This window comes from Paralimibaculum aggregatum (assembly GCF_030270585.1).
Lineage (GTDB): Bacteria > Pseudomonadota > Alphaproteobacteria > Rhodobacterales > Rhodobacteraceae > Thermohalobaculum > Thermohalobaculum aggregatum.
This window is the reverse complement of record NZ_BSYI01000007.1, coordinates 1-168,804: the sequence shown is the minus strand read 5'-3', so window position 1 is coordinate 168,804 and position 168,804 is coordinate 1. Positions and strand designations below refer to the sequence as shown.

Genomic DNA, 168,804 nt, shown 5'->3' with positions numbered 1-168,804 from the left:
TTCCCCCCGGCGCGCATCCCGCCTAAGTGATGGCTTTCGCCAGAGCTTGACGGAGAATCGGATGCGCGTCGGGATACTCGAGACGGGACGGGTCGCCGAGGAGCTCGTGGACCGCCACGGGACCTATCCGGACATGTTCGTGCGCCTGCTCGCGGGCGCCGATCCGGGCCTCGAATTCGAGGCGGTGAAGGTGCTCGAGGGTGCCCTGCCCGGAAGCCCGCAGGCCGCCGATGCCTGGCTGGTGACCGGCTCGAAGCACGGCGTCTATGACCCGATGCCCTGGATCGAGCCGCTGAAGGCCTTCCTGCGCGAGGCCCGCGGCGCCGGCGTGCCGCTGATCGGGATCTGCTTCGGTCACCAGATCATGGCCGAGGCCTTCGGCGGACGGGCGGAGAAGTCGGATCGCGGCTGGGGCTGCGGCCCGCATGTCTACACCACGCTGCAACGCCCCGGCTGGATGGCCGATGCGCCGGGCCCGATGCGCTTTCACGCCATGCACCAGGATCAGGTGACCGCGATCCCCGGCGATGCCACGCGGCTCGCGGAGAGCGACTTCTGCCCCCATGCGATGCTCGCCTATGGCGATCCGGAGGCGCCGGACGCGATCTCGATCCAGCCGCATCCCGAGTTCGAGCCGGACTATGCCCGCGACCTGCTCGTCGCGCGCCGCGGCGTCGCGGTGCCGGCACCGGCGGCGCAGGCCGGCATCGACGCGATCGGTGCGCCGGTCGACAATGCCGCCTTCGCGCGCTGGGTGGCGGCCTATCTGCGCGCCCGCGCCGCCCGCCAGGCGGCCTGAGCGCGGGCCGGCAGCCGCATCGGACCCGGCCCCGCCCTGGCCATGATATCCGGCCATGATCCCCGGTCAGGCGCCTGTTCAGGGCGCCCGTTCAGGGCCGGTCACGCCGCCGGCGGGGGCGGCGTGCCGGCAGCGGGGTGCTAGTCCGCGCTGAGCCGCGTGATCTCCTCCTTGATCTGCAGCTTGCGTCGTTTCATCGCCGTGAGTTCCAGTTCATCCGTCCCGGGCCGCTTGTTCGCTTCCTCGATCTGGCGATCGAGATCGGCATGCTTGTCGCGAAGCTGGCTGATATGGGAGGTCAGAGACATCAGACGTTCTCCTCTTCGGCAGATGTGAACCCCACCATCCCAGCAGCAGCGGCGCCGCTTGTCACGCAAAGTTTGCACCGAATTCGCAACGTGGCGGCAAGGCGACGGAGCGATGATCGCGCGGCCGGGCGCCTACCCCGCGGGCAGCGCCCGCTCGGCGAGGCGCACCCAGAAGGCGGTGCCGTAAGCCGCGCCGGCGTCGCTGAATTCATACTCGGGATGGTGGAGCGGTTGTGTGTCGCCATTGCCCAGAAGCACGTATGCACCGGGCACCTCGCGCGCAAGATAGGCGAAGTCCTCGCCCACCATGGCCGGCGGATGGCCGAAGGTGGCGCGCTCCTCCCCGACCACCGCGCGCATCACCTCATGGGCGAATCGCGCCTCGGCCGGGTCGTTGACCGTCGGCGGGTCGATCGCCTCGTCGATGGCGATCTCGGCCCGCACCCCGTGCGCCGCGGCGACGCCGGCGGCGATTCGCGCGATCTCGGCATGGATCTCGGCGGCCAGCGCCTCGGAATAGCAGCGCGTGGTGCCGCGCAGCCGGGCCACGTCCGGGATCACGTTGGCGGCCTCGCCGGCCTGGAAGGCGCAGATCGAGAGCACCGCCGGCGCCCGCGGGTCGATCCGGCGGCTGACCACCGTCTGCAGCTGCGCCACCAGCCAGGCCCCGGCGAGCAGCGGGTCGCGCGCATCCTGCGGCACGGCGCCGTGCCCGCCCTTGCCGGTGAGCGTGATGGTGAAGCTGTCGGCCCGCGCCGAGACCGGCCCCTCGGTGACCGCCATGTGCCCGATCGGCAGGCCCGGCCAGTTGTGCATGCCGTAGACCGCGCGCACCGGGAAGCGCTCGAACAGCCCGTCGCGAATCATCGCATGGGCGCCGGCGCCGTCCTCCTCCGCCGGCTGGAAGCAGAAGCAGACGGTGCCGCGGAAGTTGCGCGTCTCGGCAAGATGGCGGGCGGCGCCGAGCAGCATCGCGGTGTGCCCGTCATGGCCGCAGGCATGCATCACGCCGGGGGTCCTGGAGGCATGCGGCACGCCGGTGGCCTCGGCGATCGGCAGCGCGTCCATGTCGGCGCGCAGCATGATCGCGGGCCCGCCCGGCCCGCCTGCCCCGTGCAGCACGCCGACCACGCCGGTGCCGCCGAGCCCCTCGGCCACCGTGTCGAGCCCGAAGCCGCGGAGCAGCTCGGCGACCCGCGCGGCGGTGCGGTGCTCGGCATAGGAGAGCTCGGGATGGGCGTGGAAATCGCGCCGCCACTCGCCGATCTGGTCGGCCAGCGCGGCGATGGAGTTCGGCAGGGGCTTCGGCATCGGCAGGGCCTCCGGCAGCGGGGGACGGGTCAGAGCGCGAGCGGCGCGGCGTCGCGCAGGATGGCGCGGGCCTCCGCGGTGAAATCCTCGCGATCGGCGAGATGGGCGGTGCCGGCATGGAGGATCAGCGGCGCGGCGAGGCGGAACGGCCCGCGGCTGCCCTTGCGCGCGGTCAGCAGCACGCGCTTGGCGTCGCGCCCGACCCGTGCCGCCAGCGGCCGCACCACGATCCCGCCGGCGCGGTCGCCGATCGCGGCGAGGATCTCCGGCAGCCGCTCGGCGCGCTGGATCAGGGTGAGCCGCCCGCGCGGGCGCAGCCGGGCCAGCGCGCAGCCGATCCAGGCCGCGAGATCGGTGCGGATGCGGTGCGCGATGTCGCGCCCCTCCACCGGCGAGGCGAGATCCGCCGGCGCATGGAAGGGCGGGTTCATGATCGCATGGTCGAAGCTCTGCGCCCGGAGCGCCGCCGGCGGCGCCGCCACATCGCCCTCGTGGAGCGCCACCGCCACCCCGTTGAGCGCGGCGTTGCGGGCGGCGAGCGCGAGATAGGCCGGTTGCAGCTCGAGCCCGGCCAGCACCAGCCCCGGCACCCGCGCGGCGAGGCAGAGCGTCGCCGCCCCGGCGCCGCAGCCGAGATCGAGCACCCGCTCGCCCGGCTCGGCCGGCACCGCGGCGGCCAGCAGCACCGGATCGGTCGCCGCGCGGTAGCCCGCCTTCGGCTGCAGCAGCCGCACCCGGCCACCGAGGAAATGATCCTCGGTGAGCGCGGCATCGGGCGCGGCGAGGCTCACGGCCAGCTCTCCCCCTCGAAGGGCTCGATGCCGTTGTCGATGAGCACGCGGCGGGCGCGGTGCAGGTCGCGCTCGGCCACCATCACCCGCCGCGGCAAGATGCCGAGGCTGCCCTCGAGGATGCTCATGTTTACGTCCAGCACCACGCAGTCTATATCCTCGCCCGACAGCAGGGCTTGGGTGAAGGGCACCAGGGTCGGATCGGTCGTGCGCAAGAGTTCCAGCATGTCCGGAGTCCTATCGCGGCCCCGGCCCGGGGTCGAGAGCCAAGGCCCGCTCGCCCGGCAGCCTGCGCCCGACAACCCGCCCCCGGCAGCCAGCGCCGCGGAACCAGCGCCCGACAACCAGTGGAGGTCCTCGCCGATGAACCCTGTGCCGAGCAAGACCGCCGGCGCCGTCGCGCCCTTCGAGATGCTCCAGGGGCTGGTGGCGGCCGAGATGGCCGAGGTCAACGCGCTGATCCGCGCGCGCATGGCCTCGGAGCACGCGCCGCGCATCCCCGCGATCTCGGCGCATCTGATCGAGGCCGGCGGCAAGCGGCTGCGGCCGATCCTGACGCTGGCCGCGGCGAAGCTCTGCGGCTATGGCGGCACCGACCATGTCCGCCTCGCCGCGGTGGTCGAGTTCATCCACACGGCGACGCTGCTGCATGACGACGTGGTCGACGGCTCGGAGCAGCGCCGCGGGCGCAAGGCCGCCAACATCCTCTGGGACAACCCCTCGAGCGTGCTGGTGGGGGACTATCTCTTCGCCCGCGCCTTCCAGCTGATGGTGGAATGCGGCTCGCTGCGGGTGCTCGACATCCTCTCCAACGCCTCCGCGGTGATCGCCGAGGGCGAGGTGCTGCAGCTCACCACCGCGGGGGACCTGACCACCGACCTGCCGCGCTATGCCCAGGTGATCCGGGGCAAGACGGCGGCGCTGTTCGCCGCGGCGACCGAGGTCGGCGGGGTGATCGCCGGGGTCGAGGAGCCCAAGGTGGCGGCGCTCCGGGCCTATGGCGACGGGCTCGGCATGGCCTTCCAGCTCGCCGACGACGTGCTCGACTATGGCGGCACGGCGGCGGATCTCGGCAAGAACACCGGCGACGATTTCCGCGAGGGCAAGGTGACCATGCCGGTGATCCTCGCCGCCGAGCGCGGCGATGCCGAGGCGCTGGCCTTCTGGAAGCGGGTGATCGTCAAGCGCGACCAGCGCGAGGGCGACCTGGCCGAGGCGCAGGCGCGGATGCGCGAGACCGGGGCGCTGGCCGACACGCTGGCCGAGGCGCGGGCGCATGGCGCGGCGGCGGTGGCGGCGCTGGGGGACTTCCCGGAGGGCGAGATGCGCCGGGCGCTGACCGAGATCGCCGTCTTCGTGACCGACCGGGTGAGCTGAAGCGGGCCGGGTGAGCCGAGGCGGGCCGGGCGAGCCGAGGCGGGCCGGGCGAGCCGAGGCGGGCCGGGTGAGCCGAGGCGGGCCGGGCGAGCCGAGGCAGGCCGGGCGAGCCGAGGCGGGCCGGGCGCCGGGGGGAGGCAGGCCCCACCCCTGCGCGGGCAGCGCCAGGCGGCGCCTCCGGGAAAGCCCACCCGCCTGCCTCCCCCCGGCGCCTGCTGCCGGCGCGGCGCCTCAGCCCGGATCGGCCGGCAGCGGCGCGGCGGCGACCCACCAGCCGGGGCGGGCGGCGCGCAGCCGCGCCGCCGCGGCCAGCGCCGCGGCCCGGTCGGCATGGAGCGCGAAGCAGGTGGCGCCGGAGCCCGACATCCGCGCCAGCGGCGCCGGCGCCAGCGCCTCCAGCACCTCGCCGATCGCCGGGCAGCAGCGGATCGCCGCCGGCGCGAGATCGTTGCGCTGCGCCGCGAGCCAGTCCACCAGCCCGGCGAAATCCGCGAAGCCGGCGGGCGGCGGCGGCGGGCCCGGCGGGCCTTCGCGCCGCTCCAGCGCGGCGAAGACCGCGCCGGTGGCGACCGAGACCAGCGGATTGACCAGCAGGATCCACGCTTCCGGCATCCGCGGCGCCGGGGCCAGCCGCTCGCCGATGCCGGACATCACCCGCGCCCGCGGCGCCAGGCAGACCGGGACATCGGCGCCGAGGCCGAGCGCCAGCCCCTCCGGCACCTGCACCCCCCAGAGCCGCGCCAGCAGCCGCAGCGCGCCGGCCGCATCCGCCGAGCCGCCGCCGATCCCCGAGGCCACCGGCAGGCTCTTCTCGAGCCGCAGCGCCGCGCCGGAGCGCACCCCGGTCGCCTCGGCCAGCCGCGCCGCCGCGCGCAGCACGAGATTGCCGCCATCCGCCGGCAGCCCGGCCGCGAACGGCCCGTCGATCGCCAGCGAGAGCCGCTGCGCCGGTTCGGCCCAGAGCCGGTCGCCGAGCCGCGGGAACACCGCGAGGCTCTCGAGCAGGTGATAGCCGTCGGCCCGGCGGCCGCGCAGATGCAGGTAGAGATTGACCTTGGCCGGGGCAAACTCCGCCGCCCCGGCGCCCGCGGCCGGCGCCTGCGCCTGCGCCGCCGCGAGCCCGGCCGTATCAGCCGCCGTCATTGTCCGTCGCGGTCTCCCCGGTCTGGCCGATGATCGCGGGCCTGCCGGCGGCGGCCTCCTCGGCGAGCACGGTGTCGAGCCCGAACTCGAGCTTGCGGTCGATGCGCTCGACCACCTCCTCCTCCGGATCGAAGGAGAGCGCGCGGTTCCACTGGAATTCCGCCTCGACCCGGCGCCCGACCATCCAGAGCGCGTCGCCGTAGTGGTCGTTGATCACCGGGTCCACCGGGCGCAACTCAACCGCGCGGCCGAGATGCTCCACCGCCTGCTCGAACTTGCCGAGCCGGTAGAGCACCCAGCCCAGGCTGTCGACGATGTAGCCGTCCTCCGGGCGCTGCTCGACGGCCTTCTCGATCATCGCCTGCGCCTCGTCGAGATTGCGGCCCATCTCGACCCAGGAATAGCCGAGATAGTTGAGCACCAGCGGCTGGTCGGGCTCGAGCTCCAGCGCCTTGCGGAAATCCTCCTCCGCCCGGGCCCACTGCTTCGAGCGCTCGAGCGTGATGCCGCGCTGGTAGAACAGCGGCCAGTGCCGGTTCTCCGGCGTGTCGATCAGCGCGATGGCGCCGTCATAGGCCTCGGCCGCCTCCTCGAAGCGGCTGTGCCGGCGCAGCAGGTCGGCCAGCGCGCGGTGCGCGTCGATCTCGCGCGGCCAGCGGGCAATCGCGGCACGCAGCGCCTGCACCGCCTCGTCGACCTTCTCCTCGCCCTCGAGCGCCGCGGCCCGGCCGATGCGCGCATCGAGCGCCTCCGCCGCGTCCTCGGGGATCGCATCATAGGAGCGCACCGCCAGCTCGTACTGCTCGGCCTGCACCATCTGCTCGGCGAGCAGGAGATGGGCATCGATGAAATCCGGGCGCAGATGCGCCGCCAGCCGGACATAGCCGAGCCCGACCAGCCGGTTCGGCCCGCGCACCAGATAGCGCGAGAGGCCGTAGAGCGCCTCGGCCGCCCCCTGCGCCGCATCGGCCACGATCGGCTCGGGCTGCGCGCCCTCGGCGATCTCGCGGCGCAGGCGGGTGATCTGCGGGTCGGAATAGCTGCGCGTGAGCCAGGTCTCGAGCACCTCGACGGCCTCCTCGACCCGCCCGAGACGGGCCAGCGAGACCGCCTGCGCGCGCACCAGCCGCCGGGTGCCGGCACCGGCGCCCTCGCGCGCCCGCTCGAAGGCCGCCACGGCGCCGGCATCGTCGCCGATCGCCGCGAGCATCAGGCCGCCGTGGAAGGCCGCGAGATAGCGCCCGGCCGGCCCGGCGATGCCGCCGTCCTCGACCTCGCGCATCATCTCGAGGGCCAGCTCGGTCTCGCCGGTGGCGAACACCGCCCAGGGCCGCATCAGCGCGCCGACGAAGCCGTTCTCGGCATCGACCTCGCCCTCGAGCACGCCGCCGGCCTTGCCCGGCTCGCCGCGCATCAGCGCATCCGCCGCCAGCGTGATCGCGGCGAGATGCTCGCCGGCGCGGCCGCCGCCGACGGCGTCCATCCGCCGTGCCAGCGCCACCGCCGGGCCGACGCTGCCCGCCGCCAGCCGGTGCATCAGCGCGCGCTCGAGCAGCATGGTGTTCTGCGGATCGCGGGCCAGCGCCTCGGCATACTGCGCCGCGGCGGCCTGCAGGTCGCCGCGCCGGGCCGCCTGTTCGGCCGCGAGATAGGGTCCGGCCACCCCCTGCGCTGCGGCGCCGGACGGATCCGCCAGAAGGGCGGCGGCGCAGAGCGCCGGGATCAGCCGCCGGACGAGAGCTCTAGAGGTGAGGGACACGAAAACGCCTCCTGATCTTGCGCATCGACGCCGCGGCGCCGGAGAAATGCCTATCCTTGCACATAGCGCGAACGCCGGGCAGCGAAACCTCTCCGCCCCCGGAACCGTGCCCGTGCATCGCTCAGCCGCTTGCCGCCCGGCGCGCCCCGCCCGTCGCGAGCCCCGCCAGCCAGTCCGCCACCGCAGGCGCCACGATGCCGCGGGCCTTCTCGCTGACGAAGACCCCGATATGGCCCGTGGGCACCTCGAGCAGCCGATACTCGCGGCTTGCGGTGCGTCCGGCAAGGGCCCGCGAGCAGGGCGGCGGCACGATGTGATCGGCCTGCGCCACGATGTTGAGGATCGGGCAGGCGATGCGGCCGAGATCGACCGGCTCGCCGTCGAGCGCGAACTCGCCGGCCACCAGCGCATTGCGCCGATAGAGATCCACCAGCCATTGCCGCGCCGCGGCGGCCGGATGGTCGGGCCGGTCGGCCAGCCAGGTCTCCATGCGCAGGAAGGTCTCGAGCGCGGCGTCGTCATCCGCCTTGCCGATCAGCTCGGTGCCGTAGCGCGCCATCACCCGGCTCGGCGTCAGGCTCTGGAACACCGCGCCGGTCATCGTGCCCGGCACCAGCCCGCGCTCGGCGAGGAAGGCGTCGAGCACCGCCGGGTCGAGATTGCGCGCCCAGAGGTTGAGGAAACCCGCCTGCGGCGAGGGGTCGGCGGCATCGGCGTGGAAATCCACCGGCGTCACCGCCAGCGCCAGGCCGGAGACCCGCTCGGGCCGGAGCGCGGCATGGCAGAGCGCGAAGACCCCGCCCTGGCAGATGCCGAACAGCGCCACCTGCGGCGCCCCGGTCTCGGCCCGGATCGCCTCGATCGCATCGCCCAGCCAGTAGAGCGCATAATCGGCGAAGTCGTTGCAGCGATCGGCCCGCGTCGGGCAGCCCCAGTCGAGCACCCAGAGATCGGTGCCGGCCTCCAGCAGCCGGCGCACCAGCGAGCGCTCGGGCTCGAGATCGGTGATGGTCTGGCGGCCGAACAGCCCGTGCAGGATCAGCATCGGGCCGAGCCTCTGCGGCCGGGTGGCGGCGTAGCGGTGCAGCGAGATCTTGCCGTCGCGCCAGATCTCGCGCTTCGGCGTGGCGGCGATCTCCACCCCGTCGCAGCTCGCCCGCGCCATGGCGGCGGCGAGCCGCGCGCCGCGGCGCACCAGGTCGGCCCATTCGCCCATCGGGCCGGGGCCAGAGCCGGGGCCGGGGCCGGATTTCGGCGCGTCGTCGCCGGCGCCGCTCACGGATGCCCTCTCCCGGCCTTCATCCTGCGCATCTCGCGGCGAAGGCCATGCAGCGTCTCGTGCAGGTCGTCGAGCTCGGCCCGGGTCGGCAGGCCGACGAGCTCCGCCACCGTCTCGATGCGCGCGCGGAGCCCGGCCCGGAGCGCGGTCTCGGCGGCGATCAGGTCGCGCTGCGCCGCGAGATAGGCCGGCGAGCGATAGGCCCGCGCGGTCTCCTCCTCGGCGATCGCGAGCCAGCGCGCCACCATCGCGTCCCAGCCGGGCGGCCCGCCCTCCCCGGCCAGCCCCTCGACGAAGCGGCGGAAGGCGGCGATCCAGGCCTCGCCCAGCACCGCCTTCATCTGGCCGTCGGCGGCGAGCCAGGCGAGCCATTCCCGCGTGCCCTTGAGCGCGGCGCGCGGCTCGCCCCAGAGATCGGCGAGCTCCGGCCCCTCGAGCCAGCGCATGAAGTCCGACATCCCGCCGCCGCCCTCGGGGCGCAGCCAGCCGGCCGGATCGAAGGGCGAGGCGCCGGGCCCGCCATGGCGCGCCGCATGGGCCTCGGCGAAATTCTCGGCAAAGCGGCCCCAGGCCTCGAACAGGAGCTCGGCCTGGCGCCAGACCGGGCCGGCGAGGCCGCCGCTCTCGAGCAGCGCGCGGTGCGCCTCGACCCAGCTGCGGAAGATATCCGCGCCCGGGCCCTCGCCGGCGCCCGCACCGGCACCCGCACCGGGGCCGGCCCGCCCCCGGGCCTGCCCGCGGAAGTCGTCCCCCCCATGTGCGGCTCCGGGCATGGCACTGTCTCCAACTCGCTGCGCCCGTCCTACACGCAGCAGGGCCTGCGCGCCAGTGCTGCACGGCACCACTCCGGCGCGCGCTGGCCCCCGCCCCTCTGGCGGCGCCGCGGCGGAGATGCTATTTCCCGGGGTCAATCATCCGATGGAGAGCCCCATGTCCGAGCGCGCGCCCGCCGGCCCGCCGCCCGCCACCGCCATCCAGCCCGATTTCGCGACGCTGCCGCGGCGCGAGGCGGCCGCGGCACGGCCCAACCTGATCGGCATGACCCGCGCGCGGCTTGCCGCGGCGCTGGCCGGGGCCGGGGTGCCGGAGCGCCAGATCCGCATGCGCGCCGGGCAGCTCTGGTCGTGGATCTATTCCCGCGGGGCGCGCGGCTTCGAGGAGATGACCAGCCTCTCCAAGGGCTTCCGCGCCGAGCTGGCCGAGGCCTTCACGCTCGACCGGCCGGAGATCGTGACCCGCCAGCTCTCGCGCGACGGCACCCGGAAATACCTGCTGCGCATCGCCGGCGGGCACGAGGTGGAATGCGTCTACATTCCCGAGGAGGACCGCGGCACGCTCTGCATCTCCTCGCAGGTCGGCTGCACGCTGACCTGCACCTTCTGCCACACCGGCACGCAGAAGCTGGTGCGCAACCTGACCCCGGCGGAGATCGTCGGCCAGATCCTGGTGGCGCGCGACGATCTCGAGGAATGGCCCGAGCCCGGCACCCGGCCCTCGGAGCACCGGCTGGTGTCCAACATCGTGCTGATGGGGATGGGCGAGCCGCTCTACAATGTCGAGGGCGTGCGCGACGCCATGCAGATCGCGATGGACGGCGAGGGGCTCAGCCTCTCGCGCCGGCGCATCACGCTCTCGACCTCGGGCGTGGTGCCGGAGATCCCGCGCTGGGGGGCCGAGGCGGGCACCCTGCTGGCGATCTCGTTCCACGCCACCACCGACGACGTGCGCAACGAGCTGGTGCCGATCAACCGGAAATGGCCGATCGCCGATCTGCTGGAGGCCTGCCGGGCCTATCCGAAGCTCTCGAATGCCGAGCGGATCACCTTCGAATACGTCATGCTCAAGGGCGTCAACGACAGCGATGCCGACGCCAGGCGGCTGGTGCAGCTGATCGCCGGCATCCCCGCCAAGGTCAACCTGATCCCGTTCAACCCCTGGCCCGGCGCGGTCTACGAGCGCTCGGACTGGGAGCGCATCGAGACCTTCGCCGAGATCGTCAACCGCGCCGGCTATGCCTCGCCGGTGCGCACGCCGCGCGGGGAGGACATCCTCGCCGCCTGCGGCCAGCTCAAGTCGGCCACCGAGCGGGCGCGCAAGTCGCGCGCCGAGATCGCCGCCGAGACGCTCGGCTCCGGCGCCTGACGGAGCGGCGGCGATGACCGGGAACGGCGCCGGCTGGGCGCCCGGCCGCATCGGCTGGCTCGAACTCAACGCGCAGCGCGTGACCCGCGCGGCGGCGTTCTATGGCGCGCTCTTCGCCTGGCAGATGCGGCCGATGCATGTCGCGCCCTTCGGCACGCTGCCGCTGATCGCCGACGGCGAGACCGCGTTTGCCAACCAGTTCATGGCGATGGGCGCCTTCGCGCCGCCGCGCTGGCTGGCCTGGCTGGCCGGCGACATCGACCGCGCGGCGGCGCGCATCGCCGCCCTCGGCGCCGGCAAGGCGGAGCTCTCGGAGATCCCGGGCAACGGGCGGCGGCTCGACGCGCGCGATCCCGGCGGCACCCAGTTCGGCATGATCTCGCCGGAATTCGAGCCCTGGCCGGCCGGGCGGCCCGGGCTGCCGCATGCCGCCGAGCTCTGGGCGCCGGACGGTGCGGAGCGCGCCGGCTTCTATGCCGATGTGCTCGGGCTCGAGGCGCGCCGGACCGGCTGGGGCGCGGTGCTGTCGGACGGCGCGGCGCCGCGGCTGTTCCTGCGCTCGACCCGCTTCGAGATCTCGCCGCCGCGCTGGATCCCGTATTTCCGCGTCGCCAGCACCGGGGCGGATACCGAGCGCGCCCGCCGGCTCGGCGCGATCATCCAGGTGCCGGACACGCACTGGCCCGGCATGGGGCGGCTCGCGGTGCTCACCGAGCCCGGCGGCACCAGCTTCGGCCTGCTCGAACCCGAGGCGGTGCCCGAGACCGACGGCGAGGCGGAGGACTGAGCCGGTGCGCCGGGTGATGATCGTCGGCGGGCCGGGGGCGGGCAAGTCCACCCTCGCCCGCGAGATCGGCGCGCGCCGCGGCCTGCCTGTGGTGCATGTCGACGGGCTGTTCTGGCAGCCCGGCTGGGTCCAGGGCAGCCGCGCCGCGCTCCGCGCCCGGCTCGGCGAGATCACCGCCGGCGAGGCCTGGGTGATCGACGGCAACTATTCCGACAGCTGGCCCGAGCGGCTGGCCCGTGCCGACACGCTGGTGGTGCTGGACCCGCCCGGCTGGCTGCGGCTCTGGCGGGTGCTGCGCCGCACCTGGCGCCATCGCGGGCGGTCGCGGCCGGATCTGGCGCCGGGCTGCCCGGAGCGCTTCGATACCGGCTTCCTGCGCTTCACGCTCGGCTATCGCGGCCTGCGGCGCGACCGGACGCTGGCGCTGCTCGACAAGGCCGGGCCGGGCACCGCCTGCCACCGCATCGTCACGGCACGCGACCTCGCCCGCTTCCGCAAGTTGCTCTGAACCGCCCCTGCCACGGGCGACAGCGGCGCCCGGAGCCGCTATGCTTGCGGCCCGATGCAGGGAGGAGAGACATGGAACGCCAGCACACCGCCGCCGAGATGCTGCTCGGGATGATCCCGCTGGCGACGCTGCTCGCCTTCCCGACGATCCTGCTGGTGCTGTTCGGCGCGGTCTTCGGCGTGGTCGCCCACGGCGCCCCGCCGCTGCGCCCGCCGGCGGCGCTGGCCGCGGCGCCCGAGCTGCCCGCGCCCGCGCCCGCCGCCTTCGCCGGGGCCTATTCCGCGGCCGTCGCCGAGGCCGTCTCCGGGGCCGGCGCGTGAGCCGCCGGGGCGGGCCGAGGCGCCCATGGTGAGCCTCTTCGCCGCGGTCTTCGGCAGCGGCCTGCTCATGCTGATCCTCGATCTGGGGATGCTGGGCGCGCCCGGCCGGCTGCTCTCCGTCCTGATCAAGTCGATCCTGCTGACCGCGCTCGTGGTGGCGCTGCTGGTCGCCCGCGAGGGCGGCTTCGGCAGCCTGCCCGAGCCCCTGCCCGCACCGCCGGCACCCGAGACCCGCCCCGTGCCGCTCCCCCAGAGCGCGCCCGCCCCGATGCCGCCCGCCCCCGCTGCCGGGGTCTGAGGCCCAGAATGAAGCCCGTCACACGATGAAACTCTTCGGCTGTCCCGACTGCGGCGCCCCCCTCTTCTTCAGCAACACCGACTGCGCCGGCTGCAACCAGCCGGTCGCCTTCGACCCCGAGACCCAGCGCTTCCTGATCGGCGCGATGCCCTGCTCGAAGCGCGACGAGATCGGCTGCAACTGGCGGGCCGAGCCCGGCGCGGCGGAGAGCCGCTGCCGCTCCTGCGCCATGACCGAGGTGATCCCGGACACCTTTCACGGCGAGAACCGCGGGCTCTGGGCCGAGGCCGAGACGGCCAAGCGCTGGGTGCTGGCCGGGCTCTCCCGCTGGGGCTGGTTCGGCAACCGCGACCCCGGCGCGCGGCCGGTCTTCCACCTCCTGGCGGAGGACACCCCGACCGGCCCCGCCACCGTCATCATGGGCCATGACAACGGGCTGGTGACGATCAACATCACCGAGGTCGATCCGGTGGCCCGGATCACCCGGCGCGAGCATCTCGGCGAGCGGCTGCGCACCATGATCGACCATTTCCGCCACGAGATCGCGCATTTCCTCTTCCTGCGGCTGGCCGAACGGTCGGGCTTCCATGCGAATTTCCGCCATGTCTTCGGCGACGAGCAGGCCGATTATGCCGCGGCGCTCGAGCGCTTCTATGCCGAGGGCCCGGCGCCGGACCACGCGGCGCAGTTCATCACCGCCTATGCCCGCGCCCATCCGCACGAGGACTGGGCCGAGACCGCCGCGCATGTCCTGCACCTGACCGACCTGCTCGACAGCGCGCTGGCCGCCGGGCTCACCGGCCGCGGGCTGCCCGAACCCGGCCATGACGCCTATGCCGAGACCGACAGCGCCCGGCTGCTGCAGCGCGCGGTCCGGCTCACCATCGCGCTCAACCATGCCAACCGGGCGATCGGGCTGCAGGACGTCTATCCCTTCGTGCTGTCGCTGCCGGTCCGGCGCAAGCTCGGCCGGGCGCATGAATGGCTCTCCTGCGGGCCGGCGCAGGGCTGAGATGGGCTTGCAGAACCGCGTCACGCCCTTCGGCGAGATCGTCGCGGCAGACTGGCGCGGCGGCTGGATGGGCAATCGCGGCTGCCTGCACGACGCGGCGGGCCGCATCGGCCGCGCGCGCTGGCGCGGCAAGGCCTGGATCTGCTGCCGGCTCGCCTTCCGCGGCCGCTGGCGCCCGCCGATGCCGCCGAAGGGCGCGCCGACCCGCTACACCGCGCTGTTCTTCTGGGACGAGGTGACCGCGCTGGCCGCCGGGCACCGCCCCTGCGGCGAGTGTCGCCGCGCCGATCTCGGGCGCTTCCGGGCGGCCTGGGCGGCGGCCGGCCTGCCGGGCCGCCGCGCCGCGGAGATCGACGCCTGCCTGCACGGCGCGCGGCTGACGCCGGAGCGCCGCCCGCAGCGGCCCGGCTGCCGGCCGGACGCGCTGCCCGAGGGCGCCATGGCCGAGCCCGCCGCCGTGCCGGGCACCGCCGTGCTCCGCTGGGACGGGCGCTGGCTCGCCTGGGCCGATCCGGGCTATCGCGAGATCCCCGCCCCCGCCGGGCCGGCACGCCTGCTGACCCCGGAGCCGATCGTCCGGGCGCTCGCCGCGGGCTACCGGCCGGAGCTCCGCCGCACCCCCGGCGAGCGCTGAACCGCCGCGGCCGGCCGCGCGGCATCGCCGGAACGCCCCTCTGCCGCGGCCCGGTCGGCGACCGCGCAGCAGGCGCCCGCCGCGGCCCGGGCGCCGATCCCGCCCCGGGCACCCGCTGCACGGGGCGGCGATCCCGCCGCAGGCGCCCGCGGCGCAGGGCGGCGCGCGCCAGGCTGTCCGACATCGCTCCCCGGCGCGCCCGCCGCCGCCCCGGGCGGAACGGCCCGGCAGGCCCGCGCCGCCGCTGAACCGATCGCCGCGCCCGCGGCACTCAGGAATGTCCGGCCGCGCCTGTCCGTCCCTCGCAGGTCGCGGCCGGGCGCAGCCCGCACGGCCGGGGGAGCGGGGGATGACGGCGCAGGCGCCCTCGAGGGCGCCCGGATCAGAGGTTGGAGAGCTGCACCATGCCGAGGGTGTGGTAGCCCGCATCGACGAAGATCACGTCGCCGGTGGTGCCGCGCCCGAGATCCGAGACCAGGTACACCGCCGCCCCGCCGACATCCTCGAGCGTGGCATTGGCGCGCAGCGGCGCGTTCTCGGCGCAGACCTTGTAGACCTTGCGGGCGCCGCCGATGGCGCTGCCGGCAAGGGTGCGCATCGGGCCCGGGCTGATCGCGTTCACCCGGATGCCCTGCGGCCCGAGATCGTTGGCGAGATACTGCACGCTGGCCTCCAGCGCCGCCTTCGCCACCCCCATCACGTTGTAGTTCGGCATGACCCGCTGTGCGCCGAGATAGGTCAGCGTCACCAGCGCGCCGCCCTCGGTCATCAGCGGCGCCGCCCGCCGCGCCAGGTCGGTGAAGGAGTAGCAGGAGATGTCCATCGTGTGGAGGAAGTTCTCCCGGCTGGTATCGGCATAGCGCCCGGTCAGCTCGTTCTTGTCGGAGAAGGCGATGGCGTGGATCACGAAATCGAGCCGGCCCCAGACCTCCTCGATCCGGGCGAACACGGCGTCGAGGCTGGCCGCGTCGGTCACGTCGGCCGGCTCGACGATCGGCGAGCCGACCGAGGCCGCGAGCGGGCGCACCCGGCGCTCGAAGGCCTCGCCCTGGAACGTGAAGGCGAGCTCCGCACCGTGGTTGTGCAGCGCCTCGGCGATGCCCCAGGCGATGGAATGATTGTTCGCGACACCGAGGATCAGGCCGCGCTTGCCCTGCATCAACCCAGACATCGGCTCACCCACGGTATCGGCTGATCGCCAGGGTGGCATTGGTGCCACCGAAGCCGAAGCTGTTGGAGATCACCGTGTCGAGCCCGGCATTGTCGATGCGCGCGGTGGCGATCTCGGAGGGTGCCAGCGCCGGGTCGAGCGCCTCGACATTGGCCGAGGCGGCGATGAAGTCGCCCTCGAGCATCAGCAGGCAGTAGATCGCCTCCTGCGCGCCGGTGGCGCCGAGACTGTGCCCGGTGAGCGATTTCGTCGAGCTGATCGGCGGCAGCGCCTCGCCGAAGACGCGGCGGCAGGCCTCCACCTCGACCACGTCGCCGGCCGGCGTCGAGGTGCCGTGGGCGTTGATGTAGCTCACCTTGCGCTCGCCGATGGTGGAGATCGCGAGGCGCATCGCGCGCTCGCCGCCCTCGCCCGAGGGGGCCACCATGTCATAGCCGTCGGAGGTGGCGCCGTAGCCGGTCACCTCGCCATAGATCCTGGCGCCGCGGGCCTTGGCGCGCTCCAGCTCCTCGAGCACCACCACCCCGGCGCCGCCGGCGATCACGAAGCCGTCGCGGCCCGCATCGAAGGCGCGCGAGGCCTTCTCCGGCGTGTCGTTGTATTTCGAGGACATCGCGCCCATCGCGTCGAACAGGCAGGACAGCGTCCAGTCGAGCTCCTCGCCGCCGCCGGCGAACATGATGTCCTGCTTGCCCCACTGGATCAGCTCGGCGGCGTTGCCGATACAATGCGCCGAGGTCGAGCAGGCGGAGGTGATCGAGTAGTTCACGCCGTGGATCTTGAACGGGGTCGCGAGCGTCGCCGAGTTGGTCGAGCTCATCGCCTTGGGCACCGCGAAGGGGCCGATGCGCTTGGTCGCGCCGGTCTTCTTCACGGTCTCGTGCGCGGTGAACAGCGCCTTGGTCGAGGGCCCGCCCGAGCCCATCACGAGGCCGGTACGCTCGTTCGTCACCTCGGCCTCGGTGAGCCCGGCATCGGCGATCGCCTGGGTCATGGCGATGTGGTTCCAGGCCGCGCCCTCGCCCATGAAGCGGCGCACCCGCTTGTCGACCAGCGCCTCGATGTCGACATTCGGCGCGCCGTGCACCCGGCAGCGGAAGCCGCGCTCGGCATAGTCCGGCGCAAAGACGATGCCCGACTTGCCCTCGCGCAGGCTCGCGGTCACCTCCTGGGCGTTCGAGCCGATCGACGAGACGATGCCGATCCCCGTCACAACAACGCGTCGCATGTGCAGTGTCTCCTCGCTCCGGAACATGGGCTCCGGGTGGTGGCGGGCGCGCCGGCGCTCCGGCGTCAGGCCGGGGCGGTGTCGCTGAACAGCCCGACCCGCATGTCCTTGGTCACGTAGGCGACCTTGCCGTCGAGTTCCATGACCCCGTCGGCGATCCCGAGCTTGAGCTTGCGATCGATCACCCGCTTGAGGTTCACGGTGTAGCGGATCAGCTTGGTATCGGGGGTCACCATCTCGGTGAACTTGACCTCGCCGACCCCGAGCGCCCGGCCGCGGCCCGGCATCCCGAGCCAGCCGAGGAAGAAGCCCGTGAGCTGCCACAGCGCATCGAGCCCGAGGCAGCCCGGCATCACCGGATCGCCCACGAAATGGCACTTGAAGAACCAGAGATCGGGCTTGACGTCCATCTCGGCGACGACCTGGCCCTTGCCGTTGGCGCCGCCATCGGCGGTGATCGACGTGATGCGGTCGAACATCAGCATCGGCGGCTCGGGCAACTGGGCATTGCCCGCCCCGAACAGCTCGCCCCGCGCACAGCGCAGGAGCGCCTCGTAGTCGAAACTCGCAGCACGTTCAGTCATTGCCCTCCCCGGGTCTGCTCGGCTCCCATGGGTCCAGTCGCGACTGCCTCCCTAGCACCGGGTTTCCGGAGGCACAAGAACCCCCGCCGCGGCGCCGGATGCGGCGGTCCGGCCGCCGCGGCGCCGGCAGGGCAACGGTTTGCTCTGGCCTTGGCGCGGCCATCGCGCTAGAGAGGGGAGCATGAAGGACCATTACGAGCATCCGGGCGGCGAAGCGATGGCCTCTGCGGAGGCACTGGCGCGTGCGGGCGACTGGCTGCGCGGCGCCGGGCTGCGTCCGACCCGGCAGCGCCTTGCCCTGGCCACCCTGCTGGTGGGCGACGGGCGCAACCGCCACATCACCGCCGACAGCCTGTTCGAGGCCGCGCAGCGCGCCGGCGCGCAGGTGTCGCTGGCCACCGTCTACAACACCCTCAAGAGCTTCACCGAGGCCGGGCTGCTGGCCGAGGTGATGGTCGACGGCTCGCGCAGCCATTTCGACACCGATACCTCCGACCACGCGCATTTCTACTGGGAGGACGGCGGCTTTCTCACCGACGCGCCGCGCGAATCGGTGCGCTTCGAGGCCCTGCCCGACGCCCCCGAGGGCGCCGAGGTCTCGCGCATCGACGTGGTGATCCGGCTGCGCGGCAAGCCCGGCTGACCGGCCGGGGCCGCCCGCCCCCCTCCCTGCCAGTGCACCGACCCGGCCCGGCGTCCCGAAACAGGACCCCGGGACGGCCGTCAGGCATGCCTTGCATATGGTATGCCACGCGCTGTTCTGTTATAAGGGCTTGACCAATTTGTATTTTTTCGGGACTCATTCGATGGTTGCGAGCACGCGCACACGAGCGACGCACACGCTGGCGACGGATGGCCGGGGCAGATGCGAGCCGGCCGTCACGCCCCTCGCCGGCCTTTCCGACGACGACATTCTTGCCGGCAGCATCTTCATGGGCCAGTCCAACCTCGTGGCCCAGCTGTTCATCGCCAACCACGCGCAGCCGCCGGCGGTGCGCTGGTCGCCGAACCGCTTCGACCTGCGCAACGAGATGTTCGAGCGCTTCCTCGCCCATTGCTGGTCGCTGCCGACCCATGCCGGGCTGCCGCTGGCCGATGAATTCGACCCGGCCGCGACGCCCTACCCGGACTGGCTGCAGCTGCTGGAGGCCGAGCGCTTCGGCCGCGATTTCCGCTTCCTCCACTATGGCGAGCGGATCGCCGAGAATTTCAGCCGGAGCTTCCGCGCCCTGCGCGTCTCGGATATCGGCGGCCATGTCGGGCGGTTCTTCGTCGCGCTGTACCGCTCCGCGATGCAGCGCCGGCAGGTGGTGCTGAGCGAGCACGAGCCGCCGCGGGCGGTCTTCGTGCGGCTCTGGCGGCGGCTGATCGTGCCGCTGGTCGATGCGCAGGGCTATGTCACCCGCTTCGCGGTGCTGATCCAGCCCGAGAACGACCTGCGCGCCGGGCTCGACGTGGTGCCGATGGCCTGCATCGTGGCGGATGCGCAGCGCCGGGTGTGCTTCGCCAACGAGGCGGCGCGGGCGCTGGTGCCGGAGGCCGCGCTGCTCCGCAACGGCACGCCGCTGGCCGCCTGCCTCGCCGGCGATCTGGCGCTGCCGCAGACGCCGGCCGCGCTGCTCGAGCCGGCGCCCCGGCAGATCCGCCTCGAGGCGCGGCTGATGCGGCCGGGCGGCGCGCTGCAGCCGGTCGCGGTGGTCGCCGGCGCGACGCGCTACCGCGACACGCCGTTCTTCGTGCTCACCCTGCAGGCGGGCTGAGCGGGCTTCCGGGCGGCGCCGCGGCGCCTTCGCCGCCCGGCCCCCGGCCCCCGCCCCGCCCCCGTCGGCGCAGGCGCAGGCTCAGTCCTCGAAGACCTCCTCCGGATCGACGCCCCAGACCGCGGATTTCGGCACCCAGCCCTCGCGCCCCGCCGCGCCGACCAGGCACCAGAAGCGCTGGCAGGCCAGGAGCTCGGCGATCGCGCCCTGCTCGGCACAGGCGGCGGCATCCTCGGGCAGCGCGGCCAGCGCGCGACAATCCGTCGCCTCGGTCAGCCCGACCGGCCGGCGGCGCATCAGCACCCCCTCGGCGGTGACCTGCACGGTGCGCCGGCCCGAGAGCAGCGCGTGATACACCCAGCCGTCGTCGCCCTCGCTGTCGACCACCCGGCGCCAGTGGCCGTATTCGTCGATGACCCGCACCGGCAGGCCCTTGGCGTGGAACTCGAAATCGATCCGGTAGTCGAGCCCCGGGCCGCGCCGCAGGTTGATCGTGCGGGCATTGAGCGAGACGTAGCGGGGCATCCGCAGCTTGGTGACCGGGCCGATCGCCGCCACCGCCTGCGGCCCCCGCGGCGCCGGGCCGGGCTCCGCCGCCCGCACCCCCGGAACCGCCAGGACACATCCAATCACCACCGCCGTTACCAGACGCCACCGCATCGTCGCACTCCCCCCAGGGCCGGATTTTCCGCGGCGGGGCGTTTTGCCTCTTTCCGCCGCCGGCTCAGAAAATTATCACGGAGGCTGTCGAAGCAAGAAGGACTTTGCGCCATGAAACGCGAGCGCCCGCATGTCGTCGTGACCCGCAAGCTGCCGGAGGCGGTCGAGGCGCGGATGCGCGAGCTCTTCGAGGTGCGGCTCAACACCGCCGACCGGCCGATGAGCCATGCCGACCTGGCGCAGGCGGCGCGCGAGGCCGATGTCCTGGTGCCGACGCTGACCGACCGGATCGACCAGACCCTGCTCGCCGCCGCCGGGCCGCGGCTGAGGCTGATCGCCAACTATGGCGCCGGCGTCGACCATATCGACGTCGCCACCGCGCGCACCCGCGGCATCCTCGTCTCCAACACCCCCGGCGTGCTCACCGAGGACACCGCCGACATGACCATGGCGCTGATCCTCGCGGTGCCGCGGCGGATGGCGGAGGGCCTCGCGCTGATGCAGGAGGGCCGCTGGGAGGGCTGGTCGCCGACGGCGATCACCGGCCACCGGATCTGGGGCAAGCGGCTCGGCATCGTCGGCATGGGGCGGATCGGCCAGGCGGTGGCGCGCCGCGCCCGGGCCTTCGGCCTGCAGGTGCACTACCACAACCGCCGGCGCCTGCATGCCGAGACCGAGGCCGGGCTCGACGCCACCTACTGGGAGAGCCTCGACCAGATGCTGGCGCGGATGGACATCGTGAGCGTGCACTGCCCGCACACCCCGGCCACCTATCACCTGCTCTCGGCGCGGCGGCTGCAGCTGATGAAGCCCTCCGCCTACATCGTCAACACCGCCCGCGGCGAGATCATCGACGAGAACGCGCTGATCCGGATGCTCAAGCGCGGCCAGCTCGGCGGCGCGGCGCTCGACGTCTTCGAGAAGGAGCCGGCGGTGAACCCCGATCTGGTCGGCCTGCCCAACGTGGTGCTGCTGCCGCATATGGGCTCGGCGACCGAGGAGGGCCGGCTCGAGATGGGCGAGAAGGTGATCCTCAACATCAAGACCTTCGCCGACGGCCACCGGCCGCCCGACCAGGTCCTGCCCTCGATGCTCTGAGCCATGGCCGGCCCCGCCGAAACCGCCGGTGCCGCCGGTGCCGCCGCCTGCGAGGTGCTGATCGGCATCGCCACCGCCGACGGGCTCCTGACCTCGGGCTGCGCCGAGAGCCTCGCCGCCGCGATCGGCGCGGTCGCCGCATCCGGGGCGCAGCCGCGGTTCCAGACGGTGGACTTCCACGACGTCGCCACCGCCCGCAACCACATCTGCGGCCTGGCGCTGGCCCGGCCCGGGATCAGCCATGTGCTGTTCATCGACAACGACATGAAGATCCGCGGCGAGGTGTTCCGGCTGCTGCTCGGCGCCGGCAGGCCGGTGGTCGGCGCGGTCTATGCGAAGCGCCAGATCGATCTCGAGGCCTATGCCGCAGCGCGCGCCGCCGGCCATCCGCCGGACACCGCCCGCGCGCTCGCCTCGCCCTTCGTGCTGCGCCACGGCGACGGCCGGCTGCAGGTGCGCGAGGGGCTCGTGCAGCTCGACGGCATCGGCATGGGCTGCGCGCTGATCGAGACCGCGCTGCTGCGCCGGGTCGCCGGGGCGGGCGGGCTCGGCCGGCAGGCCGCGCTGCCGCATGCCGCCGGGGCGCTCGGCGAATCGGTCTGGGACTTCTTCAGCCGGATGCCGCAGCCGGACGGGCGCTGGCTGTCGGACGACTTCGCCTTCTGCACGCGGGTGCAGGCGGTCGAGCCCGGCGCGGTCTGGGGCTATGTCGGCCCCGGCGTCGCGCATCAGGGGCGGATGGATTTCGGCGGCGCCTTCTTCGACCGGGCGCAGGCGATGGCGGCGATGGCGGCCAAGGGGTGAGCGGCGCGGCGGCGCCCTGGCGGGTCCGCCCGGCGCGGCCCGCGGATGCGCCGGCGCTCGGCGCGGTGCATGCCGCGAGCAAGGCCGACAGCGCCGATGCGGCGGATATCGCCGGGCAGGATCTCGCGGGCTTCGCGGCCGACCGGGCTGCGCTCTGGGCCCGGGTGCTGCGGGCGCCGCGGCCGGGCGAGCTGCTGCTGCTGGCCGAGCGCGGCGCGGCGCCGGAGGGGCTGGCCCATGCCCTCCTCCGCGGCGATTCGGCGGCCCGGCTCACCGCGCTGCACGTGCTGCCCGGCGCGCGCGGCAGCGGCGCCGGGGCGGCGCTGGTCGGCGCGCTGGCGGCCCGGCTGGCGGCGGCCGGATCGCGGCGCCTCGGCCTCGAGGTCAGCCTGCGCAACGACGGGGCGCGGCGCTTCTATGCGCGGCTCGGCGGCAGCGCCGGCGCGGCGTTCCGCGATGCCGGGGGGGTCGAGATCGTCGAGATGCAGTGGGACGACCTGCCGCGGCTCGCCGCCCGCGCGGCGGCGCTGGCCGCGCCGCCCTGACCGGTGCGCCACCGGCCGCGCGCGGCCGGCTGCCCGCTCAGCCCATCGCGGCGCGGAGCCGTTCGAGAACCCGCAGCGAGGGGCTCTCGACCCGGATCCGGGTGCGCTTGCCGTCGAAGTTGATATGCACCAGCGCGATGATCTCGCGCACCTCGGCGGGAAACAGGGCGATCACCACATAGGCGCTGGCCACCGGCCTGGCATAGAAGGCGCGGACCTCGTCGCGATCGTCGGAGACGTCGAACTTGTAGGTGATCTCGTCGCTCAGGAAGCTGCCGCGGCGGATCTCCCACTCCAGCGACGACACGCCGATCGGCGCCGCCGCCTTGTGCAGCGCCTCGATGAAGCCGTCGAGCTCGAGCTTGCCCTCGACGGTGCGCGCCCATTCAGCTTCCATGCGCGCCTCCCCGCCTGCGCCCTGCCCTGCCCGCGCCTCGGCTCACTTGCAGCGCTTCTGCGCGCTGTCGAGCGCAGCGGTGAAGCCGAGCAGCGAAAAGGTGTCCACCGTGGTGGTGCCGCGCGCCGAGAGCCCCTCGACCACCGCATCGACGCCGCCCTTGAAGGCGGTCACCATCTTGGCGTCCTCGGCCGGGCCGCTCAGCCAGGCATTCTCGCCGCTGGTCGACATGGCATAGGTCGCCGCGCCGATCTTGGCCTCGACCTTCGAGCCTTTCTTGAAGGGATAGCCCGCGATGAAGGAGATCTCGTTCTTCACGCTGTCGGCCGGACGCACCGCGACCATCAGGAAGATGTCGCCGCGGTTGACCTGGACCTGCTTGCCGCCGCGCAGCGCCACCGACTTGGTGGGCCGCGACGCGATCCAGCAGATCTTGTTGTTGTCGAGGGTCGCCTCGAAGACCGCCCAGTCGCGCTGGACCTCCACGCGGTTCTGCGTCTGTGCCGCAACCGGGAGCGCCCCCGCCACGATCAGCGCCACTGCCAGAAAGAGTTTCGTCATGCTCGCCTCATTCAACCTGCCCCCGCGGGCTCTTGGCCGGCCTTGATGGGGGCGATGGTTTGCCTCAGAGTTGCCCGGTCGCGAGCATACCGCAGGTTTGCCGGAAAAGGCCAGCCCGCCTTGGCTCGCATCCACCGCTTGGGCGCCTCCGGGCGTCCCCGCGCCGGCCGCAGGGAACCCGATAGCCGCGTGAACCAGGAACACGATCCCCCGCCCGCCGCCGGCAACGGCCCCGACTGGGCCGATGCCGCCGACGAGGCGCTGCTCGCGGCCATCGCGGCCGGTGGCGACCGGGCCGCCTTCGTGGCGCTGTTCGGGCGCTATGCCGGGCGGATCAAGGCCTTCCTGCTGCGCGGCGGCACCGCCGAGACCGTCGCCGAGGAGGCCGCGCAGGAGGTGATGATCCTGCTCTGGCGCCGCGCCGGGCAGTTCGACCCGGCCCGCGCCCGCGCCGCCACCTGGATCTTCACCATCGCGCGCAACAAGCGGGTCGACCTGATCCGCCGCGAGGCGCGCGGCCGGCCCGACCCGGACGAGCCGCTGCTGCAGTCCGAGCCGGTGCCCCCGCCCGAGCGCGGCATCGCCGGCGCCGAGCGCGACGCCCAGGTGCGCGCCGCCATCGAGGACCTCACGCCGGAGCAGCGCGACGTGGTCCGCCGCGCCTTCTTCTCCGAGCAGAGCCATTCCGAGATCGCCGGGGATCTGGGGCTGCCCCTCGGCACCGTGAAGTCGCGCCTGCGCCTCGCCTTCCAGCACCTGCGCGGCACCCTCGGCCCCGCCTTCTCCATGGAGCTCATCGATGACTGACAGCCATGACCACACCGCCCACGGCCTGCACGCCCATGCCGCCGAGGGCGCGCCCGCCAACCCGGTGCTCGCGGAGATCTGGCGCGGCGACATCCTCGAATGCAGCCATCGCGGCGCGGTGGCGGTCTGCAATGCGGCGGGCGAGCTGGTCGCCGCCTGGGGCCATGTCGAGCGGGTGCACCTGCCGCGCTCGGCCTGCAAGATGATCCAGGCGCTGCCGCTGGTCGACAGCGGCGCCGCCGATGCCGCCGGGCTCGACGACCGCCACCTCGCGCTGGCCTGCGCCTCGCATGGCGGGGCGGAGATCCACACCCGCCTGGTCGCCGACTGGCTGGCCGGGATCGGGCTCGATGCCGGCGCCCTCGGCTGCGGCGTGATGGCGCCCGACGATGCCGAGATGCGCAAGGCGCTGCGCGCGCAGGGCGCCGAGCCGACGCCGCTGCACCACATGTGCTCGGGCAAGCATACCGGCTTTCTCACGCTGGCCCGCCATCTCGGCGCCGACCGCGGCGAGCCGGACTATCTCGACCCCGCCAGCCCGGTGCAGCAGGGCGTGCGCGACGCGCTGGCCGAGGTCTCCGACGAGGAGCCGCAGGGCCCCGCGATCGACGGCTGCTCGGCGCCGAATTTCGGCCTGACGCTGAAGGGCATGGCCACCGCCATGGCGCGCTTTGCCGACCCCGCGGCGCGGCTCACGGGCAGGCGCGCCGAGGCGGCCTCCCGGCTCGCCGCGGCGATGGCGGCGCATCCGCTGCTGATCGGCTACAAGGCGTCCTCGGCAACCCTGCTGACCGAGGCCAGCGCCGGCGCGACGGCGACCAAGTCCGGCGCCGAGGGCGGCTTCGTCGCGATCCTGCCGGAGAAGGGCCTCGGCGTCGCGGTGAAGGTCGATGACGGCGGCGACCGCGGCGCCGCGGCGGCGATGGCGGCGGTGCTGGCCCGGCTCGGCCTGCTCGACCGCGAGAGCCCGGCCTACCGCGCCACGGCGGAGGCGCCGATCCGGAATTTCCGCGGCACGCTCTGCGGCCATGTCTGCCCCGGCCCGGCGCTGATGTGAGCGCCGGGCGCGCGCACCGGCCCGCGCCCCCGGCCCGCGCCCCCCGACCCGCGCCCCCGGCCCGCGCCCCTCAGCCCGGGGCGCGCGCGCGCATCTCGCGCCAGATCACGTAGAGCCCGGCGCCGATGATCATCGCCACGCCGAGCAGCGCCGGCCAGTCCACCGCCTCGCCGAACACCAGCGCGCCGACGCCGATGCCGAACACCATCTGCAGATAGACCAGCGGCTGGATCCGCACCGCCTCGGTGGCGTCGAGCGCCCGGATCAGGCAGTAGTGGCCGCAGAGCGAGACCACGCAGAGCACCGCCAGCCAGCCGAGATCCGCCGCGGTCATGCCGGTCCAGAAGAACGGCCCGAGCAGCGTCAGCCCCGCCGCCCCGGCGATGCCGGTGTAGAAGAAGGCCGGCCCGGAGCCGCCATCCTCGCGCGCCACCAGCCGCGTCAGCACGTGATAGACCGAGAACATCGCCGCCGCGAGCAGCGCCAGCAGCGCCTCCGGCACGAACACCGCCGAGCCCGGGCGCAGGATCACCAGCACCCCGAGCAGCCCCACCCCCACCGCCGCGAGGCGCCGCCAGCCCGCCGCCTCGCCGAGGATCGGGATCGCCAGCAGCGTGGTCAGCAGCGGGTGCAGCGCAAAGACCGACTGCGTCGCCGCCAGCCCGATCAGGTCGAAGGCGGTCACGATCACCAGGATCTGCGCCGCCAGCAGCAGCCCGCGGAAGACCTGCACCAGCGGCATCCGGGTGCGGCTCGCGGCGCGCAGCCCGCCCGGCGCCCGGCCGGCCAGCGCCAGCACGAAGAGCGCGAAGAACCAGTAGCGGATCATCACGAAGAACGGCACCGGATAGGCCTCGGCGAGATGCTTCGAGACCCCGTCCTGCACCGCGAGGAAGACCATCGCCACCAGCGCGAAGCGGATGCCCGCGGCGGGGCCGGAGGCGCTCAGCACGGGCGCCGCCGGCATGCCCCGGCGCGCCGGTGCGGGGCCTCGCGGAGTTGCTTCAGTTGACAGATCATTCAAATCTTACTTAACTTGGGGTTGTGAGGATGGCCCTTCTTGCCGCGTGTCCGATTGCGCTGCACCAGCAGCGAGGGTCCGGCTGTCCGACACTGACGGGGGACAGTTGGGCGAGGCAAGCGGAATGTACCATCGGGCAACGAAACAGCCGGCCGCGGCAACAGCGCTTGCGGCGGCGCTGGCCGTGGCGGCCGGCGCACCGGCCGGGGCGCTGACGATCAATCTCAGCGAGATCACCAACGGCAACACCTATCCGATCATCGGCGGCACCGCCGAGGCCGCGCCGGCGCTGCAGGGCGGCGGCACCCTGGCCAGCGTGATCCAGGCGGCGGCGGACTACTGGGAGACCGTGATCCTCTCGCCGGGCACCCTCAACGTCTATTTCGGCTGGTCGAACCTTTCCGGCAGCACGCTGGCCACGGCGACGCAGTATACCGTGGCGCGCGACTTCAACGGCAACCCGGACGGCGGCCCCAGCGGCAAGGACGGCGTCATCGAGTTCGACAACAGCGGCCGCACCTGGTTCGCCGATTCCACCCCCTTCGACAATTCCGAATACATGGCCTTCTTCGAGCCGATGGTCGATCTCGGCGGCGGCGAGATGTCGCTCGGGCGGGAATACGGCTCGCCGACCGGCTTTGCCGTCGGCGCGCATGACCTCTTCACCGTGGCGCTGCACGAGATCGGCCACCAGCTCGGCTTCTCCGATCTGGGCCAGCCGATCGACGACCAGTTCTACGACGGCACCGGCGCCCCCGGCGGCACCGTGGGCTATGTCGATATCGGCCCCTTCGAGGGCGCCGATCTGACGCTCAGCGGCGAGCCCGGCAGCGCCTCCCCCCATCTCGCGCACAGCATGGCCCTGATGAACCCGAGCATCAGCACCGGCGAGCGGCGCTATGCCTCGGATGTCGACGTGGCGGCGATCCACACGCTCAGCCAGTTCGGCAGCGTCGACTACAACGCCGCCGCGATCGGTGCCGGCGCCGAGGGCACGATCCCGCTGCCGGCCAGCCTCGTGCTGCTGCTCTCGGGGCTTGGCGCGATCGGCGCGATGCGGGCCCGCCGCGCCGCCTGAGGCCGGGGCCCGGGGCAGCGCGGCAGCGGCGACCGGCGGCGGCAGGCTCAGCCGGCGCCCCTTTCCGTCTCCGGTTCCGGCTCCGGCGCGGGCCATTCGCCGCGGGCCAGCGCCGCGCGGATCGCCTCCCCGTGCTGGTCGAGCGCCGGCGAGGCGCGGCCGAGGCTGAGCTCGGCGGCGGAGAAGCCGACCGGCGAGCGCAGCCCCGGCACCCCCTCGGGCGCGATCTGCAGGCCGCGGGCGACGACCTGCGGGTCCGCCAGCGCCTCGTCCACCCGGTTGATCGGGCCGGCCGGCACGCCGACCTTGCCGAGCGCGCCGATCAGCGCATCGCGCGGGAACCGCGCCGTGGCCTCGGCGAGCCGCGCCACCAGCCGCGCCCGGTCGGCCACGCGGCCGGCATTCTCGGCATAGGCCGGGTCGTCGCCGATCTCCCTCAGGTTGAGTACGCCGCAGAGCCGGCGGAACTGGGCGGTGTTGCCGCAGGCGATGATCAGATGCCCATCGGCGGCCGGAAAGACCTGATAGGGCACGATGTTGGGATGCGCGTTGCCGAGCCGGTTCGGCGCCTCGCCGGTGACCATGCAGTTCATCGCCTGGTTGGCCAGCACGCCGGTCATGCAATCCATCAGGCTCATGTCGATATGCTGGCCGAGGCCGGTGCGCGCGCGCTGCGCCAGCGCCGCCTGGATCGCGATCACGCCGTAGAGCCCGGTGAAGATGTCGGCGAAGGCGACGCCCATCTTCTGCGGCTCGCCCTCGGGCTCGCCGTTCAGCGACATGATGCCGGACATGCCCTGGATCAGGAAGTCGTAGCCGGCCTGCGCGGCGCGCGGCCCGTCCTGCCCGAAGCCGGTGACCGAGCAGTAGACCAGCCCCGGGTTGAGCGCCGAAAGGCTTGAAAAATCCAGCCCGTATTTCACGAGGCCGCCGAGCTTGAAGTTCTCCACCAGCACGTCGGCCTTCGCGGCCAGCTCGCGCACCAGCGCGCAGCCCTCCTCGGTGCGGAAATCGGCGGTGACGCCGCGCTTGCCCCGGTTGGCGCCGTGGAAATAGGCGGCCGAGCGATCCGGCCGGCCATCCACCTCGCGCTCGACGAAGGGCGGCCCCCAGCCGCGGGTGTCGTCGCCCCCCGGCGCCTCCACCTTGATCACGTCGGCGCCGAGATCGGCAAGGGTCTGGCCGATCCAGGGACCGGCAAGGATCCGGGCGAGCTCCACCACCCGGAGCCCGGCAAGCGGCGATGTCATGTGCTGTCCTCCCGCGAAAGCGGTGCAGGCTGCCCCGCCCGGGCGAGCCGGGTCAAGAGCCGCCGGCCGCGGCGCAGCGCGGTGAACCCGGCGCCGAGGGCGACGGCCCAGAGCGCGAGTCGCAGCGCCTCGCCCTGCCCGCCCCAGAGCGGCTCGGCGGCGGCGGCGAGCGCCGCGGCGATCACCGCCCACATGCGCTGCGGCTTGGCCATCGGGCCGGAGAAGTCGGGCGGCTGGCCGAGCGCCTCGCCGAAGGCCCGCACATAGGCGGTGCCGAGCGCCATCGCCCCGGCCGCCCAGCCGAGCGCCGGCACGCCGGCGCCGATGCCGCAGCCGACCAGCACCGCGAGATCGGCGGCGCGGTCCGGCACCTCGTTCCAGAACGGCCCGTCCGCCGTGCCCTTGCCGCCCTCCACCGCGACCATGCCGTCGAACATGTTGCACAGGAGGCGCAGCAGGATCAGCGCCGCCGCCAGCACCAGCAGCCCCGCCCGCAGGCCGCCGCCGAGCCCCGGCGCCAGCGCCAGCGCCAGCCCGGCCAGCGCCGCCGCGGCGAGGCTGGCCTGCGAGATCCGGTTGGGCGCGATGCCCCGCTCGGCCAGCCGGCGCGCCGCGGCGCGCGCCCAGCCGGCCTCGCGCTGCGGGATCGGCCGGCGGCGGTCCTCGGCGCTCATGCCGTCGACCACCAGTAGCGCACCAGGTGGAAGAAGATCGGCGCGGCGAAGATCACCGAGTCGAGCCGGTCGATGAAGCCGCCATGGCCGGGGATCAGGTGGCCCCAGTCCTTCACCCCGCGGTCGCGCTTGATCGCCGACATCACCAGCCCCCCGAGAAAGCCCATCAGCGTGATCACCAGCGCCAGCCCGCCGGCCTGCAGCACGGTGAAGGGCGTCATCCACCAGAGCCCGGCGCCGGCCAGCGTCGCCGTCGCCACGCCGCCGAGAAAGCCCTCCACGGTCTTCGAGGGCGACAGCCCCGGCGCGATCCGCCGCCGCCCGAGCAGCTTGCCCCAGACATACTGCATCACGTCGGAGAACTGCACCACGACCACGAGGAAGGCGATCAGCAGCACGTTGCCGCCCTCGTAGCCGGGGATCCTGAGATAGAGCAGCGCCGGCACGTGCGAGAGGCAGAACACGCAGAGCATCAGCGCCCATTGCGTCTCGGCGATGCGGGCAAGGAAATCCGAGGTGTCGCTGCGCAGCACCGCGATGATCGGCAGGAACAGGAAGCCGTAGACCGGGATGAAGATCGCGTAGAGCCCGTACCAGTCGATCCACACCAGGTAGTAGTGCAGCGGGAAGACCACGAAGAAGGCGGTCACCATCGCCCAGTGATCGGCCCGGCGGAAGCGCGTCAGCGTCACGAACTCGCGCAGCGCCGCGAAGGAGCAGGCGGCGAACAGCAGCACCACGCCGCTGCGCCCGGCCATGAAGGCCAGCGCCAGCAGCGCCGCCATGCCCCACCAGGCCTTCACCCGGGTGTTGAAATTGGCCACCATCGGCCCCTCGCCGAGGCGGGCGCGCAGCACCTGCCCCACCGCGGTGAACAGCACCAGCAGCACCAGCGTGCCGAGCGAGAGCAGCAGCAGGTGCCGGTCCCATCCGGTCACGGGCCGCACTCCGCCTCGCGGGTGGCCGCCAGCGCCGCGGCGGCGCGGGCCAGGAAGGCGTCCCGCTCCTCGCCCGGCTCGAGCTGCAGCGCCTCGCCAAAGACCACGGTGCAGATCAGCGGGACCGGCACCACCTCGCCCTTCGGCATCACCCGGTTGAGGTTCTCGATCCAGACCGGCACCAGCGGGATCTCGGGCCGCGCCGCGGCGAGGTGGTAGAGCCCGGGGCGGAACGGCAGCAGCGGCGCCTCGCCGGCATTGCGCGTGCCCTCGGGAAAGAGGATCAGCGAGCGCCCGGCATCGAGCGCCGCCAGCATCGCCACGATGGCGGCGCCCTTCGGCGCCCTGCCGCTGCGGTCGACCAGCACGGCGTCGAAGACGTCGCGGATCACGAAGCGGCGCAGCGCCGAGCCGAGCCAGTAGTCGGCCCCGGCGACCGGCCGGCTGCGCGCCCGCAGCGCCGGCGGCAGCATGGTCCAGATCAGCACGAAATCGCCGTTGCTGCGATGGTTGGCGAAATAGATCCGCTGCTCGGGGAGCGGCGGCACCCCGGCCCAGACCGCCCGGGCCGCGGTGACCAGCCGCGCCGCGAGCGTGATGAGATAGGCCAGCGCCGCTGCCGCAAGCCGTCTCATCGCCGCCGCTCCTGAGGGTGCCGCATGCCCGCGCTCCTCGCCTGCCCCAAGGCTTGCCGGCTGCGCCGCGCGCACGCAAGGGAAAACCGGGCGCGCGGGCCGGCAGCAGAGCCCCCGCCGCCCGCGCCGACGGAGCGCCCCGCCGCGGGAGCCCACCGAAAGGACCCGCCGCGGGAGCCCGCCGGAGGGACCCGCCGGAGGAACCCACCGGAGGAACCTGCCGGGGGAGCCGGCCGGACGAACCCGCCGGGGGAACGCACCGGAGGAACCCGCCGGAGGAACCCGCCGAGGGAACCTGTCGGGGGAACCTGCCTGAGGGACATGCCGGAGGAACCTGTCGGGGGAACGGGCCGGAGGAACCTGCCGAAGGAACTCGCCGGTGGGGCCTACCGGAGGAACTCGTCAGAGGAAACTGCCGGGAGAACACGCCGGGGGGACCTGTCAGAGGAACCTGCCAGGGGAACACGCCGGGGGGACCTGCCGGAGGAACCTGTCGGAGGAACGCGCCGGAGGAACCTGTTGGAGGGACCTGCCGGAGGAACTCGCCGGGGGGACCTGTCAGAGGAACCTGCCAGGGGAACACGCCGGGGGGACCTGGCGGAGGAACGCGCCGGGGGGACCTGTCAGAGGAACCTGCCAGGGGAGCACGCCGGGGGAACCTGTCGAAGGGACCTGCCGGGGGAACCTGCCGGACGGACCCGCCAGAGCAACCCTCCGGACGGCCTCCCCAGAGGAACCCGCCGGACGGAGCCGCCGGAGGGACCTGCCGGGGGAGGCTGCCCGAAGGACCCGCCGGGGGAAACCGCCGGGGGGAGCCGCGCGGCGGAGGGTCGGGCGGAACATCCGGTGGCGCCGGGGGACGCCGTCCCGCGTCCTTCGGCAGCCGCGCGACATTGGGCAGCCGCGCGACCTTCGGTAGCCGCGCGTTCTTCGGCAGCCGCTCGGGCATCGCGGCCCTGCCGGGCCCGTGGCGACGCCATGCCCGGCCCCTGCGCCCGGCCAGTGGCGGCGCCGTGCCAGGGCCGTGCACCCAGCCCGTGGCGGCGGCGTGCCCGGCCCGCGGCGGGTGCGGCCCCACCCGTCCGGGTGGGCGGCTGCCCTTCCCGCGGCGAAAGATCCTCTCCGGGCGGAGCGGGCGGGCGGCGGCGGTGCGGCCTAGACCTCCGGCATGCCCGCCCGGTGCGGGAGGCCAGACGCGGAGGAAACCCATGGACATCCACGAATATCAGGCGAAGGAGATCCTCGCCCGGTTCGGCGTTCCCGTGCCCAAGGGCGGGCTCGCCTACAGCCCCGAACAGGCCGGCTATCGCAGCCACGAGCTCGGCGGCGAGCGCTGGGTGGTCAAGGCGCAGATCCATTCCGGCGGCCGCGGCGAGGCCGGCGGCGTGCGCCTCTGCGGCTCCGACAAGGAGATCCGCGACTATGCCGCCGAGCTCTTCGGCAAGCGCCTCGTCACCCGCCAGAGCGGCGCCGAGGGCCGGCTCGTCGGCCGGGTCTATGTCGAGGAGGCCTGCGAGATCGCCCGCGAGATCTATTTCGGCCTGGTGCTCGACCGCAAGACCGAGCGGATCATGATCGTCGCCTCCTCGGCCGGCGGCATGGAGATCGAGGAGCTCTCGGCCGAGCATCCCGACACGCTGCTGCGCATGACGGTGGACCCGGCCTCGGGCTTTCTCGACTACCAGGCGCGCGAGCTCGCCTACGGGCTCGGGCTCGACAGCGGCCAGGTCGCCGAGGCGGCGAAGATCTTCCGCGCCTGCTACCGCGCGTTCCGCGACCTCGACGCCACCATGGTCGAGATCAACCCGCTGGTGACCACCGCGCGCGGCAACCTGCTGGCGCTCGACGCCAAGATGTCGTTCGACGACAACGCGCTGTTCCGCCACCCCGAGGTCTCGGAGCTGCGCGACATGAGCCAGGAGGACCCGATGGAGGCGCATGCCGCGGATCGCGGCCTCGCCTATGTCGCGCTCGACGGCAATATCGGCTGCATGATCAACGGCGCCGGGCTGGCGATGGCGACCATGGACATGATCAAGCTCTCCGGCGGGCTGCCGGCGAACTTCCTCGACATCGGCGGCGGCGCCAGCCCGGAGCGCGTGCTCTCGGCCTTCCGCCTCGTGCTGCGCGACCCGAAGGTCGAGGCGATCCTGGTCAACATCTTCGCCGGCATCAACCGCTGCGACTGGGTCGCCGAGGGCGTGGTGCAGGCGTTCCGCAAGGCGCGCATCGACATCCCGGTGGTGGTGCGCCTCTCGGGCACCAATGTCGCCGAGGGCAAGCGCATCCTCGCCGCGTCGGGCCTGCCGATCATCACCGCCGACACGCTGGCCGAGGCCGCCGAGCGCGCGGTCGGCGCCGTCGCCAGAAAAGCCGCCTGAGGGGAGGACGAGATGAGCATCCTGATCGACGAGACCACCAGGGTCCTGGTGCAGGGCATGTCCGGGCGCATCGGGCGCTTCCATGCCGAGGACATGATCGCGAACGGCACCCGGGTGGTCGGCGGCGTGACCCCCGGCAAGGGCGGCAGCGAGATCCTCGGCCTGCCGGTGTTCAACACCATGCGCGGCGCGGTGGCCGAGACCGGGGCCGAGGCCTCCATCGTCTTCGTGCCGCCGCCCTTCGCCGCCGATGCCATCATGGAGGCCGCCGATGCCGGCATCCGCTACTGCGTCTGCATCACCGACGGCATCCCGGCGCAGGACATGATGCGGGTCAAGCGCTACATGCGCCGCTATCCGCGCGAGCGGCGGATGCGCCTCACCGGGCCGAACTGCGCCGGCACGATCAGCCCGGGCAAGGCGATGATGGGGATCATGCCGGCGCATATCTACGCGCCCGGCCGGGTCGGCATCGTCGGGCGCTCCGGCACCCTCGGCTACGAGGCGGCGAGCCAGATGCAGGCGCTCGGCATCGGCGTCTCGACCTCGGTCGGGATCGGCGGCGACCCGATCAACGGCTCCTCGTTCCGCGACATCCTCGAGCTGTTCGAGGCCGATCCGGGCACCGATGCGGTGATGATGATCGGCGAGATCGGCGGCCCGCAGGAGGCCGAGGCGGCGGCCTATGCGCGCGATCACATGGCCAAGCCGGTGATTGCCTATGTCGCCGGGCTCTCGGCGCCCAAGGGGCGCAAGATGGGCCATGCCGGCGCCATCGTCTCGGCCTTCGGCGAGAGCGCGCAGGAGAAGGTGGAGATCCTCGCCGGCGCCGGCGTCACCGTGGCGCCGCACCCCTCCGCCATGGGCGAGACGGTGGCCGCGGTGCTCGACCGGATGGGCCTCGCCGCCTGACCGGCTGCTGGCCGCCGGGGCCGGGAGGCGTGCCCCGGCGGCCTACCTCGTCACGCCTCAGTCGATGGCGTAGTTGAGGTATTTCGCCACCGCCATCGAGCGCGTGCTGACCTCGAGCTTGTCGTAGACGATCTTGAGGTGATACTTGACGGTGTTCTCCGAGATCCCGAGCCGGGCCGAGATCTGCGCATTGGTCCAGCCGCGCGAGAGCGCCGCCAGCACCTCGCGCTCGCGCCGGGTGAGGCGCTCGAAGGGATCGTCGCGCAGGCTGGAGAAATCCACGAAGGGAAAGCTCACCCGCCCGGCCGAGACCGCGCGCAGGGTCGCCAGCACCACCTCCGGCGCGTCGTCCTCGGCAAAGCAGCCCCAGGCGCCGGCCTGCATCGCGTCGCGCACCAGCTCGGGCCGCAGCCGGCGCAGGCGGATCACCGTGCGCAGCGCCGGATAGCGCCGCCGCCAGTCGCGGATCGTGCCGAGCAGCGCCTCGCGCCCCATGCCGGCGGCCAGGATGGCGATCTGCGGCTCCGCCCCGCCGCGACGCGCGAAGCCGCCGGGGTCCTCGGCGATCTCCACCGGGCGCAGGGTCTCGTCGCCGTCGAGCAGCGCGCTGAGCGCGCCCGCGAACCAGGCGCTGCCGCCGACCACGGCCAGATTCATGCAGGGCTCCATCCGCCTCTCCGGGACTGTCCTCGCCCTGCTCTAGCCGGTCCCGGCCCGCAGGAAAATTTGCGAATTCTGTCCCGCCCTGAAGGGATCCTTAATGCTGCGGACGCGAAGAAGGCTGGCCAGCGGCGCCGCGCCATGCCAGTCTGATCGCCGACCGCCACCCACCGGCCGCAGCAAGCGCGACACAGGGGCATGCAGACCGACGAACTCGACGCGCTCAGACCCGACTGGGACCGCACCGCACTGTTCCTCGATTTCGACGGCACGCTCGCGCCGATCGTCGACCGGCCCGAGGATGCCGCGATGGCGCCCGCGACCCGCGCCGCGGTGGCGGCGATCCGGGCCCGCACGGGCGGCGCCGTGGCGCTGATCAGCGGCCGCGCGCTGGCCGATCTCGATGCCCGCACGGCGCCGCTGGCGCTGCCTGCCGCGGGCTCGCACGGGGCCGAGTTCCGCAGCCCCGGCAGCGGGGCCGAAACCGCCGCGGGGGCGGCGGCGCGGCTCGCCCCGGCGGCCGCGGCGATCGCCGCGCTGGCCGGCGCGGAGGGGCTGCTGATGGAGCGCAAGCCCGGCTCGGTGACGCTGCACTACCGCAGCCGTCCGGCGCTCGGCGGCGCGGTGCGCGCGCTGGTCGAGCGGCTGGCGGCGGAGGGCGCCGGGCTGCGCGCGCTGCACGGGCTGATGGTCAGCGAGGTGGCGCTGGCCGGCATCGACAAGGGCACCGCCCTGCGCAGCTTCATGGCGGCGCCGCCGTTTGCCGGGCGCAGCCCCATCGCGGCGGGCGACGACACCACCGACGAGGACGCCTTCCGCGCCGCCCGGGCGCTCGGCGGCACCGGCATCAAGATCGGCCCGGGCCCGACCGCGGCAAGCCACCGCGCGCCGGGCATCGCGGCCTTCCTCGACTGGCTCGCCCGCAGGGCCGCCGGCTGAGGCACGGACCATCGCGGGGAGACTGAAGAGGAGAGACAGCACGTGGATTACGGACTGATCGGGAACTGCTCCATCGCCGCACTCGTCGACCGGGCGGGACGGCTGGTCTGGCTCTGCCTGCCACGGATCGACGGCGACCCGGTGTTCCACGCGCTGCTCGGCCACGGCACCGGCGAGCCCGGCGACGGCGCCTTCGCGGTGGAGCTCGACGACCTGCGCGAGGCGCAGCAGAGCTACGACCGCAACACCGCGATCCTGCGCACCGTGCTGCACGGCGCCTCGGGCTCGGTGGAGATCCTCGACTGGGCGCCGCGCTTCGAGGCCCGCGGCCGCATGTTCCGCCCGCAGATGCTGATCCGGCAGATCCGGCCGCTCGAAGGCTGGCCGCGGGTGCGGCTGCGGCTGCGCCCGCGCTTCGACTGGGGCACCCGCGCGCCCGAGATCACCCGCGGCTCGAACCATGTGCGCTTCATCGGGCCGGACCAGACCCTGCGGCTCACCACCGACGCGCCGATCGACCACCTGCTCGACAGCCGGCTGATCAATCTCGACCGGCCGCTCAACTTCGTGCTCGGGCCGGACGAGAGCCTGGCCGAGAGCCCGGCCGAGATCGCCAAGCGCTTCCACGACGACACCGCCGCCTACTGGCGCGGCTGGGTGCGGCGCCTCGCGATCCCGCTGGAATGGCAGGACGCGGTGATCCGCGCCGCCATCACGCTCAAGCTCTGCAGCTACGAGGCCACCGGCGGGATCGTCGCGGCGGTGACCACCTCGCTGCCGGAATCGCCCGACAGCGGCCGCAACTGGGACTATCGCTACTGCTGGGTGCGGGATGCCTTCTTCACCGTGCGGGCGCTCAACAGCCTGGCCGCGGTGCGCACGCTGGAGAACTATTTCGGCTGGCTGATGAACGCCGTCGCCGATGCCAAGGGCGGGCATATCCAGCCGGTGCTCGGGGTCGGGCTCGAGACCCAGCTCACCGAGCGCCATGCCGAGGCGCTGCAGGGCTTCATGGGCATGGGGCCGGTGCGCGTCGGCAACCAGGCGCACGAGCATTTCCAGCACGACACCTATGGCAACATCATCCTCGGCGCGGCGCCGGCCTTCTTCGACAGCCGGCTCTACATGGATGCCGGGCGCGCCGCCTTCGAGATGCTGGAGCCGCTCGGCGAACAGTCATGGAGCCTGCACGACCAGCCCGATGCCGGGATCTGGGAGCTGCGCACCCGGGCGCGCATCCACACCTCCTCCTCGCTGATGTGCTGGGCCGGCTGCGACCGGCTGGCCAAGATCGCGGCGCATCTCGGCCTCGCCGACCGCGCGCGCTACTGGGCCGAGCGGGCCGGGGCGATCCGCGCGAAGATCCTCGAGCATGCCTGGTCCGACGAGCGCGGCGCCTTCGTCGAGAGCTTCGGCGGGCGCACCCTCGATGCCTCGGTGCTGCTGATGGGCGAGATCGGCTTCCTGCCGGCGCAGGACCCGCGCTTCGTCGCCACCGTGGAGAAGCTCGGCGAGGTGCTCGGGCGCGGCTCCTTCATGCTGCGCTACGAGGAGGCGGACGATTTCGGCGCCCCGGAGGTCGGCTTCAACCTCTGCGCCTTCTGGCGGATCGACGCGCTCGCCCGGATCGGCCGCACCGAGGAGGCGCGCGAGCATTTCGAGGCGCTGCTGAACGCGCGCAACCATCTCGGCCTGATGGCGGAGGACAGCGACTTCGCCACCGGCCGCGCCTGGGGCAACTTCCCGCAGACCTATTCCCAGGTCGGCATCGTCAACGGCGCCATGCGCCTCTCGAAACGCTGGGAGGCCGAGCTTTGAGCCGGCTGGTCGTCGCCTCCAACCGCGTCGGGGACATCACCGGCGGCACCCAGAGCGGCGGGCTGGTGACCGCGCTCGGCGATGCGCTGCGCGACGGCAACGGGCTCTGGTTCGGCTGGTCCGGGCAGATCGTCGACACCGACGACAAGCTCGGCCTCACGCTCGAGCGCCAGGGCGCGGTGACCATCGCCACCCAGGCGCTCACCGAGGAGGACTATGCGCACTATTATCTCGGCTATGCCAACCGGGCGCTCTGGCCGGTGATGCACTACCGGCTCGATCTCGCGGAGTTCGACAGCGCCGCGCTGGAGGGCTATCGCGAGGTCAACCGCCGCTTCGCCCGGGCGCTGGCCGGGCTCGTCTCGGCCGACGACGTGATCTGGATCCACGACTATCACATGATCCCGCTGGCGGCGGAGCTGCGCGCCCTCGGCCTCGAGAACCGGATGGGCTTCTTCCTGCACATCCCCTTCCCCTCGCCGGAGATCATCAGCGCGGTGCCGGACCATGCCTGGCTGGTCGACACGCTCTTCGCCTATGACGTGATCGGCTTCCAGACCGAGCAGCACGTCGCCAATTTCGGCCGCTATGCCGAGGAGACCGCCGCCCTGGTGACGCCGGAGAGCCATCCCTTCCGCGCGGCGCGGCGCAAGCTGAAGGTCAGGAGCTACCCGATCGGCATCGATGTCGAGGCGTTCAAGGCGATGGCCGACACGCCGGAGGCCGAGGACCGCATCCGCCGGCTCAAGCGCGGCAGCATCGACACCCACATCATCGGCGTCGACCGGCTCGACTATTCCAAGGGCCTGCCGGACCGCTTCCGCGCCTATCGCCGGCTGCTGCACCTGCATCCCGAGCACGCCAAGAACATCGTGCTGATGCAGATCGCCCCGCCGACCCGCGAGGAGCTCGCCGCCTATGCCGACATCCGCATGGAGCTCGAGCAGCTCTCCGGCGCGATCAACGGCGAGTTCGGCGATTTCGACTGGACCCCGGTGCGCTATGTCCACCGCTCGCTGGCGCGCGACACGCTGGCGGCGCTGTTCAAGGGCTCGCGGATCGGGCTGGTGACGCCGCTGCGCGACGGCATGAACCTCGTCGCCAAGGAATATGTCGCGGCGCAGGACGAGGCCGATCCCGGCGTGCTGATCCTGTCGCAGTTCGCCGGCGCGGCGGCGGATCTGGCGGAGGCGCTGATCGTCAACCCCTACGACGCCGACGAGGTGGCGCTGGCGATGCATCTCGCCGTGGGGATGCGCCGCGAGGAGCGGATCGAGCGCCATTCGGCCCTGCTCGAGCGGGTGCGCCAGCGCGATGTCGCGCGCTGGCGGCGCGACTTCCTGCGCGACCTCCGCGACGGCACTGGCGGCGCGACCGCGGCGGCGGAGGGCTGAGATGCGGCTGGTTGCGGATATCGGCGGCACCAATGCGCGCTTCGCCCGCGCCGCGCCCGGCGGCGCGCCGGGGCCCGTGCTGCGCCTGCGGGTGGCCGATCACCCCAGCTTCGAGGACGCGCTGGCCGCCTTCCTCGCGGCCGAGGGCGGCGGGGCGAGCGAGGGGACGAGCGAGATCGCCATCGCCGCCGCCGGCCCGGTGATCGGCGGCGCGGTGCGGCTGACCAACGCGCATTGGGAGATCTCGCCCGCGGCGGTGGCGCGGGTGCTGCCGGGGGCACGGGTCGCGATCCTCAACGACCTCGCGGCGGTGGCGCATCTGCTGCCCCGGCTCGGGCCCGAGGGCGCCGAGACGCTGCGCCCGGGCGCCCCGGACGGCACGCAGCCGATGATCGCGGTGAATGTCGGCACCGGTTTCGGCGCCTCGGTGGCGGTGCCGGTGCGCGGCGGCTGGGCGGCGCTGGCCACCGAGGCCGGCCATATGAGCCTCGCCCCCGCGTCCGGCGAGGACGCCGCCCTGATGGCGGGCGCGGCGACGGGCGCGGCGACGGGCACGGCGACGGTGGAGGCGCTGCTCTCCGGCCCCGGCCATGCCCGGCTCGCGGCCCGCGCGCCGGCGCCGGAGGTGCGCCGGCTGGTCTCGGCGCTGCTCGGCCGCGTCGCGGGCGATCTGGTGCTGGCCACCGGCGCCTGGGGCGGGCTCTTCCTCTGCGGCGGGGTGCTGGAGGATTTCGACGCCGTGATCGACCGCGCGCTGTTCCTCGAGCGGCTGCTGGCGCGCACGGGCGTGGCGGCGCGGCTCGCGGCGGTGCCGGTGCGCCGGATCACCGCGGCCAATCCCGCGCTCGCCGGCCTCGCCGCGATGGACTGGCCCTGAGCCTAACTGGCCCCGAGCGCCCTCAGAGCCCGGCCAGCGCGCGCAGCCCCTCGGCATCGCGGATCACCAGGCTGCCATCGGCGCTGTCGATCACGCCATCCGCGGTCCAGCGCTTGATGTGGCGGTTGACATTCTCCCGCGAGAGCCCGGCGAGGTCGCCGAGATCCGACTGCGAGAGCGAGGTCGCGACGGTCACCGTGCCGTCCTCGCCGGCGCGGCCGAACTTCTCGCCGAGCCGCACCAGGCAGCGCGCCAGCCGGGCCGCGGCCTCGCGGTGGCTGGCCAGCTCGAAGGCGTCGATCGAGGAGCGGATCTTGCTGCACAGCTCGGTCATCACCACCAGCATCGCCTCCGGGTCGGAGAGCAGCGCGTCGCGCAGGTCGCGATACTGGATCAGCAGGCCGGTGGTGGCGGTGGCGGCGATCACGTCGGCCGAGCGGGTGGAATTGTCGATCGCGGCAATCTCGCCCACCACCTCGCGCGGCCCGACATAGTTGAGCACCGCCCGCTTGCCGCTGTTGCCGGTGAGGCTGATCTCCACCCGCCCGGTCTCGATCACGAAGACGCTGTCGCCGGCATCGCCGCGGCGGAAGATCACCTCGCCCTTGGGATAGACCTTGCGATGCGCGCGTTCGACGAGACGCCGGCGCACATCGGGCACGAATTTCTGGAGAAAGCCGGTTCTGGTCACCCGCGCCCCCCGCGCTCTGCCCCGATCGGGGCGAAGTATGCCATGCTTGTCGTGCGGCGCAATGCCGGGCATAGTGCCGGCCGGACCCCCAATCACCGCCCCGGTGGCAGGATGGCGGCTGCGCGTGAGGCTCGGGCAGCCGGGCCACCGTTGCAGGGCGTCGTATCGGATGAGTTGACCGGAACATGTCGCGGCCTCGGCAACCGACGGTGATCTGCAGCGTTCTGGTGGCCGATATCGTCGATTTCTCCGGCCTCGCGCTCGACGAGCAGCTCGCCCACAAGGAACGCTTCCAGAAGGCCACCGAGGAGAGCGGGCTGGCCCGGTCCGAGCGCACCCGATTCCTGATCGACACCGGCGACGGCGCGGCGATCTGCTTCTTCGGCGATCCGGAGGATGCGCTCTATGCCGCGGTCTCGCTGCAGCACCGGCTGCTCTCGGACTGCCCGCTGCGCATGGGGATCGGCCTCGGCCCGGCGAAATGGGTGGTCGATGCCCAAGGCCGGCGCAACATCGTGGGCGATGCGATCAACTCCGCGCACCGGATCATGAATTTCGCGAGCCCCGGCGGGATCCTCGTCTCGCGCTCCTATTACGACGTGGTGACCGGCATCCGCGAGCGGCAGGTCTTCGGCTTCCGCCCGCTCGGCATGCTCACCGACAAGGCCGGGCGGCAGCACGAGGTCTTCGCCCTCGGCCGGGTCGGCGAGGCCGAGGCGCCGCGCGCCACCACCGACACCGTGGTGACCGCCGCCGCCGGCGTGAACGACAGCCATGCCGGCGTCTCCCAGGCGCTGGTGGCGCGGGCGACCCGGGTGCTCGGGCAGATGCTCGGGCCGGCCGGGCCGCTGGTGGTGCGCCGCGCGGCGCGGGCCGAGGCCGGGCGGCAGGGCTTTCTCGACCATCTCGCCCGGGCGCTCGAGAGCGAGGCCGAGCGCAGCCGCTTCTTCGAGGCGATGGAGGCGGAGGCGCCGGCCGCGGCGCCGCGCTCCGGCCCCGGCGCCTCGGGCCTGCACCGCGCCGACGGAGCGGATGGCGGGATCTGGCCGCCGGAGGCCGGCGAGCTCCGCCGCATCGAGGCGGCGCTGGCCCGCGAGCTCGGGCCCATCGCCGCGGTGATGATCCGCAAGGCGCTGCGCAGCTGCCGCACCCGCGCCGGCTTCCTCGAGGCGCTGGCCGGGCATATCGACCGCCCGGCCGCGCGCGAGGCCTTCCTCAGGGCGGCGAAGGGCTGACCCCCGCCGCCGCGCGGCTCAGCCGCGGCCCTTCCAGGGGATCAGCCAGCGCTCGGCCATCCGCATCAGGATGTCGATGCCGTAGCCGATGACGCCGATCAGGATGATGCCCATGATCACGATGTCGGTGAGCTGGAAGCGCGAGGCCACCATGATCATCATGCCGGCACCCTTCTCGGCGGCGACCAGCTCGGCCGCCACCACCGTGCCCCAGCAGACCCCCATCGCCACCCGCGCGCCGGTGAAGATCTCCGGCAGCGAGTTGGGCACGATCACGTGCCGCAGGATCTGCCATTTCGAGGCGCCGAGCGAATAGGCCGCGTGCACCTTGGAGATCTTGACGCCGGAGACCCCGGAGCGCGCCGCGATGGTCATGATCCAGAGCGCGGCGAGGAACAGCAGGATGATCTTGCCGACCTCGCCGATGCCGGCCCAGATGATCACCAGCGGGATCAGCGCCAGCGGCGGCACCGGGCGCATGAACTCCACGATCGGCTCGAACCAGCCGCGGAACCAGCCCGAGAGCCCCATGGCATAGCCGAGCGGGATGCCGACCAGCGCGCCGAAGAAGAAGCCGAGCAGCACCCGGAACAGCGACCAGCCGAGATGCTCGAGCAGGGTGTAGTTCTGGTAGCCCTCCTGCGCGATCTCGCCGATCCGCCGGATCACGTCCTCCGGCGGCGGCAGCCAGATCGGCTCCATCTGCCAGCCCTGCGCCGGCTTGTAGTTGGGCGTGCCCTTGGGCGTCAGCGTCACCACGCCGGAGGCGACCTCGACGGTCTCGCCGGGGGCGATCGGCTTGCCGTCGATCGCCACCACCCGGGCGCCTTCGCGCTTGCCGATCTCGTCGTTGCGATCGACCCGGATCAGCGTCGAGCGCCAGGCGCCGAGCGTCGCCGCGTCGTTCTTGGCGAAGCCCTCGCCCGGCTCGACCTCCGGCTCCTCGACATCCTCGCCCACCGGGAACACCCGGACCGTGACGGTGGCATCGTCGCGGCTGCCGTCCTCGGCCTCGGCGGTATAGGTGAAGCTGGCATCGCCCACGAAGGGCCCCGGCACATGCACCGGCGAGAGGCTGGAGCCGGTGAAGGCGCCCCAGATCAGGAACACCGCGACCACCGAGATGATCGAGGCGGCGGTGTTGGCCTTCACCGCGCTCTCGTCGCCGAAGGTCACGGTCTTGAGCGAGGTGAAGTCGTGCGCCTTGGCCAGCCCGCTCATCACCAGGCGGACCACCAGATAGGCACCGACGAAGATCGCGATGTAGATTGCCAGGATGATCATGCGTCCGCCTCCTCGGCCCGGCCCATGATTTCCTCTTCCATGTCCCAGATCATCGAGAGGATCTCCTCGCGCTTCGGCCCGAACTCGGGATGTTTCTTGACCTCGCGAAGATCCGCGCCGACGCCGAGCTCGGCGAAGGGCAGCCGGTATTCCTTGTGGATGCGGCCGGGCCGCGGCGCCATCACCAGCAGCCGCTCGCCGAGCAGCAGCGCCTCCTCGACCGAATGGGTGATCAGGATGATGGTCTTGCCGGTCTCCTTCCAGAGCTTGAGCACCAGCCCCTGCATCTTCTCACGGGTCAGCGCGTCGAGCGCGCCGAGCGGCTCGTCCATCAGGATCACGTCGGGGTCGTTGGCGAGGCAGCGGGCCAGCGCCACGCGCTGCTGCATGCCGCCGGAGAGCTCGTAGATCGCCTTCTGCTTGAAGTCGCGCAGCCCCACCACCTCGAGCAGATGATCGACGATGCCGTCGCTCTCGGAGCGCGGCATGTGCTTCATGTTGGGGCCGAAGGCGACGTTCTCGCGAACATTCATCCACTCGAACAGCGCGCCCTGCTGGAACACCATGCCGCGCTCGGGCCCGGGCCCGGAGACCGTCTTGCCGCCGAGCGAGATGGTGCCCGAGGTCGGCGCGAGGAACCCGGCCACGATGTTGAGCAGTGTCGTCTTGCCACAGCCCGAGGGGCCGAGCACCGCCATCAGCTCGCCTTCCTTGATGTTGAGCGTGACGTTCTTGAGTGCCTGCACCGCCTCGCCGTCGGGCAGGTCGAAGCGCATCGACACATCGTCGATCAATAGGCTGGACATGGGCCCTCCCCTCGCCATCGGGCCATGGCCCGGACTGTCGCCTGGCGGCCCGGCCCCGGCACTCGCCGCACCGGGGCCGGGCCGCCGCCGGGATCACATCGACGATTCGAACGCCGCGGTCAGCGGGCCGGCATTCACGGCGCCCTCATAGGTCTCGAGCGCGGAATCGATCGAGCCGGCCTCGACGAAGACATCCGCCACGCCCTTCATGAACTGCTGCGCGCCGCCGCCGAGCCATTTCTCGGAGAGCTGCTCCTCGACCGAGGGGAACACGAAGGTCGCCATGGTCGCCGCGGTGGCGTCCTCGTCCATGCCGGCATCCTTGGCGATCACCGGCAGCATCGAGGTGTCGCCGCCGTTCCACTGGGCATTGGCCTCGGCGGTCACCGCGAGGAACTTGGCCACCAGGTCCGGGTTCTCCGCCACGAAGGCGGCCGGCCCCGAGGTCACGTCGAAGACGAGGATGCCGAGCTCCTCCTTCTCCGCGCCGGTGAGCAGGACGTTGCCGTGCTCCTTCATGCGCCGCAGCGAGCCGCCCCAGCCGCAGACCATGTCGAGCGAGCCCTGGGCGAAGGCCGCCGCGCCGTCCGGCGGCGCCATGTTGACGACCTCGAGCGTCGAGATGTCGACGCCGAAATGGCTCATCTGCTTGAGGAAGCCGTAATGCGCCGCGGTGCCGATCGGCACGCCCACCTTCATGCCCTCGAGCTCCTTGGCGCTCTCGGCATCGATCTCGTGGCGCTCGGCGACGACACAGTTGTCGTTCTCGGAATAGGAGACCGCGACGTCGAGGATCTGCAGGTCCTGCCCGGCCGAGGTCGCCACCACGAAGGGCGGCACGCCCTGGCTCACCGAGAGCTGCACGTCGCCCGAGGCCATCGCCGCCGACATCGCGGTGCCGGTGTCGAAGCTCACCCAGTTGATCTTGACGCCCATCGCCTCCTCGTAGGCGCCGGTCACCTTGGCATACTGGAAGGGCATCGGCCATTCGAGGAAGTAGCCCACCGTGATCTCGTCCTGCGCCCGGGCCATCTGTGCCGAGAGCGCCATCGCCGTGCCGGCGATCAGCGCGAGAAAGGTCGTCCGTTTCATCTGTGTTTTCCCTGTCGGTTTCTTGTTTGGATTCATTCGTCGCCCGAGCGCTGCCGCGCGGGTCCTGCGGTCGGAGGGGCCTTGTCGGTGATGTCGTTCCCTCCTTCTGCCACGCCGGGGCCGGCCTGTGCCGGCCCGCGCATCGATGCAGTCTGTAAGCGCTTTCCACCTGAGGCAAGCCTCAATGCTGCGCCGCAAGTCACTTGACGTCACGCATGCACCGTAGCGCACCGGAACCGCGAGCGCCAAGCATTGCGCATGCGTGAGGAATCTCCGGGCGCTCAGCGGGTTATCCGGGCGAGATGCTCGGGGTCCTCGAGCCGCGCCAGCAGCGCCGGGTCGGCAATCGGCCGCACCCCCGCCGCCGGCAGATGGAGCGTGATCCCGGCATGGAGCCGCGGCGCCTGGGCGGCGAGCGTGCCGAGCGGGAAGCTCCAGCGCTCGGTCGGCACGAAGGGATGCGGGCTCGCGAAGACCGCCGTCACCGGGTGCTCCGGCGGGTAGAAGGCCAGGAGATGGTCGCGCAGCCGCTGGAAACGCTCGGGGCGCGAGGGGCGGGTGCTGTGCAGGCAGCTCTCGACCACGCCGACCTGCCAGATCAGCGCCGGCACATCCGCCTGCAGCGGCCGGCGGCGCAACAGCATGTCGGTGGCCTCGTAGCTCTGCAGCCCGCCGAGCAGCGGGTCGAGGCCGAGCTCGGCCAGGATGCAGTCCATCGCCGAGATGCCGGGCTGCGCCGCGACCTCGAGCCCCAGCGCCGCGGCGCCGCGGAGGATCAGCCCCGAGGCCAGCACGCCGACGAAGGGATGCCCCTGGATCGCGAAGCTCACCGGCGGATGGTCGAGCGCCGCGCCGAGCACCCGCGCCGCCATGTGGTGGTAGCCGGCCCGCCGGGCACGGTCCTCGCGGTAGCTGGTGGCGAACAGCGGCGTCACCTTCGGGCAGAGCCGTTCGAGCCAGGCCCGGGTCGCCGGGCCGGTATCGACGAACAGCACCTCGGTGGAGGCGGCGAGCGCGCGCTCGGCCTCGCGGGTGGCATGATCGCCGATGCGGATGCCGAGGCCGATGACGTGGATGTCAGGCATCGCCGGCGCCTCCGTCGAGCGCCGCGACGAGGTCGAGCAGCCGGTCGTGGCGGCTCTCCGGCGCGGCGGCGCGGACCGCGGCGGCCAGCCCCGCGATGTCCGGCGGCGGCGGCGGCTCGGCCGGTGCCGGCGCGGGCCGGCTCGAGACCGGCGTGACGGTATACTGGTGCCGCGCCTCCAGCCCGCCCTCCGCGCCGCGGGTCACGCCGGGCGCGATGCGGATCTCGATGAGATCGTCGGGCAGGCGGTCTCCGGGCAAGGCCTCGGCGCTGACCTCGGGCTGCGGCAGGCCGGCCGGATCCTCCCCCGGCGCGAGGCCGGAGAGGGTTGCGGCGAGGTGAAGCTGCGCGAGCCCCCCATCCGCCGCCTGCACCCCGGTCATCACGCGGAGCAGGAAACGCAGCGCCCCGATCTCCGCCTCGGCCGCCGCCGCGGCCGGCATCGGCGCGGGCTCCGCCGGCGCGGCTGGTGCGCCCGGTTCTACCGCCTCGACCGGTGCGCCCGGTTCTACCGCCTGCGCGGCCGGTGCGGCCGGATCTTCCGCCGGTGCGGCAGGATCGGCCGGATCTTCCGCCGGCTCGGCCGCCGGCGCGGCCGCAGCATCGCCCCCGGCAAGGGTGAAGAGCGCCAGCCCGCCGCCCGCCGCGAGCAGCGCCCGCGCCTCCGGCGCCAGCTCATAGCCGGCCAGCGCCGCCTCCGGATCGGCCGCGACGCGCGCGCGGAACTCGGGTTCGAGCACCGCACGCTCGAGCAGATCGCGCAGCCTCGGCTGGGTCATGCCCCCTCCCGGATCCGCCAGAAACCGGCGCGGCGCGAGGCCCGCGCCCGCCGCGGATCATTAGGACGGCGCCCCGCGCGCCGGTCAAGCCTGCCAGCCGTGTCGGCGGGCCACCGTTTTTGATATGGCGCAAGGCCCGCCTGTTGGGACAATGTGACGATGCCCGCGACCGGACCGGGCGGCGCGGCCCGTGCCCCTGCGCGGCACGGCCCGCCCGCCCGTCCGTTCGATCTCCGAGGGCAATGCGAAGGAGGCGCCTGTCATGCCGGGGCAAAGCTTCAGCGACCCGAACTCGGCCCTGTCGCGGCGGCCGCGCCTGCGTCTCGGCGCCGCCGCGCCGGCCTGGATCGGGCTCTATGCGCTGCTCCTCGCGGCCTGGGCGGCACTCTGGGCGATGGACCCGGGCGCCGGCCTGCCGCGCGGCGCGGGCTTCGGCGCGCTGGCCGATCTCTGCCTCACCGCGGCGCGCGACGCCTCGCTGCCCGGGCTCTGGGCGATGTGGGCGGTGATGGGCGCGGCGATGATGCTGCCGACGGCGCTGCCCGCGCTCCGGGACTATGCCCGCATCGCCGAGACCGCCGCCAGCCGCGGCGCCGAGCGCGCGCCCTGGCTCGCGCTGCTCGGCCTCGCCGGCGGCTATCTGGCGGTCTGGTGGAGCTTCGCGCTCCTCGCCGCCGCGGCGCAGGCCCGGCTCTCGGCCGCCGGCTGGCTCGGCCTCGACGGCACGAGCACGGCGCCGCTGCTCACCGCGGCCCTGCTGCTCGGCGCCGGGGCCTGGCAGTTCAGCCATCTCAAGGCGCTCAGCCTCGGGCGCTGCCGGCAGCCCTTCATGACCTTCCTCGCCGGCTGGCGCCCGGGCTTCCGCCCCGCCTTCGCCACCGGGCTGCGCCTCGGGATCGACTGCCTCGGCTGCTGCTGGGCGCTGATGGGGCTGGCTTTCGTCGGCGGCATGAGCAACCTGCTCTGGATGGGGGCGGCGACGCTGATCATGGCGCTGGAGAAGCTGCCCGAGATCGGCCGCCCGCTGACCCGGCCGCTCGGCCTCGCGCTGATCGGCGCCGGCGTCTTCACCGCGAGCCTCGAGCTCCTGCCGCTTGTGCTGCCGCTCGCCGGCGGCGCCTGACACCCGCGAATCGCGATCCCCGGGCAGCACCCGGGCAAGGAAGGGAGAGAGATGGAGACCTGGAACCTCGAGGGCGAGCTGATCCTCAACTGCAACTGCACGGTGTTCTGCCCCTGCGTGGTCAGCCTCGGCAAGCATCCGCCCACCGAGGGCCACTGCCAGGCCTGGGCCGGCGTGCGGATCGACCGCGGCAGCTTCGGCGATACCGACATCTCCGGGCTCAATGTCGGCCTGATGCTCGACATCCCCGGCCAGATGGCGCGCGGCAACTGGACGGCGGCGGCCTATATCGACGAGCGCGCCTCCGACGACGCCTTCGACGCGCTGGTGAAGATCTTCTCCGGCCAGGCGCGCGGCACCACCGGGCTGTTCTCGGTGCTGGTCGGCGAGTTCCTCGGCGCCGAGCGCCAGCCGGTGGAATTCACCACCGAGGGCAAGACCCGGCGCCTCGTCGTCGGCAAGAAGATCAAGGGCGCGGTGGTGCCGATCGAGGGCGCCGACCCGGACAGCGAGGTCAAGGTGGTCAACACCGGTTACTGGATGGGCCCCGACATCACCATCGCCACCGCCACCCAGGGCCGGGTGCGCGACCGCGGCCGGGTCTGGGATTTCGACGGCCGCAGCGCCGAGATCTGCCAGATCCGCTGGGGCAACGCCTGAAACACCCGCCGCCACCCCCGCCGGCGGCGCGCGCGCAGCGCGTGGTGGCGGCGGGGGCGGCGGGGGTGGCGGCGGGCTTTCGCGCTTCGCTGCGGGATGCCCGCCAGGGCATCGCGCAGCGAAGCGCCACCCGCCGCCGTCAGTCCGCCAGCGTCACGGTGATGGCATGGCTGCCCGCGTCGCGGGTCTCGACCCGGGCGCCCGCCGCCGCGAGCGCCGCGATCTCGCGCTCGAAATCCCCCTGCTTCCCGCCATGCGCCATCGTCACGGCATTGCTGAGCACCACCGTGCAGGCCGCCTCTGCCCCCGCCCCTGTCCTCGCCCCCGCCCCCGTCCGCGCCGCGCGCAGCATGGCGAGCGTCGCCGGCTCCGGGTTGTCGTGCCGGCCATCGCCGCAGAAGACATAGGTTTCCGCCCGCACCCGCTCGAAGAAACCGCGCGTCACGTTCCGGTCCGAGCCGTGATGCGGCACCTTCAGCACGTCGAGATCGCAGCGCCCGCCCGCCGGCAGCACGCCGGCCGCCTCGAGCCATTCCATGATGTGGTCGCCCCGGGCATCGCCGGTCAGCAGGATGCTCTTCCCCGCGCAGCGCGCCAGCACCACCATCGAGGAGAGATTGGCGATGCTGGTATCGGTCATCGCCGCGATCTCGGCCGGCGACAGCGCCGGGTTCCACCGCCGCTGCAGCTCCGCTAGGCGCTCCCGGTCCGGGCCGATCACCGCCAGCTCCATGCCCTCCGGCAGGCTCGCCGCCTTGCCCTGCAGCACCAGCGTCTCGCCGAAGGGGCGGTTGCCGTCGAGGCCGAGCGCGATCAGGTTGTCGCGCAGCTGCCGGCCCTGGCCGATGCCGGCAAGGATCGCCGCCGCCCGCCCGTCGGAGCCGTCGAGCCCGGCAGGGGGCACGCCCCCGCCTGCCGCCGCGCCGCCCGTCGCCGCGCCCGCCGCCGCCGCTGCCGCCAGGCCGGCCAGCGCGGCCGGCTCGACGCCGCCGGTGATGTCGGCGAAGCTGTTGTGCCAGAAGCGCAGGATCCGGGCCGGAGCGCGCGCCCGGCCGGCCGCCCCGATCATCTCGCCGGTCAGCTCCAGCAGGCCCATGATGTGGTCCTGGTCGACATGGCTGACCATGGCGAGCTCGAATACCACCGGCCCGGCGCCGCCCTCGGCCGCGGCGATCTCGCGCAGCCGCGGCCGCAGATGCCGCCGGTAGACCCCCGGCGGCCCGCCATCGACGAGGATGCGCCGCGGCCGCTCCGCCGCCCCCCAGGCGAGGATCAGGCAGTCGCCGTGCCTCGCCCCCAGCACCTCGAGCTGCAACATCGCCGGCTCCCTCCGCTCAGATGCTCTGCAGGGCGCGCAGCACGTCGACCAGCCCGGCGCCCTGGAACTCCCGCCCCCTCCCGAGATCGGTGGCGGCGGCGCAGAGGATCCGCTTGATCCGCTGCGGGTGCCCGGCAAGCTCGGGATGGCGCGCGATGATCAGCGCCGCGGCGCCGCTGACATGGGGCGCGGCCATGCTGGTGCCGCTGTCCGGCCCGAGATTGCCGCCCGGCAGCGGCGCCTCGATCTTCTCCCCCGGCGCCACCAGGTCGGGCTTCAGCCGCCCGTCGCCGGTCGGCCCGCGGCTCGAGAAATAGCTGACGCCATAGCTGTGCGGACTGCTGCGATGGGTGGCGCCGACGGTGATCACCTCCGCCGCGTTGCCCGGATCGGCGATCGAGCACCAGCCATAGGCATCCACCGTGCCGCGGGCGCTGAGCAACGTGTTGTGCCCCCAGTTGCCGGCGGCGGCGACCACCACGACGCCGCTCGCCACCAGCGCATCCGCGGCGCGGCAGACCGGCGACTGCCCGCAGCCATGATTGCGCGCCAGCGTGCGGATCTGCAGGCTGAGATTGGCGCCGTGCACCGCCCGCCGCCCGCGGCTGCGGTTGAGATGCTCGACAAGCTGCAGCGCCGCGACCACCAGGAACTCGTCGCTGCTGCCATCGGCATGGCAGACGCGCAGGTCGATCAGGCCGAGATCCGGGCACATCCCGGCCAGGCGCTGCTCCGGCAGCCGCTCGCCCTCGATCTCCAGCGCCCAGGCGCCGAGATCGCCCGCCAGGATCCCCGCGACATGGGTGCCGTGGCCGTTCGCCGGCACGCGGTAGCCCCCGGCATCGTGCGGAATGCGGATCAGCGGCTCGACCAGCGCCCAGTCGATCGCCTCGCCCCCGGCGATGCGGCGCCTGACGTCCTCGACATAGCCCTTCGCCTCGGCGCGGAACGCCGGGTCGTCCACGGCCTCCGCCAGCGGGCGCTGCGAGAGCCGCTCCGGCACCCGGTGCGCGTTGCGCTGGTAGAGATGCATCAGGATCGCGTCGTCGAGCGAGCGCGGCCCCTTGCGTGCGCGGGGCGAATGGGTGCCGTCGAGCGCCGCCGCGGTCTCCGGCGGCACCAGCGCGGCATAGTCGCCGCGGAAGAGGTCCATCAGCCGGGTCATGTCGTAGGAGGCGCGCACCCGGCTGGCCGCCGCGGGATGGCCGCTCCCGCGCCGCTCCGGGTCGGCGAAGGCGGGATGCGTCGCGTCGATGCCGCTGTCGATCACCGCCCAGGCGAGGCCGCCGGCGCTGCCGGCGAAGACGCGCTCGGCGGCATCCACCTTCACCGTCCGCCGCGAGGTGGCGACGGCCAGCTCCGCCGGCCGGTTGAGCTCCACCGCCCAGACCGGGGCCGGCGGCGCCTCTGCCGGCAGCTCCGAGGCCCGCCAGCGCAGCGCCCGGGCGAGCGGCGCGGCGGTCTCGGCGAGGAAGCCGGCGATCCCGTCGGCCGCCGCCGCGGCATCGGCCGCCGCCGCCGCGCGCAGCCCGGGCGCGCCCGCCTCCGCCGCCAGCAGGAGCCCGGTGCAGTCTGCCGCGATGCCCGCCCAATGGGCGCGGCGGGCCTCGATCCCGTCTCCCGCCCCGCCGGGCGCCCGCTGCCGCGCCCGGGCGATCACCCCCCAGGCCGCCAGCACGCGCCAGAGCGGCAGCTGCGCCGGCGCCATCAGCGCGCCGCGGATCTCCGCGAGCGACGGCGCCGGCCCGAGCCCCTCGAGCGCCGCCACCCAGCCGTCGATCCGGCCCGTGACGCGCGCCCGGAACCAGTGCGTCGCCGGCAGCACCCCCGCGAAGAGCTCGTCGAGCGCGAGCTCCAGCCGCACCGTTCCGGCGAGCGCGATCGGCACCGCCCGGGGGCGCCGGATGCCGGCCTCGGCCAGCGCGCCCCGCAGCCCCGCCATCGCCGCGCTCGCCGCGAGCCTCTCGTTGAGCGCCAGCAGCATCGGATGGCGTTCCGCCGGCGCCGCGGCGAGCGCGCGCCAGACGGTCATCCGGATCGGCATGTCGGGCAGGAATTCCGGCCGGTCGCCGGCGCCGAAGGCGAAGACGACATCCTCGAGCAGGGCAAGCGCCCGGTCCCGCAAGGCCGCGAGTTCTGCATGATCCGTCATCGCCGCCCCGAGAACCGGTCGCATCGCACGACGCCGCGTCAGCATCATACACCGGAACCGGCGCCATGCCTCGTGCCTTCGGCCGCGGGCGCCCGGCGGGTTGCGGAGCGCGGGGCGGCCGGGGCAGGATCGCGCCATCGCAACAGCACGAGGCCCCATGATCCCCCTCACCGGCTATACCGACCGTCTCTCCGCCCGCCCCGGCGAGCGCATCGAGTTCCGCCTCTCCTGCAGCGTCGCCGAGGAGGTCGAGGCGCGGCTCGTGCGGGTCATCTGCGGCGATCCGAACCCGGCCGGGCCGGGGCTGGTGGAGGCGGATCTCGGCGCGGTCTACCGCGCCCGGCACCCGGTGCGGGAGCAGGCGGCCTGGACCGGCTCGCACGCGGTGATCGAGGCGGCGGAGACCGCCCTGCCCGCGGCGGGCATCACCCTCGAGGCGCTGGTCTGGCCGACCCGCCCGGGCGCCGGCGCGCAGGCGGTGCTCTCGTGCTTCGACCCGGCCGCGGGAACCGGGCTGGCGCTGGGGCTCGACGATGCCGGCCATGCCTGCCTCACCCTCGGCGGTGCCGGCGCGGCGCCGCAGCGCATCGCGGCACCGGCGCCCTGCCCGGTGCGGCGCTGGGTGCGGCTGCGGGCGAGCTACGACCCGGCCACCGGGCGCGCCGCGGTCGGCGCCGTCGAGACCGCCCCGCCCTTCGGCGAGGCCCGGCCCGCGCAGGCCGAGGCGGTGTCGGCGGCAGCCCCCGGCCCGCTGCCGGCGCGCTGGCACATCGCCGCCCTCGGCCCGGACCCGGCCAGCGGCAGGCCCGCGGCGCCGTTCTCCGGCAAGATCGAGGCCCCGGCGATCCGCATCGGCGCCCTGCCCGCCGACCGGCTGCTGGCGCCGGAGACCGGCCTTGCCGCCCTCGCCGCCTGGGACTTCACCCGCGGCATCGCCACCACGCGCATCGAGGATACCGGCCCCCATGCCCGCCACGGCCGGCTCGTCAACCTGCCCGCCCGCGCCATGACCGGGCACAACTGGACCGGCCGCGAGCATTGCTGGCGCCACGCGCCGGAGCAGTATGGCGCGATCCATTTCCACGACACCGACCTCGCCGATTGCGGCTGGGAGACCACCTTCACCTTCGCGGTGCCGGAGACGCTGCCCTCCGGCGTCTATGCCATGCGGCTCTCGGCCGGCGGCGAGACCGATGCCATCCCCTTCTTCGTGCCGCCGCCGCGGGGGCGCCGGGGCCACGATCTCGTGGTGCTGATCCCGACCTTCACCTATGTCGTCTACGGCAATTTCGACCGGCCGGATTTCGACGAAGGCTACCGGGCGCGGGCAGCGGCGCTCGGCATGGGGCGGCATTTCCCGGCGGATCACCCGGAATACGGTCGCTCCACCTACAACACCCATTCCGACGACAGCGGCATCTGCCATTCGAGCCATCTGCGCCCGATGATGACCATGCGCCCCGGCTACATGAGCCAGGACGATCCGGCGGGCTCGGGGCTGCGGCATTTCCCGGCGGACACGCATCTGCTGGCCTGGCTCGAGGCGAAGGGCATCGGCTTCGACGTCCTGACCGATGACGAGCTCGACCGCGAGGGGCCGGCGGCGCTCTCGGGCTACCGCGCGGCGCTGACCTGCTCGCACCCGGAATACCACACCGGGGCGACGCTCGACGCCTACCGCGCCTATCGCAACGGCGGCGGGCGGCTGGCCTATCTCGGCGGCAACGGCTTCTACTGGCGCGTGGCGCGCCATCCGGAGATGCCGGAGGCCATCGAGATCCGCCGCGGCGAGGGCGGCATCCGCTCCTGGGCGGCGGAGCCGGGGGAATACTTCAACGCCTTCGACGGCGCCTATGGCGGGCTCTGGCGCCGGCAGGGCCGGCCGCCGCAGGCGCTGGTCGGGGTCGGCTTCTCGGCGCAGGGCACCTTCGAGGGCGCGCGCTACCGGCTGATGCCGGCGGCGGAGGACCCGCGGGCGGCCTGGATCTTCGACGGGGTCGCGGGGATCGAGGACGGCGTGTTCGGCGATTTCGGCCTTTCCGGCGGCGGCGCCGCGGGCTTCGAGCTCGACCGCGCCGACACCCGCCTCGGCACCCCGGACCACGCGCTGGTGCTGGCGCGCTCCGAGGGGCACTCGGCCCGCTTCATCGCGGTGCACGAGGAGCAGCTCACCCATATCGTGACGCTGCCCGGCGAGCGGCCGGAGGACCTGGTGCGGGCCGAGATCGTGCTCTTCGAGACGCCGGCGGGCGGGGCGGTGTTCTCCACCGGCTCGATCACCTTCTGCGGCAGCCTGCCCCATGCGGGCTTCGACAACCCGGTCTCGGCGATGCTGGAGCGCGTGGTGCGGCGCTTTCTCGACCCCGCGCCCTTCACCATGCCGCCCTGAGGGCCGGCGGCGCGGCGGCGCTCAGCCCGAGGCCGCCCGCCGCGCCCGCCGCGGCGGCAGGCAGCGCAGCATGGTCAGCACCAGCGCATCGGCCCGGATCGGCTTGGCGACATGCCCGTCGAAGCCGGCGGCGAGGTAGCTCTCGACCTGGTGCGTCATCGCGTTGGCCGTCACGGCAATCACCGGGACGCGGGGCCGGCCGCCGGCCGCCTCCATCGCCCGCAGCGCCCGGAGCGTCTCGATCCCGTCCATCCCCGGCATCGAGATGTCGAGCATCACCAGGTCGAACCCGCCCTCGGCCGCGGCCTCCAGCGCCTCCTGCCCGCCCTCGACGGTCAGCGAATCGACATGCAGCCGGGTCAGCAGCCCGGAGAGCACGGTCCGGTTGGTGAGATTGTCGTCCGCCGCCAGGACCCGCAGGCCCTTCAGCCGCCCGACATCCTCGAACACCGCCTCCGCCGGGGCTGGCGGCACCGGCTCCGCCAGCGGCGCGAGCGGCAGGCTGACCCGCACCCGCGTGCCTTCGCCGAGCCGGCTCGAGACCTCGATCTCCCCGCCCTTGGCATCGACCAGGCGCTTCACGATCGCCATGCCGAGCCCGGTGCCCCCGAAGCGCCGCGAGGTTGCCGATTCGGCCTGCGAGAAATCCTCGAACAGCGAGCCGAGCTGCTCCTCCGACATGCCGATCCCGGTGTCGCGCACCTCCAGCACCATCGGCCGCCCGGGCAGGCAGCTGATCGACACGGTGACCTCGCCCGCCTCGGTGAACTTGATCGCGTTGGAGACCAGGTTGTGCAGGATCTGGAGGATCCGCGTCGGGTCGCCGAAACGCGGCGTCGCCACCCCGCGGCTGGTCAGCACCGAGAAGGCGATGTTCTTCTCGGCCGCCTTCAGGACATGCAGGTTCTCGACCTTGCGGGCGAGCTCGGCCGGCACGAACTCGACGCGCTCCAGCTCCAGCTTGCCGGCCTCGATCTTCGAGAAGTCGAGGATGTCGTCGATGATGTTGAGCAGGAGCTCGCCGGATTCGCGGATCGTCCGGACCATGCGCAGCTGGGACGGGTCGGTGACCGTGACGCAGAGGATCTCGGCCATGCCGATCACGCCGTTCATCGGCGTGCGGATCTCGTGCGACATGTTCGCGAGGAAGCGCGACTTGGCGTTGCTCGCCTCCTCGGCCCGGCGCACCGCCGCGGTGAGCTCGGTCACGTCGGAGCCGACCCCGCGATAGCCGGCGAATTCGCCGTTGCGGTCATAGTGCGGGGCGCCGCTGATCCGCACACAGCGCAGCCGGCCCTCCTTGTCAGTGATCTTGTAGACGAAATCCCGGAACGGCTCGCGTGCCAGCTGGCGCGCATGCAGCCACTCCCAGTCCGGCTGCCGCCCGGACAGCGCGAGGCCGAGGCGCACCTCCTCGCGGGTCCGGCCGATGAAGTCGGAGGAATCGAAGCCGTTCACCTTCTCGAAGCTCTCGGAGAGATAGGTGAAGCGCAGATCGGCGTCCTGCTCCCAGAACCAGTCGGCGCTGACCGAGGCGATGTCGATGAAGCGCGTCTTGGCGGCGTCGCGCTCGGCCAGCACCTCGGTGAGCTCGGCATTGGCGGCCTCGAGCTCGGCCTGGTGGCGCTTGAGCTCGGTGATGTCGATGCGCAGGCCGACCCGGCCGCCATCCGGCGTCGCCTTCTCCACCACCCGCAGCCAGCGCCCGCCGGCCAGGTTCTGCTCGAGCGAGACGTCGCCCGCCTCGTGCGCCGCGAGCCGCTCGGCCAGCCACTCCTCCTCGCGGCCCAGCGCCTCGGCATACTGCCCGCGTTCGAGCCCGAAGCGCAGGATCTCCGCGAACGGGGTGCCGGGCTCCATCACCTCGGCGCTAAGCGCATAGATCTCCCGATACCGGCTGTTGCACATCACCAGCCGGTCCTCCGCATCGTAGAGCGCGAAACCGTCGGACAGCACCTCGACCGCCGCGAAGAGCCGCTCGCGCACCTCCTGCGCGTCGCGCTCGGCGGCCTCGAGGCGGGCCTGCGACATGCGCGCGGCGGTGATGTCCTGGAAGGTGCCGTAGATGCGCATGACCCGGTCGTTGCGCTTCTCCGCCGCGGCCGTCGCGCGCACCCAGATGCGCCGGCCCCGCGCCGTCTGGAACGGCAGGTCGAGATCGAAGGGCGTGCTCTCGGAGATCAGCGCCTCGAGCGCGGGGTCGATCGCCAGACGCGCCTCCTCGGGATAGAATTTGAGCGCCTCGTTCAGCTCCGGCGTGCCATTGGATGGGTCGAGCTCGTGGATGTCGAAGACCGAGGGCGACCAGTGCATCCGGCCGGATTCCAGCTCGAGCTCCCAGCTGCCGACGCCGGCGACGGTCTCGATCTCGGCGCTCAGCACGCGGCTGCGGCGCTCCTCGGTGATGTCGCGGAGAATCAGGAACAGCGCAGGCTCGGCGGGCCCCTCCCCCTCCGGGCCGGAACCGCCGGCGCCATCGGCCACCGTGGTCGGCCGGCATTCGAGGAGGCGATAGCGCCCGTCGGCGCGGCGCAGGCTGTGCACCATCCGCGGCAGGCCGGCGGCCGGGCGAATCAGCGCGGCCTCCGCCACGGCCCGGTCGGCGGGATGCAGGAGATCGACATAGCGCATGCCGTGCAGCAGGCCGGGCATCCAGCCCAGCCGCGTCGTCCAGGCCGCATTGGCGGCCAGAATCACGCCGTCATGCCCGAGAATGCAGAACAGGTCGTCGGCCTGCCGGAAGAACCGCTCGTAGACATCGGCGCCAAGACCGTGTGAGTCGGATGAAGCCACGCGCGTCTCCAGCATATCAGGCATCATGCAACGATTGCGGAACCCGTAACGACGTTAGCATGTTTCACACTCTGAACAACCCGGCCGTGTGCATCGGCCCGGCAGACACGTGTGCCGGTTCCGGCCGCGGTCAAGTAGAAACATGCCCTTCCGGCAGGAAACCGGCAGGCTGCGCGCCGTCAGCCGCCGTAGACCGCCACCGGCGCGCCGAGGGCCGCCTCGTCCGGCGCGACGCCGAGCCCCGGCGCCTCCGGCAGGTGAAGATGGCCGCCGCGGTTGCGCGGGCCGCGGCCGCCGGCAATGTCTGTCGCCAGCATGTCCTGGCAGGCCCAGACGCCGAGGCGGGCATGGTCTGGCAGCGTCGCCGCGAGATGCAGCGCCTCGGTATCGGCCAGCACCGAGCCGCCGGTCGCCATCACGAAGCAGTCGATCCCGTGCGCCAGCGCGATGTCGCGCATGCGGGCGGCGCGGGTCAGCCCGCCGACGCGGTTGAGCTTGATGCCGAAGACCTCGGCCAGCCCGTCGCGGGCGATGCGGGCGGCGTCCTGCAACGTCACGAGGCTCTCGTCGACGCTGATCGGCGCGGCGGTGAGCGGACGGATCGCGGCGATGTCGTCGAGCGTCTCGCCCGGCTGCTCCACCATGATGCCGAGATCGGCGGTGGCGGTGAGCACCTGCAGCGCCTGGGACCGGCTCCAGGCGCGGTTGACGTCGTAGAGGATGCGCTCGCCGGGCAGCCGGCTGGCCTCGAGATGGCGGATGCGGGCGATGTCCTGCGCGACATCGGCGCCGACCTTGACCGAATGCACGACATAGCCGCGGTCGCGGAACGCCTGCACCGTGGCCAGCATCTCGGCGGGCGTGCCGGAGGAGACCGAGGAGGCGATCGGTGCCGGGCTGCGGCTGCCGCCTCCCATCAGGTCGGCGATCGGCAGCCCGGCCGCCTGCCCCGCGATGTCCCAGCAGGCCATGTCGACCGGCTGCTTGGCATAGAGATGCCCCGGCAGGCAGAGATCCATCGCGCGCTCGATCTCGAGCAGCCGGCGCGGGTCGCGCCCCAGCACCGCCTTCGCCATCGTCTCGATCCCGGCGCGGATGCCCGGCCCGTGCGCCGGCACATAGGTGTGGCCCCAGGGCGTGCCCTCGCCCCAGCCGGAAAGCCCGGCATCGGTGTCGATGCGCAGGATGGTGGCGTCGAGCACGTCGAAGCGCAGCCGGCCGCCGGAGAGCCAGTAGGGCCTGGCCAGCGGCAGATCCGCCTGCCAGACGGTGATGCGGGTGATCTTCATCGGTCAGGCTCCATGGACGGCGACCGGCGCGCCGAGGCTGTCGAGATCGGGCGCCACGCCGAGGCCGGGGGCATCGGGGGCAAACAGCCGGCCCGCGCGGGCGGTCGCGCCACCGATCCCGGTCGAGCGGGTGTTGTAGGCCTGCAGGTCGGTGGTGTTGTGCAGGAACTCCGCCGGGGTCGAGGCCGCGAAATGGGCGAGCGCGGCGGTGGCGATCTCGCCGCCCCAGGTGTCCTCGGCAACCACCGGGATACGGTGATCCACAAGATAGTCGCGCACCCGCCGCGCCTTCGAGAGCCCGCCGAGATTGGAGATCTTCAGGCAGACCAGCTCGGCCCCGCGGTCGGCGACGATGCGCTCGGCCATGGCGAGGCCGGTGACGCATTCGTCGAGCTTCATCGGCAGGTCGGTGCGGGCGCGCACCTGCCGGCATTCCTCATAGGTCCGGCAGGGCTGCTCGAGGATGTAGTCGAGATCCCGCGTCGCGCGGGCGACCCGCAGCGCATCGTCCACCCACCAGCCCTGGTTGGCATCGGCCATCATCGTCTCGCCCGGCCGCATCAGCGGCGCGGCGGCGCGGATGCGGTCGATATCCGCCACCCAGTCGGCGCCGACCTTCACCTGGAACTGCCGGTAGCCGGCGGCGCGGTGGCGGTCGAGCTCGGCCACGGTCTCCGCGACGCTGCGCTGCGGCGCGACGCGGTACATCGGGGCGCCGTCGGTCAGCCTGCCGCCCAGCAGCAGCCAGACCGGCGCGCCGAGGCTCTGGCCGAGAAGGTCCCAGCAGGCGGCATCGAAGGGCGCCTTGGCATAGCCGTGGCCCTGCACGGTGGCATCCATCAGCCGCTCGATCCGGCCGACCTGGCGGGGGTCCTCGCCCAGCAGCACCGGGGCGAGCAGCCGGGCCAGCGCCTCGACACCCTCGGAATGCGCCTGCATGTAGTTCTCGCCGCAGGGGCAGAACTCGCCGCAGCCGGTCAGCCCGGCATCGGTGCCGATCACCACCACCGAGGACATCGCGGTCTCGATCGCATTGCCCGCACCCCAGGCATAGGCGCCGTCCACATAGGGCAGGCCGAGCTTGTGGACGGCGATGCGGGTGATCCTCATGGGCGTCCGCTCTCCGCCGGGTCGAGCACCGAGGTGTCGAGCAGCCCCGCGCCGCGCCAGAGCGCCAGCGCCAGCAGCGGCGTCTCCTGCATCGCTGCCGCATGGGGCTGCCAGGAGGCATGCGCCCGCGTGCCGCCGGGGCCGAGGCGCTGCGGCGCATAGCCCTCGCCGGCGAAGCGCGCGCCGCCGGCCAGCACCAGATAGATCTCCTCGGGCTCGTGCCAGTGGCGGGGGTAGTAGAGCCCGCGGTCCCAGTATCCGATGGAGACCTGGTGGCTCGCGCAGCGAAACGGCCCCTCCGGCGAGACCAGGCGGAACCAGCCCGAGCGGTCGAGGAAGTCCTGCCCGAGCTGGGCCGGGGAATAGCTGTTGCGCCAGTGGAGATGCGGCGCGGCGTCGAGCACCGCCCGGATGAGCCCGCGGGTTTCCGGCGTGCCGTGCTCCAGCGCCTCCGGCAGCAGCCGCATCACCGGATGCGCCCGCGGCTCCGGCGCCGTGAACGGCAGCTCTCCGGCCAGCGCGCCGTCCATGAAATCCGCGAGCTCCGGATCCGCCGCGACCTGGGCCCGCACCGCCGCGAGCAGCGCCGCATGGGCCGCCGCACCGGCGCCGTTCACGGCGTCACCACGATGTTGCCGACATGGGACTTGGCGATGAAGGCGGCCTGCGCCGCGCGCAACTCCGCCAGCGGCCAGGTGGCGGCGAGCAGCGGGCGAATCTCGCCCCGCTCGATATGGCCGACGAGGCGGGCGAAGGTGCCGGGCGGGACCACGGTGGCGCCGGTGAAGGTGAGATCGCGCAGGTAGAAGGTGCGGAGATCGAACTCGACCACCGGCCCGGCGATGGCGCCGGCGCAGGTATAGCGCCCGCCGCGGGCGATCGCCCCGATCAGCTGCGGCCAGACCGCGCCGCCCACCACATCGGCGACCACGGTCACGCTCTCCCGCCCGATCGCCGCGCGGAGCGCCGCCTTCAGGTCCTCCGGCGCGCGCCCGATCACCGCATCCGGGCCGATCGCCGCCACCGCCGCCGCCTTGGCGCCGCCGCACATCGCCACCGTGCGCGCGCCGCGGCGCTTCGCGAGCTGGATCAGCGCCGAGCCGACCCCGCCCGAGGCGCCGGGGATCAGCACGGTATCGTCCTGCCCCACCGCGGCGCGGTCGAGCATGTTCTCCGCGGTGACACAGGAGGTGGCGAAGGTGGCGAGCTCGGCATCCGAGAGGGCGCTCTCGACCGGGTGGACATTGCGCGCATCGACCCTGGTGAACTCGGCGAAGCCGCCGTCGCATTCGCTGCCGAAATAGCCCGCCCTGTCCATGTCGAGCGGGTCTTCCGGGTCGCGCAGCCAGGGATCGACCAGCACCCGCCGGCCGAGCAGCCCGGCATCGACACCGGCGCCCAGCGCCGCCACCCGGCCGCAGACATCGGCGCCCTGGATGCGCGGGAAGCTGATCGCGGCGCCGCCCCAGGTCGCATCCTGCTCGGCCGCGCCGTCGAGCGCCCCGCCGGTGGTCGGCGCCGAAGTGCCCTTCGAATACCAGGCGCTGCGGGTGTTCACGTCGGTGTTGTTGAGGCCGCAGGCGCCGACCCGGATCAGCACCTCGCCGGGGCCTGCCACCGGCTTCGGCCAGGCCTCGTGCCAGACCAGCCGGTCGAGCCCGCCATGGCCGGTGAGCACCATCGCACGCATGGTTTCTCCCATCTCGCCGTTCTCCTTCATGCAAGGATCGCGATCGCCGGGCCCAGCACCCCGGCATCGGGCCGCACGCCGAGGCCCGGCCCCTCCGGCGGCGCGATCCGCCCGGCCGACCGCACCGGGCCCGCCGGGTCGAGCCGCGGCGCGACATAGCCCGAGAGATCGCAGACATTCATCACCCGCTCGGGCGGGGTGGCGGCCGCGAGGTGCAGCGCCGCGGCGGTAGCGATGTCGGAGCCCCAGACATCCTCGATCACCATCATGGCGCCGAGATGCAGGCAGAGATCCCGCGCCCGCCGCGCCGCCGAGAGCCCGCCGAACTTCGAGAGCTTGATCGCCACCGCATCCATGCAGCCGAGCCGGTGCGCCGCGAGCAGCGAGGCGGTGTCGTGCGCGTTCTCGTCGATCTTCATTGCCAGCCCGGTGGCGCGGCGCACCTCGGCGCATTCCTCGAGGCTCCGGCAGGGCTGCTCGAGCATCACGTCGAGATCGGCCACCGCCCGGCCGACGCGGATCGCGTCGAGCGTGGCGGCGCCGCAGTTCCAGTCGCCATAGACCAGCGGGCCCGGCCCGACCGCCCGGCGCACGGCGCGCAGCCGCTCGGCATCGGCCTGCCAGTCGGCATCGGCGCCGAGCTTGGCCTGGAACTGGGCGATGCCGCCGGCCTGCGCCTCGCGCGCGATCGCCGCCATGCGCTCCGGCGCGACGCAGGTGATCGAGTGATAGAGCGGCAGCGTCTGCGCCCGGCGCCCGCCGAGCAGCCGCCAGAGCGGCAGCCCCGCGGCCTGCCCGGTGAGATCCCAGAGCGCGATGTCGACGGCGGATTTCGCATAGGCATGGCCGGGCAGCAGCCTGTCGCAGGCCGCCATCGCCGCCTCCGGCCCCACCGGATCGGCGCCGAGCAGCGCCGGTGCCATCGCCTCGACGGCCGGCGCCACGCCCCCGGCATGGGCCGGCAGATAGCCGGGGATCGGGCAGACCTCGCCCCAGCCGACGAGGCCGGCATCGGTGGTGAGCCTGACCAGCACCGAGGTTACCCGGTCGCAGGTCTTGCCGTCGGCCATGTAATAGGGCGTGTGGCTGGTGAGCTCGGCCTGGTGCACCGCGATCTCGGCGATCCGCCCCGCCGCGGCGCCCGGCCCCGCGGCGGCGGCGCGCGGTTCGGCGAGCCCGGCGGTCACCCGAGATCCTCCATCACCCAGCGGTGCAGCGCGGCGATCGAATGCTCGCTGTCGATGCCGGAGCAGGAGCGCGCGACCACCAGCGGGCCGGGCCGGTAGCCGCGGCTGCCGAGGCCGCGCTGCACCGCCTTCACCAGGGCCAGGTCCTCGGCGAAGGTGGTGTCGCGGTCGAGGTCGATCACCGCCTGGAGCTGGTCGTCGACCACCCCGTCGGCGGAGAACCAGCCGCGGTGCACGGTGGTGTCGCGCGGGCCCTCGGGGCGCCAGTAATAGGTGTTGACCACCCCGCCCGGATAGATCTGCAGCGAGAAGCAGGGGTAGAGGTAGAACGCGCCATAATCCGAGCCGCCGGTGTCGTACCAGCGCGCCTCGCCGGTGGCGGGCCGCGCGCTGTGGCGCAGCGCGCGGATCCCCGGCATCGGCTGGATGTCGTAGGAGGCCGGGTCGATCACCCCGTCGGCGAAGGCCTTGTGGACATGGCCGCAATGATAGCACTCGTTGTAGTTCTCCACCGCCACCAGCCAGCTGCAGTGTTCCGGCGCCGAATGCTCATGGGCGAACCGGCGCGCCTCGATGGTCGGGCAGAGCGCGCGCACCGCGGTCTCCACCCCGGCGAACAGCTCGGCCATCGGGCGGGCATCGGCATCGAAATTCACGAAGAGGAAGCCGAGGAACACCTCGGTGCGCAGCGGCGTGAGGCAGATCGCCGAGCGGTCGAAGCCCTCGACCTGCCGGGTGCCCGGCGCCGCGCGCAACCGTCCGTCGAGCTCGTAGGCCCAGGCGTGATAGGGGCAGACCAGCACGCGGGTGCGCCCGGTCGCCGCCACCAGCGTGTGGCCGCGATGCTGGCAGACATTGTAGAAGGCGCGCATCTCGCCGTCGCGGCCGCGGATGACGAAGAGATCCTCGCCCATCAGCTCGAAGGCGTAGTAGTCGCCGGTCTCGGGAATGTTGGAGCCGTGACAGACATAGTGCCAGCCCCTCAGCAGGATCTGCGAGCGCGCCCGGGCATGGAGCGCCGGATCGGTATAGATCTCGGCCGGCAGGGCGCGGGGGACGGCGGGCTGGTCCATGAGCGGGCTCCTCGATGGCGTGGTGGCTGCGGCCCTGTTGCCGGGTCAGCCGATCTGGGTGAGCGGTGCCGGCTCCTCGTAGAGCCCGGCCCTCTGGCGCTCGGCATGGAAGGCCTCGATCCGCGCCGCCGCCGCCGCGCCGCCGCGCGCCACCATCACCGCGATGAGCCCCTCGAGCAGCGCCACCACGGCGGCATGGCTCTGGAAGAACTGCGGCGTGTGGGTCGGCGCGACCAGCAGGTGATCGGCGTGGCGGGCCAGCGGCGAGGTCGCGCTGTCGGTGATCCCGGCGATGGTGGCGCCGCGGGCCGCCGCCAGCCGCACCGCCGCCATGGTCTCGGCGCGGTAGGGCTGGAAGGTGAGCGCCACCAGCAGCTCGTCCTCGCGGATCCAGGCCAGGTCGTCCACCGGCTGCGAACCGTGGCGCGGGATCGGCTGGATCTGCTCGAAGGCCATCCGCGCGACATACCAGAACTGGTGCGCCAGGCTGTAGGCCGAGCCCATGCCGAGCACATAGACCCGCGGCGCGGCGATGATCGCATCGGCCAGCGCGGTGACCGCCTCCGCCGCCTGCCCGGTCCAGACCGCCTCGACATTTTCCGCCGTCGCGCCCGCCATGCCGGCCATCACCGCGGCGCTGCCGCCCTCGGCCTCGAGCGCCGCCAGCCATTCCGCCCGGTCGCGAAAGCCGCCGATGCCGCCCGAGACGACGAAATCGCGGAACCGCGCGCGGAACGCCTCCCAGCCCTCGAAGCCGGCGGCGCGGGCAAGGCGCACCAGCGTGTTGGGATGCACCTCGGCCTGCGCCGCGAGCGCCCGCATCGACTGCACGCCGACCTCGCGCGGATGGTCGATCACATGGCGCGCGGCGCGCTGGAGCTGCGGCGAGAGCGCGTCGAAGCCCTCGGTGAGGCGCGACAGCGCCGCCTCTGCCGAGCCGGGTTCGCGGCCGTTCGCCATCGGGGTCTCGCCCGCCGCTGCGGCGGGCCTGTCGTCGCTCGTCTTGGGTCGCATGTATCAATTCGTTTGACAGCGGTTCACTTGTGTCATCTTTAGGGGGAAAGCCGCCGCGACGCAAGCGATTCAGGTGAGCGATGCACGACCCAGCCCCCGATCCCATGCCCGACCCCGGGCCGGGCTCCGCCCCCCGCTCCGGCACCGAAGCCTCGCCGCTGGCGGCGCTGTTCCGCGCGCTGGCCGATGTCTATGCCGCCGAGGGCCGCGCCGGCGGGGATGCCGCAGCGGCGGCCTATCGAGAGGCCGCCGGGCGCCTGGATGCCGCACCGCCCGCGCGCCCGCACCCGCCGCTGCACCTGCTGGTCACGGAGTGCCGCGCCGCGCTCGCCGCCGCCAGCCACCCGGCGGCGCGGGCGGCGCTGGCCGCCGAGGCGCTGCTGCCCTGGCGCAGCTCCGACGTGCCGGGGAGCGCGCTCAACGCCTCCGCCCGCGCGCTCTTCGCGGTGGCGCCGCTGATCGGACCGGGCGCGCTGGTGGAGATCGCGGGGCTGCGTGCCGGGCTGTTCCTGCAGCGGCCCGAGGCCCTCTACCCGCTCCACGCCCATGCCGCGGAGGAGACCTATGCCGTGCTGCACGGCGCGGCGGACTGGACGCTGGACGCCGTCACGACCCGCCACGATGCCGGCGCGCTGATCCACCACCCCGCCCATGGCGCCCATGCGACCCGCACCGGCCCGGCGCCGATGCTCGCCGCCTGGCGCTGGAGCGGGGATATCCGGCTCGAGACCTACCGGATGGTGGGGCCGGCGCGCTGAGGCCGCCCCGGCAATCCGACCCACGAAAGAGAGAAGGACCGACAGATGAAGACCCAGGCACGGGTGGCGATCATCGGCGGCGGTGTCATGGGATGCTCGCTCGCCTATCACCTCGCAGAGGAGGGCTGGAGCGATCTGGTGCTGCTGGAGAAGGGCGAGCTGACCTCCGGCAGCACCTGGCACGCGGCCGGGCAGATCACCCATTCGGTGAGCCATTTCGGCCTCGCCAAGATGGCCGCCTACGGCACCGAGCTCTATCCCCGGCTCGAGGCGGAGACCGGCCAGTCCGCCACCTGGCACGGCTGCGGCTCGCTGCGGGTCGCCTATCTGCCGGAGGAGGTCGACTGGCTGCACCACACCCGCGCCATCGGCCGCGGGCTCGGCCACGAGATGGAGATCGTCGGGCCGGAGCGCATCGCCGAGCTGCACCCGTTCTACAACACCGAGGGCATCCTCGCCGCGCTGCACACGCCGCATGACGGGCATGTCGACCCCGCCGGCGTCACCTTCGCGCTGGCCGCCGGCGCGCGCGCCCGCGGCGCCGAGATCCGTCGGCACTGCCGCGCCACCGGGCTGCGGCGCGAGGGCGCCGGGTGGATCGTCGAGACCGAGCAGGGCGAGATCCGCGCCGGGATCGTGGTCAACGCCGCCGGCACCTATGCCCGCCAGGTCGGCGCCTGGGCCGGGCTCGACCTGCCCATCGCCAACCTGCTGCACCACTACCTGATCACCGAGCCGGTGCCGGAATTTGCCGATCTCGCGACCGAGCTTCCGGTGATCCGCGACGACCGGCTGGTCTCGGGCTATGTGCGCATGGAGCAGAAATCCGGCCTGATCGGCATCTACGAGAAGGCCAATGCCGCCACGGTCTGGGACGACGGCACCCCCTGGGAGGCGGAGCACGAGCTCTTCGACCCGGATTACGACCGCATCATGCCCTGGCTCGAGAACGCCATGGAGCGGATGCCGGTGCTGGCCGAGCTCGGCATCAGGCGCGTGGTGCACGGGGCGATCACCCATCCGCCGGACGGCAACATGATGCTCGGCCCTTCCGGGGTGGAGAACCTCTGGCTCTGCTGCGGCAGCCAGGTCGGCATCGCCTGGGGGCCGGGGGCCGGCCGGTATCTCGCGCAGTGGATGGTGCATGGCGCCGCCGACATCTCGATGGCGAGCTTCGATCCCCGCCGCTTCGGCGCGCGCATCGACGAGACCTACCGCATCGGCAAGGCCAAGGAGGACTACCTCCTGCGCCACGAGATCCCCTTCCCGCAGCGCGACCGGCCGGGCTGCCGGCCGAGCCATTCCAAGACCTCGCCGCTCTATGCGGCGACGAAGGCCAAGGGCGCGGTGTTCCAGGACGTCTACGGCTGGGAACGGCCCTACTGGTATGCCCCGGAGGGCATGGCGCGGGAGCACATCCACAGCTTCCGCCGCAGCGCGCTGCACGACGTGGTCGGCGCCGAGGTGGACGGCCTGCGCACCCGCGCCGGCATCGCCGATCTCACCGCCTTCGCCAAGATCGAGGCGCATGGGGCGGATCTCTGGGACTATCTCGGCCGGATCAGCTCCAACCGCCTGCCGCGGAACACCGGCTCGGTGACGCTGACCTATCTGGTGAACCCCAACGGCCGGCTCGAGGGCGAGGCGACCCTGGTGAAGCTGGCCGGGGACCGGGCCTATATCGTCTATGCCGCGGCGCGGGAGGCGGCGCTGCTCGACTGGATGCGGGGCCAGCGCCGCCCCGGCGAGCGGGTGGCCTTCGACAACGTCTCCGAGGCGCGCGGGGTGATCATGCTGGCCGGTCCGCTCAGCCGGGAGATCCTGGCCGCCTGCACCGGCGCCGACCTCTCCAATGCCGGCTTCCGCTGGCTCTCGACCCGCGCGATCGAGGCCGCGGGGGTTGCCGATATCCGTGCCATGCGGGTGACCTATACCGGCGAGCTCGGCTGGGAGCTGCATGTGCCGATGGCCGGCATGGCGGCGGTCCATGCGGCGCTGGTGGCGGCGGGCGAGCCGCGCGGCATGGTGCATGTCGGCGCTGCGGCGCTCAACGCGATGCGGATGGAGAAGGCCTACAGGTCCGGCCACGAGATCACCGCCGAGGTGACGCTGGCCGAGGCCGGCCTGGCGCGCTTCTCCCGCGCGGAGGGCTTCCAGGGCGCCGCGGCATCGCTCGCCCCGGCCACGCGCTGGAAGCTGGCGCTGCTGCGGCTCGAGGAGCCCGAGGGCGGGGCCGAGGCCGATCCGCTCGGCTCCGAGGCGGTGTGGCATGCGGGCGAGGCGGTGGGCGCGATCAGCTCCGGCGGCTACGGCTACGGCATCGGCGCCTGGCTCGGCTGGGCCTATCTGCGGCCGGCGCTGGCGGAGCCCGGCACCCGGCTCGAGGTCATGGTGCTCGGCCGCCCCCGCGCCGCGGAGGTCGTCGAGGGCGCGCTCCGGGACCCGGAGAACGCCCGCCCCCGGGCCGACCGCACCCCGGCCGCCGCATGAACGCCGCCTGAACGCCGGCGCGCGCGTCCCGAGGCCGGTGGGGGAGCAGGAGCGCTCCGCCGGGCGCCCCGGCTGCCGGGGTGGGTGGGGCCTCGGGACGCGCGCGCCCCCCGCAACCGGCCACGACCCATCAGCGACAGGAGACCGCCATGGACAACGACCTCTTCGAGACCGGCCTCGCCCGGCGCAAGGCCACCCTCGGCGCCGCCTATGTCGAGCGGAACCTCGCCGCCGCCGACGAGTTCACCCGGCCCTTCCAGGAGGCGATGACCGCCTGGTGCTGGGGCTTCGGCTGGGGCGACGATGCCATCGAGCCGAAGACCCGCTCGATGATGAACCTCGCGATGATCGGTGCCCTCGGCAAGATGCAGGAATGGGAGACGTACTGCCGCGGCGCGCTCGCCAACGGCGTCTCGAAGGAGGAGATCCGGGCGATCATCCATGTCGTCGGCATCTATTGCGGGGTGCCGCAGGCGCTCGAATGCTTCCGCGTCGCGCGCAAGGTGCTCGAGGAGGCCGGCGAGCTCTGATCGCCGCAGCCCCCCTGCCGGCCCGCGGATACATTTCTGAGACAAATCCGGCCGCGCCCGACATATGATGGACACCTCCGCCCCATAGTCTCCCAGCCGGGCGGAACGGGGCGTGGCGATGGCGGACATGCGTGAGACGGAGCGTGACACGGCGGGCGGGACGGCGATGGCCGTGCCGGAACCGGCATCCGCGGGCCGCGAGACCGCGGTCGCCGGCTTCGATGCCAACGGCCGGCTGGTCGAGCGCAACGCCGAGTGGGAGCGCCTCGCCGGCCCCTCCGCGCCGGGCGCCGACCGCGCCGCCTGCCTCGCCGCGATGATCGCCGCCTTTGCCGAGATCCGCGACTTCCCCGAGGCCGATCCCGCGCGCAGCGCGAAGATCGCCGCCTGCTGGGCCGCGCCGGGAGAGCCGGTCGAGGCGCGCCTGCCCGACGGCTCCTGGCGGCTGCTGGCGAGCCATGACCGTGCCGATGGCGGCCGCAGCTTCCTCGCCATCGACATCACCCGGCAGGAGGAGACCCATGCCCTCGCCAACCGGCTGCTGATCGAGAACCCGGTGGCGATCTGGGCGGTGGAGGCCGCCACCGGCCGCTTCGCCTTCGCCAACCAGGCGGCGCGGGCGCTCTATGGCGCGGCGCGCAGCGAGGATCAGGGCCTGGCGCTGATCGAGCGCTTCATGATGCCCCACCAGCGCGACATCTTCGACAGCCGCGCGGCGGCGCCGGGGCGGGTGGACTTCGTCGACGCGCTGCTCGAGACCCCCTCCGGCAAGCGGCTCTGGACCGCCGGCGCCACCAAGGGGATCGCGCATCGCGGCCGGGCGCTGACCATGTGCACGCTGTTCGACACCACCGAGAGCGAGCGCGCCGATCACGAGCAGGCCCGGGCGCTCGAGATCCTGAACGACGCGATCCTCAATCTCGACGAGGCGCTGGCGCTCTACGACGCGGATTTCCGCTTCGTGATGGGCAATGCACGGCTCTACGAGCAGTTCTACTCGGAGGTCGCGCCGCCGAAGCCCGGCGAGCATTCGCACGAGACCATCCGCCGGCTGGTCGAGGCCGGCTTCTACGCGATCCCCGAGGGCATGACGCAGGAGGCCTTCCTCGCGCGCACCCTCGCCGGGGTCGATCCGCGCCCGGCCGAGACCGAGATCGCGCTGGCCGACGGGCGCAGCTTCCTGCGCAAGATCCACACCACCCGGATCGGCGGCTATTTCGTCACCTTCACCGAGACCACCGCCGAGCGCCGCGCCGAGCGCGCCGAGCACGAGGCCGACCGGCTGGTGCGCACCATCGTCGAGAACTCGCCCACCACCTTCCTGGTGAGCCGCATCGCCGACGGCAAGATCATCTATTTCCCGCCGGCCTCGCAGGAGCGCTTCGGCGACATCGAGTCGACGCTCAGCTTCTTCCTCGACCCGAAGGACCGGGAGGACTACCTCGCCGCGCTGATGGAGACCGGATCGCTCACCGATTACCCGGTGCGGTTCCGCCGGCGCGACGGCTCGGTGATGCAGGGGCTGACCTCGGCCCGCGTGGTCACCTACAAGGGCGAGGACGTGATCATCTCCTCGACCCGCGACATCACCGAGACCCTGGCGATGCAGGCCGAGCTCGAGCGCTCGCGCGAGATCGCGCACCAGAACGAGAAGCTCTCGGCCCTCGGCGAGCTGCTGGCCGGCGTCTCCCACGAGCTCAACAACCCGCTCTCGATCATCGTCGGCTATGCGCTGATGCTGCAGGACCGCATCGACGATCCGGCGCTGCGCCGCCGCGTCGACCGCATCGCCCAGGCCGCCGAGCGCTGCACCAAGATCGTCCACACCTTCCTCGCCATGGCGCGCAAGCGGCCGGCCCGGATCGAGCCCTGCGACCTCAACGAGGTGATCGAGATGGCGCTCGACGTGGCCGGCTACGGCCTGCGCACCGAGGGGGCGGAGGTGATCTGCGATCTCGAGCCCGGCCTGCCCCATGTCGCGGCCGACCCGGACCAGATGGCCCAGGTGCTGACCAATCTCATCGTCAATGCCGAGCATGCGCTGGCCGGCAAGGGGCCGGAGGGGCGGCTCCGGCTCGCCTCCTTCCACGATGCCGAGGCCGGCGAGGTGGTGGTGGAGATCGCCGACAACGGCCACGGCATCTCGCGCGACGTGCAGGCGCGGATCTTCGAGCCCTTCTTCACCACCAAGGCGGTCGGCACCGGCACGGGGGTCGGCCTCGCCTTCTGCCACCGCATCGTCACCGCCCATGGCGGGCGGCTCACGGTGCAGTCCGAGCCCGGCCGCGGCGCCACCTTCGCGGTCGCGCTCGAGGCGATCGCGGCGCCGCGCCCGCGCGCCCCGGCCGCCGGGCCCGCCGAGACGCACCGGGCCGCGCGCCGGGTGCTGGTGGTCGACGACGAGCCGGACGTCGCCGACATGATCTGCGACGTGCTCGCCGAGGCGGGCTACGAGACCGAGGCCTGCAACCGCGCCCGCAGCGCGCTCGCCCGCCTCGCCGAGCGCCGCTTCGACGCCATCCTTTCCGACATCCGCATGCCCGATCTCGACGGCGCCGGCTTTCTCGAGGCGCTGCGCCGGCAGGCGCCGGACCGGGTGGCCCGGCTCGGCTTCGTCACCGGCGATGCGCTGAGCCCCCCGGTGCAGGCGCTGCTCGCCAGCTCGGGCCGGCCGCATCTCGAGAAGCCACTGATGCCCGAGGCGCTGATCGCGCTCGCTGACCGACTGGCCGACCCCGGCCGAGGAGACCTGCCATGACCGCCATCGCCCAGCCCGACGCCCCCCGCATCCTGATCTGCGACGACGAGGAGCATCTCCGCGAGATGGTCGGGGAATATCTCGGCGAGCGCGGCTTCCGCGTCGCCGAGGCCGGCTCGGCGGCGGCGCTGCACCGCGAGCTCGCGGGCGCCGGGGCGGATCTGGTGATCCTCGACATCACCATGCCGGGCGAGGACGGGCTCTCGGCGCTGCGCAAGCTCCGCACCGAGTTCGACCTGCCGGTGATCATGCTCACCGCCGCCTCCGAGGTGATCGACCGGGTGGTCGGGCTCGAGATGGGCGCCGACGACTATCTCGGCAAGCCGGTGGACCTGCGCGAGCTCGAGGCGCGGATCAAGGCGGCGCTCAGGCGCCACCCGTCGGGCGGCGGCGCCGGGGCGGCGGGCGGCGCCGCGCCGGGCAGCGTCCCCTTCGGCCCCTGCAAGCTCGATCTCGACCGCGCCAGCCTGACCGGGCCGGAGGGCGAGGAGATCCCGATCACCGCCATGGAATTCTCGCTGCTGCGCGTGCTGGCGGAGAACCGCGGCCGGGTGCTGACCCGCGACCAGCTGCTGGCGCAGGCGCATGACCGCGGCTGGGAGCCCTTCGACCGCTCGATCGACCTGCGCATCTCGCGCCTGCGCCGCAAGATCGAGCCGAACCCGGCCAAGCCCAGCGTGATCCGCACCGTGCGCGGGGTCGGCTACATCTTCGGCTGAGGGCCCGGGCGGGGCCGGGTTGCGCTCGGGTCCGGGCGGTCGAGCCGGGCGGTCAGGCCTGGCCGTCGAGCCCCTCCAGCCCGTCGAGCGCCGAGGGCTCGGCAAGGCCCGCCATCTCGACCGGTTCGGCCATCGCCGCGGCGATGTCGCCGCCCTCCGCCGCGCCTGCCGCCTCGATATCCGCCGTCCAGTCGCCCGAGGCGTCCGGGGCGGTCGCGGCGGCCTCCACCGCCTCGGCCCAGTTCTCCGCCGGCGCGGGCGCCGCCTCCGCCTCGGCCCGTGTCGCCTCGGCCCGCATCGCCTCGGCCCGGGCCGCTGCGGTCTCCGGGGCTGTCTCCGGCGCGGCCATCGCGCCCGGATGGTTCTGCCCGCCCGGCCGCCAGACATCCACCGTCACCGTCTCGACCAGCGTGTTGCCGGCGCCGTCGGTCGCCTCGATCACGAAATCCCGCGGCCCGTTCGGGATGTCGTGCGGGTGCACGCCCTTCACCACGTGCAGCGCATCGCCCCGGATCTCGAAGACTTCCTGCCCGCCCTCCGTGCTGCCGGCGATCGTCTGCGGCTCGAAGCTCTGCGAACCGGAGGCCGCAACATCCACCTGCACGCCTCCGTGGTAGAGCGTCGCCGTGCCGCCCGATGGGAAGGCCAGCGCCAGATCGCCATGCGCCGGCACCTCCACGGCCACCTCCTGCCCGTTCAGCGAGACCACCGCCTCGCGGGCGCTGTCGGAGCCGTTGCGCAGGCGCCAGACGCTCTCTCCGGCATTGCCGGCCGCATCGTGGATGCGCCCCTCGGAGACCAGCCGGAGCCCGGATCCCTGCCTGCCGGCATCGCTGCCGAGATAGGGCCGCACCGCGGTGTCGTGCGGGCCCCAGTAGTCCGGCTCGCCGCCCACCACGCCGCCCTCCAGCAGCCGGAAGCCGTGGCTGTCGCCGGGGTCGTCGTCCACCGCGAGGAAATCGCCGAGATACTTGCCCGGCGCCGCCGCGCCATGGCCCGCATCGGCATAGAGGATCGCCGTCGGCGCCTGGTTGACATCGGTCACCGTGATCGTCAGCGCCTGCGTCGCGGCATTGCCCGCGGCATCGCTGGCCTGCAGCGTCAGCGCGTGGCCCGGGGCGGTCTCGTGATCGAGCGCGGCGCCTTCGCGCAGGCGGATATGGCTGCCCCCGGCGATCTCGAAGAGCGGATGGTCGAGGGGTGCCCCGGCCCCGTCCACCAGCCGATAGGTGACCGCCCCGCCCTCCGGATCGGCCGCCTCGAAGCGGGCGACCACCGTGCCGGCCGCCGCATCCTCCGGCACGGCCACGGCTTCGGCCCGGAGGCTCGGCGCCTCGTCGACATCGGTGACCGCGATCAGCACCGTCCGGTCGGTGCCGGCTCCCTCGGCATCGCTGACGCGGATGGTGAGGGCGATCTCCGGCGCGGTCTCGTGATCGAGCGCCGCCCCGCCGCGCAGGCGCAGCAGATCGCCGTCGATCTCGAACAGCGGATGCATCGCGGGACTGCCCGCCGGGCCGACCAGGGCATAGGAGAGCGCATCCCCCGCATCCGGGTCGCTGCCGAGCAGCCGGGCCGCCACCCTGCCCCCCGCCGCCGCCTCGGAGATCCGCCCGCCCTCGAGCGCCAGCCCGTCCGGCGCCTCGTTGACATCGGTCACCGTGATCGTCAGCGCCTGCGTCACGGCGTTGCCCGCGGCATCGCTGGCCTGCAGCGTCAGCGCGTGGCCCGGGGCGGCCTCGTGGTCGAGCGCGGCGCCCTCGCGGAGCCTGATCTCGCCCCCCGCGATCTCGAACAGCGGATGCTCGAGCCGCGCGCCCGCGGCGTCCACCAGGGCGGCGCCAACCGCGCCGCCCTCCGGGTCCGACGCCTCGAAGCGCGCCACCACCGTCCCGGCCGCGGCGTCCTCCGGCACCGGGGCGGATCGCGCCGCCAGCGCCGGCGCCTCGTCGATATCGGTCACCGCGACACGGACCGTCTCGCGGTGGCTGGCGCCGCCGGCATCCGTCGCGGTCATGGTGAGCGCGATCTGAGGCTCCGCCTCGTGATCGAGCAGGACACCCGCCTTCAGCCGGAGCTGCAGCGCGCCGGCCGCGTCCGCCACCACCTCGAAGCGGCCGTCGGAGACGGCGAGCCGGTGCCGGTCGCCCGCATCCGGATCGGCGACCGCGAGGCCGGCGACGACCGCGCCGGGGCTGTTCTCCGCCACCGCCGCCGGGCGGTCGAGCCGGATCGCCGTCGGCGCCTCGTTGGCATCGGTGACGGCGATGACGGCCGGCACATCGAGATACCCCCCGGCGGCATCGGTGACGCGGATGGTGAGCGCGATCTCCGGCGCGGTCTCGTGGTCGAGCGCCGCCCCGTCGCGCAGGCGCAGCAGGTCGCCGTCGATCTCGAACAGCGGATGGACGGCGGGGCTGCCCGCCGGGCCGACGAGGGCATAGGAGAGCGTATCCCCCGCACCCGGGTCGCTGCCGAGCAGCCGGGCCGCCACCGTGCCCCCCGCCGCCGCCTCGGAGATCCGCCCGCCCTCGAGCGTCAGCCCGTCCGGCGCATGGTCCGGGTCCGGCTCCGCCACCGGGCCAGGGTCCTCGACGGGCGGTTCCTCCTCCGGCAGAGGAGGCGGCGCGGGCGGCGCCTCGGGCAGAGGCTCGCCCACCGGGCCAGGGTCCTCCTCGGGAGTCTCCTCATCCGGCACAGGGGCCGGCGCAGGCGGCGCCTCGGGCATGGGCTCGTCCATCGGACCGGGATCCTCCACGGGAGACTCCCCATCCGGCACAGGAGACGGCGCAGGCGGCGCCTCGGGCAAAGGCTCGTCCACCGGGCCGGGGTCCTCCTCGGGGGGCTCCTCATCCGGCAAAGGGGCCGGCGTGCGCGGCGCCTCAGGCAGGGGCTCGCCCATCGGGCCGGGGTCCTCCACGGGAGGCTCCTCTTCCGGCACAGGAGTCGGCACGGGCGGCGTCTCGGGCATGGGCTCATCCACCGGGCCGGGATCGGCCAAGGGAGACTCCTCGTCCGGGACAGGAGCCGGCGCGGGCGGCGCTTCGGGCAGGGGCTCGTCCATCGGGCCGGGGTCCTCCACGGGAGGCTCCTCATCCGGCACTGGAGCCGGCGCAGGCGGCGCCTCGGGCATGGGCTCGTCCATCGGACCGGGATCCTCCACGGGAGGCTCCCCATCCGGCACAGGAGCCGGCGCAGGCGGCGCCTCGGGCAAGGGCTCGCCCACCGGACCGGGGTCCTCCTCGGGAGTCTCCTCATCCGGCACAGGGGCCGGCGCAGGCGGCGCCTCGGGCAAGGGCTCGTCCACCGGGCCGGGATCCTCCACGGGAGGCTCCTCATCCGGCACAGGAGCCGGCGCAGGCGGCGCCTCGGGCAAGGGCTCGTCCACCGGGCCGGGATCCTCCACGGGAGGCTCCCCATCCGGCACAGGAGCCGGCGCGGGCGGCGCCTCGGGCATGGGTTCGTCCACCGGGCCGGGGTCCTCCACGGGCGGTTCCTCCTCCGGCGCAGGCGCCGGCACCGGCGGTGCCTCGGGCAAGGGCTCGCCCACCGGGCCAGGGTCCTCCTCGGGAGGCTCCTCCTCCGGCGCAGGCGCCGGCACCGGCGGCGCCTCGGGCAAAGGCTCGCTCACCGGGCCAGGGTCCTCCACGGGAGACTCCTCGTCCGGGACAGGGGCCGGCGCGGGCGGCGCCTCGGGCAGGGGCTCGTCCACCGGGCCGGGATCGTCTACGGGAGGCTCATCTTCTGGCACAGGAGACGGCGAGGGTGGCGCTTCGGGAGGCGGTGCGTCGTCCGTGTCCGGCTCCCTGGCGGGCGGTTCCTTCTTCGAGATGGCATCGGGCGGTTCGGGACGCGCCGGCTCGGCGGGGGGGACGGCCACGGGCCCGGGCGCAGTGGCGGCGCCTCCTGCAGCCCTGCCGCTCCGGGCGGGTTCCGGCGGCGGCGGTGGCAGGGTCGCGCCCAGCGGCACCGCCGCGGGGAAGGCGAAGAGGCCCTCGGCCGGCATCGGCAGCGGCTCGGGTAGCGCAAAGGCGATGCGCCCGTCGGGCACCGGCAGCAGCGCCTCCGCCCCGCCCGCCGGGCCGCGCACGGGCGGCGGGACGGCCGCAGCGGGCACCCGCCCTGGCAACTGCGGGTCCGGCAGCAGCCCGGAGAGCATCGCAGCGCCGCCGGGCACCCCCTCCTGCCCCGGCCGCGGGTCGGACAGCCGAGCCGCCTCCGGCAGCCAGCCACGATGCAGCCCCGCGAGATGCTCGCGCTGCCGGTCGAAGGCGGCCCCGTCGGCGGAGATGGCAGCCACGGGGTCGGGATCGGCCGTGAGATCGGGCGGCTGGGCCATGGCTGGGGTCCTTGGGCTGGGGGCCTCGGGCTGGCATTCGGCGGGAGCGAACGGGCGCATCCTCGCGGCCGCGGCTTGAAACACCGCCAAGAAACACGGTTGCCGACAGGTTGTTCGGATCGGCCGGGCTGCCGGCTCAGCGCGGCGGCGCCACCATCCCGGCCCGCTTGCGGGTGGAGAGCAGGATGTTGGTCTCGGTAAGGCTGATGCCGGGCAGCAGGCGGATCCGGCGCAGCGTCTCGTCGAAACTCTGCAGGTCCGGCGCGCCGATCTCGGCGACGAGATCCCAGCGGCCATTGGTGGTGTGCACGCTCAGCACCTCGGGCATGGCGGCGAGCCGGCGGGCGACATCGTCGGAGGCCTTGCCCTCGATCTCCACCAGCGTGATGGCGCGCACCGGATCGGCCTGCAGGTCGCTGCGCATCACCACGGTGAAGCCGGCGATCTCGCCCGAGCCGATCAGCCGGTCGAGCCGCGCGCGCACGGTGGCCCGCGCCAGCCCGAGCTCCGCCGCCAGATCGGAGACGGAGCGGCGGCCATCATGGCGGAGCAGCGCGATCAGCTTGCGGTCGATGTCATCCACGATCTGCCATTTCGATCAAGGTTACCTGCCATGATGATCGAAATTGCCCGGCGATTTGTCAATTATCCAGGTGCAAACTGCCAGCGCCCCCGGTCATGATCCGCGCCAGGGAAGCCAGACCGACCCCCTTCCGAAACCATGCGGCCCGGACCCGGGCAGGAGACGAGCGATGCGACAGGTGACACTCTATGGCGCAGGCATGGAATGCGGCGCGAGCCAGCGCGGCCCAGTGATGGGCCCGGCGGCGCTGCGCACCGCGGGCATCGTCGAGACGCTGTCCGGGCTCGGCCACATGGTCGAGGACCGGGGCGACCTGCGGCCCGAGCCGGTGGCGGGGCTCACGGTGCCCGGCCGCGCGCGCAATGCCGGCGCGGTCGCCGGCTGGGTGCGGGCGCTGAAGGCGGGCGCCGAGACGGCGCTGGCGGCGGGCGAGCTGCCGATCTTCCTCGGCGGCGATCACGCGCTCTCGGCCGGCACGGTGGCCGGCGCCAGCGCCCATGCCGCGGCGGCGGGCCGGTCGCTGTTCGTGCTCTGGCTCGACGCGCATACCGATTTCAACACCTTCGCCACCACCGAGAGCGGCAATCTCCACGGCACGCCGGCGGCCTTCTTCTGCGGGCTGCCGGGCTTCGAGCCCTTCCTCGGCGGGCCGCTGGAGACCCCGGTGGCGCCGGAGCGCGTGACGATGCTCGGCATCCGCTCGGTGGACCGCGCGGAGCACGACCTGGTGCTGGCCCACGGCCTGCGGGTGCACGACATGCGCGAGATCGACGAGCGCGGCGTGGCGGCCCTGCTGGCGCCGTTCCTCGACGAGGCGGCGGCGGCCGGGGCGATGCTGCATGTCAGCCTCGACGTCGATTTCCTCGAGCCGGAGATCGCCCCCGCGGTCGGCACCACGGTGCCCGGCGGCGCCACCTTCCGCGAGGCCCATCTGATCATGGAGATGCTGCACGAGAGCGGCCTCGTCACCTCGATGGACATCGCCGAGCTGAACCCCTTCCTCGACGAGGCCGGGCGCACCGCGCGGCTGATGGTGGACCTCGCCGCGAGCCTGTTCGGCCGCCGGGTGATGGACCGCCAGACCCGTTCGCGCTGGTCGCGCGCCGCCTGAGACATTTGGAGAGAGACATGAACGCCATCGACAGCGCCGATACCCGGACCCCCGCCGTGACCCGGCACGACAGGATCAACCTCGTGCCCTTCGTCAGCGTCGACCACATGATGAAGCTGGTGCACGCGGTCGGCATCGAGACCTTCCTCGCCGAGCTGGCCGGCGAGATCGAGGCGGATTTCCGCCGCTGGGAGCTCTTCGACAAGACCCCCCGCGTGGCGGCGCATTCGCCGGAGGGGGTGATCGAGCTGATGCCGACCTCGGACGGCACCTCCTACGGCTTCAAGTATGTCAACGGCCATCCGAAGAACACGCGGGAGGGGCTGCAGACGGTCACCGCCTTCGGCGTGCTCTCGGATGTCGATTCGGGCTATCCGCTGCTGCTCTCGGAGATGACCATCCTCACCGCGCTGCGCACGGCGGCGACCTCGGCGCTGGCGGCGAGATACCTGGCGCCGGAGGGCGCGCGCACCATGGCGCTGATCGGCAACGGCGCGCAGTCGGAGTTCCAGGCCATGGCCTTCCGGCGGATGCTCGGGATCGACCGGCTGCGGCTCTACGACATCGACCATGGCGCCACCGAGCGCTGCATGGCCAACCTCGCCGGCCGCGGCTTCGAGATCACCGCCTGCACCACCCCGGAGGAGGCCGTCGAGGGCGCCGAGATCGTCACCACCGCCACCGCCGACAAGCAGAACGCGACCATCCTCACCGACAACATGATCGGCTCCGGCCAGCACATCAACGCGGTCGGCGGCGACTGCCCGGGCAAGACCGAGCTGCACCGCGACATCCTGATGCGCTCCGACATCTTCGTGGAGTATCCGCCGCAGACCCGCATCGAGGGCGAGATCCAGCAGCTCGAGCCGGACCACCCGGTGACCGAGCTCTGGCGCGTGATCGCCGGCACGCTGCCCGGCCGGCGCGATCCGCGCCAGATCACGCTGTTCGATTCGGTGGGCTTCGCGACGGAGGACTTCTCGGCGCTGCGCTATGTCCGCGACAGGGCGGCGGCCACCGGGCTCTTCCAGGAGCTCGACCTGCTGGCCGACCCGGACGATCCGCGCGATCTCTTCGGCATGCTGCTGCGGGCGGCACCGAAGGCCTGAGGGGCGCCGCTTAACCGTTCCGTAAGCCTGTTGCCGCCACCCTGCCATCCGACCCGGCAGCAGGATCCCGGCGGCAGGAGGCAGACCCGCGTGGCGTTCGAGACGGCAGCACCGCCCGAGCACGGGCCGCCCCTCCCCGCCGGGCGGCTCTGGCACCTGCTCTGCCCCGCCCGGGCGCTGCGGGCGGCGGGGATGCCCTTCACCGGGCTGCTGGCGAGCCCGCCCTCGGCGCTCGCCGCCTCGCTGGCGATCAACCTGATCGGGCTGGCGCTGCCGGTGGCGATCCTGCAGGTCTATGACCGCATCGTGCCGAAGCAGGCGGTGGCGACGCTCGACATGCTGGCGCTCGCGCTGGTGCTGGTGCTGCTGCTCGAATTCGCGCTGAAGGCCGCGCGGGCGCATCTGCTGAGCTGGTCGGCCGCGCGCTTTGCCCACAACATCGCCTGCGACGGCATCCGGCGCCTCCTCGCCGCGCCCGAGGCGGCCCTGCCCCGCGAGCCGGCGGCGCGCACCGCCGAGCGGATCGAGGCGATGGCGCGGCTGGCCGGGCATCTCGGCGGCGCCGCGCGGCAGGTGGCGGTCGACCTGCCCTTCGCGCTGCTCTTCTTCGCGGCGATCTGGCTGATCGGCGGATGGCTGGTGCTGGCGCCGGCGGCGCTGGTGCTGGTGTTCGCCCTCGCGGTGCTGGCCGAGGGCGCGCGGCTCCGCCGGGCCGCCGCCGCGCGCCGGGCGCACGAGATCGCCATGGCCGGGCGCTGGGGCGAGCTCTTCCGCAACATCCGCAGCGTCAAGGCCCATGCCATGGAGCGGCTGATGCTGCGCCGGCTCGAGCCGCTCGCCGCCCGCTCGGCCGAGACCCATGCGGCGCTGGCCGAGGCGGCCGAGCGCGGGCAGATCCTCGGCGCCCTGCTCGGCAGCTGCACCACCCTCGGCGTGGTCGTCTGCGGCGCCCTGGCGGCGGCTGCCGGGGAGCTCACGGTGGGCCAAGTCGCCGCCTGCTCGATGCTCGCGGGCCGGGCCGTGCAGCCGGTGCTGCGCCTCGCCGCGCTGTGGAGCGAGCACCAGAGCTTCCGCCTCGCGCTCGAGAGCGCCAGCGGGATCTTCGCCCTGCCGCCGGCACCCGAGCCGGCCCGCAGCCGCGTCGCCGGCCCGCCGGAGGTCGTGCTGCCGGCCCGTGCGACGGCCCGGATCGGGCCGGATGGCGAAGGCCCGCTGACCCCGGTCGAGGCGGCCACCGTTCCCGCCGGCGGCGCGGCCCGGCTGCGCTTCCACCGCCGGCGCGCCCGGGCGGCGTTCCTGCAGGGGCTGATCGGGCGCGACCCGGCCGGCGCCGGCGGCATCCGGATCGACGGCATGGCGCCCGAGGCCTACCGCGCCGCGCATGACGGCGCGATCTGCCTCATCGGCCGCGATCTCGCCCTCTTCGACGGCACGCTGCATGGCAACATGACCTTTTTCGGCCGCCGCGCCAGCTTCGACCGGGCCGCCGCCATGGCGCGCCTGCTCGGCCTGCGCGAGGATGTGCTGCAGATGCCCGACGGGTTCGAGAGCCGCCTGCGCGGCGATGCCCCCGGCGCCCATCCGCGGCGGCTCGTGCAGGGGGCGGCGCTCACCCGGATGCTGGCCGGGCACCCCGCGCTCCTGGTGCTCGACGACACGCTTGACGCGCTCGAGCCGGCGCTGGCCGAGCGGCTGACCGAGGCGCTTCGCGACCTCCGCGGCAGCGCCACCGTGCTGATCGTCTCCGACCATCCGGCGGCGGCCCGGCTTGCCGAGGCGGTGATCCATGTCGCGTGAGGCCGCTATGCCGCCGCTCCTGCCGCTCGCGGCGCCGGCGCGCGAGGACGACCGGGCCGAGATCCTGCGCCGCCTCGGCTTCGGCGCCGATGCCGGGGCCGCGCCCTCCCCGCATGCCGCATGCCTGCGGCCCTTCCTGAATGCGCTCGGGCAGTTCGTCGGCAGCCGCGAGCTGGCCGAGGCCCGGCCCGTCGACCGGGCGATCGCCGATCTGCCGGCGCTGCGCGCGGTGCTCGACAATCTCTCGGTCGCCGCGCTGATCGAGCGCCGCGCGCCGCGCGACCTGCTCGAGGTGGAGTTCCCCTGCATCGCCGAGCTCGCGCCCGGCACCCCGACCGTGCTGATCGAGCGGGTCTCCGGGACCGCCGCCCTCGGCTTCGACCCCGAGGCGCAGGATTTCACGATGATCGAGCTGCCGGCAACGGTGGTGCCGATCTGCCGCGCCGCACCCGGCGGGGCGAGCGGCACCGGGGCGAGCGGCACCGGGGCGGGCACGGCCCCGGCGGGGGGCGACCGGCACCTTGCCGGCTTCCTCCATGCCGAGCGGGCGGCGCTGCGGCAGGTGCTCTGGCTCGGCCTCGCCGCGGCGGCCATCGCGCTGGCGCAGCCGCTGATCGTGATGCTGCTGTTCAACCTCGCCATCGCCCCGCGCAATCCCGGCCCGGTGCTGCCGCTGCTGGCCATGGCCGGGCTGATCCTCGGCCTCGAGGCGCGGCTGCGGGCGGCCCGGACCAGACGGCTCGCGGCGCTGCAGGCGGCTTTCCTGGCGGATTGCGAAAGCCGGGTGCAGCGCAAGCTTCTCGGCTTCTCGCTGCAGAGCCTGCAGGCCACACCGCAGGTGCAGCAGATCGAGAAGATGCGCGAGCTGACCCGGGGCTATTCCGCGGGCTTCGGCGCCGCGCTCGGCCAGGGCGCGGAGCTCCTGGCGCTGGCAGCGCTCGTCGCCGCGCTGGTCGCCATCAGCCCGGTCTTCGCGGCCGGGGCGATGGCCGCGCTCGGCGCGATGGCGCTGGCGCTGCTGGCGGCGCGACTTGCCGCCCGCCGCGAGGCCGCCGCGGCGCAGGCGGCAGAGGCCGGCTGGCGCCATCTCGCGGCCGAGACCGTGGCGCGCGCCGCCGCGATCCGCAACGAGCAGGCCGAGGGGATCTGGGCCGCCCGGGTCGCGGAATGCGCGCGGGCGCTCTTTCTCAGCCGCCACCGGGCGGAAACCCACCAGGCGGTGCTGACCGGCTTCGCGCAGTTCGCCACCATGGCCGCGGGCACGCTCACGGTCTGGCTCGGCGCGCATCTGGCGATCGGGGGCGGGCTTTCCACCGGCGGCCTGATCGCGGCGCTGATGCTGGTCTGGAAGCTGCTGGCGCCGGTGCAGGGGCTGGCGCTGACGCTGCCGCGGCTCGCCGGCCTGGCCGAGACCGCCCGGCGCTTCGACCGCTTCCTGGCGCTCGCGGGCGAGGAGCCGGCCGCCCGCAGCCACCATTTCCTCGAGGATTTCGCCGGCCGGATCGAGTTCCGCAACCTTCTGTTCCGGGCCGAGAGCCACGGCACCCAGCGCCTCGCCAGCCTCACGCACAGCCTCGAGCCCGGCAGCCTGCTGGGCCTGCGCCGCACCGGCGGCGATGCGCCAGCCCGCGCGCTCGAGCTGCTGGTGCGGCTGCAGGAGCCGGTCTCCGGGCTGATCCTGATCGACGGCGTCAACATCCGCCAGTTCGCCCGGCGCGAGCTGCGCATCCGCATCGGCTACGCCCCGGCGGAGCCCGCGCTCTTTGCCGGCTCGATCTTCGACAATCTGCGCCTCGCCCATCCCGAGGCCAGCCCGGCCGCCATGCTCGCGGCGCTGGAGGAGGCCGGGATCGACCCGGCGGACCCTGCCCTCGGCAGCGCCCTCACCGAGCCGATGGATGCCGCCGCCATCGCCGCCCTGCCGGCCGGCACGCGGCGCCAGATCGCGCTGGCGCAGGTCTATTGCCGGGCGCCCGCGATCCTGGCTCTCGACGACCCGTCCGCCGGCCTCGAGGCGCCGGCGGTGGCGGCGCTCCAGGCGAAGCTGCGCGCGCTCAAGGGGGTCTCCACCGTGCTCGTCGCCAGCGATGACGAGCGCCTGCTCGCGCTCTGCGACGAGATCGTCGCGCTCTGACATCCGCGCTCCCGAAGCCTGCCCGAAGCGAGGCCCAGCCAATGCACCCGATCCGATGCGACTGACCCGAGGCCCGCGCCGCGCGCCGCCGCAGCGCCCCCTGCCGCTCGATGCCGATGGCGCCGCCGCCGCCGGGCGCTCGCGCCGCGTGCTCGGCTTCGGCAGCCTCGCCTTCGTCCTGCTGATCGCCATCGCCGGGGTCGCCGAGATCCGCGAGATCGCGGTGGCCCGCGGGCAGACGGTGCCGCTCACCGCACCGGTGGCGGTCGAGCATCTCGAGGGCGGGCGGATCGCGCAGCTGCTCGTCGAGGAGGGCGATCTGGTCCAGCCCGGCACGGTGATCCTGATGCTCGACAGGATCGCCGCGGCGGCCGAGCTGGCGCAGCTCGAGAGCCGGCGCGCGGCGCTGGCGCTGCAGCGCCGCCGGCTCTCCGCCCTGCTCACCGGCGAGACCCCGGACTTCTCCGCGACACCGCCACGCTATGCCGCCTTCGCCGCGGAGCAGGCGGCGCTGTTCCGTGCCGAGCGCAGCGCCCACGAGGCCGCCCAGGCCGCCGCCCGCGCCGAGCTGGCGGAGCTTGCCAACGAGATCGCCGCCGCCGAGACCGAGATCGCAAGCGACCGCGCCCGGGTCGAGATCGCCGCCTCCCAGCTTGCCATGCGCGAGCAGGTCTTCGCGCGCGGCCACACCTCGCGCGACCTCGTGTTCGAGGCCAGCCTGCGCCTCGAACATGCCCGGGCCGACCTCGCCGAGGCGGTCCGCGTCCGCGCCGGTGCCGCCCGCGCCCGCGCCCAGGCCACGGCCCGCGCCGAGCAGCTGCGGGTCGATGCCGTGGCCGCCTGGGCCGCCGACAGCGCCGAGACCGCGCACCGCACCGCCGTGCTCGACGAGCAGATCAAGCAGGCTGAGGAGCGTGTCGAGCAGCTCGTGGTGATCTCGCCGATCCGCGGGCTGGTGCACGAGCTCTCGCCGCGCGGCCGCGGCGAGGTGCTGCTGCCGGGCGAGACCATCGCCCGCATCGTGCCGGCCTCGGCCGGGCTGGTGGCCGAGGTGCGCGCCTCGCCGGCGGATATCGGCCATGTCGCGGTGGGGGACCCGGCCACCGTCACCGTCGACACCTTCGACCGCGAGGGTTTCGGCGAGCTGCGCGCCCGGGTCGAGAGCATCTCCGCCACCACCTTCGAGACCGCGGAGGCCGAACTCTACTACAAGATCCGCCTGCGCCTCGCCGAGGGCGAGGGCCGCCGCGGCCAGCTCCGCGCGCTGCTGCCGGGGATGACCGTGGAGGCGCAGATCCTCACCGGCGGCAAGTCGATCCTGCGCTATCTCGCGCGGCCCTTCATCGCGCCCTTCGAGCGGGCCTTCTCGGAGCGCTGAGGCGGCCGCCGCCCCGGAGCCACCGGCCAGACGCGCCGCCGCGGCGGTGGCCGCGCCGAACGCCCCGCCCTCTCAGCGGCTCCACGGCTCCGGCGAGGCGCCCATGGCAGGGATGCACCAGCGCCCAGGCATGGCGCCCGGCGAGCGGGACGCACATGCCATCCGTCGGCAGCCGCCTCCCGCCCCCGGCCCTGCCGCGGAGGCTTCTGGCGGCGCCGACACGGCCGGCCACCTCCGCCCGGCCCGGGGCGCGGGCCTGCCGCGGCGCCCCGAGCCGCGGCCCCGCCATCTCGGGTGTCACGGATCGCAGGGGCCCCGCATGCCCGCCGCGAGCCATGCCCCGCCCCCGGCGCCGGCGTCAGGCGAAATCGGCGGCTTCGCTCACCCGGTATTGCGACCGCGCCAGCCAGTCGGGGCAGATCTCCACCCCCCAGCCCGGCGCCTCGGTGACCCGCGCCTGGCCGTCCTCGACGGCATAGGGGCTGGCGCGGAACAGCCCCTCCTGCCAGGGGTAGTAGTCCGCTCCCTCGATGGAGAACTCGAGATAGGGCCCGGCATTGGGGATCGCGCGCAGCAGATGCATGGTGAAGAGCGTCACCATGGAGAGGTTGGCGCAATGCGGCGTCACCGGCATCGCCGCGGCTTCGGCCATGCGGCAGACCCGGAGCGTGCGCGCGATGCCGCCGAGATAGAGGATGTCGGGCTGCGCCACGTCCACCGCGCGCATGTCGATCATCCGCCGCCAGTTCTGCAGCTCGCAGTCCTGCTCGCCGCCGGTGACGTCGATCTCCAGCGCCTCCGCCACCGCCCGGGTCTGTTCGTACTCCCAGTAGGGGCAGGGTTCCTCGAAATGGCAGAAGCCGTGGTCCTCGAGCATCCGGCCGACCGCGATGGCCTGCTCCGGCGCATAGCAGGAATTGCCGTCGATCAGCAGATCCGCCTCCGGAAGGGCGCGGCGCATGGCGGGGATGATCGCCTCGGTGCGCCCCGGCCATTCGTCGCGCCCGCGGCCGACCTCGGCGCCGGCGCGCACCTTGAAGGCGGTGAAGCCATGCGCATCGGCAAGGCGCTGCATGCGCAGCGTCTCGTTCTCCGGGGTGATGTCGCGCTTCATCGAGGAGGCATAGGCGCGCACCGGCCCGGCGGAGCCGCCGAGCAGCGCCGCCACCGGCTGCCCGGCGACACGCCCGCGCAGGTCCCAGACCGCGGTGTCGAGCCCGCCAAGCGCCCGCCGCAGATAGCTGCCGGGGAACTTGTGCTCGCGCTCGGTGACGAGATCGGTCAGGTCGCCGAGATCGCCGGTCTCCATGGAGATGTCGGCGCCCATCGCCCAGGGCGCCACCTGGCGGTGCAGCACCTCGGCGGTGATGTCGGACTGGTAGGTCGAGACCTGCCCCCAGCCGATCGCGCCGGTCTCGGCGGTGACGCGCACGAAGCCGACATCGCGGGTGACGAAGCTCTCGATCCGGGTCAGGCGCATGGGGTCCTCATCTGTGGTCGGCCAGGATCATCTCGGCGGCGCGCTCGGCCAGCATGATGACCGGGGCGTTGATGTTGCCGGAGGTGATGTTGGGAAAGGCCGAGGCATCGACCACCCGCAGCCCCGCGACGCCGTGCACGCGCAGCCGCGGATCGGTCACCGCCGCCTCCGGATCGGCGCCCATGCGGCAGGTGCCGCAGGCGTGGAACACCGACCAGCCATGGTTGCGGGCATAGTCGTCGATGGCGTCGTCGGAGGTGTCGTCGATCTCCGGCAGGATCTTGCGGGCGATGATGCCCGAGAGCGCCGGGGTCTCGGCGATGCGGCGCAGCATCCGGTCGCCCGTCCGCATCAGCGCGCGGTCCTCCTCGGTGTCGAGGTAGTTGGGCTGGATCGCCGGCGCCATGGTCGGGTCGGGCGAGCGGATCGCCAGATGCCCCTCGCTGGTCGGGCGGCAGGGGGAATGGCCGAGCAGGAAGCCCGGGAACGGGTCCGGCAGCAGCATCGGCCGGGTGCCCGGCGGCGCGCGGGTGTAGCTCACCGGCGAGAAGTAGAGCTGGATGTCGGGCGCGCGCAGCTCCGGGCTGGAGCGCACGAAGCCGCCGCCCTGGTTGATGCTGAGCGTCAGCGGCCCGCGCCGGCGGAACACGAAGTCGAGCCCCACGCGCAGCCGCCCGAGCCAGGGGCGCAGGACCTGGTTCAGCGTCGGCACCCGCGCCTCGTAGAGATGGTCGAGGCCGAGATGGTCCTGCAGATGCGCCCCGACATGCACGTTGTGCCGGCGGGTCTCGATGCCATGCGCCTGCAGCAGATCCCCCGGCCCGATGCCGGAGAGCTGCAGCAGCTGCGGCGAGTTGATCGCGCCGGCGGCGAGGACCACCGAGGCCCGCGCCCGCGCCACGCGCTCCTGCCCGCGCCAGCGATAGCGCAGGCCGGTGGCCCGGCCCTCCTCCATCAGCACCTCGCAGGCCAGCGCATGGGTGCGCAGCGCCAGGTTGGGCCGGGTCATCGCCGGGCGCAGATAGCAGCGCGCGGTGGAGGCGCGCAGCCCGCCCCGGGTGGTGATCTGGTAGATGCTGGCGCCCTCCATCTCGGCGCCGTTGTAGTCCGGCGTGTAGGGCAGCTGCGCCTCGCGCGCCGCCGCGAGATAGACACCGCAGAGCGGGTGCACCTCGTCGGCGATGTCGCGCACCGCGAGCGGGCCGTCGGCGCCGCGCTCGGGGCTCGCCGGCCCTTCCCAGCATTCCAGCCGGCGATAGGCCGGGGCGACATCCTCCCAGCCCCAGCCGGGCGCGGCCGCGGCCCAGTCGGAGAAGTCCTGCGGATGGCCGCGCACATAGACCATCGCGTTGATCGAGGAGGAGCCCCCCATCACCTTGCCGCGCGGCCAGTAGGAGGGCCGGCCGTTCAGCCCCGGCACCGGCTCGGTGTGATAGCGCCAGTTGACCCGGGCATCGTGGAAGGTGCGACCATAGCCGATCGGCATCTGGATGAAGAAGCGCCGGTCGGTGCCGCCGGCCTCCAGCACCAGGACGCGGTTTCCGGGATCGGCCGAGAGCCGGTTGGCCAGCACCGCCCCGGCCGAGCCCGACCCGACGATCACGTAGTCGAAATCTTCCGTCTCCATCAGCCCCCCTCGCGCGGCTTTCCGAAGAGCTGCGCCAGCACCATCAGCCCCGAGGTGATCGCGATCATGATGGTCGAGATCGAGGCGATGGTCGGGTCGATCTGGTCGCGCAGCGCGTTGAACATGTTGCGGGTCAGCGTCGCGTTGTCGCCGCCCGAGATGAACATCGCCACCACCACCTCGTCGAACGAGGTGAGGAAGGCCAGCAGTGCCGCCGTGATCACCGAGAAGCGGATCTGCGGCAGCGTCACGGTGAAGAAGGCCCGGGCGCGCGAGGCGCCGAGGCTGCGGGCCGCCATCTCCTGGTTCATGTCGAAGCTCTTGAGCCCCGCCGCGGTGACGATCAGCACCAGCGGCAGCGCCAGCACCGTGTGGGCCATCACCAGGCCGAGCATCGTGTAGAGGATCTGCAGCTTCACATAGACATAGAACGCCCCGATCGCGACGAGGATCAGCGGCACCATCATCGGCGTTATCAGCGCGACGAAGATCAGGCGCCCGGCCCTGAGCTGCGAGGCGTGCAGCCCGTAGGCCGCGAGCACCCCGAGCGGTGTCGCGAGGCACATGGTGAGGAGGGCCGCGGTCAGCGAGGTGACGGTGGCGGCCATCCATTCCTCGGAGCCGAAATAGTGGTCGTACCACCGGGTCGACCAGATCTCGGGCGGGAACTCGAGATACTGGCTGTCGGAGAACGACATCGGCACCACGATCAGCGTCGGCGCCACCAGCCAGACCATGATGACGCCCGACAGGATGTAGAGCCAGAGCCGCTGGCCATGGGTGACCTGGGTCTCGGAGGCGGGTCGGTTCAGCCAGCGCATCAGTGCCCTCCCCCGGCCAGCCGCTCGAGCGCGACGAAGCGCGCCGCGACCCAGAGGATCACCAGCGTCGTCACCAGCAGCACCACGCCGAGCGCGCTCGCCGCGCCCCAGTTGACGAAGAGCTCGATGTTGGAGGCGATCTTCATCGAGACCATGATGACCTTGCCGCCGCCCAGCACCGCCGGCGTCACGAAGAAGCCGAGGCAGAGCACGAAGACGATCAGGCTCCCGGCGAACAGCCCCGGCAGCGAGAGCGGGGCGAACACGGTCCAGAACGCCCGCACCGGCCCGGCGCCGAGATTGGCGGCCGCCATCAGGTAGCGCCGGTCGATCGCGCGCATCGCCGAATAGACCGGCAGCACCAGGAAGGGCAGCATGATGTGCACCATGCCGATCAGCGTGCCGGTGGTGTTGTGCACGAGCTTGAGCGGCTCCTCCCAGAGCCCGGCCGAGATCCCCCACTCGTTCACGAGGCCGGATTTCTGCAGCAGCACGAGCCAGGCATAGGTCCGCACCAGCAGCGAGGTCCAGAACGGCAGCAGCACCGTGATCAGGCAGAGATTGGCCACCCGCGGCGGCAGCTGGCTGAGGAAATAGGCCAGCGGATAGCCGATCAGGATGCAGATCCCGGTGGTCAGGAAGGAGATCTCGAAGGTGGTGTAGAAGATCCGGGCATAGGACTTGCGGTTGATCATCCGCTCGTAGTTCTCGAGCGAGAACGACCCGTCCGCCCCGATGAAGGAGACATAGAAGAGCCAGGCCACCGGGACGACGAGGATCACCAGCACCAGCAGCAGCGCCGGCGAGGCGAGCCCGAGCAGCGCCAGCCGTTCGGCCCGGCCGTCGCGCGCCAGCCCCTCGGCATTGGGCGCGGCGGCGGCGGCGGCGGCGGGCGAGGCCGCGAGGGCGGTCTCGGCCGGGCTCACGGCGCCGCCCCCGCGCCGTCGTCGGGGATCAGCACGGTGTCGCGGGCATGCAGGCCCAGCGTCACCGCCGAGCCCGGCCCCGGCAGCTCGGCGAAGGTGTCGCGGCGCACCACGTCGCGCAGCGTGAGCTCGGTGCCGTCCTCGAGCCGCGCCGCCATCAGGAAGCTGTCGCCCTGGTAGACCAGCTCCGAGACCGTGGCGGGGAAGGCGTTGATCTCCGGCGGCACGCTGCCGTCCAGCAGCTGCAGCCGCTCGGGGCGCAGGATCGCCAGCAGCTTCTCGCCCTCGGGCGCCGGGCTCTCGGTGGCCAGCGGGCGCCCGGCGCAGAGGATCTCGGCGCCCTTGCGCCGCACCGGCAGGAAGGCCGACTCGCCGATGAAATCCGCCACGAAGCGGTTCGCCGGCCGGTCGTAGATCTCCCGCGGCGCGCCGAGCTGCATCAGCCTGCCATGGTCGATCACCGCGATGCGGTCCGACATGGTCAGCGCCTCGCGCTGGTCGTGGGTCACGTAGACCGTGGTCATGCCGAGCTGCTCGTGCAGGTGCCGCAGCTCGATCTGCATCCGGTCGCGCAGCTTCTTGTCGAGCGCCGAGAGCGGCTCGTCCATCAGCAGGATCCGCGGCTCGAAGACGATGGCGCGGGCCAGTGCCACGCGCTGGCGCTGGCCGCCGGAGAGCTGGTCGATGCGCCGGCCGCCATAGCCGCCGAGCTGCACCGTCTCGAGCGCGCGCACCACCCGCGCCTCGCGCTCGGCCCGGCCGATGCCGCGCAGGCGCAGCGGATAGGCGATGTTTCCGGCCACGGTCATGTGCGGGAACAGCGCGTAGTTCTGGAACACCATGCCGAGATCGCGCCGGTGCGGCGGCATCCGGATCACCTCGGTGTCGCCGAATTTCAGGCTGCCGCTGTCGGGCCGGGTGAAGCCGGCCAGCACCATCAGGAGCGTCGTCTTGCCCGAGCCCGAGGGGCCGAGCAGGGTGAGGAACTCGCCGGAGCGGATGTCGAGATCCACTTGGTCGAGCGCGTGCACCCGACCATAGGTCTTGGTCATCGCGCGGATCGTGATCGGCAGGGCTGAGGCAGGTCGCTCGGTCATGCTGTCTCCCGGATGCGTGTCGCCGATTTCCCGGCGCGGAATTGCTCGGTGGCGTATGGTGCGCGGTGTGAAGCGTCGCCGTGCGGCCGGTCGGTCAGAACCCTGCCGGCCCGGCATCTGACCGGAGCCCGACCCGCCATGCCCGCACTCACCGTCCAGTTTCGCCGCCTCGAGACCACCCGCGCCGCCGTCGGCTGGGCGGGGGTGAAGGCGATCATCGCCGACAGGCCGAAGGATCTGGCCGGCGGCATGGGCCTCGGGCTCTCGGGCGGCGAGCTGCAGGCCCTCGCCCTCGGCGCCGGGTTCTGCAACCAGCTCCAGCTGAGCGCCGAGGCGCTCGGGCTGGAGATCACCGCGCTCGAGGTCGATGTCGATCTCGCGATCGAGGGCGACCTGCTCGCCGGCGCGACGATCCGCACCCGCCTCGCGACCGCGGAGGGCGAGGCCGACACCGACCGCCTGCTCGCACATGCCGAAGCCAATTCGACGATCTCCAACTCCTGCACCAGGGGCTTCCCGGTCACGGTCGCGCGCCGCTGAGGCCCGCGCGGGTGGTCTGGTTGGCGGTCAGGGCGGCGGTGGCGGCGGGTGGCCTGTCGCCAGGCGCTCTCCCGCCGCCGGCCGTCCGGCTCACTCGGTCAGCATCTCCTGATACATCTCCGAGGCCACGGTCTCCCATTCGGCATACCATTCGAGGCTGATCGGCAGCTGCTTGCCGGCATTGTCCGGGTGCGAGGGCAGCGCGCGCAGCAGATCCTCGCCCACCGTCGCCACCTCGTAGGCCTTCTTGTTGGTCGGCCCGTAGGTGATGTAGAGGGGCAGGTTGGCCTGGTATTCCGGCTTGGAGATCTCGGCGAGGAACTTCATCGCCGTCTCGAGGTTCGGCGCGCCCTTCGGCACCGCGAAGCAGTCATAGTCGAGCAGCGCCTGGTTGAAGGAATAGGCCACCTTGGCGCCATCCTTGGCGGCATTGTCGAAGCGGCCGTTCCAGCCGGTGGTCATGTCCACCTCGCCGTCCTTCATCAGCTGCGCATGCTGCGCGCCGGAGGACCAGAACACCGCGATATGCGGCTTCAGCTCGCGGATCTTGTCGAGCGCGCGCTCGATCCCCTCCTCCGAGGAGAGCACCTCGTAGACCTTCTCCGGCGGCACGCCGTCGGCCATCAGCGCCGGCTCGAGCGCGCCGGCCACCTTGCCGCGATAGGCGCGGGTGCCGGGGAACTTCTCGATATCCCAGAAATCCGCCCAGCTCTGCGGGCCCTCCGCGCCATAGGTCTCGGTGTTCCAGGCATAGACGGTGGAGAACACGTCGCCGCCCACGCAATAGTCGCTGTAGAGCGTCGGGTAGAAGTCGGAGACGTCGATCACCGAGTAGTCGAGCTTCTCGAGCAGCCCCTCGGCGGCGGCGCGGGCGGCGGAGCCGGAGCCCGAGGCCACGATGTCGAGCGTCACCGCGCCGGTCTGCACCTGCAGCCGCACGTCTGACATGCCGCCATAGGTCTCCTGGCGCACCTCGATGCCGGTGGCTGCCGCGGCGGGCTCGAACAGCGCCTTCGACTGGGCTTCCTGGTAGGAGCCGCCCCAGGAGGCGATGGTCACCGTGCCTTCGGCCAGCGCGGGGCCGGCGAACAGCGCCGCCGCGGCCACCGTGAGAACGAAACTTCTGCGCATCTGTGGTCTCCTCAGTTGTGGCGCCGGGGCGCGGGGCCCGCGGCACCAGCCGCCCATTGCTCCTTCCCGGGGTCCGGCGGGCGACAGGAACCGGCCCCGTATCTCTCAGCCGCCGCGGGCGCGCCGCGCCGCGGCCAGCGCGCGGGCGTCGCTCCAGCGATACCAGGCCACCACCGCCGGCAGGAACCAGGGCCGGCCCGAATAGAGCGGCCGGGTCGGGAACGGCAGCCCGTCGAAGGCCGTCCGCCCCTCCCGGGTGCCGAGGATGCGCTGCCCGATGCGGTAGCCGAGATAGCTCGCCATCGAGACGCCCGAGCCGCAATAGCCCATGGCGTAATGCACCCCGTCATGCACCCCGGTATGCACCAGCTCGTCGAAGCTGTAGGCGACGAAGCCGAGCCAGGAATGGCTGATCCGGGTCTCCGCGAGCTCGGGAAAGATCCGCACCATCTCGGCATGGAGCTTCGGCGCCGAGGCCCGCGGATCGGTCTCCGCCGCCGCCACCCGGCCGCCGAAGATCACCCGCCTTCCCTCCGGGCAGAGCCGGAAATAATAGACCACCCTGCGCGTGTCGCTGACCATCCGCCCGGTGGGGAAGAGCCGCGCCGCAAGCGCCTCGGGCAGCGGCTCGGTGGCGATGATGTAGCTGCCGATCGGGATCACGCGGGCGCGCAGCCAGGGGGTCAGCGCGCCGGTATAGCCGTTGGTCGCCACCACCACGTCGCGGGCGCGGATCGTGCCATTCGGCGTCGCGATCTCGAAGCCGCCGGCCTCGCGCCGGATCGCCAGCGCCGGGCAGTGCGGCACCACCGCGGCGCCCGCCGCCAGCACCCGCTCGAGCAGGCCCCGGTGATAGGCCGCCGGATGCAGGCAGGCAAAGCGCGGATAGACCACGCCGCCCGAATAGAGATCGGTGCCGAGCTCGGCGGCCATCTCGGCCCGCGGCACCGCATGCCATTCGCTGCCCGGCTCCTCGGCGCTGGCGAGCCCGGCCGTCAGCGCCTCGTAGGCCGCCGGCGTATGCGCGGCATGGAAGCGCCCGGCACGGCGGAAATCGCAGGCGATGCCTTCGTCGGCGACCCGCGCCTCGATCCAGTCGAGCGCCGTGCGGCCCTCGGCGCGGATCGCGCGGGCGCGGTCCTCGCCATGCACCCGCGCCAGCTTCGAGAGATCGGGCTTCACGCTGGTGCTGATCTGGCCGCCATTGCGCGTGGAACATCCGGCCCCCGGCTCGCCGGCCTCGAGCACCACCGTGTGGCGCCCGCCCCGCACCGTCTCGAGCGCCGCGTTGAGCCCGGTATAGCCCGAGCCGATCACCACCACCTCGGCCTGCTCGGGCGGCGCATCGGCAAGCGGCGGCGGCGGCGCCATCCCCTCGAGCCACCAGGGCGTCTCGGAGAAGCCCGGCGCCAGCAGCGCCGCCGCCCCCGGCGCCCCGTCGCGCCGGCTTGCCAACGCGGCGCGGCGCGGACACTCACCCTGCCAGCCCGGTGCGGCTGCCTGCGTCATCGGCCGGACCCCCTCTGCCGAACCTTCGCGCGCCCCCTGTCGCCGGCGGCGTCGTTGCAGCACCGTCTATCGCGCGGGCCATATGGTCAATTGAATTTCGCCTATGCCTAGTTTCGATCTCTTTATACGATACCCCCATGCATTTGCGGCTCCGGCATCTCGAGGTGTTCGACGCGGTGATGGAGGCCGGCTCGGTCTCGCGCGCGGCGCAGCGGCTCAACCTCTCGCAGCCGGCGGTCAGCGTCGCGCTGTCGAGCCTCGAGGCCGAGCTCGGCTTCCGGCTGTTCCACCGCGCGCGCGGCTATTTCGCGCCGACCCGCGAGGCGCAGCTGTTCCACGGCGAGGCCGAGCGCGGGCTGATGACCATGGCCCGCATCGCCGAGCGTGCCGCCGAGATCCGCGCCGGCAGCGCCGGGCATATCGCGATCGCCAGCAACGGCGCCTCGGCGATCAACCTGCTGCCGGCGGTGATCGCGGAATACCAGCGCGCGCATCCCCGGGTGACGGTGGATCTCAAGGTGCGCAGCTCGCGCATGGTGGCGGCCTGGGCGGATTCGGGGCAGATCGATCTCGGCCTGCTGGACGCGCCGGTGACGATCCCGGGGCCGCGGCCCGAGGTGTTCAGCCTGCCCTGCGTCTGCATCCTGCGCGAGGACGACCCGCTGGCGGCGATGGCCGAGATCCGCCCGGAGATGCTGGCCGGCCGCCCGGTGGTCGGCATCACCGGCGATCATGGCATCGACCGGGCGCTCGAGCGCCTGGCCTCCGAACGCGGCCTCGAGATCCCGCGCCCGGTCACGGCCTACTACTTCGCCATCGCCCGCAACCTCGTGCGCGAGGGCGCGGGGCTCGCGCTGATCGACCCGATCAACGGGCGCATGCCGCTCTCCGACGGGGTGACCTGGCGGCCGTTCCGCCCGCGCATCGATTTCGAGCTGGCGATGATCGCGCCGCCGGAGCCGCGCGCCGGCGTCGCGGTGTCGCGTTTCGTCGCGCTGCTGCGGGCGCGGATCGAGGCGGCGCTGGCGCCGGCCCGCTCGCCGCTGTCGCAGGCGGGCGGCTGAGCGCGGCGGGGGCCCGAGGACAGGGGCCGGATGCCGGGGGCTCAGTCCACCCCGGCCGCCTCGCGCGCGATGCCGTCGAGCAGCGTCTGCACCTCCTGCATCGGCCCCTCGGGCAGCGCGCGATAGCCGATCTCCACCGCCCCGCCCTCCGCCATCTGGCGCACGAAGATGCCATAGGGGCAATGCGCGATGTTGTCGGGATCGGCCTCCATCACCTTCCGCGACACCACCGCCGAGCAGAAGATGTAGATGTCGGCCGCGGTGAACAGCGCCCTGGCCCCGCCGACATCGTCCTTGGTGCGGGCGAGCATCTCGCCGACATGGCTGACATAGTCGATCACCAGCCCGCGATCGGTGATCGCGCTCTCCAGCCCGAAGGCGGCGTCGTCGAACTCGGCATCGGCCTGATAGATCACCACCCCTTCGCCGGCGGCGGCGGCCAGCGGCACTGCCGCCAGCGCGAGGGCCAGCAGCCCGCCGGTGAGGCCCGTTGTCAGGCTGTTCATGTCCGTTTCTCCCCTGTTGGGCCGGGCGCCGCGGCGCTCAGCCGAAGATGTCCGCGGTGATGCCGGCATACCAGCCGAGGCTCTCCTCGTAGGTCTGCCGGCGCAGCTCGGCGTCCTCGCCGGTCTGGCTGATGAAGCCCTCGGTCTTGGCGATCTTCTCCTCGGTGGCCTCGTAGCGGGCGCCGACCTTGACGCCGTCCCCGGTCGCGATCAGCGACCAGCAGGTATTGGAGAAGCGCGGCGGGAAGGCCGTCGAGCCGGTGAGCGCGGCGCGCACCGCCATCGCCGCCACCTTGGCCTGGCTGTTGGCCGAGAAGCCGGATTTCGGCATGTCGCCGGCGATCGTGGCATCGCCGAGCACATGCACCGCGGGGTCCATCCGGCTCTGCATGGTGGCCGGCACGATGGGGCAGAAGCCGCTCGCGTCGGCCAGCCCGGCGATCTCGGCGATGCGCCCGGCCTTCTGCGCCGGGATCACGTTGGCGACATCGACCTTCACCGCCTCGCCATCCGAGACGATCTCCATGGCATCCGGGCGGACCTCGTCGATGCGGCCGCCGAAATCCGGCTCGAGCCACTCGATCATGCCGGGATAATGCGCCGCCCAGCCCTCCTCGAACAGCGCCTGCTTGGAGAATTTCGGCTTGGGGTCGAAGATCATGATCTTCGCGGTGGGGTTGGTCCGGCTGAGCTGGTGCGCGACCATCGAGACCCGCTCGTAGGGCCCCGGCGGGCAGCGATAGGGATTGGGCGGCGCGACCATGGCGAAGACCCCGCCTTCCGGCATCGAGGCGATCTGCGCCTTCAGCAGCTCGGTCTGGCTGCCGGCCTTCCAGGCATGGGGCATGGCGTTCTGCGCGGCGATGCCGTGGCCCGGCACGCTGTCCCAGCGGAAATCGATGCCGGGCGCGACGATCAGCCGGTCATAGCCGAGGCTGCCGCCGCCGGCGAGCGCCACCGTCCGGGTGTCGCGGTCGATCCCGACGGCCCAGTCATGCACCACGTTGATGCCCATCGCGGCGAGCCGGCCATAGCTGTGGGCGATGCTCTCCAGCGTGCGGAAGCCGCCGAGATAGAGGTTGGAGAAGAAGCAGGTGTGGTAGGTCCGCGTCGGCTCCACCAGCGTCACCGCGATGGCGCCCTTGCCGTCCCTTGCCAGGTAGCGCGCCGCGGTGGCGCCGCCGGCGCCGCCGCCGATCACCACGACATGCGGGCGGGCGGCACCGATGGCGGCCGGGGCGGCAAGGGCCGCGGCACCGGCGGCGGCGGATCCGATCAGTCGGCGGCGGGTCACTCTCATCAGGTGTCTCCTTGCGGTTGGTCGGCGCGGTTTGTCGGCGCGGTTTGCCGGCGCGGTTTGCCGGCGCGGTTTGTCGGCGCGCGGCTGCGGCCCGGCAGCCGGCGGCGGCTCAGTCCACCCCGCGGAAGAAGGCGGCCAGCGCGGCGATCTCCTCCTCCGAGAGGTTGCCGGCGATCAGCTGCATCACCGGGTGCGGGCGGTGGCGGTTCTTGTAGGCGTGCAGCGCGGTCACGAAATCCCGCTCCGGCCAGCCGGTGATCGAGGGGATGCCCTCGTCCGTCCCGCTCGCCTGGTGGCAGGTGACGCATTCCCCGGCGAGGTATTCGCCATAGGCCGGGTCGCCCTCGATGGCGAGGATCGCCGGGGCGACATCGGGGTCGCGCGGCGGCGCGGTGGGCGCGGCCTCGGGAATGTCGCGCGGGCTCGCGCTGAACCGGCGCAGATAGGCGATCAGGTCGGCCCGGTCGGCCTCCTCCGGGATGCCGCGGAACGCCATCCGCGTGCCGGTCACCAGGCTGCGCGGGTTCTCGAGATAGACATGCAGCGTGTCCGCGGTCCAGGTCAGCCCGTCGGCGCCGGCGCGGCGCATGTCCTTCGAGTAGCGGTAGCCCGCCACCGTGGCGGCGCGGCGGCCGAAGAGCTCGTTGAGATGCGGGCCGACGCGGTTCCTCGCCCCCTCGCCCAGCGCGTGGCAGGACTGGCAGAGCCGCCAGAGCCCCGCCCCCCGCTCCGGGTCGCCCGGGAGGTCGTGCACCGCATCGGCCGCGAGCTCGGCGCGCGCGCCGGCCGCGGCGAGCGCCAGGGCAAGGGCCGTCAGCAGGAGCCGCAGCGCGCCCATCTCAGTCCACCGAAATCCCGGCGGTGCTGTCCTCGTCGGCATCCGGGGTCACGTCGAGGATCACCGCCCGGGCGGTGATCTCCACGCTGTCCTTGCAGCCGGTCATGCAGGGCGGCGCGGCCTTCGCCAGCGGCGTGTCGGGGCGCGGATCGGCGCGGAAGTTGTCCTCGTTGGGCAGGCGCACCTCGGAGAAGTTCTCGTGGCTCAGCACGAACCCGTCGTCGTCCACCACGTCGTTCATGTAGAGCAGATAGGCGGTGATCGCATAGACCTCGTCCGGGCTCAGCGACTGCGCCTCGCCGAAGGGCATGGCGCGGTTGATGTAGTCGAACACCGTGGAGAGATAGGGCCAGTAGGAGCCGATGGTCTTGACCGGGCGCTCGTCGGTCAGCGTGCCCTGCCCGCCCGCCAGCACCGGCCAGCGGTCCACGCCCTCGCCGAAATCGCCGTGGCAATAGGCGCATTTCTCGGCAAAGACCTCCTCGCCCGTCAGAACGTCGCCGGCGCCCTCGGGCAGGCCGGTGCCGTCCGGGCGCACATCGATGTCCCAGGCCGCGACCTCCGCCGGGGTGGCCGCGCGGCCGAGGCCGAGCGGGCCGGCCGCCGCCGGCGCGGCCGCCAGGGCGAGCGCCGCCGCAGCCAGCAGCCGCGACGCGCCGGCGCGCCTCCCCCTCTCAGGAAATCTCGACATTCTCCGCCTCCCCCTCGCTGCTGATCGCCCAGGTCTGGATGCCGTTGTTGTGGTAGATCGAGTTCACCCCGCGCACCTTGCGCAGCGCGTTCTTGGTCGGCTGCACGAAGCCGGCGCTGTCCACCGCGCGCGACTGCACCAGCAGCGGCGCGCCGTCCCAGTCGAACTCGTAGACGAAGCGGTGCATCGACTTGTCGAGGCTCGGCCCCTCGATGCGCGCCTGGTGCCAGTTGATCCCGCCATCGGTGGTCACATGCACCTCGCGGATCGCGCCGCGGCCCGACCAGGCGATGCCGGAGAGCACCGTCGGCCCGTGGCCATGGGTGATCGGCGCCTGCGGGCTGGGATTGGTGACGACGGATTTCACGTCCATCTCCCAGGTGAAGCGGCGCGCCGTCCCGTCGGCCATCAGGTCGGTGTATTTCGAGGTCTCCTCGCGGTGGTGCCAGGGCCTGTCGCCGACCTCGATGCGCCGGATCCACTTGACCCACATGTTGCCCTCCCAGCCGGGCACGACGAGGCGCGCGGGGTAGCCCTGCTCCGGCCGCAGCCGCTCGCCGTTCATGTGCGTGGCGATCAGGCAGTCGTCGAGCGCCTTCTCGAGCGGCAGCGAGCGGGTCATGCCGGCGGCGTCGCCGCCCTCCGGCAGCAGCCACTGCGCCGAGCCCTTCAGCCCCGCCTCCTCGAGCAGATGGCGCAGCGGCACCCCGGTATACATCACGTTGTGGATCATGCCGTGGGTATACTGCACGCCGTTGAGCTGCGCCCCGCGCCACTCCATGCCGGAATTTGCCGCGCATTCGAGGAAATGCGCCCGCGTCACCCGCGGGAAGCGCATGATGTCGCCGAGCGTGAAGACCAGCTGGCGCTCCACCAGCCCGTTGATCATCAGCCGCCATTCCGACGGCGCGATCTGCGCCACGCCGCCATGGTGGCGCTCGAAGCAGAGCCCGTTGGGGGTGATGATCCCCTCGAGCTCGTGCAGCGGCGTGAAGTTGACCGAGCTCACCGGGTCGGCGGTCAGCCAGGCGACGTTGCGCCGCACGACATGGGCCTCGTGCTCGGACGGCAGGCCATAGGGCGCGGCGTCCACCCCATCGCCGAGATACTGCGTCCAGGGCTGCGCCTCGAGATCGGTGATCAGCGGATCGTCGGCCCGCGCCGCGCCGGCGGCCAGCGCGGCGCCGCCGGCGGCCAGCCCGCCGGCCAGCCCGGTCCGCAGAAAGGCGCGCCGCGAGGCGCTCGTCTTCTCGCTCATGCCATCCTCCGAAGTGATGCCTTGCCGGTGTTCTCGCGCGTCATCGCTCAGCCCCCTCCCGCGACCTGCACCGAGCGGTTCGGCTCGATCCGCACGGTGCCCCGGGCGCGGACATGCGCCTCCACCACCTCCCAGATCGGCGGGCCCTCGGTGTCCTCGTTGACCGAGGCCCAGCCGGCCACGCTGTAGCGCCGCGCCGGGTCGATCGCCTCGCCGGTGGCCAGCAGCGTCATCCCGGTGATGCGGCTGCCCTGGGGCTTCGCGATGTCGATCCGGTAGCCCATGCCGCCGACGCGGACCATGTCGCCGCCCTGCTGGTAGTAGGGATCGGGGTTGAACAGGTTGTCCGCCACGTCCTCGAGCACGGTGTGCAGCATCTCCCCGGTCATCTCGGTGCGATAGGCCGCGGGGTAGCTCATGGCGGTGGCGTTGAAGACATCCTCGCGGGTGATGTCGGCGCCGGGGATCAGGCTGGCGCCCCAGCGGAAGCCGGGGGAGAGCGCGATCTCGGCGTCGCGCTGCTCGATCAGCGCGTTGCAGATCAGGTCGTCCCAGGTGCCGTTGAAATTGCCGCGGCGGTAGAGCGTGCTCTCGGTGCTGCCGAGCACCTCGGCGAGCTCGTCAGCGTGCGGCGCGCGGACCATGCCGATCAGCGCCGCCATCTCCGGGTCCGGCGCGATCACGTCCGAGAAGACCGGGATCAGCCGGTGCGCGATGCCCTTCACCCCGGAGGCATCGACGTCGAGATCGACGCGGGAGACGAACTTGCCATGGCTGCCGCTGGCGATCAGCGCGGTCCGGCCCACCATCACCGGCGCCGGCAGCGCGTCATGGGTGTGGCCGGTCAGGATCACGTCGATGCCCTCGACCCGCGAGGCCAGCTTGCGATCGACGTCGAAGCCGTTGTGCGAGAGCAGCACCACCGCCTGCGCGCCCTCGTCGCGCACCTCGGCGACCAGCTCGGCGATGCGCTCCTCGCGCACCCCGAAGGAGAGGCCGGGGAACATCCAGCGCGGGTTGGCGATCGGCAGATAGGGGAAGGCCTGGCCGATCACCGCGATCTTCGCGCCGCCGCGCTCCAGCATGGTGTAGGGCTCGTAGGCCGGCTCGTCCCACTCCGCGTCGTAGATGTTGGCGCCGAGGAAGGGGAAGGGCAGGTCGTCGACGATCTCGGTCACCCGGTCGATGCCGAGGGTGAACTCCCAGTGCGATGTCATCGCCTCCGGGGCCAGCAGGTTCATGGCGTCCACCATGTCCTGGCCCCCGGTGCGCAGCGCGGTGAGCGAGCCCTGCCAGGTGTCGCCGCCATCGAGCAGGATCGCCTCCGGCCGCTCGGCGCGGATGCGGCTGATCACCGTGGCAACGCGGTCGAGCCCGCCCATCCGGCCGTATTCCCGGGCCAGCGCCGCGAAGCCCTCGGATGTCAGCGCATGCGCCTCCGGGCTGCCCGGGGCGATGCCGTAGAGCTCGAGGAACTCCGCCCCGGTCACATGCGGCGGCTTGCCCGCGGCGGCGCCGACGCCGAGATTGATCGAGGGCTCGCGGAACCAGACGGGCACGAGCTGGGCGTGGATGTCGGTCACGTGGATCAGCGTCACGTTGCCGAGCGGCGCCATGTCGACCAGCCCCGCCTCGGTCAGCCCCTGGGCCGCCGCGAGGCGGGTCAGCCCGCCCCCGGTGAGGGCCGTGGCCGCGAGCGCCGCCTGAAGAAAATCCCGCCGGGCAATCATGCAAATCTCCTTCGTCGGCCCGCTGCGCACGGGCCCTGCCTTGCCGCGCCGGGCGGCCTTCGCTGTCGGGTCGTCGCTTGCGCCCGCTTCCGGTGGGCAGGAAGCGGGCGCGCCGGCCGCCGGGAGCCTAGTTGCGCACGGCCGGTGTCTCGATCGAGAGCCCCGCGCCGCGGGCCGCGAGATAGGCCTCGAGCGCCACGAACTCGTCGGAGCCGCGCTTGTAGGGCTTGGCGCGGATGTTCTTCATGCAGCCGGAGAAGCGCCGGTGCAGCGAGCCGAGGCCAGACCACTTGAAGCGATAGGTCGGGAAGCCGTTGATCATGCCCTGGGAGAGATGGTCGGCCCGGATCATCTGGCCCCAGTTGTCCTCGTGGCACTGGTTGCAGGCCATGTCGAGCTGGCCGACGCGGGTGTAGTAGAGCTCCTTGCCGCGGGCGATCCAGTCGGCCATCGGGCCTTCGGTCTCGACCGTCATCGGCATCCCGCGCGACTGCAGGCCGATCAGCGCGGTCATGGCGAGCATCTCCTCGCTCTCCCATTTCCACGGCTCGGCGCCCTGGTGCTCGGTGATCGACCAGTTGATCCAGTGCTCCAGCGACCAGGGCTGGCCGGCGGCCTCGTTCCATTTCGGCATGTTGGCGCGCAGCCCCGCGAGGCTGTCGACATCGCCGTGGCAGTCGGCGCAGGACTTCTCGGAGCTGCCCGCCGCGGTATCCCAGAGGTCGAGCCCGTATTCCACCGCGACCATGGCCGGGTTCTCGAAATCGTCGATCTCCAGCGCCTGGGTCTCGTCGGAGCGGAAGCGCCAGCCGGAATAGATCGTGTCGAGCGGATGGTCCTCCGGTGCCGCGACCTCGGTGATCAGGGTCTCGCCCTCGATCACCAGCTGGTCCTCGTCGGGGCCGGGCCCGGCGACGGCGAGACCCGCCACCAGTCCCGTGCCCGCGAACAGCGCGATAGCCGTCTTGATGGGCGTCATGGTTGTCCTCCCTGGGGGCGCCGGCTCAGCCGATCTTGATCTTCTTTTCCTGTGCGTAGACCGAGCCGTCGTCGTCGTGCCACTCGAAGGCCAGCGTGCCCGGCCCCGGCACCGTCATGTCGAAGCTGAAATAGGGGTTGGCCGAGACCGCGGGCTCGACCGCCGCCTCGAACACCGTCTCGCCCTCGAAGCTGGCCACGAAGCGGTTGATGATCTGCCGCGGGATCAGCTCGCCGGTCTTCTTGTCCTTGCGCTGGCCCGATTCCATCGGGTGGCTGATCAGGGTCTTGATGGTGATGACCTCGCCGACCTCGGCCTTGCGGGGCACCTTCACGCGGGGTTTGACTTTCGCCATGGTCCGTCTCCTCCGAATTGCCCGATCAGCCGCCGCAGCCGCCGATGGTGACCTTCACCGTGCGGCTCACCTTGCGGAAGCTGCCGTCCTTCATCTCGGCCACCGCCACGATGTCCTGGGTCTGCGCGAGGCGGATCCGGGTCGAGGCGGCGCTCGCCGCGGCGAGCTTGCCGAAGCGGAAGGTGGCGACGCCCGGGCTCGGGTTGCCGCTGGCCAGCAGCATGATCGCCGCGGCGCCCTCGGCCGCCACCTCGATCGGCACGGTGTTGCCGTTCTCGGCGATCTCGGGCGCGCCGAGATCGATGCCGCCCTCGGTGGTCTCGGCACCGCCGGTGAAGGCGGCGATCGCCTCCTCCACGGTGCCGGCTGCCTCTGCGGGGCGCGGGGCGAGGCCGAGGCCCGTCGCGGCGACCGCCGCCGCCCCCAGCCCCAGCCGCGTGAAGTCACGTCTCGTCATGGTCATGGCATGGCTCCTCCGGCCGGCGCGCGGCCTGTCACTCCTTCAGCGTCCTGAGATAGGCGACGACGTCCTCGACCTGCTGCGCGGTCAGGATCGGCTTGCCCGCGAAATCGCCGAGCGGGCGGTTGAACCCGCTCACCCGGTAGAAGGCCGGCATGATCGTCTGATCGCCGAAGACCTCCTTGGAATTGACCACGATGGCGCGCAGCTCGGCCTCGCTCCAGCGATCCGCGGCGCCGTCGAGCGGCGGCCCCACCTCGCCGTGGAAGGGCTCGTCCGCCAGGTCGGAATTGGCGTGGCAGGCGAGGCAGTTGCCCTGCTTGCGCCCGGCGAAGAGCTGGCGCCCGCGGGCGGCATCCCCAGGCTCGGCGGTGAGCGGCGCGGCCAGCGTGCCATCGGTGATCTGCACCGCGTCCGGGGCGGTCTCGGCGCCTGCCGCAGCGGCGAGGCCGAGGGCGGCGAGCGCCGCCAGCGCGGCTCCGGTTGCCTTCATTTGCGTCTCTCCCTGGGTCGATTCTTCATTTTCATTGCGTGAAACCCTGCCAGAGCGAAAGGACATTCGCAACATCAAATTCATATTCTCGAATGTCATCCCTGCCCCATCGTGCGCACCCGTCGCCCGCGGCGGCTCACAGGCGGCCCGCCGCGCGCAGCTCCTCGATGTGCCGGGCGTGGAACTTCTGGAAGTGCTCGTCGCCCTCGTAGCCCTTCAGCCGCACCCAGCGGAACATGTCGAGCGTCGTCCACTTGCCGAAGGCGCCGGGCATCCGCTCGACCTCGACCTCGGCGACGGTCACGTCATCCTCGGCCACCGTCTCGGGCAGGAAGATCACCGTGGGCGTGAAGCTCACCGCCCAGCGCCGCACCGCCTCGCGCTCGGTCATCGCCTCGCCGTCGAGATCGGTGATCTCCTCGTCGCCGAACATGTTGAGCTGCACCACGACGAAGTTGGCCTTGATGTAGTCGGCCACCTCGGGGTCCGAGAGCACCTCCTCGTGCAGCTTGCGGCAATAGATGCAGCCGTGCTGCTCGACGATGATGGCGAGGCGCTTGCCCTCCCCGGCGGCGGTCTCGAGATCCTCGCGCATGTCCTTGAAGGTGACGGCGAACCAGTCCTTGTGGTGCAGCGCGCCGGGGGCGGGCTCCTCGGCGGCGGCGGCCAGCGGCAGCGTCAGGAGCAGGGCGGCGGCGGCAAGGCGTCTGAGCATCGGATCCTCCCTTGATGTCTCGTGTCAGCCCGCGACGGGCACGAAGCCGATCATCCAGTTGGCGATGTCGGGAATGAAATTGCCGATGAAGAGCACGCCGGTCAGCACCAGCACCGCGCCCATGCCGCGCTCGACCCAGCCCATGTGGCGGCGGAAGCGGCGCATCAGCCCCATGAAGGGCCCGGCGAAACCGGCGGCCAGCACGAAGGGCGCGCCCATCCCCACGGCATAGGCGCCGAGCAGCGAGGCGCCCTGCCAGGCGGTCTCCTCGCCGGCGGCGGTGAACAGGATCGCCGCCAGCACCGGGCCGACGCAGGGCGTCCAGCCGAAGCCGAAGGCGAGGCCGACGAGATAGGCGCCGAGCATCCCGGCCGGGCGGCGCTCCACCTCGAGCCGGGCCTGGCGGTAGAGCAGCGGAATCCGGATCACCCCGAGGAAATGCAGGCCGAAGACCAGGATCATCACCCCGGCGGCGATTCGCAGCGTGTCGAAATGGCGGCTGACCGCCTGGCCGAGCGTGCTCGCGGTGGCGCCGAGCAGCACGAAGACGGTGGCGAAGCCGAGCGCGAAGGCCAGCGCGGCGAGCATGATGCGCCGCTGCGCGCCGGGCGGGCGGCTGCCCTCGGCGCCGGTCAACTCGTCGAGGCTGACCCCGGCCAGGAAGCAGAGATAGGGCGGCACGATCGGCAGCACGCAGGGCGAGGCAAAGGAGGCCAGCCCGGCCAGCGCCGCGCCCATCAGCCCGACATCGAATTCCATGCGCCGCTCCCCGTTTGCCTGTCCGACCTCTCAGCGGGTCGATTGCCAGAAAGACATTCTTGAATTAGAATATGTTTATTCCACAGTCCGGAGTTGGTCAACCATGTCCTGCCGCGCCCTTCTGGCCCTGATCGCCGTGCTGCTCGGGCCGGCCGCCCCGGCGGCGGCGGGCGAGCTGCGCCTGCTGATGCTCGACCAGCAGGGCTGCGAATGGTGCGAGCAGTGGGATGCGGAGGTCGGCGTAGTCTATGACCGCACGGCGGAGGGCCGGCAGGCGCCGCTGCTCCGCGGGCGCATCCACGACCCGCTGCCCGAGGGCGTCGCGCTGGCGCGCCGGGCGCATTACACCCCCACCTTCGTGCTGCTCGAGGACGGCGCCGAGATCGGCCGCATCGAGGGCTATCCGGGGGAGGACTTCTTCTACGGCATGCTCGGGCGGCTGCTGGCCCGCGCCCGGCCGCCGGATGCCGGGCCGCCCCCCGCCCCCCTGCCCGCGCGGCCGCCGGCGCCGCGCGCCACCAGGGCCGGAGACGGGTCGTGAGCCAAGCCGCGGCGCCGGCCCGCCGCCCGCGGGGCTGGGCGCCGCGGCGAAACCCGTATAAGACTGTTCCGCAGGCGACGAAAACCCGGGTCCGTTCATGCCGCTGCCGTCCTTCGACGACAACCTCTCCGCCGACGAGCTTGGCCGGATGATGCAGAACGCCCGCCATGCCACCGATTTCCTCAAGGCGCTGGCGCATGAGGGGCGGCTGATGATCCTCTGCTACCTGGCCTCCGGCGAGCGCAGCGTCACCGAGCTCGAGCAGCTGCTCTCGCAGCGCCAGGCGGCGGTGAGCCAGCAGCTCGCGCGGCTGCGCCTCGAGGGGCTGGTGGAGAACCGGCGCGAGGGCAAGGTGATCTACTACCGGCTGGTCGACGGCCGCGTGCGCCAGATGATCGAGCTGGTCTACGAGCTCTTCTGCCAGGAAGAGGAGGAGGCCGGCAGGCCCCGGCCCGGGCGGCCCGGGCCTCCCGGGCGGGGCGACTGAGCGCTTGCGCTTGCCGGCGGCGCCGCGGCGGCGCTAGGCTCGAACGAAACACATGGGGAGAGACGCCGTGATTGGCCTCGACGGAGCCGGCATGGCAGCGCTCGCCGGGCTCGCCGGCGGCATGGCGCTCGGGCTCGCCGCCCGGCTCGGCCGGTTCTGCGTGATGGGCGCGATCGAGGATGCCGCGCTCGGCGGCGACACCGGGCGCCTCCGGATGCTGCTGCTGGCCGGCGCGGCGGCGATCGGGCTGACCGCGCTGCTGGCGACGGCCGAGATGGTCGATCCGGCGGCGACGCTCTATCTGCGGCTGCCCTGGTCGCCGCTCGGCGCGGTGCTCGGCGGGCTGATGTTCGGCTTCGGCATGGCGCAGGTCGGCACCTGCGGCTTCGGCGCGCTGGCGCGGGCCGGCAGCGGCGATCTGCGCTCGGTCTTCGTGGTGATCGTGGTCGGCATCTTCGGCTATGCGGTGCTGGTGGGGCCGCTGGCCGGGCTGCGCCTCGCGCTGGTGCCGCCCGAGGGCGCGGCGCCGCAGGCGATGAGCGCCTGGCTCGGCGCCCGGCTCGGGCTCGGGCCGCTGCTGCCGGCGCTGGCGATCGCCGGCGGGCTGGCGGCGGCGGCGCTGCTGCAGGCGCGCGGGGCGCTGGCGCCGCGCCAGGCGGCGCTCGGCCTCGGCGTCGGTGCCACGGTGGCGCTCGCCTGGGCGGCCACCGCCCATGCCGGGCGCGACGGGTTCGACATGGTGGCGGTGGAGGGCTTCAGCTTCGTCGCGCCGCTCGGCGAGACGCTGCATCTCGCGATGGCCGGCGATGCCGCCGGGGTGCTCGACTTCTCGGTCGCCGCGGTGCTCGGCGTGGTGCTGGGCTCGGCGCTCGGCTCGGCGATCCGCGGCGAGTTCCATTGGGAGGCCTGCGACGACGCGCGCGAGCTGCGCCGGCAGCTTCTCGGCGCGGCGCTGATGGGGGTGGGCGGCGTGCTGGCGCTCGGCTGCAGCATCGGCCAGGGGCTCTCGGCGCTCTCGGTGCTGAGCCCGAGCGCGCCGGTGGTGATGGCGGCGATCTTCGTCGGCGCGCGGATCGGGCTCTACCTGCTGGTGGAGCGTACCACCCGGGTGTCCTGAGCGGGTCTCCCGGGCGGGCCTCCCGCGCCGGTCTCCGGGGCCGGTCTCCCGCGCCGGTCTCCGGGGCCGCCGGCCCGGCACGGGGGCATGGCTTGCACCCGGCGGGGCGCAGGTCCATTGTCGCAACGCCTGCCCCGAGGAGCCGCCATGCCCGACACCCCCATCGGCCGGATCGCCCCGCGTCGCCGCGACGCGGCGGTCGCCGCCCATGTCACCGCCCCGATGGCCGGGCACCGCTCGGCCCGCGCCGGCGAGGCGCCGCTCCCGGGCCGCGACATGACCGCGGGGCTCGACCGGCCGCTGCCCGCGGCGGGGGCCCCGGCGCCGGAGCCCCCCCTGCCCCGCTGGGGGCGCCATGGCCCAACCGCGCCCGGCCGGCTCTTCGCGCGGCCGGGCCGGCCGGCGGGCGAGCAGCCCTTCGCTGACCCCGCCCATGCCCCGGAGGATGGCGACCAGCCGCAGCTCGGGCTCTCCCCTGCGCCGCGGCGCCGCGGCCCGAAGCCCGAGCGCGGCCCGCTCCGCCACCTGCGGCCGCAGCGCGGCCCCGACCGCTCCGCCCCCGGCCGGCTACCGCAAGGAGCGGGGGCGGACGCGCGCCCCCTCCCGCTGAGCCACCACGCACGCCTCCTCCCGCTGTGCCACCACGCGCGCCTCCTCCCGCTGTGCCACCACGCGCGCCGCCGCACCGCCTGCCCGGCATCCGCGCGCCGCTGCTGCGCGCCGACCCGCCGGCCCGGCCATGCCCTGCTCCGAGCACCATCGCCGGCTCGGCCCTCCAGCGCGAGCGGCCGCCACATCGGCAGATCGGCAGCGCAGCGCCGGCTCGGCCCGCGCGGCCCGGCGATCCGCACCCATGCGGCAAGACCGAAGCCCGGGACGAAGCCGCCGAAGCCCCGGTGGCTGGAGAAACCGCTGCGCCGGCTCCCGCCGAACGGCCGGCTCGGCATCCGCAGTCATGCAGCGGCGCCGGAGTTCGGAACAAGGGCACTGAAGCCCGGGCGGCTGGAGAAGCCGCTACGCCGTTTCCTGCCGAACGGCGGGCTCGGCATCCGCGGCCGTGCGATGCTCCCGGAACTCGGGACAAGGGCGCCAAAGATCCGGCGGCTGGAGAAGCTGCTGCGCCGGTTCCTGCAGAAAGGCGGGCTCGGCATTCACGGCCATGCGGTGCTGCCGGAGCTTGGGACAAGGGCACCGAAGCCCCGGCGGCTGGAGAAGCTGCAGCGCCGTCTCCTGCCGAACGGCGGGCCCGGCATCCGCGGTCTGAGGCCGGGTGGTTGTGGCGGCGGACCGCGACCCGGCCGGGCGGCTGGCGTCGGCGGCGCGGCATTTGCACCCCGCCGAATCGGCGCCGCGCGGCGCTGCGCGTCGGGCCCGGTGCCGGCGGATCTCGCGATGCCCGGCGTGCCGCCCCGGCGGGGGCCGGCGGATCTGCCGGGGGCGATCCTGCGCCGGCCCGCGGCCGGCCCGGTCGCCCCGGTTGCCCCAGTTGCTCCGGCCGGCCCGGTTGCCACAGCCGCCCCGGATGCCCCAGCCGGACTGGTTGCCACAGCCGCCCCGGATGCCCCAGCCGGACTGGTTGCCCCGGCCGGCCCGGTTGCCCTGGCCAGCCTGGTTGCCCCGGCCGCCCCGGATGCCCTAGCCGGACTGGTTGCCGCAGCCGCCCCGGATGCCCCGGCCGACCCGGCTGCCCCGGTTGTCCCGGCCGCCCCGGATGCCCCGGCCGGACTGGTTGCCCCAGCCGCCCCGGATGCCCTAGCCGGACTGGTTGCCCCGGTCGGCCCGGTTGTCCCGGCCGGCCTGGTTGCTCCGGCCGCCTCGGCCGGCCCGGATGCCCGGGCGGCGATCGGCGGCGGGCCGCGCCCTGCCCGCCGCGGCGCCGGACGCCTCGGGCGCGGCGCCGGCGGCTTCCGCGCCGGGCCGCCGGCGCCGCGGCCGGGCAGCCCGGCATGAGGGCCGCCGCATGAGGGCCGAGGTCTTGCCGGACCGCCGCGCCGCGCTCCGGGCGCATGGCGCGATGGCGCTGTTCGCCGCGATGGTCTCGGTCTCCTTCTCGCTCGGCGGCCGCGCCGCGCCCTTCATCGACCCCGGCGCGATGACCGCCGGGCGCTTCGCGATCGCCGCCGGGATCTCGCTCGCCGTCGCCGGCGCGCTGATCCGCGCCCGGCATTTCCGCGCGCCCTGGCGCTACCTGCTGCTGGGCGGCATGTTCGCGAGCTATTTCGTGCTGATGTTCGAGGCGCTGCGGCTGACCGATCCGGTCTCCACCGCGGCGATCTTCACGCTGACCCCGGCGATGTCGGCGGTCTTCGCCTGGTTCCTGCTGCGCCAGACCACGCCGCTCTGGACGCTGGCGGCGCTGGGCATCGGCGGCGCCGGCGCGATCTGGGTGGTGTTCCGCGGCGATGTCGAGGCGCTGCTCGGCCTCGACTTCGGCCTCGGCGAGCAGCTCTTCCTGCTCGGCTGCGCGATCCATGCGCTCTACACGCCGATGGTGCGCCGGCTCAGCCGCGGCGAGCCGGCGGCGGTGTTCGGCCTCGGCGTGCTGCTCGGCGGGCTGCTGACCTCGCTGGCCTGGTCGGCGCCGGCGGTGTCCGGGACCGACTGGCTGGCGCTGCCGGCGGTGGTCTGGATCGCCATGCTCTATCTCGGCGCGGCGGCGACGGCGGCGACCTTCTTCCTGATGCGCTATGCCACCATGCGCCTGCCCTCGGCCAAGGTGCTGGCCTATGGCTATCTGGTGCCCTCCTTCGTGATCCTCTGGGAGGGGATCTTCGCGGGCGACTGGGTCGGCATGCCGGTCTGGCTCGGGGTCGGCGCGACGCTGGCGGCGCTGGTCATGCTGCTGGCGCCGGACCGGGCCTGAGCCGGCTCAGGGCCGCTCCTCGAAGACGCTGCGGCCGCGCCCGACCAGCGGCGCGCCGCCAGGCGTGACGCCGGGGTCGCGCAGCACCAGGTCGAGATGCACCGGCGAGCGCACCTGCCCGCCGAAGACCGTGTTGTCGCCGATCGCGAGATGCACCTGGCCGCGGCGTTTCCTGACCTCCTCGAAGGTGCCCTGCGGCCGGCAGTGCGGGTCGAGGCCGATGCCGGACGCCGCGAGGTTGCCGGCCCCCGGCACGGCCGCGACGATGGCGCGCAGCCGCTCGGCGGCGCGGCCCCCGCCGGCGATCTCCAGCACCCGACCGGCGCGCACCCTGCGGCGGATCGGCGCCTCGGGTCAGCCGATCACCGCGCCCGGCCCGTCGATCACGAAGACCCCCTCGGCCAGGCCCTCGAGCGGGCGCAAGGAGACCCCGGCGCCGGAGAAGGCGGCGGTCTCCCCGGGCGCCCGGGCCGGCCCGCATTCGACGAAGACCGCGTCTTGGGCGATCGGCGCGGCGATCTCGGTGCCGGCGGCGGAGGTGATGCGCATCGCCCGCCCGGCCGCCCGGCGCGCGCGCAGGCGCAGCCCCTCGGCATGCAGCGCCGGATGGTCGGCCAGCGCGCCGCCGCCGGTGAAGATCGCCATGTCGCGCATCACCATGGAGAGGAAGCGCAGCCGCTTCGCCGCCAGCAGCGCCCTGACCGCCGGGGCATCGACCGGCGCGCCGCCGGAGCCGGCTATGGCGATCGGCACATCCGCCGCCTCCAGCGCCCTGGCGATCATCGGGCAGAGGTCGTTCTTGCGCTCGGCCGGGCGCGAGGGCTGGGTCAGGAGCGCCGGCTCGAGGCCGTCGCCGCGCAGCACCTGCCGGAGCGCCGCCACCATCGGCGCCGGGCTCGCCGCGTCGCGCATGATGGCGACCCGCTCGCCGGGCCGGATGGCGAGCAGCTCCCGCACCACCAGCCGCGCGCTGCCGCCGTCAGCCCGCGTCCGCCCATGCCCGGCCTCCCTGCCGAACCACGCAACAGGGGAGCCGAAGGCACGCGCCGGCACAGGCGCGCCGGCCGCTCCCGCGCCGGAGGTTTCAGGAAACCGTCATGCCGGTGCAGGATTTCCGCGCTAGGCTCCGGCGTGACGCGGGCCGGCGCCGATGCCCCCGCGCACCGAGCCAGCGAGAGGCCATGCCATGGACCGCAAGCAGATCGTCTCCGATCCCGGGATCGGCAACAGGGCCGAGGCCTACGAGGCCTTCGACGACATCCCGACCAACCCCAACCTGGGCGACACCATCGGCGACGTGATCCACCGCCGCCACGGCCGCCGCGCGGTGATGCGCGGGGCGCTCGCCGTCTCCGCCGCCACCGCGCTCTTCGGCACCGCCGCGCTGATGCAGGCGCCGGGCGCCCGCGCCGCGGCCGGCGGCGGCACCCGCTTCGCCTTCCCCGAGCTCGCCGCCGGGATCGACGAGACGCACCACATCGCCGAGGGCTACGACGCGCGGATCCTGCTGCGCTGGGGCGACCCGGTCTTCGCCGATGCCCCGCCCTTCGACCCGCACCGGCAGAGCGCCGAGCGCCAGCTCGCCCAGTTCGGCTACAACAACGACTATGTCGGTTTCGTGCCGCTCGACCCGGCGGGCCGCCGCGGCCTGCTCTGCGTCAACCACGAATACACCAACGAGGAGGTGATGTTCCCCGGTCTCGGCCGGCAGGACCGGGCGGATTTCGCGGGCACCACGAAGGCGATCGCCGAGACCGAGATGGCCGCGCATGGCGGCACCGTGGTCGAGATCGCCCGCGGCGCCGACGGGCACTGGGCGGTCGAGCTCGCGAGCCGCTACAACCGCCGCATCACGCCGCTGACCACCAGGATGGCGATCGACGGCCCCGCCGCCGGGCACGACCGGATGAAGACCGCCGCGGATGCCGCCGGCACCGAGGTGATCGGCACGCTCAACAACTGCGCCGGCGGCATCACCCCCTGGGGCACCTACCTGATGGCCGAGGAGAACTTCCACGGCTATTTCTGGACCGACAGGCTCGATGCCGACGGCCGGCCCGACCTCTCCGCGCAGCCGCAGGCCGCCGCGATGAAGCGCTACGGCGTGCCCGGCCGCTGGTATGCCTGGGGCAAGTGGCACGAGCGCTTCAACATCGACATCGAGCCGAACGAGCCGAACCGCTTCGGCTACATCGTCGAGGTCGATCCGCTCGACCCCGAAAGCCGGCCGGTGAAGCACACCGCGCTCGGCCGCTTCCGCCACGAGGGCGCCGAGAGCATCGCCAACCCGGACGGCCGCGTGGTGATCTATTCCGGCGACGACAACCGCTTCGACTATCTCTACCGCTTCGTCTCCGCCGGCACCATCGGCGCGGACCGCGCGGCCAACATGGCCCTGCTCTCCGAGGGCACGCTCTCGGTCGCCCGCTTCAACGACGACGGCAGCATGGACTGGCTGCCGCTGGTGCACGGCCACGGCCCGCTGACCGCGGAGAACGGCTTCCACTCGCAGGCCGACATCGCCATCGACACCCGGCTCGCCGCCGACCTGCTCGGCGCCACCCCGATGGACCGCCCCGAGGACGTGCAGCCGGGCGAGGGCCACGTCTATGTCATGCTGACCAACAACACCCGGCGCCGGCCGGGCGACGAGAACGCCGCCAACCCGCGCCCGGAGAACCGTTTCGGCCATATCATCGAGCTCGCCGTGCCGGAGGGCGACCATGCCGCCGACCGGATGACCTGGGAGATCATCGTGAAATGCGGCGATCCGGCCATCGCCGAGGTCGGCGCGCAATGGGGCCCGGCGACCTCGGAGAACGGCTGGTTCGGCTCGCCGGACAACGCCGCCATCGACGCCATGGGCCGGCTCTGGATCTCCACCGACCAGGGCAGCAGCTGGCCCCGGACCGGCCGCGCCGACGGGCTCTATGCGCTGGAGACCGGGGGCGAGGCCCGCGGCTCCTCCCGGCTCTTCTTCCGCTGCCCGATCGGCGCCGAGCTCTGCGGCCCCTGTTTCACCGCCGACCAGGAGACGCTGTTCCTCGCCGTGCAGCACCCCGGCACCGACGGCACCACCAGCTATCCCGGCTTCGAGCGCGCCTCGACCTTCGAGGACCCGGCGACCCGCTGGCCGGATTTCGACCCCGCCATGCCGCCGCGCCCCTCGGTGCTGGTGGTGACGAAACGGGGCGGCGGCCGGATCGCGGTCTGACCGGAGCGCGGGCCCCGGCCGCGGCCGCCGAAACCGCCGGGCGCGCCTTGCCCGGCCCGGCCGGACGGTTCGGCTGGACCGTCCGAAGCGCACCCGTCGGCACGAAACGCCGGCGGGGAGCACCGGAGAGGACTGCGCCAACACCATGCGGCAGACACACCCGGAGAGACCGCCCGGCGGGACATGCGTCAGGGACCTTCGGGGCGAAGCTCCGGCAGGAACGCCCGGCGGCTTCGGAGAGAACGTCCGGCAGGGACACCCGGAGAGACCGTCCGGCGGGACATGCAGCAGGGACCTCCGGGGCGGAGATCCGGCAGGAACATCCGGCGGCTTCGGAGAGAACGTCCGGCAGGTACGTCTGGAGAGGCCGTCCGGCGGGACATGCGGCGGGGACCTCCGGGGCGGAGCTCCGGCAGGAACGTTCGGCGGCTTCGGAGAGAATGTCTGGCAGGAGCGTCTGGAGAGACCGCCCGGCGGGACATGCGGCGGGGACCTTCGGGGCGGAGATCCGGCAGGAACATCCGGCGGCTTCGGAGAGAACGTCCGGCAGGTACGTCTGGAGAGACCGTCCGGCGGGACATGCGGCACGGACCTTCGGGGCGGAAATCCGGAAGGAACGTCCGGAGGCTTCGGAGAGAATGTCTGGCAGGAACGTCTGGAGAGACTGTCTGGCGGGACATCTGGCAGGGACATCCGGGGCGCAGGTTCGGAGCGAACTTCCCGCCGGAACTTTCTGCCAGCGCGTTGCGGATGTTCGGCGGGAACCTTCGGCGAGCGCGTTGGGAACTTCCGGCCGGAACCTGCGCCGAGCGCGTTGCGTTTGTTCGGCGGGAACCTTCGCCGAGCGTGTTCGCCGGGGCTGTCCGGCGGGGCCTTCGCGCGGGCGGCTGGGGAGGGATATTCGGCGCGGCGTTTCGACCGCGCCCGAACCGGCCGGCATGCCCGAACCGGCCCCCGAACCTGCCGGGGCGCATGGCGCCGGCAGGCGTCTGCGCATCCGCCCCCGCAGGCCGCGGGAGGGATGCAGGGCCCGCCGGGGCGCATGGCGCCGGCAGGCGCTTGCGCACCCGCCCCCGCAGGCCGCGGGAGGGATGCAGGGCGGGATGGATGCAGGCAACGCGGCCCGGCGCTCCGGCCCCCGGACCCGAGGGCCGCAGCGGCGGGGTCCGCGCCCCGCCCAGCGCGCGCCGATCAGGCGGTGGCGCAGCTCACCGTGGCCAGCCGCGGGGTCTCGATCGCGTCGAGATCGCCCGCATCGGACATCTGGTTGACCAGGCTGACCAGCTCCTCGCGCAGCTCCACATAGGTCTCGTGCGGGAGCTGGGTCTGGCAGGCGACCTGCTGCTGCGCCCGGTAGGCGGCGGCCTCGAGCTCGGCGCCGGTCTGGGTCAGCGACACGAAGATGCGCCGGCGGTCGCCCTTGTCGCGCTCGCGCCGCACCAGGCCCTGCGCCTCCAGCCGGTCGACCAGCGGGCTCAGCGCGTTGGGCGGCAGGCTCAGCCGGTCGGCGATGTGGCGAATCGGCGAGACCCCGTCCTGCCACAGGACCAGCATCACGAGGTACTGAGGATAGGTCAGTCCGATATCCCGCAGCAGCGGGCGGTAAGCCCGGGTGACCGCATTGGTCGCGGCGTAGAGCGCGAAGCAGAGCTGATCGTCGAGTCGCAATCGATTTTCACCAGACATTTCCATATCCTCGCCTTTTATAAAGCGCAGATTTGGCCGTGCGCAGCCTGCGGCGTCAAGCACAACCTTTCTTGGTCGACCATATGCATAGCTGCCATGATCACGCCGCATAGGATCTGAATCCCGCGTGCAGCACCTCGATATGGCACGAATGCACCATTGAGTGGAAGCAAATTCCAGCATGCCGCCGGCAAATCCATCCACGGGCCGGATCGCGCCGCGGCGCTCGACATTGCAGGGAAATCCGCCCTAGGCTCGGCGCGGGGGTCCGGCGCGAACCCGGCTTCGCGCTCCCGGGGCTCCCGCGCGCAGCCGCTGCGCCGTGCGGACCCGACGCCCTCGCCGGGTCCGGTTGCCAGAGCCAGGACCCGAGCCAGGGAGAAACCGACTATGTGCCATGCCTGCGTCACCAACGCGGTGAAGAACCGCATGCTCTCGCGCCGCGAGCTGTTCCGCGCCGCCCCCGCCGCCGCCCTCGGCGCCGCCGCGGCGACCGGGCTCGCCGCCCCCGCCGCCCTCGCCCAGGGCGCCGCGCGGGTGGTCGACATGACCCACACCCTGAGCCCGGACTTCCCGACCTATGGCGGGCCGCCGGGAATCTCGATGGACCAGCAGTTCAACTTCGCCGAACACGGCTACAACCTCTTCCAGATGACCATCGACGAGCACACCGGCACCCATGTCGATGCGCCGCTGCACTTCTCCGCCGACGGGCTCTCGGTCGACGAGATCCCGGTGGAGAACCTGGTCTGCCCGCTCTGCGTGGTCGATATCCGCGAGAAGGCCGCGGCGAGCCCGGATGCCGAGCTGACCCCGGACGACATCAAGGCCTGGATCGCCGCGCATGGCGAGATCCCCGACGGCGCCTGCGTCGCGCTGCATTCCGGCTGGCAGGCGCATCTCGGCACCGAGAGGTTCCGCGGCGCCGATGCCGAGGGCACGCAGCACTATCCGGGCTTCCATGTCGAGGCGGCGCAGATGCTGCTCGAGACCGGCGCGGCGGGCATCGCCGTCGACACGCTCTCGCTCGACATCGGCAGGTCGGCCAGCTTCGACACGCATTACGCCTGGCTGCCGGCGAACCGCTGGGGCCTCGAGAACATCGCCAATCTCGACGCGGTGCCGGCATCCGGCGCGACGCTGGTGCTCGGCGCGCCGAAGCACAAGGGCGGCACCGGCGGCCCGGCCCGCGTGCTGGCGCTGGTCTGATGGCGACGGTCCCGCTGGTCTCCGATGCCGCGGCCTCTCCGGAGGTCGCGGCGGTCTTCGCCGATATCCGCGAGACCCGCGGGACCGAGCACATCAACAACTTCTGGCGCGCCCTCGCCGCCGCCGACCCGGCGCTGCTGGCGGCCACCTGGGCGCGGCTCAAGGCGGTGATGGTGGAGCAGCGCGAGGGCGGGCTCGACCCGCTGACCAAGGAGCTGGTCTATCTCGCGGTCTCGATGGCCAATGGCTGCGACTACTGCATCCACAGCCACACCGCGGCGGCGCGGGCCAAGGGCGCCAGCGCGGCGCAGCTCGCCGATCTCTATGCCGTGCTCGCCATGGCGGTGCAGACCAATGCGCTGGTCACCGCGCTCGGCGTGCCGGTCGATCCCGGCTTCCAGGCGGAGGCCGACTGATCCGCGCCACGATCCCGAGCACAGCCCCCGCCCCGAGCAGAGCCCCCGTCCCAAGCAGAGCCCCGCAACGCCAGAGGTGACCGGATGCAGATCGCCTGCCCCCAGCCCGCGCTCCCCGCACCCGCGCCCGCCGCACCGGCGCTCCCCGCACCCGCGCTCGCGATCCTTGCGCTTCTCGCCGCAGGCCCGGCGGCCGCCGCCTGCCCCACCGCGGCGGATCTCGAGGCCGGCATCGAGGCGGTCTACAGCGACGGCTTCGTCACCCGCTACAGCCGCAGCGGGCCGGACCGGGTGCTCGAGCTGAACGCCGCCGCCGATGGCGGGCAGGAGTTCTATACCGAGAGCCACGAGGGCCTGCTGATCCTGCGCGAGGGCGACAGCGCCAATGGCCGCCCGCTGCCCGGGACCGAGACGCGCTATCGCTACCTGCCGCCGGTGGAGGAGCTGCCGGAGATCCGCGCCGGTGCCGCCTTCAGCGCCGCCTACTGGGCGCTCAGCGGCGCCGAGGCGACGCCCTTCGTGCTGCCGGAGAAGGTCTCGGTGCGGGCCGCCGAGGCCGAGGCGATGGCGCTCGGCGCCTGCCGCTTCGAGATGCTCGACGTGGAGATGCGCTGGATCGGCACCGAGGGCACCACGGTCTCGCGGCTCGGCTATCTCACCGAGCTCGGCATCGCGCTGCTGCTCGGCAGCAGCACCGTCGGCCGGCCGGAGCTCGACGAGCGCTATACCCCGGTGGATCTCCGGCTGGCCGGCGGCGAGGGCGAGACCGGGCGCAACAATTGAAACCCTGACCCGGGGCGCGCGACATCGCCCTGACACCGGCGCGGCCGACAACGGCAGGCGAGGAAGGCACGCGCGCCGGGCGCGGCCAGACCGCCCGAGGAGGCCCCGATGTCCACCGCCCCGCTCACGCCAGACCAGGTCGCCGAGGTGCAGGCGAGCTTCCGCCGCATCGTGCCGATCGCGCCCGCCGCGGCCGAGATCTTCTATGACCGGCTGTTCGCCCATGCCCCGCATCTGCGGGCGATGTTCCCCGACGACCTCGCCGAACAGCGGCGCAAGCTCGTCGCCGTGCTGGCCATGGCGGTCGGCGCGCTCGACCGGCTGGAGTCGCTGCTGCCGACGCTGCACGAGCTCGGCGCCCGCCATGTCGGCTATGGCGTGGAGGCGGCGCATTACCGCCCGGTCGGCCTCGCGCTGATGGAGACGCTGGAGCTCGGCCTCGGCCCGGCCTGGACGCCGGCCACCGAGGCGGCCTGGGCCGCCACCTATGCGACGCTCAGCGCCGCGATGCTGGAGGGCGCGGCGGACGCCCTGGCCGCGGCCTGAGCCGGCGCGCTCAGACCGCCGACAGCGCCCGGAGCCCGGCCGCCGCGGCGCCCGCGCCGCTCGGCGCGGTCAGCGCCGGCCCCTCGGCCAGCAGCGCCGCAGCGGCGCCGGTGACCAGCGCCTCCATCGCCGCCGCCCGGTCGCGCGCGGCGGCGGCCTCGTTCACCGCCGGGCCGAACACGTCGTAGACGTATTTCTGCACGCCGACCACCGAGCCCACCACCGGCCCCGTGGCGATGCCGATGCGGCAGCGCCACGCGGTCTCGGCATTGGCGTTGCGCCGCTCGAGATAGCGGATGAAGCGGATCGCGGCATTGGCCACCGCGGCGGCATGGTCCATCCCCGGATCGTGCATCCCGGCGATGCAGAGATAGGTGTCGCCGGTGGTCTTGATCCGCTCGCAGGCGAACTGCTCGCCGATCCGGTCGAAGGCGCTGTAGAGCTCGTTGAGCTCGCCGACGAAGCTCGCCGGCGCGAGGCGCTGGCTGGCCGCGGCGAAATCGATGAAGTCGAGCACCATCACCGTGACCGCCTCGTATTTCTGCGGCGCCACCACCCCGAAGCTCTTGTACTCCTCGTAGGCCGCCCGCGGCATGATGTTGAGCAGCAGCTTCTCGACCTGCTCCTTCTCGCGCTGGATCTCGCGGGTGTTGCGCTCGACCATGTTGGAATAGCTCTCGATCATCGATTCGAGCTCGCGGATGCGCGAGATGTTCTGGCATTCCAGCACCAGCACCGGCTCGTCGCCGATGATCGCCCGGCTGAAGGTCTGCGCGATCACGATGGTGCGGCGCTTCTTGCGGAAGGTGGTCTCGGTGGCATAGCGCCGGCCCTCGGCCAGCGCCGCGCGCACCGCCTCGACATCGAGCGTCGGGAACAGCGCCGGCAGCGAGATGCCCGGCTCGGCCTCCTCGAACCAGCTCTCGAACACGTCGTTGCGGAAGCTCAGCGTCTGGCCCTCGCCGTCGAACAGCGCGACGCCGACGCCCACCGCCCGGAGGAGCTGCTCGTTGATCGCCTCGATGGCCATGGGGGCTCAGGCCACGACGAGGCCGCGCCGCGACTCGATCGCCGCGAGCACGGTCGCCACGTCCTCGGCCGCGACGCCGTGATCGGCCAGGGTGCCGCCGAGGATCGCCTTCATCTCGTCGAAATGCGCATCGGTGATGCCGAGGCTGGCATGGGCCCGGCGCAGGTGATCGTCGCCGAATTCCGCCGGCCCGCCCATCAGCGCCGCGACGAACTTGGTCTGATGATCGATCAGCCGTTTCATGTCGACATCGTCGAAATACGGGCCGACCTCGTCGCTGTCGAGCAACCCGTCGTAGAACGCCATCACGATGCGGTTTATCTGCGCGAAACCGCCATATTTCTCATAGAGGGTTTTCTGGTTCATGCGACTGTGCTGCCATGCAGCTGACGGGACGTCACAAGGTAAGCACGCGGAAACATTCGTTACAATAGCGGGCAGCGCTGACACACGGCAGAAACATTGCCGCAGGAAACTGTACCCGCAGGAGGCCGATGGGCGGAACCATGGCAGGCGGAGCGACGGATTGCGCGGAGGACAGGGCGGGCGCCGGCCCGATGCAGCGGCTGCGCGGCGCCATCGAGGCGCTGTCGGAGGGGTTCGCGCTGTTCGGCGAGGACGACCGGCTGGTGCTCTGCAACGCGCGCTTCCGCTCCGGCTATCCCGGGCTCGAGGAGCTGCTGCTGCCCAGCCTGCCCTGGGCGATCTTCCTGGCGGAGGCGGCGCGGCGCGGGCTCGGCCGCGGGCTCGACCGGATCGACGCGCATCTCGCCGGCGGCGGCGAGACGCCGCTGGCGGTCGAGGCGACGCGGCCGGCCGAGCGCTGGGTGCGGCTCGGCTTCCACCCCACCGAGGACGGCGGCTACGTGCTCACCGAGACCGACATCACCGCCGAGCGCTCCGCCGAGGAGCTGCGCGCCAATGCCGACGAGCTGCTGCGCGACGTGCTCGACGCCTGCCCCTCCAACATCATGATGTGCCGCATCGGCGACGGCACGATCATCTATCGCAACCCGTCCTGGGAGGCGCAGTTCGGCCCGCGGCGCTCGGCCCGCGAGGTCTATGCCGACCCGACGGCGCGGTCCGACTTCCTCGCCGAGCTGCTGCCCACCGGCGCGCTCGACCATTTCGAGACCGAGATGCTGGGCGCCGACGGCAGGCCGTTCCCGGCGCGGATCTCGGCGCGCATCGTCGGCTATCAGAGCGAGCAGGCGATCGTCGCCTCGACCCAGGACATGTCGCGTCTCTATGCCCAGCGCGACGAGATCGTGCGCATCAACCGCCGGCTGTTCGACGCCATCGGCGCGCTCGACCAGGGCTTCGCGCTGTTCGACGCCGGCCATGCGCTGCTGGCGGCCAATTCGCGCTTTCGCGAGGTCAACGCCCCGGTCGCCGCGCTGATCGTGCCCGGCGTGGCCAATGCCGCGCTGGTCGAGGCCGCGGCGGCGGCGGGCCACGAGCCCCGCGCGGTCGGCTGGCCGGGGGCGGAGGCCGGCGCCGAGCCGGCGGCGCGCTTCGAGTTCGCCCTCGCCTCGGGCCGGCGCTACGCGGCCTCGCGCAAGCCCACCTCCGATGGCGGCTTCGTGCTGGCCTGGCGCGACGTGACCGAGCAGCGCGCCGCCGAGCGCGAGCTGGCCCGGCGCCGCGAGGCGAGCTTCCAGAGCGAGAAGCTGACCGCCCTCGGCGAGCTGCTGGCCGGGGTCGCGCACGAGCTCAACAACCCGCTCTCGGTGGTGGTCGGCCAGGCGCTGATGCTGCGCGAGGAGGCGGACGATCCGAACACCGCCCGGCGCATCGAGAAGATCTCCACCGCCGCCGAACGCTGCGCCAAGATCGTCAAGACCTTCCTCGCCATGGCCCGGCAGCGCCCGGCCCGGCTCGCCCCCACCGCCCTCGGGGCGGTGGTCGAGACCGCGGCGGATGTGGTGGCGCAGGGCATCCGCGGCGCCGGGCTCGCGCTCGAGACCGCGCTGGCGCCGGGCCTGCCCCCGGTGCAGGCCGACGAGGACCAGATCACCCAGGTGGTGGTCAACCTGCTGGTCAACGCGCAGCAGGCGCTGGAGGCCGCCGGCCTGCCCGATGGCCGGATCCGGCTGGAGACCCGGATGGCGCCGGACGGCATGGTCGAGGCGGTGATCGCCGACAACGGCCCCGGCGTGCCCGACGAGCTGCGCCAGCGGATCTTCGAGCCCTTCTTCACCACCAAGGATGTCGGCAGCGGCACCGGGGTCGGCCTGGCGCTCTGCCATCGCATCGTCTCGGCCCATGACGGGCGGCTCGAGGTCGATGTCGGGCCGGAGGGCGGCGCCGCCTTCACGCTTGGCCTGCCGGTGGCGGCGGGGCCCCATGTGGCGCCGGGCGCCGAGGCCGAGCCGCTGCCCGCCGGCCGGCTCACCGCGCTGGTGGTCGAGGACGAGCCGGAGGTCGCCGCGATGATCGCCGAGCTGCTCACCGGGCTCGGCGTGGCGCCGAGCCTCGCGAACTCGGGCGAGGCGGCGCTGGAGCGGCTGGCCGGCGGCGCCCGCTTCGATATCGTGCTGAGCGACCTGCGCATGCCCGGGATGGGCGGGCGGGCGCTGTTTCGGGAGATTGCGCGGAGCCGGCCCGATCTGGTGCCCGGCTTCGCCTTCGTGACGGGGGATGCGATGAGCCGCGATGCCGAGGCGGTCCGGGCCGAGTCCGGCCGGCCCTTGATCGAGAAGCCGGTGGCGCCGAAGGAGCTGCGCGCGCTGCTCCGCCGCCTCGCCGGCGAGCGCACCGGCCGGGAGGCCGAGCAATGAGCGCGGCGGCCGGCGCCGGGAGCCGGCACGTGGTGGTCTGCGACGACGAGCCGGACCTGCGCGAGACCGTCGGGGAGTATCTGCAGAAGCGCGGCTATGCGGTCAGCCTCGTCGAGAACGCCGCGGCGCTGCGGGCGCTGGTCGATGCCGGGACCCCGATCGACGTCATCCTGCTCGACATCAACATGCCCGGCGAGGACGGGCTCAGCCTGCTGCGCTGGCTCCGCGGCAGCCACGGCATCGCGGTGATCATGGTGACCGCGGCGGGCGAGACGGTGGACCGCGTGGTCGGGCTCGAGCTCGGCGCCGACGACTACCTGCCGAAGCCGGTGGACCTGCGCGAGCTCGAGGCGCGGGTGAAGGCGGTGCTGCGGCGCACCGCGGCGCCGGCGGCGGAGGCGCCCCCGGCCGAGGCCCCCGAGGCGCCGGTGGAGCCGGCCGAACGGGTCGGCTTCGCCGGCTTCACGCTCGACTATGCCCGCGCCAAGCTGTTCGGCCCGGAGGGCGACGAGGTCCCGCTCACCGCGATGGAGTTCCGCCTGCTCAAGGTCTTCGTCGAGCATCGCGGCCGGGTGCTCAACCGCGACCAGCTGCTCGAGCTCGCCCATGACCGCGGCTGGGACCCCTTCGACCGCTCCATCGACATCCGCATCTCGCGGCTGCGGCGCAAGATCGAGCCGGTGCCCGAGAAGCCCGAGCTGATCCGGACGGTGCGCGGCATCGGCTACAAGTTCGACCCGCCGGGGCGCTGACCGCGCGGCCGCGCCCGCCCCCGAGCCGGCCGCCCGACGCCCGGCGCAGCCGCAGCCGCCGGGCAGCGGCACGCCATGCAGCGCGCCACGCAGCGACCGCCAGGCGAGCCGGCAGCACCGCTGGCCCGGCCCTGCCCGGAGCGCCAGCCGGGCCGAAGCCGCGGTGCCCAACCCGCGTACCCCGCTTTCGCACGGCCGTTGCCCGGGCCGCGGTGAGCCAGGCGGCGCCCACGCAGCGATCGGACTGCGATCGGGAGGCGAGCCGGCAGCGCCGCCGGCCACGCCCCGCCCGGAGCGCTTGCCAGGCCGAAGCCGCGGTGCCCCACCCGCGTGCCCCGCATCCGCGCAGCCGTTGCCGGGGCCACGGTGAGCCAGGCGGCGCCCACGCAGCGACCGGACTGCGATCGGGAGGCGAGGGCAGCGCAGCTGAGCCGGTCCGGCCCGGAGCGCTTGCCAGGCCGAGGCCGCGGCACCCAACCGGATCCCCAGCTCCGCGCGGCCGCTGCCCGGGCAACGGTGAGCCGGGCTGCGCCCGGGCAGCGATCGGACCGCGATCGGGAGGCGAGCCGGCAGCGCTGCCGGCCACGCCCCGTCCGGAGCGCTTGCCGAGACCGAAGCCGCGGCGCCCCACCCGCGTGCCCCGCTTTCGCGCGGCCGCTGCCCGGGCCGCGGTGAGCCAGGCGGCGCCCACGCAGCGACCGGACCGCGATCGGGAGGCGAGGGCAGCGCTGCAGAACCGGTCCCGCCCGGAGCGCTTGCCGGGCCGAGGTCGCGGCACCCAACCGGGTGCCCCGGTTCCGCGCAGCAGTTGCCCGGGCCGCGGTGAGCCGGCCGGCGCCCGGGCGGCCGCCGGCCTCGTCCCGGCGGCTTGCGGCACGGGGCGCCCTGCCAGCCGTGCCCACCCCGGCCCCTAGCGGCCCGCCGCGAGGGGCGCCGTCTCGGCGGCAAGCGGCACGCCGTCGCAGCTGCCGGAGAACGGCACGGGGCCGCCGGCCAGCGACCCGGCCAGCAGCGCGCAGGCGGCCCGCGCCCGGAGCGGATGCAGCAGCGCCGCCGGCAGGCGCCGGGCCAGCCCGAGCGCCGGGCCCGCGATCCGCCCCGGCGCCGGCACGATCCCGCGCAGCATCAGATCGGCAGCGGCCGCCGCGGGCGGGCCGCCAGCAGGCTGCGCAGATGCTGCGGCCGGCCGCGCTCGGCCTCCCCCAGCGCACGGGTCCAGCGCCGGGCATCGCCCTCGGAGGGGCTCCGCAGCCTGGCGACGGGGCGACCGCGGCGGCGGTCGGGGTGGATCGGGGACATCGGGCTCTCCTCTCGCTGGCGGGCGGCAGGCACCGCCCTGGCATCGGGCGGAAGATGGGAACCCGGCGTTTCACGCTCTTTGCAGCGCCGCCGCGACCGCGTTTCAAATGTTTCGCCCCGCGTCCTGCAAGGATGGCCCGCCGCAACGGCCTAACGCGATGACCCGGGACGAAAAGGCCCCGGCGCGCAGGACGCGCCGGGGCGAGCGAGGGACGTGCAGAGGGCAATGGCAGGGCCAGGCCGCCTTTGCCGACGCCGCCCCGCGGCCGGCATCCCGCCGCCACGAGCCGCGCGCCGTCTGCCGCGCGCGGGGCCCGGGCCGATCCACCCGGCAGGGCCGAAACGCGGGTCTGCTCTCCCGCCAGTGCCGACATCCGGAAGGCAGACCGCAGCGCCAGAAGATCCCGCCCGCCGGCACTGCGCGGCGCGAAGGCCCCGCCCGGCCCGCCCCGTGGCGCTCCGGCCCGCAATGCCCTTGCGGGCATCGCTCCGCCGCCGCGCGAAAGCCCGCCCCCACCCCCACCGCCGCCTTGCGCGCAACGCGCAAGGCGGCGGTGGGGGTGGGGGCGGGCCCGGTCGGGCGCTGGCGGGGGCCGGCAGGCCACCGGCAAAGGCCGAAACATGCGGTCGCGGAGACCGGGCGCGGCGCCGGGGCGCCCCGGCGCGGGGTCGGGAAGGCTCCGGGTTCAGCCCCCGGCCGGGCGGGCCCAGCGGGCGAACCAGCCGAGCCCGGCCTCGGTCTCGCCGGCGGGGCGGTACTCGCAGCCGATCCAGCCGGTATAGCCGATCCGGTCGAGCACCCCGAGCAGATGGTCGAGCGCGAGCTCGCCGCCATCGGGCTCGTGGCGCGCCGGCACCGAGGCGATCTGCACGTGGCGGATCAGCGGCGAGAGCGCCTCGATGCGCCGGGTCACGTCGCCCTCGGTGATCTGCAGATGGTAGAGGTCGAGCTGCAGGCCGAGATTGCCCTTGCCCACGGCGTCGATCACGGTGCGCGCATCCTGCGTCTCGACGATGTGGTAGCCCGGCATGTCGCGGGCATTGATCGGCTCGATGGTGAACTGCTGCTGCGGCGCCATCTCGCAGGCACGGCTGAGATTGGCGGCGTAGATCGAGCGCGCCCAGGGGCCGCGGCTGATCCCGGCCATCACGTGGATGCGCTCGGGCCGCAGCACCTCGGCATAGGCCAGCGCCTGGCGGATCGAGGCGACGAAGTCGGGCACCCGCCCCGGCAGCGAGGCCAGCCCGCGCTCGCCGGCCTCCCAGTCGCCGGGGGGCGTGTTCATCAGCGCCAGCGCGAGGCCCGCCCCGTCGAGCGCGGCGCGGATCTCCGCGGCATCGTGCTCGTAGGGGAAGAGGAACTCCACCGCCTCGAAGCCGGCCGCCCGCGCGGCGGCGAAGCGCTCGAGGAACGGGCGCTCGGTGAACATCATGGTGAGATTGGCGGCGAAGCGGGGCATCGCGTGTCGGCTCTCCCTTGCCATGCAGCGGGACGCCCGCCGGATGCGTTCCCCAACTATCGGGGCGACCGGGCAGCGGTCAAGCGCGCGTGGCGCTCACTGCCGCCCGGAGCCGCGATCGCCGGCGCCGCGGCCGGCCCCCTGGCCGGTCTCCGGCGCGGTCTCGGGGTCGGTCTCGGGGTCGGGGTCGGCCTCGATCTCGGGGCCGAGATCGAAGAGCCGGTCGAGGTCGATGCGTGGCTCCTCCTCCGCCGGGGCCGGCGGCAGGATGGCATCGCCGTCGTCGGGCAAGGGCGGCAGCGGCGCGCCGGCATCGTCGGGGAGGATCACCGCGCCGGGCGGCGCGACCTCCTCGGCCGGGCCGAGGGCGGCGGAGGGCAGCGGGGCGGTCCCGCTCTCCGGCAGCGGGCGCTCGGGCGGCAGCAGCTCGTCGAGGGAGGGCAGCGGCGCCGCCGCAGGGGGCGGCTCCTCCGGATCGTCAGGCGAAGCGGCAGGCCCGGCTGCCGGCGGGAGCGCCTCGGCCGGCTGCCCGGCGGAGGTTTCCGCGGCGGGACCGGCGCCGGGCGGATCGGCGGGCGCGGCAGGGACTCCCTCGGCCAGCCCGACATCGGCAAGGAGATCGTCGAGATCCACCGGGTCCCCGGGCAGCGGCCCAGCTGGCGGATCCGCCGGCTCGTCTGGTGCAACCGCAGGCCCGGCCACCGGCGGGAGCGCCTCGGCCGGCAGCCCGGCGGAGGTTTCCGGGGCGGGGCCGGCGCCGGGCGGGTCGGCGGGCGCGGCAGGGGCTCCCTCGGCCAGCCCGACATCGGCAAGGAGATCGTCGAGATCCATCGCGTCCCCGGGCAGCGGCCCAGAGGGCGCCTCCGCCGGCTCGTCTGGTGCTGCGGCAGGCCCGGACGCCGGCGGGAGCGCCTCGGACGGCAGCCCGGCGGAGGTTTCCGGGGCGGGACCGGCGCCGGGCTCGTCGGCGGGCGCGGCGGGCGCCCCCTCGCCCAGCCCGACCTCGGCGAAGAGATCGTCGAGATCCACGGGCTCGTCGGGCAGCGGCACCGCGGGCACGGCATCGGGCGCGTAGCCGGCCTCCGCCGCGAGGCGGGCGCTGTCGTCCGGGTCGAAGGTCTCGGCCGCGCCGATCGGCTCGGCCGGCCCGCCGGCGGCGAACAGCGCGGCGAGCCCGCCCGCGGCCAGCGCCTCGAGGCTGGCGAAGGCATGCGGGCTGCGCGGCTCGGCGCCCAGCCAGAACACCGCGACGCCGCCGCCCGGCACCGGCCCCGGCCCCAGCGGCGGCGGCATCGCGGCACAGCGCGCGGCGAGGTCCTCCGGCCCGAGCCCGCCGCCGCGGGCCTCCGTCACCAGCGCCTCGGCGGCGTCGAACCACGGGTCGGCGGCGCCGACGAGCCCGCCGGTCACCGCCACGAGGAAGGGGAAGCGCCGGCCCACCCGGTCCTGGCTGAGCTGGAAGACGCCGGAGACCGCCTCCGGGCCGAACACCCCCTCGCCGGCGACGAAGCGCCAGGCGCCGCCGCCGCCGGCCTGCATCGCCTCGCGCAGGCCCAGCTCCATCCAGCGGTCCCAGCGCCGGGTCAGCGCCCGCGGCAGGCCGCGGCCGATGAAATCCCCTGCCGAAGGGGCCTTGCCGTAATAGCCCGTCTGCAGCACCGCCCCCGGCCCCTCAGCCCGCGCCGCCGCGCGGCGCCCGCGCGGCATCGCCGATCGCCGAGAAGGCGGCCCAGTAGAACGGATGCGAGCTCTCCGGCACGGTGGCCAGCGAGGCCCGCGCCGCGCGCATCGCCGCCGCCGGGCTCTCGCCGGCGCCGAGGCCCTCGTAGAGCCGGTCCATCAGCCGGCCGGTCTCGGCATCGGGCACCAGCCAGTGCGAGGCGACCACGTTGCGCGCGCCGGCATAGAAGAAGGCCCGCACCAGCCCCGAGAGCGCCTCGCCGCCGGAGCCGCGGAAGCCGGTGCCGAGCGCCGAGCCGGCACCGCGCCCGCCGGTGTCGCAGGCCGAGAGCACCACGAGATCGGCATCCAGCGCGAGCTCGACGATCTCGCCCGCCTCGAGCAGCCCGTCGCCATCGCCGGCCGGCGCCAGCGAGGTCGCCAGCGCCGGCTCGGGCAGGCAGTCCGCCGAGAGCGGCAGGATGCCGTGGGTGGCGAAATGCAGGATGCGGGCGCGGCCGAGATCCCCGGCCAGCACCGCGCTGTCGGTGAAGGCGGGGCCGGTAAGCACCGCCTGCGGGGCGGCGGCGCCGGAGAGCCGCGCCAGCCGGCGGACCTCGCCATCGGTGGCCGGCAGCGGCGCCAGCGCGCCGAGATTGGCCAGCACCTCGAGGCAGACCGGCGGCGCCTCGCGCCGCGCCTGCACCACCGACGCCTGGCCCGGGCCGAACGGTACGAAGCCGCCGAAGCCGCGATAGGGCTCCGGCGCGGCGGAGGGCGCCACCTGCCGCAGATGGTGGAAGGAGGCGACCGAGAGCGTCACCGAGACCGCACTCTCGGCACCGAACCAGCGCACCCGGGAATAGTCCAGCGAGCGGTCGGCATAGCCCGAGAGATCGCCGGCGACATAGAGCGCCGGCGGCAGCGAGAGCAGCGGCCCGTCCGGCGCCACGATCACCGCCTCGGCGGCGTCGATATCCGCCTGGACCGGCGCCAGCACGCGGCGATAGAGCTCCTGCGCGCCGCGCACGTCGAAGAACGGGCTGTAGACGCTGTCGCGCACCCGGCCGACGATCGCCGCCGCCTCGGCCTCGCCGATGTCGAGCGGCGCGAGCGTGACCCGCGAGCGGGTGACCGCGGCCACCGCGCCGCCCTCGCGCCCGAGGCGCACCTGCACGAAGAGCTCGCCCGGGCGCAGCGAGGCCTGGAAGGCGGCGAGATCCACCGAGCGATCGCCGATCTGCTGGAAGTTTGGCGCGGCCTGCGCCACCGCGGCCTGGGCGGCGGCCTGCGCGGCCCGGGCGCTGGCGAGGCGCGTGCGGGTCAGGCGGATCGCGTTGACGTCGCGCGGCGAGGCGGCGGAGAGCCGGTCGAGCCGGGCCGCCTCGCGGTTCACCGCCAGCTCGGCATCCTGCAGCGCGCGGATCGCCTCGGCCGCGGGGCCGTCGCCGGCGGCGAGGCGCGCGGCGAGCCGGGCCAGCGTGTCGGAGGTGGCCGGGTTGCGCAGCTGCTGCAGCGCCAGGAAGATCGCCTCCGAGCGCGCCGGGCTGTCGGGCTCCTCGGCCAGCAGCTCGAGATAGGGCGCCAGCGCGTCGAACGAGACCCCGCGGCCGCCGCGGGCGAGGATCGCCAGCGCCCGGTCGAAGGCGTCGCGCGCGCCGGAGACATCCCCCGCCTCGAGCCGGATCCGCCCTTGCTGCAGCCGGAGCAGCGCCTCCGGCCGCTCGCCGGCGGCAAAGCGCCGGGCGATCCGCACCGCGCTGGCGCTCTCGTCGTCGGCAAGGTCGAGATCGCCGCGCTCGAAGGCCAGATCGGCGGAGAGCCGGGCGAGCTCGGCCCGCAGCCAGAGCGCGTTGATCTCCGGCGCCGCCTCGAGATGGCCGCGCGCCCGGGCGAGCCGCTCGGCGGTGTCGCCGCCGGCGCCGCCGCGCCCGGCGCTGGCCTCGACGTAATAGGCCTGGGCGAGCAGGATCGAGAGCTGCTCGCGTGGGGTCAGCCGGTCGGTGGCGAGCCCGCCGGAGACGTCGAGCCCGGCCTCCCCGGCCAGCAGCTTCGCGGTCTCCTGCGGGATCTCGAGCCCCTGCGGCCCCATCACGAAGGCCGCCGGCTGCTCGGCCAGCCCGTCGACGCCGCGCTCCGCCGCGCCCTCGGCGATCGCCGCCTCGCCGAGCTTGATCGCCCGCTGGGTCTCGGCCACGGTCTCCACCGCCCTGCCCTGGTTGAGCAGGTGCTGCGCGTGGAACACCGCGCCGCGCACCCGCGGGATCAGGCTGCCGGAGCGCTCGATGCCCGCCAGCGCGCTGGCAAACAGCGCGTCCGCCGGCTGGAATTCGCCGAGATTGCTCTTGTTGAGCGCGAGATAGAGCTCCTGCTCGAGCTGCTCGGGGCTGCCCGGGGCGATCCCGGAAGCGGAGCGCTGTGCCGCCTCGCGATACAGCGTCTCGGCATCCTCGAAGCGCATCAGCGCGTTGTCGGCGAAGGCCTGGCGCTGCAGATCGACCAGCCCGCCGGCCTGGCTCGCCCCGCCCGCGGTCTCCCCCGGCGCCGGCGCGGGCGCCGCGGCACGCTCGGCGCAGCCGCCGAGCAGCAGGAGGCCGCAGGCCACGGCCGCGGCGAGGGGGGAACGGGGCTTCGTGCGGCGGGTCATCAGGGGGCCTCCCTCGGGGTCACGCGCACCGGTACGCTCAGATTAGAAGAAGGCGGTGATGCGGAACAGCCCCCGCACCCCGTCGTCCTGCACGAGATCGCTGGCCTGCACCGGCACCGCCACCGTCACCTCCGCGTCGAGCCGCTCGAGGAGCTGGAACCGCACGCCGCCGCCGAGCGAGGTCAGCCCGGCGCTCGCGCCGTCGATCCAGGCGCGGCCGCCCTCGACGAAGCCGAAGAGCTCCGGCGCCGCCACGCCGGGGATCTCGGTCAGCGGGATCGCCCAGGCGATCTCCAGCCCGCCGGCGATGCCGTTGTCGCCCGAGACCGCGCCCGGGCTGAAGCCGCGGCCGATGGTGTAGTTGCCGAGCGAGAAGGTCTCGAAGCTCGGCAGGTCGCCGGTGGAGATCTGCCCCTGGGCCCGCGCGCGCAGGGTGAACCCTGCCGGCAGCGGGCGGCGATAGTCGAGGTCGATCCCGGCGGTGAAGAAGGAGAGGTCGGCCGGCTCGAAGCCCGGCGGGCGCGGGCCGCCGCGCTGGTTGGCGCCGAGCGCGTCGAGCCCGAGGCGCAGCTCGAGCTCGGCATCGAGCAGCCCGCCGACGAGATCGGGCTCGATCAGCCTGACCTTCGAGAACAGCACGCGCAGGTCCTCGTCGATCTCGATCGTGTCGATCAGCGCGTCGCTGTCCTGGTGCACCCATTCGAAGCCGCCCTGCACCGAGACGGTGCGATCGCGCGAGCGGATCACCGCATAGTCGAGCCCGGTGCGCACGATCTGCGAGCGGTAGTGGATGTCGAACGGGGTCAGCGGGCCGCCGCTGTGCGAATAGGTGCTGGAGGCGGTGAGGAAGGCGCGCAGCCCCTCCACCCCGGTCGGCGCGGCATAGCTGATCTGGCCGAGCAGCTCCTCGCCGATGTCGAGCGCGGTGAGCCCGACCACCTCGAAGCGGTCGCCCGAGAGCAGCGCGCTGTTGACCGCCGCGCCGCCGGTGGCGACCAGCGGCCCGGCGGTGTCGGCGGCGAAGTTGGACAGGCTGACGAACCCGTCGAGCGCCGCGAGCTGGCCCTCGACCAGCAGCACCAGCTCGCCCGGCACCTCGGACTGGCGCGCCCGCAGCGCGCCGAGCAGGTTGACGCCGGGCAGGTCGCGGGCGAGCAGCAGCGCGCGCTCGACATCGGTGCTGCGCACCGGCTTCAGCCCGACCACCCGTTCGAGGCTGCGGCGCACCTGCGGCTCGGCGCGGCCGAGATCGCCGCGGATCACCACCTCGGCGATCGCCGCCTCGACGATCTGCACCCGCACCCGGCCGCCGGCGATGCGCTGCGCCGGGATCACCGCGCGCACCGCGAGATAGCCGTCGCCGCGATAGAGCGCCTCGACCGCGTCGGTGATCTCCTTCAGCCCGCCGAAATCCACCGGCTCGCCGATGCGGTCGGCCACCAGGGCCTGCAGCGCCTCCGGGGCATAGACGCTGGAGCCGGCGAAATCGACGCCGTTCAGCACGAAGCTCACGCCGCCGGCCTGCGGCGCGCCGGGGCTCGGCGGCAGCGGTGCCACCAGTGCCGGGGCCTCCTCGGCCGCGAGCGCGCCGGGGCGCTGCGGGATCTGCGGCTCGACCGTCTCGCGGGTGTAGACCTGCCCCGGGGGACGCGCCGGCTGCGCCTGGGCGGCGGCCTCGCCGGACATCCAGGGCATCGCTCCGACAAGCATCCCGACAAGCATCGTAGCGGCCGAAACTGCCGCGATCCGCGTTCGCATCGCGGCAACAACACGCAACACCATGCGTCTCCCCCTTGGCAGCCTCCGGGTGTCCGGCACGGCCGGTTGCGCTGGCGCCCGGATGACCTAGCGTGCGCAGTTTGCCATGCCTCGGCAAAAAGGGCGAGCATTGGTTGCATCGCACTGCAAAAAACCCGGCTAGGCCCTGCTGAAACCTGCCTGTTTGTGGTATTGGTCGATTCAGACCCGCGTCCTAGCAAACACAGCAGGTGGAGTTTCCCGATGCGCATCGCTCTCTTCGCCATGGCAGCTACCATGGCACTCTCGTTCCAGTCCGGCCCGGCAGCCGCGCAAAGCTCCGAAGCGGACTTGCTGAAGCGCTTTCAGCAGCAGCAGCAGACCCATCGCGGCCTGTCGCTCTCGCCCGTGACCTCGACCGGCGCGACCGCGGTCGGCGCCGCCGCCGCCACCCCGGCGCCGGAAGCCGACCCGGCGCCGCAGGCGACCACCGCCGCCCGCGCGCCGAAACCGGCCGCCGCGCAGCCCCAGCGCGCCATCGCGCTGCCGCCGGAAGCCCGCGAGTATGTCCGCATGCCCGAGGGCTCGGAGATCAACATCCGCATCCAGTTCGGCTATGACAGCGCGGTGCTGGCGCCGAGCGAGTTCGGCAAGCTGGAGGCGCTGTGCAACGCCATCCAGCAGTCCGGGATCGGCCAGTTCCGCATCTACGGCCATACCGATGCCAGCGGCTCCGACGCCTACAACCTCCGGCTCTCGCAGCGCCGCGCGGAATCGGTGCGGGCGCATATGGTGAACTATTGCGGCATCTCGGGGGCACGCCTGCAGGCGGTCGGCCTCGGCGAGACGTTCCCGCTCGGCAACAGCAGCCCGCGCGCGCCGGAGAACCGCCGCGTGGAGTTCCAGGCGCTCGGCTGAGCCCCGGGGAACCGAACCCCGGAAGCGGCGCCACACGGGCGGGACCACTGGCGGCCCCGCCCGCTTCCAGTTCAGGGAGATGCCCGTCATGCAGCCCCGCATCCGCGCCCTTGCGGCGACCCTCGCCATCGGCGCCCTCGCCGGACCTGCCGCGGCGCAGGACGACCTGATCCAGCGCTTCCAGGCACAGCAGCAGATCGTCGACGAGCGCGGCCTCAGCGTCTCGCCGGTGGTCTCGACCGGCAGCACGCGGGCCGGCACCGCCGCTGGCAGCGCCGCGGCGACCGGCGCGGGAGGCACCGGCACCGCGACGGGCACGGCCTCGGGCACGGGCCGGACCGGCGGGCGCGCCCGGCTGGCGCCGGAAGAGGCCGCCTACCAGCCGATGCCCTCGGATGCGGCGGTCAACATCCGCATCGAGTTCGCCCTCGACAGCGCGGTGCTGCGCGAGAGCGAGGTCGGCAAGCTGGAGACCGTCTGCGAGGCGGTGCGCGCGCTCGACCAGCTCCGCTTCAACATCTTCGGCCATACCGATGTCAGCGGCTCGGCCGCGCACAACCTCCGGCTCTCGCGCCGCCGCGCGGAATCGGTGCGGACCCACATGGTGCGCCAGTGCGGCCTGCCCGGCGAGCGGCTGCGCGCCTTCGGCGTCGGCGAGGGGCACCCGCTGCCCGGCAGCGATCCGCGCGCGCCGGAGAACCGCCGGGTGGAATTCCAGACCGTCGGCTGAGGCGCGGCCGACCAGGTCCGGGGCGCGGCCGACCGGCCCGCCGCGGTGCCGCGCGAGCCCCTGCGGCGCTTTCGTGAGTGCGCTGCAACCGGCTTGCCCTAGCGGCCAGTTTCGGGGCTAATGGCAACCGAGCCGCGCCACAGCTGCGGCGCCGCAAGGAGGGAAGCATGGCCGCCCCGAGCGATCAGGACGTCTTTGCCATCGGCGCCCTGGTCAACAACACCTATCGCATCGAGCGGGTGCTGGGCCGGGGGGGGATGGGCGAGGTCTATCTCGCCCGCCACGAGATCACCGAACGCAACGTGGCGATCAAGGCGCTGAAATCCGCCTTCACCAGCAACGACATGCATGTGGCGCTGATGCGCCGCGAGGAGGCGGTCAGCGCGGTCAACCACCCGGTGGTGATCCGCTATATCGACCTCGGCCGCACCGAGAACGGCGACATCTACCTGATCATGGATTTCGTCGACGGCGAGCCGCTGGACAAGCGGATGCGCTCGCGCCCGCTCGGCGCCGACGAGGCGGTGGCGCTCTGCCGGCGGCTCGCCGAGGGCCTCGCGGTCTGCCATTCCCAGGGGGTGATCCACCGCGACCTCTCGCCGGACAACATCCTGCTGCGCGGCGGCCGGCTCGACCAGCCGGTTATCATCGATTTCGGCATCGCCAAGGACACCGGCTCCGACCAGACCGTGACCGGCGGGCAGTTCGCCGGCAAGTACAAGTATGCGCCGATGGAGCAGATCCAGGGCCGGGTCGACCAGCGCTCGGATCTCTACGCGCTCGGCGTGACGATTCTGGCGGCGGTGCGCGGGCAGCCGCCCTCCTTCGGCGCCAACGATTTCGAGCTGATGCAGAACAAGGCGCTGCCGCTCGATCTGTCCGACCTGCCGCAGCCGCTGCAGGCGCTGCTGGCCGAGCTGACCGACCCCGAGCCGAGCCGCCGCCCGAACGACGCCGCGGCGCTGATTCGGCGCATCGACCAGCTTACCGCGATGCCGCTGCCGCCGGGGGATGCCACCGTCGTCGCCGCGCCGCCCGGCGGAGACGCCACCGTCTTCGCGCCCGCCGGGCAGACCGTGCCGCCGCGCACCGCCCCGCCGCCGCAAGCCGCGGCGCCGACGCCGGGGGAGCTGACCGCGGTCAGCGCCCTGCTCAACTCCAGGCCGGAGGCGCCGGCCGCCCCCCCGCCGCCGCCGGAGACCGCGCGCAAGCCGGAGAAGAAGAAGTCCGGCGGCGGGATGGTCACCGTGCTGGTGGCGCTGCTGGTGCTCGGCGGCGGCGGCTTCGGGATCTGGCAGTCGGGCCTGCTGACGCCCGCGCCGGAGGTGATCGACGGGCCGGATCCGGACCCCGATCCGAAGCCCGATCCCGAGCCGGTGGACAGCGCCAGCCTGCCGCAGATCTCGCCCTATCGCGTCGAGATCGCCCGCGCCGAGGACGGCACGATCACCGCCAGCGGGCATCTGCCCGCCGCGGCCGGGCGCGACGCCATCGCCAGCTATCTCTCCCGGGCCTATCCCGGCACGCCGGAGGTGCATTTCGATCTCGGCCGCGGCGCCCCCAGCGAGACCCTCGCGGACGACCTGCTGGCACTGCTGCGCGCCATCGAGCCGCTGTCGGACTGGCAGGTCGCGATCTCCGACCGCGGGCTGGTGCTCGAGGGCCTGGCCGGCAGCACCGGGATCCGCGACCAGGTGACGGCCGCGCTGCCCGATCTCTCGGCCTATGCCTTCACCGCCGACATCACGGCCGGGCCGCGCGAGCTCTCGCGCGCCGGGCTCGCGGCGGAGATCGCCGAGCTCGGCGGCTGCGGCCCGCTGGCGGTCGACCGCCCGCTGCAGGGCAACCGCTTCGCGCTCGGCGAGACGGTGCGAATCAGCGGCCACATCGCCGAGCCGCCGGACGAGGCCCGGATCCGCCGCGCCATCGCCGGGCGCATCGGCGACCGCACGCTCAGCCTCGATCTCGCGGTGCTCAACCCCTCGGTCTGCAGCGTCAAGCGCCTGCTGCCGCCCGAGCCGGCCGCCGATTTCGCGATCTGGCTCGGCTATGGCGGGGTGACCGACCAGCCGGAGAACCCGACCGGCGTCTATACCGTGGGCGACAACCCGCTGATCGACATCCGCCTGCCCGCCGACAAGACCTGGGGCCATCTCCATGTCATCGCCGTCGATCTCGACGGGCTGGTCTATCACCTGCTGCCCAATGCCAGCCGGCAGGAGACCCGGATCGAGGAGCTCGGCGAGGTGGTGCGCAGCGAGCGCCGGGTGCGCGTGGCCTATGACAATGCCGAGCGCACCGATCCCAGCATCATCGCCTTCACGATCGACGAGAGCAGCGGCAAGACGCTGGTGATCGCCTTCCACACGCAGGAGCAGCTGTTCCCCGTCCCGCGGCCCTTCGAGGACCCGACGGCGGCCTTCGCCGATGCGCTGGAGGAACGCCGCGTCGCCGGCGCGCTGCGCGGGGCCGAGATCGTCACCAAGCTGATCGATACCCGAACCGACTGAGGCCGGCCCGGCCGCGCCGGCCTGCGGCCGGGCGGGCGGTTGGCCAAGCGGTTGGCGGGGCGGCTGGCGGCGCGGCTACTCCGCCGCCATCCGGTCGGCCTGCGCCAGGAAGCCCTCGCGGGTCTGCGGCAGGCGCATGCCCAGCAGGTCGGAAGCGATCTGCGTGCGCAGCACCTGCGCGGTGCCGCCGCCGATGGTGAACATCCGCACGTCGCGATACATCCGCTCCAGCGGCTCCTCGGCGCCGTAGCCGCGGGCACCGAAGATCTGCAGCGCGTCCGACACCGCCTTGATCGCCGCCTCGGAGGCGAACAGCTTGGCCCGCGCCGCCATCCCCGGATCGGGGAACGGGCTGCCATCGGGCCCCCGCGAGCGCGCCGCGGCATCGAGCATCAGCCGCGCCGCGGTGAGCTGGGTGTCGATATCGGCGAGCATCCATTGCAGGCCCTGGAACTCGGCGATCGGCCGGCCGAACTGCTCGCGCGCCAGCATGTAGTCCCGCGCCCGGGCCTCGGCGCCGCGGGCGATGCCGAGCGCCACGGTGCCGGCGCCGACGCGCTGCGAGTTGTAGGCGTTCATCAGCCGGGCGAAGCCGCGCGCGAAGCCGCCGGGCGGGTTCAGCACCATGTCCGGGGCGATCGCCAGCCCGTCGAAGGCGAGCTCGGCCTCCGGCATGCCGCAGAGCCCCATGGTCCGCTCGCGCCGCACCACGCGGAACCCCTCGGGCGGGTCGGCCGGGTCGCAGGCCAGCAGGAAGCCGCCGATGCCCTCGTCCTTGCCGGCCTCGTCGAGCACGCGGGCGAAGATCAGGTGCAGCCGCGAGACGCCGCCGCCGGTGATCCAGTGCTTGGCGCCGTGCAGGCGGTACGAGCCGTCGCGCTGGCGCCGGGCGGTGGTGGACATCTGCGTCGCGGCGCTGCCGGCCTCGGGCTCGGTGATGCAGATCGCGGGCTTGTCGCCGGCGAGCACCAGCTCCGCCGCCAGCCGCTTCTGCGCCTCGCTGCCATAGGCCATGATCGCGCTGACCCCGCCCATGTTCGCCTCGACCACGACCCGCGCGGTGAGCGTGCAGGCCCGGGCGACCTCGTCGATCACCGCCACCGCCTCGGCCCAGGAGGCGCCGCGCCCGCCATATTCCACCGGCAGGGTCATGCCCATCAGCCCGGCCTCGACGAGATGCGGGATGTTGTCGTGGCAAAAGCGCCGCTCGCGGTCCCAGATCGCGGCGCGGGGGGCGAAGACCTCCTCGGCGAGCCGGCGGGCGGTGGCAGCGAGGGGCGACAGCGGGGTGATTTCACGATCCTGTGACATGGGCGTGACCCTACGCCCTTTCATCTCAAGGGCAATCGAATAAAGCTGGCCATTAACTTCAGGAACCCTGAACAAAGGCCACCCCATGACCCCGCGCGCGCTGCAGAGCCTCGTTGCCATTGCCGAGCACGGCTCGCTGAGCCGCGCCGCCGAGGTCTGCCACCTCACGCTCTCCGCCGTCAGCATGCAGATGAAGGCGCTGGAGGCCGAGCTCGGCGCCAGCCTGTTCGACCGCACCACCCGCCCGCCGCGGCTCACGCCGCTCGGCCGGGCGGCGGCCGAGGAGGCTCGCGCGCTGCTGGCGGCGGAACGCCGCCTGCGCGATCTCTGCGCCGGGCCGGGGCTGGCGGGGGAGTGGCGCATCGGCTTCATCCAGACCGCGAGCGTGCGCATCCTGCCGGGCTTCCTCGCCCGCGCCGCGGCGCAGGCCCCGCGGGCGCGCTTCGCCGTCGAGACCGGGCTCTCCGAGAGCTTCGCGCAGGCGGTCGCGCGCGGCCGTCTCGACGCCGCGGTGATCACCCGGGCCGATCCGGTGCCGCCCGGGCTGCGGCTGGTGACGCTGGCCTCCGAGGAGCTGGTCTATGCCCTCCCCCCCGGCGCGCAGCGGCTGGCGCCGGCCGAGGCCTTCGCGCGGCTGCGGTTCCTCCAGTTCGCGCCGGAGACCGGGATCGGCCGGCTGGTGGCGGCGCATCTCGCGGCCGCCGGGCTGCAACCGGCGCGGCGGGTGGTGCTCGACGGCATCGAGGCGATCATGGAGAGCGTGGCCGGCGGGCTCGGCTTCACCGCGCTGCCGGCGCCGGATGTCGCGCGCTATGCCGGGCCGGGCGTCACCATGCGGCCGATGCGCGACCCGGCGCTGACCCGCGAGGTCGTGCTGGCGGTTCTGGCGGGCAGCCCGGCAGAGCGCGAGGCGGACCGGCTCGCCGCCCTGATGCGCGGCTGAGGCGCGCGCGGTCATGCGCGTTGCGAGCCCCGACAAAGGCGTGTATGCGGGATTCATGGCCTCTGCCAGCCTGAGGGCCAGCCCGCGGGAGTGACATGCACATCATCGCCTTTCTGCTGCGTCGGAGCGTCCAGGCAGCCCTCGTGATGCTGGTGATCAGCATCATCGGCTTCTCGATCCAGGACAATCTCGGCGATCCGCTGCGCGAGCTCGTCGGCCAGTCGGTCTCCGAGGCCGAGCGCGACCAGCTGCGCGAGAAACTGGGGCTCAACGACCCGTTCTGGGTGCAGTATGGCCGCTTCCTCTCCAATGCGATCGAGGGCGATCTCGGCACCTCCTACTTCTTCAAGCGCCCGGCGCTCGACGTGATCTTCGACAAGTTCCCGGCGACCTTCGAGCTGGTGCTGGTCTCGGCGCTGATCATCGTCGTGCTCTCGGTGCCGGCGGGGATCTACTGCGCGGTGCACCCCGGCAGCTTCTTCTCGCGGGTGATCATGTCGGGCTCGATCATCGGCATCTCGGTGCCGGTGTTCCTGACCGCGATCTTCCTGATCTGGATCTTCGCGGTGGAGCTCGGCGTGATGCCGGCCTATGGCCGCGGCGAGGTGGTGGATCTCGGCTGGTGGGATACCGGGCTGCTGACGGTGGACGGCGTGCTGCACATCATCCTGCCGGCGATCTCGCTGGCCTCGATCATGCTGCCGCTGTTCATCCGGCTGATCCGGGCCGAGATGATGGAGCAGCTCGGGCAGGACTATGTCCGCTTCGCCCGCGCCAAGGGGCTCTCGGAGAAGCGGGTGCGCAACCATGCCTTCCGCAACACGCTGCTGCCGGTGGTCACGGTGGGCGGGCTGCAGATCGGCACGCTGATCGCCTACACGATCCTGACCGAGACGGTGTTCCAGTGGCCGGGAATGGGCTTCCTGTTCCTCGAGGCGGTGAACCGCGTCGATACCCCGCTGATCATCGCCTACATCATCGTCGTCGGCGGCATCTTCGTGCTGGTGAACACGGCGGTGGACCTGATCTACACGATGATCAACCCGATGGTGAAGCTGCCGGGGGAGAGCGCGTGATGACGCTGCCCCCCTGGCTCGGCGCCGATCTCGCGGCGCTCGCGGCGGCGGCCCATGCGGCGCTCGCGGCCGGCTTCGTGGCGATCAATCTCGGGCTGCGGCTGCTGCCGGCGGGGCGGGCCTTTCTCGGCGCCGCGCGGGCCGAGGGGCGGCTCTTCGCGCATCCCGGCCTCGCCAGCCCCGCGGCGGTGAAGGCGGTCTTCGCGCTGGCGGCGGTGCTGGCGCTGGCCGCGGCGGTCGCGGTGCACGGGCTGGTGGCGCGGGCCGCGGCGCCGGTCTGGCCGACCGGCCCGGCCCATGCCGCGGCACCTGTGTTGACGGAGGCGACGACATGATGAGCGCGGCGGAATTCAGGCGGCGCTTCCTGCGCGACCCGACGGCGGTCGGCGCCGGGATCGTGCTGCTGGCGCTGGTGGCGATGGCGGCGCTGGCGCCGGTGCTGGCGCCGCAGAACCCCTATGACCCGATGCAGCTCGACATCATGGACAGCGAGATGCCGCCGTCCTGGCTGCCGGGCGGCGAGGACCGCTTCCCCCTCGGCACCGACCCGCAGGGCCGCGGCGTGCTCTCGACCATCATGTACGGCACCGGGATCTCGCTGCTGATCGGGCTCGGCGCGGTGGCGGTGCAGATGCTGATCGGGGTCACGCTCGGGCTGATCGCGGGCTATCGCGGCGGCTGGCTCGACAGCCTGCTGATGCGCATCGCCGACATCCAGCTCTCGCTCTCCACGCTGATGCTGGCGATCGTGGCGCTGGCGGTGTTCTCCGCCGCCTTCGGGCCGGATCTCTATTCCGACCTCGCGATCTTCATGCTGATCGCGGTGATCGGGGTGGCCGAATGGCCGCGCTTCGCGCGCACCGTGCGCGCCTCGGTGCTGGCCGAGCGCAAGAAGGAATATGTCGATGCGGCGCGCACCATCGGGCTCTCGCCCGGCACCATCATGCGCCGCCACGTGCTGCCCAACACGCTGACGCCGGTGCTGGTGATCGCCACCATCCAGGTCGCCGAGGCGATCGTCACCGAGGCGGCGCTGTCCTTCCTCGGGCTCGGCATGCCGGCGACGCAGCCCTCGCTGGGGGCGCTGATCCGCTCGGGCTTCGAGTTCATCTTCTCCGGCGCCTGGTGGATCACCTTCTTCCCGGCGGTGGTGCTGATCCTGCTGATCCTCTCGCTCAACCTACTGGGCGACTGGCTCCGCGACACCTTGAACCCCAAGCTGAGGCGGGGTGCATGAGCGCACTTCTCGAAGTCCGCGACCTCAGGGTCGCCTTTCCCAGGGGCCGCAGCGACGAGGTCTTCGCGCTGCGCGGGGTCGATCTCTCGCTGAAACGCGGCGAGCGGCTCGGCGTCGTCGGCGAGAGCGGCGCCGGCAAGTCGATGCTGGCCTTCGCGATCCTCGACCTGATCCAGTCGCCCGGGCGCATCGCCGGCGGCAGCATCCGCTTCGACGGGCAGAACCTGCTGGCAATGTCGGAGCGCGAGATCCGGCGGGTCCGCGGCAAGCGCATCGCGATGATCTTCCAGGACCCGATGGCGACGCTGAACCCGGTGCTCACCATCGGCCGGCAGATGGCCGAGGCGCTGGAGGCGCACGGCCGGATCTCCGAGCGCGAGGCGCGGCGGCGCTCGGTCGAGATGCTGAAGGCGGTGCAGGTGCCGCAGGCCGAGGCGCGCTACGACGCCTATCCGCACGAGCTCTCCGGCGGCCTGCGCCAGCGCGTGGTGATCGCCATCGCCCTGCTCGCGGAGCCGGAGATCATCATCGCCGACGAGCCGACCACCGCGCTCGACGTCACCATCCAGGCCGAGATCATGGCGCTGCTGCTGCGGCTCTGCCGCGAGCGCGAGGTCGGGCTGATCCTGATCACCCACGATCTCGCGGTGGTCGCCGAGGTCACCGAGCGGCTGATGATCATGTATGCCGGCCGCTGCGTCGAGGAGGGGCCGACCTCGGAGGTCATCGCCCGTCCGCGCCATCCCTATGCCGCGGGGCTGCTGGCCTCGCTGCCGGGCCACACCGAGCCCGGCGCGCGGCTCACCCAGATCCCCGGCTCGATGCCGCCGCTCGGCGCGCTGCCCGAGGGCTGCGCCTTCCGCCCGCGCTGCGAGCATGCCTATGCCCGCTGCCATCTCGAGCGTCCCGAACTCGAGCCTGACCTGCCCGGGCGCCGGGTCGCCTGCTACCTGCCGCTGGGAGGCCGCACATGACCGACGCTCCCGACACCCCCGCACCCGAGGCGCCGGAGCCCGCGCCGCCCGCGGCCACCGGCCCGCTGGTCTCGGTGCGCGGGCTGACCCGCCAGTTCCGCCTGCCCTCGCATTTCCTGGCGCTCAAGAAGCCCAAGCTGCAGGCGCTCGGCGGCGTCGATCTCGAGATCGACCGCGGCGAGGCGTTCTGCGTGGTCGGCGAATCGGGCTGCGGCAAGACCACCCTCGGGCGCATCGTGATGGGGCTGCTCGGCCCCTCCTCCGGCGAGATCCATTTCGGCGGCACCCGCATCGACCGGCTCTCCGAGAGCCAGCGCCGGCCCTATCGCGCGCGGATGCAGATGGTGTTCCAGAACCCCTATGCCTCGCTCAACCCCCGGCGCAGCGTCGGCCAGACCCTCGCCGAGCCGGTTCGCGCGCTGATCCCCGGCAGCAGGGCCGAGGAGGTCCGCGACCGGGTGATCGACGTGATGGAGACCACCGGCTGCGCGCCGGACTGGGCCGACCGGCTGCCGCACGAGTTCTCCGGCGGCCAGCGCCAGCGCATCGCCATCGCCCGCGCGCTGGTGACCCATCCCGAGTTCGTGGTGGCCGACGAGCCGGTCTCGGCGCTCGACGTCTCGATCCAGGCGCAGATCCTCAACCTGCTCGCCGACTTGCGCGAGGCCCGCGGCCTGACCTATCTCTTCATCACCCACGATCTCGGCGTGGTGCGCCATTTCGGCAGCCGCGTCGCGGTGATGTATGCCGGCCGGGTGATGGAGCTTGCCACCACGGCAGAGATCTTCGCCCGCCCGCGGCATCCCTACACCCAGCTCCTGCTGAGCTCGATCCCGAAGCTCGAGGGCGGCAGCTTCTCGAAGGAACGCCCGGCCTCCGAGCCGCCGGACATCACCAGGGCCCAGGCCGGCTGCCCCTTCGCGCCGCGCTGCCCGATCGCCGGCGAACGCTGCCGCCGCGAGGTGCCGAAGCTGGTCGCCGCCGGCGCCGCCCGCTGCGCCTGCCACGCCGTGGAGGAGGGGCGTGTCGCCGCCTGAGCCCTCCGGCAGGGCCGCCGGCGACGCGGCGGTCTGGGAGCGCGTCGGCGCCGACTGGATCGCCGCCCCGCGGCAGGGTCTCTGGCGCGCCCATGCCGATGCCGTCTCGGCCGGGCTGATCGCGCGCTGGCTGCCGACAGGGCTCGGCGCCGTGCTCAAGACCGATCTCTTCGACGAGGCGGTCGCCGCGGGCACCGCCGGGCACCTCGCCGCACATGCCGCCGAGCTGCATGGCATCGACATCGCGCCCAGCGTGGTCGCCGCCGCCAGGGCCCGCTACCCGCGCCTCAGGGGCGAGATCGCCGATCTCCGCGCCCTGCCCCATGCCGATGGCCGCTTCGACGCGGTGGTCTCGCTCTCCTCCCTCGACCATTTCGAGACCGCGGCGGAGATCGCCCGCGCGCTCGCCGAGATCCGCCGGGTGCTCCGCACCGGCGGGCTCCTGCTGCTCACGCTCGACAATCCGTCGAACCCGGTGCTGGCGCTGCGCCAGGCATTGCCGCAGGCATGGCTCCTGCGCAGCGGGCTCGTGCCCTATCCCTGCGGCGCGACGCTGCGGCCGTCGGCGCTGCGCCGCGCGGTCGCGGCGGCCGGCTTCGCGATCCGGGAGGAGACGGCGGTGCTGCACTGCCCGCGGGCCATCGCCATCCGCCTTGCCGCCCGGGCCGAGCGGCGCGGCGAGGCCGCCGCCGCCCGCCTGCGCGCCCGCCTCGCCGCCTGGGAGCGGCTCGAGCGCTGGCCGACCCGCCGCATCACCGGATATTTCAACGCGCTGCTGGCCGAGGCCCGCCCCTGATCCCGCCCACGTTCCCGGCGCCAGCCGTGCCGGGCCGCCGGCGCCCGGCCGATGCTCTGCCGGTCGCCGCCGCGCGGCCGGCTCCTGCCGGTCGTCCGGGGCAGGATCGGGGCGGGAAACGGTTCACACCGTCGGCGGCGGCGGTCCCTCGGGCGGCGGGCCCGGGCGGCACTGGCGACGCAGCGCCGACCAGAGCGCCGGACAGGCCCGCGTCGCCGCCTCGTGGCGCCGGGCGAACTCGGCCGCCAACGGCTCCGGGCCGGCTTCGGGATCATACGCCATCGGCCGGATCTCGACGTGGAACCGCTCCCCCGGCTCGACCCGGGCCGCGATGGTGAAGAGCGCCGCGCCCGCGCGGATCGCCGTCACCGGCGCGCCCATGGCGACCCAGATATGCCCGCCGAAGAAGGGATAGGCCCGCGCGCTGCGCCCGCGCCCGAGGCCGCGGAAGCCGACCACACCGCCCGCCTCGAGAACCCGCCGCGCCTCTGCCAGCGCCGGGCGCGCGCTCTCCCGGCCGAGCACGATGCGCCGGGAGAACCGCCCCTCCATCGCCCAGGTCCGCCGGTTCAGCAGCGCCACGCCGAGTTTCGTGGGCGAGGGCCCATGCAGCCGATGCGAGATGTGGTGGTAGTCCAGGCCCAGATCATGGGCCACCACCCGCCCGAGCCATTCCAGATGCTCCTGCGGCAGCCACCACCAGACGCAGCCCTGCCCGCGGGCCTGCGCCGACGCCATTGCCGCGACGCCCTCGGGCGCCACCGTGATCTCCGGGCGCCAGGCGGGGTCGTGACCGAGCCGGTTGGTGGCCAGCTGCTGGCTGAAATGCACCGTCAGCAGATCCTCGGCATAGGTCTCGGGCGCGGGCATGCCCGGCGCGTCGCCGATGATGGCACGGTAGGTCTCCATCGCCCGTCGGCGCTTGCCCGGCTGCAGCCTCAGTGTCGTGCGCGCCAGCCAGCGGTTGAGCCGCTCCCCTGCCGCGGGCGTGGTCAGCCGTGCCGCCAGCGCCGCAACCGCCTCCGCGCCGGCGGCCGGAATGTCGGAGAGCGCGGCGAAGGGCTGGTGCTCCTCGTCGCCGGGCAGCGGCGCGGCAGCGCGGGTTTCGGGCCGGGCGGTCTCGGTTGCCATTGCAAAACTCCCGCGGACAGGCTTGCCTCGGCCGGGCACCGCCGGGCGGGCCGACATCACGGATATGCCGCATGACGACGCCGATTGCCATAGTAGACCCCGCCGATCCGGCGAGCTGGCCCGCGACGGTGCCGCCCGGCACGCGGCGTCATCTCGCGGCGCTGGTCGATCCGGGGCCTGCCGCCCTGATGGCCAATGCCGGGGAGATGCGGGGCGAGCTCCTGCGCGTGGGCGATGCCGTGCTGCCGGTGCTGATCTCCGGCGCGCAGGGGCCGCGGGCCTCGATCCTGTCGCCGCTCGCGCATCACGTGCTCTACCCCGCCGAGGAGATCGCCCGCGCCTCGAAGCGGATCGGCCGCGGCACGCTCCGGGCCCTGCTCGCGCCGCTGGTCCTCGCGCTGCGGCTGGGGCGGATCGACCGCTGCGCCTTCGTCAACCACTGGCTGCTCTCGGGCGCGCCGGATCCCGGGCTCCCGGCGGCGGACTGGGCGGCGGCGCTGGCCTTCCTCGCGGCGCGCCATCCGGATCATGCCCTGGTGGTGCAGGACGTGACGCAGACGCTGACCCCCGAGCTCCACGATGCGCTGGCGCAAGCCGGCGGCGAGCCGGTGCCCTCGCGCCGGATCTGCGTGCTCGACCCCTCTGCCCCGCTCTCCGGCCGGAAGCGGCGCAAGCTCCGCAACAACCGCAACACGCTCGCCCGGCTGCTGGCCGAGGCGGCGCCGCGCCAGCTCGGCCGCGCCGCGCTGGAAGGGCAGGAGGAGCGGCTGGCAGCGCTCCATGCCGAGGCCAATATCGGCCGCCATTCGCAGCTCAACCCGGCCTATACGGCGGCGTTCTTCCGCCTCGCGCTGGCCTGCGAGGATGTCCGCCTCGCGGCCTGGGCCGCGCCGGACGGGCCGCCCGGCGAGATCGCCGCCTTCAACCTGCAGCGCGAGGACGGCCGGCGGCTCTACTGGACGACCTTCGGGCGCCTGCCCCCCGGGGCCGATGATGCGGTCCGCGGCTACGAGCTCGCCGCCGCCAGCGACATCGCGGTGGCGGCGGAGCGCGGCCTCCTGCTCGACTGGGGCGGCGGCGCGGAGCATTTCAAGCGCATGCGCGGCGCGGTGCTGCACCAGCAGCTGGAGATGGTCTTCACCCGCCACCTGCCCTGGCACCGCCGCGCCGCCTGGGGGCTGCTCGCCCGGCTGCGGCGGCTGCGCGCCCGGCAGGTCGGCCTCGCCCCGCGCGGGCGCGACTGGCCCGACGCGCCCGACGCGGCCGGCGCGCCTGACACCGGGGGCTGACCTCGGCGCAGGCAGGGTGTAGGTCGGGGGGAGGCCAGGCAAGCGGAGACCCGGGCGGGAATGGAGTTCACGGGCGAGATCGCCGAGATCCAGCAGCAGCTCGCGCGCTGCTCCGACATCGCCGCGCGCCGGCTCGCGGTGGCGCAGACGCTGGCGCCGCGGCGCGGCGAGCGGCTGCTGGAGATCGGCTGCGGCGCCGGGCTCCTGCTGCGCGAGCTGGCGCTGGCGGTCGGCCCGCACGGGCTTGCCGCCGGGCTCGACATCTCGCCGGACCAGATCGGCGCGGCAGAGGCCGAATGCACCGGCATCCCCGCCGCCAAGCCGGAGATCGGCGATGTCCGCGCGCTCGGCTATGGCGACGCGGTGTTCGACGCCGCCGTCGCCGTGCAGGCGGTGGAATACGTGCCGGAGGTCGAGACCGCGCTGGCCGAGATCCGCCGCGTGCTGAAGGCCGGCGGGCGCTTCCACTGCCTCGCGACGAACTGGACCAGCAGCTTCTGGCACGGGCCGGAGATCGGGCTCACCGCCAGGATCGCCAGCGCCTGGGAGAACCATGCGGCGCATCCCAACCTGCCCGCGCGACTCGCGCCGATGCTGGCGCGGGCCGGCTTCACCGGGATCCGCCAGCTGCCGGTGCCGATCGTGAACGCCGATTTCGGCCCGGCCGCCTTCGCCTACTGGCTGGCCAGGCTGATGGCCGCCCATGCCGCCCGCGAGGGCACCGCGCCGGGCACCGCCGAGGCCTGGCTCGCGGCGCTGGCGGCAGCGGATGCTGAGGGCGAGTTCTTCTTCTCCTCCGTGCCGATCCTGACCACCGCGATCGCCGCCTGAGCCGATCGCCCCCAAGGAGACACCGATGCATCCCAATCCCGTCTTCCGCCAGACCGAGGAGGAGACCGCCCGCGCCGCCGCCGCGGCGCGCGGCTTCGGTGTGCTGACCGCGGCGGCCGGCGACGAGGTGCTGGCGGCCCATGTGCCCTTCCTGCTGGAGGACGACCGGGTGGAGGCGCATCTGGTGCGCTCCAATCCGCTCGCCCGGGCGCTGGCCGGCGGCCCGCTCAGGGCTCGCCTGATCGTCTCCGGGCCGGATGCCTATGTCTCGCCGGACTGGTATGGCGAGCCGGATCTCGTGCCGACCTGGAACTATGTCGCGGTGCATCTGCACGTGACCCTGGCGCTGGCGCCGCCGGAGAGCCTGATCGGCCATCTCGAGCGGCTCTCGGCGCGGTTCGAGGCCGCGCTCGCGCCGAAGCCGCCCTGGACGCATCACAAGATGTCGGAGGGCGTGATGGCGCGGATGATGCGGCAGATCCTCCCGGTCGAGATGGCGGTGGAGCGCATCGAGAGCACCTTCAAGCTCAACCAGAACCGCACCGCCCCGGCCCGCGCCGGCGCCGCCGACGAGATCGCGAAGGGCCGGAGCCCGGGCACGGAGCTCGCGGGCCTCGCGGCGCTGATGCGCGGCGTGGACACGGCATGACCCCGCCCGCGGACCGGCGCCTGCGCCCGGCGACCGAGGCCGACCGCGGGGCGCTCGTCGCGATGATGGCCCGCCTGCAGGACCATGAGCGCGCCATGGAGGAGAACCGCCGCCCCGGCGCCGAGATGGCGGCCCCCCACATCGCGGCGCTGCTCGGCTGGATCGCCGACGATCCGGCGGCGGGCTGCCTGATCGCCGAGGGCCCGGACGGCGAGGCGCCGCTCGGCTTCATCCTCTGGGGCGTCGAGACCGAGTTCGGCGATTTCGTGCTTCCGGAGGCCCGGCGCCTCGGGCGCATCTCCGATCTCTGGCTCGAGCCGCGCGGCCGCGGCACCGGGCTCGCCAGGGCGATGATCGCGGCGGCGGAGGCACATCTGGCGGCCCATGGCATCCGCCGGGTGGAGATCTCGGCGCTCTCGGCCAATGCCCATGCCCGCGCGGTCTATGCCGCCCTCGGCTATCGCGAGAACCTCGTGACGCTCGCGCGCTGGATCGGCTGAACCAGGCGCTGCCGCTCGCCCCTTGTCCCGCGCCTGCCCCGGCCCCATAACACGGCCTAGCCCTGCTAACCGGAGACCCACGTCATGGACGCCGCCGACTGGTGGACCGCCTTCGCCATTCTCGGACTGCTCGGCTGCTCGGCCTTCTTCTCGGGCAGCGAGACCGCCCTCACCGCGACCAACCGCGCCGCCATGCACCAGCTCGCGGCGAACGGCTCGCGGGGCGCCGCCACCGCGCTCAAGCTCACGGAGGACAACGAGCGGCTTCTCGGCTCGATCCTGCTCGGCAACAACCTCGTCAACGTGCTCTCGACGGCGCTCGCCACCACGCTCTTCACCGGACTGCTCGGCGAGACCGGCGTCGCCTATGCCACGCTCGTGATGACGGTGCTGGTCACCGTCTTCGCCGAGGTGGCGCCGAAGACCTACGCGATCACCCGGCCCGACCAGGCCTCGACCCGCGTCGCCCCGGCGATCGAGATCGTGGTGCGGGTCTTCGCGCCGCTGGTCAGCGCGATCTCGTTCCTGGTGCGCGGCGCCTTCAGCGTGATCGGCGTGAAGATCGACCCGGACGCCCATGTCCTCGCGCCGCACGAGCAGATCCGCGGCGCCATCGCGCTGCATCATTCCGAAGGCGGCGTGGAGAAGGACGAGCGCGACCGGCTGCTCGCCGCGCTCGAGCTGCGCGAGCGCGAGGTGGCCGACGTGATGCGCCACCGCCGCGACCTGCAATCGATCTCCGCCGATGCGCCCTCCGACGAGATCGTCTCGTTCTGCCTGGCCAGCCCGCACACCCGCATCCCGCTCTGGCGCGGCGAGCCGGAGAACATCGTCGGCGTGCTGCACGCCAAGGACCTGCTGCGCGCCGTCGACCGCGAGATGCGCGGCAATGGCGAGACGGTGAACATCGCCGAGGCCAATGCCCGGCTCGACGTCATGTCGGTGGCCCGCCAGCCCTGGTTCGTGCCCGACACCCGCCCGCTCGACGACCAGCTCCGCGCCTTCCTCAAGAAGCGGCAGCATTTCGCCCTCGTGGTCGACGAATACGGCACCCTGCAGGGGCTGATCACGCTGGAGGACATCCTCGAGGAGATCGTCGGCGACATCGCCGACGAGCACGACATCGAGGTCGAGGGGCTGATCCGCGAGACCGGCGGCTCCATCGTGGTGCCGGGTTCGCTCTCGATCCGCAACCTCAACCGCGCCTGCGACTGGAACCTGCCGGACGACGAGGCGACCACCGTGGCGGGCCTGGTGATCCACGAGGCGCAGGCGATCCCGACCGAGGGCCAGGTCTTCGCCTTCCACGGCGTGCGCTTCGAGGTGCTGGCCCGCGAGCGCCAGCAGATCACCAAGATCCGGATGAAGGAGCTGCCGCGGGCCTGAGCCGGGCCGGCAGCCGGCTCACCGCTTCCAGCGGATCGCCGAGAGCTTCTCGAGTTCCTTCAGCACGGCGACCCAGGCCTCGTCGATGTCCTCGAGCTTGCGGCTGCGCTTGTCGAGGTTGCGCAGCATCTGCGCGCCGTCGGTGTCGCGGCGGCGATACCGGCGCAGCATCTCCTTCTCGCGCAGCCTGTTCTTCGCCTTCACCGCCTCGGCATGTTCCTTGTCGATATCCTTGATCGTGCCGATCAGCCGCTCGGTCAGCTTCAGGTCCTCGAGCAGCGGGATCTGGTTGCGCTTGATCTGGGTGCGGATGTTGTGCAGCCGGCGGATCTGGGCGCGCAGGTCGCGCACCATCCGCTCGACCTGCCTGAGCCGCGCGCGCATCTCCGGGCGCATGCGCTTGTTGGTGTCGCGTACCCCGGCTTCGAGCTTGCGCAAGGATTTGGATTTGCTCGCCATCCGACCCTCGTCCTGACCTCGGGCCATTCTGACGAGATGGGCGGCCAGCGCAATGCCCAGCGCAGCGGCCCGTGCTAGGCTGTCGGGAAACACCGCCAGAGGAGGACACGATGAAGGCGATCGCCTATGAGAGATTCGGCCCCGCCGACGAGGTGCTGACGCTGCGCGACATCGAGGACCCGGCGCCGGCCCCCGGCGAGGTGGTGGTCCGCCTCGAGGCCTCGGGGGTCAATCCCTCCGATGTCAAGCTGCGCGCGGGCGCACGGCCGGGGGCGCAGATGGCCTATCCGCTCACCGTGCCGCATTCCGACGGCGCCGGGGTGATCGAGGCCGTCGGCGAGGGCATCGACCCGTCGCGGATCGGCCAGCGGGTCTGGCTCTGGAACGGTCACTGGCGGCGCGAGTTCGGCACGGCGGCGGAGCGGATCGCCCTGCCCGCGGTGCAGACATCGCCGCTGCCCGGGCGCAGCACCGCCGCCGAGGGCGCCTGCCTCGGGATCCCGGCGATGACCGCCTGGATGACGCTCTTCGAGGCCGGCTCGATCGCCGGCGCGCGGGTGCTGGTGACCGGCGGGGCCGGCGCAGTGGGGCGCTATGCCGTGCAGATGGCCCGGCTCGGCGGCGCGGCGCAGGTCATCACCACCGTGTCGGGCCCCGAGAAGGCGGCCCATGCCAGCGCCCACAGCCTCGCCCCGGATGCGGTGATCGACTATCGCCGCGAGGATGTGACGGCGCGGGTCATGGAGCTGACCGGCGGCGCCGGCGTGGACCGGGTGGTGGATGTCGATCTCGGCGCCAACATGGCGACCACCGCCGCGGTGATCGCCGAGAACGGCACCATCGCCACCTATGCCTCGATGGCGGTGCCGGAACCGGCGCTGCCGTTCTACCAGCTGATGTTCAAGAACGTGACGCTGCGGATGGTGCTGGCCTATCTGATGGCGCCGGAGGCCCGCGCGCGGGCGGCGGCCGGGATCACCGACTGGCTCGCCGAAGGCCGGCTCTCGCATGCGGTCGGCCCCCAGTTCCCGCTGGCCGAGACGGCGGCGGCGCACCGGGCGGTCGAGGCGGGGGGCGTGCTCGGCACGGTGGTCGTCACCGTCTGAGCGCCCGGTCAGCGGCGGCGGGAGGGCTCTCCTGCCGGCGGGTTGCGGAGATGCCGGCACAGCAACGTTTCGCCGAGGCGGGCACGCTCGAACCCGCCGGCGGCGAGATCGAGATCCGGGAGCCGTTCGAGGCGTCCGTAATCCGCCACCGCCCGCGCGGCGCCGGTCACCGCGCCGACCGAGGTCAGCGCGCTGGCCATGGCGCGAAACATCCGCAGGCCCATGGGGCTGTCGCTCATCCGGCTCATAGCGATCCTTTCATGTCTGCTCGGATCGAGCATATGGTGCGACGCACCATTATTGCAACGCAGCATGGCGGGAGGCAGCCTTGCGCTCCGGTCCAAGCGGGCCCCCCGCTGTCGCCGGAATGTCACCCGGTAGCGGCTTGACAGGCACGCCCCGCGATCCGAGCTATGGCTCTCGGCATCATCTGCGGCGGAGATCCGGCGATGGCGGCGAAACCGGGGCATGGCGGGGCGGAACGGCGCGCTCTCGAGATCGTCATCCCGATCCGCCATGTCTGGTGGATCGGCCTGCTCGCCCGCCACTACGCCGCCCGCAAGCTGCACCCGCTCTGGATCCTCGATGCGAACGCGCACTGGCTGTTCAGGCTCTGGGCGCGGCTGCGGCTGCGGCGGGTGGTCACCGTGCGCGCGTCCGCGCCGCGCGCCGAAACCATGCTGGGCCCGGCGGTCTCGGTGCTCGACTGCGACTGGGTGGTGCGGATGGATGGCGACGAGCTGCCCTCCGAGGCGCTTGTCGCCGCGCTGCATCGCCTCGCCGCGGGAGAGCTGGCCGAGGCCAGCGGCGACATTGCCTGCCTGGCCTGCGCCCGGCGCTGGCTGCGCCTCGAGGACGGGCGCGTCGTGTTCTCGCGCAACCGCCTCTTCGGCCGCGAGGGCGAGGATCACCAGTACCGCGTGTTTCGCCGCGCCGGGCTGGCCTTCACCGAGGCGATTCACACGCCGGGCTTCGAGGTGGACACGCGGCGGCTCCGCTTCCTCGGCCCGGAGACCTGCATCTGGCATTTCAACTGGATCTGCTACAGCACCGCCGAGCGGCGGGCCAAGATCACCGCCTATGACGCGCAGGCGCCGGATGCTGGGTCGGATTTCCGCGCCTTCTACCTGCCGGAGGAGGCCCCGGCCGGCACCCATGACTGGGCGCCCTGCCCCGAGCCCGCGGTGGCGGCGATGTGCCGGCGGATCGCGCGCTTCCGCGCCTCACCGCTGTGCCGGCTGCTGCTCCGGATCGGGCCGAACTGAGCCGCCGGCCCGAGGCCCCTGCCCGCCGCGGGGACGGCCGCGCCGCCGGGGCGGCTAGTCGCGCTCGCCGAGCGCGATCGCCATCAGCGCATAGGTCACCTGCGCCGCGGTGAAATCCGAGACCGTGTCGCCCTCGCGCGGCGCCAGTTCCACCACGTCGAGCCCGGCGCAGACCCGGCCGCGCAGCGCCGAGCGTACGAGGCCGAGCGCCTGGTAGAAGCCGAGCCCGCCCGGCACAGGGGTGCCGGTGGCCGGCAGGATCGCGGGATCGAGCCCGTCGAGATCGAAGCTGACATAGACCTGCTCGGGGAAATCCGCCGGCAGCTCGGCCGCCATGATGCCGCCGGTCACCAGCGCCTCGGCATCGACGTGATGCACGGCATGGGCGCGCCGGGCCTCCGCCTCCTCCCGCGAGAAGGCCCGCACGCCGTATTGCGCGAGGCGGTGCCCGCGCCCGGCCAGGAGCTGCATCACCGAGGCATGCGAGTGCGGCTCGCCCTGATAGGCCCGGCGCAGATCGGCATGGGCGTCGATCTGCAGGATGCCCACCGGCGCCCCCAGCGCCTCCGCCACGCCTAGCACCGCGCCATAGCTGAGGCTGTGCTCGCCGCCGAGCGTCACCGGCAGCGCGCCCGCCCGCACCGCGGCCGCGGTGCGCGCCGCGATCCGCGCCATCACCTCGGGCAGCGGGCCCGAGACATCCACCGGCGCCTCGGTATGGATGCCGGAGGCGCAGGGCTCGCCGCCGCGCCAGACCCGCTCGAGCTCGTCGGAGGCGGCGATGATCGCCTCCGGCCCGCGCGCGGTGCCGGCGCCATAGGAGACGGTGCGCTCCAGCGGCACCGGGATCACCCGCAGGCGCGCGGTTTCCGCGGCGCGCTCCGCCGCGGTCAGCTCCGAATCGAGAAAGATCATGACAGCCGCCCCTCGAAATCCGCCTGGCCGAAGGCCCGCACCTCGCCGAGCGCATCGGTCTCCGAGTTCCAGAGCCAGATCGCCGGCAGCGCGACGCCGTTGAAGGTCGTGGTCTTGACCATCGAGTAATGCGCCTGGTCGAGGAAGGCGAGCCGGTCGCCCGGCCGCGGCATCCGCGCGAAGCGGTAGCTGCCGATCACGTCGCCCGCCAGGCAGGACGGCCCGCCGAGGCGCACCGCGATGCCCTTCCCCTCCGGCGGCTCGCCGAGCAGCGCCGGGCGATAGGGCGCCTCGATCACGTCAGGCATGTGGCAGGTGGCGGAGATGTCGAGGATCGCGATCGGCCCGTCGTTCTCCATCACGTCGAGCACCTCGCCGACCAGGATGCCGGCATCGAGTGCCACCGCCTCGCCCGGCTCGAGGAAGATCCGGCAGCCGGTCGCCGCCGCGGTCTCGCGCAGGAAGGCAGAGAGCGCGGCGCGGTCGTAGTCGGCCCGGGTGATGTGGTGGCCGCCGCCGAGATTGAGCCAGTCGAGCCCACCGAAATGAGGCGCGAGGCGTGGCGCCACCGCGTCCCAGGTGCGGCGCAGCGGCTCGAAGTCCTGCTCGCAGAGGGTGTGCATGTGCAGCCCCGCCATGCCCTCGAGATGCGCCGCCTCGAGCTGCGAGACCGGATGGCCGAGCCGCGAGCCCGGCGCCGCCGGGTCATAGCGCGGCACCTCGCCCTCGGAATGCTCGGGATTGATCCGCAGGCCGAGATCGGCGCCGCCGGCCCGCGCCGCCCTGCCGAAGCGCGCCGCCTGCCCCGGCGAGTTGAACACCACCGTGTCCGAGAGCGCGGCGATCTCGTCGATCTCGGAGGCCTTGTAGCCGGCCGCGAAGGTCTCGACGATGCCGCCGAAACGGGCCCGCGCGAGCCGCGCCTCCCAGAGCCCGCTGGCGCAGCAGCCGGAGAGATGGCGCATCACCACGGGCGCCGCGGCCCACATCGAGAACGCCTTGAGCGCCAGCAGCATGGTGGCGCCCGACGCCTCGGCAACCCCCGCCAGCACCCGGCAATTGGCCTCGAGCCGCGCCTCGTCCACCACGAAGGCCGGGCTCGGCAGGCGCGCCAAGTCGAGGCGCGCGAAGGCGCCCGGATCGCCGGCCTGGGTCTGCATCATCGGGGCTGGCGTCTCGTCCATGGCCTGAGCCTCCCTATCGGATGCCGCTGCGATCGATCATCGAACGCCCTGCCGGCCATCGGCCCGCAGGACCTGCGCCCCGGCGCGCACCGGCCTCTCCGGCGCCGGGCCGGCGGCCGCGAGCGGCACCGTCCTGCCAAGTGCGGGCCGGCCGAAGCCGCGCGCGCCGCCATCCGGCCCCGCCACCACCGCGGAACCCGGACCGGGGGCGATCGCGGTGCCCCGGCGAGACCGTCGGAAGCGGCGGCGGCCCGGCATGGCGCCTCAGAAGCCGACCGGGCCGGGCAGCTCGTGCACCTGCCAGGGCAGTCCCTGCGTGTTCAGCATCTCCATGAAGGGATCGGGGTCGAGCTGCTCCATGTTGAAGACGCCGGCGCCGGACCATTTGCCCTGGAGCATCAGCGCGGTGCCGATCATCGCCGGCACGCCGGTGGTGTAGCTCACCGCCTGGCTGCCGACCTCGCGATAGCACTCCTCGTGGTCGCAGATGTTGTAGATGTAGAGCGTCTTCTCCGCACCGTCCTTCACGCCGGTGGCGATATCGCCGATGCAGGTCTTGCCCTTGGTGCGCGCGCCGAGATCGCCCGGGTTCGGCAGCACCGCCTTGAGGAACTGCAGCGGCACGATCTGCTGGCCCTGGAACTCCACCGGCTCGATCGAGGTCATGCCGACATTCTCGAGCACCGTCACGTGGTTGATATAGGCGTCGCCGAAGGTCATCCAGAACCGTGCGCGCTTGATCTCCGGAAAGTGCTTCGCAAGGCTCTCGAGCTCCTCATGATACATGAGGTACATGTTCTTCTCGCCGACCTCGGGGAAATCGAAGGCGACCTTGTGGCTCATCGCCGGGGAGGTGATCCACTTGCCGTCCTCCCAGTGATAGGCCGGCGCGGTCACCTCGCGGATGTTGATCTCCGGGTTGAAGTTGGTCGCGAAGGGGTGGCCGTGATCGCCGCCGTTGCAGTCGAGGATGTCGAGATAGTCGATCCGGTCGAAATGGTGCTTCTTCAGCCAGGTGGCGAAGACGCTGGTCACGCCGGGATCGAAGCCGGAGCCGAGCACCGCCATCAGCCCCGCCTTCTCGAAGCGCTCCTGATAGGCCCACTGGTGCGAATACTCGAACTTCGCCTCCTCGGGCGGCTCGTAGTTGGCGGTGTCGAGATAATGCGTACCGGTGGCCAGGCAGGCATCCATCAGCGCGAGATCCTGGTAGGGCAGCGCGAGGTTGACCAGCACCGTCGGCCTGACCTTCTCGATCAGCGCCACCGTCTCGGCGACGTTGTCCGCATCCACCGCATGGGTCTCGACCTCGCGGCCGGTGCGCGCCTTCACGCTCTCCGCGATCGCCTCGCATTTCGAGACGGTGCGCGAGGCCAGCACGATCTCGGGAAAGATCTCCGGGTTCATCGCCATCTTGTGCACCGCGACGGAGCCAACGCCCCCCGCGCCGATCACCAGAACCTTGCTCATCTCCGCGCCTCCTCTCTGTGCGCGGCCGCCCCTCCGGGGCCGCCTTCGCGCGCCGAAACCGCCGGACCCGGAGCCGGGCCCGGGCAACTCAGTGTTCGTAGTAGGTGTAGCCCGCCAGGCTGTCCTTGAAGAGCGCGATCAGCTCGCGGCGCTCCGCCGTGGTGATGCCGCCCGAGGAGACATGGGCCTCGACCCGGGCCTTGAAGGCGTCGAGCGCATCGCGCGGGTCGTATTCCACATAGGACAGCACCTCGGCGATGGAATCGCCCTCCACCTCGTGCAGCAGGTCGTAGCCGCCATCGGCGCGCAGGTCGATCGTCACCACGTTGGTGTCGCCGAAGAGGTTGTGCAGATCGCCCAGCGTCTCCTGGTAGGCGCCGACGAAGAACACCCCGAGATAATAGGGCTCGTCCTCCCGCAGGTCGTGGACCGGCAGCGCGTGGTGCACGCCGTCGGCCAGCACGAACCGGTCGATCTTGCCGTCGCTGTCGCAGGTGATGTCGGAGAGCACGGCGCGCCGCGTCGGCGCCTCGCCGAGCCGCTGCAGCGGCATCACCGGGTGCACCTGGTCGATCGCCCAGATATCGGGCAGCGACTGGAACAGCGAGAAGTTGCCGTGATAGATGTCGGCATAGCCCTCGAGCGCCTCGGCGATCTCCTCGGGCACCTCCTCGAGCTCCGCCGCCACGCGCTTGATGCGCTCCACCGCGTAGAGATAGACGCGCTCGGCCCGGGCCATCTCGCGCAGCCCGATCTGGCCCCGGCGGAACAGCGCGCGCAGCTCCTCGCGATACCAGGTGGCATCGGAAATGCACTCCTGCAGCCGCGCGACGCTCACATAGGAAGGGATCTCCGCGAGGCTCTGCAGCAGGTGGTTGTCGCCCTCCTGCGCGGTCTCGGGGGTGGCGCGGTCGTAATAGGTTGCCTCGAGCACGTTGAAGATCAGCATCGAGGAGGTGGCGACGGTGGCCCGCCCGCTCTCGGTCACGAGGGTCGGGTGCTTCACCTCGGCGGCGTCGAAGACGAACTTCACCGTCTCCACCAGGTTGGCGCAGTATTCCCCCAGCGAGTAGTTCACCGAGTTCGGCGCCGCGCGGTGCTCGCCGGTATAGTCGATGCCGAGGCCGCCGCCGAGATCGAGATGGGTGAGCGGCGCGCCCTCGCGGGTGAGCTCGACGAAGACCCGCGCCGCCTCGTCGGCGGCCATGCGCGCCTCGTTGACGTTGGGGATCTGGCTGCCGAGATGGGAATGCTGCAGCGTGAGGCAGTGCGAGAGCCCCTCCGCCGCCAGCTTGTCGAGCACCTCGACCACCTGGTTCATGGTCATCCCGAAGGCCGAGCGGTCGCCGGAGCTCTCGGCCCATTTGCCCGAGATCTGGCGCGTCAGCTTGACCCGCACGCCGAGCGTCGGCTCGAGCCCGAGGGCGCGCGCCTCGGCCAGCACGGTATCGAGCTCGCGCGGGCTCTCCAGCACGATCACGCAGGTGATGCCGAGCTTCTGGGCCAGGATCGCGAGGCGGACGAATTCCGCATCCTTGATCCCGTTGCAGATCACCAGCGCATCCGGCGCCAGCCTGCGCGAGAGCGCGATCAGCAGCTCGGGCTTGGAGCCCGCCTCCAGGCCGAAGCCGTAGGGCGCGCCATGGGTCACGATGCGGTCGACCACCTCGGCCTGCTGGTTGACCTTGATCGGGAACACGCCGCGATAGCTGCCGCCATAGTCGGCCGCGCGGATCGCCTCGGCGAAGCTCTCGTTGAGCCGGCGCAGCTGGTGCTCGAGAAAGGCGTTGACCCGCACCAGCACCGGCGCCCGGATGCCGCGGGTCTCGAGCTCGTGCATCACGGTGAGCAGCGGCACCGGCGCCGCCTCCTCGTTCAGCGGGTTGACGAGGCCGACCTCGCCGCTCTCGAGGACCTTGAGGAGCCCCTGACCCCAACGCTCGATGCCGTAGATATCGGCCGGCTTGACCGCGCTCGCGTCCATAGAGCCCTCCCGCTGATCCGCGGAGCCGCAGGGACAGCCCCTCGGCCACGGAGCCGAGACCTAACGTGCCGCCCCCCCGATCTCAAGGGGAACCGCGGGGCGCGGCGGCATATCGGGCGTGCGTGATCGACCGGTGCCCGCGGCGCCCGCCGAGGCGCCTCCCGGGATGCGCCGGAGCGCCGGCGATCAGTCGAGCAGCGTGACGTTCCGGCTGCAGGCCCAGCGGTCTCCGCCGTCGCGCCAGCAGGCATCGACCGCCCGCTCGCGGGCCTCGGCCTCGGTCGCGCCGACCCCCGTGCCGCTGGCGGTGCAGCCGGCGGTGCCGCACCGCGCGATCGCCCGGTATCCGGCGCCGGAGCCGTCGCCGCCGCCCGGCAGGATCGCCGCCGCCGCGCCGGCCAGCGGGACCGCGACGACCAGCAGCCTAGCCCAGCGGACCCGTGCGGTGCCGTCCAGGTGCAGCCCGATCGCCCGCAGAGGCCCCGGCCATCCCGATCTCGACGTCATGGCAATGTCCTCCTTCGCGGCATGTCCTGTGCGGACTGCAATGGCGCGCGGCGGCGGCGAATTGCGAAAACCGCCCGTGCATGACCCCGCCGGCGCGGCGCCGCCGGCATGTTCACCAGTTGTTAACCCCTCTGGCGGAGGCTGGCGGCGGCCGAGAAGGGTTTCCATGCAGGCAATTCTGGACTTTCTGTTTTCCGAGGGCGGCTACTCACCCCACGGCTATTGCCTGGCCTGGGAGCCGGAGATCCTCTATCTCCACATCGTGTCGGACACGATCATCGCGCTGGCCTATTTCTCGATCCCGATCGCGATCTTCCAGTTCCTGCGCAAGCGGCGCGACCTGCCGAGCCCGCTGCTGGCCCTGCTGTTCTGCGCGTTCATCCTGTTCTGCGGGATGACCCATGCCGTCTCCATCGCCACCATGTTCATGCCGATCTACGGCTTCGAGGGCGCGCTGAAGCTGGCCACGGGGCTGATCTCCGTCGCCGCCGCCGTGGTCGGGTTCGCGCTGCTGCCGGAGATCCTGGCGATCCCCGGCCATTCGGCGCTGATGCAGGCCAACCGCAAGCTCGAGGAGGAGGTGGCGACCCGGCGCGATGCCGAGGCCGCGCTGCGCCGGACGAATATCGAGACCGAGCGGCGCATCGCCGAGCGCACGGCCGAGCTCGTGCTGGCGCGCGAGGCGGCGGAGGCGGCGAGCCACGCCAAGTCGACCTTCCTGGCCAACATGTCGCACGAGATCCGCACCCCGCTGAACGGCATCATCGGAATGGCCGACCTGCTCTCGGAGACCGATCTCGACCCCGAGCAGCGGATCTCGGTGGAGACCATCGTGCGCTCGGGCGACGGGCTGCTCACCATCATCAACGACGTGCTCGACTTCTCGAAGATCGAGGCCGGTCGGCTCACGCTCGACCCGCGGCCCTTCAACCTGATCGAGGAGGTGGAGGCGATCGGCGCCCTGCTGGCGGCGAACGCGCACGAGAAGAACCTCGAGCTGGTCGTCGACTGCGACCAGCGCCTGCCGCGCAGCCTGGTCGGCGATCCGGGCCGCATGCGGCAGGTCATCACCAACATGCTGGGCAACGCGATCAAGTTCACCGAGCGCGGCCGGGTCAGCATCCGGGTGACCGGCACGGTGAGCGACGGCCGCTGCGATCTCGCCATCGAGGTGACCGATACCGGGATCGGCATTCCCGAGGACAAGCTGGCGGCCATCTTCCACGCCTTCGAGCAGGTGACCGGCGAGGCCCATCAGGCCGGCATGGGCACCGGGCTGGGCCTGGCGATCTCGCGGCGCCTGCTCGAGGCGATGGGCGGCACGCTCGAGGTCAGCTCGACGCTCGGCGAAGGCTCGACCTTCGTCTGCCGCGTGCCCCTGCCGCTCGACCCGGACGCGGCCGCCGCGGCCACGGAGCCGGAGGCCGCGCGCGGCAGCCCGCCGGCGGTCCTGGTGATCAACCCGCGGAAGGCGGCCTGCGAGCGGCTGTGCAAGGCGCTGAGCGCCTGGGGCTATCGCCCGGTCTGCGCCACCGGGCTCGAGGCGCTGGGCGCGGCGCCGTGCTGCAGCGGCGTCTCCGATGACGCGCCGGAGGACAGCGAGATCGTCGTGGCCATCGTCGACAAGCGCGCCCTCGCCGGCGACGGGCCCGGCTTCCACGCCCGGATCTGCGAACACTTCGGCCGGCCGCTGCCCGGCATCGTGCTGATCCCCCACGACAACACCTTCGAGCAGACCGTGCTGCTTAGCGCCGGCTTCGATCAGGTCCTGGTCGAGCCGGTGCAGAGCCGTGCGCTGCGCGAGGCGCTGCACCGCCTCTCCGCCGAGGCGCGCCCGGGCGATGGCGCGGCAGGCGGCGCGCATGGCCCCGGGCTGCACACCGGAGCGGGAACCGCCGCGCTGGCCGCGGATGCCGCCGGCCGGCCGCTGCTTTCCGAGCTGGTCGTGCTCGTCGCCGAGGACAACCAGACCAACCGGCTGGTCATCAACAAGATGCTGACCGGGCTGGTGGCCGAGCTGCACTATGCCGAGACCGGCACCCGGGCCCTGCAGCTCTACGAGCAGATCGCCCCCGATGCGATCCTGATGGATGTCACCATGCCGGAGATGGACGGTCTCGAGGCGACCCGGGAGATCCGCCGCCGCGAGGCCGACCGCGGCGACCCGCGCTGCCCGATCATCGCGCTCACGGCCAACGCCATGCCCGGCGACAGGGAACAGTGCCAGGGCGCCGGGATGGACGGGTTCCTCGCGAAGCCCGTGCGCAAGATCGACCTGATCGCGGCGCTCGAGGCGACCATCGCCCGCGCGGCCGCCTGACCCCGCGGGCGGCGAGCGGCCGCAGCCGCCCCGGCCGGGCTGTCACGGCCGCCTCAGATGGCGGCCATGTCCTCCTCCTCGTCGTTGTCCCGCCGCAGCTCGCCGCGGAACAGCGCACCGATCCAACGACAGAGCACGTAGAAGATCGGCGTGAAGATCAGCCCGAAGGTGGTCACGCCGATCATCCCGTAGAACACCGCGGTGCCGAGCGCCTGACGCATCTCCGCGCCCGGCCCGGTGGCGATCACCAGCGGCACCACGCCGAGGATGAAGGCGAAGGAGGTCATCAGGATCGGCCGCAGCCGCAGCCGTGCCGCCTCGACCGCGGCCTCGACGCGGCTGCGCCCCGCCTCCTCCGCCTGCCGGGCGAACTCGACGATCAGGATCGCGTTCTTCGAGGCCAGCCCGACCAGCACCACCAGGCCGATCTGGGTGAGGATGTTGTTGTCCATGCCCCGGTAGAGCACGCCGGAGATCGCCGCCAGCAGGCACATCGGCACGATCAGGATCACCGAGAGCGGCAGCAGCCAGCTCTCGTATTGCGCCGCGAGCAGCAGGAAGACGAAGACGATGGCCAGCATGAACACATAGATCGCCGACGAGCCCGCCAGCTTCTCCTGCAGCGCGAGCTCGGTCCACTCGTAGCTGAAGCCGGAGGGCAGCTGCGCGTCGAGCAGCGCCTCCATCCTCTCGATCGCCTCGCCGGTGGAGGTGCCCGGTTCGGTCCGCCCCTGCAGCGCCGCGGCGGGGTAGAGGTTGTAGCGCGCCACGCGGTAGGGCCCGGTCTGCTCCTCGAAGGTCGCCACCGAGCCGATCGGCACCATGCCGCCGCTCTCCGAGCGGGTGCGCAGGCGCGCGATGTCCTCGATCTCGTCGCGGAACGGCCCGTCGGCCTGCGCCGTCACCCGGTAGGTGCGGCCGAGGAAGTTGAAGTCGTTGACGAAGCTCGAGCCGAGATAGACCTCCAGCGTCTCGTTGATCGCCGCCGGCGAGACGCCGATGAGCTGGGCCTTCACCAGGTCGATATCCGCGAAGACCTTCGGCGTCTTGGTGTTGAACAGCGTGAAGACCTGGGTCAGCCCCTCGATCCCGTTGGCCTGGATCATCGCGCCGAAGGTCGCCTGCTCCAGCGCCTCGAGGCCGCGGCCGCGGCGGTCCTGCACATAGAGCTTCCAGCCGCCGCCCGAACCGATGCCGCGCACCGGCGGCGGCTGCAGCAGGAAGATCATCGCGTCCTTGATCTGGAACAGCTCGCGCTGCAGCTCGCCCAGCACCCGCAGGTCGGAATAGCCGTTCTCGGTGCGCCAGTCGAAGGGCTTCATCGGCACGAAGATCGCCGCCGCGTTGGGGGCGTTGGTGAAGGTCGCGCCGTCGAGGCCGACGATGGCAACGCCGGTGCGCACCGCCGGGTGCTCGAGGATGATCTCGGTGGCGCGCTTGGCGACCCGGTCGGTGCGTGCCAGCGACGAGCCGGCGGGCAGCTGGATCACCGTGACCAGATAGCCCTGGTCCTGCGCCGGGATGAAGCCGGTCGGCGCGCGCGAGAACTGCGTCACGCCGAGCACGATCAGCCCGCCATAGACCACCAGCATCACCACCATGATCCGCAGCAGGCCGCGGATCAGCAGCGCATAGCCCGCCTCGAGCAGGCCGAAGCACCAGTTGAACAGCCGGAAGAACATGGCGAACGGCCAGGTGAGGATGCCGGTCAGCCCGCGCCGCCGGCGGCCCTCGCCGTGCCCGCTCAGGATCAGCGCCGCCAGCGCCGGGGAGAGGGTGAGCGAGACCAGCACCGAGATCGTCGTCGAGGCGGCGATGGTCAGCGCGAACTGCTGGAAGAACTGCCCGGTGATGCCGCCGATCGCCGCCACCGGCATGAAGATCGCCAGCATCACGAGCCCGTTGGCCACCAGCGCGCTCGAGACCTCCTTCATGGTCTTGCGCGCGGCCTCGCGCGGGGTCTCGCCCTGGCGCAGATAGCGCTCGACATTCTCCACCACGATGATCGCGTCGTCGACCACGATGCCGATGGCCAGCACGAGGCCGAAGAGGGTCAGCGTGTTGAGGGAGAAGCCGAGCATCGCCATCAGCGCGAAGGTGCCGATCAGCGAGACCGGGATGGCCACGATCGGGATCAGCGACGCCCGGATGCTGCCGAGGAACAGCACGATCACCAGCACGACGAGCACCACCGCCTCGAACAGCGTGGTCATCACCGCGTCGATCGAGGCGGAGATGAACTCGGTGGGGTTGTAGACGATGGTGTATTCGAGGCCCGTCGGGAACTCCTCGGCCATCTCGTCCATGGCGGCGATGATGGCCTCGGCGGTCTCCAGCGCGTTCGAGCCCGGGCGCTGGAAGATGCCGATGGGCAGCGCGTTGTCGCGCCCGAGATAGCCGTTGATCGAATAGTCCTGCGCCCCGAGCTCGACCCGCGCGATGTCGCGCACCCGCACCAGGCGGTCGTCGGTTTCGAGCACCACGATCTCGGCGAACTCCTCCGGCGCGGTGAGCCGGCCCTGCGTGACCACCTGCAGCTCGAAGGCGCCGGGCTCGGGCACCGGCAGCCGGTTGACGACGCCGGAGGCGACCTGGACGTTGTTGGCCCGGAGCGCCGCCACCACCTCGCCCGCGGTCAGCCCCTGCGCCGCCACCAGTTCCGGGTCGAGCCAGATCCGCATCGAATAGGCGCGCTCGGCAAACACGGTGGCCTGGCCGACGCCCTCGATCCGCGCGAGCCGGTCGACCACCTGGGTGCGCGCGTAGTTGGAGATGTAGAGCTGGTCCCGGCTGCCGTCCGGCGACAGCATGTGGATGACCATCATCAGGTCGGGCGAGGCCTTGCGGGTGGTGACCCCGAGGCGCCGCACCTCCTCGGGCAGGCGCGGCTCGGCCACGCTCACCCGGTTCTGCACCAGCACCTGCGCCTCGTCGAGATCGGTGCCGAGCCTGAACACGACGTTGAGCGACATCCGACCGTCGCCGGTGGACTGGCTCGTCATGTAGAGCATCTTCTCGACGCCGTTGATCTCCTGCTCGATCGGCGTCGCGACGGTGTTCGCCACGGTTTCGGCGGAGGCGCCCGGATAGCTCGCCGAGACCTGGATGGTCGGCGGCGCGATCTCGGGATACTGCGTGACCGGCAGCGAGAAATAGGCGATCGCGCCGATCAGCGAGATCAGGAGCGAGACGACCGTCGCGAAGATCGGCCGGTCGATGAAGAAGAGGGCGAAGTTCATCCGCTCACTCCGCGCCGAACGAGATGGTGATCTCATTCGGTGTCACCGACACGCCCGGCCTGGCGCGCTGGATGCCGGCAACGATCACCAGATCCTCGGTGGAGAGGCCCTCGCGGATCACCCGCAGCCCGCCATGCATCGGCCCGGTCTTCACCGGACGCGGCGAGACCATGCCCTCGGCATCGACCACCATGACGATCCGGCTGGCCTGGTCGGCAAGGATCGCCTCGTCCGGGATCAGCACCGCCTCGTAGGGGTCGGAGGCCGGCAGCTGCAGCCGGCCGAAGAGGCCCGGCAGCAGGAAGCCCTCGGAATTGTCGAGCACGGCACGCCCGGTGATCGTGCCGGAGTTCGGGTCGAGCCGGTTGTCGACGAAATCCATGTGCCCTTCGTGGACGAAGCTGTCCTCGTCCATCAGCCGCACTCTGACCTTGGTGGTGGCGACCCGCGAGGCCGGCCGGGTGCCGACGCTGGCGAGGCGGGAATATTTCAGGAAATCCGATTCCGAGGCGGTGAAGGTGAAATGGATCGGATCGATCGACACGATGGTGCTGAGCAGCGTCGCCCCGCTCGATCCGCCGAGCACGAGGTTGCCCTCGTCGATCCGGGTATCCGACATGCGCCCGGTGAAGGGCGCGCGGATCTCGGTGAAGTCGAGATCGAGCTGCGCCTCGAGCAGCTGCGCCTTGGCCACGGCCACCGCGGCCTCCGCCTCGGCGAGGGCCGCGCTGGTCCGGTCGACCTCCTGGGTGGTGCCGACATTGCGCTCGGCGAGCTGCAGCGCCCGGTCGCGCTCGATCTGCGCGAGATCGCGCGTCGCCTCGGCCGAGACCACCTGCGCCTCGGCACGGGTCACCGCGGCCTTGAAGGTGCGCTGGTCGATGGTGAACAGGAGATCGCCCTCCTCCACCACATCGCCGTCCTCGAAGCTGATGCTGTCGAGATAGCCGGAGACGCGGGCGAAGATCTCCACCTCCTTCACCGCCTCGAAGCGGCCGGTGAAGATGTCGTGGTCCACCACCTCATGGGTGATCGGATGCGCGACATCGACCGGCGGGTTGGGCGGCATCTGCGCCGCCGCCCCGGTTGCGGCGAGCATTGCGGCAAGGCCGAGAAGCCCGGAGAAGGGCGCGGGCCGCGCCCGGGTACCGGCGGCGTCGCCGCCAGCGCTCCCCCGGGCCGCGAAGATGGCGGACAGGCGCATGTCGATCTCCCGATGGGCCTGCGGGCGCCCGCGGCCATTGGACTTCGAACGGGTACGGCCGCCGCGTCGCGAAGGACGCATGCGGCCTGCACGGCGGCACGACGGCGCCTGCCGCAGGGGAACCCCCGGGCGCAGCGCCGACCAAGGGCGATTTAGGGCAGGAACCCCCGCTTGGCGAGGGGCCATCGCGGAGAATGCTGCCTTGCACAACACGGGACGCTGGTGGCCTCCGCGTTGTGCCCGGGAACCGTGCAGCCGCCGCGGACCGGGCGGGGCCCTGCGCCGCCTTGCCGGCGTTTCGCCGGCGCGGGCCGTCGGCGGCCCCGCCTCCGGGGCCGCCCTGCGCTCACATGTTGGGGTAGTTGGGCCCGTCGCCGCCCTGCGGCGTGGTCCAGACGATGTTCTGGCTCGGATCCTTGATGTCGCAGGTCTTGCAGTGCACGCAGTTCTGGAAGTTTATCTGGAACCGCGGCGCCTCGCCCTCCTCGCGCACCACCTCGTAGACCCCCGCCGGGCAGTAGCGTTCGGCCGGCTCGGCATAGGTCGGCAGGTTGACCGCGATCGGCACCGCCGGGTCCTTCAGCGTGAGATGCGCCGGCTGGCTCTCCTCGTGATTGGTGAAGGAATAGGCCACGTTGGTCAGCCGGTCGAAGCTCAGCACGCCGTCGGGCCTGGGATAGGCGATCTCCTTGTGGTCGGCCGCCTTGCCGGTCGCCTCGGCATCGGACTTGCCGTGCCCGAGGGTGCCGAACAGCGTGCCGCCGGTGAGCGTCGCCGCCCACATGTCGAGCCCGCCGCCGGCCAGCGAGGCCACCAGGCCATAGCGCGACCAGAGCGGCTTGACGTTGCGCACCGGCTTGAGATCCTTGGCGATCGGCCCCCTGGCCACCGCCTCGGCATAGGCCGTGAGCTCCTCGCCGGGCTTGCCGGCCTCCATCCGCCCCCAGGCCGCCTCCGCCGCCGCGATGCCCGAGAGCATCGCGTTGTGATTGCCCTTGATGCGGGGCACGTTCACCATCCCGGCCGAGCAGCCGAGCAGCGCGCCGCCCGGGAAGGTGAGCTTCGGCATCGCCTGCCAGCCCCCCTCGGAGATCGCCCGCGCGCCATAGGAGATGCGCTTGCCGCCCTCCAGCACCGAGGCGATCATCGGGTGATGCTTGAAGCGCTGGAACTCCATGTAGGGGTAGAGATGCGGGTTGGCGTAGTTGAGATGGACGACGAAGCCGACATAGACCTGATTGTTGTCGAGGTGGTACATGAACGAGCCGCCACCGGCGGCCTTGCCGAGCGGCCAGCCCATGGTGTGGGTCACCTGGCCCTCGCGGTGCTTCTCCGGGTCGATCTCCCAGAGCTCCTTCATGCCGATGCCGTATTTCTGCGGCTCGCGGCCCTGGTCCAGCCCGTATTTCGCGATCACCTGCTTCGAGAGCGAGCCGCGCACGCCCTCGGCCAGCAGCACCTGCGCGCCGCGGATCTCCATGCCGGGCTCGTAGTTCGGCCCCTCGCCGCCATCCTTGTCGCGGCCCATCTCGCCGGCGACCACGCCGACGACGCGCTCGTCCTCGTCGAACACCAGCTCGGAGCAGGCCATGCCGGGGAAGATCTCGACGCCGAGTTCCTCCGCCTGCTCCGCCATCCAGCGGCAGACATTGCCCATCGAGACGATGTAGTTGCCGTGATTGTCCATCAGCGGCGGCAGCACGAAATTCGGGATGCGCACCTCGCCGGCGGCGCCCAGCATGTAGAACCGGTCCTCGGTGACGGGGACGTCGAGGGGGGCGCCGCGCTCCTTCCAGTCCGGGATCAGGGCGGTCAGCCCGACCGGGTCGAGCACCGCGCCGGAGAGGATATGTGCGCCGACCTCGGACCCCTTCTCGAGCACCACGACATTGACATCGTCGCCTCCGAGCTGCTTGAGCCGGATCGCGGCAGAGAGCCCCGCGGGCCCGGCGCCGACGATGACAACATCCACCTCCATCGACTCGCGTTCTGTCATGGCATAGGCTCCCTTCCGCCCCCGATGGGCCTCGTCGCGTAATAGGGTCCGCCCGCGCGTGACGTCAATGATCGCGGCGCGCCTGCCATGTTTCCGGCGGGGCCGCGCCGGCCGGAAGGGCCCCCTGCGCCACCGGTGCGCGGCGGAGCGGCGCCGGGCAGGGAGAAGCTCAGAGGAGGATCACGGATGTACAGCTCGATCATGGTTCCGGTGGACCTGGCCCACACCAAGGCCCTCGAGAAGGCGCTGGCGACCGCCGCCGATCTGGCCAAGGCCTATGGCGCCAGCCTGACCTATGTCGGCGTGACCACCAACACCCCCGGCCCGCTGGCGCATGACCCCAAGGAATTCGGCGCGAAGCTCGATGCCTTCGTCGCGGCCGAGACCGCGGCGCGCGATGTCGAGGGCGCGGGGCTCGTGGTGACCAGCCACGATCCCTCCGCCAATCTGAACAAGGACCTGCTGGAGGCCGCCAGGCAGACCGGCGCCGATCTCGTGGTGATGGGCTCGCACATGCCCGGCCTGTCCGACCACATCTTCACCGGCCATGCGCCCTATGTGGCGACCCACGCGCCGGTGAGCGTGCTGGTCGTGCGCTGACCTGCGACGGAAGGGCGCGGGGCCGGGTTGCGCCCTGCCGCCATTCCCCAACGCCCCCCGGCCGGCCCGGCTGCGCGGGGGCCGGACCCACGCACTCCTGGAATCGCGAATGAACGAGATCATCGGCCTGACCGCCCGCGCGCTGCTGTCCCGGCTGCGGGCGGGAGAGATATCCCCGCCGGAGGTGCTCGACGCCCTCGAGGCCCGAGTCGACGCCGTGGACGGCGGGGTCAACGCGCTGCCCACCCGCTGCTTCGAGCGCGCCCGCGCGGCCGCCGCCGCGCTGGCGGGCCGGCCGGCCGAGGCGCGCGGGGCGCTCGGCGGGCTGCCGGTGCCGATCAAGGATCTCTCGATGGTGGCGGGCGTCCGCTCCACCTTCGGCTCGCCGATCTATGCCGCGCATGTCCCCGATGCCTCCGACCATGTGGTGACCCGGATCGAATCGGCCGGCGGCATCGTCTACGCCAAGTCCAACACCCCCGAATTCGGTGCCGGGGGCAGCACCTTCAACCCGGTCTTCGGGCGCACCGCCAACCCCTGGGACCTGACCCGGAGCGTCGGCGGCTCCTCGGGCGGCGCGGCGGCGGCGCTGGCCTCAGGCACCGCCTGGCTCGCCCATGGCTCCGACCTCGCCGGATCGCTGCGCACGCCGGCGAGCTTCTGCTCCGTGGTCGGGCTGCGGCCCTCCCCCGCCCTGGTTCCGGCCGGACCGGGGGGCGATCCCTTCGGCACGCTGGCGGTCGAGGGGCCGATGGCGCGCAATGTCGGCGATCTCGGCCTGCTGCTCGATGCGATGGCCGGGCCGCATCCGGCCGAGCCGCTGTCGCAGGCGGAGGCCGGGCCGGGCGCCTATCGCCGCGCGGCCGAGACGCCGGTGCTGCCGCAGCGGGTGGCCTTCTCGCCGGATCTCGGGCTCACCCCGGTCGATCCGCGGGTCGCCGATATCTGCGCCGCGGCGGCGCGGCAGCTCGAGGCGCTCGGGGTCACGGTGGAGGAGGCGCATCCCGATCTCGGCGGCGCGCACGAGGCGTTCCAGACGCTGCGCGGCATCGGCTTCGCCGCCGCCCATGCCGAACACCACGCCCGCCATCGCGACCTGCTGAAGCCGGACGTGGTGTGGAACATCGAGCGGGGCCTCGCGGCCGACGGTGCCGCGGTGGCGGCGGCCACCGCCGCGCGGGCCCGGATCGCGGCCGAGATGCACGGCTTCCTCGCGCGCTACGACCTCCTGCTCTGCCCCGCCACCATCGTGCCGCCGTTCCCGGTGGAGGCGCGAACGGTAGAAACTTGCAACGGTACTGCCTTCGCGAGCTATATAGACTGGCTCGCGGTCGTCTACGCGGTGACGCTCACCGCCTGCCCCGCGCTGTCGCTACCCTGCGGGTTCACCCCCGAAGGCTGGCCGGTGGGGCTGCAGATGGTCGGGCGCTTCCGCGGCGAGGCCGCGCTGCTCTCCCATGCCGCGGCGCTCGAGGCGGCGCTCGGCGTGGCAACCGGGCCGATAGACCCGCGTCCCGGCCCGGCGACGACGCAGGACAGCGACGCGGCAAGGAGAGACTGATGGCAGGATACGAGCTCGACGAGGCCTACGAGATCAAGGGGCCGGCCGATGCGAAGGCGCGCTACGACACCTGGGCCGAGACCTATGACACGGGCTTCGCGGAGGCCTGGGGCTATGTCGCGCCGCGCGAGATCGCCGGGATCCTGGCCGGCCTCGCCGGGGATGCCGGTCTCGGCGGCCCGGTGCTCGACATCGGCGCCGGCACCGGGCTGGTCGGCGCGGCGCTCGCTGCCGCCCTCGGGCCGGACCGGGCGAGCGAGATCGACGCCATCGACATCTCGCCCGAGATGCTGGCCCGCGCCGCCGCCAAGGGGATCTACCGCCAGCGGATCGAGGCGGATCTCACGCTGCCGCTGGCGCTGCCGGATGCGGCCTATGCCGGGCTGATCTCCTCGGGCACCTTCACCCATGGCCATGTCGGGCCGGAGGCGCTGCCGGAGCTGCTGCGCGTCGCCCGGCCGGGGGCGCTCTTCGTGCTCGGCACGATCCCCCCGGTGTTCGACGGCGCCGGTCTCGGCTCCGCCCTCGGCCGGCTCGTGGCGGCAGGCGAGATCGGCCCGCTCGATTTCCGCGAGATCCCGATCTACGAGGGCGCCGACCATCCCCATGCCGACGATCGCGGGCTGGTCATGGTGTTCCGCCGGAGATGAGCGGGGTGGCGGGCGGCGGAGCAGACCGGCAAGCAGCGCTCCGGGCGCTGCGCGAGGCGCTGGCCTGGCAGATCGAGCTCGGCGCCGACGAGGCGATCGGCGAGGCCCCGGTCGACCGTTTCGCCGCCAGCCAGCCCGCATCCATGCCCGCAGCCTCGCCCGCGCCTGGCGCCGCGCCCGCCCCGGCAGCCCCGGTCGCCACCGGCGCTGCGCCGGCAACGCCGCGCGGGCGAGGCATCGCCGCCGGCGCGCCGGCCAGCGGGGCCGCGACGGCCAGCAGCATACCCCAGCGGCCCCGTGCGGTGCCGTCCAGGTGCAGCCCGATCGCC

Annotated in this window: 151 protein-coding genes and 1 pseudogene; 72 read left to right on the top strand and 80 right to left on the bottom strand. The window is 73.0% G+C overall.

Annotation, left to right across the window (positions count from 1 at the left end):
* Positions 1-61: 61 nt before the first annotated feature.
* Positions 62-799 (top strand): glutamine amidotransferase-related protein, encoded by a 738-nt coding sequence (locus tag QSJ97_RS06405; protein ID WP_285670831.1) that lies wholly within the window; start codon positions 62-64, stop codon positions 797-799.
* A 140-nt stretch (positions 800-939) separates the two neighbouring features.
* Here the strand turns inward: QSJ97_RS06405 and QSJ97_RS06400 are convergent, their stop codons facing one another.
* The 4 genes from QSJ97_RS06400 to QSJ97_RS06385 form a co-directional block, all read right to left on the bottom strand.
* Positions 940-1,107 carry a YdcH family protein gene (locus QSJ97_RS06400; RefSeq protein WP_285670829.1) on the bottom strand — a complete coding sequence of 56 codons (168 nt, stop codon included), beginning with the start codon at positions 1,105-1,107 and terminating at the stop codon, positions 940-942.
* A 132-nt stretch (positions 1,108-1,239) separates the two neighbouring features.
* Positions 1,240-2,418: an amidohydrolase gene (locus QSJ97_RS06395; protein WP_285670828.1), complete on the bottom strand. Its 1,179-nt coding sequence runs from the start codon at positions 2,416-2,418 to the stop codon at positions 1,240-1,242.
* A 29-nt stretch (positions 2,419-2,447) separates the two neighbouring features.
* Positions 2,448-3,209: a tRNA1(Val) (adenine(37)-N6)-methyltransferase gene (locus QSJ97_RS06390; RefSeq protein ID WP_285670827.1), complete on the bottom strand. Its 762-nt coding sequence runs from the start codon at positions 3,207-3,209 to the stop codon at positions 2,448-2,450.
* Positions 3,206-3,436 (bottom strand): putative signal transducing protein, encoded by a 231-nt coding sequence (locus QSJ97_RS06385; protein WP_285670826.1) that lies wholly within the window; start codon positions 3,434-3,436, stop codon positions 3,206-3,208. The genes QSJ97_RS06390 and QSJ97_RS06385 overlap by 4 nt, the downstream gene beginning before the upstream one ends.
* Positions 3,437-3,572: 136 nt before the next feature.
* Here QSJ97_RS06385 and QSJ97_RS06380 point away from each other — a divergent pair, with 136 nt between their 5' ends.
* A complete protein-coding gene (locus tag QSJ97_RS06380; protein WP_434220892.1) occupies positions 3,573-4,586 on the top strand; it encodes a polyprenyl synthetase family protein in 1,014 nt (337 codons plus the stop codon).
* A 231-nt stretch (positions 4,587-4,817) separates the two neighbouring features.
* Here the strand turns inward: QSJ97_RS06380 and QSJ97_RS06375 are convergent, their stop codons facing one another.
* From QSJ97_RS06375 to QSJ97_RS06360, 4 genes are all read right to left on the bottom strand, one after another.
* Positions 4,818-5,729, bottom strand: coding sequence for a 4-(cytidine 5'-diphospho)-2-C-methyl-D-erythritol kinase (locus QSJ97_RS06375; RefSeq protein WP_285670825.1), 912 nt, complete (start codon positions 5,727-5,729; stop codon positions 4,818-4,820).
* A complete protein-coding gene (locus tag QSJ97_RS06370; protein WP_285670824.1) occupies positions 5,716-7,488 on the bottom strand; it encodes a tetratricopeptide repeat protein in 1,773 nt (590 codons plus the stop codon). Before QSJ97_RS06370 ends, QSJ97_RS06375 begins: the two co-directional genes overlap by 14 nt.
* 121 nt (positions 7,489-7,609) lie before the next feature.
* Complete coding sequence (locus QSJ97_RS06365; RefSeq protein WP_285670823.1) at positions 7,610-8,767, bottom strand: alpha/beta fold hydrolase; 1,158 nt, start codon at positions 8,765-8,767, stop codon at positions 7,610-7,612.
* Positions 8,764-9,540 carry a poly(R)-hydroxyalkanoic acid synthase subunit PhaE gene (locus QSJ97_RS06360; protein ID WP_285670822.1) on the bottom strand — a complete coding sequence of 259 codons (777 nt, stop codon included), beginning with the start codon at positions 9,538-9,540 and terminating at the stop codon, positions 8,764-8,766. Before QSJ97_RS06360 ends, QSJ97_RS06365 begins: the two co-directional genes overlap by 4 nt.
* A 157-nt stretch (positions 9,541-9,697) precedes the next feature.
* On the opposite strand from QSJ97_RS06360, the gene rlmN reads away from it, so the two are divergent.
* From rlmN to QSJ97_RS06325, 7 genes are all read left to right on the top strand, one after another.
* Positions 9,698-10,909, top strand: coding sequence for a dual-specificity RNA methyltransferase RlmN (gene rlmN, locus QSJ97_RS06355; protein WP_285670821.1), 1,212 nt, complete (start codon positions 9,698-9,700; stop codon positions 10,907-10,909).
* Between the two features lie 13 nt (positions 10,910-10,922).
* Positions 10,923-11,696, top strand: coding sequence for a VOC family protein (locus tag QSJ97_RS06350; RefSeq protein ID WP_285670820.1), 774 nt, complete (start codon positions 10,923-10,925; stop codon positions 11,694-11,696).
* 4 nt (positions 11,697-11,700) lie between these two features.
* Positions 11,701-12,204: a P-loop NTPase family protein gene (locus QSJ97_RS06345; RefSeq protein WP_285670819.1), complete on the top strand. Its 504-nt coding sequence runs from the start codon at positions 11,701-11,703 to the stop codon at positions 12,202-12,204.
* Between the two features lie 71 nt (positions 12,205-12,275).
* Entirely contained in the window at positions 12,276-12,524 is a 249-nt protein-coding gene (locus QSJ97_RS06340; protein ID WP_285670818.1) for a hypothetical protein, read from the top strand.
* Between the two features lie 25 nt (positions 12,525-12,549).
* Positions 12,550-12,822, top strand: a complete 273-nt coding sequence (locus tag QSJ97_RS06335; protein ID WP_285670817.1) for a hypothetical protein — start codon at positions 12,550-12,552, stop codon at positions 12,820-12,822.
* 25 nt (positions 12,823-12,847) lie between these two features.
* Complete coding sequence (locus QSJ97_RS06330; RefSeq protein WP_285670816.1) at positions 12,848-13,834, top strand: zinc-binding metallopeptidase family protein; 987 nt, start codon at positions 12,848-12,850, stop codon at positions 13,832-13,834.
* A 1-nt stretch (position 13,835) separates the two neighbouring features.
* Complete coding sequence (locus QSJ97_RS06325; RefSeq protein WP_285670815.1) at positions 13,836-14,468, top strand: hypothetical protein; 633 nt, start codon at positions 13,836-13,838, stop codon at positions 14,466-14,468.
* A 382-nt stretch (positions 14,469-14,850) separates the two neighbouring features.
* Here the strand turns inward: QSJ97_RS06325 and QSJ97_RS06320 are convergent, their stop codons facing one another.
* The 3 genes from QSJ97_RS06320 to fabA form a co-directional block, all read right to left on the bottom strand.
* Positions 14,851-15,639 carry an enoyl-ACP reductase FabI gene (locus tag QSJ97_RS06320; RefSeq protein ID WP_285670814.1) on the bottom strand — a complete coding sequence of 263 codons (789 nt, stop codon included), beginning with the start codon at positions 15,637-15,639 and terminating at the stop codon, positions 14,851-14,853.
* 4 nt (positions 15,640-15,643) lie between these two features.
* A complete protein-coding gene (fabB, locus tag QSJ97_RS06315) occupies positions 15,644-16,867 on the bottom strand; it encodes a beta-ketoacyl-ACP synthase I (protein ID WP_285670813.1) in 1,224 nt (407 codons plus the stop codon).
* Between the two features lie 65 nt (positions 16,868-16,932).
* Positions 16,933-17,451 (bottom strand): 3-hydroxyacyl-[acyl-carrier-protein] dehydratase FabA, encoded by a 519-nt coding sequence (gene fabA / locus QSJ97_RS06310; RefSeq protein WP_285670812.1) that lies wholly within the window; start codon positions 17,449-17,451, stop codon positions 16,933-16,935.
* Positions 17,452-17,632: 181 nt separating this feature from the next.
* Here fabA and irr point away from each other — a divergent pair, with 181 nt between their 5' ends.
* Together irr and QSJ97_RS06300 are read left to right on the top strand one after the other, a co-directional pair.
* The gene (irr, locus tag QSJ97_RS06305) at positions 17,633-18,094 is read left to right on the top strand and encodes a Fur family transcriptional regulator Irr (protein WP_434220891.1); all 462 of its coding nucleotides are present in this window, start codon (positions 17,633-17,635) and stop codon (positions 18,092-18,094) included.
* A gap of 163 nt (positions 18,095-18,257) precedes the next feature.
* Positions 18,258-19,211, top strand: coding sequence for a hypothetical protein (locus tag QSJ97_RS06300; protein WP_285670811.1), 954 nt, complete (start codon positions 18,258-18,260; stop codon positions 19,209-19,211).
* An 81-nt stretch (positions 19,212-19,292) separates the two neighbouring features.
* Here the strand turns inward: QSJ97_RS06300 and QSJ97_RS06295 are convergent, their stop codons facing one another.
* Entirely contained in the window at positions 19,293-19,871 is a 579-nt protein-coding gene (locus QSJ97_RS06295) for an SH3 domain-containing protein (protein ID WP_285670809.1), read from the bottom strand.
* 111 nt (positions 19,872-19,982) lie between these two features.
* On the opposite strand from QSJ97_RS06295, the gene QSJ97_RS06290 reads away from it, so the two are divergent.
* The 3 genes from QSJ97_RS06290 to QSJ97_RS06280 are packed head-to-tail and all read left to right on the top strand — an operon-like array spanning position 19,983 to position 22,318.
* On the top strand, positions 19,983-20,969 hold the full coding sequence (locus QSJ97_RS06290; protein WP_285670808.1) for a 2-hydroxyacid dehydrogenase: 987 nt from the start codon (positions 19,983-19,985) through the stop codon (positions 20,967-20,969).
* Between the two features lie 3 nt (positions 20,970-20,972).
* Positions 20,973-21,773: a hypothetical protein gene (locus QSJ97_RS06285; RefSeq protein WP_285670807.1), complete on the top strand. Its 801-nt coding sequence runs from the start codon at positions 20,973-20,975 to the stop codon at positions 21,771-21,773.
* A complete protein-coding gene (locus QSJ97_RS06280; protein WP_285670806.1) occupies positions 21,770-22,318 on the top strand; it encodes a GNAT family N-acetyltransferase in 549 nt (182 codons plus the stop codon). The genes QSJ97_RS06285 and QSJ97_RS06280 overlap by 4 nt, the downstream gene beginning before the upstream one ends.
* A 37-nt stretch (positions 22,319-22,355) precedes the next feature.
* Here QSJ97_RS06280 and QSJ97_RS06275 read toward each other — a convergent pair whose 3' ends face one another.
* Together QSJ97_RS06275 and QSJ97_RS06270 are read right to left on the bottom strand one after the other, a co-directional pair.
* On the bottom strand, positions 22,356-22,715 hold the full coding sequence (locus QSJ97_RS06275) for a hypothetical protein (RefSeq protein WP_285670805.1): 360 nt from the start codon (positions 22,713-22,715) through the stop codon (positions 22,356-22,358).
* Positions 22,716-22,757: 42 nt separating this feature from the next.
* Complete coding sequence (locus QSJ97_RS06270) at positions 22,758-23,276, bottom strand: invasion associated locus B family protein (RefSeq protein ID WP_285670804.1); 519 nt, start codon at positions 23,274-23,276, stop codon at positions 22,758-22,760.
* Positions 23,277-23,465: 189 nt separating this feature from the next.
* On the opposite strand from QSJ97_RS06270, the gene QSJ97_RS06265 reads away from it, so the two are divergent.
* Together QSJ97_RS06265 and QSJ97_RS06260 are read left to right on the top strand one after the other, a co-directional pair.
* Positions 23,466-24,083: a sigma-70 family RNA polymerase sigma factor gene (locus QSJ97_RS06265; protein WP_285670803.1), complete on the top strand. Its 618-nt coding sequence runs from the start codon at positions 23,466-23,468 to the stop codon at positions 24,081-24,083.
* Positions 24,076-25,140 (top strand): asparaginase, encoded by a 1,065-nt coding sequence (locus tag QSJ97_RS06260; RefSeq protein ID WP_285670802.1) that lies wholly within the window; start codon positions 24,076-24,078, stop codon positions 25,138-25,140. The genes QSJ97_RS06265 and QSJ97_RS06260 overlap by 8 nt, the downstream gene beginning before the upstream one ends.
* 70 nt (positions 25,141-25,210) lie before the next feature.
* Here the strand turns inward: QSJ97_RS06260 and QSJ97_RS06255 are convergent, their stop codons facing one another.
* Positions 25,211-26,107 carry a DMT family transporter gene (locus QSJ97_RS06255; protein WP_285670800.1) on the bottom strand — a complete coding sequence of 299 codons (897 nt, stop codon included), beginning with the start codon at positions 26,105-26,107 and terminating at the stop codon, positions 25,211-25,213.
* A 178-nt stretch (positions 26,108-26,285) separates the two neighbouring features.
* On the opposite strand from QSJ97_RS06255, the gene QSJ97_RS06250 reads away from it, so the two are divergent.
* Complete coding sequence (locus tag QSJ97_RS06250; RefSeq protein ID WP_285670799.1) at positions 26,286-27,239, top strand: VPLPA-CTERM sorting domain-containing protein; 954 nt, start codon at positions 26,286-26,288, stop codon at positions 27,237-27,239.
* Between the two features lie 47 nt (positions 27,240-27,286).
* On the opposite strand, the gene QSJ97_RS06245 is transcribed toward QSJ97_RS06250, so the two are convergent.
* The 4 genes from QSJ97_RS06245 to QSJ97_RS06230 are packed head-to-tail and all read right to left on the bottom strand — an operon-like array spanning position 27,287 to position 30,736.
* A complete protein-coding gene (locus QSJ97_RS06245; protein WP_285670798.1) occupies positions 27,287-28,489 on the bottom strand; it encodes a CaiB/BaiF CoA transferase family protein in 1,203 nt (400 codons plus the stop codon).
* Complete coding sequence (locus QSJ97_RS06240) at positions 28,486-29,163, bottom strand: CDP-alcohol phosphatidyltransferase family protein (protein ID WP_285670797.1); 678 nt, start codon at positions 29,161-29,163, stop codon at positions 28,486-28,488. Before QSJ97_RS06240 ends, QSJ97_RS06245 begins: the two co-directional genes overlap by 4 nt.
* Positions 29,160-30,101: a phosphatidate cytidylyltransferase gene (locus QSJ97_RS06235; RefSeq protein WP_285670796.1), complete on the bottom strand. Its 942-nt coding sequence runs from the start codon at positions 30,099-30,101 to the stop codon at positions 29,160-29,162. The genes QSJ97_RS06240 and QSJ97_RS06235 overlap by 4 nt, the downstream gene beginning before the upstream one ends.
* Complete coding sequence (locus QSJ97_RS06230; RefSeq protein ID WP_285670795.1) at positions 30,098-30,736, bottom strand: lysophospholipid acyltransferase family protein; 639 nt, start codon at positions 30,734-30,736, stop codon at positions 30,098-30,100. The genes QSJ97_RS06235 and QSJ97_RS06230 overlap by 4 nt, the downstream gene beginning before the upstream one ends.
* 1,208 nt (positions 30,737-31,944) lie before the next feature.
* Here QSJ97_RS06230 and QSJ97_RS06225 point away from each other — a divergent pair.
* Together QSJ97_RS06225 and sucD are read left to right on the top strand one after the other, a co-directional pair.
* Positions 31,945-33,117 (top strand): malate--CoA ligase subunit beta, encoded by a 1,173-nt coding sequence (locus QSJ97_RS06225; protein WP_285670794.1) that lies wholly within the window; start codon positions 31,945-31,947, stop codon positions 33,115-33,117.
* Positions 33,118-33,129: 12 nt separating this feature from the next.
* Positions 33,130-34,029 carry a succinate--CoA ligase subunit alpha gene (sucD, locus tag QSJ97_RS06220; protein ID WP_285670793.1) on the top strand — a complete coding sequence of 300 codons (900 nt, stop codon included), beginning with the start codon at positions 33,130-33,132 and terminating at the stop codon, positions 34,027-34,029.
* Positions 34,030-34,086: 57 nt separating this feature from the next.
* On the opposite strand, the gene QSJ97_RS06215 is transcribed toward sucD, so the two are convergent.
* Positions 34,087-34,686 carry a response regulator transcription factor gene (locus tag QSJ97_RS06215; RefSeq protein WP_285670792.1) on the bottom strand — a complete coding sequence of 200 codons (600 nt, stop codon included), beginning with the start codon at positions 34,684-34,686 and terminating at the stop codon, positions 34,087-34,089.
* 201 nt (positions 34,687-34,887) lie between these two features.
* Between QSJ97_RS06215 and otsB the strand changes: the two genes are divergently transcribed.
* The 4 genes from otsB to QSJ97_RS06195 are packed head-to-tail and all read left to right on the top strand — an operon-like array spanning position 34,888 to position 39,717.
* Positions 34,888-35,628 carry a trehalose-phosphatase gene (otsB, locus tag QSJ97_RS06210; RefSeq protein WP_285670791.1) on the top strand — a complete coding sequence of 247 codons (741 nt, stop codon included), beginning with the start codon at positions 34,888-34,890 and terminating at the stop codon, positions 35,626-35,628.
* A 42-nt stretch (positions 35,629-35,670) separates the two neighbouring features.
* On the top strand, positions 35,671-37,446 hold the full coding sequence (locus tag QSJ97_RS06205) for a glycoside hydrolase family 15 protein (protein ID WP_285670790.1): 1,776 nt from the start codon (positions 35,671-35,673) through the stop codon (positions 37,444-37,446).
* Positions 37,443-38,840 (top strand): alpha,alpha-trehalose-phosphate synthase (UDP-forming), encoded by a 1,398-nt coding sequence (locus QSJ97_RS06200; RefSeq protein ID WP_285670789.1) that lies wholly within the window; start codon positions 37,443-37,445, stop codon positions 38,838-38,840. The genes QSJ97_RS06205 and QSJ97_RS06200 overlap by 4 nt, the downstream gene beginning before the upstream one ends.
* A 1-nt stretch (position 38,841) precedes the next feature.
* The gene (locus tag QSJ97_RS06195) at positions 38,842-39,717 is read left to right on the top strand and encodes a glucokinase (RefSeq protein WP_285670788.1); all 876 of its coding nucleotides are present in this window, start codon (positions 38,842-38,844) and stop codon (positions 39,715-39,717) included.
* Positions 39,718-39,739: 22 nt separating this feature from the next.
* Here the strand turns inward: QSJ97_RS06195 and QSJ97_RS06190 are convergent, their stop codons facing one another.
* Positions 39,740-40,408, bottom strand: coding sequence for a Crp/Fnr family transcriptional regulator (locus QSJ97_RS06190; RefSeq protein WP_285670787.1), 669 nt, complete (start codon positions 40,406-40,408; stop codon positions 39,740-39,742).
* A 209-nt stretch (positions 40,409-40,617) separates the two neighbouring features.
* Here QSJ97_RS06190 and QSJ97_RS06185 point away from each other — a divergent pair, with 209 nt between their 5' ends.
* Positions 40,618-41,643 carry a DUF8082 domain-containing protein gene (locus QSJ97_RS06185; protein WP_285670786.1) on the top strand — a complete coding sequence of 342 codons (1,026 nt, stop codon included), beginning with the start codon at positions 40,618-40,620 and terminating at the stop codon, positions 41,641-41,643.
* Between the two features lie 18 nt (positions 41,644-41,661).
* Here the strand turns inward: QSJ97_RS06185 and QSJ97_RS06180 are convergent, their stop codons facing one another.
* From QSJ97_RS06180 to QSJ97_RS06160, 5 genes are all read right to left on the bottom strand, one after another.
* Positions 41,662-42,927, bottom strand: a complete 1,266-nt coding sequence (locus tag QSJ97_RS06180; RefSeq protein WP_285670785.1) for an ABC transporter permease — start codon at positions 42,925-42,927, stop codon at positions 41,662-41,664.
* Positions 42,924-43,733: a taurine ABC transporter ATP-binding protein gene (locus tag QSJ97_RS06175; RefSeq protein WP_285670784.1), complete on the bottom strand. Its 810-nt coding sequence runs from the start codon at positions 43,731-43,733 to the stop codon at positions 42,924-42,926. Before QSJ97_RS06175 ends, QSJ97_RS06180 begins: the two co-directional genes overlap by 4 nt.
* A 93-nt stretch (positions 43,734-43,826) precedes the next feature.
* On the bottom strand, positions 43,827-44,825 hold the full coding sequence (locus tag QSJ97_RS06170) for a taurine ABC transporter substrate-binding protein (RefSeq protein WP_285670783.1): 999 nt from the start codon (positions 44,823-44,825) through the stop codon (positions 43,827-43,829).
* 281 nt (positions 44,826-45,106) lie between these two features.
* Complete coding sequence (locus tag QSJ97_RS06165; protein ID WP_285670782.1) at positions 45,107-45,910, bottom strand: SAM-dependent methyltransferase; 804 nt, start codon at positions 45,908-45,910, stop codon at positions 45,107-45,109.
* Positions 45,903-46,688, bottom strand: coding sequence for a hypothetical protein (locus QSJ97_RS06160; RefSeq protein ID WP_285670781.1), 786 nt, complete (start codon positions 46,686-46,688; stop codon positions 45,903-45,905). The genes QSJ97_RS06165 and QSJ97_RS06160 overlap by 8 nt, the downstream gene beginning before the upstream one ends.
* Positions 46,689-46,950: 262 nt before the next feature.
* On the opposite strand from QSJ97_RS06160, the gene QSJ97_RS06155 reads away from it, so the two are divergent.
* Together QSJ97_RS06155 and QSJ97_RS06150 are read left to right on the top strand one after the other, a co-directional pair.
* A complete protein-coding gene (locus QSJ97_RS06155; protein ID WP_285670780.1) occupies positions 46,951-47,811 on the top strand; it encodes a DUF2182 domain-containing protein in 861 nt (286 codons plus the stop codon).
* Between the two features lie 51 nt (positions 47,812-47,862).
* Entirely contained in the window at positions 47,863-48,471 is a 609-nt protein-coding gene (locus QSJ97_RS06150; RefSeq protein ID WP_285670779.1) for a DUF1326 domain-containing protein, read from the top strand.
* 139 nt (positions 48,472-48,610) lie between these two features.
* Here QSJ97_RS06150 and QSJ97_RS06145 read toward each other — a convergent pair whose 3' ends face one another.
* Together QSJ97_RS06145 and QSJ97_RS06140 are read right to left on the bottom strand one after the other, a co-directional pair.
* Positions 48,611-49,789, bottom strand: a complete 1,179-nt coding sequence (locus tag QSJ97_RS06145) for a ComEC/Rec2 family competence protein (RefSeq protein ID WP_285670778.1) — start codon at positions 49,787-49,789, stop codon at positions 48,611-48,613.
* Between the two features lie 16 nt (positions 49,790-49,805).
* Positions 49,806-51,941, bottom strand: coding sequence for a S8 family serine peptidase (locus tag QSJ97_RS06140; RefSeq protein WP_285670777.1), 2,136 nt, complete (start codon positions 51,939-51,941; stop codon positions 49,806-49,808).
* A 157-nt stretch (positions 51,942-52,098) separates the two neighbouring features.
* On the opposite strand from QSJ97_RS06140, the gene QSJ97_RS06135 reads away from it, so the two are divergent.
* The gene (locus QSJ97_RS06135) at positions 52,099-54,330 is read left to right on the top strand and encodes a N,N-dimethylformamidase beta subunit family domain-containing protein (protein ID WP_285670776.1); all 2,232 of its coding nucleotides are present in this window, start codon (positions 52,099-52,101) and stop codon (positions 54,328-54,330) included.
* Between the two features lie 21 nt (positions 54,331-54,351).
* Here the strand turns inward: QSJ97_RS06135 and QSJ97_RS06130 are convergent, their stop codons facing one another.
* The 8 genes from QSJ97_RS06130 to QSJ97_RS06095 all read right to left on the bottom strand — a co-directional run bounded on the left by QSJ97_RS06130 (position 54,352) and on the right by QSJ97_RS06095 (position 64,486).
* Entirely contained in the window at positions 54,352-57,123 is a 2,772-nt protein-coding gene (locus QSJ97_RS06130) for a PAS domain-containing hybrid sensor histidine kinase/response regulator (protein ID WP_285670775.1), read from the bottom strand.
* Positions 57,124-57,302: 179 nt separating this feature from the next.
* The gene (locus QSJ97_RS06125; RefSeq protein WP_285670774.1) at positions 57,303-58,412 is read right to left on the bottom strand and encodes a mandelate racemase/muconate lactonizing enzyme family protein; all 1,110 of its coding nucleotides are present in this window, start codon (positions 58,410-58,412) and stop codon (positions 57,303-57,305) included.
* A 3-nt stretch (positions 58,413-58,415) separates the two neighbouring features.
* The gene (locus tag QSJ97_RS06120; protein ID WP_285670772.1) at positions 58,416-59,522 is read right to left on the bottom strand and encodes a mandelate racemase/muconate lactonizing enzyme family protein; all 1,107 of its coding nucleotides are present in this window, start codon (positions 59,520-59,522) and stop codon (positions 58,416-58,418) included.
* Positions 59,519-60,139: a dimethylsulfonioproprionate lyase family protein gene (locus QSJ97_RS06115; RefSeq protein WP_285670771.1), complete on the bottom strand. Its 621-nt coding sequence runs from the start codon at positions 60,137-60,139 to the stop codon at positions 59,519-59,521. Before QSJ97_RS06115 ends, QSJ97_RS06120 begins: the two co-directional genes overlap by 4 nt.
* The gene (locus QSJ97_RS06110; RefSeq protein ID WP_285670770.1) at positions 60,136-61,224 is read right to left on the bottom strand and encodes a zinc-binding dehydrogenase; all 1,089 of its coding nucleotides are present in this window, start codon (positions 61,222-61,224) and stop codon (positions 60,136-60,138) included. The genes QSJ97_RS06115 and QSJ97_RS06110 overlap by 4 nt, the downstream gene beginning before the upstream one ends.
* A 14-nt stretch (positions 61,225-61,238) precedes the next feature.
* Positions 61,239-62,399, bottom strand: coding sequence for a mandelate racemase/muconate lactonizing enzyme family protein (locus tag QSJ97_RS06105; RefSeq protein WP_434220890.1), 1,161 nt, complete (start codon positions 62,397-62,399; stop codon positions 61,239-61,241).
* The gene (locus QSJ97_RS06100; RefSeq protein ID WP_285670769.1) at positions 62,396-63,472 is read right to left on the bottom strand and encodes an aromatic ring-hydroxylating oxygenase subunit alpha; all 1,077 of its coding nucleotides are present in this window, start codon (positions 63,470-63,472) and stop codon (positions 62,396-62,398) included. The genes QSJ97_RS06105 and QSJ97_RS06100 overlap by 4 nt, the downstream gene beginning before the upstream one ends.
* Positions 63,473-63,517: 45 nt before the next feature.
* Positions 63,518-64,486, bottom strand: coding sequence for a MurR/RpiR family transcriptional regulator (locus QSJ97_RS06095; protein WP_285670768.1), 969 nt, complete (start codon positions 64,484-64,486; stop codon positions 63,518-63,520).
* Between the two features lie 80 nt (positions 64,487-64,566).
* Here QSJ97_RS06095 and QSJ97_RS06090 point away from each other — a divergent pair, with 80 nt between their 5' ends.
* From QSJ97_RS06090 to QSJ97_RS06070, 5 genes are all read left to right on the top strand, one after another.
* Entirely contained in the window at positions 64,567-65,244 is a 678-nt protein-coding gene (locus tag QSJ97_RS06090; protein WP_285670767.1) for a dimethylsulfonioproprionate lyase family protein, read from the top strand.
* Positions 65,245-65,289: 45 nt separating this feature from the next.
* A complete protein-coding gene (locus QSJ97_RS06085; RefSeq protein WP_285670766.1) occupies positions 65,290-67,734 on the top strand; it encodes an FAD-dependent oxidoreductase in 2,445 nt (814 codons plus the stop codon).
* A 149-nt stretch (positions 67,735-67,883) separates the two neighbouring features.
* Entirely contained in the window at positions 67,884-68,264 is a 381-nt protein-coding gene (locus QSJ97_RS06080) for a carboxymuconolactone decarboxylase family protein (protein ID WP_285670765.1), read from the top strand.
* Positions 68,265-68,391: 127 nt separating this feature from the next.
* Positions 68,392-71,022, top strand: coding sequence for a hybrid sensor histidine kinase/response regulator (locus tag QSJ97_RS06075; protein WP_285670764.1), 2,631 nt, complete (start codon positions 68,392-68,394; stop codon positions 71,020-71,022).
* The gene (locus QSJ97_RS06070) at positions 71,019-71,741 is read left to right on the top strand and encodes a response regulator (RefSeq protein ID WP_285670763.1); all 723 of its coding nucleotides are present in this window, start codon (positions 71,019-71,021) and stop codon (positions 71,739-71,741) included. Before QSJ97_RS06075 ends, QSJ97_RS06070 begins: the two co-directional genes overlap by 4 nt.
* A 52-nt stretch (positions 71,742-71,793) precedes the next feature.
* On the opposite strand, the gene QSJ97_RS06065 is transcribed toward QSJ97_RS06070, so the two are convergent.
* On the bottom strand, positions 71,794-74,400 hold the full coding sequence (locus QSJ97_RS06065; protein ID WP_285670762.1) for a hypothetical protein: 2,607 nt from the start codon (positions 74,398-74,400) through the stop codon (positions 71,794-71,796).
* 1,816 nt (positions 74,401-76,216) lie between these two features.
* Positions 76,217-76,663, bottom strand: coding sequence for an Lrp/AsnC family transcriptional regulator (locus QSJ97_RS06060; RefSeq protein WP_285670761.1), 447 nt, complete (start codon positions 76,661-76,663; stop codon positions 76,217-76,219).
* A gap of 169 nt (positions 76,664-76,832) precedes the next feature.
* On the opposite strand from QSJ97_RS06060, the gene rocF reads away from it, so the two are divergent.
* From rocF to QSJ97_RS06035, 5 genes are all read left to right on the top strand, one after another.
* Positions 76,833-77,774, top strand: coding sequence for an arginase (gene rocF, locus QSJ97_RS06055; protein ID WP_285670760.1), 942 nt, complete (start codon positions 76,833-76,835; stop codon positions 77,772-77,774).
* A gap of 17 nt (positions 77,775-77,791) precedes the next feature.
* Positions 77,792-78,883: an ornithine cyclodeaminase gene (gene ocd, locus QSJ97_RS06050; protein WP_285670759.1), complete on the top strand. Its 1,092-nt coding sequence runs from the start codon at positions 77,792-77,794 to the stop codon at positions 78,881-78,883.
* 90 nt (positions 78,884-78,973) lie between these two features.
* Positions 78,974-80,680 (top strand): ABC transporter transmembrane domain-containing protein, encoded by a 1,707-nt coding sequence (locus QSJ97_RS06045; RefSeq protein ID WP_285670758.1) that lies wholly within the window; start codon positions 78,974-78,976, stop codon positions 80,678-80,680.
* Between the two features lie 7 nt (positions 80,681-80,687).
* A complete protein-coding gene (locus QSJ97_RS06040; protein WP_285670757.1) occupies positions 80,688-82,814 on the top strand; it encodes an ABC transporter ATP-binding protein in 2,127 nt (708 codons plus the stop codon).
* A 55-nt stretch (positions 82,815-82,869) separates the two neighbouring features.
* The gene (locus QSJ97_RS06035) at positions 82,870-84,192 is read left to right on the top strand and encodes an HlyD family type I secretion periplasmic adaptor subunit (protein WP_285670755.1); all 1,323 of its coding nucleotides are present in this window, start codon (positions 82,870-82,872) and stop codon (positions 84,190-84,192) included.
* Between the two features lie 358 nt (positions 84,193-84,550).
* Here the strand turns inward: QSJ97_RS06035 and QSJ97_RS06030 are convergent, their stop codons facing one another.
* The 5 genes from QSJ97_RS06030 to QSJ97_RS06010 all read right to left on the bottom strand — a co-directional run bounded on the left by QSJ97_RS06030 (position 84,551) and on the right by QSJ97_RS06010 (position 90,143).
* Complete coding sequence (locus QSJ97_RS06030) at positions 84,551-85,672, bottom strand: mandelate racemase/muconate lactonizing enzyme family protein (protein ID WP_285670754.1); 1,122 nt, start codon at positions 85,670-85,672, stop codon at positions 84,551-84,553.
* A 7-nt stretch (positions 85,673-85,679) separates the two neighbouring features.
* On the bottom strand, positions 85,680-87,299 hold the full coding sequence (locus tag QSJ97_RS06025) for a GMC family oxidoreductase (RefSeq protein ID WP_285670753.1): 1,620 nt from the start codon (positions 87,297-87,299) through the stop codon (positions 85,680-85,682).
* On the bottom strand, positions 87,299-88,120 hold the full coding sequence (locus QSJ97_RS06020) for an ABC transporter permease (RefSeq protein WP_434220889.1): 822 nt from the start codon (positions 88,118-88,120) through the stop codon (positions 87,299-87,301). Before QSJ97_RS06020 ends, QSJ97_RS06025 begins: the two co-directional genes overlap by 1 nt.
* A complete protein-coding gene (locus tag QSJ97_RS06015; RefSeq protein ID WP_285670833.1) occupies positions 88,120-88,974 on the bottom strand; it encodes an ABC transporter permease in 855 nt (284 codons plus the stop codon). The genes QSJ97_RS06020 and QSJ97_RS06015 overlap by 1 nt, the downstream gene beginning before the upstream one ends.
* 68 nt (positions 88,975-89,042) lie before the next feature.
* Positions 89,043-90,143, bottom strand: a complete 1,101-nt coding sequence (locus QSJ97_RS06010) for an ABC transporter ATP-binding protein (RefSeq protein WP_285670752.1) — start codon at positions 90,141-90,143, stop codon at positions 89,043-89,045.
* Positions 90,144-90,281: 138 nt separating this feature from the next.
* Here QSJ97_RS06010 and QSJ97_RS06005 point away from each other — a divergent pair, with 138 nt between their 5' ends.
* Entirely contained in the window at positions 90,282-90,683 is a 402-nt protein-coding gene (locus tag QSJ97_RS06005; protein ID WP_285670751.1) for an OsmC family protein, read from the top strand.
* A 90-nt stretch (positions 90,684-90,773) separates the two neighbouring features.
* On the opposite strand, the gene QSJ97_RS06000 is transcribed toward QSJ97_RS06005, so the two are convergent.
* Both QSJ97_RS06000 and QSJ97_RS05995 read right to left on the bottom strand, forming a co-directional pair.
* Entirely contained in the window at positions 90,774-91,814 is a 1,041-nt protein-coding gene (locus tag QSJ97_RS06000) for an ABC transporter substrate-binding protein (RefSeq protein ID WP_285670750.1), read from the bottom strand.
* A 105-nt stretch (positions 91,815-91,919) separates the two neighbouring features.
* On the bottom strand, positions 91,920-93,323 hold the full coding sequence (locus QSJ97_RS05995) for an NAD(P)/FAD-dependent oxidoreductase (protein ID WP_352231055.1): 1,404 nt from the start codon (positions 93,321-93,323) through the stop codon (positions 91,920-91,922).
* A gap of 137 nt (positions 93,324-93,460) precedes the next feature.
* Here QSJ97_RS05995 and QSJ97_RS05990 point away from each other — a divergent pair, with 137 nt between their 5' ends.
* Positions 93,461-94,387 (top strand): LysR family transcriptional regulator, encoded by a 927-nt coding sequence (locus QSJ97_RS05990; RefSeq protein ID WP_285670749.1) that lies wholly within the window; start codon positions 93,461-93,463, stop codon positions 94,385-94,387.
* A gap of 41 nt (positions 94,388-94,428) precedes the next feature.
* Here QSJ97_RS05990 and QSJ97_RS05985 read toward each other — a convergent pair whose 3' ends face one another.
* The 12 genes from QSJ97_RS05985 to QSJ97_RS05930 form a co-directional block, all read right to left on the bottom strand.
* Positions 94,429-94,893 carry a DUF302 domain-containing protein gene (locus QSJ97_RS05985; RefSeq protein WP_285670748.1) on the bottom strand — a complete coding sequence of 155 codons (465 nt, stop codon included), beginning with the start codon at positions 94,891-94,893 and terminating at the stop codon, positions 94,429-94,431.
* A gap of 37 nt (positions 94,894-94,930) precedes the next feature.
* Positions 94,931-96,193: an NAD(P)/FAD-dependent oxidoreductase gene (locus QSJ97_RS05980; protein ID WP_285670747.1), complete on the bottom strand. Its 1,263-nt coding sequence runs from the start codon at positions 96,191-96,193 to the stop codon at positions 94,931-94,933.
* Positions 96,194-96,302: 109 nt separating this feature from the next.
* On the bottom strand, positions 96,303-97,031 hold the full coding sequence (locus QSJ97_RS05975) for a c-type cytochrome (RefSeq protein ID WP_285670746.1): 729 nt from the start codon (positions 97,029-97,031) through the stop codon (positions 96,303-96,305).
* Between the two features lies 1 nt (position 97,032).
* Positions 97,033-97,722 carry a c-type cytochrome gene (locus QSJ97_RS05970; RefSeq protein WP_285670745.1) on the bottom strand — a complete coding sequence of 230 codons (690 nt, stop codon included), beginning with the start codon at positions 97,720-97,722 and terminating at the stop codon, positions 97,033-97,035.
* Positions 97,706-98,980 (bottom strand): sulfite dehydrogenase, encoded by a 1,275-nt coding sequence (gene soxC / locus QSJ97_RS05965; protein ID WP_285670744.1) that lies wholly within the window; start codon positions 98,978-98,980, stop codon positions 97,706-97,708. Before soxC ends, QSJ97_RS05970 begins: the two co-directional genes overlap by 17 nt.
* 47 nt (positions 98,981-99,027) lie before the next feature.
* Positions 99,028-100,710, bottom strand: coding sequence for a thiosulfohydrolase SoxB (gene soxB / locus QSJ97_RS05960; RefSeq protein ID WP_285670743.1), 1,683 nt, complete (start codon positions 100,708-100,710; stop codon positions 99,028-99,030).
* Between the two features lie 127 nt (positions 100,711-100,837).
* Positions 100,838-101,689 (bottom strand): sulfur oxidation c-type cytochrome SoxA, encoded by an 852-nt coding sequence (soxA, locus tag QSJ97_RS05955; RefSeq protein WP_285670742.1) that lies wholly within the window; start codon positions 101,687-101,689, stop codon positions 100,838-100,840.
* A gap of 25 nt (positions 101,690-101,714) precedes the next feature.
* The gene (gene soxZ, locus QSJ97_RS05950; protein ID WP_285670741.1) at positions 101,715-102,044 is read right to left on the bottom strand and encodes a thiosulfate oxidation carrier complex protein SoxZ; all 330 of its coding nucleotides are present in this window, start codon (positions 102,042-102,044) and stop codon (positions 101,715-101,717) included.
* A 25-nt stretch (positions 102,045-102,069) separates the two neighbouring features.
* Positions 102,070-102,507, bottom strand: a complete 438-nt coding sequence (gene soxY / locus QSJ97_RS05945; RefSeq protein WP_285670740.1) for a thiosulfate oxidation carrier protein SoxY — start codon at positions 102,505-102,507, stop codon at positions 102,070-102,072.
* 31 nt (positions 102,508-102,538) lie between these two features.
* Positions 102,539-102,997, bottom strand: a complete 459-nt coding sequence (soxX, locus tag QSJ97_RS05940; RefSeq protein WP_285670739.1) for a sulfur oxidation c-type cytochrome SoxX — start codon at positions 102,995-102,997, stop codon at positions 102,539-102,541.
* A 136-nt stretch (positions 102,998-103,133) separates the two neighbouring features.
* Entirely contained in the window at positions 103,134-103,712 is a 579-nt protein-coding gene (locus tag QSJ97_RS05935; protein ID WP_285670738.1) for a SoxW family protein, read from the bottom strand.
* 24 nt (positions 103,713-103,736) lie between these two features.
* A complete protein-coding gene (locus tag QSJ97_RS05930) occupies positions 103,737-104,471 on the bottom strand; it encodes a cytochrome c biogenesis CcdA family protein (RefSeq protein WP_285670737.1) in 735 nt (244 codons plus the stop codon).
* Between the two features lie 103 nt (positions 104,472-104,574).
* On the opposite strand from QSJ97_RS05930, the gene QSJ97_RS05925 reads away from it, so the two are divergent.
* The 5 genes from QSJ97_RS05925 (at position 104,575) to QSJ97_RS05905 (ending at position 109,479) form a co-directional block, all read left to right on the top strand.
* Positions 104,575-105,012, top strand: a complete 438-nt coding sequence (locus QSJ97_RS05925; RefSeq protein ID WP_285670736.1) for a thioredoxin domain-containing protein — start codon at positions 104,575-104,577, stop codon at positions 105,010-105,012.
* A 97-nt stretch (positions 105,013-105,109) separates the two neighbouring features.
* Positions 105,110-105,499, top strand: coding sequence for an ArsR/SmtB family transcription factor (locus tag QSJ97_RS05920; RefSeq protein ID WP_285670735.1), 390 nt, complete (start codon positions 105,110-105,112; stop codon positions 105,497-105,499).
* Between the two features lie 91 nt (positions 105,500-105,590).
* On the top strand, positions 105,591-106,616 hold the full coding sequence (locus tag QSJ97_RS05915) for a YeeE/YedE family protein (RefSeq protein ID WP_285670734.1): 1,026 nt from the start codon (positions 105,591-105,593) through the stop codon (positions 106,614-106,616).
* A 147-nt stretch (positions 106,617-106,763) separates the two neighbouring features.
* Positions 106,764-108,566, top strand: coding sequence for a hypothetical protein (locus QSJ97_RS05910; RefSeq protein WP_285670733.1), 1,803 nt, complete (start codon positions 106,764-106,766; stop codon positions 108,564-108,566).
* A 10-nt stretch (positions 108,567-108,576) separates the two neighbouring features.
* Positions 108,577-109,479 (top strand): DMT family transporter, encoded by a 903-nt coding sequence (locus QSJ97_RS05905; RefSeq protein WP_285670732.1) that lies wholly within the window; start codon positions 108,577-108,579, stop codon positions 109,477-109,479.
* Positions 109,480-109,485: 6 nt separating this feature from the next.
* On the opposite strand, the pseudogene QSJ97_RS25215 reads toward QSJ97_RS05905, so the two are convergent.
* Positions 109,486-110,436, bottom strand: a pseudogene (locus QSJ97_RS25215) (2,5-dihydroxypyridine 5,6-dioxygenase NicX family protein).
* Between the two features lie 229 nt (positions 110,437-110,665).
* Here QSJ97_RS25215 and QSJ97_RS05890 point away from each other — a divergent pair.
* Positions 110,666-112,693 (top strand): PhoX family protein, encoded by a 2,028-nt coding sequence (locus QSJ97_RS05890; protein WP_285670728.1) that lies wholly within the window; start codon positions 110,666-110,668, stop codon positions 112,691-112,693.
* 1,191 nt (positions 112,694-113,884) lie between these two features.
* Here QSJ97_RS05890 and QSJ97_RS05885 read toward each other — a convergent pair.
* Positions 113,885-114,361, bottom strand: coding sequence for a MarR family winged helix-turn-helix transcriptional regulator (locus QSJ97_RS05885; protein WP_285670727.1), 477 nt, complete (start codon positions 114,359-114,361; stop codon positions 113,885-113,887).
* Positions 114,362-114,769: 408 nt separating this feature from the next.
* On the opposite strand from QSJ97_RS05885, the gene QSJ97_RS05880 reads away from it, so the two are divergent.
* From QSJ97_RS05880 to QSJ97_RS05865, 4 genes are all read left to right on the top strand, one after another.
* Positions 114,770-115,588, top strand: a complete 819-nt coding sequence (locus QSJ97_RS05880) for a cyclase family protein (RefSeq protein ID WP_285670726.1) — start codon at positions 114,770-114,772, stop codon at positions 115,586-115,588.
* Positions 115,588-116,004 (top strand): carboxymuconolactone decarboxylase family protein, encoded by a 417-nt coding sequence (locus QSJ97_RS05875; RefSeq protein WP_285670725.1) that lies wholly within the window; start codon positions 115,588-115,590, stop codon positions 116,002-116,004. The genes QSJ97_RS05880 and QSJ97_RS05875 overlap by 1 nt, the downstream gene beginning before the upstream one ends.
* Before the next feature lie 84 nt (positions 116,005-116,088).
* Positions 116,089-116,787 carry a hypothetical protein gene (locus QSJ97_RS05870; protein ID WP_285670724.1) on the top strand — a complete coding sequence of 233 codons (699 nt, stop codon included), beginning with the start codon at positions 116,089-116,091 and terminating at the stop codon, positions 116,785-116,787.
* A gap of 108 nt (positions 116,788-116,895) precedes the next feature.
* Positions 116,896-117,333: a globin family protein gene (locus tag QSJ97_RS05865; protein WP_285670723.1), complete on the top strand. Its 438-nt coding sequence runs from the start codon at positions 116,896-116,898 to the stop codon at positions 117,331-117,333.
* Between the two features lie 10 nt (positions 117,334-117,343).
* Here the strand turns inward: QSJ97_RS05865 and QSJ97_RS05860 are convergent, their stop codons facing one another.
* The gene (locus tag QSJ97_RS05860; protein WP_285670722.1) at positions 117,344-118,363 is read right to left on the bottom strand and encodes an adenylate/guanylate cyclase domain-containing protein; all 1,020 of its coding nucleotides are present in this window, start codon (positions 118,361-118,363) and stop codon (positions 117,344-117,346) included.
* A gap of 6 nt (positions 118,364-118,369) precedes the next feature.
* On the bottom strand, positions 118,370-118,729 hold the full coding sequence (locus QSJ97_RS05855; protein ID WP_285670721.1) for a group I truncated hemoglobin: 360 nt from the start codon (positions 118,727-118,729) through the stop codon (positions 118,370-118,372).
* A 191-nt stretch (positions 118,730-118,920) separates the two neighbouring features.
* Here QSJ97_RS05855 and QSJ97_RS05850 point away from each other — a divergent pair, with 191 nt between their 5' ends.
* Both QSJ97_RS05850 and QSJ97_RS05845 read left to right on the top strand, forming a co-directional pair.
* Positions 118,921-121,143, top strand: coding sequence for a hybrid sensor histidine kinase/response regulator (locus tag QSJ97_RS05850; RefSeq protein WP_285670720.1), 2,223 nt, complete (start codon positions 118,921-118,923; stop codon positions 121,141-121,143).
* Positions 121,140-121,895 (top strand): response regulator, encoded by a 756-nt coding sequence (locus QSJ97_RS05845; protein ID WP_285670719.1) that lies wholly within the window; start codon positions 121,140-121,142, stop codon positions 121,893-121,895. The genes QSJ97_RS05850 and QSJ97_RS05845 overlap by 4 nt, the downstream gene beginning before the upstream one ends.
* A 910-nt stretch (positions 121,896-122,805) precedes the next feature.
* Here the strand turns inward: QSJ97_RS05845 and QSJ97_RS05840 are convergent.
* From QSJ97_RS05840 to QSJ97_RS05815, 6 genes are all read right to left on the bottom strand, one after another.
* Positions 122,806-123,021, bottom strand: a complete 216-nt coding sequence (locus QSJ97_RS05840) for a hypothetical protein (protein ID WP_285670718.1) — start codon at positions 123,019-123,021, stop codon at positions 122,806-122,808.
* A complete protein-coding gene (locus QSJ97_RS05835; protein WP_285670717.1) occupies positions 123,021-123,194 on the bottom strand; it encodes a hypothetical protein in 174 nt (57 codons plus the stop codon). The genes QSJ97_RS05840 and QSJ97_RS05835 overlap by 1 nt, the downstream gene beginning before the upstream one ends.
* A 686-nt stretch (positions 123,195-123,880) precedes the next feature.
* A complete protein-coding gene (gene otnI, locus QSJ97_RS05830) occupies positions 123,881-124,654 on the bottom strand; it encodes a 2-oxo-tetronate isomerase (RefSeq protein WP_285670715.1) in 774 nt (257 codons plus the stop codon).
* Positions 124,655-124,750: 96 nt separating this feature from the next.
* Complete coding sequence (gene tagF, locus QSJ97_RS05825; RefSeq protein ID WP_285670714.1) at positions 124,751-126,361, bottom strand: type VI secretion system-associated protein TagF; 1,611 nt, start codon at positions 126,359-126,361, stop codon at positions 124,751-124,753.
* Complete coding sequence (locus QSJ97_RS05820) at positions 126,327-128,960, bottom strand: CHAT domain-containing protein (protein ID WP_285670712.1); 2,634 nt, start codon at positions 128,958-128,960, stop codon at positions 126,327-126,329. The genes tagF and QSJ97_RS05820 overlap by 35 nt, the downstream gene beginning before the upstream one ends.
* Before the next feature lie 42 nt (positions 128,961-129,002).
* Positions 129,003-130,670, bottom strand: coding sequence for a ShlB/FhaC/HecB family hemolysin secretion/activation protein (locus QSJ97_RS05815; protein ID WP_285670711.1), 1,668 nt, complete (start codon positions 130,668-130,670; stop codon positions 129,003-129,005).
* Between the two features lie 291 nt (positions 130,671-130,961).
* Between QSJ97_RS05815 and QSJ97_RS05810 the strand changes: the two genes are divergently transcribed.
* From QSJ97_RS05810 to QSJ97_RS05800, 3 genes are all read left to right on the top strand, one after another.
* On the top strand, positions 130,962-131,615 hold the full coding sequence (locus QSJ97_RS05810) for an OmpA family protein (RefSeq protein WP_285670710.1): 654 nt from the start codon (positions 130,962-130,964) through the stop codon (positions 131,613-131,615).
* An 88-nt stretch (positions 131,616-131,703) separates the two neighbouring features.
* On the top strand, positions 131,704-132,345 hold the full coding sequence (locus QSJ97_RS05805; protein WP_285670709.1) for an OmpA family protein: 642 nt from the start codon (positions 131,704-131,706) through the stop codon (positions 132,343-132,345).
* A 167-nt stretch (positions 132,346-132,512) separates the two neighbouring features.
* Positions 132,513-134,855 carry a serine/threonine-protein kinase gene (locus tag QSJ97_RS05800; RefSeq protein ID WP_285670708.1) on the top strand — a complete coding sequence of 781 codons (2,343 nt, stop codon included), beginning with the start codon at positions 132,513-132,515 and terminating at the stop codon, positions 134,853-134,855.
* Positions 134,856-134,930: 75 nt separating this feature from the next.
* Here QSJ97_RS05800 and acdA read toward each other — a convergent pair whose 3' ends face one another.
* Entirely contained in the window at positions 134,931-136,166 is a 1,236-nt protein-coding gene (gene acdA / locus QSJ97_RS05795; protein ID WP_285670707.1) for a 3-sulfinopropanoyl-CoA desulfinase, read from the bottom strand.
* A gap of 85 nt (positions 136,167-136,251) precedes the next feature.
* On the opposite strand from acdA, the gene QSJ97_RS05790 reads away from it, so the two are divergent.
* The 7 genes from QSJ97_RS05790 to QSJ97_RS05760 all read left to right on the top strand — a co-directional run bounded on the left by QSJ97_RS05790 (position 136,252) and on the right by QSJ97_RS05760 (position 142,229).
* Positions 136,252-137,109 (top strand): LysR family transcriptional regulator, encoded by an 858-nt coding sequence (locus tag QSJ97_RS05790; protein WP_285670706.1) that lies wholly within the window; start codon positions 136,252-136,254, stop codon positions 137,107-137,109.
* 95 nt (positions 137,110-137,204) lie between these two features.
* The gene (locus tag QSJ97_RS05785) at positions 137,205-138,185 is read left to right on the top strand and encodes an ABC transporter permease (protein ID WP_285670705.1); all 981 of its coding nucleotides are present in this window, start codon (positions 137,205-137,207) and stop codon (positions 138,183-138,185) included.
* On the top strand, positions 138,185-138,520 hold the full coding sequence (locus QSJ97_RS05780; protein ID WP_285670703.1) for a hypothetical protein: 336 nt from the start codon (positions 138,185-138,187) through the stop codon (positions 138,518-138,520). The genes QSJ97_RS05785 and QSJ97_RS05780 overlap by 1 nt, the downstream gene beginning before the upstream one ends.
* Complete coding sequence (locus QSJ97_RS05775; protein ID WP_285670702.1) at positions 138,517-139,422, top strand: ABC transporter permease; 906 nt, start codon at positions 138,517-138,519, stop codon at positions 139,420-139,422. Before QSJ97_RS05780 ends, QSJ97_RS05775 begins: the two co-directional genes overlap by 4 nt.
* Positions 139,419-140,396 (top strand): ABC transporter ATP-binding protein, encoded by a 978-nt coding sequence (locus QSJ97_RS05770; RefSeq protein WP_285670701.1) that lies wholly within the window; start codon positions 139,419-139,421, stop codon positions 140,394-140,396. The genes QSJ97_RS05775 and QSJ97_RS05770 overlap by 4 nt, the downstream gene beginning before the upstream one ends.
* Complete coding sequence (locus QSJ97_RS05765) at positions 140,393-141,433, top strand: ABC transporter ATP-binding protein (RefSeq protein WP_285670700.1); 1,041 nt, start codon at positions 140,393-140,395, stop codon at positions 141,431-141,433. Before QSJ97_RS05770 ends, QSJ97_RS05765 begins: the two co-directional genes overlap by 4 nt.
* On the top strand, positions 141,420-142,229 hold the full coding sequence (locus QSJ97_RS05760; RefSeq protein ID WP_285670699.1) for a class I SAM-dependent methyltransferase: 810 nt from the start codon (positions 141,420-141,422) through the stop codon (positions 142,227-142,229). Before QSJ97_RS05765 ends, QSJ97_RS05760 begins: the two co-directional genes overlap by 14 nt.
* A gap of 123 nt (positions 142,230-142,352) precedes the next feature.
* Here QSJ97_RS05760 and QSJ97_RS05755 read toward each other — a convergent pair whose 3' ends face one another.
* Positions 142,353-143,360, bottom strand: a complete 1,008-nt coding sequence (locus QSJ97_RS05755) for a lysophospholipid acyltransferase family protein (protein ID WP_285670698.1) — start codon at positions 143,358-143,360, stop codon at positions 142,353-142,355.
* Between the two features lie 71 nt (positions 143,361-143,431).
* On the opposite strand from QSJ97_RS05755, the gene QSJ97_RS05750 reads away from it, so the two are divergent.
* The 5 genes from QSJ97_RS05750 to QSJ97_RS05730 all read left to right on the top strand — a co-directional run bounded on the left by QSJ97_RS05750 (position 143,432) and on the right by QSJ97_RS05730 (position 148,015).
* Positions 143,432-144,649 carry a GNAT family N-acetyltransferase gene (locus tag QSJ97_RS05750; protein WP_285670696.1) on the top strand — a complete coding sequence of 406 codons (1,218 nt, stop codon included), beginning with the start codon at positions 143,432-143,434 and terminating at the stop codon, positions 144,647-144,649.
* A 60-nt stretch (positions 144,650-144,709) separates the two neighbouring features.
* Positions 144,710-145,480 (top strand): methyltransferase domain-containing protein, encoded by a 771-nt coding sequence (locus QSJ97_RS05745; protein WP_285670695.1) that lies wholly within the window; start codon positions 144,710-144,712, stop codon positions 145,478-145,480.
* 25 nt (positions 145,481-145,505) lie between these two features.
* Complete coding sequence (locus QSJ97_RS05740; RefSeq protein WP_285670694.1) at positions 145,506-146,129, top strand: FMN-binding negative transcriptional regulator; 624 nt, start codon at positions 145,506-145,508, stop codon at positions 146,127-146,129.
* The gene (locus tag QSJ97_RS05735; RefSeq protein WP_285670693.1) at positions 146,126-146,629 is read left to right on the top strand and encodes a GNAT family N-acetyltransferase; all 504 of its coding nucleotides are present in this window, start codon (positions 146,126-146,128) and stop codon (positions 146,627-146,629) included. The genes QSJ97_RS05740 and QSJ97_RS05735 overlap by 4 nt, the downstream gene beginning before the upstream one ends.
* Positions 146,630-146,713: 84 nt before the next feature.
* Positions 146,714-148,015: an HlyC/CorC family transporter gene (locus QSJ97_RS05730; RefSeq protein ID WP_285670692.1), complete on the top strand. Its 1,302-nt coding sequence runs from the start codon at positions 146,714-146,716 to the stop codon at positions 148,013-148,015.
* An 18-nt stretch (positions 148,016-148,033) separates the two neighbouring features.
* On the opposite strand, the gene QSJ97_RS05725 is transcribed toward QSJ97_RS05730, so the two are convergent.
* On the bottom strand, positions 148,034-148,474 hold the full coding sequence (locus QSJ97_RS05725) for a hypothetical protein (protein WP_285670691.1): 441 nt from the start codon (positions 148,472-148,474) through the stop codon (positions 148,034-148,036).
* Positions 148,475-148,584: 110 nt separating this feature from the next.
* Between QSJ97_RS05725 and QSJ97_RS05720 the strand changes: the two genes are divergently transcribed.
* Positions 148,585-149,580 carry an NADPH:quinone reductase gene (locus QSJ97_RS05720; RefSeq protein ID WP_285670690.1) on the top strand — a complete coding sequence of 332 codons (996 nt, stop codon included), beginning with the start codon at positions 148,585-148,587 and terminating at the stop codon, positions 149,578-149,580.
* A gap of 8 nt (positions 149,581-149,588) precedes the next feature.
* On the opposite strand, the gene QSJ97_RS05715 is transcribed toward QSJ97_RS05720, so the two are convergent.
* Positions 149,589-149,819, bottom strand: a complete 231-nt coding sequence (locus QSJ97_RS05715; protein ID WP_285670689.1) for a hypothetical protein — start codon at positions 149,817-149,819, stop codon at positions 149,589-149,591.
* Between the two features lie 210 nt (positions 149,820-150,029).
* Between QSJ97_RS05715 and QSJ97_RS05710 the strand changes: the two genes are divergently transcribed.
* Positions 150,030-150,845: a glycosyltransferase family protein gene (locus tag QSJ97_RS05710; protein ID WP_285670688.1), complete on the top strand. Its 816-nt coding sequence runs from the start codon at positions 150,030-150,032 to the stop codon at positions 150,843-150,845.
* 54 nt (positions 150,846-150,899) lie between these two features.
* On the opposite strand, the gene QSJ97_RS05705 is transcribed toward QSJ97_RS05710, so the two are convergent.
* From QSJ97_RS05705 to QSJ97_RS05685, 5 genes are all read right to left on the bottom strand, one after another.
* Entirely contained in the window at positions 150,900-151,760 is an 861-nt protein-coding gene (locus QSJ97_RS05705) for an agmatinase family protein (protein WP_285670687.1), read from the bottom strand.
* The gene (locus QSJ97_RS05700) at positions 151,757-152,944 is read right to left on the bottom strand and encodes a carboxynorspermidine decarboxylase (protein ID WP_285670686.1); all 1,188 of its coding nucleotides are present in this window, start codon (positions 152,942-152,944) and stop codon (positions 151,757-151,759) included. The genes QSJ97_RS05705 and QSJ97_RS05700 overlap by 4 nt, the downstream gene beginning before the upstream one ends.
* Before the next feature lie 264 nt (positions 152,945-153,208).
* The gene (locus QSJ97_RS05695; RefSeq protein WP_285670684.1) at positions 153,209-154,414 is read right to left on the bottom strand and encodes a saccharopine dehydrogenase family protein; all 1,206 of its coding nucleotides are present in this window, start codon (positions 154,412-154,414) and stop codon (positions 153,209-153,211) included.
* An 88-nt stretch (positions 154,415-154,502) separates the two neighbouring features.
* Positions 154,503-156,398 carry a biosynthetic arginine decarboxylase gene (speA, locus tag QSJ97_RS05690; RefSeq protein ID WP_285670683.1) on the bottom strand — a complete coding sequence of 632 codons (1,896 nt, stop codon included), beginning with the start codon at positions 156,396-156,398 and terminating at the stop codon, positions 154,503-154,505.
* A 186-nt stretch (positions 156,399-156,584) separates the two neighbouring features.
* Positions 156,585-156,905 (bottom strand): hypothetical protein, encoded by a 321-nt coding sequence (locus tag QSJ97_RS05685; protein ID WP_285670682.1) that lies wholly within the window; start codon positions 156,903-156,905, stop codon positions 156,585-156,587.
* Positions 156,906-157,071: 166 nt separating this feature from the next.
* Here QSJ97_RS05685 and QSJ97_RS05680 point away from each other — a divergent pair, with 166 nt between their 5' ends.
* A complete protein-coding gene (locus tag QSJ97_RS05680) occupies positions 157,072-159,225 on the top strand; it encodes an ATP-binding protein (protein ID WP_285670681.1) in 2,154 nt (717 codons plus the stop codon).
* A gap of 53 nt (positions 159,226-159,278) precedes the next feature.
* On the opposite strand, the gene QSJ97_RS05675 is transcribed toward QSJ97_RS05680, so the two are convergent.
* The 3 genes from QSJ97_RS05675 to QSJ97_RS05665 form a co-directional block, all read right to left on the bottom strand.
* Positions 159,279-162,464: an efflux RND transporter permease subunit gene (locus tag QSJ97_RS05675; protein ID WP_285670680.1), complete on the bottom strand. Its 3,186-nt coding sequence runs from the start codon at positions 162,462-162,464 to the stop codon at positions 159,279-159,281.
* 4 nt (positions 162,465-162,468) lie between these two features.
* On the bottom strand, positions 162,469-163,668 hold the full coding sequence (locus QSJ97_RS05670) for an efflux RND transporter periplasmic adaptor subunit (RefSeq protein WP_285670679.1): 1,200 nt from the start codon (positions 163,666-163,668) through the stop codon (positions 162,469-162,471).
* A 346-nt stretch (positions 163,669-164,014) separates the two neighbouring features.
* Positions 164,015-165,664 carry an electron transfer flavoprotein-ubiquinone oxidoreductase gene (locus QSJ97_RS05665; protein ID WP_285670678.1) on the bottom strand — a complete coding sequence of 550 codons (1,650 nt, stop codon included), beginning with the start codon at positions 165,662-165,664 and terminating at the stop codon, positions 164,015-164,017.
* Between the two features lie 186 nt (positions 165,665-165,850).
* Here QSJ97_RS05665 and QSJ97_RS05660 point away from each other — a divergent pair, with 186 nt between their 5' ends.
* The 3 genes from QSJ97_RS05660 to QSJ97_RS05650 all read left to right on the top strand — a co-directional run bounded on the left by QSJ97_RS05660 (position 165,851) and on the right by QSJ97_RS05650 (position 168,475).
* Positions 165,851-166,264: a universal stress protein gene (locus tag QSJ97_RS05660; protein ID WP_285670677.1), complete on the top strand. Its 414-nt coding sequence runs from the start codon at positions 165,851-165,853 to the stop codon at positions 166,262-166,264.
* A gap of 109 nt (positions 166,265-166,373) precedes the next feature.
* The gene (locus QSJ97_RS05655; protein WP_285670676.1) at positions 166,374-167,825 is read left to right on the top strand and encodes an amidase; all 1,452 of its coding nucleotides are present in this window, start codon (positions 166,374-166,376) and stop codon (positions 167,823-167,825) included.
* A complete protein-coding gene (locus QSJ97_RS05650) occupies positions 167,825-168,475 on the top strand; it encodes a class I SAM-dependent DNA methyltransferase (protein WP_285670675.1) in 651 nt (216 codons plus the stop codon). Before QSJ97_RS05655 ends, QSJ97_RS05650 begins: the two co-directional genes overlap by 1 nt.
* Here QSJ97_RS05650 and QSJ97_RS05645 read toward each other — a convergent pair.
* On the bottom strand, positions 168,453-168,804 hold a 352-nt coding region (locus QSJ97_RS05645), incomplete at its 5' end, for a hypothetical protein (protein WP_285670838.1). The genes QSJ97_RS05650 and QSJ97_RS05645 overlap by 23 nt on opposite strands.

Coding starts and splice junctions, on each gene's coding strand:
- QSJ97_RS05780 (WP_285670703.1), top strand. CDS start 138,185: ATGACGCTGCCCCCCTGGCTCGGCGCCGATCTCGCGGCGCTCGCGGCG.
- QSJ97_RS06085 (WP_285670766.1), top strand. CDS start 65,290: ATGAAGACCCAGGCACGGGTGGCGATCATCGGCGGCGGTGTCATGGGA.
- QSJ97_RS05925 (WP_285670736.1), top strand. CDS start 104,575: ATGTCCTGCCGCGCCCTTCTGGCCCTGATCGCCGTGCTGCTCGGGCCG.
- QSJ97_RS05870 (WP_285670724.1), top strand. CDS start 116,089: ATGCAGATCGCCTGCCCCCAGCCCGCGCTCCCCGCACCCGCGCCCGCC.
- QSJ97_RS06340 (WP_285670818.1), top strand. CDS start 12,276: ATGGAACGCCAGCACACCGCCGCCGAGATGCTGCTCGGGATGATCCCG.
- QSJ97_RS05845 (WP_285670719.1), top strand. CDS start 121,140: ATGAGCGCGGCGGCCGGCGCCGGGAGCCGGCACGTGGTGGTCTGCGAC.
- QSJ97_RS05985 (WP_285670748.1), bottom strand. CDS start 94,893: ATGAACAGCCTGACAACGGGCCTCACCGGCGGGCTGCTGGCCCTCGCG.
- QSJ97_RS05835 (WP_285670717.1), bottom strand. CDS start 123,194: ATGTCCCCGATCCACCCCGACCGCCGCCGCGGTCGCCCCGTCGCCAGG.
- QSJ97_RS06215 (WP_285670792.1), bottom strand. CDS start 34,686: ATGAATCTGGCCGTGGTCGGCGGCAGCGCCTGGTTCGCGGGCGCGCTC.
- QSJ97_RS06350 (WP_285670820.1), top strand. CDS start 10,923: ATGACCGGGAACGGCGCCGGCTGGGCGCCCGGCCGCATCGGCTGGCTC.
- QSJ97_RS05695 (WP_285670684.1), bottom strand. CDS start 154,414: ATGAGCAAGGTTCTGGTGATCGGCGCGGGGGGCGTTGGCTCCGTCGCG.
- QSJ97_RS06240 (WP_285670797.1), bottom strand. CDS start 29,163: ATGAGCGCCGAGGACCGCCGCCGGCCGATCCCGCAGCGCGAGGCCGGC.
- QSJ97_RS06400 (WP_285670829.1), bottom strand. CDS start 1,107: ATGTCTCTGACCTCCCATATCAGCCAGCTTCGCGACAAGCATGCCGAT.
- QSJ97_RS05890 (WP_285670728.1), top strand. CDS start 110,666: ATGGACCGCAAGCAGATCGTCTCCGATCCCGGGATCGGCAACAGGGCC.
- QSJ97_RS05765 (WP_285670700.1), top strand. CDS start 140,393: ATGACCGACGCTCCCGACACCCCCGCACCCGAGGCGCCGGAGCCCGCG.
- QSJ97_RS06295 (WP_285670809.1), bottom strand. CDS start 19,871: ATGCGGTGGCGTCTGGTAACGGCGGTGGTGATTGGATGTGTCCTGGCG.
- QSJ97_RS06395 (WP_285670828.1), bottom strand. CDS start 2,418: ATGCCGAAGCCCCTGCCGAACTCCATCGCCGCGCTGGCCGACCAGATC.
- soxX (WP_285670739.1), bottom strand. CDS start 102,997: ATGAAGGCAACCGGAGCCGCGCTGGCGGCGCTCGCCGCCCTCGGCCTC.
- QSJ97_RS06005 (WP_285670751.1), top strand. CDS start 90,282: ATGCCCGCACTCACCGTCCAGTTTCGCCGCCTCGAGACCACCCGCGCC.
- QSJ97_RS06035 (WP_285670755.1), top strand. CDS start 82,870: ATGCGACTGACCCGAGGCCCGCGCCGCGCGCCGCCGCAGCGCCCCCTG.
- QSJ97_RS06080 (WP_285670765.1), top strand. CDS start 67,884: ATGGACAACGACCTCTTCGAGACCGGCCTCGCCCGGCGCAAGGCCACC.
- soxZ (WP_285670741.1), bottom strand. CDS start 102,044: ATGGCGAAAGTCAAACCCCGCGTGAAGGTGCCCCGCAAGGCCGAGGTC.
- QSJ97_RS06255 (WP_285670800.1), bottom strand. CDS start 26,107: ATGCCGGCGGCGCCCGTGCTGAGCGCCTCCGGCCCCGCCGCGGGCATC.
- QSJ97_RS05740 (WP_285670694.1), top strand. CDS start 145,506: ATGCATCCCAATCCCGTCTTCCGCCAGACCGAGGAGGAGACCGCCCGC.
- QSJ97_RS05710 (WP_285670688.1), top strand. CDS start 150,030: ATGGCGGCGAAACCGGGGCATGGCGGGGCGGAACGGCGCGCTCTCGAG.
- QSJ97_RS06260 (WP_285670802.1), top strand. CDS start 24,076: ATGACTGACAGCCATGACCACACCGCCCACGGCCTGCACGCCCATGCC.
- QSJ97_RS05790 (WP_285670706.1), top strand. CDS start 136,252: ATGACCCCGCGCGCGCTGCAGAGCCTCGTTGCCATTGCCGAGCACGGC.
- QSJ97_RS06040 (WP_285670757.1), top strand. CDS start 80,688: ATGCCGCCGCTCCTGCCGCTCGCGGCGCCGGCGCGCGAGGACGACCGG.
- rlmN (WP_285670821.1), top strand. CDS start 9,698: ATGTCCGAGCGCGCGCCCGCCGGCCCGCCGCCCGCCACCGCCATCCAG.
- QSJ97_RS06375 (WP_285670825.1), bottom strand. CDS start 5,729: ATGACGGCGGCTGATACGGCCGGGCTCGCGGCGGCGCAGGCGCAGGCG.
- QSJ97_RS06010 (WP_285670752.1), bottom strand. CDS start 90,143: ATGACCGAGCGACCTGCCTCAGCCCTGCCGATCACGATCCGCGCGATG.
- QSJ97_RS06335 (WP_285670817.1), top strand. CDS start 12,550: ATGGTGAGCCTCTTCGCCGCGGTCTTCGGCAGCGGCCTGCTCATGCTG.
- QSJ97_RS06385 (WP_285670826.1), bottom strand. CDS start 3,436: ATGCTGGAACTCTTGCGCACGACCGATCCGACCCTGGTGCCCTTCACC.
- irr (WP_434220891.1), top strand. CDS start 17,633: ATGAAGGACCATTACGAGCATCCGGGCGGCGAAGCGATGGCCTCTGCG.
- QSJ97_RS06020 (WP_434220889.1), bottom strand. CDS start 88,120: ATGCGCTGGCTGAACCGACCCGCCTCCGAGACCCAGGTCACCCATGGC.
- acdA (WP_285670707.1), bottom strand. CDS start 136,166: ATGTCACAGGATCGTGAAATCACCCCGCTGTCGCCCCTCGCTGCCACC.
- QSJ97_RS05680 (WP_285670681.1), top strand. CDS start 157,072: ATGCAGGCAATTCTGGACTTTCTGTTTTCCGAGGGCGGCTACTCACCC.
- QSJ97_RS06155 (WP_285670780.1), top strand. CDS start 46,951: ATGCCGGGGCAAAGCTTCAGCGACCCGAACTCGGCCCTGTCGCGGCGG.
- QSJ97_RS05730 (WP_285670692.1), top strand. CDS start 146,714: ATGGACGCCGCCGACTGGTGGACCGCCTTCGCCATTCTCGGACTGCTC.
- QSJ97_RS06070 (WP_285670763.1), top strand. CDS start 71,019: ATGACCGCCATCGCCCAGCCCGACGCCCCCCGCATCCTGATCTGCGAC.
- QSJ97_RS05675 (WP_285670680.1), bottom strand. CDS start 162,464: ATGAACTTCGCCCTCTTCTTCATCGACCGGCCGATCTTCGCGACGGTC.
- QSJ97_RS06250 (WP_285670799.1), top strand. CDS start 26,286: ATGTACCATCGGGCAACGAAACAGCCGGCCGCGGCAACAGCGCTTGCG.
- QSJ97_RS05705 (WP_285670687.1), bottom strand. CDS start 151,760: ATGATCTTTCTCGATTCGGAGCTGACCGCGGCGGAGCGCGCCGCGGAA.
- soxA (WP_285670742.1), bottom strand. CDS start 101,689: ATGACGCCCATCAAGACGGCTATCGCGCTGTTCGCGGGCACGGGACTG.
- QSJ97_RS06095 (WP_285670768.1), bottom strand. CDS start 64,486: ATGCGACCCAAGACGAGCGACGACAGGCCCGCCGCAGCGGCGGGCGAG.
- QSJ97_RS06275 (WP_285670805.1), bottom strand. CDS start 22,715: ATGGAAGCTGAATGGGCGCGCACCGTCGAGGGCAAGCTCGAGCTCGAC.
- QSJ97_RS05875 (WP_285670725.1), top strand. CDS start 115,588: ATGGCGACGGTCCCGCTGGTCTCCGATGCCGCGGCCTCTCCGGAGGTC.
- QSJ97_RS05685 (WP_285670682.1), bottom strand. CDS start 156,905: ATGACGTCGAGATCGGGATGGCCGGGGCCTCTGCGGGCGATCGGGCTG.
- QSJ97_RS06245 (WP_285670798.1), bottom strand. CDS start 28,489: ATGACATCGCCGCTTGCCGGGCTCCGGGTGGTGGAGCTCGCCCGGATC.
- QSJ97_RS06330 (WP_285670816.1), top strand. CDS start 12,848: ATGAAACTCTTCGGCTGTCCCGACTGCGGCGCCCCCCTCTTCTTCAGC.
- QSJ97_RS05750 (WP_285670696.1), top strand. CDS start 143,432: ATGACGACGCCGATTGCCATAGTAGACCCCGCCGATCCGGCGAGCTGG.
- QSJ97_RS06125 (WP_285670774.1), bottom strand. CDS start 58,412: ATGAAGATCACCCGCATCACCGTCTGGCAGGCGGATCTGCCGCTGGCC.
- QSJ97_RS05930 (WP_285670737.1), bottom strand. CDS start 104,471: ATGGAATTCGATGTCGGGCTGATGGGCGCGGCGCTGGCCGGGCTGGCC.
- QSJ97_RS05915 (WP_285670734.1), top strand. CDS start 105,591: ATGGCAGCGCTCGCCGGGCTCGCCGGCGGCATGGCGCTCGGGCTCGCC.
- QSJ97_RS05920 (WP_285670735.1), top strand. CDS start 105,110: ATGCCGCTGCCGTCCTTCGACGACAACCTCTCCGCCGACGAGCTTGGC.
- QSJ97_RS06405 (WP_285670831.1), top strand. CDS start 62: ATGCGCGTCGGGATACTCGAGACGGGACGGGTCGCCGAGGAGCTCGTG.
- QSJ97_RS05650 (WP_285670675.1), top strand. CDS start 167,825: ATGGCAGGATACGAGCTCGACGAGGCCTACGAGATCAAGGGGCCGGCC.
- QSJ97_RS06165 (WP_285670782.1), bottom strand. CDS start 45,910: ATGCCTGACATCCACGTCATCGGCCTCGGCATCCGCATCGGCGATCAT.
- QSJ97_RS05725 (WP_285670691.1), bottom strand. CDS start 148,474: ATGGCGAGCAAATCCAAATCCTTGCGCAAGCTCGAAGCCGGGGTACGC.
- QSJ97_RS06380 (WP_434220892.1), top strand. CDS start 3,573: ATGAACCCTGTGCCGAGCAAGACCGCCGGCGCCGTCGCGCCCTTCGAG.
- QSJ97_RS06300 (WP_285670811.1), top strand. CDS start 18,258: ATGGTTGCGAGCACGCGCACACGAGCGACGCACACGCTGGCGACGGAT.
- QSJ97_RS05770 (WP_285670701.1), top strand. CDS start 139,419: ATGAGCGCACTTCTCGAAGTCCGCGACCTCAGGGTCGCCTTTCCCAGG.
- QSJ97_RS06025 (WP_285670753.1), bottom strand. CDS start 87,299: ATGGAGACGGAAGATTTCGACTACGTGATCGTCGGGTCGGGCTCGGCC.
- tagF (WP_285670714.1), bottom strand. CDS start 126,361: ATGCCGCGCGGGCGCCGCGCGGCGGCGCGGGCTGAGGGGCCGGGGGCG.
- QSJ97_RS05820 (WP_285670712.1), bottom strand. CDS start 128,960: ATGACCCGCCGCACGAAGCCCCGTTCCCCCCTCGCCGCGGCCGTGGCC.
- soxB (WP_285670743.1), bottom strand. CDS start 100,710: ATGATTGCCCGGCGGGATTTTCTTCAGGCGGCGCTCGCGGCCACGGCC.
- speA (WP_285670683.1), bottom strand. CDS start 156,398: ATGGACGCGAGCGCGGTCAAGCCGGCCGATATCTACGGCATCGAGCGT.
- QSJ97_RS06150 (WP_285670779.1), top strand. CDS start 47,863: ATGGAGACCTGGAACCTCGAGGGCGAGCTGATCCTCAACTGCAACTGC.
- QSJ97_RS06170 (WP_285670783.1), bottom strand. CDS start 44,825: ATGAAACGGACGACCTTTCTCGCGCTGATCGCCGGCACGGCGATGGCG.
- QSJ97_RS06230 (WP_285670795.1), bottom strand. CDS start 30,736: ATGAGACGGCTTGCGGCAGCGGCGCTGGCCTATCTCATCACGCTCGCG.
- soxY (WP_285670740.1), bottom strand. CDS start 102,507: ATGACCATGACGAGACGTGACTTCACGCGGCTGGGGCTGGGGGCGGCG.
- fabB (WP_285670813.1), bottom strand. CDS start 16,867: ATGCGACGCGTTGTTGTGACGGGGATCGGCATCGTCTCGTCGATCGGC.
- QSJ97_RS06180 (WP_285670785.1), bottom strand. CDS start 42,927: ATGATCATCCTGGCAATCTACATCGCGATCTTCGTCGGTGCCTATCTG.
- QSJ97_RS06160 (WP_285670781.1), bottom strand. CDS start 46,688: ATGACCCAGCCGAGGCTGCGCGATCTGCTCGAGCGTGCGGTGCTCGAA.
- QSJ97_RS06225 (WP_285670794.1), top strand. CDS start 31,945: ATGGACATCCACGAATATCAGGCGAAGGAGATCCTCGCCCGGTTCGGC.
- QSJ97_RS06135 (WP_285670776.1), top strand. CDS start 52,099: ATGATCCCCCTCACCGGCTATACCGACCGTCTCTCCGCCCGCCCCGGC.
- QSJ97_RS06110 (WP_285670770.1), bottom strand. CDS start 61,224: ATGGGAGAAACCATGCGTGCGATGGTGCTCACCGGCCATGGCGGGCTC.
- QSJ97_RS06290 (WP_285670808.1), top strand. CDS start 19,983: ATGAAACGCGAGCGCCCGCATGTCGTCGTGACCCGCAAGCTGCCGGAG.
- QSJ97_RS05800 (WP_285670708.1), top strand. CDS start 132,513: ATGGCCGCCCCGAGCGATCAGGACGTCTTTGCCATCGGCGCCCTGGTC.
- QSJ97_RS05850 (WP_285670720.1), top strand. CDS start 118,921: ATGCAGCGGCTGCGCGGCGCCATCGAGGCGCTGTCGGAGGGGTTCGCG.
- QSJ97_RS05815 (WP_285670711.1), bottom strand. CDS start 130,670: ATGCTTGTCGGAGCGATGCCCTGGATGTCCGGCGAGGCCGCCGCCCAG.
- QSJ97_RS05745 (WP_285670695.1), top strand. CDS start 144,710: ATGGAGTTCACGGGCGAGATCGCCGAGATCCAGCAGCAGCTCGCGCGC.
- QSJ97_RS05995 (WP_352231055.1), bottom strand. CDS start 93,323: ATGACGCAGGCAGCCGCACCGGGCTGGCAGGGTGAGTGTCCGCGCCGC.
- QSJ97_RS06075 (WP_285670764.1), top strand. CDS start 68,392: ATGCGTGAGACGGAGCGTGACACGGCGGGCGGGACGGCGATGGCCGTG.
- QSJ97_RS05910 (WP_285670733.1), top strand. CDS start 106,764: ATGCCCGACACCCCCATCGGCCGGATCGCCCCGCGTCGCCGCGACGCG.
- QSJ97_RS05670 (WP_285670679.1), bottom strand. CDS start 163,668: ATGCGCCTGTCCGCCATCTTCGCGGCCCGGGGGAGCGCTGGCGGCGAC.
- QSJ97_RS05970 (WP_285670745.1), bottom strand. CDS start 97,722: ATGTCGAGATTTCCTGAGAGGGGGAGGCGCGCCGGCGCGTCGCGGCTG.
- QSJ97_RS06320 (WP_285670814.1), bottom strand. CDS start 15,639: ATGTCTGGGTTGATGCAGGGCAAGCGCGGCCTGATCCTCGGTGTCGCG.
- QSJ97_RS06270 (WP_285670804.1), bottom strand. CDS start 23,276: ATGACGAAACTCTTTCTGGCAGTGGCGCTGATCGTGGCGGGGGCGCTC.
- QSJ97_RS06285 (WP_285670807.1), top strand. CDS start 20,973: ATGGCCGGCCCCGCCGAAACCGCCGGTGCCGCCGGTGCCGCCGCCTGC.
- QSJ97_RS05700 (WP_285670686.1), bottom strand. CDS start 152,944: ATGGACGAGACGCCAGCCCCGATGATGCAGACCCAGGCCGGCGATCCG.
- fabA (WP_285670812.1), bottom strand. CDS start 17,451: ATGACTGAACGTGCTGCGAGTTTCGACTACGAGGCGCTCCTGCGCTGT.
- QSJ97_RS05975 (WP_285670746.1), bottom strand. CDS start 97,031: ATGGGCGCGCTGCGGCTCCTGCTGACGGCCCTTGCCCTGGCGCTCGCC.
- QSJ97_RS06325 (WP_285670815.1), top strand. CDS start 13,836: ATGGGCTTGCAGAACCGCGTCACGCCCTTCGGCGAGATCGTCGCGGCA.
- QSJ97_RS05665 (WP_285670678.1), bottom strand. CDS start 165,664: ATGACAGAACGCGAGTCGATGGAGGTGGATGTTGTCATCGTCGGCGCC.
- QSJ97_RS06360 (WP_285670822.1), bottom strand. CDS start 9,540: ATGCCCGGAGCCGCACATGGGGGGGACGACTTCCGCGGGCAGGCCCGG.
- QSJ97_RS06030 (WP_285670754.1), bottom strand. CDS start 85,672: ATGCGCCTGACCCGGATCGAGAGCTTCGTCACCCGCGATGTCGGCTTC.
- QSJ97_RS05935 (WP_285670738.1), bottom strand. CDS start 103,712: ATGCTCAGACGCCTTGCCGCCGCCGCCCTGCTCCTGACGCTGCCGCTG.
- QSJ97_RS05655 (WP_285670676.1), top strand. CDS start 166,374: ATGAACGAGATCATCGGCCTGACCGCCCGCGCGCTGCTGTCCCGGCTG.
- QSJ97_RS05865 (WP_285670723.1), top strand. CDS start 116,896: ATGTCCACCGCCCCGCTCACGCCAGACCAGGTCGCCGAGGTGCAGGCG.
- QSJ97_RS05660 (WP_285670677.1), top strand. CDS start 165,851: ATGTACAGCTCGATCATGGTTCCGGTGGACCTGGCCCACACCAAGGCC.
- QSJ97_RS05785 (WP_285670705.1), top strand. CDS start 137,205: ATGCACATCATCGCCTTTCTGCTGCGTCGGAGCGTCCAGGCAGCCCTC.
- QSJ97_RS06090 (WP_285670767.1), top strand. CDS start 64,567: ATGCACGACCCAGCCCCCGATCCCATGCCCGACCCCGGGCCGGGCTCC.
- QSJ97_RS06195 (WP_285670788.1), top strand. CDS start 38,842: ATGCGGCTGGTTGCGGATATCGGCGGCACCAATGCGCGCTTCGCCCGC.
- QSJ97_RS06100 (WP_285670769.1), bottom strand. CDS start 63,472: ATGGACCAGCCCGCCGTCCCCCGCGCCCTGCCGGCCGAGATCTATACC.
- QSJ97_RS05720 (WP_285670690.1), top strand. CDS start 148,585: ATGAAGGCGATCGCCTATGAGAGATTCGGCCCCGCCGACGAGGTGCTG.
- rocF (WP_285670760.1), top strand. CDS start 76,833: ATGCGACAGGTGACACTCTATGGCGCAGGCATGGAATGCGGCGCGAGC.
- QSJ97_RS05810 (WP_285670710.1), top strand. CDS start 130,962: ATGCGCATCGCTCTCTTCGCCATGGCAGCTACCATGGCACTCTCGTTC.
- ocd (WP_285670759.1), top strand. CDS start 77,792: ATGAACGCCATCGACAGCGCCGATACCCGGACCCCCGCCGTGACCCGG.
- QSJ97_RS06145 (WP_285670778.1), bottom strand. CDS start 49,789: ATGTTGCAGCTCGAGGTGCTGGGGGCGAGGCACGGCGACTGCCTGATC.
- QSJ97_RS05755 (WP_285670698.1), bottom strand. CDS start 143,360: ATGGCAACCGAGACCGCCCGGCCCGAAACCCGCGCTGCCGCGCCGCTG.
- QSJ97_RS05735 (WP_285670693.1), top strand. CDS start 146,126: ATGACCCCGCCCGCGGACCGGCGCCTGCGCCCGGCGACCGAGGCCGAC.
- QSJ97_RS05840 (WP_285670718.1), bottom strand. CDS start 123,021: ATGCTGCGCGGGATCGTGCCGGCGCCGGGGCGGATCGCGGGCCCGGCG.
- otnI (WP_285670715.1), bottom strand. CDS start 124,654: ATGCCCCGCTTCGCCGCCAATCTCACCATGATGTTCACCGAGCGCCCG.
- QSJ97_RS06120 (WP_285670772.1), bottom strand. CDS start 59,522: ATGAGGATCACCCGCATCGCCGTCCACAAGCTCGGCCTGCCCTATGTG.
- QSJ97_RS05715 (WP_285670689.1), bottom strand. CDS start 149,819: ATGAGCGACAGCCCCATGGGCCTGCGGATGTTTCGCGCCATGGCCAGC.
- QSJ97_RS05905 (WP_285670732.1), top strand. CDS start 108,577: ATGAGGGCCGAGGTCTTGCCGGACCGCCGCGCCGCGCTCCGGGCGCAT.
- QSJ97_RS05860 (WP_285670722.1), bottom strand. CDS start 118,363: ATGGCCATCGAGGCGATCAACGAGCAGCTCCTCCGGGCGGTGGGCGTC.
- QSJ97_RS06140 (WP_285670777.1), bottom strand. CDS start 51,941: ATGACGGATCATGCAGAACTCGCGGCCTTGCGGGACCGGGCGCTTGCC.
- QSJ97_RS05775 (WP_285670702.1), top strand. CDS start 138,517: ATGATGAGCGCGGCGGAATTCAGGCGGCGCTTCCTGCGCGACCCGACG.
- QSJ97_RS05805 (WP_285670709.1), top strand. CDS start 131,704: ATGCAGCCCCGCATCCGCGCCCTTGCGGCGACCCTCGCCATCGGCGCC.
- QSJ97_RS06000 (WP_285670750.1), bottom strand. CDS start 91,814: ATGCGCAGAAGTTTCGTTCTCACGGTGGCCGCGGCGGCGCTGTTCGCC.
- otsB (WP_285670791.1), top strand. CDS start 34,888: ATGCAGACCGACGAACTCGACGCGCTCAGACCCGACTGGGACCGCACC.
- sucD (WP_285670793.1), top strand. CDS start 33,130: ATGAGCATCCTGATCGACGAGACCACCAGGGTCCTGGTGCAGGGCATG.
- soxC (WP_285670744.1), bottom strand. CDS start 98,980: ATGAGCGAGAAGACGAGCGCCTCGCGGCGCGCCTTTCTGCGGACCGGG.
- QSJ97_RS06175 (WP_285670784.1), bottom strand. CDS start 43,733: ATGTCCAGCCTATTGATCGACGATGTGTCGATGCGCTTCGACCTGCCC.
- QSJ97_RS05880 (WP_285670726.1), top strand. CDS start 114,770: ATGTGCCATGCCTGCGTCACCAACGCGGTGAAGAACCGCATGCTCTCG.
- QSJ97_RS05855 (WP_285670721.1), bottom strand. CDS start 118,729: ATGAACCAGAAAACCCTCTATGAGAAATATGGCGGTTTCGCGCAGATA.
- QSJ97_RS05980 (WP_285670747.1), bottom strand. CDS start 96,193: ATGAGAGTGACCCGCCGCCGACTGATCGGATCCGCCGCCGCCGGTGCC.
- QSJ97_RS05990 (WP_285670749.1), top strand. CDS start 93,461: ATGCATTTGCGGCTCCGGCATCTCGAGGTGTTCGACGCGGTGATGGAG.